Here is a 226,523-nt window from a genome sequence, read left to right as displayed (position 1 = left end):
ATCAGCTCGTCGCGGTACGGACGCAGGTCCTCCGCGAAGATGCGGCCGAAGTTCTTCTCGGCCGAGCCGTACGGCGGGCCGTAGTTGTTCGCCAGGTCGAAGTGCGTGATCCCGTGGTCGAACGCGTGGCGAAGGAGCGCGCGCTGATTGTCGAGAGGGATGTTGTCGCCGAAGTTCCACCAGAGGCCCAGCGAGATCGGGGGCAGGTAGAGGCCGGAGGCGCCCACCTGACGGTAGGCGAACCGTCCGTAGCGGCCCTCGTCGGCGGCGTACGGACGGTGCAGTTCGGGGACGTCGGGGCGGAAGCGGGGGGAGTCGGTCACCGTGCCAGATTAGCCGCTGACGCCGGAACCCTCGATCGCCGTTGCGTGCTGGGCGATCCGCTGGTAGTCGTCGACCGTGAGGTCCTCCCCGCGGGCGGTCGGCGCGACGCCGGCGGCGGTGAGCGCCTCGGTTGCCGCGGCCGAGCTGCCGAAGAGGCCGGAGAGGGCCTGCCGGAGCATCTTGCGCCGCTGGTTGAAGGCCGCGTCCACGATGGCGAAGGTGCGCCGGCGCTCCTCCACCGGGCCGCGCTCGCCCTCGGAGCGGTCGAAGCCGACGAGGAGACTGTCCACGTTCGGCACCGGCCAGAACACCTGGCGGGAGACGTTCCCGGTGAGCTTCCACTCGCCGTACCAGGCGGCCTTGACGCTCGGCGAGCCGTAGATCTTCGACCCCGGCTTCGCGGCGAGCCGCTCGGCCACCTCCGCCTGCACCATCACGACGCCCCGCTGCAGGTACGGGAAGGTCTCCAGGAAGTGCAGCAGGACGGGCACCGACACGTTGTACGGCAGGTTCGCGACGAGGACGGTCGGCTCGCCGGGCAGCTCCATCACGCGGAGGGCGTCCGCGTCGACCACCTTCAGCATCCCCTCCGGCACGCCGTGCTCGGCCGCGGTCTGCGGCAGGCGGGCGGCCAGGCGGTGGTCGATCTCCACGGCGGTGACCGCGGCCCCCGCCTCGAGGATCGCGAGGGTCAGCGACCCGAGTCCCGGTCCGACCTCGACCACCCGCTCCCCCGGCTGCACGCGGGCGGCCTGGACGATCTTGCGGACGGTGTTCGCGTCGACGACGAAGTTCTGTCCGAGCTTCTTGGTGGGGGTGACATCGAGCTCGGCGGCCAGACGGCGGATCTCGGTGGCCCCGAGCAAGGTGACGGTCATGGTCCCATTCTCCCGGATGACGGGCCGTGCCCGGTTCCTGGGTGATGTCCGTGATCATCGCTATCCTTCGGAGGTGCCCTCCCTCGGTGAACTGATCGCTCCGCGGCGCCTGGGCAGGGATTTCCGCTGGCTGCTCGCGTCATCGTGGACGAGCAACATCGGAGACGGTGTGGCGTTGGCCGCCGCTCCCCTGCTCATCGCGTCGATGACGTCGTCGCCGATCCTCGTGGCCTCCGGCGCCATCCTGCAGTTCCTGCCGTGGCTGCTCTTCGGACTGCACGCGGGGGCCATCGCCGACCGCTTCGATCGGCGGCGCCTGGTGATGACCGCCAACGCCGTGCGCGCCGTCGTGCTCGCGGCGCTCTGCGTGTTCCTCGTGACGGGAACCGCGAACATCGGGATCGTCCTGGCCGTCGCGTTCCTCTACGGCACCGCCGAGGTCTTCGTCGACACCGCGGGGAGCACATTGCTGCCGATGCTCGTGAAGCCGGCAGACCTCGGCATCGGGAACGCGCGCCTGCAGGCCGGGTATCTCGTGGCCAACCAGTTCGCCGGGCCGCCGCTGGGCGCGTTCCTCTTCGCCGCCGGGAGCGCATGGCCGTTCCTCGTCGAGGTGCTGTGCGTGACGCTCGCGATCGTCCTCATCTCCCGCATGGCGCGCACGCCCGTCCCGCCGCGGGAGACCGAGACCCACCCGCCGGTGCACACCGACATCGCGGAGGGTCTGCGCTGGCTGTGGCGCAATCCGCCGGTGCGCATGCTCGTGCTCATCATCCTCGTCTTCAACGTGACCTGGGCCGCGCCGTGGGGCGTGCTCGTGCTCTACGCCACCGAGCACCTGCAGATGGGGCCCGTGGGCTACGGCGCGCTCACCACGGCGTCCGCGGCGGGCGGCATCCTCGCGACGCTGAGCTTCGGCTGGCTGGAACGGCACGTGTCGTTCGCGAGCCTGATGCGGATCGTCCTCTCCCTCGAGGTGCTCATGCATCTCGCGTTCGCGCTGACCACCACGGGCACGGTGGCCCTCATCATCATGTTCTTCTTCGGGGCGTACGCCTTCGTGTGGGGCACGATCTCCACGACCGTCCGGCAGCGCCTCGTCCCCGCCTCCCTCCAGGGGCGCGTGGCCTCGGTCAACATGGTCGGCGTGTTCGGCGGCATGATCGTCGGCCAGGCCCTCGGCGGCGTCATCGCGCAGACCTGGGGCCTGACGGCGCCGTGGTGGTTCGCGTTCGGCGGGGCGGCGATCACCCTGGTGCTGGTGTGGAAGCCCATCTCGCACATCGTCAGTGCCAAGCCCGTCGCCGAGACCGGGCCCGAGGACGTCGATCCGGAGGGTCAGTCGGCGAACGAGCCGTAGACCCGCAACGTGTTCTCGGCGAGCTGCGCGGACAGCTCGTCCACGTCCAGGTCGAGCTCCGCGGCCAGGAAGCGCACCGTGATCGGCACGAGGTACGGCGCGTTCGGGCGGCCCCGCAGCGGGACCGGCGTGAGGAACGGAGCGTCCGTCTCGACGAGGAGGCGGTCGAGCGGGGTGACCTTCAGCGCGTCGCGCAGGTTCTGCGCGTTCTTGAACGTCACGTTCCCGGCGAACGACAGGTAGTAGCCCGCGTCGGCGCACACCCGGGCCATCGCCTCGTCGCCGGAGAAGCAGTGGAACACGGTGCGCTCGGGGGCCCCGACCCGCGTCAGCGTCTCCAGCACGGCCTCGTGCGCATCCCGGTCGTGGATCTGCATCGCGATGCCGTGCTTCTTCGCGAGCGCGATATGCGCCTCGAACGAGGCGAACTGCGGCGCACGGCGCTCCGGTTCGGTGCGGAAGAAGTCGAGCCCGGTCTCGCCGATCGCGCGCGTGCGCGGATGCGCGGCGAGCTCGTCGATGACCGCGAGCGCCTCGTCGAGGCGCCCCTCCTCCGCGTACGTCGGGGCATCGTTCGGGTGGATGGCGACCGCGGCGAGGACCCGGGGGTCGGACGCGGCGGCCTCGACCGCCCATCGGGACGACTCGATGTCTCCGGACGCCTGCACGACGCCGATGACGCCGACGGCCTCCGCCCGGTCGAGCTGCTCGGTGAGCGAAAGCCCCTGGGTCCCTGAGCCCGTCGAAGCCTGGGTCCCTGAGCCTGTCGAAGCCTGGGTCCCTGAGCCTGTCGAAGGGCCATCGGCGATCTCGAGGTGCGCGTGGTTGTCGTACACGGGCACCGCGAGGGGCTCCGGGGCCGCCGGATAGGTCCGGTCCTTGCGCCCGTCGCCCGAGCGCTCGCGCACGTAGGTCTCCGCCATGGTGTCCTGCCCGGATGTCAGGCCGTGGACTCCACGCGCGGGAACAGCGGCGCGAGGCCGTTGACGCTCGTGCCCGGCTTCAGCACGCCCCAGGCGCCCGCCTCGCGGATCGGCTGGTCCTGCAGCCGCCCCAGGGACTCCGCGGCGCCGAGCGCGATCCACAGCTTCTCGGTCGACTGCGGCATCACCGGCGACAGCAGCACGGCGAGCGCCCGCAGCCCCTCGGCGCACGTGTAGAGCACAGTGCCCAGACGCTCGCGCTGGTCCTCGTCGCGGGCGAGCGCCCACGGCTCGTTCTCGGTGATGTACCCGTTGAGCGCGTCGACGATGGTCCAGATCGCGGAGATCGCCTCGTCGATGCGGAACTGGCCGATCGCCGCATCCGCCTTCGTCGCGGCGTCCGCGACGATCTGCTGGATCGCGAGGTCGGCCTCGGTGTACTCGGCCGCCGGCGGCACGACGCCCTCGAAGTACTTCTCGATCATCGCGGTCGTGCGCGAGGCGAGGTTGCCGAAGCCGTTCGCGAGCTCGGCCTGGTACCGCGCGGACAGGTCCTCCCAGGAGAACGAGCCGTCCTGACCGAACGCGATCGCCGACAGGAAGTAGAAGCGGTACGCGTCGGAGCCGAAGACGTCGGTGATCTCGGTCGGCGCGATGCCGGTGAGCTTCGACTTCGACATCTTCTCGCCACCCACGAGCAGCCAGCCGTGCGCGAAGACGCCCTTCGGCACATCGAGCCCCGCCGCCATCAGCAGCGCCGGCCAGATCACGGCGTGGAAGCGCAGGATGTCCTTGCCGACCACGTGGTACGCGGGCCAGCGGCGCGCGAAGGTCTCCTCGTCGGAGCCGTAGCCGACGGCCGTGGCGTAGTTGAGCAGCGCGTCGACCCACACGTAGATGACGTGCGACTCGTCCCACGGCAGCGGGATGCCCCAGTCAAAGGTCGAGCGGGAGATCGAGAGGTCCTTGAGGCCCTGGCTCACGAAGGAGACGACCTCGTTGCGCGCCGAGTCCGGCCGCACGAAATCGGGCTCGGTCTTGTAGAGCTCGAGCAGGCGGTCCTGGAACTCGCTGAGCTTGAAGAAGTAGTTCTTCTCCTGCAGCAGCTCGAGCGGCTTGGAGTGGATGGCGCAGACCTTCAGCCCCTCGAAGGGACCGGTGCCGTCGACGATCTCCGACTCCGGCTTGAACTCCTCGCAGCCCACACAGTAGAGCGCCTCGTACTCGCCCGCGTAGATGTACCCGCGGTCGTAGAGCCGCTGGAAGAACGTCTGCACGTTCGTCTCGTGCCGCTCCTGCGTAGTGCGGATGAAGTCGTCGTTCGCGACGTCGAGGGTCTTCAGCAGCGGGAACCAGCTCTCGCTGACGAGCTTGTCGACCCACTCCTGCGGGGTGACGCCGTTGGCGGCCGCGGCCCGCAGCATCTTCTGACCGTGCTCGTCGGTGCCCGTCAGCATCCAGGTGTCGTCGCCCGCCTGGCGGTGCCACCGTGCGAGGGTGTCGACGGCCACCGTCGTGTACCCGTGACCGATGTGCGGCACATCGGAGGGGTAGTAAATGGGCGTGGTGATGTAGAAGGAGTCGCCAGCGGGCATGGGGACAATTCTAGGTGCCCCCATGCCCGTGGTTACGCCGTGCGGCTCGTCAGAGCCCATTGCGGCGGGCGACCTCGCCGAGCCAGGCCAGCGAGGGCTTCGGGAACCGCTCGAAGGTCTCGTGGTCGAAGCCGATGAGACCGAACGTCGGCCGGAATCCACTCGCCCATTCGTAGTTGTCCAGCGCGCTCCAGTGCTGGTAGGCGCGGACCTCGATACCGTCGCTGATGGCGCGGTGGAGCCCCTCCAGCGCGCCCTGCGTGTAGGCGATGCGCCGGGTGTCGTCGGCCGTCGCGATGCCGTTCTCCGTGACGAGCACGGGGACGCCGCCGCTTCGCTCCCACGCGCTCCGGACTCCCAGCTCGAGGGCCTCGGGGAAGAACTCCCAGCCCGTGAGCGTCGTCTCCACGTCCGGCGACACCGGCAGCGGCCCCTCCGGACCGATGAACGTGCGGGTGTAGGCCTGCACGCCCACGAAGTCGTCGCCTGCGGACTGCTCCAGGTACCAGTGGTCGCGCGGGTCGCCGTACGTCGCGAGCATCTCGTCGGCGCCGGGCTCGCCCGTGGAGTGGAAGGCCTGGGTGGCGATCGTCCAGCCCGCCTGCACCCCTGGCACCGTGTGCAGGATCTCGGACGCGCGCCGGTGGGCCGTCAGCAGGGTGTCCGCGACGCCGAGGTCGGGGTTCGGCAGGCCGTAGGCGACGAGGTTCGCCGCGTCCTCGCCCCCGGCCAGCATCGCCGCGATGTTCGGCTCGTTGATCGTGCACACGTAGCGCACGCCGTCGAGGATCGGCAGCACGGTCTCCACATAGCGGGAGAACAGGTCCACCGCGTCGTCGGCACGCCAGAAGCCGTCCTTCTGGAACCACTGCGGCACCGTGAAGTGCATGAGGGTGACCGTCGGGTCCAGCCCGTTCTCCCTGGCGGTGTCGATCATGCGGCGGTAGTGGTCGAGCATCGCCCGCGAGACGAACCCGCGCTCCGGCTCGATCCGCGCCCACTCGACCGAGAAGCGGTAGGAGTTCAGCCCGGCCTCGGCGAGCAGCCGCATGTCCTCCGGGTAGCGGTGGAAATGGTCGGCGGCGTCACCGGAGGGCTCGACCATGGGCGATTCGGGGGCGTGTTCCATCGCCCACCAGTTGCTCGTGGTGTTGTTGCCCTCCACCTGATGGGCGGCGGTCGCGGCGCCCCAGAGGAAGCCGTCGGGGAATGCGAGCACGGATGCGCTCCTCTCTCTCTCTTGCAGTCGTTCGGTGCGCGTCAGCGGGCGCGGGCGGGGTTCGGCACGGCGTCGAGCAGTTCGACCGTGTACGGGTCCTCCGGATGCTGCAGCACCTGGGAGGTCTCGCCACGCTCGACGACGCGGCCGCTGTTGAGCACGAGGATGTTCTCGGTGACGAGCCGCGCGCTCAGCAGATCGTGGGTGATGTAGAGCATGCTGATGCCCCACCGTTCGCGGAGGTCCTCCAGCAGCGCGAGCACGCCGGCGCGGAGCGACACGTCGAGCATCGACACCGGCTCGTCCGCGATGAGCACCTGCGGATCGCTCGCGAGCGCTCTGGCGATCACCACGCGCTGCCGGTGCCCGCCGGAGAGCTGGTGCGGCAGCTTGGCGGCGAACTGCTCGACGGGCGTCAGGCCCACCGTCTCCAGCAGTTCGAGCACCCGGGCCCTGGCCTCCGCCCCGCGCAGCCTCGTGTAGTTCAGGACCGGGCGGGTGAGGGCGTACTCGACGGTGTGCAGCGGGTTCAGGGCCGCGTACGGATCCTGGAACACCATCTGCACGTCCTTGCGGAGGTCGCGGAGCCCGCGGCGCTTCAAGGACGCCACATCGGTGTCGCCGAAGCGGATGCGACCGGAGGTCGGCTTCTCGACGCCGGTGAGCATCTTCGCGATCGTCGACTTGCCCGAGCCGGAGGCACCGACCAGCGCCAGCGCCTCCCCCGGCTCCAGGCGGAAGGACACGTCGTCGACCGCGACGACCGGGTCCTGACCGCGGCGCGGTGCCGGATAGCGCTTGGTCACGCCCTCCACGACGATCGCGGCATCGGCCCGCCGGGCGTCCCGCGGCGATACGGTCGGCAGGGTCTCGGTGACGTCCGTACGGCTGCGTCCCTCCCGGCGACGGGTGCCGAGATCGACGAACCCGGGGATCTCGATCTTCTCGGCGCGCGGGTCGGCGTAGTGGCTCAGCAGCATCCGGGTGTACTCGTCCTGCGGGCGGTGCAGGATGTCCTGACTGCGGGCGTCCTCCACGATGCGGCCCTCGTGCATGACCATGACCCGGTCGGTCGCCTCGAGGACGATTCCGAGGTCGTGGCTGATGAGGATCGCCGTGAAGCGCTCGGACCGCTGCAGCTCCTGGATGGTGTCCATGACCGCGTGCTGGACGAGGACGTCGAGCGCCGTGGTGGGCTCGTCGAACACCATCAACTGGGGTTCGAGCGAGAGGGCGAGGGCGATCGAGGCGCGCTGTCGCATGCCGCCGGAGAGCTCACCGGGGTACCGGTCGAGCACCTCCGGCTTGAGCCCCACCTTGCCGACGAGCTCCCGCGCCCTGGCCTGGCGCTGCTCGGCGGGCACATGACCATGCGCGGCGAAGATGTCGCGGAAGTGGTTGCCCACGGTCCGCACGGGGTTCAGCGCGTTCATGCCGGACTGCAGCACCATCGCGAAGCCCCCCTGCCGCTGACGCCGCAGTGCTTCGGCGTCGAGCTCGCGGATGTCGCGGCCGTCGAACAGGATGCGTCCGCCGCTGATGCGCGCCGGCGGCTTCTGCAGCCGCGTGAGCGCGAAGCCGAGCGTGGACTTGCCCGACCCGGACTCGCCGACGAGCCCGACGAACTCGCCGCGCCGGAGCGCGAACGACACGTCGCGCACAGCTGGCACCGGCTCCTGGCCCGGGGAGGCGTACTCCACGGACAGCGACTGGACGTCGAGGAGGATGTCGTCGTGCTCCATGGCGCTCATCGGCCCTTCCCTTCGCGGAGGCGCGGATTGGAGATGCCGTCCACGCCGAAGTTGATGAGTGTGAGGCTGAGGGCGAGCAGCGCGGTGCACAGACCGGGCGCGAACAGCAGCAGCCACTGGCCGGTGAGCAGGGAGTTCGAGTTCTGGGCCCAGTAGAGCATCGTGCCCCAGCTGACGATGCTGGAGTCGCCGAGGCCGAGGAACTCCAGCCCCGCCTCGGCGAGGATCGCCGCCGTCGCCGCTCCGAAGAGGGTGCCGGCGATGATCGACGTCATGTTCGGCAGGATCTCGCGGAAGACGATCCGCGCCCTGCTGTCGCCGGAGAACTGCGCCGAGGTGACGAAGTCGTTGCCGCGGAGGGACTGGGTCTGGCTGCGCAGCACGCGGGCGCCCCAGGCCCAGCCGGTCACGACGATCACGGCGATGATCATGAGGATGCCGCCGTTCTGAAGGTAGGCCGCGATCACGATCATGAGCGGCAGGCCCGGGATCACGAGGAAGAGGTTCACGATGAACCCGACGACCTCACCCGCGAAGCCGCGCATGTAGCCCCAGCTCAGACCGATCAGCACGGCCACGATCGTGGAGAGGAGCCCGGCCGCGAATCCCACGAGGAGGCTGACCTGGGCGCCGTAGATGAGCTGGCTGAGCACGTCCTCCCCTGCCGCGGTCGTGCCGAGCCAGTGCTCCCACGAGGCGTCGGCGTTGCGCGGGAACCCATTCTCCTTCGGCCCGTAGGGCGCCAGGAGCGGGGCGAACACGGCGACGAGCACGAAGAACGCGAGGAGGCAGAGGCCGATGCGGGCCTTGCCGTTGGACCACAGGGTGCCGACCATACGGCCGAAGGCGCGCCAGGGGCTGGGCGCCGCGATGCGGGCGGTGGGGACCTTGACGGTCACGGTGCTGGGGGTGGGGTTCGGGGTCGTCATCGGCGAGTCCTCGGGTCGAGAACCCCGTAGAGGATGTCCACGAGGAAGTTGGCGATGAGCACGCTCACGGTGATCATCAGGAAGAGCGCCTGCATGAGCGGGTAGTCCTGCCCGATCACGGCGTTGAAGAGCAGGTAGCCGATGCCCGGATATCCGAACACCTGCTCGACGAGGATCGAGCCACCCACCACGCCGCCGAGCGTGAGCCCGAAGCCGGTGAGGTTCGGCAGGATCGCGTTGCGGGCCGCGTAGCGGAGGGCGATCGTGCGGCCGCGGAGGCCGTTCGCCTCGCCGAAAGTGATGTAGTCCTCGCCGAGCGTGTTGATCATCGCGTTGCGCATGCCGATGATCCAGCCGCCGAGGGAGGTGAGCAGGATCGTCAGCGCCGGCAGGAACGCGTGCCGGACGAGGTCGACGATGAAGTCCCAGGTGAAGCCCGGTGTGGTCGTCGCCGAGTAGGCGCCGGTGGTCGGGAACCAGTGCAGCACGTAGCCGAGGAAGAACAGCAGCAGCAGCGCCGTCCAGAAGTACGGGAACGTGCTGAGGAACGACCCGGTGAGCGTCGGCAGGGAGTCCAGCCAGGTGCCGCGCCGCCAGGCGGCCATCACGCCGATGAGGGTGCCGATCACGAAGGCGAGGATCGTGACGATGCCGACGAGGCCGAGCGTGTAGGGCAGCGCGGTGGAGACCATGCTCGACACGGTCTGCGGGTAGAACGTGTACGAGACGCCGAAGTCGAGCCGGACGACCTGGCCGAGGTAGGCCACGTACTGGTCCCACAGCGATCCGGTCGGCACCCCGAGCTGCGCCTCGATCGCGGCGCGCGTGGCGTCCGAGACCGGACCGTTCTGGGAGAGCTTCGCGATCGCGGCGTCGGCGGGAGAGCCGGGCATCAGTCGCGGGAGGAAGAAGTTCAGGGTGATCGCGGCCCACAGGGTGAGCAGGAACAGGCCGATCTTCTGGAGGACGTACTTCACTGGTCTCCCCCGTCCGTGCGCTTCAGGTGGGTGAAGATGCCCAGCGGCGCCGAGTCGTAGTTCTGCGGGATCATGTACGGATCGTCCGCGGAGGGCCAGCCGGTGAACTTCGCGTCGTTGAACAGACCCCAGATCCCGCCGTAGTACAGGCCGATCACGGGGATCTGCTCGTACACGATGCTCTGCAGCTCGTGCACGATCTCGGTCTGGCGGTCGGGGTCGATCGTGGCGCGGTACTCCTCCAGCAGGGCGTCGGCCTCCGGGGAGCGGTAGCGCTCGAAGTTGTTGGTCGTGACCTCGCCGGCCGGCACGTAGAAGTCGCTGGAGAGCAGGCTGTTGTAGGCCTGGTACACGTCGCCGTTGCCCATGCCGCCGATCGCCATCTCGAAGTCGCCGGTGCCGATCGCGCTCTGGTAGCCGGCGGGCTGCGGGAGCTTGAGCGACACCTTGACGCCGACGTCCGCGAGCTGGCGCTGCACGGTCTGGGCGGCGCGCGTCCAGTCGGAGTACCCGTTGGCCGTGGTCAGCGAGAACGCGAGCTGCTCGCCGTCCGGGCCGACGAGCTGGTCACCCTGCAGGGTGTACCCGGACTCGGCGAACGCCGCGAGCGCGGCGTCGCGGTCCTGCGCGAGCATGCCCTGGTCCGGGATCTCCGGGTCGAGGTACTTCTCCTGGTTGGGCAGGATGAGGCCGGTCTGCCCGGCGGGCTGCATGTACCCCTCGGAGGCGGTCTCGGCGATCTCCTCCCGGTCGAGCGCGAGCGCGATGCCGCGACGGACGTTCACGTCGTCGAACGGGGCGACCTCGAGGTTGGGCACGAGCGAGATGACGCCGCCCGGCGGGAACCACCAGGTGTTGTCGGGACTCGCCGCTCCCCAGGTGCCCTCGACGTCGGAGATGAAGGAGTAGGCCCAGTCGTAACCGCGGGTTACGGTGTCGAGCTGGGTGTTCGTGGCCGGCAGGATGATGTGCTCGATCTCGATCTTGTCCGCCTGCCAGTAGTCCGGGTTGCGGTCCATCGAGTACTGCTGGTCGTTGTAGTTGCCGAGTACGAACGGGCCGGTGCCGACCGGCTCCTCGTTGCGCCAGGTGGCCGGGTCCTCCACGTCGGCCCACAGGTGCTCGGGCACGATCATGGTCTGCCCGAGGATCGAGAGCGACGGCGCGTCCTCGCCCTGGAGGTGGAACACCACGTCGTCGCCGTCGACCTCGATGCGGTCGATGTGCTGCCACGCGCCCTTGATGTCGAGCGAAGGCTCGTCCTTGATGAGCTGGAACGTGAAGGCCACGTCCTCCGGGGTGAGGGGCTCGCCGTCGCTCCACTCCACGCCGTCGCGGACCGTCATCACGATCGTGCGTGCGTCCGGCTGGGTCCACTCGGACGCGAGCCACGGGGTGAGCTCACCGTCGAGTGGGTTCACCAGGATGAGCGGCTCGTAGATCCACCGCGAGGCGGTCCGGGTGTTCGTGAGGTAGGGGTTGAAGTTCTGCGTGAAGAACGGGTTGCCCTTGTCGGCGTTGATGAGCATCGTGTCGTCGCCGATCGAGGGGTCGGGCTGCGAGCTGATCTGGATGCTGCAGCCGCTGAGCGCGACCGCTGCGGCCGCGAGCCCCACGACGGCGGCGCGGCGCCAGCGTCGGAAGGTGTGCGTCTCTGCCACTGGATGACCTCATGTCGTCTCTGTCATGAAGGGCGCCCCGGGGGGTGGGGAGTCCTGCCGGCCGAAGCCGTACACCAGATTGTAAGCGCATACATTTTGAATCGGCAACCCCGTGGTGAGCCAGGAGACCCTTCGGGGCAGCGCGGTCGCGTCGGCTCAGGAGGGGCGCGTGGAGCTCTCGCGGAGGAGGATCTGGAGGGGCAGACGCGTCGTGAGCGGCGGGGCGTCCGGCTGGTCCAGCCGTCGCGCGAGCACCTGCACCGCCGCGCGCCCGAGCTCGATCATCGGCTGCCGGATCGTGGTCAGCGGGGGCGACACCAGGGTCGCCGCCTCGATGCCGTCGAACCCCGTGACGAGGACGTCGTCAGGCACCCGCACCCCCGCGGTTCGGAACACGTCCATGGCCCCGAGGGCCATCTGGTCGTTGGCGGCGATGAGCGCGGCGGGCACGCCCTCGTGCGCGAGTTCCTCCCCCGCCCGACGGCCGGAGTCGCGGGTGAAGTCGCCCCGGAGGATGCGTACCGCTGCCGCGTCGCGTCCCGCCGCGGCGAGCGCGGTCGACACGCCCTCCCACCGCTGCTCGGCGTCGGGTGAGTCGGCCGGGCCGGCGAGGAACGCGATCTCCCCCTCCCCGACCTGGGACAGCACGTGGCGGGTCAGCTCCCCCATCGCCTCGACGTTGCTCACCGTGACGTGGTCGTAGGCATCACCCCGCGGCGGTCCGGACAGCACGACCACCGGGATACGGCGCGCCAGCCGGGCGAGCACGGCGTCCGGCACGCTGCGGGCGAGCACCATGAGCCCGTCCACGCGGCCGGCCATGTCGCGGACGGTGGAGCGGTCGGGATCGTCGCGGCCGACGCCCACCATGAGCACGAACCCCTGCTTCCACGCCTCCAGCTCGGCGCCGCGGAGGACTTCGTCGAGGAACAGCATCGAGGAGTGCGGCGCGTCCTGTTCGTCCGACACGACCGTGAACGGCGGGCGGGCGGCGGCGGACAGCACGTCGAGGGGCGGAGCGTCCTCGGCGGCGTCGAATCCCGGGAAGTACAGCCCCAGCACCCCGGTCCGGCGTTCCGCGAGACCCCGCGCGCTCCCACTGGGGACGTACCCCAGCGCGGCGACCGCGTCGAGCACCCGCTCCCGGGTCACCGGACGGACGGCCTCCGGCGAGCGCAGCACGCGCGACACGGTCGCGATCGACACTCCGGCGCGGTCGGCGACGTCGTACACCGTCGCGGCCTTGCTCACGCGGACTCCTCTCGCTCGCGGGTTCTGGTTCTGGTCCTGGTCCTGGTCCTGGTCCTGTCAGCGTAGGACAGTCTCCCCCTCCCCTTGCCCCTTCCCCGCCCGCGCGCCGGCGCGGATTCGCGTCGGTGTCGCAGGGATGGAGTCAGTCTCTGCGACACGGTGCGGATCTGCGACGCGACGCGGATCTGTGACGGGGTAGCTGGACGGGCGGGTCAGGAACGGAGGGCGCGGAGGGCTCCGTGGGGGCGGGAGCTGATCTCGCCGGGTTCGCGCTCGCGGGTCTCGGACCATTGCAGCTCGAGGCCGGCCGCGGCGAGCAGCGGGGACAGGGCCTCCGCGGTCCAGAAGAACGCGGGGGCGACGGCATGAGGAAAGATCACCCGGGGTTCGCCGACGAAGTACCCGAGGAGCAGGCTCCCGCCAGGGGCGAGCACCCGGGCGAACTCCGCGAACACGTCCGGGAGCTCGGCCGGAGGCGTGTGGATCACGGAGTACCACGCGAAGACGCCGCCGACCGTGCCCGATGCCTGCGGCAGCGTCCGGAACGATCCGTGATGGAACGAGAGGTGCGGATACTGCGTCCGCGCCCCGTGGATGAACGACGCGGAGAGGTCGATCCCCTCGACGTCCCGCCCGGTTCCGGGCTCCGCGCCCTCACCACCATGCAGGAAGGCCGTCCAGTGCCCGGGGCCGCAGCCCGCGTCGAGCAGCCGCCCCGGGGTCTCATCGCGCCAGCGCCGGATGAGCTCCCGGTCACGAGGATCCATCAGCCCCAGGTCTCCCGCGACCTCCCGGTACTCCGCGGCCCTCGCGTCGTAGGCACACGCGACCGGGTCCTCTCCCCCGGGAGGTCGCAGACTCGGGCTCGTGTCGCACACGTCCCCCGCATCCCTGCGACCCCGGTGCGAATCTGCGGGGGAATCCTGTCCCGCGGGAGGTCGCAGATCCGCGCTCATGTCGCAGCCGTCCCGCGCATCCCTACGACCGGGGTGCGAATCTGCGACGAGGGTCACCGCGACCGCGCCGCGAGGGCCGCCTGATACAGATCCCGGGAGGACAAGCCGGTCAGAGCCGCGACCTCGGAGGCCGCATCCTTCAGGCGGGTGCCGTCCGCGACCAGGGCCTGCACCTGGGCGAGGGCGTCCTCCGGGGAGGCCTCCCGCCGCGGCGCCCCCTCGACGACCACCACGATCTCGCCCTTCACCCCGTCGGCGGCCCAGGCAGCGAGCTCGGACGCGGTGCCACGACGGACCTCCTCGTACAGCTTGGTCAGCTCCCGGCACACGGCGATCCGGCGGTCCGCGCCGAAAGCGGCCCCCATGTCGGTGAGGGTCGTCGCCAGGCGCGAGGGCGACTCGAAGAACACCATCGTGCGCGGCTCGGCGGCGAGGGCGGAAAGGGTCGCCCGGCGCTCCCCCGGCTTCCGCGGCAGGAACCCCTCGAAGGTGAAGCGGTCCGTCGGCAGCCCCGAGATCGCCAGGGCCATGAGCACCGCGCTGGGCCCCGGGATGGCGGTCACCGTGACCCCCTGCGCCACCGCCTCGGCGACGAGGCCGTATCCCGGGTCGCTCACGGTCGGCATGCCCGCATCGCTCAGCACCACGAGGTCGGTCTCCCCGGCGAGCGCGGCCAACTCCGCGGCCTTCTGCTTCTCGTTGTGGTCGTGCAGCGCGATCAGCCGGGGCCGGTTGTCGATCGCGAGGGCCTGCAGGAGGCGCTGCGTCGTGCGGGTGTCCTCCGCCACGACGATCTCGGCGTTCTCCAGCACCTCCACGAGGCGCCGCGACGCATCGCCCAGGTTTCCGATCGGGGTCGCGGCGAGGATGATCACCCGCCCAGCTTAGGCGTGGACCTGAGACGGGACCGGAGCCGGCATACCGGGAGCACAGAGCGGAGTGTGTCTAGGCTGGACCGGTGACCGCGCCCGAGCCCCTCCTGCCCCTCCCCGAGGAACGGCTCACGCGCTACGAGCGGCTCCGCGACCGCGTGCTGAACGCGCCGGACTGGGGCCGGGCGATCGGCTGGCTTGCCCCGCTGCTGGTCACCGCTCTCGCGGCGGTGCTGCGCCTGGCGAACGTCGGCCACCCGCACCAGCTCGCCTTCGACGAGACCTACTACGTCAAGGACGCCTGGTCGCTGTGGAGCCTCGGCTACGAGGGGGTGTGGGGTGAGAACGCGAACGACGCCTTCGTCACCCTGCAGGAGCTCCCACTGACGAACAAGGGCGCGTTCATCGTGCACCCGCCCCTCGGGAAGTGGCTCATCGCGCTCGGCATGGCCATCGGAGGCCCGGACAACAGCGCCGGCTGGCGTCTGGCGACCGCCCTGCTCGGTGCGGGATCGGTGCTGCTGGTCTTCCTGATCGCGCGCCGGCTGACCGGCTCGGTCGTGGCGGCGACGGTGGCCGGCACGCTCCTCGCGATCGACGGCCTGAGCATCGTGATGAGCCGGATCGCCCTGCTCGACGGCATCCTCACCTTCTTCGTGCTCCTGGGGGTGCTGTTCGTTCTCATCGACCGCCAGCGCACGATCCCCCTGCTCGAACGCCGGGACCCCGACGACGACGAGCACCCGCTGTGGGGACCGATCCTCTGGCGCCGTCCCTGGCTCGTCGCCGCGGGGCTCGCACTCGGCGCCGCCTCGGCGGTGAAGTGGTCGGGGCTGTACGTGCTCGCGGGCTTCGGACTCTACGTCGTCATCACCGACGCCCTCGCCCGGCGCCGCGGCGGGGTCGTCGTGTGGCCGGCGTCCGCGGTCTTCCGCCAGGGGCCGGTGTCGTTCGTCCTCCTCGTCGTCCCCGCGTTCGCGGTCTACCTCGCGAGCTGGACCGGATGGCTGGTGACGGCGAACGGCTACGACCGCGGCAGCGATCCGAACCCTCTCATCGCCCTGTGGAACTACCACGAGGCCATGCTCGGCTTCCACGTGGGTCTCACCCGCGGGCACCCGTACGCGAGCCCGGCGTGGGAGTGGCCCTTCCTGCTCCGCCCGACCGCCGTGTGGGTCGACAGCGACCCCACCGGCTGCGGCGTCGACCACTGCATCGGCGTGATCTCGGCGATCCCCAACCCGCTCATCTGGTACGGCGGCGTCGCGGCCAGCGTGTACCTGCTCTACCGCCTCGTCCGCGGCTGGATCACGCGGCAGCCGGTCGGCCCGGCGCTCAGCCTCCCGCTCGTGGGCCTCGCGGTGACCTATCTGCCCTGGCTGATGTTCCCGGACCGGACGATCTTCCAGTTCTACACGGTCGTGATGATGCCGTTCCTCGTGCTCGCGCTCACCGTCACGCTGCGGATCATCGCCGGGCGCCGGGAGGATCCGCTCCCGCGCCGCCAGTCGGGACAGCGGACCGTCCTGATCTTCCTCGGCGTCGTCGTCCTCGTCTCGGCGTTCTTCCTGCCGCTGTGGACGGGGATGAGCGTCCCGTACGACTTCTGGCGCCTGCACAACTGGCTGCCGGGCTGGGTCTGACCGGCGGGCCGGCCGGCCACACCGCGACCCCGGGTCAGGAGACCTCGTCGGCCACGTGCTCCACGAGCGGGAGCACGCGACCCGAGAGATGCGTGCGCATCGCGATGGAGGACGCGGTCCGCGCGACCCCCGGCACGAGGGCGACCCGGTCCAGCACCTCCTGGAGCCGCGTCGCATCGCGGGCGACGAGTCGAAGCTGCATGTCGCTCGCGCCGGTCACCGTGTGCATGTCGACGATCTCCGGCACCGCGTCCGCGAGGGCGGTCGCGACGTCGTCATGCCCCACCTTCTGATCGATCTCGACGAGACAGAACGCCACGACGCCGTACCCGAAGCCGGCGGGGTCGATGCGCGGCACGATCGCCTCGATCACGCCACCCTCGTGCAGGCGCGCGAGACGGCTCGTGGCCGTCCCCCGCGCGATGCCCAGCCGGCGCGCGCACTCCAGGAGGGGCAGCTGCGGCGACTCCGTCAGCAGCCGGATCAGCGCCGCGTCGAGGCGATCGATCCGCACGTCACTCCTTGACGATGCCGGGGCGGGAGACACCCCGCGTCAGGCGGGCGACGACGAGCAGCAGCGCGGTGAGCCCGAGCGTGAGCAGCAGCTGGATGCGCGCAGCCGGGTCGATCATCGCGAGCGCGATCACGGCGGCGAGCAGCACGAGGCACAGCCACGACACCCAGGGGAAGCCCCAGAGCCGCATGGGCATCGCCTCGCCGGCACGGTCGGCCCGCCGGCGCAGCACGATCTGCGAGATCGCCGTCGCCGTCCAGATCACCAGCAGGGTCGACCCCACGACGTTCAGCAGCGCCGGGAGCACCACGTCCGGGAAGGCCCAGTTCAGCCCGACGGTGACGAAGCCGAAGGCCACCGAGGCGAGGACGGCGACGAACGGCACGCCCTTGAGGCTCGTCCGGGTGACGGACAGCGGCGCCAGCCCCCGCTCCCCCAGCGAGTACGCCATCCGGGACGCCCCGTAGATGTTGGCGTTCATGGCCGAGAGCAGCGCGATCACCACGATGAGGTCCATCACGAGGCCGACGCCCGGGACGTTCAGGGTGTCCAGGACCGCCGAGAACGGACCGGCCTGCACGGCGGGGTCGTCCCACGGGAGCACCGCGACGATGACGAAGATCGAGCCGACGTAGAAGACCAGGATGCGCACCAGCACCTCGCGCACGATCCGGCGGATGTTGCGGGAGGGGTCGTCCGACTCGGCGGCCGCGATCGCGACGACCTCGGTGCCGCCGAACGCGAAGACGACGATGAGGAGCGCCGCGGCGATGCCGGTGATGCCGTGCGGGGCGAAGCCGCCCTCATCCACCAGGTTCGAGATGCCGGTCGCCGGCACGCCGGGGATGAGTCCGACGATCGCGCACACGCCGACGACGAGGAAGGCGATGATCGCGGCGACCTTGATCGCCGCGAACCAGAACTCGAAACGGCCGTAGTTGCGCACGCCGAAGAGGTTCACCGCGGTGAGCGCCACGACGAACACGAGCACCCACACCCACGCGGGGATCCCGGGTACCCAGTTCGCCACGATCCCGGCCGCGCCGGTCGCCTCGGCGGCGATCACGACGACGAGCTGGATCCAGTACAGCCAGCCCACCGCGCTGCCGGCGCTGCGCCCCATGGCCTTCTGGGCGTAGGAGCTGAAGGCGCCGGAGCTGGGGCGGGCCGCCACCATCTCGGCGAGCATCGCCATCACGAGCACGACGATGCCGCCCGCGACGAGGTAGGAGATGAGCACGGCGGGTCCGGCGATGCTGATCGCCTGCCCGGAGCCGACGAACAGCCCCGCGCCGATCGCGCCGCCGAGCCCCATCATGGAGATCTGGCGGCGGGTGAGGCCCGGGTGCAGGCCCTTCGTGGTCGTCGTGGTGACGGGGACCTCGGTGGTCACGCGCCCACCTCCATCAGGTCGGAGTCGAGGTCGGACTCGTGCGCGGCGTCGCCGGAGACCGCGAGGGCGGCTTCCACCCTGTCGATGTCGGCGGCGGAGCCGGACGAGATGCGGATGCCCTCGCCGGGGAAGGCGCGGGCGACCACGCCGCCGGCATGCAGGAGGGCGTCGAGTTCGGCGGTGCGCTCCCCCGCGGGTACCCAGACGAAGTTGGCCTGCGAGCGGACGGCGGGCCAGCCGGCGGCGGTGAGCACGGTGTACAGCCGATCGCGCTGCGCGACGACCTCGTCGATGCGGACGGCGAGCTCGTCCTCCGCGGCGAGCGAGGCGAGGGCCGCGGCCTGGGCGAGGTCGGTGACCCCGAACGGCACGGCCACCTTGCGCTGCGCCTCGGCGATCGCGGTGGGGGCGATCGCGTAGCCGATGCGGAGCCCGGCCAGGCCGTACGCCTTGGAGAACGTGTGCAGCACCGCGACGTGCGGGTGGCGGCGGAACAGCTCGATCCCGGCGCCGCGGCTGTCCGTGCGGTCGAAGTGCACGTAGGCCTCGTCGATGACGACGAGGACGTCGTGCGGCACCGCGGCGACGAAGCGCTCCAGGGCCTCGGCGTCGACGACCGTGCCGGTCGGGTTGTTGGGGTTGCACACGAACACGAGACGTGTGCGCGGGGTGATCGCGGCGCGCATCGCGTCGAGGTCGTGGCCGTGATCGGCATCCAGCGGCACGGCGACGGGCGTCGCGCCCGCGATCCGGACGAGCGAGGGGTAGGCCTCGAAGGACCGCCATGCGAAGACGACCTCGTCCCCCTCGCCGGCGACCGCGTGGATGAGCTGGGCGGCGATCTCCACCGACCCCGCGCCGACGGTCACCTGCGCCGGGTCCACGGCGTACCGGGCGGCGAGCGCCTCCCGGACCGCGGAGGCGCTCATGTCCGGGTAGCGGTGGATGCCGGCCACCCGGTCCTGCACGGCGCGCACGACGGAGGGCAGCGGCGGATGCGGGGACTCGTTCGAGGAGAGCTTGGAGGCACCGGCCGGGGCGGAGCGCCCCTGTCGGTAGGCGGGCACGGCGTCGAGACCGGCGCGGGCGGAGAGAGTCATCGTCAGAGCATCCTTGCTGTGATCCGAGAGGGGTCGCGTCACCCTAGAACGGATGGCGGGCGCTGGGCAAACCGTGCACTCGAAGCTGCGCATCGCGCGCACTCGACGGGCAGACGAACGCCGCGCGGTAGGCAGAATGCACAGCGCTGCGCCGGGGAGGGGCGCTCACCGTGCGCGCGAGACCGCGGCCGGATCGCTCACCGGCAGGCGACAGACGAAGGCGCGGCAGTCGTAGGCGCGCTCGGCGGTCGCCTCCTTGCCCCCGAACAGCTCAAACCCCGCGGCGGCGAACGCCGCGGCCTGCGCCGGCGTGACGACGGTGACGACATCGGCATCGGCCCCGCGGGCCGCGGCGGCGAGCGCCCCACCCGGCTCCTCCGTCACCACGACGAGCTGCCGCGGCGCGGTGGCGAGTCCGGCGGCGACCCGGAGCAGACTGCCGTGGGCGAAGGGCTGGGCGAGCGCCCGGGAGGCGAGGGCCTCCACCCGCTCCGCCGCTGCCGCGCGATAGCGGTCCCCCGCTCCCAGCCGCCAGGCGGTGAGCGCGGCCTGCGCGACCGCCGCCGTGTCCGAGGGGAGGTCGCCGTCGGTGTGGTCGGGCGAGGCGGCGATGCCCTGCGCGCGGAGCATCGGGTCGTCCCCCGCGGCGCCGTCCAGCGCTCCGTCGAGGAGGCCCAGGGCCGCGGCCGCCGGAGCGACGTCGCCCGTGGCCGCCGCGAGGGCGAACATGCCCTCGGCGAGCAGCGCGAGGTCGGCGGCCGTGGCGACCGCGGCGGAGGCCCGGCCGTCCAGCGATGCCCGCACGAGCGCGCCGTCGGCCCCGCGATTGGTGCCGAGCACGGCAGCGGCGGCCTCCGCAGCGGCGACGATCCACGCGTCGTCGCCGAGCGCCGCCCCCGCCCGGGCGAGTGCCGCGATCGCGAGGCCGTTCCATCCCGTGATGACCTTGCCGTCCACGGCGGGCGGCTCCAGCGCCGCGCGCTCCGCGACGGGACGGCGGTAGTAGCCCCCCTCGCTGCGGGCCCCGTCGATCCACGATTCGGAATCCTGCGCAGCGCCGAAGCCGCCGCCCTCCTGCCGCAGCGTGCGGAGCAGGAAGCGGGCGATCCCGCGGGCGGCCTCCTCGTCGCCGGCGTCGAGCGCGACCTCGAGCAGCTGGGCGTTGTCGGTCAGCATGCGCTCGTAGTGCGGCACCGTCCAGTCACGCCGGGTCGCATAGCGGAAGAACCCGCCGTCGGCGTCACGCAGATCCGAGGCCGCCATCGCCGTGAGGGCGCGCTCGGCCGCAGCCGCCGCCTCCGGCGCAGCCTCGCGGATGAGGGGCTCCTGGAGGAACCGCAGGGTCGTGGCCACCGGGAACTTCGGAGCTCCGCCGAAGCCACCGAACTCCGCGTCCTCCCTGGCGGCGAGACCGCGGGCGGCCTCCGCGAGGGCCGAGGCGTCCGGGAGGCTCGACGCCGTGGTCTCCGCCGCCTCGGCGAGGGCCGCGGTCACCGCGTCCGCGGATTCCTCGGCCTGCGCCCGTCGCGTCGTCCACGCCTCGCGGACCGCGGCCAGCACATCGCGGAACGCGGGCATCGGCGGTCGCGCCTCGGGTGGCCAGTACGTCCCCGCGTAGAAGGCGCGTCCGGTAGGCGTGGTGAACACCGTGAGCGGCCAGCCGAGGTTCTGCGTGAACGCCGACGCGGCGGCCATGTACGCCCCGTCGACGTGCGGATGCTCCTCGCGGTCGACCTTCACCGCGACGAACCCCTCGTTGATGCGGGCGGCGGTCTCCGGGTCGGCGAAGGACTCGCGCGCCATCACATGGCACCAGTGGCAGGTGGAGTAGCCGATCGAGATCAGCATCGGCACGTCCCGGCGGCGCGCCTCGGCGAAGGCCTCCTCCCCCCAGGGGTACCAGTCGACGGGGTTGTCGGCGTGGGCCCGCAGATAGGGGCTGAGGGTGTCGGCGAGACGGTTCGTCATGCTCCCACGCTACGCCGGGCTCACCGGCTCCGGACCAGGATCAGCCGACGAGCAGCTCCGCGGGACGGGACAGGGTGTAGCCGACGAGCGGGAGGGCCCGCTCGGCCGCGAGCGCGATCCGCGCACGCAGCACGTCCGTCGCCACCTCGTAGCCGTCGAAGTCGGTCGTGCTCGCGTACACGCCGAGCGGCAGCGTCAAGGCCTGGAAGAACGCGAACAGGGGGCGCAGCTGGTGCTCGATCATGAGCGCGTGTCGCTCGCCGCCACCGGTCGCGGCGAGGAGCACCGGCGTGCCGACGAGGGCGTACTGGTCCACGAAGTCGAACAGGTGCTTGAACAGCCCCGTGAACGAGGCGCGGTACACCGGGCTGCCCACGATGAGCAGGTCGGCGGTCTCGATCGCCTGCAGCTGCGCCTCCACCTCCGGCGGGAGCTGGTCACGGGTGAGAGCACCCGCGAGCGAGGGCCCGACCTGCGTGAGCTCGATCAGCTGCGTCTCGACCGGGGCGCGCTCGGCGACCGCGGCGGTGATCGCACGGAGGAGGGCGGTGGTCTTGCTCGGCTCGTGGAGGGAGCCCGAGACGGCGACGACGCGGAGCGGAGCTGTCATGGGCTCGACGGTACCCACGCGGACGCCCCGTGTCGCGTGAAGCGACACGGGGCGTCATGTGGAACGGAGACGAGCCGCGGGGCGCGGGCTCGGGAGCACGGCTCCGGTCAGTTGACCTCGTCGGGGTGCGAGCCCACGCGGCCGGAGCCGTCGAGCGGGTCGAGCGCGTTGATCGCGGCGATCTCGGCGTCGGTCAGCTCGAAGCCGAACACGTCGAGGTTCTCGCGCAGGCGCTCCGGACGCACCGACTTCGGGAAGACGATGATGCCCTTCTGCAGGTGCCAGCGCAGGACGGCCTGTGCGGGGGTCACGCCGTGGGCGGCGGCCGCCTCCGCGATCGCCGGGGTGCCGAAGAGGTCGTACTTGCCCTGGCCGAGCGGACCCCAGGCCTCGATGCGGACGCCGTTGGCCTCGGCCCAGGCGACCTCCTCGCGGCGCTGGTACGCCGGGTGCAGCTCGATCTGGTTCACGGCCGGGACGACGCCGGTCTCCTTCACCGTGCGCTCCAGGTGCGGCACGAGGAAGTTCGAGACGCCGATGCTGCGGGTCAGGCCCGCGTCGCGCAGCTCGATGAGCTTCGCGAACGCGTGGACGTAGTCGTCCTTCGCCGGGGTGGGCCAGTGCACGAGGTAGAGGTCGACCTGCTCCAGGCCGAGCTTCTCGAGGCTCTCGCCGATGGCGGCGCGAGGCTCGTCGTCGTGGTGGCGGTCGTTCCACAGCTTCGTGGTGACGAAGAGCTCCTCACGGGGGATCCCGGAGGACGCGATGGCCGCGCCGACGCCCTCCTCGTTGCCGTAGATCGCGGCGGTGTCGATGTGGCGGTACCCGATCTCGAGGGCCTCGCTCACCGCCTTCTCGGTCTCTGCCGGCGGCACCTTGAAGACGCCGTAGCCCAGCTGGGGGATGGAGTTGCCGTCGTTCAGTTCGAGTGCAGGAATGGTCATCCCCCCAGCCTAAGACCTGTGATGACAGGTGCGCCCGTGCGGATGACGAAAAGCGTCAGCGGCGAGGGACGGCGGCCATCGCGGCGGCGCCCTTTCCGATGAGGCGTTCCAGGGGACCACGTCCGACGAACATCGCCCACAGCGTCGTGACCAGCAGGAGTCCTACGGCGGTGAGCGCCCAGAAGGCGTTGTCCGCGATGAAGCCGCCGGGGCCGGCGACGAGGACGACGGAGACGACGTGCACGCTGTATGCCGTGAGCGGCATGGACCCCAGCGCGCCGAGGGGCAGCAGCGGCCAGCGCAGCGGACGGCTCAGGAGCAGGCACAGGGCGATCACCGCGAGGGCAAACCCGCCGGAGCCCAGGATCTCGGCGGTGCCGCCGCTGTGCGGGTCGACGGCGAAGACCGCGCGGACCATGGAGCCGAGCGGATCCGTCGCGGCGAGCGCCTCGGGGTAGCTCTCCCAGCCGGACGGCGGCATCACATCGTCGGGGATGAACGACGACGACAGGCTCTCGCCGGGAAGGATCTCGATGCTCTCGCTCCCGGAGGACGCGCTCGTCGAGGAGACGATCGATTCCGTCCCGCCCAGCCCCGCGCCCGCTCCGAGGGCACCCAGACCGTACCCGATCGCGGCGAGGACCACGGCGACGACGAGGGCGACGACGGCCGTGCGCAGCTCCTGCACCCGGAGCCGGCCCAGGGCCATGCCGCCCAGCACGAGAGCCAGCCACACGGTGATCGGATAGGTGCCGTAGAGCACGAACCCGATGCCCGCACCGAACGGCTGCAGCGCCACCGCGCTGAGCAGAGCGAGCAGCGCCGGACCGGCGAGGGCGAGGACGGCGGCGCCGAGGAGCAGCTGCCGGGGCCGCCACCGCAGCACGGGGATGACCGCGACGTAGAGCAGGCCGTAGAGGGTGAGGATCACGGCGATCGGCGTGTTGAGGAGCTCCAGGGCGAGACCGATCACGAAGATCACCGCGCCGCGGCCGACGAGGTTGAGGCGGATACTCGGGAGGCGTTCCCGCTCCGGCAGTACGTCGCGCCCGGTCATGAGGGCTATGGAGACGCCGGCGAGCAGCGCGAAGAGGATCGACGAGCGGCCGTGCACGAGGTCGGTCCAGGTGGTCGGGTCGCCCCACTCGAACGCCTCCGTCACGCCGACGTGAGCACCGGCCATGCCGAGGATCGCCAGACCCCGCGCGACGTCGAGACCGAGGATGCGCGGCGGCCGCCCGAAATCACGGAACCAGCGCACGGGGCGGAGAGCAGTCATCACCCGATGATCGTATGCGGCGATCGCGGCGACCCCGGTGTGCATCCCGGCATACGATGGAGGGCTATGTTCTCCCCCGTGATCTCCTACCCTCCGGAGCTGCCGGTCAGCGCGGCCAGGGACGAGATCGCCGACGCCATCCGCGACCACCAGGTCGTCATCGTCGCCGGCGCGACCGGATCGGGGAAGACCACCCAGCTCCCCAAGATCGCGCTGGAGCTGGGCCGCGAGCGCATCGCCCACACCCAGCCCCGACGGCTGGCCGCCCGCACGATCGCGGAGCGCGTGGCCGAGGAGCTGCGGGTCGAGCTCGGCACGCTCGTCGGCTACAAGGTGCGCTTCACCGACAAGGTCTCCGACGAGACCCGGATCGCGCTGATGACCGACGGGATCCTCCTCAACGAGATCCACCGCGACCGGCTGCTGACGCGCTACGACACGATCATCATCGACGAGGCGCACGAGCGCTCCCTCAACGTCGACTTCCTGCTGGGCTACCTCGCCCGCATCCTCCCGGAGCGCCCGGACCTGAAGGTGATCATCACCTCCGCCACCATCGACCCGGAGAGCTTCGCGCGGCACTTCGCCGCCGCCGACGGCACCCCCGCGCCGGTCATCGAGGTGTCGGGGCGCACGTATCCCGTCGAGATCCGCTATCGCCCGCTCGTCGACGAGGACGCGGAGCAGGACGCCGCCGGCGAGCCGGAGGACGAGGTGAGCGCGATCGTCGCGGCGCTCCGAGAGCTGGACCGGGAGGCGCCCGGCGATGTGCTCGTGTTCCTGCCGGGCGAGGCGGAGATCCGGGATGCCGCCGACGCCGTGCGCGCCGCCTACGCCAAAGACCGTTCGCCCACCGAGGTCCTCCCCCTGTTCGGCCGGCTCTCCGCCGCGGAGCAGCACCGGGTGTTCGAGCGCAGCACCGTGGCCGGCGTCCGTCGCCGGGTCGTGCTCGCGACGAACGTGGCCGAGACGAGCCTCACGGTGCCCGGCATCAAGTACGTCATCGACACCGGCACCGCGCGTATCTCCCGGTACAGCAACCGCTCGAAGGTGCAGCGGCTGCCCATCGAGGCCATCTCCCAGGCCTCGGCGAACCAGCGCTCCGGTCGCGCCGGCCGCACGAGCGACGGCATCGCCATCCGCCTGTACTCCGAGGAGGACTACGCGCGGCGTCCCGAGTTCACCGAACCCGAGATCCTGCGCACCTCCCTCGCCTCCGTCATCCTGCAGATGCTCGCGCTGGGCTTCGGTGACATCACCGCGTTCCCGTTCCTCACCCCGCCCGACTCCCGGGGCGTGAAGGCGGCGTTCGACCTGCTCACCGAGCTCGGCGCCCTCCGCCCGGCGCAGGGGCCGGACGACGGCCCCCGGCTCACCCGCATCGGACGCGACATCGCCCGGATGCCGATGGACCCGCGGTTCGCGCGGATGCTCATCGAGGCGGGCCCTTCGACAAGCTCAGGGACCCAGCGGGCATCAGGCCCTTCGACAGGCTCAGGGACCCAGCGGGGCTCAGGCCCTTCGACAAGCTCAGGGACCCAGCGGGGGTCAGGCCCTTCGACAGGCTCAGGGACCCAGGGGTCGGTGCTGCGGGACGTGCTCGCGATCGTGGCGGGGCTGTCCATCCAGGACGTGCGGGAGCGACCGGAGGAGCGCCGCGAGGAGGCCGACCGGCTGCACGCGCGCTTCGTGGACCCGACGAGCGACTTCCTCACCCTCCTGAACCTCTGGAACCACCTGCGCGAACAGCAGCGCGAGCTCGGCTCCAGCGCGTTCCGCCGTCTGTGCCGCAGCGAGCACCTCAACTACGTGCGGGTCCGCGAGTGGTTCGACGTGCACCGCCAGCTCCGGACGCTCGTCAAGAGCCCCGACCGCGGGGCGGAGCCGAGCGGCGCGGCCGATCCGGATGCCATCCACCGCGCGCTGCTCTCCGGCTTGCTGTCGCAGATCGGCGTCCTCGACGAGCGCACGGCCCCCGCGGGGAAGGCCCACTCTCCCGCGAAGGACGCTCGCCGCCGGATCACGGAGTACCGGGGCGCGCGAGGCATCCGGTTCTCGATCTTCCCGGGGTCGGGGCTGCGCAAGAAGAGCCCCCGGGCGGTCATGGCCGCCGAGATCGTGGAGACCTCCCGCACCTTCGCCCGCACCGTCGCCGCGATCGACCCCGCCTGGGCCGAGCCCCTCGCCGGCGACCTCGCGAAGCGCCAGGTCACCGAGCCGCACTGGTCCAAAGACGCCGGAGCCGCCGTGGCGTTCGAGAAGGTCACGCTGTTCGGGGTTGAGATCATCCCGCGCCGGCGCGTGCAGTTCGCCCGCATCGACCGGGCCGCCTCGCGCGAGCTCTTCGTGCGTCATGCGCTCGTCGAGGGCGAATGGGACCCGTCCCGCATCGACAAGCGGGTCAGTGCGTTCTGGCGCAGCAACGCCGAGCTCCGTCGCCGCCTGGAGAAGCTCGAGGAGCGCGAGCGGCGCCGCGACATCCTGGCCGGCGACGAGGCCGTCTTCCGCTTCTACGACGAGCGCATCCCCGCCGACGTGTTCGACGTGCGGTCGTTCGAGAAGTGGTGGCGCGAGGCGCTGACGACGACGCCGAAGCTGCTCGTGATGCGGGAGAGCGACCTCATCGACGACGAGGACCGCGCCGACCAGCGCGAGTTCCCGACCCGGTGGACGCAGGGCGACCAGGTGCTCGGCCTCGCGTACCGGTTCGAGCCGGGCGCACCGGACGACGGCGTGAGCGTCGTGCTGCCTCTGCCGCTGCTCGCCCAGATCGAGGACCGCGGCTTCGACTGGCAGGTGCCGGGGCTCCGCGCGGAGCTCGTCACCGGACTGCTGCGTGCGCTGCCCAAGGCCATCCGGCGCCACGTCGTCCCCGCCGCCGACTGGGCGGAGAAGTTCGGGGCGGCGCTGGCCGACGAGGGACCGGAGGCGCACGGCGGTCTCCCCCCGCGCACCCTCAAGGAGGCGCTCGCGCGGCTCGTGCAGCCGCTCGCGAACCAGGTGGTCACGGCCGCCGACTTCGACGACGAACGGGTGCCGGCGCATCTGCGCATGAACTTCCGCGCCGTGGACGAGCGGGGACGCGTGGTCGGTTCGGGGCGCGATCTCCGGTCGCTGCAGGCTCAGCTCTCCGACCGCGCGCGCAGCAGCGTCGCCCGCTCCATCGCGCGCCCCGGGCGTGCGGAGACACCGGGACCGCGCGGGGCGGAGCGCGTGGCCGCCGCTCCGGTCGAGCAGACCGGGCTGACGGCGTGGACGTTCGGCGACCTCCCGGCGGTCATCGACACCAAGGTCGCGGGCGGCGTCGTCCGGGGGTATCCGGCGATCGTCGATGCCGGCACGAGCGTGTCGGTGCGGGTCGAGGCGACTCCCGACGCCGCGGCCGCCGCCACGCGCGACGGCGTGCTCCGTCTCGTCCTGCTCGCGGTGCCGTCGCCGTCGTCGTACGTGCAGCAGCACCTCACCAGCCAGGAGAAGCTCGCACTCGCCGCCTCGCCGTACCCGTCGGCGGCCGCGCTCATCGAGGACTGCCGGGCCGCCGTCGCCCGTCGCGTCATCGACGCCTCGACCGGCGGCGCCGACGGCCGGGACCGCGGCGTCGTGCGCACCGAGGCCGAGTTCGCGCGGGTGCGCGACGCCGTCTCGGCCGTACTCGTCGACGAGCTCTTCGCCTGCGTCTCCCTGGTCGCGCGCATCCTCACGAAGGCGCGGGAGGTGGAGCGCGGCATCAAGGCGCAGAACGCGCTGGCGCTGCTCGGCCCGCTGAACGACATCCGCACCCAGCTCTCCGGACTGCTCCACCCCGGCTTCGTCGCGGCGGCGGGGGTCGACCGGCTCGCCCACTTCCCCCGGTACCTCGACGGCATGACCGACCGGCTGAAGACCCTCGCGAACGAGCCGGGCAAGGACCGCGCGCGGATGACGGAGTTCGAGCGGATGGCCGTGCTGTTCGCGGACGCCGGCGGCACGATCCCCCTCGCGCCCGACGCTCCGCCCGCGATCGTCGAGGTGCGCTGGCTGCTGGAGGAGTACCGGGTCAGCGTCTTCGCCCAGCGTCTCGGCACCGCGCAGCCGGTGTCGCCGCAGCGGATCACCAAGGCGCTCGCGGGGAAGTGACCTCCGCCGGGTAGCCTGAGGGAATGGCCCGCGCGATCGTCTACACCGAGTTCGGATCCCCCGCCGTCCTGCACCTCATGGAGGTGCCGGACCCTGTGCCCGTCCGCGGCGAGGCGCTCGTGCGCATCGAGGCGGCCGGCGCCAACCCCATCGACGCGAAGCTCCGCAGCGGCAAGCGTCCCTCTGCGCCGATCACCGAGCCGCGTCCGGTCGGGTTCGACGGCGCCGGGGTGATCGAGGTGCTGGGCGAGGGCGTGGACGGGTTCGAGGTCGGCGACCGCGTCGCGATCCGTGACACGCTCGGCACGTACGCCTCCGCCCTCGCGGTCGAGGCCGACAAGCTCGTGAAGCTCCCGGACGCCGTCACCGCGGCCGAGGGGCAGCGATCGGCATCCCCGCCGGCACCGCCTATCAGTCCCTCCGCTCGCTCGGCGTGACGGCCGAGGACGTGCTTCTCGTCCACGCGGGTTCGGGTGCGGTCGGCCAGGCCGCCGTGCAGTTCGCGGTCGCCGGGGGCGCGACGGTGATCGCCACCGCGAGCCCCGCCCGGCACGACCAGCTCCGTGAGCTCGGCGCGATCCCCGTGGCCTACGGCGACGGCCTGCTCCACCGCGTCCGCGCGGCGGCCCCCTCCCCCGTGACCGTCGTCCTGGACTGCGCGGGCACTGACGAGGCGATCGAGACCTCCCTCGCCCTGGTTGCCGACCGCGACCGCATCGCGACCATCGTCCGCGGTCCCGACGCGGCCGACTTCGGCATCCGGGCGTTCTCCGGCGGCTCCCCCGAGCCGCTCACGCCGCAGGAGCTGGCGTGGCGCGCCGAAGCGCTGCAGAAGACGGTCGACCTGCTGGCGGCCGGCGACTTCACGATCGAGCTCGGCCCGGAGCTGCCTCTCGCCGAGGCGGCGCGCGCCCATGATCTCATGGAGACCGGCGCCGCCTCGGGGAAGATCATCCTCGTCCCCTGAGGGATCAGGGTGGCACCGGAGCGGAGGTGCTGCCGCGACAGGCTCCGATCCGATCGCCTATCCTCCGGGGCAGTCGCACTCACTGCCGCTGTAGCACTGGCACACCGAGTCAGGGTAGTCGGCCTTGGTGGCGGTGATTCTGACGTCGAGTTCTTCGAGCGGGACGACGTCCTCGATGCCGTCCAGCTCCGGGATACTCGGGCAGTCCGCGGGGCCGGTCTCCACGATCTCTTCGCCTCGCGGAAAGGTCAGGGTGAAGCACACCGCCCCTTGGCGCTGCTCGTACCACCAGCCACCGCCCGTCTGCGCGCCACCGAATGCGAGGAGTGTCAGGGTGGTGCTGTCGCCCCTCTTGTCGAGGGCGAGGAGCTTGAGGGGGTTGCCGTCGAGCTCGTCGGTTCCGTCCCGGAGGTCGGAGGCGAGGGAGAGTTCGGCGATCGTCACTTCCGGGTCCGTGACGATCGTGCCGCGGTGCTCCCACATGCTGTCCTGCGCCTCTTCGATGGAATCCGCGAGGCTCAGCCGCACGAGGTTCTCGATGCTCGGCGCGCACCCGACGAGCATGGCGGCCGCAGCGACGAAGCCAGCGACAGGGAGGCTTCGGCGCCGCAGACGGCTTGTCATGATGCGACGGTAGCGCATCCGGCGACGACCTCCGTGCAGGTGACCACGCCGCCGACGACGCACCCTCGGAGCGTTCACTGCGATATTGGTGTGAACCGAAACAGCGGAATCGAGCAATACGGACGTGAGCCCCGATAACGAGGTGATTGAACGCTCGATCCACGAGCCCGCTGTCTTTCAGGCGTTGTACGAGCGCCATTCGACGTCGGTGTATCGCTACGCCGCCCAGCGTTTGGGTGACCATGCGGCGGATGACGTGATGTCCGAGACGTTTCTTGTGGCCTTCGACCGACGTGCGGCGTACGACGTCACCGTGCAGAGCGCGAGACCGTGGCTGCTCGGGATCGCAACGCGGCTCATGCGCAAGCATGCCCGTGTGGAGGCGACCGCGTGGAAGGGGATGTCAGCGGACCTCGCCGCTCAGGTCGCCCCGGACTTCATCGAGCAAGCGGGAGCGCGCATCGACGCGGAGCGGCTCACCCACCGGTTGACGAAAGCTCTTCGACGTCTGCCGGCTGCGGACCGAGACACGCTGCTGCTCTATGCGTGGGCAGATCTCGACTATTCGGCGATCGCTCAGGCGATGCAGGTGCCGGTCGGCACCGTGCGCTCACGACTCAACCGGGCGCGACGGAAGCTTCGTCGCGCAGCCGCCCTCACCTCGATCGAACAGGAGACGGATCATGGACGAGCTGACGCTGCTCCGCAGCACGCGTGACGGTTCCCGCGCACCGAGCGCCGCGGCGCTGACGCGCGGACGGGCCGCTCTCGCCGAACGTATCGACGGGGAGACGCCTGTGGCGCTTTTCTCGCACCTGGGGGAGAACACGAGGTTTCGTCCTGCGCCGACACGTCGACGCACATTCGCGTGGGCTGGATTCTCCATGCTGGGTGCCGCAGGTCTCGTGGCCGCGCTGGTGGCCACAGACGTTCTGGGCGTCGCCGAGTGGAATGGCGGAGCCGATCCCGCCGCGGCGAGTGCGCTCCACTCTGCAGCGCTCGCGACCATGGAGGTCAGCGACCCGGTCGTCGGACCGGGGCAGTATCTGTTCGTTCGCACCGACGGCGCTTTCGGTGCCGTCGGAACTCTCGAAGCGGATGCCGAGAAGATCAGAGCGAACAACGGAAACACGGTGCCGGAAGGCGATGTCTCCATGATCGACGGCTATCACGACGAACTGTATGTGCCCGCTGATCGTGACGACGACTGGGTGTGGATCCAGTGCGGACGATGGCCACTGCAGACGTTCGGCCCCAGGTCGGAGGCTTTCGCCCGCGAACAGGCAGCGAACTTCTCCTCGGCCGATTCGAGCGTCATCCGGCGAATCCCCGGAGGGGTCGGCCCCGACGGGCACCGCGTAGGCAGCTCTCAGACCACCACGACCAGGAGCGTCGACGACGGCGCCCTCCCGCGTGACCCGGCCGAACTCCTCAACAAGATCTACGAGCTGAACGGGACCTCCGGGCAGTCTCGCGACGGGCAGGCGCTCGAGTGGATCGCGAGCGCTCTCGAGCGAGGGACCGCGCCCGCCGAGTTCAGGGCAGCGCTGTACAAAGCGGCCGCACTGATCCCGGGGGTGACGATCACGGATCAGCAAGCGACCTTGAACGGCACCACCGGGATCGCGATCGGCCGGTTCGAACCGGCGAACGACGTCCAGTACGACATCATCATCGACCCCGATACCGGGCGGTACATCGGCGAACGCGAGGTCACACTCACCGCGTTCGCCAGCTTCCCCGCGGGGACGACGACGAGCTGGACGACCGTGACAACCTCGGTCGTCGATGCCGCGCCCACCGATATCGCAACCTGCGACAGATAGGACACGACCGAGCGCGGCCCGGAGCTGCCCCCGCGAGGTCACGCGGGGGCGACGGGGCGGCCGAGCGAGAGCATCAGCCGGTTCGCCCAGTTGAAGAAGGCGGCGCCGTGCACGACGTCCGCGATCTCGAGGTCGTCCAGTCCGGCCGCGCGCAGGCGCGCGATGTGCGCGGGACCGAACGCGCGGGGCGTGTCGGTCAGCGCGACCGCGGCGGCGACGATCGCGTTCCAGCGCTCCCCGAGGTCCGCGTCCACGCCCTCGGCGAGGAGCGCGTCGATGTCGTCCGGCCGCTTGCCGTGGTGCGCCGCGAACCGGGAGTGCACCGACGCGCAGAAGACGCAGCCGTTGCGGCGGGAGGCGGCGGTGGCCGCGAGCTCCCGCTCCGCGCGCGGGAGCCCCTCCGCGGTGTTGTAGAAGATGTCCTTGTCGACGAGGGTGCGTGCGCGGAGCACCTCGGGGTCGCGCGCGAGCAGCCGGAAGTACTCGTTCTTCGCGCGGGCGGCGTCGACGAGGCCGTCGAGGTGTCGCGGGGTGAGATCCTCCTCCGTCAGCGGCGCGAGGTGCGGCGTCCAGCCGACCTCGGCGCGGGTGAAGGCGTCAGGATAGGGGGCGTCGTCGTGCCGGAGCACGGTGTCGGCGGCAGTCATGCGGCGTCCTCGTCGGTGTCGGTGTCGGTGTCGGTGTCGGTGAGTCCGGCGTCCTGGAGCACCCGCAGGCCGGTGACGACCCGCTGCTGGAAGGCGAGGAACGACACGAGCTGCGACAGCGTGACGATGCCGTCCGTCGACCAGCCGGCGTCGTGCAGGCGGCCGAGGTCGGCGCCTGATGCCTCGCGGGAGCGGAACACCAGCAGGTGCGTGTGCGCGAGAGCCGCCGCGAGGCGCTCCCCCAGGGCGGTCGACGCCGCCTCGTCCGGCACGTACCGCGCGCCGTCGGTGCTCTCGGCCTCCAGCCCCCGTTCGGTGTAGGCGCCGAACGGTCCGGTGGTCGCGGCTGCTTCGGCCTCTCGGGCGACGATCGCGGCGCGCTCCGGGTCGATCTCGCGGGCCTTCCCGGCGTAGAACTCGGCCGTGGGGTCGTCGGCACCGGCGAGCGCGGTCGCGAACGCCGCGATGAGCGCGCGCTCGGCGAGCGAGACGTGCTCCGCGGAGACCGGGTGGAACAGCGCGTCGAAGCTCGCCTGGAGCTGCTCCCTGGTCACGGGGCGGCGACGACGCAGCGCATCCAGCTCCGGCGTCACCCCCGTCAGCTGGTCGACGATGTCGGCGGTCATGCGTTCTCCTTCACGGTGGGGGTGTTCTCGGCAGTGCGGGTGCTCTCGGGATCCGGCGGGGTCAGCGCGTAGCCGAGGGCCGGTGCGACCTCGGTCGCGAACAGCTCGATCGAGCGCAGGACGTGGGCGTGCGGTGCGTCGACCGAGTGCACCTGGAACGCCACCTCGGTCGCGCGGTGCAGCGTGGTGTCGGCGGCGAGCGAGGCGGCGACCTCCTCGGGCGTGCCGAGATGCGTGTCGAGAGCGACGATGAGGTCGTCGAGGTCGTCTCCGGGGATGGTCTGGCCCTGCCGACGGAAGCCCTCGGCCGCGCGTCGCAACCCGACCTCGGCGAACCGGAGCGCCTCGGCGCGGTCGTCCGCCACGAACACGGTACGGGAGGCGGTGATGCGCGGGGTCGCCGCGGCGGGCAGCGCGTCGAGGTACGCGTCGATGATGGGGTCCTGCAGCGCGGACAGCGGCGCGTGCAGCCGGTCGTGGGGGCGGGGCTGCGTGCGAGACAGCAACAGTCCGTGACCGTGGACGCCCGCCCGATGACCGCCGGGGGCCGAGAACGTCGCCTGCCAGATGCGCGCGGCCAGCGACCCCGCGTCCGGATACAGCGTGTTCCCCGCGCCGATGTCCCGGCCGGCGAGAGCGTCGAGCAGGAGACTGAGCTTGCGGTCGTAGGTGGGCCCCTTGTCGCGCACGTCCTCCCCGAAGGGCGCGAAGGATGACGGGGTACCGCCGCTGCCGAGCCCGAGGTCGATCCGCCCGTCGGCGAGCAGGTCGGCCACCACGGCGTCCTCGGCCACGCGGACCGGGTCTTCGAGGGGAAGGGTGATGATCCCGGTGCCGAGGCGGATCCGCGAGGTGCGTGCCGCCGCGTGCGCGAGGAAGACGAGCGGGGAGGGCAGCCCGCCTTCCGCCGCCCGGAAGTGGTGCTGCGCCACCCACGCCCGCCCCACGCCGTGCTCCTCGGCGTGCTGGATCTGCGTCAGGGCGAGGCGGTAGCGGTCGGCCGGGGACGCGTCGTCGAGGAGCCGCGTGAAGAACGCGACGGTGGGACGAGGGGTGGTGCTCATGCGAGGATCTCCGTTCGTCCGGGGACCGCGGCCAGCAGCTCCCGGGTGTTCTCGTGCTGCGGGTCGTGGAACAGCTCTTCGGTCGGTCCGTCCTCCACCACGCGACCGCGGTGCATCACGGAGACGGTGTGGCTGATGCGGCGCACCACCGCGAGGTCGTGCGAGATGAAGAGGTAGGTGAGTCCGAGCTCGGCCTGGAGCGCGGAGAGCAGTTCGAGGACGCGCGCCTGCACCGTCACGTCGAGCGCCGACACCGCCTCGTCGAGCACGAGGATCTCCGGGTCGACGGCGAGCGCCCGCGCGATCGCGACCCGCTGGCGCTGCCCGCCGGACAGCTCGCTCGGGGTGCGGCGGGCCGCATCCGCCGGCAGCGCCACGCGTTCGAGCAGCGCGACCGCCCGATCCCGACGATCGGAGCGGGTCCCGATGCGGAAGTTGTGCAGCGGCTCGGCCACGATGTCGGCGATCTGCTGCCGTGGGTCGAGGGAGGCGAACGGGTTCTGGTACACCAGCTGGATCCGCCGACGCAGCGCACGCAGTCGCGCCCCCTCGACGGCCGTCGCGTCCTCCCCCACGAGCTCCACGGTCCCGGCGTCCGGACGGAGGAAGCGCGTGACCAGGCGCGCGGTCGTGGACTTGCCCGATCCGGACTCGCCGACCAGCGCATGGGTCGTCCCGCGCCGCACCCGGAAGGAGACGTCATCGACCGCCCGGAAGCGTTCGCGTCCCGAGACCCGGAACTCCTTCACGAGGCCCGCGGCCACGATCTCCCACGGCTTCTCGGCGGCCACCGCCGCGGCATCCCGGAGGAACGGCGGCGCGTCCGGACGTCGGAAGCCGGTCGTGAAGGCCGGCGCGTCGGCGAGCAGCTGCCGCGTGTACGGGTCTTCCGGCTCCGCGAGCACCTGCGCGCTCAATCCCTGCTCCACGATCCGGCCGTCCTTCAGCACCGCGATCCGCGCCGCCCGGTCCGCGGCGACGCCGAGGTCGTGCGTCACGAGCAGGATGCTCGTGCCGTCCTCGCGCTGCAGCTCGTCCAGCAGGTCCAGCACGCGGCGCTGCACCGTGGCGTCGAGGGCGCTGGTGGGCTCGTCCGCGATGAGCAGCCGAGGGCGGAGGGCGATCGCGGCCGCGATGAGGACCCGCTGCCGCATGCCGCCGGAGAGCTCGTGCGGATACTGTCGGGCGCGCAGATCGGGGTCGTCCAGCCCGACGCGGTCGAGCAGCTCGAGCACGCGGGCGTTCCGGGAACGCCGGTCGCGATGCCCGTGCAGGCGCAGCACCTCGGCGACCTGCACGCCGACGGGGCGCACCGGGTCGAGCGACGTCGTCGGATCCTGCGGCACCAGCCCGATCTCCGAACCGCGGATGCCGCGGAACGCCCGATCCGACCATCCGGAGATGTCGAGGTCGCCGAGCCGGACGCGGCCGCCCTCGACCCGTCCGCCCTCCGGCAGCAGGCCGAGGAGGGCGTGCGCCGTGGTGGACTTGCCGGAGCCCGACTCGCCGACTAGGGCGAGCGTCTCCCCCTCGGCGATGGCGAACGAGAGGCCGTGCACGACCTCGCGGCCGGCGTACGAGACCCGCAGGTCCGACGCCGTGAGGACGGGTGTGGCTCCTGACGGAGGGGTCGCCAGTGTCATCGGGTGCTCCTTCCGAGCCGGTGGCTGATGCGGTTGGCGCTGAGCACGACGGCGACCACCACGAGGCCGGGCAGCGCCGTGAGCCACCAGGCGGTCGCGATGTAGTTGCGTCCCTCGGCGATCAGCAGCCCCCACTCGGGGGTGGGCGGCGGAGCGCCGTAGCCGAGGAAGCCGAGGGTGGAGATGGCGAGGATGGCCGTGCCGAACTGCAAGGCGGCGAGCGCGACGATCGGGGTGAGGGCGTTCGGGAGCACATGCCGGCGCAGCACGGAGAAGAAAGTGCCGCCGCTGCCGAAGGCCGCCTCGACGTACTCGGTGCGCCGCACCCGCGCCACCTCGGCGCGCATGAGCCGGGCGAAGGCGGCGACGCTGCCGAGTCCCACGGCGATCGCCGCGTTGACGGTGCCGAAGCCGAGCAGGATGATGACGGAGAGCGACAGCAGCAGCCCCGGGATGGCCAGCAGCACGTCGACGATCCGCATCAGCACGTCGTCCACGACGCCGCCGGTCGCGCCGGCGACGGCTCCGAGAAGCGTGCCGAGCGCGAGGCCGACCGTCACCGCGATGAGCGCACCCGACAGCGAGTGCACCGCGCCGTGGACGACCCGGCCGAACAGGTCGCGGCCGAGCGCGTCGGTCCCGAACCAGTGCGCGGCGCTCGGCGGCAGGAGCTTGTCGGCGGGTACGCCGGTCAGCGGGTCGCCCGGCGCGAAGACACCGGGGATCACCGCCCACAGCACCGCCACGGCGACGACCGCGAACGCCAGATACAGCCCCCAGGCGCGCGACCGCCGTCGCGGACGGGAGGCCGAGACGGGAGCCGGGGCGAACGGCGCGGGCGGGGCACCGGGCTTCTCGACGGTGGTCTCCGCGATCACGGGAGCGGTCATGCGGGTACCTCCTGGGCGGCGGGACGGACGGGGCGGGACCGGGCGGCGCGCGCCGATCGCCGCTGCCGCGGATCGATCAGGGGCGTGACCAGGTCGACGGCGAAGCTGATCACCACGAACCCCAGGGCCGACAGCAGCACCACTCCCTGCAACACCGGGATGTCCTGATTCGCGACCGCCTGCTCCGTGAGGCGTCCGATGCCGGTGCGGCCGAAGACCGTCTCGGTGACCACCGCTCCTCCGACGAGCTCTCCGAACAGCACCCCCGCGATGGTGAGCGTCGGGACGGCGGCGTTGCGCGCGACCGAGCGCGCAAGCACCCACGCCGGCGGCGCGCCCTTCGCCCGCACCACCGTCACGAACGGCTGCGCCTGCACCCGGTCGATCGACCGGACCAGCACCTGCGCGAGGGGCGCCGAGATCGGCACGGCGAGCGTGAGGACGGGGAGGATCAGGCCGCTAACGGGGTCGGCGCCCACGATCGGCACCCAGCCGAGTCCGAACGAGAACACCTGGATGAGGAGGATGCCGAGCCAGAACACCGGCACCGCGACGAACAGTCCCGGCACCTGCCGCAGGCCGTCCCGCAGCCACGCGAAGGGGGCGAGCGCGGAGAGCGCCGCGATCAGCACCGCGAGCACGACAGCGACCAGGAGTCCGAGCGCCGCGAGCAGCAGCGTGGCGGGCAGCGCCTCGGCCAGCATCGTCCGCACCGGGGTGCCGTACTGGGTCGAGTAGCCGAAGTCACCCGCCAGGAAGCCGAGACCCGCGTGCAGGTACTGCTCCCCCCACGGCACGTCGGCGCCGTAGGTCGCGCGGATGTCGTCGAGCTGCTCCGGCGAGAGCCCCAGGCTCGGGTCGGAGAACTTGATGAGGATGGCGTCTCCCGGCAGCAGCTGCAGCAGGAAGAACGTGGCCGTGAAGGCCGCGATCAGCACGATCGCGGCCTGCCCGGCCCGTCGGAGGACGAAGGTCATGGGGTCACCGTGATCCTCAGTGCTCCGCGAGCCACACGCCGGAGAACGTGGGCCGGCCGACCGACTCGAACGCGACGCCGTGCACGTACGTGGCCGCACCGTAGACCTGCGGCTCCTCGAAGAGCGGGATCACGTACGCCTGCTCCGCGATGTAGTCCTGCACGGCCTGTGAGGCGGCCACCCGCTTCTCGGCGTCCGGCTCGGAGGCGACGGCGAGCAGCAGCTCGTCGAGCGTCGCGTCCTGAGAGATGAGCACGTCGCGGTTCTTCGTGAAGTACTGGCTCTTGATCACGTCGAGGTCCGCACGGCCGACCATCGAGTGGTAGAAGCCCGTCTTCAGCGGATCACGGGTGTCCTCCGCGTAGCTGCCCGCATCGCCGGGCTTGACGGTGAGCTCCACACCGACAGCCGCGAGCTGCTGCGCCACGAGCTCCAGGGTCTGCTTCGACAGGGGCTGCGGCTTGGCCTCGTAGACCGTGATGGACAGCCGCTCGCCGTCCTTCTCCCTGATGCCGTCGGCGCCGGGCTCCCAGCCCGCCTCGTCGAGCAGCGCCTCCGCCTTCTCCGGATCGTGGGCGTAGTGCGCGGACTCGTCCTTGTATCCCGCGGCCTGCGAGGACAGCACCGACGTGGCTACCGGGTAGTTCTCGGTGAACAGGGTGTCGACGACCTCCTGCGCGTCGACTGCGGCGATGATCGCTTGGCGCACGCGGATGTCGGACAGCAGCGGGTTCTCCGGGCGGAGGGCGATCGAGTTGTTCACGCCGCGGGTCTGCGGGGCGTACAGCGTGAATCCGGCGCCCTCGACGCGGTCCTCGTCGAACGCCTGGACGTAGCGGACGTAGTCGGCCTGGCCCGCGAGCAGCGACCCGATGCGGACGGAGTCCTCGGGGGTGACCAGCACGTGCACGGCGTCGAGGTACGGACGGCCGCCGTTCTCGGCGCTGTCCGGGCCCCAGGCGTAGTCGTCGCGGGCGGTGAGGGTGTACTCGGTACCGAGCTTCTCGTCCGTGACGATGAAGGGGCCGGAGCCGATGATGTTCTCCGCGTTGCCCGCGCCGAAGTCCTCGATCGTGCCGTCCAGGGTCTCCGGAGACAGCAGTCCCGAGTTGATGGTCGACGTCGCCTGCAGGAATCCGGGCGACGGCGCGCTGAAGCGGAACGTCACGGTGTCCTCGTCGACCACCTCGCTGCCGGCGTAGTTGTTGATGGCCTCGGAGACGGTGAGCCCGCGCTCGGCGTCGCCCAGACCGTAGGTGTCGAAGTTCTTCGCCACGGCGGCGGCGTCCACGGGCGTGCCGTCCGAGAACGTCACGTCCGGGTTGAGGTCGAAGGTGTACTCCGTGGCGTCGTCGTTCACGGTCCACTCCGCGGCGATCCAGGGCTCGATCTCGAGCGTCTCCGGGTTCTGCCAGGTGAGCCGGGCGGCGATGTTGTTGACGATGCCGCCGTTCGGGTAGAAGCCGGCCTGCGGCGGATACAGGTTCGTGTAGGCCTGGTGCTCGAGGTAGGTGAGCGTGCCGCCGGAGACGGGGTCCCCCGCCGTGGCCGGGGTGTTCCCCGGGGCGGGCGAGCTGGCGCAGGCGGCGAGGCTGCCGGCCAGGACGAGCGGGACCGCGACGGCGGCGGTGCGGATGAGGCGGCGGTTCATGCGGAGGACTCCTCGGGTTCGGAAGGCAGGGTCTCGGGTGCGGGTGCAGTGCGGGTGGTGTTCACGGTAGGAAGCGGCGGGGTGCAGCGGCGAGGCGGCGGACTCCGGGTGTCGCGAGACGACACGCGTGGTCACGCGCCGACACGCGACGTCACACGGAGGCGGTCGCGCAGCGTCTCCGCGCGGACCCCCTGGCCGGTCTCCTCCGGGGTCCGGAGAAGACCGCGACGACGGAGCTCGGGGGCTGCGAGGCGGGTGAAGGCCTCGAACTGCCCGGGCTGGAACGCCGAGAGGACGTTGAAGCCGTCGGCGGCGCCCTCGTCGCGCCAGTGCGCGAAGTGGTCGGCGATCGTGCCGGCGTCGCCGACGACGAAGGCCGCAGGGACGGCGTGCGCGGCGACGAGATGCCGCCAGGTCGGCGCGTCCGGCGTCCCGACCCGGAGTCCGGCGATCCCCGCGAGCCGTTCGACGAGCGCGGCGCCCCGCTCCCCCAGGCGTGCGGCCTCGGCGACCGTCACCGGAGTGTCGAAGGCTGCGGCCCGCAGCGGGTCGTCGGCGGCCACCTCCAGCGCGTCGGCCAGAGCCTCCACCGTGCGGTTCGCCGGGAACCCGACGCGTTCCCGCTGCCCGCCCTCCGCGAGCGGGACGAGCTCCAGCAGCCGCCGGACGATCCGGTGGGCGGCGGCGTCGGACTCCGCGACGACGGGGAGCACCGGGGCGATGACCTTCAGCTCCTTCGGGGGGCGGCCCGCCTCCGCCGCGATCTCCCGCAGCAGCCGCCGCGTGGCCACGGCGTCGGCGAGGGTGGGGGCGGGGATGAGGGCGAGGTCGGCGGCGGTCGCCGCGAGCGCCCGCGACCGCGGCGAGGTCCCCGCGTGCACGATCGGGATGCGCCCCTGCGGCGGGCGGGCCACGTTGAGCGGGCCGGCGACCCGCACGTGTGCACCCTGGACGTCCGCGGCGCGCAGCCCCCGGGGGTCGATGAGCACGCCGCGCTCGGCATCCGCGATCCAGGCGTCCTCGTCCCAGGAGTCCCAGAGCCGGCGCAGGGCGACGACGAACTCCTCCGCCCGGTCGTAGCGCGTCTCGGTGTCGGCGTGGGCCTCACGACCGTGGTTCCCTGCGGCGCGCGGCTCGGCGCCGGTGACGAGGTTGATCCCCGCCCGGCCGTCGGTGAGGACGTCGAGGGAGGCCAGGGCCCGCGCCGTGGCGTACGGGTCGGCATAGGTGGTGTTGACCGTCGCGATGAGTCCGATCCGGGAGGTCACCCCGGCGAGGAACAGCACCGCGCTCAGCGGGTCGATGCGGGCCAGCAGGTAGGGATCACGGAACTCCAGGTCGGGCCCGGTCGCCAGCCAGTCGCCGAAGAAGAGGTAGTCCAGGCCCGCGTCCTCCCCCTCCCGCGCGATGCGGCGGAGGATGTCGGCGTCTCCCGCGGGGTCGCGGTGGGCTCCGGGGTACCGCCACCCGGAGGGGTAGGCGCCGAGGGTGCGCACCATGGCGCCGATCACGAGGGGTTCCGTCATGCCGACACGGTAGGACCGCTGCCGCCACCCGGGCCACGGGGAGGAAGCCGGAGGTCACCGGATGTCACAGACGGTCACATGCACCACCCTCTACGCTGAGAGGATGACTGGACTTCGGTGGGGAATCCTCGCGACCGGCGGCATCGCCGGCGCCTTCGCATCCGATCTGCGCACGGCCGGACTCGACCTCGTCGCGGTCGGCTCTCGTTCGCAGGAGTCGGCCGACGCCTTCGCCGCACGCTTCGACATCGCGCACGCGCATCCGTCGTACGAGGCGCTGGTCTCCGATCCCGACGTCGACATCGTCTACGTCTCCACGCCGCACCCGATGCACCACGAGAACGCCCGGCTCGCCCTGGAGCACGGCAAGCATGTGCTCGTGGAGAAGGCGTTCACCCTCAACCATGCCCAGGCCGAAGACCTCCAGCGGCTCGCCGCCGAGCGCGGGCTGCTCGTGATGGAGGCGATGTGGACGCGCTACCTGCCGCACATGGTCCGCATCCGCGAGCTCCTCGCCGACGGCGCCCTGGGTGAGATCCGCGCCGTGAGCGCCGACCACACGCAGCAGCTGCCCACCGACCCCGCCCACCGTCTGAATGCGCTCGAGCTCGGCGGCGGCGCGCTGCTCGACCTCGGCATCTACCCGATCTCCTTCATCTGGGACATCCTCGGGGCACCGACCACCATCCGCGCCGTGGGGCGTCTGGTCGAGACCGGAGCCGATTCCGAGGTCGCCACCGTCATGATCCACGAGAGCGGGGCGGTCTCCACGAGCCTCTCCTCCTCGCGCGGTGCCGGCCCCAACGCCGCGAGCATCGTCGGCACCGAGGCCCGCATCGACATCGATCGGGTCTGGTACACCCCCACCTCCTTCCGTGTCGTGCGGCCGGACGGCACCGTGCAGGAGCAGTACGTCTCGGAGGTCGAGGGCCGCGGCATGCAGTACCAGGCGCTCGCGGCCGAGCGTCTGGTCCGCGACGGTCTCCTCGAGGGCGACATCCTCCCCATCGCGGAGAGCGTCGCCATCATGGGCGCCCTCGACGAGATCCGCGCGCAGATCGGCGTCCGGTACCCCGGTGAGGAGGACGACCGTGGCTGAGACGACCGACGCCCGCGTGGCGGTGTACCTGGACTTCGACAACATCGTCATCTCCTGGTACGACCGCGTCCACGGCCGCAACTCCTACGGCAAGGATCGCCAGCGCATCACGGAGCACCCGAACGACCCCGAGGTCGCCGAGCGGCTGAACCGGGCGATGATCGAGGTCGGCGCCATCATCGACTACGCGGCGTCCTTCGGCACGCTCGTGCTAACGAGGGCGTATGCGGACTGGTCGTCGCCGGTCAACGCCGAGTACCGCTCGCAGCTCGTGGCGCGCGCGGTGGATCTCGTGCAGCTCTTCCCGGCCGCGGCGTACGCGAAGAACGGCGCGGACATCCGGCTGGCGGTCGACGCGGTCGAGGACATGTTCCGCCTGCCGGACCTGACCCACGTCGTCATCGTGGCGGGCGACAGCGACTACGTGCCGCTCGCCCAGCGCTGCAAGCGCCTCGGCCGGTACGTGATCGGCGTGGGCGTCGCCGGGTCCACGGCGAAGTCCCTCGCTGCGGCCTGCGACGAGTTCGAGTCCTACGACTCGCTCCCCGGCGTGGCGCGTCCGACGAAGGCGGCACAGCCCGCCGTCGCCCCCGCGGTCGAGGTTCCGGCGGAGCCGTCCACCCCGGCCACCGCGGACACGGGTACCGCGAAGCCCAAGACGGCATCGAAGTCGCGCGCGAAGGCCAAGAGCAAGACCACCGCCGAGGAGCCCAAGGTCGAGGAGAAGATCGACGACCAGGGCGAGGCCACACGGCTCCTGGAGCGCGCGCTGCGTCTCGGCCACGACAAGGCGGACGCCGACGAATGGCTGCACAGCTCCGCGGTCAAGACGCACATGCGCCGCATGGACCCGTCCTTCAGCGAGAAGGCCCTCGGCTACCGGTCGTTCTCCGACTTCCTCAAGTCGCGCGACGACATCGCCGAGCTCGAGGAGACTGGGCACGAGCGCCTGGTCCGCCTGCGGGAGCCCTGAGCCGGACGAGCGTCGCGGGGCCGGGTGCGGCGATCATGGTCGCCCGCGAGGTGCTCTCCCCCGCGAACGTGGACCGCTACGTCGCCGCGAAGGGATCGAAGTCGGCGGGCAGCGCGCCCACCTGATCCAGCGTGCTCGCGACCTCCACGAACGTGCGCCGCGCTGCGGCCTCCTCGATCGAGAGAAGCGTGTCGAGCACGTGGTACCCGAAGTCGCCGGTGGCGACGTGCGGTCGGTCCTCCGCGATCGCGCGCACCATGTCGAGCAGCCCGAGCCCGCGCCCCGCGAGCACCCCCTCCGGCGCGACATCGACGACCTCCTGCACCACCGGCTCCGGTGGCACGAAGTGCCGGGACAGCGGCCGGGTGATCGTGATCGGCCCGCCGAACGTGTTCGGGTCGGGGATGACGAGGGTGCCCTCGGTTCCCGTGATCTCCACGATGCCCTGCCGCACCAGCGGCGAGTCCGTGCTGTAGAGGCTCTGCGCCTGACCTCCGCCTTCGAAGTCCATCAGGACGCTGAGCGTGGACGGGATCTCGACCGGGAACTCCTCCCCGGCGCGGTCGCCGACCTGCACGCGGCGGGTCGGCGACCCCTGCAGCCCGAGGGCGGCCACGGCGGCCACCGGCCCGAAGACGTGGACCAGGGTCGAGACGTAGTACGGCCCCATGTCGAGGAGCGGCCCCGCCCCCTTCGCGTAGAGGAACGCGGGGTTCGGGTGGAAGATCTCCGGTCCCTGCCACTGGAAGGTCGTCTGACCGAACAGCGGACGCCCGATGTCGCCGCGGGCGATCGCGCGCTTCGCGGTCTGCACGCCGGGGCCGAGGACGGTGTCGGGCGCGACGCCGACACGGAGTCCGGCCGCTGCGGCCGTCTCCAGCAGGCGTCGCGCCTCCTCGCGGTCCACGCCGAGCGGCTTCTCGGTCCACACGTGCTTCCCGGCGGCGACGATCGCCTCCGAGACGGCGACGTGCGCGGCCGGGATCGTGAGGTTCACGACGATGTCGATGTCGGGATCGTCGAGCACGACCTCCACACCCCCGGCCCGCGGCACCCCGTACGCTGCGGCCTGCGCGCGCGCCCGCTCCTCGACGAGGTCGCCGATCGCCCGCACCTCCACGTCCGGGAAGCGCGTGAGGTTCTGCAGGTATTGGTCGCTGATGTTTCCGGCGCCGATGAGGCCGACGCCGACGACGCCACCCCCGCGCACCATCAGCGCGCCGCCTCGGCGTCGAGGAAGACCCGGCTGCGCTCGATGGCGTCGAACAGGTCACCGTCGTAGTGGTCGAACTCCACGATGGCGAGTTCGAGCGCGGGCGCGGCGGCGATGGCCTCCCGGAGCGGCACGGCCCCGTCGCCCGCGGGCACCTGATCGGCCGGCGGGTACGCGTCCCGCAGCGCGGGGTCGAGGGTGCCGTCCTTCGCGTGCACCGCGATCACGCGCTCGCCGAGACGCTCCACGAGGGCCACCGGGTCGACGCCGCCCCGGGCGACCCAGTACAGGTCGACCTCAAGCACGACGCGCTCGTCGAGGTGCCCCGCGAGGATCTCCAGCCCGGTCACCCCGTCGAACACCGCCTCCAGCTCATGCGCGTGGTTGTGGTAGCCGACTCGGACACCGGCCTCCGCGCCGATCTCCGCCGCCTCGTTGAGCAGCCGGGCGGTCTCGACGATCTGGTCGACCGATTCCCAGCGCGCCGGCTCGGTGTAGGGATCGATCACCGTGTCCATGCCGAGCGTCTTCGCGGCCGCGAAGACCTCCGCGGGCGGAGGGACGGGAGCCGTGGTGCCGGAGCCGTCCGGGCGCACGAAGGTCGGGGTCGCGAGGAACGCATGCCCGGACGGGGCGGTCAGTCCCGCGGCCGACACGGCGGCGGCCATGTCGTCCGCCCGGCGCACGAAGTCGTAGGGCTCGACCGCGGTGAACCCGCGCGCCGCCACCGCGGCGAGCGTGCCCTCGAGGTCGGCCTCCAGCTGCTCGCGGATCGTGAACAGCTGCAGAGAGGTCTGGATCGTCATCGGTCGTGCTCCTCGGTCGTCGGTGACAGGCGGGCGTTGGGCGCCCTGCACGCACGCTAGCACCGAATACCTCCAGGTGGAAGTTTCTTGTCGATAGACTCGGGACATGCCCGCCGCCCCCTCCGACGACTCCGGACGCCCGCGTCCCCGTGGGACGTACGCCAAGGGCATCGCCCGCCGCCAGGAGATCCTGGACCGCGCGATCGAGGTGTTCGCGGCCCGCGGCGCCGACCGCACGAGTCTGCGGGCGATCGCGAAGGAGGTGGGGGTGACGCATGCCGCCCTCACCCACTACTTCGGGTCGCTGGAGGAACTGCTCGTCGCGGTCTACGTCGAGAGCAACGCCCCGGGACGCAAGACCGAGCCGGAACCCGCGAACCCCGTCGAGGGGATGATCCGGTCGGCCAGGGCCAACCGCGAGGTCCCCGGTCTGGTGCAGCTGTACTCCACGCTCGTCGCCAGCGCGCTGGAGGAGGGCCATCCCGCCGCCCGCGCCTTCGCGACCGAGCGCTTCGCCCGCCTGCGGGCCGACATCGCCGAGACGGTCCGCGAGCAGCAGACGGACGGGCGCATCCGGGCCGACGTCGATCCCCTCGCGGTCGCCGCACTCGTCGTCGCAGCCTCGGACGGCCTGCAGACGCAGTGGCTGCTGGACGACACGGCTCCGCAGCACGAGGCCCTCGCCCTCCTCGACCGTCTGCTCCGCCCGGCGGACGGCGCGGGCCGGGGCGGGGTCCCCGAGGGCTAGGCTCGAACCGTGACGCCCGTGCCGCAGTCCCCGTACGCGAGGGCCCTCGGCGAGCGCCTCGCCGAGCTTCACCCCCGACTCCGGACTTACTTCCAGGCGGTCCCGGACGGGATGGTCGGCGTCGGCGAAGGCACGTTCCAGCGCGTCGGCACGCCGCGCCGCGCGCTCTGGCCGCTCCTCCGCCGCCTCGAGCGGCGCGGGGTGATCGCCGCCCGCTGGGAGCGCGACGTGCCCTTCCGCATCGAAAACCGAACCATCGCCTCCCGCGCGATCGCCGAGCGCACCTTCCGGTTCACGAGCGGGCCGTGGGTCATGCGCGACGCCGTCGCCCCGACGCGGCACGGCCGCATCGTCGACGAGATCGGCGAGCCCGGCCTCATCATGGCCTGCTTCGATGCGGAACCCCGCGCGGGTGCCCTGCACCTGACCAGTCGCGCGGTGGGCATCCGCCTCGGGCGCTTCCGGCTCCGCATCCCGCGGATCGTGGCTCCCGTGGTCCGGCTCGTCGAGCGCTGGGACGACGAGACCGGTCGCCAGCGGGTGCGCCTGACGGTCGACGCCCCGCTCCTCGGCCGCCTCTACGAGTACCGGGGCGATTTCGACTACGCCCTCGAACCCGATCGGAAGGATGACAGCGCATGAGCACGGACCGGGCGGTCATCGGCGGGGCCACAGGGTTCATGGGGCGATTCCTCACGGCGCGGCTGCGGGATGCCGGGCGCGAGGTGGTCACGATCTCCCGCTCCGGGAGCGACCTGACCTGGAGGGATCAGGACGGCATCGACGCCGCTGTCAACGGGGCCTCGCTCGTGATCGGCCTCGCGGGCACGAGCGTGAACTGCCGCTACACGCCACGCAGCCGTGCCGAGATCTTCCGCTCCCGCCTGGACACGACCGCGGCCCTGAGCCGCGCCATCTCCCGCGCGGCCACCCCGCCGCCGCTGTGGATCAACTCCTCGACGGCCACGATCTATCGGCACGCCGAGGACCGGCCGATGACGGAGTCCTCCGGCGAGATCGGCACCGGCTTCTCGGTCGAGGTCGCCAAGGCGTGGGAGCGAGCCCTCTTCGCCGACGCGCTCCCCGGCACCCGCCGTGTGGCCCTCCGCACCGCCATCGTCCTCGGCGACGGCGGTGTGCTGGAACCGCTCCGCACCCTCGCACGGCTGGGTCTCGGCGGCCCCCAGTACGACGGGTTCTGGCCGGTCGGTCCCGCCCGCCGCGCCGCCGGCACCGCGCACCTTCCCGGCGCCCGTCGCGGTCGGCAGCGCTTCAGCTGGATCCACATCGAGGATGTGGCGCGCATCATCGAGTTCCTCGAAGAGACCCCCGCTCTGGACGGGCCGGTCAACGCCGCCTCGCCGCACCCCGTCGACAACGCCGCCTTCATGGCCACCGTGCGCCGCGTGCTGGGGGCGAAGGTCGGCCCGCCGATGCCGCGCTGGATGCTCGAGCTCGGAGCCATCGGCATCCGCACCGAGACCGAGCTCGTGCTCAAGAGCCGCTGGGTCCTCCCCGAGAAGCTCACCGCCGCCGGCTTCACCTTCCGCTACCCGGACCGTCCGTGCCTCGTTCGCCGTCACGGACGCGAATCCCCGGACGCACGCGGCCTGACCGGCCCTCACGCGACGTCAGGGTCAAGCCGATTCCCGGAGCGCTGGGAACGTCCAGCTGCCGTCGAGCACCTCGGGGCGGGGGCGGTAGAGGCGGACGAGGTAGTTCCAGCCCTCCGTGATCGGCAGCACGTTCGGCACGCCCTCCGGATGGTCGCCGAAGCGGACGGTGATCGTGCCGTCGTCGTTGCGGACGCCGGTGATGTCGTTGATCGTGTAGGCCTCGCGATCGTTCGGCTCGAAGAAGCCGTCGGCGTTGTACACCGAGATCGACCAGAAGCCGTCGACGGGGACCTCGTTGACCGTGAGCTCGTAGCGGCCCACCGGCAGACGCGGATCGACGCCGATGCAGCTCGCCTCGGATGAGGGAAGCCCTCCCCAGCCCGCCGCCGTGCCGATGAGGTGCCGCACCGGGTCGACCTCGTCCTCGCTGCCGAACATGCGGTCGAAACCCCGCAGGTTCCGAGCCAACGCGAGCAGCGCCTGGCGGGTCTCATCGAGGCTGACGGTGTCGTAGTCCGGCATCGCGAAGGGCGTGGCCGACCCGCTGTGCAGCGCGATGCGGTCCTGCAGCGCCCCCACCTCCGCCACATCCGCCGGGTCCACGGGGTCCACGAGGATGCGCACGGCCAGCACGACGTACGGCGTCCCGAACTGCGCCTCCGTCAGCGTGTGCTCGCCCGCCTCGTGGAAGATCGCATCCACATAGTGGTGCTCGTTGACGACCATCGCCGAGAGGTAGCGGTCGCCGTGCTCCGGGATGCTGAACGTCGCGCCCTCGCTGATGTCGAGGACCGCGAAGCTGTACAGCGTGTCCCGGTTCAGCCGGATCACGGTCTGCCGGTCGATCGCGGCCGGAGCCCGGTTGTGCAGGAACCGGTCCACACCCCCGGCCTCTCTCTGGAGGTCGCGCATCATGCGATGGGTCTCGGCGAGGGCGAAGTTGTCGACGTTCACGAGGATGCTCATGACGGCATCCTGGCAGGCCGCACTGCTCGGCGGCTAGGACGAGGGAAGAGCGTCGTCTCCCCGTTCCCGACGCCGCTTCTCGATCTCCTCGCGCAGCCGCCACTCCTCGATCTCCCGGTCGAGGTCCGCGATCTGCTGCTCGGTGGACCGGACGTCGACCGGCGGCGCGGGGCGTGCGACCGTCGTCGTCGGGGTCGCGGGGCGCTCGGCGCGCCGCATCCGCGGGAGCGGAACGCCACCCTCCCCGTACTCCCGCCCGAGCGCGAACCACAGCGCGCTGCCGATCAACGGCAGCAGGATCACGATGATGATCCAGACCATCTTCGGCAGGTGCTTCACCTGGGAGTCGTCGCGCGTGATGATGTCGATCAGCGCACCGATCATCAGCGCGATGACCAGGAGCGAGAACAGGAACGGCATGGGTTCAGGGTAGACGACGCACGGACCGGAGCCGAGGGTTCACGGCAGCAGGTGTCCGGCGGCACGGAAGAGCTCGTACCACTCCGGGCGGGTGAGCACGACGTCCACTCCGGCCGCCGCCTCCTGCACGCGGTGCGGCGTCGTAGTGCCGAGCACGACCTGCATCCCGGCCGGATGCCGGGTGATCCAGGCGGTGGCGATCGCGGTCGGTGTCACTCCATGGACTCCCGCCAGGCGGTCGATCACGGCGTTGAGTTCGGGGTAGTCCGGGTGCCCGAGGAAGACCCCGCCGCCGAAGCCGCTCTGGTACGGAGACCAGGCCTGCACGGTGATGCCGTGGATTCGGCAGTAGTCCACGATGCCGCCGCCGTCGCGCCCGATGCTCTGGTCATGGCCCGCCATGTTCGCCGCCATCGGCTGCGCGATGATCGGCGCGTGCGTGAGGGACAGCTGGAGCTGGTTCGCGACCAGGGGCTGCCGCACCGCGGTCTTCAGCAGCTCGATCTGCGACGGGGTGTGATTCGACACCCCGAACGCACGCACCTTGCCGGAGGACTCGAGGTGGTCGAAGGCGCGGGCCACCTCGTCCGGCTCGACGAGGGCGTCCGGCCGGTGCAGCAGGAGGACGTCGATGCGGTCGGTGCGGAGGGCCGCGAGCGAGCCCTCGACCTGCCCGACGATGTGGTCGTAGGAGAAGTCGAACATGCCCTGCGCCGGCACGATGCCGCACTTGGTCTGCAGCACGATCTCGTCCCGCTCCGTGGCGCTGAGCCGGACAGCATCCGCGAATCGCGCTTCGCAGTGGTGCATCTCCCCGCCGTAGATGTCCGCGTGGTCGAAGAAGTCGATCCCGGCATCGCGTGCGGTCGCATACAGGCCGCGGATCTGCTCGTCGTCGAGGCTGTCGATGCGCATCATCCCGGCGATCAGGGCCGGAGCGGTCGTCGATCCGAAGGGTACGGTCTTCATGCGCCCACGCTACTTCATCGCCTCGCCCCGTCCGAGGCGCGGGCGGGCATCGTCTCAGGGCGCGCAGGGCAGCAGCCGCGTGACGGGGACGTCGAGCGCCGCCGCGATCCCCGCCACATCCTCCATCGTGAAGTCCGCGCGCTCCTCGAGGAGGTCGGCCAGCGCGGCCGGCGTGATCCCGGCCTGCTCCGAGAGCTCGATGAACGACACTCCGGCGTGCACGCGGGCGGCCTCTACGGCCGATGCCATCAGATGACGCAATTCTGTCCCCATGCGCCTACGGTACCGCCACGCACGGACACCGACCCAGCCTCCATCTGCCAATATGACGGCATCCTGCTCTCGATGCGCTGCTAAGGTGAGCCGGATGAAGACACCAGCCGAGCAGTTCAACGAGGCGGTCGGCCGTCAGATGCGGGCGGAGATCGCGGCGGCACGCAGCAGTATCGCCGCCATGGCACGCGATGTGGGCATCGCCCGGAGCGCCCTCGACAACTACGTCACGGGCAAGCGCGCCATTCCCGTGCCGGTGGTCTACGCGGTGTGCGCCACACTCGGCGTCGAGCCGCACGTCCTCGTGGCCCGCGCCGAGGAGCGTCTGGCCGCCGACGGCATGTCGGCGATCGTCACTCCCCTCCGGCGCCGCACCGATGTCGCCACCCCACGAGACAATGCCCGCGAGGTCGCCTTCGAATCCGGATCCACCCGCGAGACGGACACCGACGACCTCTACGAGTAGACGACACCGACCGGACGGAGGCCCATGCAGCAGCTTCTCCGTCTGGCCGACGAGTTCGGTCTCCGCGTGATCGAACGCACCGGTCCCACCCCCGGGGGCTTCCAACCCGTCACGCGCACGATCCGGCTCGCCCCGGGGATGAGCAGGCGCACCGCCCGCAGCGTGCTCGCCCACGAACTCGGTCACGCTCACCTCGGTCATCAGCCCACGCGGCAGGCGGCCCTTCGGGCTCGACAGGAGCGGCAGGCCGATGAGTGGGCCGCGCGACGCCTGATCACGCCGGCGGCGTACGCAGCGGCGGAGCATCTCCGCGGCACACATCTGGCCAGCCTGGCCTTCGAGCTCGACGTCACGATCGAGATCGTCCTCGCGTTCCAGCGGGTGCTGCGCCGCGAGCACCTGGCCATCCCCGCCTGAGGGCCGGGCACAGCGGCCGACGCTGGTTGAATGACACCATGGCCTTCCACGTCGCCCCCGCCCCCGTCACTCTCACCGGCGAGCTCGTCGAGCTCCGCCCTCTCGACCGGTCGCACGTCGACGGCCTCGTCGAAGCGGTCTCCGAGGGCGACCTGTGGAAGACCGCCTGGTACACCTCGGTTCCGGCGCCCGACGGCGTCGCGGCCGAGGTCGACCGGCGCCTGAGCCTCGTCGCCACCGGCGAGATGGTGCCCTTCACAGCCTTCGACACCGCCGGACGCGTGCTGGGACTGACGTCGTACTACGACATCGTCGCCGACGTCCCCCGACTGCACATCGGATACACCTGGAATCGGCCGTCCGCTCATGGCACGGGCACCAATGCGGAGTCGAAGCTGCTCCTCCTCCGCCACGCCTTCGAGACGCTGGGGGTCTTCCGGGTCGGGCTGACGACCCAGTGGGTGAACTTCCAGTCTCGCGCCGCGATCGAACGACTGGGCGCTAAACAGGACGGTGTGATGCGGGCCATGAGCCGCTACCGCAACGGCGCACTCCGCGACAGCGTGGAGTACTCCATCATCGAGCCGGAGTGGCCGGCGGTGCGGGCGAACCTCGAAGCGAGGCTCGCCCGGCGACGGTGAGCGCGGGGCGTCGCCCCGGCGGTCACTCGGTCGGGCTGCCGGTCCAGTTCTTGGAACGACGCGTGGCCGAACCGCGCTGGCGCATCGCGAACCCGAGGGCCAGCGAGACGAGCAGGATGCCGCCGACGAAGGTGAGGGCGGCGAGCGTGTCCGGCATCTCGTGGGCGATCCCCAGCAGCCAGAAGCCTCCGAGGAACATGATCATGAAGAAGAGGAAGCTGAGGATCACGGGATCTCCTGTCGTCGGTGCTCTACCAGGATAGCCCGGACCCGGGAAGGCCCTGTGCCGCCGCCCTCATCTCTGGTGGAGTCGGAGCATGGACACCTCCCTCACCGCCCTCGCGATCTCCTGCACCCTCAAGCCCTCCCCCGCGTCGTCGAGCTCCGATCTGCTCGCGCGTCAGCTGCTCGATGCCCTCGCCGAGCACGGGGTGACGGGTGACCTCGTCCGAGCCGTCGACCTCGACATCCGTCCCGGCGTCGAGAAGGACATGGGCGACGGCGACCAGTGGCCGGCCCTGCGTCAGCGCGTCCTCGATGCCGACATCCTCGTGTTCGTCACGCCGACGTGGATGGGACAGCACTCGAGCGTCGCTCAGCGCGTGCTGGAGCGCCTCGACGCCGAGCTCAGCGAGACGGACGAGCAGGGCCGCCCGATCCTCTTCGACAAGGTCGCGATCGCCGGCGTCCTCGGGAACGAGGACGGCGCGCACCACATCTCCGCGATCCTCTTCCAGGCGCTGAACGACATCGGCTACACGATCCCCGCGCAGACCTCGGTGTACTGGAACGGCGAGGCCATGCAGACCGTGGACTACAAAGACCTCGATGAGACTCCGGAGGCCGTGGGCTCCGCGATCGCGACCGCGACCCGCAACGCCGCGCACCTCGCCCGGCAGCTCACCGCGCAGGCGTACCCCGCCGAGTAGCGGAAGGGCTCAGTCGGCGGGACCGTCGACGACCTCGTCCACGAGGCTGATGCCTCCCGACGAGCTCGCCTCGACCATGAGCGCCTGGATCCACTTGACGTTCAGCTCCGGCGTCTCCGGCTCCGCGAAGGTGAAGCGCAGCGGGATCGACGGATGCAGCCAGATCGTCGAACGTCCCGGCACGTCGCCGTCGGGGTGCTTCCAGGACAACGTGAAGCTCTCGTTCCGGCGGAGTTTGGTCGCGATCGCGACCTTCAGATGGGCCAGGGCGCGGTCCTCGATCTGGATCTCGCTGCCGGAGCCGTACTGCATGGTTCCCATCCCACGACTCTACGGCCCCGAGCGGGCGGGACGCGAGGAGCGACACCCTCGCGCGTCTGCGATGCCCTGGGTGTCAGGGGAGGAGACCCGCGCTCACCGCGACGGTCATCCGGCGGCCCGACGCTGAAGGAGTTGGCGCACGTGCGCCTCGATCTCCGCGTCGTCGACGAAGCCCATGCGGGCGTACGGGGATTCCGTCGCTGCCGCCGGCGCTGCCGGGAGGCTGACGGGCGCCGGCGGCGCCATCTCCTCGGCGCGGGCACGGAGCGCGGCCACCCGAGCGGCCTTGCGGCGCTCCTCCTGCGCATCGATCTCGGCGCGAGCCGCCTGGGCGCGCGATCCCGTGACCGACACCATCGGCTCCGGGAGCGGACGCGGGGTCCAGGTGGCGGGGCCCTGGTCGTGCAGGGTCGGAGCGACCCTCTCCGCGACGGTCTCGACCGCTGCGGGCTGCGGACGACGGGCAGCGCGCACCGCAACCGCGGCCATCCGCTGCAGGACGATGGTGGCGATGAGGGCTGCCACCCCGCCGCTCCAGAGGAGCACCGCTCCCCCGGTGGCCAGGAGCTGCCAGGTGCCGAGCCCGACGGCGACGAGTCCGAGCACGAGCGCGCCGGTCGCGGTCAGCCGCACGCGTCGACGGGCACGGGCGCGACGGATCACGGGATCGGCGCGCGTGGCGGCGAGTTCCTGGCGGAGGGCCTCGAGCTCCGCGGCTTCCCGCTCGGCCTGCAGCCGCTTCGCGAGCTTCTGCTGGGCGACGACGGTACGGGCGTTGAGCTCCATGTGCACCTCGCTGGGCGTCTCGCTCGTCTCGGCGAGGATCCGCAGCGCCTGGTTGAGCCGCACGGCGTTGCGCTCGGCCGCGTTGTACTGGAAGCGACCGCGCCAGGAGGGCAGCAGGTACAGCATCCACAGGAGCACGGCGACGAGCACGATCACTCCCCCGCTCAGCACCGGCCCGTCCATAGGACAACGGTAACGGCGACGGACCGGCCGCGCCGTGCAGTCGGGGCGCGTGTCGCGGCGAGTCCTTCCGCGACGGACGATATCAGAGGGTCAAGCGGTCCGCCGGGGGAATCGTCGCCGCGTGCGGCGGCACCTGTCCGTGGATCCACCGGGCGAGCACGCCCTGCGGAACCTCCTCCTGGGTGAGGGCGAAGGCGTAGTGGTCGCGCCAGTCCCCGTCGATGTGGATGTACCGGCGGCGCAGCCCCTCGTATCGGAAGCCGAGCTTCTGGACCACGCGGAGGCTTGCGGCGTTCTCGGGCCGGATGCAGATCTCCATCCGATGCAGCCCGTACTCGGTGAAGCAGGCGTCCGTGGCGAGCGCGACCGCGGTCGGGGTGATCCCCCGCCCCGCGAACCGCTCACTCACCCAGTACCCGATCGTCGCCGAGCACAGCGAGCCCCGAGCGACGCCCCAGACGTTCAGCTGGCCGGCGACCTCACCGTCGTACTCCATGACGAACGGGTAACCGCCGCCGTCCCGATACTGCTGGAGCAGCCGGCGGATGCTGACCCGCATGTCGAAGGAGACGGCTCCGTTCGGGATCGTCGCCTCCCACGGCTGCAGCCACGCACGGTTGGCGAGCAACTCCTGCTGCAGAGGGCGCGCGTCCTTCGTCCGGATGAGGCGCAGCTCGACCGGTCCGTGCCGCATCCCCGTCGACAGCTCCACGCCGCACCTCCGACGACCGCGAGGCGCCTAGAGGCGCTCCGCGAAGTCCTTGAGCCAGGGGCGCAGCTCCGAGCCCAGATCGTCGCGATCGGTCGCCAGCTGCACGATCGCCTTGATGTAGTCCACGCGGTCGCCGGTGTCGTATCGGCGACCCCCGAAGACGACGCCGACCACGCCCGGTCCGCCGTCGGCCGTCGCGAGCTCCTGCAGCGCGTCGGTGAGCTGGATCTCCCCGCCCTTGCCGGGTTCGGTGCGCTCGAGGATCTCGAAGACCGACGCGGGAAGCACGTAACGTCCGATGATCGCGAGGTTGGACGGGGCATCCTCCTTCGCGGGCTTCTCGACGAGCCCGGTGACGCGCACGGCGTCCGACCCCTCGATCGGCTCGATGGCGGCGGCGCCGTACAGGTGGATGCTGTCCGGGTCGACCTCCATGAGGGCGACGACGGCGGCGCCCGTGCGCTCGTGCTCGGCGATCATCTCCGTGAGCAGCGGGTCGCGCTCGTCGATGAGGTCGTCTCCGAGCAGCACCGCGAACGAGCTGTCGCCGACGTGTGTCCGAGCGCGGAGCACGGCATGACCGAGGCCCTTGGGCTCGCCCTGGCGGACGAAGTGGATGTCGGCGAGGTCGCTCGACTTCATCACGCGCTCCAGGCGACCGGTGTCACCCTTCTCCATGAGCTTCACCTCGAGCTCCGGGACGGAGTCGAAGTGGTTCGAGATGGCGTTCTTGTTGCGCCCGATGATCACGAGGATGTCCTCGATCCCGGCGTTCGCCGCCTCCTCGACGACGTACTGGATCGCCGGCTTGTCGACGACGGGGAGCATCTCCTTCGGCATCGCCTTCGTCGCGGGCAGGAATCGTGTCCCCAGCCCGGCAGCGGGAATGACAGCCTTGATCTTCTCGTGAGCCATTCCCCCAGCCTACCGGTGGGGGCCGCCCTAGACTCGAACCATGGCTAACGACGTCGAGCACGCCAAGCGAGCCCTCCGCGCAGAGTTGCGCGAGCGGCGACAGCTCCTGTCCGATCCCCAGCGGGAAGCCGCTGCGGCGGCGATCGGCGAACGGCTCGACGCCCTCATCGACGAGCTCGGCGCCCGCTCCGTCTCCTGCTTCCTCTCCACCACCACGGAGCCGGGCACCCGGGAGTTCGTGACGCGCGCGGTCCGCCGCGGGATCCGGGTCCTCCTCCCGGTCACCCGCTCCGACGGACTGCTGGACTGGGCTGTCGCCGACGACACCGACGAGATCACGGAGGGCCTGTACGGGCTGCCGGAGCCCACCGGCGAGGTGCTCGGGCCGATCGCGGTGAACGACGTCGATCTCATGATCGTCCCCGCCGCCGCCGTCGACCGCTCGGGGATGCGCATGGGCTGGGGCCGCGGCTACTTCGACAAGACCATCGGCTCCATGGAGAAATGCCCTCCGGTGTACGCGGTGATCTATGATTCCGAGGTACTCGACGAACTGCCGCGCGAGGTGCACGATCAGCCGGTCGACGGCATCGTGACCCCGTCGCAGACGCTGCATCTGTCGCCTCGGCGACGCTGACCCGCAAGGACCGCCATGCCCACCTACGCCTATGCCTGCACCGCGTGCGGGCACCAGTTCGACGCCGTCCAGAGCTTCTCCGACGACGCGCTCACGGTCTGCCCCGAGTGCGGCGGCGCGCTGCGCAAGCAGTACGGCTCGATCGGCGTGACCTTCAACGGCTCCGGCTTCTATCGCACGGACTCGCGCGCCAAATCCGGGGGTTCGAAGGATGCTTCGGCATCATCGAAGTCGGATTCGACGACGAGCGCCAAACCGGCTGCTGCGTCGACTCCCGCCTCGAACTGAGGCCCAGTCGACTTGGGGGTTTCCATGCTCAAAGGTTTCAAGGACTTCCTGCTCCGCGGAAACGTCATCGATCTGGCCGTCGCGGTCGTCATCGGCACGGCCTTCACGGCGGTCGTGACGGCCGTGGTGAACAGCGTCATCAACCCGCTCATCGCGCTCTTCCTCAAGGCCGATGCAGCCGGCAAGTTCGGCATCCAGATCACGAACATCTACGGCGAGAAGGTCACCTTCCCGATCGGCGACCTCATCTCGGCGATCATCAGCTTCCTCGCCGTCGCGGTCGTGGTCTACTTCGTCTTCGTGCTGCCGATGAACACGTTCAAGGCCCACGTCGAGGCGCGCAAGGGCACGCCGGCCGAGGAGCCGGAGGAGGAGCCGGCCGCCGCGACCGAGGCGGAGCTGCTCGTCGAGATCCGCGATCTGCTCAAGACCCAGCAGGGCCCGCGCGGCGTCTGACCGCACCGCCCTCACGACCCACGGCTCTCCTCGGAGGGCCGTGGGTCTTTCTCGTTCCGGGTGCGGCCGCCTCAGTAGTGCGGAGGCACGTCGCGGAGGAGCTGGTCGTCGTTGGGACCCTTGCGGTCGCCGGGGGCGGACCGGCGCGGCGCCTCACCCTCCGGCACCTCGGGCGCCGGATCGCTGCCCTCGACCGGCGTCAGGCGCGCCCGCCGGGAGCCCGGCACCCGGACGACCCGCTGACGCGGCTCGTCCCGGTGGTCAGTCATTCCGGTGGTCGCCGAGGTCGAGGGGCTGCGTGTCGTTCTCCGCGCGCGGGGCCGTCTCCGAGATGCCGAGCACCGTCGCGATCCGGGACGCCACGGTGCGCGGGTCGCTGTAGAGGTCGAACGCGTGCACGCGGACGTAGTGCCAACCGAGGCGGCGGAGCACCTGCGGGCGCAGTCGGAGCGTCTCGCGCAGAGACTCTCCGCGGGACTCCGGATCGGACTCGATCACGACGGCCTTGCCCTTGTGCTGCGCCACGAGCGGGAGGAGACCGCGGTAGTCGACGTCGACGGAAGCGCCGAGACGCCGCAGCTCCCTCGCCAGCGCGAGCGTCAGCGGGTCGGCCAGATCCTCCAGGCGTGCGTCGCGGGCGCGGGCGGCGAGACCGCCGAGGATCGACATGAGCGTGGCCGCGCCGTGCTCGAGACGCCCGTCGTCGAAAGCCGAGGGACGGATGGACGAGACGATCACCATGGAACGCCGGGCCCGGGTCATCCCGACGGTCAGCAGCCGCTCGCCGTCCGGCGTCGACAGGTCGCCGAAGTCGCTGAGGACGCGGCCGTGCTTGGTGAGTCCGAAGCCGAGCGAGAAGATGACGCGGTCGCGGCTCTCCGCGACGGACTCCTCGAGCGTGAGCACGGCGAACGGCTCCGCGGTGTCGCGGGCGACGAAGTCGGCGACGTCGGAGCGGCCGGCGAAGGCGGCCGTCACGGCGGCGCGCACGCGCTCCGCGTGACGGGTGCTGGCGGTGACCACCATGAGCGACTCTGTGGGGCGATGCACGGCGTGCTCGACGACGAGCGTGACGACGCGGGCGACCTCGGCGTCCGGGCTCTCGACGGCGCCCGAGACGGGATCGGGCGTCCCGGTGCCCCCTTCGACGTAATCGACGGTGAGACTGCCGCGACCCAGGTACGATCCCGCCCACGGAAGGGAGACGATCTCGCCACCGTAGAACGCGTCGTTGATGAGCTCCGCGAGATCCTCACCGCCGGCCCGGTAGCTCCGGGTCAGGGTCATCACGGGGAACAGCTCGGACAGCCGCTCGAAGACGGAGACCTCATCGAACGGGACCTCCTCCTCCCAGTCCTCCGCCGGGTCGACCGCGATGCGGAAGGGAGAGGGCCGCTGCGTGACCGGGTCTCCGAAGGCGACGACCTGCCGGGCACGGCGGATCGCCGGGGCCGCCTCAGCGAGGTTGATGGCCGCGGCGTCGACGAGGAGCACGGTGTCGAACTCCACCGCGTCCGGGATCTCCGGGACGAGGTAGGGCGACGAGATCCAGACCGGAGCCAGGACGTCGACGAGGGTCGGCGCGGCACTGACGACCTCGGCGGCCGTCGTCGCGGACTGCGTCAGAGCCCGGCGCAGGTTCTGCGACTGCTCGGGCTCGTCGACGATGGCGATGCGCCACTGGTTCGCGAGCTGCCAGGCGAGCAGCGGTCCGGCCATCGCCGCGTGGGCCTCGTCGACCAGCCGGAAGTCGCGCTCGAGGCGGTCGACCACGGCAGTGTTCGCTCCGAGCAGCGCCCGGTTGTCCTGCAAGGCGCGCTCGAGGAGGGACTGCCACCAGGCGAACTCGAGCTCGTCCGCGACCCGCGCTTCGGAGACGTGGCGCACCGAGAGCTCGGTCAGCAGCGGCTCCAGGCCGAGGAGAGCGAGCTTGTCGCGCAACTGCGCGCGCTCGACGAGGTTCTCGAAGACATCGGACTTCGCCGCGAGGCCCGCGAGCATGCGCACGAGTCGGGCGACCGGCAGCGACGACAGGGGCTCGCGGCGGCCGAGAGCGGCGTCCAGCTCGGCCAGTTCCGCTTCGACCCGCTGCCAGGAGGCGAACACGTCGGCGAGACCGAGCGGGATCTCCGGCGCGACGCCCGCGTCGACGTAGCGCTGCCACTGCGTGCGCTGGGTCTGGATGCGCAGCAGCGCCTCGTGCATCTCCGTCACGTGCACGCCGGGACGGACGTACTCCTTGGCGAGCCGGCGGAGACGGCGACGGTTGGCCCCGGACATGCCGGGCGCATCGCGGCGGGAGCCGTGCGCCTGGATGAGCTCCCCGAGCGGACGCTCGAACACCGTGGGGCTGAACCGGTCCAGGGTGTCGCGGATCCCCTGCAGCAGCTCGAGGTAGTCGCCGAGCTCGTCGATCGTCGAGAACGGCCGCATATGCGTCTGCGCGATGAGCTCATAGCCGCGCTCGAGCAGAGCGGGCACGCTGACGGCATGCAGGCGCCCGGCGAGTTCGTGGGCGGCGCGGGCGGCCTCGGTGCTGCCGAAGGTGACGCCGTACCAGGGCGAATCGTTCGGTCCGACGCGGAACTCGCCGAGCCGTGCGGCCTGCGCCAGTGCGGCGGCCGCCTCGCTGCGATCCTTCGCGAGCCTGCGCAGGGCGTCCACGCTCAGTCGGGCCGTGGTCGACGGCGGGACCGGCAGGGACGCGAGGCGCGTGAGGTGCCTCGTCGCGTCCAGGACGGAGGCGTCGAGGCCGGGGACCGGAACGGTCAGAGCGTCGCGATAGTCGCGGAGCACCGTGCGCAGCCGCACCAGCGCGTCGTCGACCTCGCTCACCTTGGGCGCGGTCGCCTTCTCGTTCCTGCCGATCGCACGGACGAGGTCGCGGCGCAGGCTCGCCGGGGACACTGCGAGGCTGTCGAGGCCGATGCCGGCGAGCCGGTGGCGTACGCCGTCGAGCGTCGACCGGCGGGCCGAGACGACGAGCACCTTCTTGCCGGCGCGGACGAGCTCGCCGAGCGCGTTGATGACGGTCTGCGTGCCTCCGGTGCCGGGCAGCGTCGCCACGGTGAGGGAGTGACCGGCGGTGATGCGGCCCAGCACCGCCTCCTGCTCGGCATCCGCGTCGAGGAGGAGCGTGTCCGAGGCGGGAGCGCGGTCGTCGGGGCCGACGTGGTGCGGAACGGCGCGCGGTGCCGTGACCTGCTCGCGATCGCCGACGTGGCCGCCGAGGGCGTTGAGGACCGGGTGGTCGAGGGTGCCGCCGTCCTGGGCCATGGCTCCCGCGACGTCGGCGAACGTGGAGACGACGAGTCGGGGCTCGACGGAGAACGTCTCGATCGATCGAGTCAGACCGCGCAGGCTGTCGATCACCGGCTGCGGCTTGAAGATGCCGCCGTCGTAGGCGAGCGCCGCGAGAGCCGTGGCATCGAGGGACAGTCCGAAGTGCTCGCGGGCGACCCGGACGAGCTCCGGATTCACCTCGAACGCCCCCTGCAGCTTGAGCTCGAAGTCGGTGTGATGGCGGCGGATCGCGAGGGGTCGCAGCAGGACAGGGGCGGCGAAGGTCGCCCCGCCGATGCGCCACCGCGCGACGCCGACGGCGAGGTGCACGGCTTCGATGCCGCGGACCGTGCGCAGCTCGGTGTTCTTGGCCGTGATGCGCTCGGCGGCCAGCCGCGCGGTACGCAGGCCCACCTCGTCGCGGAAGAGGTTGGAAAGGAGCGTCGACTTGCCGGTGATGAACTGCGGGAGACTGCCCGGGTGCGCCTTGGAGATGTCGATGCCGGATTCCGGCCCGTCGCGGAAGCTGCTCAGCGGCGAAGGACCGCCCAGATCGGCAGCCTCGGCCCGCAGGCGCGTGCGCTCGGCCTCGGCGGCATGGGCGATGCCGACTCCGGTGGATGAGTCGTGCAGGTCACCGAGGGACACAGCGTTGTCCACCGCTGTGTTGTTCGCAGACCTGCTTTCCCGTCGCCACACACTCACACCCTAGGCGCGACGCCGCCGGAGATCGGTATCCCCGGCGGGTTTCCGGTGAAAAACAGCCGGTACGACGCCCGCTCGGACAACTCCTCCCCCGCACGGTCGTGCGCTCACGTTGTCCACGGAACGCGTGACCGGGCCTGTGGCCGGTTCTCTCGTGTGGAACGGGCCGGTCAGGATAAGGGACATGACTTTCCGCTATGACTTCGCTCCGACGCCCTTCGGCGACGCCCTCGCGGTCTTCTCCGACGCGGGCATCGTGCGTTTCGACCTCCTCGAGTCCGCAGACCCGCAGGTGCCGTGGCTGCTCGAGAGCGTCTCGCGGCAGCTCGGTGCCGTCCCGGAGCCCGACCCGGGCGCGGCCGACGAGCTCGTGCCGCTCCTGGACGCGTACTTCGACGGCGAGCCCGTGCGCTTCGACGAGCACGTGAGACTCGACTGGCGTCTCGTGGAGGGTTTTCACCGGGCGGCGCTGCACACCGTGTGCGACATCCCCTGGGGCCAGACCCTGAGCTACGGGGAGGTCGCGGTGCTGGCCGGCCACCCGGGGGCGGCGCGCGCCGTCGGGACGGCATGCCGTCTCACGCCGTTCTCGATCATCGTGCCCGTGCACCGGGTCGTGCGATCCGACGGCTCCGCGGGGCACTACGGCGGCCATCCGGAGCGGAAGCGCTTCCTGCTGGACCTCGAGTCCCGCTGAAGCCCGGTCCTGGGGTGCGGGCCCGGCGAGTAGGCCGCCGGGCCCGCACCCGAGGAGGTCGCGTCAGTGGTCGACGGCCTTCTCCGCCCCGAAGCCGGTGAGTGAGCGCACCTCCATCTCGGCCGCCAGCTCGGGAGACTCGCGCCGCGTGCTGGTGACGGTCCCGAGCCAGCCGAGCGCGAACCCGAGCGGTATGGACACGATGCCCGGGTTGTTCAACGGCCAGACGGCGATGTCGATCCCGGGGATCATCGACGTCGGCGTGCCGGAGAACACGGGCGACAGGATGATGAGGATGATCGCCGAGCCGAGGCCGCCGTACATGCTCCACACCGCGCCCCGCGTCGTGAACCGGCGCCAGAACAGCGAGTAGAGGATCGTCGGCAGGTTGGCCGAGGCCGCCACCGCGAAGGCGAGCGCCACGAGGAAGGCGATGTTCTGCCCCTGTGCCCCGATGCCACCGACGATCGCGAGGATGCCGATGACGATGACCGTCCGGCGAGCGACCCGCACCTCGCCGTTGGGATCAGCTTCGACCGGCTTCCCCGAGGCGTCCTTGCGCCCCTTCTGGATGACGTTCGCGTAGATGTCGTGGGCGAACGACGCCGCCGCCGTGATGGTGAGTCCGGCGACGACCGCGAGGATCGTGGCGAACGCCACCGCGGAGATGAACCCCAGGAGCACCGGACCACCGAGCTTCAACGCCAGCAGCGGGGCGGCCGAGTTCACTCCCCCGGGTGCCGCGGCGATCACATCGGCGCCGACGAGCGCACCGGCTCCGTACCCGAGCACGAGGGTCAGCAGGTAGAACCCGCCGATCAGCCAGATCGCCCAGACCACCGAACGCCGTGCCTCCTTGGCCGTCGGCACGGTGTAGAAGCGCATGAGCACGTGCGGCAGACCCGCGGTGCCGAGCACGAGGGCCATGCCCAAGGACAGGAAGTCCCACGGGTTGGCGCCGTACTGCAGACCTGGTGCCAGCACCGCATCACCCTTGTCGGAGTTGGCCACCGCGGCCTCCAGGAGGGTGTTCAGGCTGAAGCCGTTGATCGCGAGGACCCAGATCGTCATCGCCAGGGCACCGCCGATGAGGAGCACCGCCTTGACGATCTGCACCCAGGTGGTGCCCTTCATGCCGCCGATGAGCACGTAGACGATCATGAGGATGCCGACGACGGCGATGACGACCGACTGCCCGACGCGCCCGTCGATCCCGAGCAGCAGGGACACGAGACCGCCCGCCCCCGCCATCTGCGCGAGGAGGTAGAAGAAGCAGACCGCGAGCGTGGTGATCGCCGCCGCCATCCGCACCGGACGCTGCTTCAAGCGGAACGAGAGCACGTCCGCCATCGTGAACTTGCCGGTGTTGCGCATGAGCTCGGCCACGAGCAGCAGCGCGACCAGCCAGGCGACGAGGAATCCGATGGAGTAGAGGAATCCGTCGTACCCGTTGATCGCGATGGCACCGCAGATGCCGAGGAACGACGCGGCGGAGAGGTAGTCGCCGGCGATCGCGAATCCGTTCTGGGGCCCGGTGAAAGAACGACCGGCCGCGTAGTAGTCGGCGGCCGTCTTGTTGTTCCGACTAGCGCGGATCACGATGAACAACGTCACCGCGACGAAGGCGAGGAAGATCGAGATGTTGAACACCGGGTTGATGTCGAGGGCGACATCCTCGGTGGCCGTGCGGATGATGGTCATGCGTCCGCCTGCGCCTTCTCGAGTTCTTCACGGATCTCGGACGCCAGGGGGTCGAGCTTCCTATTCGCGAATGCGACATACGCCATCGTGATGGCGAATGTCGTCACGAACTGACCGAGTCCGAACAGCAGCCCGACGGTGATATCCCCCCAGACGCGCTGCGCCATGAAATCGCGGGCGAATGCCGCCAGCAGCACGTAGACGAAATACCACACGAGGAAGAACGCGGCGAGGGGGAAGATGAAGGACCGCTGCGTCCGTTTCAACCGCAGGAATCGAGGGGATTGCTCGACGGCGACGTAATCGATCGCACCGTTCTGAGGGGTCGGAACCTGTTCGCTCATGGGGCCTCCTTGCCACATGTCCGCTGCACGCGCGGCTGTCGCCGCCCGAGTGGTAGGGTCGACGCTACGAAACGGGGAACGGTGCCGTCACCCCCGAAAGTAGGTATTCGTGAGCTCTCCGATCACCGTCGAATCCGAGGCGGAGCTCGTCGCCAACGCGGTGCGCGAGCTCGCGCGGCGCACGCGCTTCCCCGTCGCGTTCGGCGGGCTGATCGAAGAGGGCGTCGTGAGCGTCACGAGCATCGTCGGAGCCCGCACGCGTGCTCTCGACGGGCTCCGCGTGCGCCCCGAGCGCGGCCTCGGCGGCCGCGCCATGATGGAGCTGCGCCCGCGGATGACGAGCGACTACGGCTCCTCCCGCCAGATCACCCACGACTACGACGTCTTCGTGCTCGGCGAGGGCCTGCGAACGCTACTCGCCCTGCCGATCGTCGTCCAGGGCCGCCCCCGCGGCGTGCTCTATGCCGGCGCCTGGGCCGAGGAGAGGATCGGCGGCGTGACGACGGCACCGGCGATGCAGGTCGCCCAATCCGTCGCGGATGAGCTGCGCATTCGAGACGAGGTGCAGCGCCGTCTGCGGGCCGCGTCCCCGTCGCCCGCCGCCGTCGCGCCGGCCCAGCGCGAGGAGTTGCGGGAGAGCTTCGCGGAGCTGCGCAGCATCGCCGCCACCGTCGACGACGCCGGCATCCGCGCGCGGCTGGCGCAGGTCGAGCGGCGACTGCTGGCCCTCGCCGGCGACGACCTCCCGACGACGACCGGTCCCGTTCCCGTCATCCACCTCTCCCCGCGCGAGACCGACGTCCTCGCGTGCGCCGCCCTCGGGTCGACCAATGCGGAGATCGCCGCGCACCTCGGTCTGCGGGAAGGCACCGTCAAGGCTTATCTCGGCACCGCGATGTCGAAATTGGACGCGTCGACGCGGCATGCCGCCGTGACCAAAGCACGTCGCGCGGGTCTGCTTCCCTGAATCGGCATTCTTCCCAGCCCCGTCATACGGCGCCATGAAGGAGCGGCCTTTGTTGTGCGCATTCCCGCCGCCGCGATAAAGTCGCCGTCATGGCGAGACGAATTGTGCACCAGCTGGTCGACGATATCGACGGCACCGTCCTGGAGGTCGGAGAAGGCGAGACCGTGCATTTCTCGCTGAACGGCACCTCCTACGAGATCGATCTGAATTCCGCGCACGCCGAGGAATTGCGCCAGGCCCTCGAGCCGTACATCACGGCAGGGCGTCGGGCGGGATCCGGTGCGTCCACCGGAGGAGGGCGCTCCTCGTCCTCCTCATCGCGGAAGCGGCCCTCACGCAACCCCGAGGTCGCGGCGATCCGCGCCTGGGCGAAGGAGAACGGGTACACCCTCTCGGAGCGGGGACGAGTTCCGGCCCCCATCCTGGACGCGTACCGCGCCGCTCATTGATCCGGTCCCGCCCCACCTCACGGTCGGGCGGGATCTTCGTGTGCGCCCTGCGTGGCCCACGGCTCGTCACGCAGGGTTATCTCCTCCGTCATGTCCTGGAGGAACCGGATCACCACATCGCGCTCCGCCGCCGACAACCGCGCGGCCGCGTAGAAGCGCTTGGCCTGCTGCCGCCCGACCGTCTCCATCGCGGCGTGTCTGGTCTCCGGAGTGATGGTGATCGCGAGAGCTCGTCGGTCGGTGGGATGCGGCGACCGCCGGATGTGCCCGCCCTTCTCCAGCCGATCGAGCAGCTTCGTCGTCGCCGCGGTCGAGACCCCGAGGTGATGGGCGATCCCGCTGGGTGTCGCCACCAGCGACCGATTCGCGCACACGATCAGATAGTGCAGCGCCCGCATGTCGGTTTCGTTCAGCTGCATGTACCGGCGCGACGCCTGCGACAGCCGCTGCTCGGCGTCGCGCAATCCGCCGAGCGCCTCCATGACGCGAGCGATCTGCCGCAGATCCTCCGGCGCGACGCCGGAGCGGTCGATGAGCGTGCTGCGCGGATCGCTGGCCTCGACGTCGTAGATCGCGCCATGAGTCAGGTCGTCCGGCCCCGCGATCGCCGGCGCCTCGGCGATCGGGGTGGTGCGGGGCTCGGAGTGCATGCGATCATGTTACACACCAACAGCTTCATGCTAAGTTGATATTTCGCCAGGTTAGCTAAACGACGAGAGGACGCCATGGACAACGTCACACTCCTCGCCGAAGACGGGACTGCCGTCGGCATCCTGCCCAAGAGCGAAGTCCACACGACCGACACTCCCCTCCACCTCGCCTTCTCCTGCTACGTGCAGGATCGGGAGGGACGCCTGCTCGTCACCCGTCGCGCCCTCGGCAAGACCACCTGGCCCGGCGTCTGGACCAACAGCTTCTGCGGGCACCCGCAGCCCGGTGAGGAGATGACCGACGCGGTGCGCCGGCGCGGCTCCGACGAACTGGGCATCCAGGTGACCGAGATCCGCCTCGCCCTCCCCGACTACCGCTACCGCGCCGTGGACGCGAGCGGCATCGTGGAGAACGAGATCTGCCCGGTGCACGTCGCTGTGGTCGACGGGCAGCCCGCCGCGAATCCCGACGAGGTGGCGGAGTGGGAGTGGGTCGACGTGGACGACTTGCTCGCCGCGGTCACCCGCACCCCCTTCGCCTTCAGCCCCTGGCTCGCGGAGCAGCTCCCGCTCCTGCGACGACACGGAGAGGTCTGAGCCATGGCCGTCACCGCGACAGAGGAAGACCTCGGCACCCGCATCGAGGTGGTGCTGCGACGACGGTTCGCCGAGCGCACGGTCGCCGCCGAGCACTACGGGGCGGAGTTCGCCGCGCTGTGGCACACGGCGGCCGAGCACGCCCTCGGGGGGAAGCTCCTGCGTCCGCGCATGCTCATGGACCTGCTGTCCGCACTCACCACGGCCCCCCTCACGGCGGAGGACACCGCGCGGGCGATCGACGTGGCCGCTCATGTCGAGCTCCTGCACTTCGCGTTCCTCCTGCACGACGACGTGATCGACGGCGACCTCACGCGCCGCCGCCGCCCCAACCTCATCGGCTCCCTCGTCTCCCGTCGCCCCGATGCCGGTGGTGAGGCGGCCCTGCACTGGGGCCGGTCGAGCGCCATCCTCCTCGGAGACCTCCTCCTGTCCAGTGCCGTGCTCGGGTTCGCCCGCGCCGACATCCCCGCCGCGCGACGGGAGCGGCTCCTCGCCCTCCTCGAGACGACCGTGTTCGAGACCGTCGCCGGCGAGCACTCCGACGTGGCCCTCGGCGACGGCATCATCGCGGCTGACCTCCGCACCATCCTCGCCACGAGCGCCTCGAAGACGGCCGCCTACTCGTTCGTCCTCCCGCTCCGCGCGGCGGCCATCCTGTCGGGAGTGCCGACGGCAGCCGAGGAACAGCTGACCGAGATCGGCGGCCACCTCGGGCTCGCCTACCAGCTGCAGGACGACCTGCTGTCCGTGTTCGGGGATCCGGACACGCACGGCAAGGACCCCTATTCCGACCTCCGCGAGGGCAAGGAGACCGCGATCATCGCCTACGCGCGGATGACCAGCCACTGGCCCAGCATCGAGCTGCGGTTCGGGGCCACCGACCTGAGCGTCGAGGACGCGGCGGAGATGCGCGACCGCCTCCGCGAATGCGGTGCGGAGGACTTCGTCCGCGGACTCGTGGAGGAGCAGCTCGCCGCCGTCTCGACGGTGCTCGCGGAAGCGGAGGAGGCGGGCACGCTCTCCGCCGACGCGGGACGCGTCGTCCTCGCTCTCGCCGACCGGATCGAGGGCCGCAGCCGATGACCGCGACCCCCGCCGAGCATCGCGACGACGCGGCGCTGCGCCGCTTCAGCCGCACCGCCGAGATCGCGACCTCCGACGTGATCCGCACCTATTCGACATCGTTCGGCCTGGCCACCCGCCTCCTCGGTCGACGCCACCGTCAGTACGTCCGGAACATCTACGCCATGGTGCGCATCGCGGACGAGATCGTCGACGGCGTCGCCGCCGAGGCCGGGCTCGACGCGGGCGCCCAGGCGGCCGCCCTGGACTCGTACATCGCGGAGACCCATCGGTCGATGCGGACCGGCTACAGCAGCGACCTCATCCTGCACGCGTTCGCGCGGACGGCGCGCGAGTGCGGGATCGGCGAGGACCTCACCCGGCCGTTCTTCGACTCGATGCGCGCCGACATCGCGGGCGACTCCGGCTTCACGGCCTACGATGCCGACGCGCACGCCGCGTACGTCTACGGGTCGGCGGAGGTCGTGGGCCTCATGTGCCTGCGGGTCTTCCTCCGCGACGCCACGCGGACGCCGGCCGAGCTCGAGATCCTCGAGCGCGGGGCTCGGCGGCTGGGAGCCGCGTTCCAGAACGTGAACTTCCTCCGCGATCTGGCCGACGACACCGACCGCCTGCAGCGCGGCTACCTCGGCGGCTCAGCTCGTCTCACCGACGCCGACCGCGATGCCTGGGTCGACACCGTCCACCGTCAGCTCGCCGACGCCAGAGCTGCGATCCCGCTGCTTCCGAAGGACGCCCGTGCCGCGGTGCGCAGCGCCCTCGCCCTCTTCGCGGCCCTGACCCGGAAGGTCGCACGGACGCCGGCCGCGGAGCTGTACCGCCGGCGGGTCCGCGTGCCGGATCCGATCAAGGCGCTGCTCGCCGCGCGGGCCGTCGTCGTCACGAGCATGGAGCGGGACCGATGAGCCGCATCGTCATCATCGGCGCGGGCGTGGCCGGTCTGGCCACGGCCGGACTGCTCGCACGCGACGGCCACGACGTCGTGGTGCTGGAGAAGAACGACCGCGTCGGCGGACGGGCGGGCACCATCGAGCGCGACGGCTTCCGATTCGACTCCGGCCCCTCGTGGTACCTGATGCCCGAGGTGTTCGACCACTACTTCGCGATGATGGGCACGAGCACCGAGGAGCAGCTCGACCTGACCCTGCTCGACCCGGGGTACCGCGTCTTCCGCTCCCCCGAGTCCGGCGACGCCCCGGTGACGGTGCCCGCAGGCCGGGACGCCGTCTCGGCGCTGTTCGAGTCGATGGAACCCGGCTCCGCCGCCGCGCTCGACACCTACCTCGCCTCCGCCCACGACGCCGGGACGATGGCGAGGAGGTACTTCCTCTACAACCCGTTCACCCGGACCAGGACGCTGGCCGCGCCCGAGGTGGTGCGCGCGCTCCCTCGGCTCTTCTCGCTGCTCGGCACGCGCCTTCAGGCCTTCGCCGCCCGCCGCTTCCGGAACCCGGTGCTGCGCCAGATCCTGGGCTACCCCGCGGTCTTCCTCGGCACCGATCCCCGGACGGCCCCGGCGATGTACCACCTGATGAGCGCGCTCGACCTCGACCAGGGCGTGCTGTATCCGCAGGGCGGCTTCTGGCGCGTCGTCGAACGGTTGGCGGCGCTGGCCCAGGATGCCGGTGCCCGCATCGTCACCGGCGCGGAGGTCACCGGGATCCGCACCCAGGATGCCGACGGCGCGACCCATGCGACCGGGGTCGGCTGGACGGACCGCGACGGCCACCAGCACGTGGAGGACGCGGACATCGTGGTCTCCGGCGCCGACCTACACCACACGGAGACGGCGCTGCTGCCCCCGACGCTGCAGTCCTATCCGGAGTCCTGGTGGGCGCGGCGCACGAGCGGGCCCGGCGGCGTGCTCGTGATGCTCGGCATCCGCGGCGCCCTGCCCGAGCTCCCTCATCACTCGCTCTTCTTCACCGACGACTGGGACGCGAACTTCGACGCGATCTTCGGTCGCACCCCTGCCGTCCCCAGCCCGGCGTCCACCTACGTCTGCCGCCCGAGCGCCACCGACGCCGAGGTCGCGCCGGACGGGTACGAGAACCTCTTCGTGCTGGTGCCGGTGCCGGCCGACGTCGATCTCGGGCACGGGGGAAGCGACGGTGCCGGCTCCGCGGCTGTCGAGAAGGCTGCGGACGCCGCGATCGACATGATCGAGGCGTGGGCGGGGATCCCCGACCTGCGGGAGCGGATCGTCGTCCGGGAGACCGTGGGGCCGGCGGACTTCCGCGACGACTACCACTCCTGGCGGGGCGGGATGCTCGGGCCCGCGCACATCCTGTCGCAGAGCGCCATGTTCCGCGCGCAGAACGCCTCCCGTCGCGTGCAGGGGCTGTACTACGCCGGAGCGACCACCGCCCCCGGTGTGGGCGTGCCGATGTGCCTCATCAGCGCCGAGATCGTGCTCAAGCGCATCCGGGGCGACCACTCCCCCGGTCCGCTGCCGGAGCCTGCAGCACGCCCGACGAGCGCGGAGCGGGCATGATGGGCGCGATCTATCTGGCCGCCCTGCTCGTCTCCCTCGGCTGCATGCTGCTGCTGGACTGGCGGTTCCGCCTGTTCTTCTGGCGCGACGCCGTGGCGGCGGCTGTCGTCACCGCCGTCGGCCTCGCCTTCTTCCTCGTCTGGGATGTGGCCGGTATCGCGGCGGGGATCTTCTTCCGCGGCGAGGCGGCGATCGCCACGGGCATCGTCCTGGCTCCCGAACTCCCTCTCGAAGAGCCGATCTTCCTCGTCTTCCTCGTCGTGTGCACGATGGTGCTCTACGGCGGCGCCGTGCGCGTCCTGGAGCGCCGCCGCGGCACTTCCGAGGCGGAAGGAGCGGCGCGATGACCTACCTGCAGCTGTCCGCCGTGTTCCTCGCCGTCGCTGCCCTCGCCGCGGTCGCGCTCTGCGTCACCGCGCGGCGCACCCCGCGCCTCGGTGCCCTCGCGCTGACGGCCCTCGCCCTCCTCCTGCTGACCGCCGTGTTCGACACCGTGATGATCGCCACCGGACTCTTCCACTACGCGCCCGGCCCGCTCGCCGGCCTGCACATCGGGCTCGCCCCGATCGAGGACTTCGCCTACCCGCTGGCCGGGGTGCTGCTGCTCCCCGCGCTGTGGACCGCCCTCCGCGGGCGCCGCTCGCGAACGCGCGCGGAGGCCCGGACGGAGGAGCAGGCATGACCGATCAGACGTCCCGCACCGGGGGCCTCGGCCGCGACATCGCCCAGATCGTCCTCTCCTCCCGACCGATCAGCTGGATCAACACCGCCTTCCCCTTCGCCGCCGCCTATCTGTTGAGTACCAGGGAGATCGACGCGACGTTCGTGATCGGCACGCTGTACTTCCTCATCCCGTACAACCTCGCCATGTACGGCATCAACGACGTCTTCGACTACGCCTCCGATCTGGCCAACCCCCGCAAGGGCGGGATCGAGGGCGCGCTGCTGTCCCCGCGGATCCACCGCGCGACGCTGTGGGCGGCGGCGGTCACGAACGTGCCGTTCCTCGTCTATCTGTTCGCGGTCGGCACCCCGGCATCCTGGCTGTGGCTCGCCGTCAGCGTCTTTGCGGTCCTCGCCTACTCGGCACCGGTGCTGCGCTTCAAGGAGCGTCCCTTCCTGGACTCCGTGACCTCGAGCACCCACTTCGTCAGCCCCGCCCTCGTCGGCCTCTCCCTCGCCGGAGCCCCCGTCACGACGACCACGGTCCTCGTCCTCGTCGCCTTCTTCCTCTGGGGCATGGCGGCCCATGCCTTCGGCGCCGTGCAGGACATCGGGCCCGATCGCGAGGGCGGCATCTCGTCCATCGCGACCGTGATCGGCGCCAGGGCCACCGTCCGGCTCTCCCTCGTGCTCTGGACGATCGCCGGCACCGCGATGCTGCTGACCCCCTGGCCCGGACCTCTCGCCGCCGTGCTGGCGCTGCCCTACATCGTCAACGCCGCGCCGTGGTGGAACGTCACCGACGAGACCTCGGCCGGCACGAACCGCGCCTGGCGCCGGTTCATCGCGCTGAACTACATCGCCGGCTTCCTCGCCACGATGATCCTCATCCTCGCCTGGGTCTCCTGACTCGGCGCCTCCCCACCCGCCCGCCCGAAAGGACCCCCGATGTCCCGCCCCGCCCCCGCACCGACGCCGCCGACCCGCGCGCGCACCCGACGCCACTCCTGGCTGCGGGTGTTCCTGCCCGTCGCCCTCATCCTGGTGTGGCTGGCGGGCGCGTCCTTCGGCGGTCCGCTGTTCGGGAAGGTCGACGAGGTGTCGTCGAACGACCAGACCACCTACCTCCCGGAGTCCGCGGACGCCACGACCGTGCAGCAGCTCCTCGGCGAGTTCACCGACAGCGACGCCATCCCGGCCATCGCGATCTTCACCTCCGACGAGGAGCTGACGCCGTCAGAGCTCGAGGCGATCTCGGACGCGGTGGCCGACGCGCCCGACGTGGAGGGCGTCGCGGACGACGTCTCCCCGGCGCTTCCGTCCGAGGACGGCCGAGCCGTGCAGGCCTTCATCCCGATCGACGGCGACGCCGAGCTCAGCGATGCCACCACCGCTCTCGGCGACGAGCTGCGCGCCGCGGTGCCGGACGGCATCACGGTCTCCATCACCGGTCCTGCGGGCTTCACGGCCGACCTCGCCGCGGGCTTCGCCGGCATCGACGGCCTCCTCCTCGGCGTCGCCCTGCTCGCCGTGCTCGTGATCCTCGTCCTCGTCTACCGCTCGTTCCTGCTGCCGCTCGTCGTGCTCTCCACGAGCCTGTTCGCCCTGTGCGTCGCGCTGCTCGTCGTGTGGTGGCTGGCGAAGTGGGAGATCCTGCTGCTCAGCGGGCAGACCCAGGGCATCCTCTTCATCCTCGTGATCGGCGCCGCCACCGACTACGCACTGCTGTTCGTCGCGCGGTTCCGGGAGGAACTGCGGGTCGCACAGGACAAGGGCGTCGCCCTCCTCGCCGCGTGGAAGGGGTCGGTCGAGCCGATCGTCGCCTCCGGGGGCACCGTGATCGCGGGACTCCTGTGCCTCCTGCTCAGCGACCTGAAGTCGAACAGCACCCTCGGCCCGGTCGCGGCGATCGGCATCGTGTTCGCGATGCTGTCCGCGCTCACGCTCCTGCCCTCGCTGCTGCTGCTGTTCGGGCGCGCGGTCTTCTGGCCGCGGCGTCCTCGCTTCGAGCCCGAGGTCGTGGCCGAGGAGCACGGCATGCGCACCACCGGGCTGTGGGCGCGACTGTCCGGCCTCATCAAGAAGCGTCCGCGTGTGATCTGGATCGCGACCACCCTCGTCCTCCTCGCGGGCGCGGCAGGGGTCACCCAGCTGGACGCGCAGGGTGTCCCGCAGTCCGATCTCGTCCTCGGGGCCTCGGAGGCGCGCGACGGCCAGGTCGCGCTCGGCGAGCACTTCCCCGGCGGCTCGGGGAGCCCGGTCTCCGTGATCGTGGACGAGGACCGCCTGCAGGACGCCGCCGACGTGCTCCTCGCGAACGACGGGATCGACGGGGTGACCGTCACCGCGTCCGATTCCCCGAGCGGGTCCGCCCCGGTGACGGCGGACGGGATCACGGCCGTCGGCCCTCCGGGGACCCCCGCTCCGGAGCCCACGACGGTCGACGGTCAGGTGCTCCTGCAGGGGACCCTGACGGACGCCGCCGACTCCGCTGCGGCCGCCTCCACCGTGCGCGAGCTGCGCGGAGAGCTCGACGACCTCGGAGCCGTGGTGGGCGGGGTGACGGCCACGTCGATCGACACGAACGACGCGTCCATCCACGACCGCAACCTCATCATCCCGGTGATCCTCGTCGTGATCATGATCATCCTCATGCTGCTGCTGCGCTCGATCCTCGCGCCGGTGCTCCTGATCCTCACGACGGTGCTGTCCTTCGGCACGGCCATGGGCGTCTCGGCGCTCGTGTTCAACGGCGTCTTCGACTTCCCCGGCGCCGACCCCGCCGTCCCGCTCTACGGCTTCGTCTTCCTCGTCGCCCTGGGCATCGACTACAACATCTTCCTCATGACGCGGGTGCGGGAGGAGTCGAAGCAGCACGGGACGAGGGAGGGCATCCTCCGCGGACTCTCCATCACCGGCGGCGTCATCACCTCCGCGGGCCTGGTCCTGGCGGCGACCTTCGCGGCGCTGTCGGTGATCCCGATCCTCTTCCTCGTGCAGCTCGCGTTCATCGTCGCGTTCGGAGTGCTGCTTGACACCTTCGTGGTGCGCTCGCTGCTCGTCCCCGCGCTGGCCTACGACATCGGCAAGGCCATCTGGTGGCCGTCGAAGCTGTGGCGGCGCGGCCGGCCCTGACGCGTGCGGAAGCGGGAGTGCCCTCGACAGGATTCGAACCTGCGACCTGCCCTTTAGGAGAGGGCTGCTCTATCCTGCTGAGCTACGAGGGCGCGCAGCCCAGTCTACGGGACCACGGCTGCGCGCCCTCGCGCCGTCCGTCAGGCGGCGAGGGCGAGGTAGGGCTCCCAGCGAGGATCGCTGCGCTCCACCCCTCGTACCGTCCACGCCGTGCCGTGCGGGGGGCGCGGCGTGAACCGCAGCTGCCACCGCATCTCCTGCGGGGTGCGGTTGCTCTTGAGGTTGTTGCAGCGCAGGCAGCACGCGACGAGGTTCTCCCAGGAGTCCGCGCCGCCGCGCGAGCGCGGCAGGACGTGGTCGATCGTCGCGGCCGCCTTGCCGCAGTACCCGCAGCGATGACCATCGCGTCGCAGCACGCCGCGGCGGGTCACCGGGACGCGCCGGCTCGTGGGGACGCGGACGTAGCGGGAGAGGATGATCACCGCCGGGCGGTCGTAGACGCCGTGGGTGCCCCAGACGGGGTCGTCCTCGACGCGCTCGATGACCGTCGCCTTGTCGTTCATGACCAGGACGAGGGCTCTCTTGAAGGACACGATCGCCAGCGGCTCGTATCCGGCATTCAGGACCAGTGTGCGCATTCGTCATCCTCTCGATCCGCCGGGACGGCTTCCCGGCACTCTCGACTCACACGACGTCGTGCAGGAGGAAGAGCGTTCGCAGGGACGAGAAAAGGCGCCGTCTAGAGACGGCGCCGTTCGCGCGCGGCAGCACCGCGGCATTCCTGCGGGCAATGCCGAAGGACGTGACGACCGAGAGCGTCCATGGTTCGGATGCTCGGTGTACGCTCCATCAGCCTCTCCCGCCTGTATGACGACGGGTTCAGGCTAACCCATCCCACGCAGCCTGCGGCGAAACGGGAGATGAATGGCTGAGAACGCGTCCGGCTCAGCCGGCGTTGACGGAGAGCCAGGACATCGGCTCGACGAGGCCGCCGTTGATCCAGACCTCGAAGTGGAGGTGGTTCGCGGTCGAGCGTCCGGTGCTGCCGACGTAGCCGATCAGCTGACCGGCCGCGACCGTCTGGCCGGCCTGCACCTGGCGCGAGCCGTAGAGCATGTGCCCGTATGTGGTCTGCACGCGCTGGCCGCCCACGACGCTGTCGAGCATGACCGCGACGCCGTAGCCGCCGATGCTCTCGGCGGAGGCGCGCACGACGCCCGAGGCGGCCGCGTAGATCGGCGTGCCGGCCGGAGCGAGCATGTCGGCGCCGTTGTGCCCGCCGCCCACGGTGCGACTGACATTCCAGGAGCCGAGGGGCAGCGGGTAGCGGACCTCGCCCGAACCGGGGGCCACGAGAGCGTAGCCGGCCGTGTTGAAGTTCCCGGAGGAGCGCGTGGAGGCGGCCGCGGTGGCGGCAGCGGCACGGGCGGCTGCGGCAGCGGCCTCTTCCGCCTTCTTCTTCTCGATCTCCTCGGGCGTGGTGGCGCTGAAGGCGCCGCGCACGAGCGGAGCGGCCGTGGCCTCCGAGGCGACGACCAGCGACTGCGCGTCGACGGCGGCGAGCTGCTGAACGGTCTGCGCGGTGGCATCCGTCGGCTTCGACGCCGCGTAAGCGGGGAGCGCGACGGCGGCGACGAGGGCGCCGACGGCACCGAAGATCGCCACCGACCGGAGAGGGGCTGCGATCTTCCGAACGCCGACCCGGGCGCCGGAGCGTCGGGCGGGTACTCGGTCTTCAGATGTCTTCGCGGTCGGTTCGATGTCTGCGGCCAAAACGTGGTCCTCCTGAGCCCTCGCACCTCGGGTGGCGCTGGCTCGTCGACACTCTCTGCCCCAGGGCAGGGATGCACTGCTCGGGTTCGAGCGCATCCCTCTCGGGAAGACGACGAGCCGGAAGGCGGATCTTCGCGGTTCGCCCCCAGCGGGCTTCTTCGCTGAGGACCTGACCGAGGTTACCGGAAGATAACGATCATGTCACCCTGGGAAACTGACAATCCTCGGTGAGCCGATCAGGCGGGCTCGCCGACGAGGAAGATGTGCGAGGCGAGCTCGACGGGGAGCTCCAGGCCCTCCTCCTTGCCGTCCATCTGGATGAGCACATAGCCCTCGTTGAAGCGGAAGTCTCCGCGCGCACCCGGGACGACGCCCGCGTCGCGCAGCTGCTCCAGGAGTTCGGGGTCGACCTGGGCCGGCTCGGCGAGACGGCGGACCGTCCCCTCGACCGGCTCTCCCGCGGCGTTCAGCCGCTGCACGAGGCCGATGACGCCCTCGTCGAAAGTGCGGGCGGGGAGGTCGCCGAGCTGGTCGAGGCCCGGGATCGGGTTGCCGTACGGCGACTCGGTCGGGTGACCGAGGAGCTCGACGAGACGGCGCTCGACCTGCTCGCTCATCACGTGCTCCCAGCGACAGGCCTCCTCGTGCACGAACGCCCAGTCCAGCCCGATCACGTCGGACAGCAGCCGCTCGGCGAGGCGGTGCTTGCGCATGACGTCGACGGCCTTGCGGCGGCCGGTGTCGGTGAGCTCGAGCGTGCGGTCTTCGGACACCACGACGAGGCCGTCGCGCTCCATGCGTCCGACGGTCTGCGAGACGGTGGGACCGGAGTGGCCGAGGCGCTCCGAGATGCGCGCCCGCAGCGGCACGATGTTCTCCTCCTCGAGCTCGAGGATGGTGCGGAGATACATCTCCGTGGTGTCGATCAGATCCGTCATGTGGCCCTCCGAAAGTTCTTAGGCAAGCCTACATTCCTCCGGCGACATCGGACGGGGCGCAGGCGGGAGGAACAGCGGCGCGATCCCCCTAGAATCTAGCCATGGCGATCGAGATTCCCCGTGACCTCCTGCCCACTGACGGCCGCTTCGGCTGCGGCCCCTCGAAGGTGCGCGGTGCGCAGCTCGAGTCGCTCGTCACGACGGGCGCCTCGATCCTGGGGACCTCGCATCGTCAGGCGCCCGTGAAGAACCTCGTCGGCAGCGTCCGCGAGCAGCTCGCCGCGCTCTTCCGTCTGCCCGAGGGCTACGAGATCATCCTGGGCAACGGCGGGTCGACCGCGTTCTGGGACGCCGCCGCCTTCGGCCTCATCGAGCGTCGCAGCCAGAACCTCGTGTTCGGCGAGTTCGGAGGCAAGTTCGCCAAGGCCGCCGCCGCTCCTTGGTTGGAGGCTCCCGACGTCCGCTCCGCCGAGCCCGGGTCGCGCAGCGCCGCCGAGCTCGTCGAGGGTGTGGACGTGTACGCCTGGCCGCACAACGAGACCTCCACCGGCGTGGCCGCGCCGATCGAGCGCGTCCACGCGGACGGGGCGCTCACGGTGATCGACGCGACGAGCGCCGCAGGCGGCATCGACCTCGACATGGCGCAGGCCGACGTCTACTACTTCGCCCCGCAGAAGAACCTCGGCTCCGACGGCGGGCTCTGGTTCGCCGCGGTCTCCCCCGCCGCGATCGACCGCATCGAGCGGATCGCCGCCTCGGGGCGGTACATCCCGGAGTTCCTGAGCCTGAAGCAGGCGGTGGACAACTCCCGGCTCAACCAGACCCTCAACACCCCCGCCCTCACGACGCTGCTGCTCCTGGACGACCAACTGCGGTGGATCCTCGACAACGGTGGACTCGGCTGGGCCGCGGCACGCACGGCCGAATCCTCCTCGGTGCTGTACGACTGGGCCGAGGCCTCCGCCGTGGCGACGCCCTTCGTCAGCGATCCGGCGCACCGCTCGCCCGTCGTCGCGACCATCGACTTCGACGACAGCGTCGACGCCGCGGCGATCGCGAAGGCGCTGCGCGCGAACGGCATCGTCGACACCGAGCCGTACCGCAAGCTCGGCCGCAACCAGCTGCGGGTGGCGACCTTCGTCTCGATCGAGCCGGACGACGTGCGTCAGCTCATCCGTGCCATCGACTTCGTGCAGGAGAACCTCGGCGGCTGACCGCCCGGCTCACTCCTCTTCGTCGCCGACGTCCGCATCGCGGGCGTCGGCGTCGTCGTCCTCGGAGCCGTCTGCCTCGTCGTCCTCGGCGTCGTCATCCTCGGCTTCGTCGTCCTCGTCGGACGCGTCGTCCTCGGAGTCGTCGAGCTCGTCGATGTCCACCCCGTCGAGGTCACCGGCATGGAGGATGTCGGAGCCGTCCTCATCGAGCTCGTCATCGTCGATGCCGTCGTCGTCGAGCTCGCCGTCGGCGTCCTCGTCGTCCGTGTCGGCCTCGTCGTCTCCGCCGGCTGCGGCCGCCTCGGCCAGCTCGGCCTGGTGCGCGCGGTACTCGGCGAGGCGCTCGGCCCACGGCACCCATTCCGGAGCGAGCAGCGCACCGTCGCCGGGGAGCAGCTCGACCTCGAGGACGGTGGGCTCCTCGTCCTCGACGCGGGCGACCGTCACGGTCCAATACCAGCCCGGGTAGCCGGGGAGCCGGTTCTCGAAGCGGAGGGAGACGGACCCGTCCTCCTCCGGGATGTAGCCGGCGGCCGGCCCGATCGTGGCGGCAGGAGTGATCTCGCGCAGGGCGGAGAGCGCGAGGTCGTGCGCCTCGACGAGACGCGCGTCGGCGTCAGGCTTCGAGGTCATCGGCGACCTTGCGCAGGACGGCCGCGATCTTGCGACCGTGGCTGGAGGAGGGATAGCGGCCGCGGCGCAGATCGCCGCCGATGCCGTCGAGGAGCTTCACGAGATCCTCGATGATGATGGCCATGTCGTCGGCGGGCTTGCGCTTCGCCTTCGCCAGGCTGGGCGGCGCCTCGAGCACGCGCACGGACAGCGCCTGGAGGCCGCGCTTGCCGTCGGCCACGCCGAACTCCACGCGCGCACCCGCCTTCACCGCGGTGCCGGCGGGCATCGCGGAGGCGTGCAGGAAGACGTCCTGGCCGTCATCGCTGGCGATGAAGCCGAAACCCTTGTCTTCGTCGTAGAACCTGACCTTGCCGGTGGGCATGGGAGAACCTCGCTGGGGTCGAAATGCAGAACGGGACGCGCTCGTGCGCGTGCCCCCAGCCTACCGGTCACGGACGGAACGGAGCCGCTTCCCGGCGTGCGAGTAGGCTGGGGCGGATGAGTACGCAGAGCCGGGGACCGGAGGTCCCCATCCGTCGGATCGACCGCATCCTGGCGTTCACCGCGCTCGGCATCGCCGCGGCGGCGGTGATCTGCTTCTTCGTCATCATCATCGGCACGGCACTGGGCATGGACCGGGCGGCCTTCGGCGAGGGACTGTGGCCCGTGATCGCCGCGATCCCCTACTGGGGTCTGCCGCTCGCGTTCGTCATGATCATCGTGCTGCTGGTGATGAGCTTCGTGCGGAAGGGCCGCGCAGAGTCGCGTCGGTGAGGCCGCCCCGATGAGCACGCACGCACGCCCGCTGGCCGATCACCTGGCTGCGGCGAGCGATGACGAGCTGACGGTGCTCCTGAGCGCACGGGGCGTCCGCCCGGATGCCGGATGGCAGGACTTCTTCGACGCCGCGGAGGCGCTGCTGGAGCCGTCCTCGATCGCGCGCGTGCTGCCCGCTCTGACCGCCGCCGAGGCCACGACGCTTCTCGATGCCGCCTCCGGGAGCGTCGTCGGCGCCGAGCGGGAGCGCCTGATCGCCCTCGCCCTCCTCCGCCCCGACGGCACCCCTCACCCGCCGGTGGCCGAGGCAGTCGCCGGGAAGACCCGCCCCGCCGTGCCGGACGACACGCCGGCGCCGGCGTCCACGGAGTCCGTGGCCGCACACGCCGCCGAACGCGCCTTCACCACCGTCGGCGCGGTGGCCGACATCCTCCTCCTCGCCAGGGATCAGCCCTTCGCGCTGCTCATGGGCGGCGCCGTGAGCGCGGGGCAGAAGCGCCAGCTCGCCGACGCCGGCCTCCCCGTCGAGAGCGTCGATCCCCTGGTGGCCCTCGCCGTCCGCGCCGGGCTCGCGACGCCGAGCGACCGACTGCTGCGCACGACGCCCGCCGCAGAGGAGTGGTTGCGCTCTCCTGCGATCGCACGCTGGAGCGTGCTGGCCACGGCCTTCCGCGACGCACTGCCCCGCGGTGTGCGCGCGGAGTCGGGAGGGTGGCTCCCGCTCACACAGTGGCACCGTGCCCACCCCTGGGACCCGGCCTGGCCGGAAGACGCGGCGCGGCAGCTCGAAGGCGCCCGGCTCCTCGGTCTCGTCGCGGAGGACGGCTCCGAGCCCGCCTGGTCCGAGGCCCTGCGACGCGGCGCGGCGGCCGACCCCTCCGCCCTCGCGGCGCTCCTGCCCGCGGAGGTGGACCGGATCTTCCTCCAGAACGACCTCACCGCGATCGCCCCCGGTCCTCTGCAGCCCGCGCTGGACGTGCGCCTGCGGACCATGGCCCGCCGCGAGTCGGCCTCCCAGGCCTCGTCGTACCGGTTCACCGCGGAGTCGGTGGCGCACGCCTTCGCCGCGGGAGAGGATGAGTCCTCGATCCTGGAGTTCCTCGGCGGCCTCTCGCTGACGGGCATCCCCCAGCCCCTCGGCTACCTCGTCGCGCAGACCGGCCAGCGCCACGGACTCGTGCGGGTCTCCGTGGACGACGAGACGGGGCGCACGCGGGTGGAGAGCACGGACGCGCACCTCCTCGAGGCCATGGCGGTCGACCAGTCGCTCCGGCCCCTCGGACTCACCGCGCACGTCGGCTCGCTGACCACCAAGGTCGGGCAGGACACGGTCTACTGGGCACTGACCGATGCCCGGTATCCGGCGACCCTCGTCGATCGTGACGGGACCGTCGCGGTGCGGACGCGCCATCCGGCCGCCGTGCCCGACCGCGCTCCCGCCGCCGACTACGGACCGCTGATCGCCCGCCTGCGCGAGCGCCAGGGTCCCGACGCCGACGCCGCGTGGCTGGACAGGGAGCTGGAGGCGGCGGTGCGCGCGAAGGCCGTGCTGCAGGTGACGGTCGGCATGCCGGACGGATCCACCAGGGACCTTCTCCTCGAAGCCACCGGGATCGGCGGCGGTCGACTGCGCGGCAGGGACAGGGCGGCCGATGTCGAGCGCACCCTGCCGGTGTCGAGCATCCGCGCCGCGACCGTCGTCCCGACCTAGGCCCCGTACGGCCAAGGGCCGGTAGACTGGTCAGCTATGTCTGATGGCCCCCTGATCGTCCAGAGCGACCGCACCGTGCTCCTCGAGGTCGCCCACGCCGACGCCGAGAGCGCCCGTCACGAGCTCGCGATCTTCGCCGAGCTGGAGCGCGCGCCCGAGCACATCCACACCTACCGCATCACGCGGCTCGGTCTGTGGAACGCCCGCGCGGCCGGGCACACCGCCGACGACATGCTGGAGACGCTCGACCGCTGGTCGCGCTTCCCGGTGCCGCCCTCCGTCGCGGTCGACCTGCGCGAGACGGTCAACCGGTACGGGCGCCTGGTCATCGAGCGCGACGACGAGGGCGTGCTCATCCTGCGTTCGACCGACCCCGCTGTGCTGGCCCAGGTCGCGAACAACAAGCGCATCCAGCCGCTGCTCATCGGGCACCCCACGCCGGAGACCTTCGTCGTCGACGCGTGGGCCCGCGGCCAGATCAAGCAGGAGCTGCTGAAGATCGGCTGGCCGGCCGAAGACCTGGCCGGCTACACCCCCGGCACGCCCCACGAGATCGAGCTGGCCGAGGACGGCTGGGCCATCCGCCCGTACCAGCAGGACGCGGTCGACGCCTTCTCCAAGGACGGCTCCGGCGTGGTGGTCCTCCCCTGCGGGGCGGGAAAGACCATCGTCGGCGCGGGGGCCATGGCCGCCACGAAGACCACGACGCTCATCCTCGTGACGAACACCGTGTCCGCACGGCAGTGGCGGGACGAGCTGCTCAAGCGCACCAGCCTCACGCCCGAGGAGATCGGCGAATACTCCGGGCAGGCCAAGGAGGTCAAGCCCGTCACGATCGCGACGTACCAGATCCTCACGGCGAAGCGGAAGGGCGAGTACGCGCACCTCGCGCTCCTCGACGCCCTGGACTGGGGCCTCATCGTGTACGACGAGGTGCACCTGCTGCCCGCCCCGGTGTTCAAGCTCACCGCCGACTTGCAGGCGCGGCGCCGGATCGGCCTCACCGCGACCCTCGTCCGCGAGGACGGCCGCGAAGGCGACGTGTTCAGCCTCATCGGCCCCAAGCGCTTCGACGCCCCCTGGAAGCAGATCGAGGCGCAGGGGTTCATCTCCCCCGCCGCCTGCTTCGAGGTGCGGGTCGACCTCCCCCCGGCGGACCGCCTGGAGTACGCGGCGGCGACCGACGACGAGCGCTACCGGCTCGCGGCCTCCGCACCGGCGAAGATCGATGCGGTGCGCGAGCTGATCGCGGCCCACCCGGGCGAGCAGATCCTCGTCATCGGCCAGTACCTCGACCAGCTCGACGCGCTCTCGCAGGCGCTCGACGCCCCGCAGATCACCGGGTCCACCCCGGTCGAGGAACGCGAGGAGCTGTACCGGGCGTTCCGCGAGGGCGACATCTCGCTGCTCGTGGTGTCGAAGGTCGCGAACTTCTCCATCGACCTCCCCGAGGCGTCGGTGGCCATCCAGGTGTCCGGCTCGTTCGGCTCCCGGCAGGAGGAGGCCCAGCGGCTCGGGCGGCTGCTCCGTCCCAAGCAGTCCGGCCACACCGCGAGCTTCTACACGCTCGTGGCCCGCGACACGATCGACCAGGACTACGCGCAGAACCGGCAGCGGTTCCTCGCGGAGCAGGGGTACAGCTACACGATCATGGACGCCGAGGCCATCGCCGCCTGAACAGGGGCGCGGCGCTCAGCCGTGCATTCTCGGCGGCAGGAGATGCGTCCCGCGGGCGACGGCGGCGGGCGACGCGGTCCGGGTGATCCCTCTCCGGCGCGCCCAGCGGTCTGCGACGACGGCGAAGACGAGCATCGCCGCGGCCGAGCCCAGGAGATCCACCGGCGACCCCGAGGTGGCGTTCGCGTCGACCACGGCGACGGAGCCGAGCAGGAAGATCATCAGGTTGTTCACGATGTGCAGCGCGATCGCCGCCTCCAGCCCGCCCGTCCGCCACGTGAGCCAGGCGGCGACGACGGCGAAGAGGCCGACGCTCGCCGCACCCCACACGTCGTAGCCGTGCCCCAGCACGAACAGCGGCACCGGCAGCAGGATCGCGAAGGCGGGGTGCCGGAGCCAGGTCCCGACGAGCTGCATGAGATAGCCGCGGAAGACGTACTCCTCCGCGGCGGCCTGGAACGGGATCAGCACGAGCAGGAGCACCACCATGAGCAGGAGCCCGGGGTGGGAGAAGTCCGGTGTCACCGCATCGCCGAGGGCCGCCGACCAGCCGAGTACCACGGCGAAATAGACGACGAACACCGCGAACGCCAGCCCGAGGGTCCGGCCGAGCCAGTCCATCCGCAGCCGCCCGGTGACCGACGACAGGAGCCCGACGCCTCGCCCTTGAACGACCCGCGAGGCCAGGAGCAGGGCGGGGATCATGAGGATGAGCGGGAGCACGAGCGCCACGAGGAGCCACGGACGGTCGAGCTGGAAGTACGCGGTGGTCCGGAACAGCATCTGCAGCTCGGCGCCCCACCCGGGCACCAGGGCCGACACGATCACGAGCGGCACGATGACGAGCACGAGGATCGCGAGGTAGAACGCGATGCCCAGGAGTCCGGTGAGCAGCGGCTTCCACCACCGGGGGCGCGGGCGGAGGAGCGCCAGACGGTGGTACTCGAGCCCGCGCTCAGCGACCTCGGGGGACGGCGCGGACGGGATGACGGGGGCGGCGGTGGCGTCCTCGATCGAGCTCATACCTCGATCCTCCCCCGGGCCGCCTGTGCGGCACATCCACCCGCCGACGGATCGACCGCATCCACGCCGTTCCGCAGGATAATCAGCCCGCGCATGGCCGAAGTCACCATAATGGGGTCATGACTGCTGCGCGCATCCTGGTCGTCGACGACGAGCCCAACATCCGCGACCTGCTCTCCACGGGTCTCAGCTTCGCCGGGTTCCAGGTGAAGACGGTGGCCAACGGCGCCGCCACGATCTCCGCCGTCCTCGAGGAGGAGCCGGACCTCATCATCCTCGACGTCATGCTCCCCGACATGAACGGGTTCAGCGTGACCAAGCGCCTCCGCGGCGCCGGATTCACCGCCCCCATCCTCTTCCTCACGGCCAAGGACGGCACGGAGGACAAGATCGAGGGCCTGAACGCCGGCGGCGACGACTACGTCACCAAGCCGTTCAGCCTGGACGAGATCGTCGCCAGGGCCCAGGCCATCCTCCGCCGCACGATGCAGGCCGACGAGGAGTCGATCATCCGCGCCGGCGAGCTCTCCATGGACCAGGACACGCACGACGTGCACGTCGGCAAGGAGCCAATCGACCTGAGCCCGACCGAGTTCAAGCTCCTCCGTTACCTCATGCTGAACCCGAACCGGGTGCTGTCGAAGGCGCAGATCCTCGACCACGTCTGGGAGTATGACTTCAACGGCGACGCCGGCATCGTCGAGAGCTACATCTCGTACCTGCGTCGCAAGATCGATCCGCACACGGAGGAGTCGCTGATCCAGACGAAGCGCGGCTTCGGGTACATGCTCAAGGTGGGCAAGACGGTCTGAGACCGTCGAGCCCGCACCCGCCGTCCCCGGACGGCATCGCCGCCGCACGAGGGAGGACCGCATGGCGCACAAGCCGGATGCGGTCACCGCCTGGTGGCGGCGCATCAGCCTCCGTGCCAAGGTCACCGGCGTCACGGTCGCCGTGCTCGCCCTTGGTCTCCTCGTCGCCGGGATCGGGACGGTGCCGCTGCTGCGGAACGCCCTGGTGGAGAACATCAACGCGCAGCTTCCGGCACTGGTGACCAGCGACCTCGTCGACCGGTACTTCGACACCACGACCATCGACGGCGTCACCACGTACACCCCGCGGGACGAGAAGCCCCGGGACTTCTCCTTCGCGATCTACGATGCGGAGGGCGCCCTGCGTGCGACGGCCCCCAGCGCCTCCGGTCGTGCCCCGGTCTTCCCCGCGGAGTACTCCCTGTCGGACGCCCAGGCGAACGAGGATCAGGTGCTCGCCCTCGAGGACACGGACGGCCGGGTCTACCACGCCGCCGCGGCCGTCGTGCAGCAGGAGGGCGACCCGCTGAGCATCCAGATGGTGGCGCTCCCCCTCGCCGAGGCCGACCGCATCATCAGCCAGTACTTCGGGATCTACATCACCATCGCCCTCATCACGATCCTCGTCGCGGCACTGCTCACCCGCGGCCTCGTGACGCTGACGTTCCGTCGGCTCGGGCAGGTCGAGCAGACCGCCATGTCGATCGCTGCCGGCGACTTCCGGCAGCGGCTCACCGACCTGGAGCCGACCACCGAGGTCGGGCGCCTGAACGCGGCCATCAACACGATGCTCGACCGGGTGGATCGCTCCCTGGCTCAGCGCGATCGCACCGTGCAGCACATGCGACGCTTCATCGGTGACGCCAGCCACGAGCTGCGCACTCCGCTCGTCAGCGTCCGTGGCTATGCCGAGCTGTATCGCATGGGCGCGATCAAGGGCGAGGAGGATACCGCCAGGGCGATGGAGCGCATCGAGAAGGAGGCGATCCGCATGGGCGTCCTCGTGGAGGACCTGCTCGCGCTCGCCCGACTCGACGAGGAGCGCGAGCCGCAGATCGTCCCGCTCGACCTCCGCCCCATCGCACGCGATGCCGCCCTCGACGTGCGGGCCGCAGCTCCGGGCCGCACGATCTCCGTGATCGACCGCACGCTCGAGAACGTCCCGACCACACCCATCCGCACCCCGGTGGTGCCGATCGCCCCGGAGCCCGCGCCGAAGCCGCGCCCCCGCGCCACCCTGTCGCGCCTTCGTCGCCGCGCGCGGCCGCAGGAGCAGCCGCCGGCCATCGACTTCACCGAGGTGGCCGACATCCCGGTGCGGACACCGCCGATCGTGCTCGGCGAGGAGAACAAGGTCCGTCAGGTCGTCACGAACCTCCTCGGCAACGCCCGCCGCTTCTCCCCCGAGGACAGCCCGATCGAGATCGTCGTGGACTCCGACCGCGCGGCGGGCACCGCGAGCATCTCGATCGTTGACCACGGCGAGGGGGTCCCGCCGCAGATCCGGGAGCAGATCTTCGAGCGGTTCTGGCGAGCCGACACCTCCCGCGCGCGGGAGACCGGCGGCTCCGGCCTGGGATTGGCGATCGTCGCCTCCATCCTCAAGGCGCTCAACGGCGACATCGCGGTGTCGGAGAGCCCGGGAGGCGGCGCCACCTTCACCGTCACGCTCCCGCTCGCGCCGGCGCGCTCGACCCCGGAGCATCTCCTCGAGGACACGCAGCCTCTGGACCGGCTCGACGACCTCCCGTAGGCATCCGCTCCTGCACAGACTTCTCGCGGAGCGGCCTTCTCCCGGCTTTCCGACCGGATGCGGGCTCGCCTCTTCGGGGGCGCTGCACCCCCCCGTACCGTCGGAGCTTCCTCGAAGGGAGATCCCATGACCGTCTTCACCGTCGACACCGACGCCGTCCACGCGGCGGAGGCCGCTACCCGCGCGACCATCGAGCGCCTGCGCGCCGAGTCCGCCACCCTCATGTCCCAGCTCCGACAGCTGCAGAGCGTGTGGGTCGGCACGGCCTCGGCCGCCTTCCAGAGCTGCGCCGAGGAGTGGCAGGGCGCCCAGCAGCACGTCGAGCTCGTCCTGGACGGGATCGGCACCTCGCTCGGCACCGTGGCCACCCAGTACGCCGAAGCGGATCAGTACTCGGCGAGCCTCTTCCGCTGAGGGACGCAGAAAGCCCCCGGCCGGAGCCGGGGGCTTTCCGTGTGAGACCTGGTTCCCTGAACCTCTCAGAGGATCAGAAGTCCATGCCGCCCGTGGGGTCACCCGCGGGAGCCGCAGCCTTCTCGGGCTTGTCGGCGACGACGGCCTCGGTCGTGAGGAACAGGCCGGCGATCGACGCGGCGTTCTGCAGCGCGGAACGCGTGACCTTCGCCGGGTCGATGATGCCCTGTGCGAACATGTCGCCGTACTCGCCGCTGGCGGCGTTCAGGCCCTGGCCCGCGGGGAGCTCGGAGACCTTGTTGGCGACGACACCCGGCTCGAGACCGGCGTTCAGCGCGATCTGCTTCAGCGGAGCCTCGATCGCGACGCGCACGATGTTCGCACCGGTCGCCTCGTCGCCCTCGAGCGAGAGAGCGTCGAGCGCCTTCGTGCCCGACTGGATGAGCGCGACGCCACCACCGGGGACGATGCCCTCCTCGACGGCTGCCTTCGCGTTGCGGACGGCGTCCTCGATGCGGTGCTTGCGCTCCTTGAGCTCGACCTCGGTCGCAGCGCCGGCCTTGATGACGGCCACGCCACCGGCGAGCTTCGCCAGGCGCTCCTGCAGCTTCTCGCGGTCGTAGTCGCTGTCGGTGTTCTCGATCTCGCGACGGATCTGCGTGACGCGACCCTCGATCTGGTCGGCCTCGCCGGCACCCTCGACGATCGTGGTCTCGTCCTTGGTGACGATGACCTTGCGCGCACGGCCGAGCAGGTCGAGCGTGGCGTTCTCGAGCTTCAGGCCCACCTCTTCGGTGATGACCTGGCCGCCCGTGAGGATCGCGATGTCCTGCAGCTGCGCCTTGCGACGGTCGCCGAAGCCGGGGGCCTTGACGGCGACCGACTTGAAGATGCCCTTGAGCTTGTTCAGCACCAGTGTCGCGAGAGCCTCGCCCTCGACGTCCTCGGCGATGATGACGAGCTCCTTGCCGTCCTGGATCACCTTGTCGACGATCGGCAGGAGGTCCTTGATGTTGGAGATCTTCTGGTTCGCGATGAGGATGTACGGGTCCTCGAAGACGGCTTCCTGGCGCTCCGGGTCCGTGACGAAGTACGGGTTCAGGTAGCCCTTGTCGAAGCGCATGCCCTCGGTGAGCTCGAGCTCGGTGCCGAAGGTCTGCGACTCCTCGACGGTGACGACACCCTCCTTGCCGACCTTGTCGATGGCCTCGGCGATGAGCTCGCCGATCGCGGGGTCGGCGGCGGAGATGGAGGCGGTCGCGGCGATCTGCTCCTTGGAGTCGATCTCCTTCGCGGTGCTCAGCAGCTCCTCGGTGATCGCGGCGACGGCCTTCTCGATGCCGCGCTTGAGGGAGATGGGGTCGGCTCCGGCCGCGACGTTGCGCAGGCCCTCGCGGACCAGGGCCTGAGCGAGGACCGTGGCGGTCGTCGTGCCGTCACCGGCGACGTCGTCGGTCTTCTTGGCGACCTCCTTGACGAGCTCCGCGCCGATCTTCTCGTACGGGTCGTCCAGCTCGATCTCCTTGGCGATGGAGACACCGTCGTTCGTGATCGTGGGGGCGCCCCACTTCTTCTCGAGCACGACGTTGCGACCACGCGGGCCGAGGGTCACCTTGACCGCGTCGGCGAGGATGTTGAGGCCACGCTCGAGGCCGCGGCGGGCCTCCTCATCGAAGGCGATGATCTTTGCCATGAGTTTTGTCGTCCCTCCTGGACGTAGACGGTGGGTTTAGCACTCAGAGTGAGAGAGTGCTAACGCCATTCTGGCACTCGACACCATCGAGTGCAAGCCGTGCGATCTGCGTGGGGAGACGGCCGTCAGGGGGCCGGAGTCTCGGGGACCGACGCGGAACGGTCGAGACCGATCACGACCGTGAGCTGCTTCTGGCCGTCCTCGGTCTGGCCGGCGTAGTAATCGCTCTGCTGCACCTCCGCACCGCCGATGACGCCGGCGAGGCCCTGCGCGGCCTCCTCATCCTCGGCGGTGACGTAGTACACGGTCGTCGTCTCGAAATCATCGCTCGCGCTGTCGCTCGCGAGCACGGTCTCCGCCGCCCACCCCGCGTTGATGAGGGTGTCGCGCATCTGGTCGTCGAGCCCGTTGTCCGGGGTCGCGTTGAGGATCAGCACCGAGTACGTCGGGTCGATCACCCCTGTCTGCTCCGGTGTGGGGGCCGCGGACGGGGCGGCCTCCGGGAAGAGGTCGATGCGTCCCATGACGGTCAGGGCGCCGAAGATGCCGGCGATGATGAGCACGAGGGCGGCGACGAACGACCACAGGAGCACGACCCAGCCGTTCATTCCCGGGGCTTCGGCGCGGTGCGCTCCTACGCGTCCGGTGGAACGGGGGACCTCGTCGAAACGGTCACGGGGGGGCTTGGACACCCCTCGATGCTAGCGGCACGTCCCTGGCAAACCGTTCCGCGACCGGCCCGATCCCCGCGGTCGCGTCCGCTCAGCCGGTGAAGCCGGGGATTCGCGCGGCCCGTCTGGCGCCGCGGGCGTCCCGAAGCCGGCGCAGCCTGCGCACGAGCATCGGGTCGAACTCGAGCGCGGCCTCGGAGTCGATCAGCCGCCCGAGCAGCTGGTAGTAGCGCGCCGCACTCATGCCGAGCCTGCTGCGGATGACCTCCTCCTTCATGCCGCCATGGCGGGGCCAAGCGGCCTCCAGGGCGAGGATCGCGCGATCGCGCTCCGTGAGGGGGTCTGCGGACATGCCCTCAGATTAGGTCGTCGGACGGCGATCCCTCGCGCGCCACTCCCACCACGCGCCGAGCGGATCCGCGGCGGCGCGCACTCGGCCATCGTGCGCGACGACGAAGCCCGGCCAGGTCTCCGCGTCGACCGGTGGTTCCCACACGTCGAGGAGGCCGGGTGGGTCGATCGTGACCCAGTGCGCCGGCAGTCCCGCGATCGTCGCGACGAGGTCCGTCCGCTCCGCCCGCGGGATGTGCACCAGCACCCCCGGGGTCGTGATGACCAGAGTGGCGTCCGCCGGAGCCGACGCCGCCAGATCGTCCAGGTGGGCGGCCGCGTCGCCGGCGACGAGGAGCGGAGGGTGGGCGGCGACGATGTCGAGCGCGGCGATGATGCGCTGCTCCCTCCCCTCCTCCCCCGGCCATACGAGCGCGCGGAGCCAGCGCCGGTCGTCGGCGGCCGCCGCGTCCAGCGGGGCGAGGTCGATGCCCGCGCGCCACACGACCTCGGGCAGGTGCAGCGGCGGAAGGTCTCCGGACACGGTGCTCTCCAGCAGCACCGTCGAGGGGCCGTCGAGCGGATCGAGGGCGCGGCGGACGCGTCCGTCTCCGTCGGTGAAGCGGAACGAGTAGCGATCCGGGTAGAGGCACAGGCCCGCCGCGGCGCCGATCTCCAGCAGTGCGATCGGCCCGTCGATCTCGGCGAGCACGGGCAGCAGGGCGGCGGTCCGCAGAGGTTCGTTGGTCTGCAGGGCGCGCCGGGTGCACTCGCCGACGAGCCGGTCGGCCTGCGCGAGGACGAACTCACGCCACTCCCGGTACGGTCCGTGACCGGCGCCGAGCAGGCGGGACACGGCGAAGACGAGGGGTGGCTGACGTCGCGTCGGCGGGATCCGTCGCAGAAGCTCCCTGATCTCCGGGTCGGCGGCGACCCCGGCCGCCCACTCCGCGTACAGCGCGCTGCGCCCAGGAGCTTCCGTCGCCGCGAATCGGGCATAGCGCTCCTGCACGGCGTCGGTCATGCGTCCATTCTGACGCGAAGCGCCACCGACGCCCTCGCCCGAGGGAGAATGGAGAGGACTCAGGAGGACACGATGCCCTACAGCGTGAACAAGACCGAAGACGAGTGGCGCGACGAGCTCGGCGAAGAGCAGTACGCCGTGCTGCGCCAGGCGGCGACCGAGCGCGCCTGGACGGGTGAGCTGCTCGACGAGGAGCGCGCCGGCCTCTACACCTGCGGCGCCTGCGGCGCCGAGCTGTTCAAGAGCGGCACCAAGTTCGACTCGGGCTGCGGCTGGCCGAGCTTCTACGAGTCGGTCCGGCCGGATGCGGTCGAGCTGCTCGAGGACGACAGCCTCGGCATGGTGCGCACGGAGGTCCGCTGCGCGACCTGCGGTTCGCACCTCGGCCACGTCTTCCCGGACGGCTTCGGCACCCCCACCGGTGACCGCTACTGCATGAACTCGATCGCGCTGAACTTCACGCCCGACGAGTCGTGAGCGCCCTCGACGCCGTCCGCGCACGGCAGTCCTGGTCGAAGGTCGGCGACACCGCCCCGGGGCGCGAGGAGCTGGTGACGCTCGTCGGTGCCGCCGGCCGCGTCGCCGACCATTCCTCGCTGCGCCCCTGGCGTCTGATCGAGCTGCGCGGCGCGGACCGCGAGGCCCTCGGTGCCGCGATCGCCGAGGCTCAGGGCGACGCGGAGCCGTCGACGAAGCCGCTGCGGGCCCCGCTTTTGATCGCGGTGGTCGCGAGCTACCGTCCGAGCGAGAAAGTGCCGCGCTGGGAGCAGGAGGCGGTGGCCTCCGGCGTCGCGCATGTGCTGAGCCTGCTGCTCGATGAGGCGGGGTGGGGCGTCATCTGGCGCACCGGACACTACACGCGCTCGGAGCCCGTGGCGCGCATGCACGGGCTGGGGCCCGACGAGGAGCTCCTCGGCTGGCTCTACGTCGGCGCGAAGCCCGAGGGCAAGAGCCCCGGCCGGCGTAAGACGGTCGACGCCCGCGCGCTTCTCACCCGGCCACCGAAGCTCTCTCCGGAGGAGCGGGCGGCAGCCGAGGCGGCGGCGCAGGAGGCCGAGAGGAAGAAGGCCGAGAAGGCCGAGAAGAAGGCCCGCAAGAAGGCGAAGAAGAAGGCGAAGAGGAAGGCGAAGAGGAAGGCCGCGAAGGCCGCGAAGAAGAGCCGCTCCTAGAGCCGGCGTCGACGCCAGGGCACCGCGACCAGCACCGAGCCCACCGCCACGATGACCATCGCAATCACCTGCCACAGCGCCGGTCCCGCCTGCGCCGGCCAGAGCAGGTCGATCACGACGGACGTCACGAGCTGCCCGAGCACCGATCCCAGCCCCATGAGCAGCACGCCCGTGTGCGCGACGATGAAGGCGCCGAGCAGGATGTAGCCCGCACCGAGGAAGCCGCCGAGGTAGAGCCAGGGCTCGGTCGGCAGCGCGGCCGGCCACCCCCGCACGGCGACGCTGGTGCCGGCGGCGACCGCCAGGACCAGGGTTCCCGCGATGAAGCTCATCAGGGTGGCGGCGATCGGCGACTGCACGCGCTGGGCCAGCCGACCGTTCGTCGCGGCCTGCCAGGCGATGCCGACACCGGCGGCGAAGGGCAGCAGCAGCATCCACAGCGGGGCGGTCGCCAGCACATCGCCCGAGAGGGAGATCCCCACCGCGGCGAGCGCGAGCACGCCGCCCATCACCCGGCCGGGGGTCACGGCCACGACGCCCGCCGGTCCGAAGCCGATGCGGTCGAGGACGAGGCCGTGCAGGGTCTGCCCTGCCACGACACCCACCGTGAAGAGGGAGACGCCGAGGATGCCCGCCGTCAGCCCCTGGGTGGAGACGGTGAGAGCGCCGCAGGCTCCGCCGAGGAGCATCCAGAACGGGATGCTCCGGTCGCGGATGCCGCGGCCGAGGCGCGCAGCACCACGACGCGCTGAAGGCAGGAAGGAGATGACGACGGCGAGAGCCACGAGCCCCACCGCGAAGGACAGGAAGCCGGCGACGATGCCGTTGTCGACACGCACGCCCAGGACCCCGTTGATGCGCGCCTGGATCGCGGTCATGACCCCGATCGCGACGGCTCCCCCGAGCGCCAGAGGGGCGGGGAGGCGGCGGGCGGGAGTCACCTCTCGACACTATCGGAGCCTCCGCGGGCACCTGTCCTCCACGGCGCCGTCCTCCCGGAGGACGATCGCACCGCACCGGGGAATCGTCCTCCGGGAGGACGCGCCGCGCCCCGACGGTCCGTAGCGTGGGTACCATGATCACCGCAGAAGGCCTCACCAAGAGATTCGGGGACAAGACCGCCGTCGACGGCGTGTCCTTCACCGTGCAGCCGGGGACCGTCACCGGCTTCCTCGGACCGAACGGCGCAGGGAAGTCGACGACCATGCGCATGATCGTCGGGCTGGACCGTCCGTCGGCCGGCCGGGCGACCGTCGCCGGCCAGGAATATCGCAAGCTCCGGGCGCCCCTCACCGAGGTCGGCGTGCTCCTCGATGCCAAAGCCGTGCACACCGGTCGGACAGCGCGGGATCACCTCCGCGCGATGGCCGCCACGCACGGCATCCCGACGTCGCGCGTCGACGAGGTCATCGAGCTCGCCGGCATCGGCGCGGTCGCCCGCAAGCGCGCCGGGAAGTTCTCCCTCGGCATGGGGCAGCGCCTCGGGATCGCCTCCGCACTGCTCGGCGACCCGCACACCCTCATCCTCGATGAGCCGGTCAACGGCCTCGACCCGGAGGGCGTCCGCTGGGTGCGCCAGTTCGTCCGGCATGCCGCCTCCGAGGGCCGGACGGTCCTGCTGTCCAGTCACCTCATGAGCGAGATGGCGCAGACCGCGGACCACGTCATCGTGATGGGGCGAGGCAAGGTCCTCGCCGACGCTCCGCTGGCCGAGCTGGTGCGCTCCTGGACGACAAACCGCGTGCGCGTGCGGACACCCCGCCCCACCGACCTCGTGGCCGCGGTGGGCGGTCCGGACGTGGAGATCGTCAGCGCCGCTCCCGATCTGCTCGACATCGCGGGGCTCCCGGCAGCCCGCATCGGCGACCTCGCCGCGGAGCGCGGGATCCCGCTGCACGAACTCACCCCGACCACCGGATCCCTCGAAGAGGCCTACCTCGCCCTCACCGGCGACGCCGTCGAGTACCGCACGAAGGAGCTCTCATGACCGCCGCCCCCGCCGTGACGACCCCGGCCCTCACGCCCCCTGCCGTCGACTCGGGTCGGCGCCTCACCTTCGCACGCGCCGTGCGCGGCGAGGCGATCAAGCTCATCACCCTCCGGTCGACGTGGTGGTCCATCGCGATCGCCGCCGTGCTCACGATCGGCATCGCCGTCCTCATCGCCCAGGCGATCGATGCCCCCGGGTTCGACCCGATCCAGGCGGTCGTCATGCCGATCCAGTTCACGATGCTGCTCGCCGGCATCATCGGAGCGATCTCGGTCACCGGCGAGTACTCCACGGGCATGATCCGCTCGACGCTGACCGCCGACCCGATCCGCGGGTCCGTGCTGCTGGCGAAGTCGCTCGTGCTCGCGGGCTTCCTCTTCCTGTCGTCGCTGGTCATCTTCGGCGTCGCCGCGGTCGCCGTGTCCGCCGTGGTCGCGGGACGGGAGCAGGGCATCGACTGGTCGGACCCCGCGGCCTCCGTCCTGCCGATCGTGGTCGCCTCCCTCGCCATGGCCGTCTTCGCGCTGATCGGCGTCGCCTTCGGCTTCATCCTGCGCTCGGGTGCCGGAGCGATCGCGGCGACGGTCGGTCTGCTGTTCGTCCTGCCGATCGTCGCGAGCTTCTTCGCGATGGCGGGAGAGGCCTGGGCCTGGGTGATCGACGCCTCCGCCTACCTCCCCGTGGCCGCCGCGCAGAGCGCGATCCTGCCCGGTGACACGGCAACGCTGGATGCGCCGGTCGCCTTCCTCACCCTCGGCTGCTGGGTGGTCGGCGGTCTGCTGGCCGCGTGGGCCGTCCTCCGCACGCGGGACGCGTAGGAGACCGGGTGCCGGCGAAGCGACGCGGAACGGACACGGTCCGGGAGGACGAGGGGCTGCGGCTCCCTCGTCCTCCCGGCGTGTTCCGGTGTTTCTGGGCGCGCCATCCCGTCCTCGCCGACGTCCTGCTCACCCTGCTCTGCATCGTCCTCACGATCACACCCGCCGCGCGCATCGACGATGACGACCGCGGCTCCGTCGGGCTCGTGCTCGCCGCCCTGCTGCCGCTCTGCGTGGTCGCCGCCTCCGCCACCCTGCTCTGGCGCCGACGGAAGCCGTGGCTCCCGGCGATCGCGGCGATCCTGCTCGACGTCTTCCTCCTGTTCACCGCGCTTCCTGGGAGCAGCCCGCTGCTGCTGTTCGCCGGCTACTCCCTCGCCGTCTACCGTTCCACCCGTGCCGCGTGGACCGCTTTCGGCATCGGCGTCGCCGCCAGCGCCTCGGGAGCCGGGCTTCTCCTCTGGGCCGGCGTCTTCACACTCCAAGGGGCGGTCAACGCCCTGCTCGGCACGGTCGTGCTCGGCCTGATCGGCACCCTGATCGGCGCGAACGTCGGCAACCGGAAGCGCTACCTGGACGCCGTCATCGACCGCTCCCGGCAGCTCCTCGTGGAGCGCGACCAACAGGCGCAGCTCGCCGCTGCGGCGGAGCGGGCGCGGATCGCACGCGAGATGCACGACATCGTGTCGCACTCGCTGACCGTGGTCGTGGCGCTGTCCGAGGGAGCGGCCGCAACCCCGGACCGCGAACAGGCGCGCGCGGCGGCCACCTCTGCGGCGGACACCGCCCGCAGCGCGCTCACCCAGATGCGGGCGATGCTCGGGGTGCTTCGGGACGACGACGCCCCGCTCCTCCTCGCGCCGGTCTCGCCCGCATCCCCGCAGGAGACCGTCGCGGCCGCGCAACGGACCGGGTATCCGGTGACACTCGCCACCACCGGCCACGCGGACGTCTCGTCCGACGTCGCCCACGCGCTCGGCCGGATCGTGCAGGAGGGGCTGACGAACGCGATGCGGCACGCGCCGACCGCGACCGCCGCATCCGTGCGACTCGAGTACATGCCCGCGTCCGTGGTCGTCGAGATCGTCAACGACGGCGTCGCGGGCTCTCCGGGCGAGGGAGGCTTCGGTCTCCGGGGTCTCCAGGAACGCGCCTCCCACGTCCACGGCACACTGGAGTCGCGGCCGGACGGTGCGGGCCGATGGATCCTTCGCGCCGTGCTGCCGACAGAGGAGGAGAACAGATGACATCACCCATCCGCGTGCTCCTGGTCGACGACCAGGAGCTGATCCGCCTGGGGTTCCGCATGGTCCTCGAGGCGGAACCCGACATCGTCGTCATCGGGGAGGCCGCCGACGGGAAGGCGGCGATCGCGCAGAGCGCCGCACTCGCCCCCGACCTCGTGCTCATGGACATCCGGATGCCGGAGCTCGACGGGATCGCGGCGACGACCGCCATCGTCGGCGCGCGTCCCGACACGAAGGTGCTCGTCCTCACGACCTTCGATCTGGACGAGTACGCCTTCGGCGCGATCCGGGCCGGTGCCAGCGGGTTCCTCCTGAAAGACGCCCAGCGCCAGGAGATGCTCTCCGCCGTCCGTGCCGTCCATCGCGGAGACGCCGCGCTGGCGCCCCGGGTGACCCGCGTGCTGTTGGAGCACGTCGGCTCGCAGCTCGGAACCAGCGCTCTCGACGAGGTCGACGACGCCGGGTACCGCTCCCTGACCGAACGCGAGCGCGAGGTGTTCGTCGCGATCGGCCAGGGGCTCACGAACGCCGAGATCGCGGCGTCGCTCTACGTCGGCGAGTCCACGGTGAAGACGCACGTCGGGCGGATCCTGGCGAAGCTCGGGGCGCGGGACCGGATCCATGCCGTGATCCTCGCGCACCGGCTCGGCCTCGTCGGTCGGTGAGAGCGGGTCAGCCCTGCGGCGGCGTCCAGGCCGACACGCGGTTCAGGCGCTCGACCTCGTCGGTCGACAGCTCCAGCCGCGCTCCGGCGAGCAGATCCGGCACCTGATCCACCGTCCGGGCACTCGCGATGGGCGCGACCACGGTCGGCTGCGCACGCAGCCAGGCCAGGGCCGTCGCGGCGACCGAGGCGCCGTGCGCTCCGCCGATCTCGTCCAGCGCGTCGATGATCCGAAGTCCAGCCTCGGTGGCGTACTTCGCAGCGCCGGCGGCCCGCGGAGACCCCTCTCCCCCGGCGTCCGTCGAGCGGTACTTGCCGGTGAGGAAGCCGCTCGCCAGCGCGTAGTACGGCACGAGGCTCAGCCCGAACTCCTCGGCGACGGGGATGATGGTGTCCTCGACGTCGTTACGGTGCACGAGGTTGTAGTGCGGCTGGACGGCGACCGGTCGCGCGACGCCGAGGCGGTCCGCGATGTCGATCCACTGCCGGATGCGGTCGGCGGTGTAGTTGGACACCGCCACGTGCCGCACGAGCCCGTCCGTGACGAGGGCGCCGAACGCCTCGACCGTCTCCTCCAGCGGCACGGACTCGTCGTCGAAGTGGGCGTAGTAGAGGTCGATCTCGTCGACGCCGAGGCGAGCGAGCGACGCCTCCGCCGCGCGGCGCACGTTCCCCGCCGAGAGACCGCGGAAGGCGGGGTGCTGGCTGACCTTGGTCGCGACGACGACGCCCTGGGGCTTCCGCGCCGCGAGCAACGCTCCGATGATCGTCTCGCTCTCGCCGCCCTCGTTGCCGGGAACCCACGCACTGTAGGAGTCCGCCGTGTCGATGAAGTCGCCACCCCCGTCGACGAAGGCGTCGAGGACGGCGAAGGAGGCGTCGCGGTCGGCCGTCCAGCCGAATACGTTGCCGCCGAGCGCGTGAGGGAAGACGTCGAGATCACTGGAGCCGATGCGGGTCATGTCCGAGACAACCGCGACGAGCGGCGCGAACATTCCCGCGGTGAGGCGAAAGATGCGCAGGTGGCCGGGGCGGGGTGCCGACCACCTGCACCCCAGTAACATAACACCCTCCGAAGTGATACGCGAGACAGCGGCTGTCGAGAGTGAGCCTCCGAGGCGGAACATCGTGAGATGAGCACCTGCCAGCTAGTGGCGACCCGTGTCTATCCCGTGTCGCGCTTCGAAGTCTCGGATGTCCCGCAGCGCGCGCCTCACCGTGAGCACGTACGCGATCGCCAACGCCCCGCTCACCGCACCGACGGCCACACGCATCACATCGAGCGCGCGCGCGTCCGTCAGAACACCGGAGCTCAGCCACCAGACGGCGCTCACCGTCCAGAACACGGCGAGCACGATCGCCCAGGTCTTCCGTCGCTGCAGTGCGAGCCGCTGCTGGATCAGCGATGGGCCGGACTCGTCCGCGGGTTCGCTCATGCGCAGAGCCTAGCGCTGGGCCCGTGGGTGCCGGTGAAGTGGGTCGCACTCCTCGCCGAGATGCGCACAAGGCCCGCATTCCCCGCGTTTCGCGGGAGATGCGGGCCTTCCGGGGTGGAGCCGACTACGGGACTCGAACCCGTAACCCCCGTATTACAAGTACGGTGCGCTACCAATTGCGCCAAGTCGGCGGATGCCATCACAGCTTAGCGATGGCGGGCGCGTGCGACGGACTACTGCGCCGGCGCCGAGGTGGCGGTCGGGCTCGGCGTCGGGGTCGCCGACTCGTAGTACGCCTCGCTGGCCACCGACATGACGAACGTCGACAGCTCCTGCGGGTCGTCCAGCGCCCCGACGTACGCCTCGCCGTTCACGACGATCATCGGTGCGGCGGTGAGCACGAGGTCGTCGGAGCCGGGGAGCGGCCCCTCAAGCGCGCGGGTCGTCGCCTCCTTCGCCCAGCTGACGTAGTCGCCGTCCTGGATGCACGAGCGCACGGTCTTGGCGTTGTCCACGCCGACGGCACCCGCGAGGTTGGCGAGCTCCTCGTCGGACATCCCGTCGCTGCCCACATCGGGCTGGTCGTCGAGGAGGTCGTGGTTGAACGCGTAGAACTGGTCCGGCGAGTGCGTCGCCACGCAGGCAGCGGCCGCGGCGGAACGCAGCGAGTACTTCGTGCCGTTGGAGCTGGCGGTGAGCAGAGCGACCGGGTGGTAGCTGACGGTCGCGGCGCCGTCCTCGATCCACTGGGCGAGCAGACGGGCGTTGGCGCGCTCGAACTTGCCCGCGTCGGGCGAGAGGTAGTCGACGTAGACGTGTACCTCGACGGCGCCGGCCGCGGACGGCTCGGGCGATGGCGTCTCGCTGGCCCCGGCCTCGCTGGGCTCGGGCTCCGGTGTGGCGGAGGCGGTGCCGATCGCGGCGGAGGCGATGTCCGTCACGACGACGCCATCCGCCTCCATGCCGCTCGGGCTGAGCTGCGGCTTGGACGTCTGCGAGGTCACGGCGAGCGTCACGGCGGTCCCGATCGCACCGACCGCGATGATCGCGACCGCACCGATGATGATCCGTCGCATGAGACGCGCCCGCGACTGCTGGGCGTGCACCTTCTGTGCCTTCTCCCGCACGGCCTCGCGCGAAGTGCGAGGGGCGGGGACGTTCGGCGTTTCGTCGCTCGACATCGTTCCTCTTGAGTCTCAGGGGGTCCGGGTTGGCCCCGACCACCGTCGGGCGGTGATCGCCGCTGCGCACGGCCGGGTTCGATGCTAACCAGTGAGGCTGAGAAATACCCAGGTGCGGCCGTTCGTGCCATACTGATCCCGACCCGATGGAGGGTCACGGCGGGTCGCTCCGCCGCTTCATTCACTACGGATCGTCCGGCACGTACCTGCCGGTGAAGGAGAAACACGATGGCATCTGTGACTTTCGACGAGGCCACCCGCCTGTACCCCGGCGGCACCCGTCCGGCTGTCGACAAGCTCAACCTCGAGGTGGGAGACGGCGAGTTCCTCGTCCTGGTCGGTCCCTCCGGTTGCGGCAAGTCCACGTCCCTCCGCATGCTCGCCGGCCTCGAAGAGGTCAACTCCGGCCGCATCCTCATCGGTGACCGCGACGTCACCGACGTGCCGCCGAAGGACCGCGACATCGCGATGGTGTTCCAGAACTACGCGCTGTACCCGCACATGACCGTGGCCGAGAACATGGGCTTCGCGCTCAAGATCGCGGGCGTCGGCAAGGAGGAGCGCGCCGCGCGCGTCCTCGAGGCCGCGAAGCTCCTCGACCTGGAGCAGTACCTCACCCGCAAGCCGAAGGCCCTCTCCGGCGGTCAGCGTCAGCGTGTCGCCATGGGTCGCGCGATCGTCCGTCAGCCCCAGGTCTTCCTCATGGACGAGCCGCTGTCGAACCTCGACGCCAAGCTCCGCGTCCAGACCCGCACGCAGATCGCGTCGCTGCAGCGTCGTCTCGGCGTCACCACGGTCTACGTCACGCACGACCAGACCGAGGCGCTCACGATGGGTGACCGCATCGCCGTGCTCAAGGACGGTCTGCTCCAGCAGGTCGGCTCCCCGCGCGACCTGTACGAGAAGCCGAACAACGTGTTCGTGGCCGGCTTCATCGGCTCCCCCGCGATGAACCTGTTCAGCGCCGACCTCGCCGACGGCGGCGTGCAGTTCGGCACCGAGGTCGTGCCGCTGGACCGCGACACGGTGGGCCGCGCGTCGGGCTCGCAGGTCACGGTCGGCGTCCGCCCCGAAGACATCACGGTGGGCCCGGCCGACGGTCGCGGCCTCTCGGTCGTCGTCGACCTCGTCGAGGAGCTCGGCGCCGACGGCTACCTCTACGGCCACACGGAGATCAACGGCAAGCGCACCGACCTCGTCGCCCGCGTCGACGGCCGCAACCACCCGAACGCCGGGGAGACCGTCACCCTTGCCGCGAACCCGGGTCACGTTCACGCGTTCGACCTCGAGTCGGGCGACCGCCTGAACGACAAGCCGGTCGTCTCGGCCTGATCGGACACTCCACCGCGGCGCGGGCTGACTTCGGTCGCCCGCGCCGCGTCGTTTCCCCGGCACCCTCAGGAGCCCCCATGCAGGAATCCCTCCGGATCACCGCCAAGACGGTCGACCCCGGTCTGCTCGCTCTGCCCTGGTCGACGCCTCTGGAGAAGTGGCCCTCCGAGCACATCGTCTCGCTGCCCAAGGGCCTCTCCCGCCACCTCGTGCGCTTCGCGGACCTCTCCGGGCGCGTGGTGGCGGTGAAGGAGACGACGACCGAGATGGCGCGCCGGGAGTATGAGATGCTCGGCAACCTGTCGCGACTCGACGTGCCGTGCGTGGAGCGCGTCGCGGTTATCGCGGGGCGCACCGACTCGTCGGGGGCGCCGCTCCCCGCGGCCCTGGTCACCTCGCATCTGCGCTTCTCGATGCCGTACCGGGCCCTCTTCACCCGGGTGCTCCGCCCGGACACGGCCACGCGCCTCGTCGACGCGCTCGCCCTGCTGCTCGTGCGTCTGCACAACGTGGGCTTCTACTGGGGAGACGTCTCGCTCTCGAACACGCTGTTCCGCCGGGATGCCGGGGCCTTCGCGGCGTACCTCGTCGACGCGGAGACCGGCGAGCTGCACGAAGAGGGCCTCACCGACGGTCAGCGCGCCTACGACCTGGACCTCGCGCGCACGAACATCGCCGGGGAGATCATGGACCTCGCCGCGGGCGGCCGCCTGGAGCACGGGGTCGACGCCGTCGCCATCGCGGACGGCATCGTGTCGTCCTACCGCTCCCTCTGGGCCGAGCTCACCGCGCAGGAGTCCTTCTCCGCCGCCGAGACCTGGCGCATCACGGAACGTGTCGAGCGGCTCAACGCCCTCGGCTTCGACATCGACGAGATGTCGATGTCGACGACCGCCGACGGCACGGTCGTGGAGATCCAGCCCAAGGTCGTCGATGCCGGGCACCACCAGCGCCGACTCATCCGCCTCACCGGTCTCGACGTCGAGGAGAACCAGGCCCGGAGGCTCCTCAACGACCTCGACGAGTTCCGTGCCCGCTCCACCAAGCAGTGGGCGGACGAGGAGATGTACGCGCACGAGTGGCTCACGCGCGTCTTCGAGCCCGTCGTCCGCGCCATCCCCTACGACCTGCGCGCCAAGCTGGAGCCGGCCGAGGTGTTCCATCAGGTGCTGGAGCACCGCTGGTACCTGTCGCAGGCGCAGGGACGCTCTGTCGCCCTCGCGGAGGTGCTGACGAGCTACATCAATGACGTGCTCCGCCACCGGCGCGACGAGGCCACCATCATGGGGCCGCCGACCGAGACGGTGGGCCTCCCCGTCGTCACCGGCACGCTGGCGCTCGGCGACGACGACGAGGTGGACTGGCGCGACCTCGTCTGAGTCCGTGCCCGCCGGTCGGCGCCGCGCCGGACGGCGTCAGTAGCCGACCGTGAACCGCTCGCGGTGGTGGTTGCCCTGCTCGATCTCGTCGACGATCGCGACGGCGAAGTCCGCACCGGAGATGTACGACTTCCCGTCCTCGTCGCGGACGAGGACGTCACCGCCGTCCCGGTAGCGTCCGGTGCGCTCCCCCTCGGCCCACGGCCCGAAGACCTCGGCCGGGTGCACGAAGAACCAGTCCAGGCTCTCCGCGGTGCGCTCCAGGAGCGCGAGCGAGTCGATGCCGACCTGCGCCTCGTGCTTGTACTCCTCGGGGAACCCCTGATCGAACAGTCGAGGGCCACCGGGCGCGACGAGGCTGCCGCCCGCGCCGCCCACGACCCCGAGCCGGGTCTCGGTGCCGTCGAGCAGCGCGACCACGTTCGTCAGCGCCTCGAGGACACGGTCCTCCATGTCACCGCGCGGCGAGAGCGCGGAGACCACGACATCGGCGCCCGCGAACGCCTCGGTCAGCGTCGCGGGGTCGAGCGCGGTCCCCTGCACGTACGCCGCGCCCGCGACCGGATCCGCGGGGGTCGAGCGCGAGATGGCGACGACCGCGTGATCGCGGCTCACCGCTTCCGCGACGATGTGGCGTCCGGCGTAGCCGGTTCCTCCCAGGACGATGATGCGGGCCATGCGTGTTCCTCTCGGTCAGTCCGCGGCGCGGACGGTCGCGACCTGGTACAGCGCGACCGAGGCCGCGATGCCGGCGTTCAGCGACTCGGTCGCCGCGGAGATGGGGATGGAGACGATCTGGTCGCAGGTCTCGGTCACGAGGCGGGACAGGCCCTTGCCCTCCGAGCCCACGACGATGACGACGGGACGGTCCGCCAGCTCCAGCGCGGGCAGCGAGACGTCGCCGTCACCGTCGAGTCCGAGCACGAACACGCCCTGCTTCTTGAACTCCTTGAGCTGCGTGGTGAGGTTCGACGCCAGGGCGACCGGGATGCGCGCCGCCGCGCCCGCACTCGTCTTCCACGCCGCGGAGTTCACACCGGCGGAACGACGCTGCGGCAGGATGATGCCGTGGCCGCCGAACGCCGCCGTCGAGCGGATGATCGCACCGAGGTTGCGGGGGTCCGTGATGCCGTCGAGGGCAACGAACAGCGGCGTCTCGCCGCGGTCGATGACCTGCTCCAGGAGGTCCTGCGGGTGGGCGTACTCGTACGGCGGCACCTTGAGGGCGACGCCCTGGTGCACGCCGTCGAAGCCGGCCATGCGGTCGAGTTCCTGGCGGGTGACCTCGAGCACCGGGATGTCGCGGTGGGTCGCGATCGACAGCATCTCCTTGACGCGGTCGTCCATCTCGACGCGCTGCGCGATGTACATCGCCGTCGCCGGGATCTTCGCGCGCAACGCCTCGAGCACGGAGTTGCGGCCGGTGACCGTCTCGGTGTCGGTGGTGTTGTCCTTCGACCGGGCGCTGCGGTTCGGGTTGCCGCCGGAGGCGGGGCGCCCACCGGGCTTGCCCTTGCCGCCCGCAGCCGCGTAGCGCTCGGCCGCGGCCTTGCGCTTGCCGGCGGGGTGCCACGCGCGGTCCTCCGCCTTCGGCGTGGGCCCGCGACCCTCGAGCGCCTTGCGCCCGAGACCGCCGGTGCCCTTGGTCGGGCCCTTCTTGTTTCCCTTGCTCGCGCCGGGGCGCCCTGGCTTAGCCATCGATACTCCAATGAGTTCCGGCCGGAGTGTCCTCCAGCGTGATTCCTGCGGCGGCGATCGCGTCACGGATGCGATCCGCCGCCGCCCAGTCCTTCTCCGCGCGCGCGGTGGCGCGCTGCGCGATCATCTCCTGCACCAGCGCGTCCAGCGCTGCGGCCTGCGCGCCCCCGGCGGCGCCGGACCCCGTACGCGGGTCCAGACCGAGGATCCCGGTCATGGCGAGCACCGCCCGCGCCGCGTCCAGGGCCGTGCCGGTGTCGCCCGCGTCCAGCGCCGAGTTCCCGGCCCGCACGCTCTCGTGCACGACGGCCAGCGCCTGCGGCACGCCGAGGTCGTCGTCCATCGCCTCGACGAAGGCGTCGGGCAGGCTCCGCGCGTCCTCGGCACCGATCTCCTCGCCGCCCGCGCGGAATGCGCGATCGAGGAAGGAGCGGATACGGCCGAGCGCCGCGTCCGCCTCCGCCCAGGACGATTCCGAGAGGTCGAGGCTCGACCGGTAGTGCGCGGCGGCGAGGGCGTAGCGCACGACCAGCGGGTCCCGCTCCGCGAGCACGTCCCGTGCGAGGGTGAAGTTGCCGAGGGATTTCGACATCTTCTGGCCGTCGACGGTCACGAGACCGTTGTGCACCCAGTAGCGGGCGAAGCCGTCACCCGCGGCTGTCGACTGCGCGAGCTCGTTCTCGTGATGGGGGAACCGCAGGTCGAGGCCGCCGCCGTGGATGTCGAACTCCGCACCGAGGTACCGCTTCGCCATGGCCGAGCACTCGATGTGCCAGCCCGGACGCCCCGGCCCCCACGGCGACGCCCAGGTCGCGTCGGCGGGCTCGTCGGGCTTGGCCCCCTTCCACAGGGCGAAGTCCTGGGGGTTGCGCTTGCCCCGCGGGTCGGCGTCCTGCGCCGCCTCCATCGCGTCCACCGACTGATGGGTGAGATCGCCGTAGGACGGCCAGGAGCGCACATCGAAGTACACGTCGCCCGACCCGTCGGGAGCGGGGTACGCGTGGCCCCGGTCGATGAGCAGCGCGATGAGTTCCTGCATCTGCGGGACGGAGGCCGTCGCCCGCGGCTCGTACGTGGGCGGCAGGATGCCGATGCCGGCGTAGGCCGCGGCGAACTCCTGCTCCATCCGGTAGGCGAGCGCCCACCACGGCTCGGCGTCCGTGGCGTTGGCGAGCACCTTGTCGTCGATGTCGGTGACGTTGCGCACGAAGGTCACGCGGCCGTAGCGGTGCGTCAGCCAGCGGCGCAGGAGATCGAAGCTCAGGGCCGCCCGGACGTGGCCGATGTGCGGGCCGGACTGCACGGTGGGTCCGCACACGTACATCGTGATGTTCTCGGGATCGAGAGGCACGAAGTCGCGCAGCAGCTGTGCGCGGGTGTCGTAGAGGCGGAGAGTCACCGCTCAAGCCTACTCGGCGGGCGCTGAGAGACTCCGCTCGGGTCGCGGGATGACGACCGCGACGGCCGTGACCGCGATCCCCTCGCCCCGTCCGGGGAAGCCGAGGCCGTCGGTCGTCGTGGCCGTCACGGCCACCGGAGCGCCCCCGAGCGCCGCCGACAGCGCCGCCTCGGCCTCCCCGCGTCGTCCGCTGAACCGCGGGCGATTGCCCTGGAACTGCACGGACACGTTGCCGATCATGAACCCGGCCTCCGCCAGGAGCTCCGCGGTGCGGGAGAGGAAGACATCGGCGTGCGCCCCCGCGTACTCCGGATGGGCGGTGCCGAAGTGCTCGCCGATGTCGCCGAGCCCGGCGGCGCCGAGCAGGGCGTCGACGATCGCGTGGGCGACCGCGTCTCCGTCCGAATGCCCGGAGAGCGCGGGCTCCCCCGGCCATTCCAGCCCGGCCAGCCACAGCGGCCCGTCGCCGCCGAAGGCGTGCACGTCCGTGCCGATGCCCACGCGGGGTGCGCTCACGGCGACAGCCGACGTGCGAGGCACGGAAGACGAGATGGGCGCGGACGCGACGAGGAGACGGGCGCGCTCGAGGTCGGCAGGAGTCGTGATCTTGAACGAACGCTCGGAGCCCGGCACCAGCCGTACCGCGTGTCCCGCTGCGGCGAAGAGCGCCGCGTCATCCGTGTACTCGATGCCCTGGGCGGTCGCCTCCGCGTAGGCCGCTTCCAGCGGGCCACGTGGGAATCCCTGCGGCGTCTGCGCGGCCGCGAGTTCCGCACGATCCACGGTGCCCACGACGAGGCCGTCCGCGACCCGCTTGAGCGTGTCCACGACCGGCAGGCTCGGTACGGCACCGGCGTCGCCGATTACGGCCGCCGCCACGGCGTCGATCACCTCGGGCGGGGTCAGCGCGCGCGCGGCGTCGTGCACGAGCACCGTGCTCACGTCCCCCCACAGCGCCGCGAGTCCGGCCGCGACGGATTCCTGCCGCGTCGCCCCACCGGTGACCACGCGGCCCAGGTCGGCACGATCGCCGGCAGCCGCGAGCAGCTCGGTCTGCGCGTCGCCCTCGTATCCCGCGGGGGCAACGACGACCACCTGCAGGGGCGCCGCCGCGAACACGCCATCGAGGGCGTGCCGCAGGATGGTACGGCCGTCGATGCCGACGAACGCCTTGGGCGCTCCGGCCTCGAGACGGGTGCCGGAGCCGGCGGCGACGACGATGATCGCGGTGTGCGGGACGGGGAGGATGCTCACAGCTTCACGTTACCGGCGGAGACGACGGAAGGCGGGTGCCGCAGCACCCGCCTTCCGTGAAGGACGTCTCAGGACGCGAGGACCTCGTCGAGCAGTGCGCCCGCCTTGTCCTCGTCGATCTTCTCGGCCAGCGCCAGCTCCGAGATGAGGATCTGCCGGGCCTTGGCCAGCATCCGCTTCTCACCCGCGGACAGGCCGCGGTCCTGGTCGCGGCGCCAGAGGTCGCGCACGACCTCGCTCACCTTGATGACATCGCCGGACGCGAGCTTCTCCAGGTTCGCCTTGTACCGGCGCGACCAGTTGGTGGGCTCCTCGGTGAACGGCGCGCGCAGCACCTCGAACACGTGGTCGAGGCCCTCCTTGCCGATCACGTCGCGGACGCCGACGAGGTCGACGTTCTCGGCCGGGACCTCGATGATGAGATCACCCTGCGTGACGTTGAGCTTCAGATATTTCTTCGTCTCGCCCTTGATGACGCGTTCCTTGACCTCGATGATGGTCGCAGCGCCATGGTGCGGATAGACGACGGTCTCGCCAACCTCAAAAAGCATAAAAACATGTCCTTTCGGCAACCTCAAGGATACCACAGGGGATATGCGCTAAGGTTCGCGCTTCCTGTTCCCAGCGGCTCCTCGACTTACCCATAGAATGGGGAGGGATATCCCGTCGGACCTCAGGAGGACCCGTGAAATCGCGCCTTGTCGCGTCTGCCGCCATCAGCGCCCTCGTTCTGCTCGGCGCGACCGGGTGCACGTTCATCACGCCGCAGGCGACGAAGACCGAGTACGCCGCCTCGGACGGCGTGAACGTGTCGGACGAGGACGGCCCCATCGCCGTCCGGAATGCCCTCATCATCGCGAACGACGACGGCACGGCCGGGAACTTCGTGGGCGCGATCGTCAACCCGACGCAGGACCGCGCCACCCTGACGGTCTCCCTCGAGGGTGGCGAGCCGTTCGAGATCACGGTGCCCGCCGGCGGATCGATCAGCCTCGGCGCCGACCAGGAGCCGGTGGAGATCGTCGACCTCGACACCATGCCCGGCGCCACCGTCGCGATGCACTTCCATTCCGGCGACTCGGCCGGTGTGACCACGCAGGTGCCCGTCCTCGACGGCACCCTGCCGTACTACTCGGACCTCGCTCCGAAGGACTGAGTCCGCAGACAGACAGGAGAGGCCGGCACCCACGGGTGCCGGCCTCTCCTGTCTGTGGTCAGCCCTCGAAGCGATACCCCAGGCCGCGGACGGTCACGAGCATCACCGGTTCACTGGGGTTCTCCTCGATCCGCGAGCGGATGCGCTTGATGTGCACGTCGAGTGTCTTGGTATCGCCGAAGTAGTCGCTCCCCCACACGCGGTCGATGAGCTGGCCGCGCGTGAGCACCCGGCCGGAGTTGCGCATCAGCACCTCCAGCAGCTCGAACTCCTTCAGCGGCATGTTGATCTGCTCACCGGCCACCGCCACCGTGTGCCGATCGATGTCGAGCGAGACGCGCCCGCCCTCGAGCACCCGCTCGTCGAGCTCGGCCTCGGCCTGCACCACCCGCCGCAACACGGCACGCATCCGGGCGAGCAGCTCCCGCGACGAGTACGGCTTGGTGATGTAGTCGTCCGCGCCGAGCTCGAGCCCCACCACGATGTCGACCTCGGAGTCCTTCGCCGTCAGCATGATGATCGGCACGGCGGACGTGGAGCGGATCTGTCGGCACACCTCCGTGCCCGGCATCCCCGGGAGCATGAGGTCGAGCAACACGATGTCCGCGCCGCGCTCCCGGAAGGCCGTCAGCGCACCGGGACCGTCCTCGGCGATCTCCACCTCGTAGCCCTCCCGACGCAGCAGGTACGCGAGAGGGTCGGCGAGGTCGGGCTCGTCTTCGACGAGAAGGATGCGGGTCATGCGGTCTCTCCGTTTCGGACGCGCGTCGCCCCGGTGGCGGGGACGGCCTTGCGCGCGCGCTTCTTCTTGCTCTTCTTGCCCTGCCCGGCGTTCGCCGGGGCGTCGATCCGGGGCAGGCGGATGGTGAACGTGGACCCGCGGCCCGGGCGCGACCAGAGCCGCACCTCTCCTCCGTGGCGCTGGGTGGCGTGCTTGACGATGGACAGCCCGAGGCCGGTGCCGCCGGTGCGCCGGGAGCGGGCCTCGTCTGCGCGGTAGAACCGCTCGAAGATGCGCTCACGGTCGGCCTCGGCGATCCCGATGCCCTGGTCGGAGACGGCGATCTCCACGACGTCGTCGTCGGCCTTCACCCCGACGCCCACCCGGGAGCCGCGCGGCGAGTAGACGATGGCGTTGGCGATCAGGTTGCCGACCGCCTCGATGAGGATCTGCGCGTCGCCGCGCACCCAGACGCCGCGGTCTCCACCGCGGGCGAGCTCCACACCGGCGGAGTCGGCCTGCACGACGTGGGCTTCGATCGAGGAGGCGATGACCTCGTCGATCGAGACCGGGGCGACCTCGGTCAGCCCGTCCTCCGCCTGCAGCCGGGACAGACTCATGATGCGTCCGGTGAGCTGACCGAGACGGCCGGCCTCCGCCGAGATCCGCGACGCGAAAGCCCGGACCTGGGCGGGGTCGTCGGCGGCGGACTCGATGGCCTCCGCGAGCAGGCTCACGGCCCCGACGGGCGTCTTGAGCTCGTGGCTCGTGTTGGCGACGAAGTCGCGACGCATCTGGTCGAGGCGCTCCTGCTCGGTCACGTCACGGATGATGAGGAGCACGAGGCGCGCCCCGATCGCACTCGCCCTGGCCGACACGAGACGCGGGTCGAGGCTGAGACCGCCGCGGGTGATCCGCATCGAGGCGGTCGCCGTCTCCCCCGTCGAGCGGACGCCCCGCACGAGCTGACGGAGCTCCGGATTGTCGAGCGTCGATCCGACCTCGATCCCGAACCGTGCGGCGGCCTTCGACGTGGCGAGCACGAGACCGGAGACGTCGACCACGCACGCGGCGTCGTCCATGCTGCGCAGCACGTCGGTGATCCCGGGCGGGATCGTCATCGACGTCTCCTCCTCCGCCCGCGCCCGCGCCCGATACGCCCAGACGACGAGGAGCGAGAGGCCCACGCCGATCGCCAACCCGATGGCGAGGGAGGACAGCGCGAGCTGCGGCAGGGTCATGACTCCAGCGTAGAGCGCGTTCACCGTCGATCCGGCGGGTTTCCGCGTCATCCCGGGGAGCGGAGACGTACTATTCACTCGCTGGGCACCGTTCGTTAACCTTCGGAGCAGACAATCGCTTCAGGCCTGCGCGCGCGCAGTCCTCTCCCTGCGGACGCCCCGCCGCCCCGCGCTGGACCGTCAGCCGGGATCCGAATGAAAGGTTGCGCCCACCATGCGCGAAGTCTTCCACCAGTCCCTCGAGGACCTGCAGTCCCGCCTTGTCGAGATCGCCGAGCTCGTCACGGTGTCCATCGACAAGGCGACCCGCGCGTTCGCCACGAGCGACGTCGCGCTGGCCGAGGAGGTCATCGCCGACGACGCGAAGATCGACGAGCTCGCGGTCGCGCTGGACGAGCAGGCCATCGAGATCCTCGCCCGACAGCAGCCGGTCGCGCGCGACCTCCGGATCGTCGTCACGGCGCTCCGCGTCAGCGCGTCCCTGGAGCGGATGGGCGACATGTCCGAGCACATCGCCCAGCTCGCCCGCCTGCGCTTCCCGGAGCGCGCGATCCCGAAGGGCCTGAAGGGCACGTTCGTGAAGATGGGCGAGCTGGACGTGGAGATCTCCCGCACGCTCACGGAACTCCTCCGCACCCAGGATCTGAAGTTCGCCGACGCGATCCGCAACGCCGATGACGACGTCGACGAACTGCACGCCAGCGTCTTCGAGAAGGTGCTGAGCGACAACTGGAAGGGCGAGGCCGTCGCCACGGTCGACGCGACGCTCGCGAGCCGCTACCACGAGCGGTTCGCGGACCACGCGGTCGCCGTCGCCAAGAAGGTCGTCTACCTCGCGACGGGCGATTGGCACGTCGAGGAGGAGGACATCGCCCTCGCGGTGGAGCAGCAGGAGCAGCTCGGCCACGCCTGACGAGACCCCGCCTTATCGCCGAGACCCCCTGCTGCAGGCGACTGCAGCAGGGGGTCTCGGCGTGAAACCGGGGTCTCGGTTACTTCTTGCCCTGGGCGGCCACGGCCGCGGCACCGGCGGCGGCGGCCTCCGGGTCGAGGTACCGGCTGGGACCGGTCGGCGCGTTGTTCTCGTCGAGCTCGTACACCAGCGGAATGCCGGTCGGGATGTTCAGGCCGGCGATGTCGTCGTCGCTGATGCCCTCGAGGTGCTTGACGAGGCCGCGCAGCGAGTTGCCGTGCGCGGTCACGAGGACGGTCTTGCCGGCTTCCAGGTCGGGGACGATCTCCGCGTCCCAGTACGGCAGGAGGCGGTCGATGACGAGCTTGAGCGACTCCGTGCGCGGCACCTCGCCGTCGATGCCCTCGTAGCGGGCGTCGCCCACCTGGCTGAACTCGCTCGCGTCGTCCAGCGGGGGCGGCGGCACGTCGAACGAGCGGCGCCACAGCTGGAACTGCTCCGGACCGAACTCCTCGAGCGTCTGCGCCTTGTCCTTGCCCTGCAGCGCGCCGTAGTGACGCTCGTTGAGGCGCCACGACCGCTTCACCGGGATCCACAGCCGGTCGGCCGCGTCCAGCGCGATGTCGGCGGTCTGGATCGCGCGGCTCAGCAGCGACGTGTGCAGCACGTCGGGCAGGATCCCGGACTCGGCGAGCAGCTCACCGCCGCGACGGGCCTCGCCCTTGCCCTGCTCGGTGAGGCGGACGTCCACCCAGCCGGTGAAGAGGTTCAGTTCGTTCCACTCGCTCTGGCCGTGGCGGAGCAGGATCAGGGTGCGCTTCGCAGTCATGTCGCCAGTTTATCCGGGGGCGCGGAGCGGGCACAGCGGCGGAGGAGGGAGGATGGACGCATGGCGTCATCTCCCCTCGGTCGGCCGACCCGCGGCACGACAGGGACGAACCGGCTGCGTCGGAACGACCGGTGGATCGCCGCCTCCCCCGCCTTCCGGCGCGCGGCGGACCCCCTCGTCGTCGACCTCGGTTTCGGGGCGAGCGGGGTGACCGCGTTCGAGCTGGCCGCCCGGCTGAGGCGCGTGCGGCCGGACGCGGAGGTGCGCGGCCTGGAGCTCGACCCGGACCGGGTGGCCACCGCGGAGCAGCAGCTCGTCGAGGTCCGGGCCGGCCGCACGCCCTTCCCTGCCGACCTCCGCGTCTCCTTCGCCCGCGGCGGGTTCGAGGTACCGCTCCCCGGCGGTCGGCGCCCCGCTGTCATCCGGGCGATGAACGTCCTTCGGCAGTACGACGAGGTCGAGGTCGCCGCCGCCTGGCGGACGATGGCGCACCGCCTCGCGCCGGACGGGCTCCTGGTGGAGGGCACCTGCGACGAGATCGGGCGCGTGGCGAGCTGGGTCGATGTCGATCCCGGCGGCACGCCGCTCCGCTTCACCGTCTCCCTCCGCCTCCGCGGGCTCGAGGTCCCGAGCATCGTGGCGGAGCGGCTGCCCAAGGCCCTCATCCACCACAACGTCCCCGGCGAGCGCATCCATGCGCTGCTCGTCGACCTGGACCGGGAGTGGGAGCGCGCTGCTCCCCTGTCGACCTTCGGGGCCACGCAGCGCTTCCTTGCCGCGGTGACCGCGCTGCGCGCGCAGGGCTGGCCTGTGCAGGGCGGGCGGAGCCGCTGGCGATTGGGTGAGCTCACCCTGCCGTGGGACGCCGTGGCACCGGCCTGACGGCACCGCGCGAGGACACGCTCCTGCTGTATACCGGTGCGCACCTCACCCCGGGCCTGCGCACCGCTAGCGTCGTACGCGGCGGGCCGTACCGACGCGTGCGCCGACTCGATCGCCATGCGTTCCCAGGGCAGGAGAGGCGATGACGACCGAGAGCGCGAAGGCGGAAGGATCCGCAGAGGCACAGGAGAACGACCGCGAGCGACTCGGCGACGTCCTGACGTCGGCGCAGGACTTCGCGCATGAGCAGTCCGGCTATCGGACGGCATTGAAGGCGCGGCACCTGCAGATGATCGCCCTCGGCGGCGCGATCGGCACCGGGCTGTTCATGGGGGCGGGCGGACGCCTGAACGCCGCGGGACCCCTGCTGGCCGTCTCCTACCTGGTGTGCGGGGTGTTCGCCTTCTTCATCCTCCGCGCCCTCGGAGAGCTCGTCATCCACCGCCCCTCCTCCGGATCGTTCATCTCGTACGCGCGGGAGTTCTTCGGCGAGCGACTGGCCTTCGCCGCCGGCTGGCTGTATCTGCTGAACTGGGGCATGACGGCGATCGTCGACTCCACGGCCGTGGCGCTCTACGTCCACTACTGGTCGGCGTTCCGCGTCGTGCCCCAATGGCTGCTCGCGCTGATCGCCCTGATCGTGGTCGTCGGCCTCAACCTCGTCTCGGTCCGGCTGTTCGGCGAGATGGAGTTCTGGTTCTCGCTCGTGAAGGTCGCCGCGCTCGCCCTCTTCCTCGTGATCGGCGTGGTGTTCCTCGCGGCCGGCTGGCAGACCGATCAGGGACCGACGGGGATCCCCATGCTCGCGGCGCACGGAGGCTTCGCGCCGGAAGGCGTGCTCCCCGCCGTGATCGTGATGCAGGGGGTCGTCTTCGCCTACGCTTCCATCGAGCTGGTCGGCACCGCCGCCGGCGAGACGGCGGACCCGGAGAAGGTGATGCCCCGGGCCGTGAACTCGGTGATCCTGCGCATCGCCGTGTTCTACGTCGGATCGGTGCTGCTCCTCGCCCTGCTGCTCCCGTACACGGTGTACCGTGCCGGGGAGAGCCCGTTCGTGACGTTCTTCTCGCACGTGGGAGGACCGGACGTGGGGACGGTGGCCGGCAGCGCCATGAACTTCATCGTGATCACCGCCGCGGTCTCCGGGCTGAACGCCGGGCTCTACTCGACGGGCCGGGTCTTCCGTTCGCTCGCGAGTTCGGGCGCCGCACCCCGCGCGACCGGTCGGATGAGCCGTCGCGGCGTGCCCGTCGTCGGCATCCTCGTCACGGCCGTGTTCGCCCTCGCCGGGGTGCTCCTGAACGCCGTGGTGCCGGGACAGGCCTTCGAGATCGTGCTCAACATGTCCGCGCTGGGGATCATCGCGGCCTGGGCGACCATCATCCTCTGCCAGCTCCGGCTGTACCGGCTGTCGCGACGCGGCCTCGTCGCGCGACCGTCGTTCCGTCTCTTCGGCGCACCGTACACCTCGTATCTGACGCTGGCGTTCCTCGCGTCCGTCGTCGTGCTCATGGCCTTCGACTATCCGACGGGCACGTGGACGGTCGCCAGCCTCGGCGTGCTGATCCCTGCCCTCATCGGCGGCTGGTTCCTCGCCCGGGGACGGATCGCGGAGATCGCCGCGCAGCGCTCGACGGCCGGTCCGGACGGCGAGGGCTGACCGGCGCCCGTCGGCTCAGACCCCGGCGTCGCGGGGATCGGGCGCCGTGGGCCGGCGGGACAGCCGCGTCAGGCGCGGGATGTCCGCGGTGGCGCCGGCGTCGGCCGGGACGATGATCTGCTGGGACGCGGCGATGTCGATCCCCTCGGCCCGGACGACGAGGTCGCCGATCGGGGCCCGGCGGGACAGGAGGGCGAGGGCGATCGGTCCGTCCTCGTGATGCCGCGCGGAGGAGGTGATGTGCCCGACCTCGTCATCACCCGCGAACACGGGGGCTCCGGGTTCCGGAAGCACGGCGTCGCTGCCGTCGAGCTGGAGCAGAGCGAGCCGCCGCGGCGGATGGCCGAGGTTGTGCACCTTCGCGACGGTCTCCTGGCCGCGATAGCAGCCCTTGTTCAGGTGCACGGCGCTGCGGAGCCAGTCCGACTCGTGCGGCAGCGATCGCTCGTCCACCTCGGCCGCCCACCGCGGGCGCCAGGCGGCGATGCGCAGAGCGTCGGCGGCGAGGAGACCGGCGGCATCTTCCCGATCGAGCTCCGCGGCGAGCGCCCGCGCCGCCGTCTCGGGCACGATGCCGACCCGCCAGGCGAGGTCGGCCCCGGGGTGCGCGGCCACATCCGCGTACTGATGGCCGCCGACGGCGACCTGCTGCCACGGGTCGACCCAGATCCGCGCGTCGTCGAGGCCGCGCACGCGCTCGGCCGCGGGACCGCCGTCGACGAAGCCGAGCAGCGCGAGGTCGGGGCGCAGCTCGACCGTGGCCTGGGTGCGGAACTTCATCCGCGTCAGCCAGGTCGCCAGACCCTCGGCGTCGCCGGCGTCCGCCAGGAGCCAGGTCGAGGTGCCGTCGTCGAGGACGCCGGCCGCGTGCTCCACCCGTCCCTGCGGATCGAGGACGAGGAGCTCGGTGCTCTCCCCTGCGCGCAGACGACCCACCGCCTGCGACGTGATGGAGTCGAGCCAGGGGAGGCGTTCGGGGCCGGACACCTCGATGACCGTCCGGTCGTCCAGGGGCGCGATCGCCGTTCCGGCCGCGAGGCGGCGCTGCTCCCGGAACGGATCGCCGAAGTGGGCGATCCCGCGCTCCCCCGCTGTCGCGCCGGGGACGCCGTCGAAGACGCTGGTGCTCACGGTGTGCTCCGTTCAGACGCGGGCGAGACGCGCCGAGGCGTGCGCCCGCAGAGGTGTGCCGAGGGCGGCGATGTCCCAGGCCCACAGCAGGTGTCCGTCGACGAGTCCGTACATCCGCGAGGCGGAGCCGTAGTCCTTGGCGCCGGCGCCACGCACGATCGCGTCCGACGCGAGGTCGACCCGCGGTCCGTTGATCTCGCCGAGGTAGTACTCGAGCATGCCGTCCGAGCGCGCCAGCGACACCTCGAGCGGGAACGCGCCGTTGTCCGACCGCAGGGCCTCCACGTCGTCGACCGTGCGGGTGACAGGGGTCGCCGTCGGCGGCAGCAGCGCCGGTCCCGCGTCGGTCGCCGCGGCCGGACGCGCCAGACGCCAGAAACCGGACTCGGCGGTCAGCGGGACGGCGGGCGCCCCCTCGTCACCGACGAAGGTCGCCGTGGCCGCGTAGTTGAGGAACGGTCCGCCGTCGTGGCTGAAGCTGACGCGATGCGTGAACTCGCCCTGCAGACGCTCCTCGCCGACCGGGTAGTCGATCACCCCGGACCCCTCCCACACGCCGATCAGCCACGCCAGCGGGGCGAGGTCGGCGGGAAGGTCGGTGGGGAGTTCGATCATGTTCGTCAGCGCTGGCCGCGGAAGAGGTTGCGCAGCACCACGGCCGACACGAAAACGATCGCGAGGCTCGCCAGGCCGAGCAGGCCGATGAAGAAGATTTCGAGCGCCATGATGTCCATGACCTCCACCTTACCCCCGGCGATCCGGGTCAGGAGGGGATGAGGGCGGCCAGGCCGAAGCCGACCGAGATGATCCCCATCAGCAGCAGCGCACCGGTCACGCTGCTCGCGACGCGGAAGATGAAGCCCTGCGTGCGGCCGTACCAGAGCTGCACGGCGAACGACAGCAGCACCACCGCCCCGAAGCCGACCAGCATCCAGGGGATGCGCCACTCCTCCGGAGCGAAGATCCCGATGACGATGCTGCCGACGAACGCGGTCGCCCAGACCGCGATGACGCCGGTGAAGGCGTTGCGGGGCGCGAGTGCCGGTTCTGACATGTCTCCATTCTTGCGCATCGGTGGCCGCTATCATGGCGGCACGGCGTCGATCCCCCCGCCGGTGAGGAGTGCGCGTGGCCCTGGTGCTGGTTCTGACCAATGCTCCGCTCTCGGAGCAGGTGCTGCCCGCCCTCGAGCTGCTGAGCCATCGCACGCGGCAGATCCCGGCGGAGCCGGCGCAGCTGATCAATGCCCCGGAGTACGACATCGTGATCGTCGACGGCCGTCACGACCTCGTCGGGGCGAAGTCGCTGTGCCGTCTGCTGCGGGCCACCGGACAGGACGCGCCGCTCCTGCTCGTGGTGACCGAGGGCGGCATGAGCGCGCTGTCGGGCGAGTGGGGCATCGACGACGTCCTGCTGGCGACGGCCGGTCCGGCGGAGATCGACGCGCGCGTGCGTCTGGCGCTCGCGCGACGGGACGAGGTCGCCGAACCGGCGCGGGTGCAGGCCTCCGGGGTCACGATCGACGAGCAGTCCTACTCGGCCAAGCTCCACGGGCGGCCGCTGGACCTCACCTACAAGGAGTTCCAGCTCCTGCACTTCCTCGCCACCCACCCGTCCCGGGTGTTCACCCGCGAGCAGTTGCTCAGCGAGGTGTGGGGGTACGACTACTTCGGCGGCACCAGGACCGTCGACGTGCACGTGCGACGGCTCCGCGCCAAGCTCGGCGATCAGGAGCAGATCATCGGCACCGTGCGCAACGTCGGTTACCGCTTCAACGTCTACGAGGACGACAGCCTGGTCGGCTCGCGCTGACCCCCGTTCACACGCCCGACACCTGCCGGTGCTTAGATGTACCCCATGATCGATCCCGCACTCGCCGACGCCGGACTCGGTGACGCCGAAGACGACGACTTCGACGACGCCGTCGAGGCGCCGGACTCGCAGCTCCCCGACCATCGCTACCTGGACCGCGAGCTGAGCTGGCTCGCGTTCAACCAGCGGGTGCTCGAACTCGCGGAGGACCCGTCGCTGCCGGAGCTGGAGCGGGCGAACTTCCTGGCGATCTTCGCCAGCAACCTCGACGAGTTCTTCATGGTGCGCGTGGCCGGTCTCAAGCGGCGCATCATGACCGGTCTCGCCGTGCCGACCAACATCGGACGCTCCCCCGTCGACGCCCTCGCCGACATCTCGCGCGAGGCGCACGCCCTCCAGCTCCGCCACGCGGACGCCTGGACGAAGCTCGTCCGCCCCGCCCTCGCCGACTCCGGCATCGAGATCACGGAGTGGTCGGATCTCACCGACGACGAGCGCAGCGCGCTGTCCGACTACTTCGGCGCGCAGGTCTTCCCGGTGCTGATGCCGCTGGCGGTCGACCCGGCGCACCCGTTCCCCTACATCTCCGGGCTCTCCCTGAACCTCGCCATCCGCATCCGCAATGCGCGGACCGGCCGCCAGGAGTTCGCCCGCCTCAAGGTGCCGCCCATGCTGCCGCGCTTCGTCGAGGTGCCGTCCACCGGCGAGATCAAGCGCTTCCTCCGCCTTGAGGAGCTCATCGCCAACCACCTCGGCGACCTGTTCCCCGGCATGGAGGTGCTCGACCACCACGCGTTCCGCCTCACCCGCAACGAGGACGTGGAGATCGAGGAGGACGAGAGCGAGAACCTCATCCAGGCGCTGGAGGCCGAGCTGCTGCGCCGCCGGTTCGGGCCGCCGATCCGGCTCGAGATCACCGACGACATGGACGAGGTCACGATGGACCTCCTCGTGCGCGAGCTCGACATCACCGACCAGGAGGTCTACCGCCTCCCCGGGCCGCTCGATCTGCGCGGCCTCTTCGACCTGTCGCGCATCGATCGCCCGGATCTGCGGTACCCGCCGCACCTCCCCACCACCGCGCTGGCCTTCCAGCCGACGGGCTCCAACACCCGTGCGGACATCTTCAAGGCGATCCGGAAGTCCGACGTGCTCGTGCACCACCCGTACGAGTCCTTCACCACGAGCGTCCAGGCGTTCCTCGAGCAGGCCGCCCGCGACCCGCACGTGCTCGCCATCAAGCAGACCCTGTACCGGACGTCCGGCGACAGCCCCGTCGTGCAGGCCCTCATCGACGCCGCCGAGGCCGGCAAGCAGGTGCTCGCGCTCGTCGAGGTGAAGGCCCGCTTCGACGAGGCCAACAACATCGTGTGGGCGCGCAAGCTCGAAAAGGCCGGCGTGCACGTGGTGTACGGCCTCGTCGGGCTCAAGACCCACTGCAAGCTCGCCCTCGTGATCCGCGAGGAGGAGGGCAAGCTCCAGCACTACTCGCACGTCGGCACCGGCAACTACAACCCGAAGACGAGCCGCATCTACGAGGACTTCGGTCTGTTCACCGCCGATGCCCAGGTCGGCAAGGACCTCACCCGGCTGTTCAACGAGCTCAGCGGCTACGCGATCGAGAAGAAGTTCAAGCGTCTGCTCGTCGCCCCGCTCCACCTCCGCAAGGGCCTCGTGCGGCTGATCGACGCCGAACGCCGGATCGCCGAGTCGGGCAAGCCCGCGCACATCCGCATCAAGGTCAACTCGATGGTCGACGAGGAGATCATCGACGCCCTCTACCGCGCCAGCGCCGCGGGGGTGAAGGTCGACGTGTGGGTGCGCGGGATCTGCAGCCTGCGGCCCGACCTCGACGGCATCAGCGACAACATCACCGTCCGCAGCATCCTCGGCCGCTACCTCGAGCACTCGCGCATCTTCACGTTCGAGAACGACGGCGACCCGCAGGTGTACATCGGCAGCGCCGACATGATGCACCGCAACCTCGACCGGCGCGTCGAGGCTCTGGTGCGGGTGACCGACCCGGCGCACCTCAAGGAGCTCACCGCCTTCTTCGACCTGGCGATGGACGACCGGACCTCGTCGTGGCACCTTGGCCGCGACGGCGTGTGGGAGCGCCACGCCGTGGATGCCGACGGCAAGCCGCTCACCGACCTGCAGGATAAGACCATGGGGATGATCCAGCGACGTCGTCGGGCGCGGGCGGTTCGATGACGGCGCGGCAGGTCCAGCTCCCGCCGTCCGCGGCCGACGCGAAGTGGGCGGACAAGGCCGTGTACGCGGCCGGCGCCGTCGTGTGGCGTCTGGTCGACGGCAAGCTGCGGATCCTGCTCATCCACCGCACGAAGTACCGCGACGTCACCCTACCGAAGGGCAAGGTCGACCCGGGCGAGATGCTCGCGGAGACCGCCGTCCGCGAGGTGCACGAGGAGACCGGCATCCGCGTGGCCCTCGGCGTGCCGGTCGGGATCAGCCGCTACCACCTCGCGTCCCGCAAGCAGAAGGTCGTGCACTACTGGGCTGCCGAGGCGACGGACGCCGCGATCCGCGCCTCGACCTTCGTGCCCAACCGCGAGATCGCCGCGCTGGAGTGGGTCACCCTCAAGAAGGCCCGCGCCGCGCTGAGCTATCCCGTCGATCTCGAGATCCTCGATGCGTTCGCCGCGCTCGTGGACGACGGCGTGCTCCGCACCTTCCCGGTGATCGCCCTCCGGCATGCGAAGGCCCTGCCCCGCTCGGAGTGGGACAAGGCCGACGCCGCGCGTCCCCTCACCGACCGGGGGAAGCGGCAGGCGAAGGCCATCGTCGGTCCGCTCCGCGCGTTCGGCGTGCGCAAGATCGTCACCAGCGACGCGGTGCGCTGCGTGCAGACCGTCACGCCGCTCGCGAAGGCCCTGGACCGCAAGCCGGTGCTCACCGAGAAGATCAGCCAGGACGCCTGGGAGGACGGCCTCGCCGATCTCCGCTCCGTCGTCGGCCGCCGCATCCGCGCCGGCAAGCCCGCCGTGCTCTGCAGCCACGGCCCGGTGCTGCCTGCGCTCCTCTCGGAGATCGCCCTCGCGACCGGCACCGTGCACGGCTCGTACGTCGGCAGCGCCGCCGACTTGGAGACCGGCGCGTTTTCCGTGGTGCACGTCTCGGCGACCAATCCCGGCTCCGGCATCATCTCGATCGAGACCCACGCGCCGAAGGTCTGACCCCCCTCGTTCGAATCGCGCACTTCGCTGCATCTCGGCCGGAAATGGCGCAAAGTGGGCGATTCGAAACGGAGGGGGCCGCGCGGTGACGGGGATCGGCTCCAGAGAGTCGCCGGTCGTTCACCTGCCGTTCACCTGCGCGGGAGAGTCTCGTTAACCGTCGCCCCTAGCGTCACTGTGTGCCCTGCACCGGGCCCCACCCCTCCAAGATCGAAGGATCCACAGTGAAGATCTCCCGAATCGCACGAATCGGCGCCATCGGCGCCGTCGCCGCTCTCGCCCTCGCCGGCTGTGCCGCGAACGAAGGCGGAGCCGGCGGCTCCAGCGAAGAGCCCTCGGAGTCCACGCTCTCCGGCACGATCGACGCGACCGGCGCGTCCTCGCAGACCGCAGCCCAGGAGGCCTGGGTCGCCGCCTTCCAGACCGCCAACCCCGATGTTACGGTCAACTACGAGCCCACCGGCTCCGGCACCGGCCGCGAGAACTTCCTCGAGGGCGGCAGCAACTTCATCGGCTCGGACCGCGCGTTCAACGACGAGGAGATCGCCGCCGGCGGCTTCGGCGCCTGCACCACCGACGACATCGTCGAGGTCCCCCTCTACATCTCCCCCGTCGCCGTCGCCTTCAACCTCGAGGGCATCGACACGCTGAACCTCGACGCCGCCACGATCGCGGGCATCTTCGCCGGCACGATCACCAACTGGAACGACGAGGCCATCGCCGCCCTGAACGACGGCGTCGAGCTTCCCGACCTGGCGATCTCGCCGGTGCACCGCTCCGACCCCTCGGGCACGCAGGAGACCTTCGCCAAGTACCTCAGCGCGACGGCCCCCGACGTCTGGACCTACGAGGTCTCCGACGAGTGGCCGATCCAGGGTGGCGAGGCCGCTCAGGGCACCTCGGGCGTGAAGCAGGCCCTCACCGCCGGCAACGGTGCGATCGGCTTCCTCGACGCCTCGCAGGCGGACGGCCTCGGCCAGGTCGCCGTGGGCGTCGGCGAGGACTTCGTCTCGTACTCGGCCGAGGCCGCCGCGAAGCTCGTCGAGGGCTCGCCCCTCGCCGAGGGCCGCGGCGAGGGCGACCTCGTCTTCGACGTCGACCCGGCCGCCGCCGCGGACGGCGCCTACCCGATCGCCCTGGTCAGCTACCTCATCGGCTGCGAGCAGTACGAGGACAGCAACGTCGCGGAGCTCGTGAAGGAGTACTTCACGTACATCGCGAGCGCCGAGGGCCAGGACGCCGCCGCCGAGAACGCCGGCAGCGCCCCGATCTCGGACGGCCTGCGCGAGCAGGTCCAGGCCGCGATCGACCTCATCCAGGTCGGCTGATCCTGCCGATCCACTGACGACGGTGCCCCCGCGTCCCCGAGCGGGCGCGGGGGCTCCGCCAGGTCAGCACCCGATCCATCTCCACCCGGCCCGAAACAGGGAGATCATGAGCACGACCGCGCAGGAGCCGACAACGGCACCGGCACCGACACCGGCGCCGCCCACACCGATCAAGGCCAAGCAGCGCCTCGGCGACCGGGTCTTCTCCGGCACCGCGCTGGCCGCCGGCATCATCATCCTGATCGTGCTGGCGCTCGTCGCCGCCTTCCTCATCATCCAGAGCCTGCCGGCGTTCCAGCTCGACACCACCGACAACCACATCCTCCGGGGCGAGTCGTTCTGGGTGTACGTCTGGCCGCTCGTCTTCGGCACCCTCTGGGCCTCGTTCATCGCCCTGCTGATCGCCGCCCCGATCGCCATCGGCATCGCGCTCTTCATCTCGCACTACGCCCACCGGCGGCTCGCGTCGTTCCTCGGCTACATCATCGACCTGCTCGCCGCGGTGCCCTCCGTGGTGTTCGGCCTCTGGGGCGGCCTCGTGCTCGCCCCCATGCTCCAGCCGATCTACGTGTGGCTCAACGAGAACGCCTCGTGGGTGCCGTTCTTCGGCGGTCAGGTCTCCGCGACGGGCAAGACGATCCTCACCGCCGCCCTCGTCCTCGCCGTGATGTGCATCCCGATCATGACCGCCATCTGCCGCGAGGTCTTCCTGCAGACCCCCAAGCTCCACGAGGAGGCGGCCCTGGCCCTCGGCTCCACGCGCTGGGAGATGGTCCGCATGGCCGTCCTCCCCTTCGCCCGCGGCGGCATGGTGTCGGCGGCGATGCTGGCCCTCGGCCGCGCGCTCGGCGAGACGATGGCCGTGACGATGGTGCTCTCCCCCTCGGCGGTCGTCAGCTTCCTCGTGCTCACCGCCACGAACCCCACGCCGATCCCCGCGAACATCGCGCTCGCCTTCCCGGAGGCGCACGGCACCGGCGTGAACACGCTGATCGCGACCGGCCTCATCCTCTTCGTCGTGACCTTCGCGGTCAACGCGCTGGCGCGCTGGATCGTCGCCCGCCGCGCCGAGTTCTCGGGAGCGAACTGACATGACCGCCCTCACCAGCGCTCCGCCCGCCGCGAGCACCACCGCCCTCACCTCCGGCCGCCTGCCGAAGTGGGCTCCGTGGGCCCTCCTCGGCGTCTCGTTCGTCGTGTCCGCCGCGGTGTTCGGTGTCGCCGCCGCCGGCTCGGACACCCCGCTCGCCGACTTCAACATCGCGGGCACCGTCGTCGTCGGCATCCTGCTCTACATGGTGATCATCACGGTGATCTCCTCCATCGCGGAGAGCCGTCGCAAGGCCGTCGACCGCCTGATGACGGCTCTCGTCGCCACGGCCTTCCTCATCGCCCTGCTGCCGCTGATCTCCCTGCTGTGGACCGTGGTGGCGAACGGCCTCGAGCGCTTCGATGCCGAGTTCTTCACCTACTCGATGCGCAACGTCGTCGGTGACGGCGGCGGTATCGTGCACGCCATCTGGGGCACGATCCTCATCACGCTGACGGCCACGATCATCTCCGTGCCGGTCGGTCTGATGACCTCGATCTACCTCGTCGAGTACGGCCGCGGCAAGATCGCCAAGGCCATCACGTTCTTCGTCGACGTGATGACGGGCATCCCCTCGATCGTCGCCGGTCTGTTCATCTACGCGGTGTTCGCCCTCCTGATCCGTCCCGGCATCTCGATGGGCTTCATGGGCGCTCTCGCCCTCGCCGTGCTGATGACGCCTGTCGTGGTGCGCGGCAGCGAGGAGCTGCTCCGGATCGTCCCGAACGAGCTGCGCGAGGCCTCCTACGCTCTGGGCGTGCCGAAGTGGCTCACGATCCTCAAGGTCGTCCTGCCCACCTCGATCGCCGGCATCATGACCTCGGTCATGCTCGCCATCTCCCGCGTGATCGGCGAGACCGCCCCGCTGCTGCTCACCGCCGGCTTCACGCAGAGCCTCAACACGAACATCTTCGACGGCCAGATGATGACCCTCCCGGTGTTCGCCTACAACCAGTACATGAACCAGGGCACGAGCCCGGACGCCGCCGTCGCGCGCGCCTGGGCCGCCGCCCTCACCCTCATCCTCATCGTCATGGTGCTGAACCTGCTCGCCCGCCTGATCGCGAAGCTGTTCGCCCCGAAGGTCAACGGCCGCTGAGCGCCCGACCACTCAGAATAGGAATCCACGTGTCCAAGAGCATCGAAGTCAACGACCTCAACGTCTACTACGGCAACTTCCTCGCGGTCGAAGGCGTCTCCCTCGACATCCAGCCGCGCAGCGTCACGGCCTTCATCGGCCCGTCGGGCTGCGGCAAGTCCACCTTCCTCCGCACTCTCAACCGCATGCACGAGGTGATCCCCGGCGCCCGCGTCGAGGGCGAGGTGCTGCTCGACGGCAAGGACCTCTACGGCGCCGGCGTCGACCCGGTGCTCGTGCGTCGCCAGGTCGGCATGGTGTTCCAGCGGCCGAACCCGTTCCCCACGATGTCGATCAAGGAGAACGTGCTCGCCGGGGTGAAGCTCAACAACAAGCGCATGTCGAAGAGCGAGCAGGACGACCTCGTCGAGAAGTCCCTCACCGGCGCGAACCTGTGGAACGAGGTCAAGGACCGCCTCGACCGTCCGGGCTCCGGCCTCTCGGGCGGCCAGCAGCAGCGTCTCTGCATCGCCCGCGCGATCGCCGTCTCCCCGGAGGTGCTGTTGATGGACGAGCCGTGCTCGGCCCTCGACCCCATCTCGACCTACGCGATCGAGGAGCTGATCGGCGAGCTCAAGAACGAGTTCACGATCGTCATCGTGACGCACAACATGCAGCAGGCGAGCCGGGTCTCCGACAAGACGGCCTTCTTCAACATCGCCGGCACCGGCAAGCCCGGAAAGCTCATCGAGTACGACGACACGACGAACATCTTCACGACCCCGTCCGTGCAGGCCACCGAGGACTACGTCTCCGGCCGCTTCGGTTGACCCATCCCCCCACCCCCGTCCCATCCCCCGTCCCCCGGGCACAACTTCGGAGATCTTCGGGGACACGCCGCCGCCTGGCCTCCCGACTCGGCGTGTCTCCTTCGATCTCCGAAGCTGCGCACGGGTCGTGACTCCTGCACGGATCGCGAGTGGCGAGGATCGTCCACAGACGGCGGGCTACCGAGTCGTGGCGCGGCCAGTGAGGGCGAGGCGGCGCGACCTCATCGCCTTCTCGCGGGCCGATGCCGACAGCGGCCTGGAATCCTTGGTGCGGCTGAGGATCCGACGCTACGGGTGGCGCGTGCGGACGCAGGTCGGCGTGGTCGGGACGGGCCGGGTCGACCTCCTCATCGAGGACTGGCTCATCATCGAGACGGACGGACGCGCCAACCACGAGGAGAGCTCTCTCCGGCACCGCGATCTGGTCCGCGATGCGACCGCCGCCGGCTGGGGCCACGCCACTCTCCGCTTCGACTACGCGATGGTCCTCCACGACTGGCCCCTCGTCGAGCGCGCCATCGTGGAGACCATGCGTCGCCGCCCCTGATCCCGCCCCGTGCCGGCACAGCTTCGGAGATCGTCGACGACACGCCGGTGTCGGGGCGCGGCCCACGGCGTGTCGTCCGGCATCTCCGAAGTCGTGCCCGGGGACCCGGAGGACTCAGTCGCGCGGGGAGAGGAGGTAGGCGTTGAGGTCGTCCGTGAGGGCGGCGTCCACGGCGACCGGCGTGCCGTCGATCGCAGTGATGGCGGTCGCGAGACGCACGCTCGACACGAGCCATGCGGCGTCGGCCCGCGTCAGCTCGGCGGCGGGGATGCGGTCGTACCCGACCTCGAAGCCCCGCGCGAGAAGGTGGTCGTAGACGCTGAGCTGCGTGGTGCCGTGCAGGATCCCGCCGTTCGGGGCCGGGGTCGTGAAGCGGTCGCCGAAGCGCAGGATGAGGGAGGCCGTCGGAGCCTCCAGCACGAAGCCGTCGCTCGACAGGAAGATCGCGTCGTCGGCTCCGCGGCGCTTGGCCTCGCGCAGGGCCGCCATGTTCACGGCGTAGGACAGCGTCTTCGCTCCGAGCAGCAGCCAGGGCGCCCGTTCCGCGGCGCCGAGGTCGTATCCGCGGTCGAGGGTGACGACCTTGACGCCGTTCCGCCGTACCGCCGCGAAGTCCGCCGCCGGAGCCGCCGTGACCCAGGCTGTCGGCGTCGGCCCGTGCTCGACGCCGCGACTGAGGATCAGCTTGATGACCGACTCCCCCGCCCCGAGCTGTGCGGCTGCCTGCTGGATCGCCTGCCGCCACTGCTCCTGGTTCGGCACCGGGAGGTCGCAGAGTCGCGCCGAGTGCGCAAGGCGCTCCAGATGCGGGACGACCTCCTGCGCATGTCCGTCGATCACGCCGATGGACTCGAACACGCCGTCGCCCCGTTGCGTGCTCAGCTCGCCAACGCTGAGGGCGGGGGCCGCGGCGTCCACCTGCGTGAACGTGTCGGCGTAGTCGGCACGCTGCTCGTCGGCGGTGACGGGATCGATCATGAGGGCGAAGCGACGGGTCATGTCACCGAGCCTAGGCCGCCGGGAATACCCACCGCGTCCTCGCGTTACACTGGAGTGGCCGGGCCGCATAACCCCGGGCTCCAATTTTCGCCGCTGCGAGCGGCCTTCCGCCGAGAGGCGTTCTTGCGGCCCGGTCTTTCTCTGTCCGGACGCCGGCCCGCCCGCTCGGACTCAGGCCAGGGCGCCGGTGCGCCACAGGGCCGCCGAGGCCGCGAGGTCCTGGGCATAGCTGCTCAGCCGCAGCGCCCGCGTGGTGAGCTCGCTCGCCCGGGCGGGCTCCGTGGACTCGTAGTCGTCGGCGGTGTGCGTCGCGCCCGAGGCCTGGACGCGGCAGAACGCCGCGGCGCGCTCCAGTGCCACGGCGAAGTCGCCGCGGAAGGCGCCGCGCAGGATCGTGTCGATGAGAGCCACGAGCTCGTCCGGGCTCGCCGGCACGGGCGCCCCGGCGACCACGGCGTCGGCCGACGGCAGCTCGACCCGTCCCCGGTCGTAGAGCAGGGCCGCAGTGCGCGGATCGCCGTGGATCGCGAGCTGGAGCACGTACAGCCGCCATAGCGATCCGGGGAGGGTGCGCGACGGCGCCTTCGACCACAGCTCCGCGATCTCGTCGATCCCGTGCTCGCTCGTGAAGGCGATCAGCCGCTCGACGCTCGCCCCGCTCTCGTCCTCGCGCACGCGGGTCAGCAACGCGGAGGCGGTGGCGTGCGCGACGCGTGTCTCCTCGGCGGGATCATGGGCGCCGACGATGTTGTCGAAGGCGCTCGTCGGACGACGCACGGGGCGATGGTGCTGCTCGGGCATCCCTCCAGGGTACGCCCCGCCTCGGACGGTCAGGCCGTCGGGATGACGATCACCGGGTCGGTCGTGGGGAGCCCGGACGGCGATCCGCCCTCCTGCTCGACCGTCACCGCGATGGCGTCGCCGGCCTGCATCTCGCCCTCGAGGAGCGCGGTGGCCTCCCCGCCGTCGACGTCGAACACACCCGCGGCGATGGGATCCTCTCCGCGCACGAACCACAGCTCATAGGTCTTGCCGTCCGCCACCTCGGGCAGTCCGTCCGTGACGAGCACGGCCTTCCCGACCGAGCCCGACCAGTGCGCCGTCGCCGTCGCGCCGTCGTCGAGCTCGACCGTCGCCTTCTGCGCGTCGCCCGCGGATTCGATCTCCTGCAGCGCGACGACACTCGCCGGGCGGTTCAGCTGGTCGTTCAGAGCGACTGCACCGATCCCGACGCCCACGAGGAGCGCGAGGCATGCGGCGAGCGCGAAAGCGAGCCGGGTCCAGCGGCGAGCCGGAGCGGGAGCGGCGGCGCCGGAGGCAGGGCTCTCGTCCGCGGGTCCGTCGGGCTCGCCCGAGTCGGACGAGGAGTCCGCGGCGCCGCCCTGCGGAGTCTGGGCGATCTGCGCGAGCAGAGCCGCACGGATGCCGGCGGGCGGAGTGACCGGGGCCACGCCGTCGGCGAGGAGAGCGGCCGTGGCGGTGTCGGTGTCGTCCTGCGCCGCCCACTCCGGGTGCTCAGCGAGGGCACGGCGGTACCGGCGCTCGTCGTCCGCCGAGAGCGTGTGGAGCGCGGCACCTGCCGCGAGTTCCGCGAAGTCCTTCTCGTTCATGCCGTCACCCCCATCGCCGTGCGGAGCCGGGTCAGCCCGTCTCTCATCCGTGTCTTGATCGTGCCCAGCGGTGCTCCCACGAGCGCCGCGATCTCGTTCTGACTGTAACCGCCGTAGTAGGCGAGGACGAGCGCCTCCCGCTGCGCCTCCGGAAGCCCCGACAGCGCCGCGACGACCCGCTCTCCCTCGATCCCCAGCTCCACCCGTTCCGCCACGCTGTCGTGCGCGACGCCGAGGTCCTTGAAGCCCGCGCGCACGTCCCGGTCCGCACTCGACTGCGAAGCCCGCACCCGGTCCACGGCCCGGCGATGCGCGATGGTCATCACCCAGGTTCGTCCCTGTCCCTTGTTCGGAGCGAACCGGGAAGCGGATTGCCAGATCTCGAGGAACACCTCCTGCAGCACTTCCTCGCTCTGCGCGCGGTTCACGAGTACGCGGAGGATGAGGCCGAACACACGGGAGGAGAGGGAGTCGTACAGCGTGGCGAAGGCAGCCTGATCACCGGAGGCGACGCGGACGAGGAGGTCGGCGACAGCATCCTGCGGCGCCGTCCCGTCCTCGGGGACGTCCATCCCATCGATGACCATCTCCATAAGCATGCCGTATCTCCTCCCTCTTCCCGTGCAGACGTCACCCGAATGTGAACGAATACACCTCGACGCCGGTGGGAACCTCGAGCGTGAACGTGCCCTTCTCGATGTCGTCCTGCTCGAGCAGGCCGTAGGAGCGCGGCGTCCCGTCGATCCGGATCGTCTGCGCGTTCCCGTCGGCGTCGGTGACCACCACCTCGCCCGACCCCGCGACGACCATGCGCACCTCGGCCGCCCGATACTGCAGCCGGATCCGCGCGTCCTCAGCGGTCGGCGTGACGTACTGCGTGTCCACGGTCCAGTCGCCGTCCAGCGCGAAGCTGTCGTTGGGCTGGTCGTCCGGGAAGCGGAAGCTGCCGTCGCCGCGGCGGTACTCGTCGCCGCCGCCGTAGTTGACGTCCTTCGAGGAGCCGAGGAAGGTCTCCCGGGTCGTGGCTCCCACCTCGGGGGTCTCGTCCTTCACGTCCGTGGCTGCGGGGAGGTCGACGTCGGGGTCGGCGTCCTGCAGCAGCTCCCGGATCATCGCCTCCGTCGCGGCGTAGTTGCCCTCGCCGAAGGAGATGTGGCGGACGGTCCCCTCCGCGTCAATGAGGTAGTGCGCGGGCCAGTACCGGTTGCGGTAGTTGGTCCAGGTGGAGAGGGTGTTGTCGAGAGCGACCGGGTACTCGATGCCGAAGTCGCGCGCGCCCGCCGCGACGTTCCCCGGATCCTTCTCGAACGCGTACTCGGGCGAGTGGATGCCGATCACCTGCAGCCCCGCGTCCCGGTAGGCCTCGTCCCAGGCCACGACGTGCGGGATGGAGCGCTGGCAGTTGATGCAGGAGTACGCCCAGAAGTCGATGAGGACGACCTGGCCGCGCAGGTCCTTCAGGTCGATCGCCTCCCCGTCCGGGGTGTTGAGCCACTGCTGGATCCCCTTGATGGACGGCGCCGTCCCGCAGGACTCCAGCTCGGTCGCGCCGTTCGTGCACTTGTCGAGGTCCTTGTTCTCCTCGTTCACCAGGCCGCCGAGGTCGAGGGCGTCCTGCACCTGCTCGGAGTCGGCGATCTGCTCCTGCAGCGGCGCGGTGTAGTCCGGGAGTAGACGCTGCAGCGCCTGCGGCACGTTGAAGACGAGTCCCACGGCGAGGGCGATCATCGCCACGCCAGCGGCGATCCGCAGCGCGCGCTCCTTCGTCCGGAAGGCCCGGATGCGCTCGATGACGCTGCGTCCCGCGAGCGCGAAGACCAGCAGCGGCACCGCGACGCCGATCGCGAAGGAGACGGTGAGGAGCACGGTGCCCACGCCGATCTGCCCCGTGGAGCCGGCGACGATGATGGCCGCGAGGACCGGACCCGCGCAGGGGACGAACACGGCTCCGAGAGCGAGGCCGACGCCGAAGCCGTTGCCGCGGTTCTTCACCTCGCGCTGTCCGAAACGCTGGAACGGCCGCTCCAGGATGTGCTGGAACCGCGGCACGATGAGCCCCACCCCGATGACGACCAGCACGGCGATGCCGACCCAGCGGATGATGTCCTGCGGCAGGTTCAGCAGGCCCAGCAGGAGCGACCCGGCGAGCGTCACGAGCGTGAAGCTCAGCACGAGACCGGCGATGACGAAGTAGGGGCGGCTGCGCTTCGCCGGCACCGCCTCCCCCTCGTAGGACGCCGACTGGGCACCGCCGGTGAGGAAGATCACCGGGAGCACGGGCAGGATGCACGGCGAGATGCCGGTGATGAGCCCGCCGAGCAGGCCGATGATGATCAGGTCCATGAGGTCCTCGTCTCTGTCGGGTGCTGTTCGCGCCGACCCCCCGCAGCGGATTGGATCGGATCCGATCTCGGAGAATCTCGAAATTCCTCCCATCCGATCCGCGGAGGCTTCCGAACAGCCCTCGACGCCACGGAGAGGCCGTGGCCGGAGTTTCGAAGGAGCTCGACATGTTCAGCACCAAGAAGAAGGTCACCGCAGCAGTCACCCTGGGTCTGGCGAGCGCATTCCTGCTCTCGGCATGTTCCATGGGCAGCGGAACGAGCACGGAGGAGTCGTCGGAGCCGACGACGCCGGAGACGTCGGAGTCGACGCCGATGGAGATGGACCCCGCGGCGAACCTCGTCGGCCCGGGCTGCGCGGCGTACGCGGAAGAGGTCCCGGACGGCGCCGGCTCCATCCAGGGCATGTCCCAGGACCCGGTGGCGGTCGCCGCCTCGAACAACCCCATGCTGACGACGCTCGTGTCGGCGGTGAGCGGTGAGCTGAACCCCGACGTGAACCTCGTCGACACGCTCAACGGCGACGAGTTCACCGTGTTCGCGCCGGTCGACGACGCCTTCGCGAAGATCGACCCCGCGACCATCGAGACGCTGAAGACCGACAGCGACCTGCTGACCTCGATCCTCACGTACCACGTGGTTCCGGGCCAGATCGAGCCGTCCGACATCGAGGGCATGCACACCACCGTCCAGGGTGCCGACCTCGAGGTGACCGGCAGCGGTGACGAGTGGATGGTCAACGACGCCAACGTCATCTGCGGCGGCGTGCAGACCGCGAACGCGACCGTGTACCTCATCGACTCGGTCCTGATGCCCCCGGCTGAGTAAGCCAGGGACGGTGCCGGCGACCCGACCGGCACACGGCCTCCCCTGTTGTCAGGAGGGACACGGGGCAGGTGAAGGGGCCGTCGGCGGCTGTGGCGCCGACGGCCCCTCGTCGTGCGCCCCCTAGACTGGGAGCACGGGCCTCTAGCTCAGTTGGCAGAGCATCGGACTTTTAATCCGCGGGTCGTGGGTTCGAGCCCCACGGGGCCCACCGCATCCTCACCACCGAGGGGAGTCGCACCGTCCCGCACGGCGGCTCTGTATCACCGTCGTTCACGGCTGGCCACCCCCTGGTGAGGTCCGGCGACCCGCGAGAGGGTCGAGGAGTCCCCGGAACAGGGCGACTTCCCACCGAAAGGACGGACCATGACTCTCACCGGAAACCGCGTGGCATTCCTGGCGACGGACGGCTTCGAGGACAGCGAGCTCACGAGCCCCTGGGAGGCGGTGACGACGGAAGGCGCGAGCGCCACGCTCATCGCCCCGGACGGAGCGGCGATTACCGGCAAGAACGGTCACGAACAGGCCGTCGACCTGAAGGCCGCGGACGCCAGCGCCGACCAGTTCGACGCGCTCGTGCTGCCCGGCGGCGTCGTGAACGCCGACCACCTCCGCATGGATCAGGCCTCCATCGACCTGGCCCGCGCGTTCTTCGAGCAGCACAAGCCCGTGGGCGTGATCTGCCACGGCGCCTGGATCCTCATCGAGGCCGGCGTCGTCGACGGTCGGACCATCACGAGCTACCCGAGCCTGAAGACCGACCTCCGCAACGCCGGCGCGAGCTGGGTGGACGAGGAGGTCGTGGTCGACGAGGGTCTCGTGTCGAGCCGCACCCCCGATGACCTCCCGGCGTTCAACGCCAAGCTCGTCGAGGAGATCGGCGAGGGCAAGCACGCGGGGCAGACGGCCTGACCCTCAGCTGACGCGCGCCCGATGGCGCCGCACGGCCGCCCGGTTCGCGCACCTCACGGAGCAGAACCGCTGGCGGCCGTTGCGCGTCACGTCCGCGACGACGTTGGTGCACGGCGGCGCGTCGCAGCGCCCGAGTCGGTTCATCCCTCGGGTCACGAGGTGCAGCGCCGTGCCGAGGTTGATGATCGCGCGCAGCACGAAGGGCAGCGAGCGCACGTCGTCCCGGTAGTGCAGGTGCCAGCCCTCGTCATCGTGATTGGTGAGCCGCGGATAGGCACCCGCGGTGGCGAGCTGATCGTTGAGCAGGGCGGCCCGCGCATCAGGGTCCGGCTCATCCACGATGGCCAGCCAGTCATCGATCACGGCGCGCACCTGCGCGTGGTCGTCCGGGGCCGGCGGAAACGTCTGCGTCATCCCGAGCGCGAGCGACCGCTCCTCGATGCCCGCGCGATCGGCCGGCCAGTCGTTCGCGAGGGAGGCCGCGAGGAGCACCGCGTACTCACCGTAAGGGTTGAGATGCATAAGACCATTACATCACGCTGGTCCCATGACCTCCTCCGACACCCTCCCGATCCCCCGGCTCGCCTCCGCCGCCGACACCCACGAGCACGCCTGGCTCGTGGAGTCGCGCCATCCCACCAGCGAGGGCGTCGTCGTCTACGTCCGGTGCGCGGGCTGCGACTCCCGCCGGGTCGACCTCGCCACGCATCCCCCGATGCCGCCGACCGCGCTGAGCCGGGCCGTGGTCACGCCGTCAGCGCGATGAGCTTCCGCACGGTGCGCAGGTTGCGCGCCGTGCCGGGTACCCCGAGCGCCCGGTCGAGCACGGCCTTCGTGAGCTTCGTCGTGTGCACCCCGCCGGGGGCGTAGTCGATCCACAGATCGTGTCCGACCAGGGCGAGACGCTCCCCCGGGACGAGGCGCTCGTGCAGCGCCTCGAGGGCGCCCGCGGCGGGAGCGCCCTCGAAGAACATCGAGTGCACGAGCTTCAGCTCCCCCTCCGGGAAGGGCTGGGCCGCTTCGGACTCGGCGAGCTCGGCGTGCGTGCGGTGGATCACCGGAGTGTCGACACCGAACTCCTCCGCGACGACTGCCCGGACCGTCGCGCAGGCCGCCGCGGGTTCCCGCGGCGTCGCGCAGAGGATGTTGCCGCTGGCGATGTAGGTGGAGACGTCCTCCAGGTCGGTGGCGGCGGCGAGCACCTCCCGCAGCCGGGCCATCGGCACGCTGTTGCGTCCGCTGAGGTTGACCGCACGGAGGAGGAGGACGCTGCGGCTCATGCCTCCGTGCTCTCGAGGAGCTCGGCACCGGCGTGCGCGAGTTCGGCGAGGGCCGCGGCACTGGGTTCGGGCGCCACTCCGGCGACCAGGTCGGTGAGGACGCGGACGTGGACGCCGTGGGCGATCGCATCGAGTGCGGAGGCACGGACGCAGTGGTCCGTGGCGATGCCGACGACGTCGGCCGTCACGACGCCGGCCGCGCTCAGTACCGCGGCGACCGTCGCCCCGTCGTCGGTCACCCCCTCGAACATCGAGTAGGCCGGACGGCCCTGCCCCTTGCGCACGTGGTGGGTGACGCCGTCAGTCACGAGCAGCGGGTCGTAGTCGGCTCCGGCCGTGCCGGCGACGCAGTGCACGGGCCAGGAGTCGGTGTAGTCCGGGGTCGTGGAGAAGTGGCCGCCGTTGTCGCCGTCGGGATCGTGCCAGTCCCGGGAGGCCACGACGACCTCGTAGTCGTCGGCGTGGGACGCGAGGTAGGCGGAGACGGCGGCGGCCACCGCATCACCGCCCGGAACCGCGAGGGCACCGCCCTCGGTGAAGTCGTTCTGCACGTCGACGATGAGAAGCGCTCTGCTCATGCTCCGAGCGTACGCCCCGCGGCCGGGCCCGCAGACGAGGAAACCCCCGGGACCACGAGGGTTCCGGGGGTTTTCCTGAGCCGCTTGTCAGAATCGAACTGACGACCTTTTCATTACGAGTGAAATGCTCTGCCGACTGAGCTAAAGCGGCGTGCGACGCGTGAGCGGCGCGATCACCGATATTACCCTGTCTCGCGCTCGCTCGCGAATCGAGGCTCTCTCACTCGCAACGCAGGCCGTCTTCCGGCACCACGTCGTCGAGGAGGAAGGCCTCCACCGCCTCGTCGACGCAGACGTTGCCCTTGTTGTAACCGGTGTGGCCCTCCCCCACGCGGGTGATGAGGACGCCCTCGGAGAGCTGGTCGGCGAGCGACTCCGACCACTCGTACGGGGTCGCCGGATCGTTGGTGGTACCGACGACGACGATGGGACCCGCGCCTTCCGCCGTGATCTTCTCGCGGGTGCCGGTGGGCGGATACGGCCACACCTCGCACGGGTCGGGGCCCGACCAGTACGGAGCGATGGTCGGCGCCCCCTCCGCGATCTTCTTCTCCGTGGCCGCCTCGGCCGCAGGGTCGTCCTCGACCGGGTAGTCCATACAGTTGTACGCGCGGAAGGCCTCGGTCGAGTTGTCGATGTAGGTGCCGTTCTCCCGGCCGTTGTAGAAGTCGGCGAGGCGGAAGGCCGTCGACGGGTCACCCTGCAGCGCCTCCTCCAGGGCCTGGGTGAGGATCTCCCAGCTGTCCTCCGAGTACAGCGCCGCGATGATCGCCGTCATCAGAGCGTCGGCGCCCATGAGCCGGCCGTCGCCGTTCTTCAACGGCGTGCGGTCCGCGCTCGCGAGCAGGGCGCCGAGATCGGCCATCGCCTCGTCGACCGTCCCGCTGAAGGGGCACGAGCCGGAGTCGAGGCAGTTCTGCATGTAGGCCCGCAGGGCCGACTCGAAGCCGAGCGCCTGCGTGGCACCGACCTCGAGACCGGGGACGGAGGGATCGATCGCCCCATCGAGCACGAGCCGCCCGGCCTTCTCCGGGTAGAGCTTGGCGTAGGTCGCCCCGAGGAACGTGCCGTACGAGTACCCGAGGTAGTTGAGCTCCTTGTCGCCCAGGACGGCGCGGAGGAGATCCATGTCGCGGGCGGCGTTCACGGTCGTGATGTACGGGAGAATGCCCCCGCTGTTGGCGTCGCACGCCTCTCCGAAGCCGCGCGCGGAATCGAGCAGCTCGGTCTCCCACTCCGGGGTGCCCCGCGGCGCGGAGGGGATGCCGTAGAGGTACTCGTCCATCTCCTTCGCGTCGTAGCAGGTGACGGCGGTGGAGGCGCCGACCCCGCGCGGGTCGAAGCCGATGACGTCGTAGTTCTCGATGAGCGCCGGACCCACCGCGTAGTCGAGGCTTCCCTGGATGAGGTCGACGCCGCTGGAACCGGGGCCACCGGGGTTCGTGAGCAGCGAGCCGATCGCCTCGCCCTCGGCGCGATGCCGCACGACGGCGAGCTCGATCTCTCCCGCTCCCGGGTCTTCCCAGTCGAGCGGCGCGGTGACGGTCGTGCAGTCGAAGCCCGGACCGCACTCGGTCCAGTCCAGCTCCTGGGAGTAGAAGGGAAGCAGATCTTCCGCGACACCCTCGGTGTCCGGGGTCTTCTCCACGGCCGGCTTCGAGGACTGCTCCGGGATCATGGCGTAGAGGCACCCGGAGAGCACGACCGAGGCGGCGGCCAGACCGGCGATGAGCGCCGCGGAGCGACGGAGGCGGGGCAGGGATCGAGTCTTCACGGTTTCCTCCCGCTCGTGACGGTCACGAGCAAACTCTCGAGTGCGAGCAGCGGGGCGACGTTGCGCTCCAGCGCCTCACGGGTCTCAGCCAGGTGGTCGAGCACGACGAGCGTACGCTCGATGCTCCAGGCGGCGGCGAGGGCGGCCAGCTCGGCGTGCAGCTCGCGATTGATGAGATCGTCACCGCGGCCGTACTGCAGCATCACGACATCGCGGAAGAGCGACTGCAGATCCGTGAGGACGCGGTCGATGCCGTCCCGCAGACTCCGCGTCGCCCGCTTCTTCTGTTCGTCCTCCAGCGCGGACACCTGGGCCCGCAGCGCCGGAGGCACGGCCTGCCCCTCGGCGACCCCGACGGTGCGCAGGAGCGCGGCACGTTCCGCCGCATCCCGCTCGGCCGTGAGTGCCTTGGCGTCTTCCGTCGCCGCCTGGATGATGCGCCCGGCGACCTCGACCGCGTCGTTGACCCCGCGCACGCCCATCACGGCGCGGAGCGTCTCGTCGCGGCGTCGCCGGGCGGCGTCGTCGGTGGCGAGTCGCTGGGCCATGCCGATGTGGCGCTGCGCGTGTCGGGCGGCCTGCTCGGCGACGGCCTCGTCCACCCCCGTGCGGAGGCTGATGAGGCGGGACACGTCCGCCACGTCGGGTTCGCGGAGTCGGAGCGACCGCACGCGTGACCGGATGGTCGGGAGGAGGTCGGCCTCACTCGGCGCGCAGAGGATCCAGACGGTCTGCTCCGGCGGCTCCTCCAGCGCCTTGAGCAGCACGTTCGAGGTGCGCTCCACCATCCGGTCGGCGTCTTCGACGACGATGACCCGATAGCGGCCGGCGGACGGGGCGAAGTAGGAGCGCTCGACGAGAGCGCGCGCCTCGGCGATGGTGATGATCACCTTGTCGGTGCGCAGCGCCGTCACATCGGGGTGGGCGCCGGCGAGGACCTGGCGCATCGTGGCCTCGTCGTCCGGCCCGTCTGCGATGAGCGCCGCGGCGAAGGCATAGGCGAGCGTCGAGCGTCCGGATCCCGGAGGGCCCGTGATCAACCAGGCGTGCGAGAGCGCGGCCGGATCGGCCGAGGCGGCGCGCAACGTCTCGACGGCGGCCTCCTGCCCCCAGACATCGGCCCAGGGAAACGGCGGGGCGAGGGTCGAGGGCATGCACTCAGCCTAATCGGGACCGCCGACGCTCCCACCACCCGCTGACGGACCGTGCGTCCCGTCGGACGAAGCCCTCTCTGTGGAGGATCAGTCGAAGAGCGCCGAGACGCGGGCGCGGATGCGGTCGGCGATGCGCTCGGGCGACGCCGCGGCGTCGATCACGAGGAACCGGGCAGGCTCCGCACGGGCCAGTTCGAGGTAGGCGTCGCGCACGCGGGCGTGGAAGGCCTCCTTCTCGGCCTCCAGCCGATCGAACGGCTTGTCCGCCGAGTCGAGGCGCGTGCGCGCCGTGGCCGGATCGAGATCGAGGAGCACGGTGAGATCCGGAAGAGCACCCTCCGCGGCCCACAGCGACAGGTCGCGGATCTCCGTGGCGTCGAGGACGCGTCCGGCGCCCTGATACGCCACCGAGGAGTCGAGGTAGCGGTCCTGCAGCACGATCTCGCCGCGGGCGAGCGCGGGACGCACCACCGTCGCGACGTGGTGCGCGCGGTCGGCGGCGTAGAGCAGCGCCTCCGCGCGCGGCGCGATGTCGCCGCGGTGGTGGAGCACGATGTCGCGGATGAGCTGTCCGACCTCGGAGCCGCCCGGCTCCCGGGTGCGCACGACCGTCCGACCGCTCTGCTCGAGCCACGTGGCGAGGAGGTTCGACTGGGTCGTCTTCCCGGAGCCGTCCCCGCCCTCCAGCGTGATCCAGAGGCCGGGGCCTGCGGTCACGAGTCCGCCTTCTCTGCCGCCTTCGCCGCCGCGTTCGCGGCCCGGGTCGCCGCCGCCTTCTTGGCCGCCGCCGAGCGGGCTGCCGACGTGGCCGACGTCTTCGCCGCCGTGGACTTCTTCGCCGTGGAGGCCTTCGCCGGCGTCTTCTTGGCGGGCGCCTTCTTCGCGGGAGCCTTCTTGGCCGGAGCCTTCTTCGCCGCTCCCCGCTTGGGCGCCGGACCCTTGGCGCGCTTGTCCGCGAGCATCTGCACGGCGATCTCGAACGTGATGTCGTCCGGGGTCTGTCCGCGCGGGATGGTGACGTTCGTCTCACCGTCGGTGACGTACGGTCCGAAGCGGCCATCGCGCACACGGATGGGCTTGCCGCTCACCGGGTCGGCGTCGAACTCCGCCAGCGCGCTCGACGCCCGGCGGGCGCCGTACTTGGGCTGCTGGTAGATCTCCAGCGCCTGTTCCAGCGTGACGTCGAAGATCTGCGACTCGCTCTCCAGCGACCGGGAGTCGGCACCCTTCTTCAGGTAGGGACCGAAGCGGCCGTTCTGCGCGGTGATCTCGTCGCCCGACTCCGGGTCGACGCCGACCACGCGCGGCAGGCTCAACAGCTGCAGCGCGGTGTCGAGGTCGATCGTGTCGACCGACATCGAGCGGAACAGCGAGGCGGTGCGGGGCTTGGGCGCCGCTTCCTTCTTCGCGCCGCGCTTCCCCTTCGCGCTGGGTGCCTGAGCCTGCCGAAGGTCGACGACCTCGCCGGTGGCCTCGTCGACGACGGCGTCGTCGGAGACCGGATCGTTCTCCTGCACGTAGGGGCCGAAGCGGCCGTCCTTGACGACGACGACCTTGCCGTTCTCCGGGTTCACCCCGAGGACACGATCGCCGGCGACCGGCGCGTCGATGAGCTCCTGGGCCTTCTCCGCCGTGAGCTCGTCGGGCGCGAGGTCTTCGGGGACGTTGACGATGCGCGGCTTGGCCTCCGGATCCTTCGGGTCCGTCACCTCGAGGTAGGGGCCGTACTTGCCGAAGCGCAGCGTCGCGGTGTCGGTGATCCGCGTCGAGTTCAGCGCGCGGGCGTCGATCTCGCCGAGGTTGTCGACGACCTGGCGCAGACCCACGTGCGAGTCGGAGCCGAAGTAGAACGACTTCAGCCATTCCACACGGTTCTGCTCGCCGCGGGCGATGGTGTCGAGGTCGTCCTCGAGCGCCGCGGTGAAGTCGTAGTCGACGAGCTCGGCGAAGTGCTCCTCGAGCAGGCGCACCACGCTGAACGCGAGCCACGTCGGCACGAGTGCCTGGCCGCGCTTGACCGCGTACCCGCGATCGAGGATGGTCTCCGGGATCGTGGCGAAGGTCGAGGGACGGCCGATGCCCTTCTCCTCGAGCACCTTCACCAGCGAGGCCTCGGTGTAGCGCGGCTTCGGCGTGGTGCGGTGACCCTTCGCCTCCGCGGCGGACACGGCCAGCTCGTCGCCGACGGAGACGGCGGGCAGGGACTGGTTCTCCGCGGCGTCGGCGTCGCTGCGCTTCTCGTCCCGACCCTCCTCGTACGCCTCGAGGAACCCCTTGAACGTGTAGACCGTACCGGAGGCGGTGAACTCCGCCGTCTGGCCGTCCGCCTCGACCGCGATGGTGACGGTCGTCGTCTCGTACTTGGCGTCCGACATCTGGCTCGCGACGGTGCGCTTCCAGATCAGGTCGTACAGCCGCTGCTCCTCGCGGTCGAGCTCGCCGGACAGCGAGGACGGCGTGCGGAAGTTCTCCCCCGACGGGCGGATCGCCTCGTGCGCCTCCTGGGCGTTCTTGCTCTTCGACTTGTAGACGCGCGGCTTGAGCGGCACCGCGTTGTCGCCGTAGAGAGCCACGGCCTGACTCCGGGCCGCCTGCACCGCCTGGGTGCTCAGCGCCGTGGAGTCGGTACGCATATAGGTGATGTACCCCTTCTCGTAGAGGCGCTGGGCGACGCTCATCGCCTGCTTCGCGCTCATCGAGAGCTTGCGGCCCGCCTCCTGCTGCATGGTGGAGGTCGTGAAGGGTGCGTAGGGGCTGCGGGTTCCCGGCTTGGCCTCGACCTTGGTGACGGTTCCCGCCCCTGCGGCGTCGACGGCGCGCGCAAGGGCCGCCGCCTTCGCCTCGTCGAGGACCACGACCGCCTTCTTGAGCTTCCCGGTGTCGTCGAAGTCGGAGCCGCGGGCGAGCTGGCCGCCGTCCACGCGCACCAGGCGGATGCGGAAGGACGTGCCGGTCGCGGCCGCGTCGGCGTCGACGTCCCAGTACTCCGCGGAGACGAAGGCCATGCGCTCGCGCTCGCGGTCGACGATCAGACGGGTCGCGGCGGACTGCACGCGGCCGGCCGAGATCCCCGTCTTGACCTTGTACCAGAGCACCGGCGAGACGTCCCAGCCGTAGAGGCGGTCGAGGATGCGGCGGGTCTCCTGCGCATCGACGAGGGCGTGGTCGAGTTCACGGGTGTTGCCGACAGCGGCCTGGATCGCATCCTTGGTGATCTCGTGGAAGACCATGCGCTTGACCGGCACCTTGGGCTTGAGCGTCTCCAGCAGGTGCCAGGCGATGGCCTCGCCCTCGCGGTCCTCATCAGTGGCGAGCAGGACCTCGTCGGCGTGCTTGAGCGCGCGCTTGAGCTCGGCGACCGTCTTGGTCTTGCGGTCCGACACCACGTAGTAGGGGTCGAAGCCATTGTCGATGTCGATGGAGTACTTGCCGTACGCCTTCTTGTCCTCGGCCGGGATGTCCTTCTTGTCGGCGAGATCGCGGATGTGGCCGACGGAGCTGAGCACCTCGTAACCGTCGCCGAGGTATCCCTGAATAGACCGCATCTTCGTCGGGGACTCGACGATGACGAGCTTCTTGCCTTCAGCCAAGGGGCGTCCTTTCTTCGAAGCACACCATACACACCGCTATCAGGGGTCGTTCACAGCGGGCGAGGGGTAGAGCCGCCGTCATGGTTCCTCGGGTGGCCCGGCACGAGCGCGGGAGACGGCAGCGAGTCCAGCGTACGCCGCCTCCACCGACACGGTCGCCACATACCCTTCCAGCGAACAGCTCGTCAGGGCCGCCCCGCTCGCCGCGGCGACCCTGGCGGCCAACGCGCAGGGCTCGTCCGCCGTCGGCACCGCGCCGCTCGCGGCATCGGCGGCGGCGAGCGCGGCGGCGTCGGCGGCGCCCGCCGCACGCTGTGCCGTGACCGCCGCACCGCCCACGGCCGCAAGACCGACGGACAGCGTGGCGCTCACCACGAGGAGCGCGGCTGCGAGCGCCGACCCGGCCATCAGCGGCCCCCGTCCAGGGCGCAGCTCGAGGCGCGCAGCGGGACGCTGATGACCGCTCCGAGGGAGAACCGGAGCGTCGCCGTGGCGCACACGAGGTCGCCGGCAGGGGCGAAGGCGGCACCGGCGCCCGGGATCGCCTCGTGGACGACCCGGGCAGCCGCCGCCGCGTCCTCGCCACGGCCGAGCAGCCGGGCGGCGTCGGCGGCAGCATCCTGCAGCGCGACCTGCCGCGACGCCGCCAGGAGAGCTCCCGCCCCCAGCAGCAGCACCAGCACGATGGCCGGTAGTGCCAGGGCGAGCTCTGCCGCGACGGCACCGCGGTCGCCCCGCCACCACGACGGGGCCGCGGTCGCGCGAGTGTCGTGTCCGCCGTGCGTCATGACACGGTCAGGGCTCGACGGACGAGACCGGTGAGGATGCCCCGCACCTCGTCCGAGCGCATGATCGCCACGAGCAGACCGGCGAAGGCGACCGCGGCCATCGTGGTTGACCCGATGCATACTCTGCGATGATGTCCACATGCCAACGATCCGCAGCACCACCCCGCGCGTCGCGATCTACGTGCGACAGTCGGTTGACGAGGAGCAGGGAATCGGCCAGCAACTCGATGACTGCCGAGCGGAGTGCCAGCGGCGGGGGTGGCAGATCGCTGGTGAGTTTCAGGATAACGACACCTCCGCCTCTAAGGAGCGCGGCCCGAAGACAGCATGGGCTGCCATGCTCAAGGCGTTCGATTCGGGCGAATTTGACACCATCATCGTCACCGAGACCTCGCGCATCACGCGAAGTCTGATCGATGTCCTGGACATCCGCCCCCCGCGTCGAGACATCCGCGTAGTCGTCATTCGCGAAGCCATCGACACCGAGCACGACGACTTCATGCTCAAGCAGCTCGTCCTTCTCGCGGAGCGTGAGGTGAAGATAAAGGGGGCGCGCGCGGCGCGATATGCAGCGACGCGCAGAGCGGCCGGACACCCGACTCCGGGCAAGCCGCCGCACGGGTATCGGTGGGTTCCTCAGATCGAACGTGATTCGACGGGTATCCGCTATCGAATCGACGACGCAGAGGCGGAAGACGTGCGACAGATCTTCCGTGAGTTTCTCGCGGGAGCGCCTCTCGGACAGATTGCCCGGGATCTCAGCGAAGCTGGTCGGCTGACGCGCAGGGGGTCTAGATGGAGCTCGTCCACGGTTCGACGCGTGCTGTTGAACCCGGTGTATGCGGCCCTCTTGGCGCCTGCGCAGCCCAGCGGTAAGTATGACGCAACCGCAATTGACCTTGAAGCGTGCACGCCCGGGTCATGGGGCGCGATCGTCGAGCGCGATCACCTGGTGGCGGCTCGCAGCCGGCTGATCGGGGTAGCGCCGAACCACAGCGGCACGGCTCGCAAATGGCTGCTCTCCGGTCTAGCAGTCTGCGCTGTCTGCTCCACGCCAGTCCGCTCTGCGCGCGGCGAGACGCACCCAACCGCTCGAATCGATGGGAGTGGTGCGGCGCAGACGCTGCGCTATCACGCCTATCGCTGCGTGAAGGGACACTTCATGCGCAACGGTGACATCATCGACGAGTTCGTGTCCGAGGTGTGTATCGCGCGCTTGTCCGCGCCGGATGCCCTACAACTGGTTTCCCCGCGTGCGGACCGAGCGGACATAGGCGTTCTTCACGCAACCCGGGAAGGACTAAAGACGCGGAGGCAGTCGATCGCACGCTTCGTGGCGCGCGGACTCATGACGGACCTGGAAGCCGACGACAGCCTGCGCGAGATCGCAGATGAAATGCGTTCGATCAGCGAGGAGATTGCCCGAGCGATCCGAGAAGACCCTCTCGCCGAGCTGGCCGAAGTCGATGATGTTCGGGCTTGGTGGAGTGACGCGACTCTCGCGCGCCGGCGGTTGATCGTTGAGACTCTCATGACGGTCAAGATTCACCCTGTGGGACACGGTCGACGCGTCACGAACCTCGACTCCGCTGCGGAGACCGTGACAGTTGAGTGGTCGCGGAAGTAAAACGTGAGCGTTCGGACTGTCGGCGCGACGCGGTCGGGAACGCTGGAGTCGCTGCCTCTCCTGGCGAGCATGACTTGTGACCACCGGGTGGCCACATCCCGCCCGTTCAATGTCCATAATGTGGTCACCAAGTGGCCACGCCCAATTTGGCGGACCGCGGAGTGACCATCTTGTGACCGCATTGTGGCCAGGGTATGACCAAGTGAAGGTCACTAAAGGTGTGGCTCGTTCCGTGACCACCGAGTGACCAGGTGATGACCACATTATGGTCATCACCCGGTCACACAGGGCTGATTCAGGCCTAGTACTCTCTGTCGGCCCGGCGCGGAGCGAGGAGACTGTCCTGCTGGGTCATTTCGAGAGCCTCGCGGCGCAGAGCGTGAAGTTTCGCCATGTCAGCCTCAAATCGAGCTCGCAACGGGGTGCCACCAACCGACACCTTGTCGAGCCAGCGATCTACGTCGGCCGGAACATCCTCCAGGCGGGCGTGCAGATCCTGCAGGCGGCGTTTCTCCATGTCTGCTGCCTGACGAGCTAGTGTCGCCGCGTCTCGCGCGGTCTTGGCCAGTTCTGCTGCGGCCTGAGCGTCCCGCAGCTCCTGTTCAGCCTTGGAGTTGAGAAGTTCTGCCTCACGTTCACGTTCCACGACGAGAGCCTCGTGGTCGTCCATGGTCGACATCCGCTTGCGCAACCGCAGCTTGAGGAGCTCATTCATGTTTTGATCGCTCTCGACCTGTCGCACCGCCTCACGGAGACGATCCGACTTTGCCTGGAACTCACTGCTGCTCAGGTGCTCACGTGATCGCTCAGTCACTCGATACTCGACGTCGTATCCGGCCGCTGCCACAGCATCACGCAGCTCCTTATGCTGGCGTTTCAGGTCGGAGGGCCCCTTGAAGAAGTCCTTCTGCGACAGCCGGCCGTCCTCAGTGACCGGGGTCACGATTACCTGCAGTTGTGGATTGAACTCGTCCAGGTGGACAGACCACCCGACGATGTTCGGCTGCCCGAACTCCGCACATGCCCAGTCAAGTGCTGCCCCCATATAGGCGACGGCCTCAGCGTTCATTCCGGAGGATCTCCAGTCGGGATTGTTCTCATCAAACCATCTAGGATCCAGCTGGAGGATCAATCCACGCATGAGCACAGCGTCCTTGCGAAGCCGCCGGTCTACTGTGCTCAACCGTTGCTTCAGGTACGCGTCGAACTCGTCGGACGGAGGTCGGCCCGCCACCGAGCGCGCCTTTCTGAACGCCCCCGAACCGTCGTTGACGACCGTGATGTTGAGCTTGGTTCGCTCAGGCACGATGTTCTTGTTCGCCTGCGAGAAGTGGAACCCTGCGGCCTGATCGAGATCACGCGCGATGTGCCTGAAGAAGGCCTGCGCGTGCCCGCCGCGCCCCACTTTGTGGGACGCGTCGAACGTCATCGTGAAGCTCATCCTGCGCTCCTCTCGACGTGGTTCGTGGGCTGTTCCGTCCTCGACGCAACAGCCCACGAAGCCTCCGGCGGCTCTCCCGAGGGGCTTCTCCTGCCGCTCATCCGAATCCCACCCCTGTGCTCCCTTCGGTGGGTGGGCTTCTCCTTCGCGTCAGAAGAAGGTGTAGCCCCATACACTTTCGCGCGCGCTTCGCTCCTCGAAAGCTCCTGTGGCCCTGCGGGGCAAGTCGCAGCGCGGCCTCTCCAGCGGCAGGTCAGCGCCGGACTGATCTGACGGATCGCCTCCCTCTCCGCGGGGACGAGAATGACCTCAGCCGACATAGCGCCCTCCCATGCCGGAGGGGAATCCGCCGAAGTTGCCATCCGGACGGTCCATGATCGACTGGACCGCCTCGCTCTTGCGCTCCGCGATCGACGACGGCTCCTCAAGAACTTCACCGTCGATGTCGAGCAAGTAGCCCTGGTCGACCATCTCGTTGCATCGACCCCTATGCGTCGCGTGGCACCAGTCAGGATTGCACCTACTGTCATGCCAGGGATGCCCGCACTGCGAACGCCCTCCGGCCGCGAGGTCATCAGGAACGCTGTAGGGGTCGCCGATCCGGTAGGGCTTGACGTGGGTGTACTCCACGGCGTTCCTGGATCCTGCTCGGGAGGAGATGTAGCCGCTGTCCGCGAGGATGCGCAGCGCAGCCGCCAACGTCTCCGCCTTACCCTTCACCGAGCTCTTGATCCGGCTCGTTGTCTGCGCGGTGCCCGCCTGCTCCAAGTACTGGGAGATGTCGCTCATGTGACGCGTCGGCGCCCAGTCATCGCTCGAGGGCCGCCCGAGCACTGCGTCGATGCCGGACTCTCCGCGCGCCAGAGCAGGATTCACTGACAGCGTCACTGCCACCTCTCCGGTCGTGAAGTGTCCATGTCGATCCTTCGTGCACGTCAACCGCGCTTCTCCCGAACGCCCCTTAGCGAACGACATCCCCGCGCGCACCGTCTGGATCATCTGGACTCCAGAGATGGCTGCGCGTTTGCGCTGCGACCCGATTGGTGATGCAGCCGCGCTGTCGGACTTGGGGAGGTGGTCAAGCAAGAGAACGGCAGGACCTCGGCGACCGATCTCCGACGGGACGCGCTTGAACCACTGTGCGACCGCATCATCGGAGTTCGGGTCCGTGCCCTCAAGCGCCATGCTCTCGCCTGTGCTGTCGATGACCACGAGCGAGGGATTCATGAACTGAAGGGTCGTCCAGAGGTCAGACCGGATATCGTCCTTGAAGGCCTCCTCGGGCCGGACATACGCGAACCGATCTGGAGCTGCGATCACACCGTCTGGAACGCCGAGGTCCAGCAGGCGAGACACGATTCCGACAGGGCTGTCTTCCAGATCGATGTAGACCACATTGTGACCGTCCTTCAGCTCTGCCGCGACGGTGGTCAACGCCGTCCAGCTCTTGCCGCAGCCCGACTCGCCGGCCAGCCCGTTGACGGCCGCCGGATACAGCCAATGACTCCCGTCCGACAGTCGGCCGACAGTCGGTCGCGGACGGTCCAGCGTGCCACTGCGCAGACCGCTCACAATGTCGCCGACATCCTGCGCGGACCAGGTCGAACCCGCCTTCGGCGGGATGACCGTCATATGAGGGACCGCTCGCTCCGCTCGCTGGCTCGCCAGCAGGGAGGCGTGTGGCGCTCGTCCGGCGTGAGTAACGGCGAGTGACAACCGCGTGGCACCAATGGTGGTCGTTGAGTCGTCACCCGTTCCCGACCCATTCCCGTGGTCGGGAACGGGTCGGGAGGGAGCTGCAGCGATAACCGATCTGACCTGTTCCCCCGTTCCCTCTCCTAGAGGGAACGGGTGGGAACCGGTCGGATCGCTGGTCGAAGGAGATGACGTACCCGAGGCAGTTGCCTTTCCCGACGGGAACGGGTCAGTTGCATCTCCTACTGAGCTCTGCCCGCGAGCAGCGCTCGCGGAAAAAGGCGAGACCGCGCGGAGCGCGTGTGACTGCACGTCGCCTATTGGCGGGGTCGCGAACAGATCGGCCGCTTCGTTCACCGCGTGCCTCCCAGAATGACGGCGAGGCGCTCAAGCTGCCCCGGAGTCAGCCGCGGGGCGTCGGCAACGATGCGTGCGACCGCTGACTCGACCGCTCGGTCATTCGTCGGGCGACCGACAACGGGCTGAGCGAGCGCGTCCAGGTCGTTGGGGCGAACGTAAAGGCGCCTACCGATCCGCTCGGCAGGGAGAGACCCATCAGCAATCTTGCGGCGAAGCGTCGAGTGACCGATGCGGCGGAGTCGAGCGGCTTCCTGAAGGGTGAACCGCGAGTGGGGGCGAGGGACGGTAGTAGCAGGCAAGACCCGCTCCTCTCAAAGAGGAGGGCACCTGCATGTCTCGCGAGCACCTGCCGGTGTTCTTCTCGCCAGGATCGCCCTAGGCGATCCGCGTTCTCACCAGCCTGTTGACCGCTGGGCTCATCATGCGCTGGTGATCGCACTCGCCCGAGGCTTTGGAATCTGTAACGACGGCGGGATCCAACCCCGGGTTCCGTCGGGTGCATCCAACCGGCGGTTGGACGTGATAAATATACCACTCAAGAACGTTCAGTTTCTGACAATCTCCCCGTTTCTGAGCAAAAATCATAACTAGATTCGTAACCGAGAGAATTTGTACGCGGAGGTGCATTGGGCGATCGGTGGAGGAGCCAGCTACGCTTCTGCGGAGCCAGGCGTACCGAGTATTCGGTACGCCTCACGAGGCGTTCAAAGTCCAGATCAGATCGGAATCGCGTTCGCGCACGACTGAGGGCTCAGCGCCGCGCGTACCGCCGGCTCACTAGAAAGGGGTACGCCGGGAAAAGTGCGCTTATCAGCGCAATGCTCGCGCGGAAGAGCGAAAGTACCGTTTGTACCGCGATTCCCGGAGAAACTTACGTGTGCGTGCGCGCGTGCGCGCACGTGTGGAGTTTCTCGAGATCACCGGTACATCCGGTACAACTCTCGACTTCTTCACTCAACTTCACTGCTTTTTCAAGGCGGATGCACTCACGGCTGCGTACCGTAGTTGCTTCCGAGGCCCCGAAAAGCGGTACGCCGACCTCGCGGGCTGAGCTTCATATGTCTCGCCTGAGCTGGGATAACAGCCGATAGCGTGCGTACCGTATTTGCTCGGCCAGAATCGGTACGCCCCTCGGGTTAGTGATACCCGGTGGGCGCGATGGGCAGATGCCGCGCACCCGCTCCCCGTTCCCGATCCGTTTCCGCAACTTGGATCGGGTCGAATCTCCACGTGGAGACGGAGAAGCTAAGCGCCCGTTCGCGCCTCTTTGCCTAGGCGGGAAGGCAGGGAGCTGCCAGATCCGTTCTGTGAGAGCTCGCCACAACGCGCCGGCCGCAGAAGGCCGGCTCAGCGCAGTCCCTCGAACGGATCGATCACCGTGTGCACGCCGTGCAACGGGCAGAGGAAGCTGATCCGCATACCCTCGGCTGTCTCGAGCGGCACCGGTTCGCAGTCACGCTGGCACTCAGGGCACGTCCTGTGCAGCTCTCGCCCCTCGGCGTCCTCGCCGTGCGGGCTGTCCACATACGACACGCGGTCCTCCAAACGGCGATAACCTTATCAAGGTGGCTTCTGCTGATAAACTTATCAACATGCGCGATGCACTCGACAACCCATTCAGCCCTGGCTCCGACACTATCCCGGAGGTCTGGGCCGGGCGCACCGAGCAGCTGAGTGACTGGCGTGATGTCGTCCGCCCGCGACGGCTTGCCGGCCTATCTGAGCGCGGCCGGACGATCCTCGGAGAGCCGGGGCTTGGGAAGTCCACGCTCGTGCGCAGGATCGCGCAAGAGGCAGCACGTGCGGGTGACTGGGTCACCCCGCAGCTGCGCATTCCCGCCGGCAGCGACCCACTCAAGCTCGTCGCCGACGCTGCGCTGAAGCTCGCAGACGCCGCTGGCCTCCCCGCGTCGCGCGAGAAGCGCATCGGCGATGCGATCTCCCGAGTGCAGGCGGTGGCCGCCTCCGGCATCTCGCTCACCCTCCGCGGTGTCGACGGACCCGAGCCCTACTCGGCACTCACAGAGCTGCTGATCGAGGTCGGCGTCGCAGCGATCGCGCGCGGCGACGTCATGGCGCTCATCCACATCGACGAGATCCAGAACATCACCGAGGAGAAGGCGCTCTCGCAGCTGCTCATCGCGCTCGGAGACGCGCTCACCCATGAGGTCGAGGTCCATGTCCCAGGCGGCGCACGCGTGCGAAGGTCCCTCCCCCTTGCCGTCTACCTGACCGGCCTCCCCGACTTCGAGGACATGGCCGGCGCCCGCAAGGGTGCCACCTTCGCACGGCGCTTCAAGACGACCACGCTCTCCGCGATCGACGACGAAGACCTTGCCGCGGCACTGCAGGAGTTCGTGCTCGACGGATGGGAGGTGCCTGACGGCGCCGGAGGGACGACCCCGATCCTCATGGACCCGGAAGCCGCCGCGCTGATCGTCGAGATCTGCCGCGGCGAGCCGTTCCTGTTCCAGCTCGCCGGCGAGCAGGCCTGGTACGCAGGCAAGGGCACCACGATCACGGCTGACGAGGTACGGCGCGGTTGGCGCGGTGCGCAGCGCGAGGCGACCGCTCACGTCGAGCGCATCCTCGAACGCCTTCCCGCCCGCGAGAAGCAGCTGCTCCAGGCGATGGCTGAGCTCCCAGCCGCCGAGCGCACGCTCACTCGCATCGCGGAGGCGATGGGCTTCAAGAAGGTCACCGACGCCGGCCCCACCGCACAGCGGCTCGACACCGTGCGCGGCATCATCGATCGCGGCAAGCCGTACTCGTTCCGGCACCGTGCCGTCGAGGCCTACCTGACCAGCGACTGGCCGAGCATCTGAGACCGGGAGAACCACCATGGCACGCACTTCATCAGCGGCAGCCGTCAAGCTCGGATCTGCCCTCCGCGAGCTCCGCCAGCACCGCGGGCTCACCGTCGACCAACTTGCCGCGACCAGCGGTATCGACTCATCGAACGTACGCAGCTACGAAAGCGGCCGAGCGATGATGAACGTGAAGACGCTCCTGCGCCTCGCCGAGACGTTGGACGCAGAGCCCGGCCAGCTGCTCGCCGGGGTCACCTCAGCGATGTTCGACACGAACCCCGCGTCCTGAGCATGACCACTCACGCCTCGGACTCCTCTGAGCAGCGCTCGGCGGAGCACGCCATCATCATGGCCGTCGCCCAAGAGCTTGAGGTCGTGCTCGCACCGGCCAGGATCGCCATCGGCGACGCGCACGTCGAGATTGACGGAGCGAGCCCCGATTACAGCGTGCTGGTCGAGGCCTACGCCCGTATCGGAGCGCTCAAGGGTGCACAGCCCCGCAAGCTCGCCACCGATGCGTTCAAGCTCGCCTGGGCAGGTCAGAAGCTCGGCGCGCAACGCCTGATCCTCGCCGTGGCCGACGAGGCGGCTGCGGGATACCTCCGGCGCCCGGGCGCCTGGCTCACCGCTGCAATCGCCGACGCCGGCGTCGAAGTCCTCGTCGCTGCGCTCGACGAGGATATGCGGGCGACCGTCCTCGCCGCGCAGGCACGGCAGTTCCGTTGAGGTCCCGTTGAGACAGCCCCTGCCATGAACAGCCAACCGGCCTCGTTGATCCCGATAGTTTTGGATCGAACACTTCTGTCAGGCCTGAACTGAATCGAGCGACATGTCTGAACCGATCCCTGTGCTGAGCATCCACGATGTGCTGGAGCAGTACCGCAAGGTCGCGTTCGACGAGTACGACAAGGGGGCGCACTTCGAGCGCCTCATCCAGGCCTTCCTGAAAACGGACCAGCAGTACGAGGCGCTGTTCGACGAGGTGTGGCGGTGGAGCGAATACCCCGCGCGCGGGAACCGCACCGACACCGGTGTCGACCTCGTCGCGCGCAACCGCGACAGCGGGGAGCTCACTGCGATCCAGTGCAAGTTCTTCGCCCCCAAGACAACCGTCACCAAGGCGATGCTGGACTCGTTCCTCTCCGCCTCCGGCAAGTCGCTCGAGGACGGGACCCCCGAGTTCGCGTCGCGCCTGATTGTCTCAACGTCGGACACCTGGGGTAAGAACGCCGAAGAGGCGATCGCCAACCAGACGATCCCCGTCGAACGACTCCGCGTGCAAGACCTTGACGAGTCCTCGATCGACTGGTCGCAGTTCGTCTGGGACAAGCCCGCAGACCTGACGACGAAGCCACGCAAGAGTCCGTTCGACTATCAAGAGACGGCGATCTCCGATGTGCTCGCCGGCTTCGCAGAGCATGACCGCGGCAAGCTCATCATGGCGTGCGGGACAGGGAAGACCTTCACCTCCTTGCGCTTGGCAGAGCAGACGGTGAAGCCCGGGGGCACGGTGCTGTTCCTCGTGCCCTCCATCGCGCTGCTCGGTCAGACGCTGAAGGAGTGGACGATCCAGGCCGAGGTGCCGCTGCGTTCCTTCGCGGTGTGCTCAGACGTCTCGGTGGGCAAGCGCCGCACCGATGAAGACATCCCCGTCACAGATCTCGCTTATCCCGCCACGACCAACGCCGCTGCGCTGGTGAAGCAGGTCTCCGCCGGCGACGCCTCCGATCGCGTCACCGTGATCTTCTCCACGTACCAGTCCCTGCCCGTAATCTCGAAGGCACAGAAGCTCGGCGGCGGTCTCGGCGAGTTCGACCTCATCATCTGCGACGAAGCACATCGCACCACTGGAGCCGCACTCTCCAGTGACGACGAAAGCGCCTTCATGAGGGTGCACGATCAGTCCTTCGTGCAGGGCAAGCGCCGGCTGTACATGACCGCGACGCCGCGGATCTTCTCCGACGGCACTCGCAAGAAGGCCGATGAGGTTGGCGCCAAGCTCGCCGACATGGACGACGAGAACGTCTACGGCCCTGAGTTCCACCGCCTCGGCTTCGGGAAGGCCGTGTCCATGGGCCGGCTCACCGACTACAAGGTGCTGGTGCTCGCCGTCGACGAAGGGTACGTCGCGCGCGAGTTCCAGTCGCTGATGTCCCGCGACGGCTACGAGCTCGCGATGGAGGACACCGCTAAGATCATCGGCACGTGGAACGGTCTCGCAAAGAAGTCCGTCATTCCCACAGAGTACGAAGACGACCCGTCACCCATGCAGCGGGCAGTGATGTTCGCCAAGGACATCAAGACCTCCAAGGCGCTCGCGAACACCTTCCAGGACGTCATCGAGAGCGAGATCCAGCGCCTGACCGACGCCGGGGAGGACACGTCCAAGCTGCTGCACACCCAGGCGCAGCACGTCGACGGCACCGAGTCGATGCTCGCGCGCAACCACAAGCTCGACTGGCTGAAGGAGGCCGCACCCGACAACACGGTGAGGATCCTCTCCAACGCGAAGTGTCTCTCCGAGGGTGTCGATGTTCCCGCGCTGGACGCTGTGATGTTCATGAACCCGCGCAAGAGCGTCGTCGACGTCGTGCAGTCCGTGGGCCGCGTCATGCGGAAGATGGCCGGCAAGCGCTACGGGTATGTGATCCTCCCGATCGGAGTCCCCGGCGGCGTCGCGCCGGAGGAGGCACTGAACAACAACGACAAGTACCGCGTGGTCTGGCAGGTGCTCCAGGCTCTGCGCGCGCACGACGAGCGCTTCGACGCCGAGGTCAACAAGATCGACCTCACGAAGAAGACCGACCGCCTCATCGTTGACGTCATCGGGGCGGGCGGCGGCAAGGGCGACGACGGAGACGATGTCGACGCCGCGGTCGCCGGAGCCGACAAGGTCCACGCCCAGGTGCAGCTGGACTTCTCCAAGATCGAAGCGTGGCGCGACGCCATCCTGTCAAAGATCGTGCAGAAGGTCGGGCAGAAGCGCTACTGGGAGAACTGGGCCAAGGATGTCGCCGACATCGCGCATGCGCACACCACCCGCATCGAGGCGCTCATCAACGGCGACAACAAGCGCATCCGCGAGGAGTTCGAGGCGTTCACCGAGGGCCTCAGACTGAATTTGAACCCCGACATCTCGCACGACGACGCCGTGCAGATGCTCTCCCAGCACCTGATCACCCAGCCGGTGTTCGACGCCCTCTTCGAGGGGTACGCGTTCAGCGAGAACAACCCCGTCTCGCAGGTGATGAACCGGATGGTCGAGGTCCTCGACGGCCAGAACCTGGAGAACGAGACAGACAAGCTCGAGCAGTTCTACGAGAGCGTCAGGACCAGAGCCGCCGATATCGACGACGCCGGCGCCAAGCAGACCATCGTCAAGGAACTATACGAGAAGTTCTTCTCCACGGCGTTCTCCAAGACCAGCGAGAAGCTCGGCATCGTCTATACGCCCAACGAGATCGTGGACTTCATCATCCACTCCGTCGACGACATCCTGAAGGACGAGTTCGACTCGTCGCTCTCGGACGAGGGCGTGCACGTGCTGGACCCATTCGCCGGCACCGGGACTTTCATCGTACGGCTGCTGCAGTCCGGGCTCATCAAGCCGAACGACCTGGCGCGGAAGTACCGCTACGAGCTGCACGCCAACGAGATCGTGCTGCTCGCCTACTATGTCGCCGCAATCAACATCGAGGAGACGTACCACTCGCTGCAGGGCGGCAACTACGTGCCCTTCGACGGAATCGTGCTCACGGACACTTTCCAGATGTTCGAGGACGACGACAAGATGGACGACCTCGGCGTCTTCGCGGCCAACAATGACCGGGTGATCGCGCAGAAGGAGCGCGACATCCGGGTCGTGATCGGCAACCCGCCGTACTCAGCTGCCCAGAAGTCCGAGAACGACGCGAACAAGAACAACAGTTACCCCACGCTCGACAAGAACATACGCGACACGTACGCGAAGCGATCCACTGCAACACTGAAGTACAACCTCTATGACAGCTACATCCGCGCGATTCGCTGGGCTTCCGACCGCATCGGCGATCAGGGCATCGTCGCTTACGTCTCCAACGGTGGCTACATCGAAGCGAACACCGCCGATGGACTCAGGCTGTCCCTGATCGACGAGTTCACGAGCGTCTACATCTTCAACCTACGGGGGAATGCTCGAACATCTGGTGAGCGACGGCGCATGGAGAAGGACAACGTCTTCGGCCAGGGAGCGCGAACGACGGTCGCCATCGCTCTGTTCGTGAAGAACCCGAAGCAGCAGTCACCCGGAAAGCTGTACTACTACGACATCGGTGACTACCTCACCACCGACCAGAAGCTCAAGAAGATCGCAGCATTCAGTTCGGTCAGCACGATGCCGTGGAGCCAGATTGATCCGTCACCAGAGGGCGACTGGATCGGGATGCGCAGTGACACCTTCGGGCGCTTTGCCCCACTCGGGTCGAAGGATCGAATCTCGCGCGAAACAAGGATCATGACGATGTACTCCCACGGCCTCGTCACGTCACGCGATGCCTGGGTATATAGCTACTCTTCGGAAGATCTTGTGCAGAATGCGAAGCGTTTGATCGAGAACTACAACGCGGAGGTCCAGCGCTGGATCGAGGCGGAAAGCGATGCCGATCCGCGCGACTTCGTAACCACGGACGCAACTCAAGTGAATTGGAGCCGGGACCTTCTGGCGCGACTCAAAGCTGGCAAGCCGGTCAAGTTCAACCCAAATTCTGTCGGTCGAGTTGTGATGTATCGACCGTTTGCCAAGCAGCTCGCCTACTACGATCCTGCGCTGAACACCCGCAACGGCAAGCTGGATCACGTGTTCCCCGAAGCCGGGAGTCGGAACCTAGGCTTCTACGTGGTGGGTATGAGCTCAGCTGTTCCGTTCTCTGCACTCATGCTCGACTGCATCCCGGACCTTCACGTCACCGGCGCTGGTAGCGGTGGCCAGTTCTTTCCCCGCTACACCTATCGCGAGATCGAGGACGACCCCGCGACGCTGTTCCCCGGCTCGGGAACTCTCCCGGTCTTCGACGAGATCGAAGGACGCCTCGACCTTAATGGCGAGGGGCAGAAATACGAGCGCATCGACAACATCACCGACGAGATCCTCCGCGACTTCCAGAGCACCTACGACAAGAAGGTCACCAAGGACGACATCTTCTTCTACGTGTACGGTCTGATGCACTCGCCCGAGTACCGCGCCGAGTTCGAGTCGGATCTCAAGAAGATGCTGCCGCGCATCCCGAAGGTGAAGGCGTTCAAGGAGTTCGCGAAGGCCGGTCGTGCTCTCAGCAATCTGCACCTGGACTACGAGAATGTGCCGAAATACCCGCTCACCGTGACCCAGCGCGAGAACGCATCGCTTCGCGTGACGAAGATGCGCTACGGGAAGGCCGGCAAGGACGTCGACAAGAGCAAGGTCATCTACAACGACGACATCACCCTGTCGGGTATCCCTGCGGAGGCTCACGAGTACATGCTCGGTTCCCGATCCGCACTGGACTGGATCCTGGAGCGCTACCAGATCAAGACCGACAAGCCGTCCGGGATCGTCAACGACCCAAACGCGTGGGGTGACGAGCACGGCAACCAGCGTTACATCCTCGAACTCCTGCAGCGCATCACCACGGTGAGCGTGGAGACGGTGAAGATCGTCAAGGCTCTGCCGGGTCTTGAGGTCATGGGAGGCTGACGATGGGGATCCTGGACAAGCTATTGATCAGCGGTTCGGTCGCACTGGCCGGCACCGGAATCACGAAGATCGTGAAGTCCGTCAGAGAAGAGTCACGGCGCAGGAACACGCCGCCCGAGTTCGATGAACGGCTCACCCAGTCGGAATTCCTCGGCTTGGTTGAGCATTTGGCAAGGACAACACCTCGCGTTCTTGGCGCGACAGTGGATGGTCAGATCGTGAAGATCCATGTCCGCTCGAATAGCGGCCTGACGACATGGTCGGCAGAGCTCGATTTCAACGACTACGGTCACCTGACGGGTACGTACTGGATCCGCACGGAGAACGATCAGTCGCCGATCCCCGAGTTTTTCGCGAGTGCCCTTCGGGATCAGATCCAGCAACGCATAACGTGACGAGCTGTCACCGCGACCGTCAAGCCGTCGCGAGATGCCTCATGAGGTCTCACCCAGATAACCCCAGAGCTGATATCCGCCGCCTTCGTCGCTGATGACATCGAACCCCTCAGCAATGCTGAAGGGACTGCTGCACGAATAGGTGACATCTGATCTGGCTTGCCCGGGAGGGCGGCCTGGAAGGATGTTGCTGTGCCCAAGCCCTACCCGTCCGAGTTCCGTGACGACGTTGTGCGCGTTGCTTAGAACCGTGAGCCCGGCGTGAACATCGAGCAGATCGCGAAAGACTTCGGGGTTCATCCGATGACGTTGCAGAAGTGGTTGCGTCGCGCCGACGTCGACGAGGGCGCGAAGCCCGGCCAGTCGCGGACCGAGGCTGCCGAGTTGCGGGAAGCGCGCAAGCGGATCCGGCTTCTCGAGCAGGAGAACGAGGTGCTGCGGCGGGCGGCGGCGTATCTGTCGCAGGCGAACCTGCCGGGAAAAGGTTCTACCCGCTCGTGACAGAGCTCGCCGAAGCAGGGATCCCTGTGACGGTGACGTGCCGGGTTCTCAAGCTCTCCCGCCAGCCCTACTACCGCTGGCTGGCGACTCCCATCACCGCCAGCGAGGTGGCGGAGGCGTATCGCGCGAACGCGCTGTTCGACGCTCACCAGGACGACCCCGAGTTCGGACACCGACTCCTCGCCGACGAGGCCCGCGACAACGGTGAGGCGATGTCGGACCGGACCGCGTGGCGGATCGCATCCAGCAACGGCTGGTTCAGCGCGTTCGGGAAACCCAAACGGGGCAAGAACCGCCGGCCCGGGCCGCCCGTTCACGACGACCTGTGCGCCGTCGTCGACGAGCACGGCCGCACCCGGCACGTCTTCGCCGCCGATGCGCCGAACCAGCTGTGGCTCACGGACATCACCGAGCACAAGACCGCCGAAGGCAAGCTCTACCTCTGCGCGATCAAGGACGTGTTCAGCGGCCGGATCGTCGGGTACTCCATCGACTCGCGGATGAAGTCCCGCTTGGCCGTCCAGGCGCTCGACAACGCCGTCGCCGTGCGCGGCGACGTCGCCGGTTGCGTAGTCCACTCCGACCGCGGCTCTCAATTCCGAAGCAGGAAGATGCTACGCGCCCTGGCCCGTCACCGCATGGTCGGGAGCATGGGCAGAGTCGGGTCCAGCGGGGACAACGCAGCCATGGAATCGTTCTTCGCGTTGCTGCAGAACAACGTTCTCAACCGCCGGTCCTGGACCACCCGGGATCAGTTGCGCATCGCGATGATCACCTGGATCGAGCGGACCTACCACCGCCGCCGACGCCAGGCCCGCCTGGGCCGTTTGACGCCCATCGAATTCGAGACCATCATGAACACGACCGTCGCGCTGGCGGCGTGACCACAACCTGTCACCTATTCGTGCAGCAGTCCCTTAACCTGCGCGCATAACCCGGCTCGGGGCACTATAGGCCTCCGCAGCGAACAGGGTGGTGAAGTCTCAGCCTCGGGCAGTTGAGGTGATCAGGAAATGAGCACGGCGATTCCGCTCGGCTCGCACCTGCTTCTGCGCGCGCTCCATCGCCTTCTTGGGGTCGACGACCGGACGCTCGATGTAGTTCGGTCGCGCTTCGTTCAGCTTGATCTTGCCCATATCGTCACCTCCTGTGATGCCTTCATGCTACCTGGACCCACCCCCACCGCGGGTGGCTTCTGCGAAGAACACGCCGAGGGCAGATGCGAACAGTGCGAGCGTGGACGCGTGCCGCTCTTCGAGCGAGCCCGGAACTGGCGCATCCACCGTAAGCAGCCCGAACCCCTCGTCGGAGGAACGGATCGGGGCAGTGACGAACGTCGAGTAGCCGTCTGCGGTGCCCGCCCACTCTCCAGGTGCAGTCTTCGAGAGATCCTGCACCATGACGTAGGACCTGTCGCCGCTGAGCACCGCGAAGGCCTTGTCGCCGCGTTCGGTGCCCCGCACAAACGGGCTTGGCCGGTCATGGCGACCCGCCGGCTCGAAGGGAATCATCTGCGTGCCGTCGTCGCTGATCCTGAACACGACGACCCGGACGCCGGAGACGTCGTCGAAGGCATTCCTGAGATCTCCAACCACGCGGTGCACGGCAGATTCCAAGACCCGAGCACGCTCTGACCTCGGCTGTGAAGTCGTCGTCGCAGCGAGCTCGAGCAATCGCGGAAGGCTCTCCTCCATCAGCCGTTCACGGGCATCCGCACGCTCATCGTCCTCACCTGCGCGCTTGCGCCAGAAGACGCCGGGGATCGGCAGCAACGCGGACACGACGATGAGGATCCACCACCAGCCGGAGGTCGCGAGTCCCGCCGCGCCTCCGGTCGTGCCCAGCAGCGTCGCCGTCGTGACGAGTGGTTCTCCTCGATCCCCCCAGTACCCCAGCCATCGCCACGCGGCGACGAAGGGGTTCTGCGGTGGCGACTGGGGCATCCCATCACCCTACTGGCGTCCCTCGCAGACCTGACGTTGCTTCCTCAGCGCTGGCCGCAGGTTCGAATACAAGCAGAAACGACAGATCCACTCGTAATCGTGCACTCAACGCGTTAAGCTCGTGCTCAGCCCCATCTCACTTCAAGGGGTGTGTTTCTAACCGCCGATATTCACAGTTATCCAAACTATCGGCGCCAAGCCCCTTTATCCGGGGTTAGAGCGAATCGGCCGGGACTCGCCGCTGATCAGGTACGCCTAGCCTTCGATGACGCGCCCCGTGAACCGGTTTTCGAAGTCGACGTTGACGGGAACGAACCGTCGGTGGAAGAAGATGCCAATCGGCCGATGCGGCGTGTCTCCGTCCGGCGGAGTGGTGACGGGCGAACGGAAGCCGAGGACACGACCCCCGATGACGTGCTCGGGGAGTCGATCGACAACCAGCCTGGGGTACTCGGCGATGCCGTCTGGCAGGTCGTTCCCGAAGTGCCGCCGCGCTGCGGAGGCGAAAAGGGCAGCATAAATGTTTGCCATCATCCACGCCTCGGCCAGCACGATGGGTAGGTCAACACGAAGGGACACAGCCTCGACACCTTGGCGAGGGGTGCCGTGAGGTCTGCACAGATAAGTCAACATCGCCCGGTCGAAGAGAGGAACGGACTTCCCTTCTCCGAAGGCGCTCGCAGGGATGTTGCCGTCGGCGTCTGGAGGAGTGGTCACGAACTCTATGCGCACATCACCCCGAGCGGATACGGCGAGTCCGTGCTTGACCTTGTTATTGGCAGCGTTTACGGACAGTTCGTTGTCTGATAGAAGAAACGCCGCATGGTTCAGCCAGGCGATAGCGGTGTCAGCGGCTCGGATCGCTGTTTGATCGATAACGGCACCAGGTGGGAAGAACAGTTCGAGGAACCTGCCTTCGGCGTTGAGGGCGTCGACGTTCCCGTGCAGCACGTCGATCATCCTCGTAGGGCTATCGGCGATCGCTAGCCACACGCATCGAGCATCCCTGCCGTTCGGCGTTGAAGCCGCCACCGCATAGGTGAACCGGGTCAGCGCCTCCGCAGCCTGATGGCGCAATGCGAGCGCTTCAATGGCTGTCTGCACGCGTCGCTCTTGTTCATCGAAGTCGATCAAGAACTCCGATTCGGTCACACCGAGCGCATCGAAGAACTCCGAATGTGACTCGGCGGTCGGATGCGACGATGTGCTCTCTGCCTCGAGGAGATTCGCGATCTTCGACGAGAAGTGGCCGAGGGGGTTCGAGTGGAAGAACTCATCGTCGAGCATTCTCGCCTGATCTGACGTCAGCGAAGGGCCGTGCGCATGTAACGGAAGCTGCATGTCCATAGTCTGCGCCAAGCGCGGGCGGATGTCTCCCCAGTCCGGAGCGACCCTTCCGTTTGAATGTGCCGGCCTCAGCGCCGCCGTTCCACTTCAAAGATGTCCTAAAGCCTCCGAGGACTGCCCCAAAGAGGAGGCGCTGGAAAGTCGATTCACACGAGTAAGCGCAGGGATGCGTTGCGATAGCTGGCTACGGTGACGCACCCAGCCTGCGCTACTCTCCGTTACATGATTCACCAGACCGCCACCTACGGGGCTTCATTGCGTAGGCACACCGAAACGGCCTACCACTACACGGATGCCGGCGGTGTCTACGGCATCCTGACGGGCCACCAGGTCTGGGCGTCGGCGTACACAATGCTGAACGATGCGCTTGAGATTAGGCACGGCGTCGGGGAAGTCCAGGCGGCAGTAAGGACGTGGTTACCGAAGCCGACCGCATCACCATCGGCAGTCGAGGCGCTGCGGAACTACATTGCGACACTGCCCGACGTATTCGATACCCTCCCCATTTACATCGTCAGCGCTTCAAAGAGCCCCACCCTGGTGAACCAGTACCAGGGATACGCAGGTGCCGGTGGGTACGCAGTAGGTCTCGCGGCGGATGCCCGACTTCGCCCCCTCGACGTCGAGGAGGACCCACATATTTTCGGCGACGGCTGGTTGGAGGTGCTTTACACCGCGACCGACAAGACGACCTACGCCCACTCAGTCTTCGACGAGCTGACGGCGTCCAACTCGATCTTGGGGCTTGCGTCCGCCATCAGCGGCACGATGTGGATGCTCGAGGATTATCTCGCAGCCCTCGTCGCAGTGCTCAAGCATGAATCCTTCATCGCGGAGCAGGAGATCCGGTACATCATCACGTACCGGGGACGCCCGCACTTCCGCCCTTCGGCCCGCGGGATAATCCCGTTCCTAAGGCTGGGCAACCATAGCGAGCCACTGACTCATAAAGGCGCTGGGGAGGTGCTTCAGGTCAACGACATCTACGTCGGACCTCCCACTGCGACAGCTGCGCGTCGCATCCGCACGCTTGAGCAGCTCAAGTTGAAGGACTATCCGCATGCTGAGGTGGTGGACTCCGGCGTGCCGTACGTCCCATAGAACAATCGCAGGAGCCCGGCTTCAGCTCGCGTTGTGTCTAGTCGTAGGTCCGGTGCACGTGCCAGCTGTACCCGGCACGGTACACGTCGAACACGAGGGATCGGCTGTCGTCGTCGGTGCCCTGGAATCGCCAACCGTAGAGGCCGGAGTGCGCCTCGCCGAGCGGCACGGAACAGTTGGAGTGCCGGAGGCGGGCGGGGTGTCGGTGACGCGCCACCGCTTGCCCGCGTACACCATGCGTGTCGGGACGTCGTCGGCCATCCATAGGGTTGCATGGTGTTCGACCTGAGCGACGTTCATGGGTTAACAGCATAGAACGCATGTTCGATAATTACTAGCCTGGTATCGGCCGGAGGAAGGAGCGCCCGGCGGTGGGAACCAACAAGCGGTACGCCGCCTACTACGGCCGGCAGACCGAGGAGCGGATCATCGAGACGTTCATCGCGAAGGCCGGTCCGCTGCAGTCCCTCACCCCGAGGAGATTGAGGCCGACCGGCTGCCGATGACGATCTACCCCGAAGGGCACCGGCCGAAGGTGAAGGCGTGGGTCCGGTTCGGGCCGAAGCACACCCGCGTCGACGCCGAGCTCGTGCGCTCGAACAGCATCGCGGCCGGCATTAAGTTCACCGTGCGCGAGAAGGTCTACCAGTGCTGGGTGTGGGGCAACGCGATCAAGGTCGCCGAGCCCGAGCGTCGCGCGTAGGCTCACCCTCATGTGCGGACGCTTCGCGATGGATGCCAAGACCGACGAGCTCATCCAAGAGTTCGTCGCGGAAGGCGGGAAGCCCGAGGACTGGTGGAAGTCCGGGCATGGCTCCTACTCGATCGCCCCGACCGACGACGCACCGATCGTCCGCGACCGCGGCGAGGGCCGGTTCCTCGAGCTCGTGCGGTGGGACTGGCAGAAGCCGCCGTCGAGGCCGAAGGGCGCGCCGATCATCAACGCCCGAATCGAGAAGCTCGCCACCGGGTTCTGGGCGCCGGCGTTCACCGCGGCGCGCTGCGTCGTCCCGATGCGCGGCTACTTCGAGTGGACTGGGGAGAAGGGCGACAAGACCCCGCACTTCCTCCACGGCGACGGGCTTCTCGCCGCGGCCGGACTCACATGGTCGATGGACGTGCACGGCGAGCACGTGCGTTGCTTCGTCGTGATCACCCGCGAGGCGCGCGATGCCGGCGGATGCTCGCCACGCTCGACGGATCATCCGCGGCCGTCGCCGCCACCATCGAGCAGTATGTCGTCGACCGTAAGGTGAACAACTCGCGGTCGGTGAACACTGAAGACCCCACCGTGATCCTGCGCGTAGCCTAATCAGTCGGAGCCGCATCGGACCTGTGCTCGATAACCCATCGGCCGGACTCTGCTTCGCCCTGGTGCTCTTGATGCGTGCCAGTAGCGCTGGTAACGAGTAACGCTATTACCGGTGCTACTTCGTCTGGCCACCCGTGTCATCGAGAGCTGGAACCGTGACGGCCATCAGCGGCGACGAAGATCGTGCGGAAGCGTCTCGAAGGTCAGTGTCTTCATATCCAGAATGCCGGCGTTGCCCGCGCGGGTATCGCGATCGAGGCTGACCGCGCGTCTCCCGTTGTCGAGATCGATGCTCCCGTACGTGTGCATATGGCCGTGAAAATGTAGGGCAGGCCTGACCGCGTTACTCACCCGCTGCACACGCTCGCGCTGAGCGGCCGAGATCGCCAGGGCTTCAGGCGGGTATCCGTCAGGATTGCTGGCGATGATTGCGAGCACCTCAGGGGCCGCGTCAACCGGTGACTCGTGCGTGAGGAGCACGTCGGCGGCACCTGCGGCGATCGCTGCGTTCTCCATCTCTTCGGTGATGAGCTCGTCCTCGAACCAGTCTTTACCGGGTGTGCGGAACGCCTTGTCCACACTGGATGCGCCCCCCAGGGAGAGCACCTCACGCCCGGCGATTGTGAACCTGAACGGCCGCGGAAGGAGCCACACAAGTTCGCTCGCGCGAATTGGCTGACCTGGAGCCGCTTCCTGGGCCGGCGTGATCTTCCCCCACGCCTCATGGTTGCCGAGCGTCACAAGAACACGTTCGATGCCAGCATTCCTTGCCCAGAAGTCCACGGTCTGAGTCCCGCGACCGTCGTGATCGAAGCCATAGTCGCCAACCTGCAGGATCGTGCGGATCGTTGGATCAAATCGGCGCATCGCGGGCAGGAGCGTTTGAATCCATCCTGCGTTGCCGTGCAGGTCTCCGACGAGCCACACACGCTCGTCGGGGAGGTTGAACCTCGTAGCAGTCTCGAAGAGTTTCATGTCGTGGAGCAGTCCGTTCTTCACCTCAGCGCCAACAGCAAGGGCTGAGTCATGAGTGGTGGCGCCGAAGCGATCAAGCGACTCAGAGCCACCCGCACGCGGTCGATTCCGGGCGTGGCCTGCGCCCGGCTTACGCTGTCTCGTCGTCCCATCAAGGGGAAAGAGTGTGGGAGGGAAAGTCGGATGAGCGTTCCATCGTCCCGTGCACGTCCACCAATCCAAACGCGCTCGCGAAAGCCACCGCCCGGCGCCAAGTCGACCACGGAGATCAGGGAGTCGTACGGGTGCAGACGCATCTGGTCGATCGTTACCCGCTCCCGGCAGAAGAACAAGTACAATATCTCGTCACTGACGACCCTGCCGATCAACGAATCAGTCGCCAGCAGGCGGTCTGCCCATCTCTCGACGCAGGTCGCGACTTCGTTGTTCCACGCCACCGCATCGTTGGAGAACATGGATTCCCATCCTGAGCGCGCGGGGCCCCGTCGCCCCGCTCCAGGTATGTGTTCCGGTCGCGACGGCCTGGCAAGGGTATAGCCCTCGCCCACGCCGAGAAGCTCTCCGCGTTCAGCGGCGAATATCCGGACTGAATCGAAAGCCTGGTAGTCGAACCATTCGGTGTAGCCTGCAACAGATCCAGGCATGTCGAGCCGGGCGTCTGCGATCGCGCGGTGGAGAGTCTTCTCGACCCACCACGGCGAGACATTGGGAGCAACATCGAAAACGAGCGATTCCCGGAAGTCTGTCTGGTCATGAGGCTGAATTTGCGCCCATCGCCGCAGCGGCTGCTTTGCGACACCCACTTTGAACCGCTCGTGCGCCCTGTGCACGAGGAAGTAGATGTGTTCGTCGCGGTCGACCATGCGGCCACCATAGGACTTTTCATGCAGCCTCTGGGGAATTCGCGTGACCTGGAGGATCGCTCCCTGGAATGCTCTCGTTTATGTGCAAATAGAGAATGCGGGCGACACGCCGATTCTCACCCGCGCGGAGTGTCAAGAACAGTCACTCGTGTCTGCCGCAGACCAGTTGGTGACGACTTCACTGGGATGCGCCCGCCGGTCAGTCGTGCATATCTACCATGGAGAAGCAGACAAGCGCACATGGGGGGCGAGGTTGTCCGCCGCGCGGAGCCACCGAAGTCTGTTGAGTGGCTCAAGCGCTGACAGGCAGCACGTGATGATCGGGACATCGTGGGACCATGCCGAGCGTGAGTCCGCCGTTGCCGTAGGCCCGCCAGGTGTGACCGTAGGGGCACTCCCAGTCTCCGAAGTCGCCCGGATCGACACCGTTAATGCCGCACATCGGGCACGGAGGGTTGCCGTAGCCGTCGAACAGCCCGAACCGGTCGGGCTTCATCGACCATGTATGCCCACAGTCGGGACGCGGGCAAAAGAAGTCAGACATCGCTAGCTCCCCTGTTCGTCGTCATCGAGCGGCGTGGCATTCACCGCTCGGTAGGTCGTCACGGTTCCTCCGCCGGGCAGTTCGCGAACCATCGGTACGGCTTGAATCTTGATACGCCCTGTCAGATGGAACTGCGTAACGTCGACGGCATTCGGAAGCGCCGTCGCGTCGATGACGACAATGTGGTCGTCCCCAATGTCGAGCTGCCAACGGTCCCTAGTGCTTAGCGTGACGAGAGTTCCCGCGAGCGAGACCTGCTCTTGGTCCAGCTCTCGCGCGACGACGAGCTGGCGCACGAGGGCCGCGTCAGCCTTGTTGAAGGTAGCCCTTTGAGTCTCATGGCTCGGCTCTCTCCATTCAAGATCCACCTCGAAGTCTGCTTGCTCAACACCCCTCGCGAACTCTCGAACCGCGCTCGCAACCCGCGGTCCACCCTCCTGCACGAGCTGGATGAACTCGCCTTCATCAGCGTTGGGGCCGATCTGGTGGGCGACACGAACAAGACCAATCGCATCCACGACACATTCGTCGACAAACTGGCGCTGTCGCTGGTCGAAGATCGCGACACCCCCCTCCGCAATCAACTCCGCTTCGGGCAACGTTTCGGGACCGACCTCGAAAACCATGCTGCCGAGGAGAGGCTGCATCAACAGCTTCAGTTGCGTTAGCGTGGTGACCTCACCAGGCAGAGCTCCGCGATTGGATCGAATGCCCTTCTTAGCGGCTCCTGCGGCGTTCACAAGGCGCTGAAAGTTGAGCAGGATATGCCCGGCAGCATCTAGGCGAGCCTGGTGATCCTGCACATTCACGCCCGCGACGCGGATGGAACCCGTGCTCCGTACGATTCGGGCCGCTGCACGCGCCCCCCCAGAGTCCCTCGATGCTCATTCTGTTCAGATCTTCGGCGCGTTCCCAGCGGGGACCCTGGGCGGCTCTAAGCCTGTCGCGGAGGGTATTACTCCGGTCAATCGGAGAATCCATCGAGTGTCACCTCCAAGTAACCCCGTCGCTGGATGCTATCGGGACGTCCCGGGGGCGAACCTTGTGGGCCGGTGCGTTGTCGCTGCCACCAATCATCCCAGTGTCCACGATCCCTGTAATACTTCCAATCCAGGTGGTCGCCAAGAGCCGGGCTTGGTATGGACCGCCATGTGGCGACGTACGAGTCGATCCGCAGACCGAAACTGTTCCGTAGAGCGTTGGGCTGTGCGAACAGCCCAATCACATTCTTAGCCACCTCGTCGGACATCGCGGTTTCCACGAGATCCGCGTCGAGCCAGTAGAGACAGTCGATGTCGTTCGGGTCGAGCTTCGTCGTCGTGAAGCTCCCCGCGATCCAGACCTGCGCGACCGGCACAACCTCACGTAGCGCTGCCGTCGCTTCTTGCCACTCGTCTCAGATGGGGCGGCGTGTTGACGACGCCGCGAACTGCGTGTCCCGGACAAACCGGTCACGCACTTCGTCCGCGGTGGCTACGTAGCGCCCAGCCACTATCGAGCTAGCGTCGACGTCGAACCCTGGAATCATGCCGCCCCCCGCCTCTTGGCATTTCTCCCCACATGTTAGGGCCTCATCGCGGTCGTACTCGCGGGTGGGACATCGCGATGTCGGAAGCGAGGGTTACCCTCTGAGCTAAGAAGGGCGGCCGACAATGAGCTTTCAGATGAATCCCGACTTTCCGCGGTGGCTTGAAGCGCGTGTCCGTGCTCTCAAGGAGGTACTGGACGGCGTCTCCGCCGAGTTCGCCGGAAGGCCTGTGGATGAGATCAGGCATGAGCTGTCGAAGAGATGGGCGTCTGTCGGGGATGGTGCACGGATCACCGATCCAGACCTGACGACGGTTGCCACTCGAATCAGCGATGGCAAGAGAGTTTGGCTCGAAGATGACGGCCGAATCATGTCTGACGACTAGCGAGAGAACGCGGCCGCCTGGCAGTGGTTTCCTGGGGCAGCGTGGTCGACCTCATTGGGCAGGTGGCCGATGAGCCAGTGCTAGTCGACAATCTTCGGCGCGAAGATCTCCCTCATAGGTCGAGTGCCCGCACTCAGGTCGTGTTCGAGCCGGTCGAGGTCGGCCTTAGTCAAGACTCCCGCGAGTTGCAGGGAGGCATCAAACCCAATTGCGGCACCTGCACGATTGATCGCGTCCTGCAACCCGCCGACCGCGAGGTCGCGGAGATTCGCATTGAAGCGGGCGAACTGGATCTCCCGCCACGCCTTGTATGGGTCGAGCATGCCTTCGGTTAGAAGACCTCGACCGCCCCACCCCACCTCCCGAGTCTCACGCAGCACAACGTCCGCAATCTTCTGGTTGTAGCTGCCAAGGTCAAACGCGGACTTGCCCGCGAAACGGCCGAACGTAAAGTCAGACATTACTTTGAGGTCCTGGTTGGTCGCGTCGATGACCCGTACAGCTCTGTCAACCGTCCGTCTGAGAGGTCGCGGCAAGGACACCACGACCAGCCCTCCCGCAGGCAACGGCACCTTTGTCCATACGGCGACGTCATCGCTCGGCCCCACCCTGGGCATCCAGTAGAAGTACCGGCCGAAGCGTTTGTGAATCCTTTCGGGCTCCAGGACCTCGATTCTGAATGCGACGGGGCCGGCAGCCGGCTGATCGGCCGGGCGGTAGTAAACAAGCTTGAGGTAGAGAGATCCAAAGGTCAGATGCCACAGGGCGGTTTCGATATAGTCGCGGAACGCTCGGGCGAGCTGGCTATGCGGGTATCCCCGAACCGGTAGCGCGTTGGTTATCAGGCGAGCCACGTCCGCGTTGTCAGGCACGAGATGTACCTTGAATCCGTCGTGCGTGCCATCCCCATACGGAAGAACCCGGGTGCGGAGGTCCTGCAGAAGCATATGCAGCTTGCCGGCTGGGTCAGGGATCTGCCGCCGACCGGGCGCAGGAGTTTCTGGACGGGCCTCGTAAGGAACCTGCTCGGACCAGTCGGCCACCATACCGGCAAATGCGTCGTCGTACACTTACTCCTCCTCCCCGTCGTCGTGGCCCATAACGGGTCGCTCCGCTCGATACCTCGCGATCTCTTCCGCTATCAGTCTTGTCGTGTGCCCCAGATCCACGTCCTCTTCCAAGAACGCCGCGAGGTACTCAGCGATGAAAAGCGCGTACAGATCTTCCTGAACTCCCAGACCTCGCGGCGCAAACGCGGAAACGATAGGGCTGGGATGTGGGCGCTCGTCGCTCTCATCCAACAGCATCTCCCACTCGCTGCCTAGGTTCCGCTCTTTGAGTACCTGCCCGAGGGCGATAGTGCGACGACTCCGTTCAACTCCGCCAACGGTCAGCGCGAACGTGTCTTCGACGAACTTGGCTGCTGTCAGCAAGAAGCTTGGCAGTTGCGGACTTGCGTCCAGAAGACGGTCCCACTTGGTCTTCACTTCTGGCCAGATGCCGCTACCGTCGAGCTCGTACATGAGGAGCGCATATCCAGCGAGGTCCATCGCTGTGATCAGCGGTTCCAGCGCGTAGACCAGACGGGTCTGGGCCTCTTGCTGCTTGAGGTCGCTCATGATCCGCGCGCGTGCAGATTCCATTTCAGCGAGGGCCGCGCTGTACATACGAAGCCCTCGTTCAGAGTCGCCATCGAGGATCGCATGAAATGCTCCATCCACCACGAACTGATAAAGCTGGCCATAGAGGTCAGGCTCGCGAGGGTCGAACTCGGCTGTGCGCAACGTGGGAAGAAGTGCGGCAAGCTGTCCAAGAAGAGATCGATGTTGGCTTGCCGCATCAAGACTTTCCGCATGTGTAGGCCACCGATCGATCCCGATGTTCGAGTTGCGGAAGGAACCTAGTCTTTCTTCCGCGCGCCGAACTGCGTCCTCGTGGTGGTCGAACTTGTTGAGCAGCTCAAGTGACGCCATGCCGGCGACAGCGGCGAGATCCGGTCTTCCTGCCGCGTTGAACTCGGACACATGCTTGAGCGCGCGGTCTCTGACGAGACCGATGATGCCTGCTTCGGTCTGAAGAAGCGCGTCAGCAAGGCTTCTCGCTGCCAGATGATCGACCCACCATGCAGGCGTGATACGCCGACCCTCGCTAGCCACCTCGCGGCGGATGGCCGTTGCGAAGTTCTCGAGCATCTGTCGAGTCTCCGTGGGCAATCCGCTGGCAGCTAGCCCATCCTTGTTAGAGAGTCCTGCCTCGAACTCGGCAGAAAGGTCCCGTCGGCGAAGTGAAGTAGCGGCGCGAGAAAGCCCGAGCAACATCACTGTGACTGGGCGAACGACGCTTTCGGCCGCTGCCATTTGATTGAGGCGCAGCTCGTAGTCGTCAGCGTCAGCCGATGCGACTTTCGGGGTAGCAACCACCGCCATCACCACGCGCTCCCACATGGTCGCGATGGCCACTGCTTCGTCATTCTGGAGCCGTGCTGTCAGTTGCCCGACGAGGTCCGCGACTTCTTCGGACATGGCCAGCGCATCCGCACCCCCCTGAGACTGGAATGCGACCTTCAGGCTACGGCTGAGTGCCCGCCCTACAGCGTTCTCGAACCACAGGTAGTCGGGTTGCAACTGAGGGGGGAGGCCGACAGAGGTGTTCAACGCAAGATCAAGACTTCCATGGCTGGGCGTGAGCCAGTTCTGATGACGTGGCACGCGGCTCCACCAGTTGCTTCCTGTTGGAATGGCGTGCTTCCAGGACGAATAGAGCTTAAGTATGTAGATCAGTTGCCGACTCAAGACGACCGGAGCCGTGGCGTTACGAAGATCGGATTCCTCGAGCAGCTGAGCAAGGTGACGGTACGAAGTGATGGCGCGTAGGGCTAGGGTATGTGCCTCAGTTTGACGAAACGAGACGTCCCGCGACTTCTCCGCCGCAGCTGTCTGAATCGCTGTCGACAGCTGACGCATTAGCGGCAGCGCGAGTTTGGAAGGATCGAAGTACTCCAAGAGACGTCGGGTGACCACAATAAGGCCGATGCATGTCACGGCCGTCAGGACGCCAACGCCAAGCAACGCGAGGCCCGAAACAGCGTGATCGAGCACTCCCAGGACGAGCGTGGCGATGCCACTCGCGATCGTCAGAATTATCACCCTGAGGTAGGTCTCGTTATTTCGCTCCTGCAAGAACAAGTCGCGCACGTCACCTGGCACGGACTTGTAGATGGTTGAAGCGATCACGCCAACCGTCGCGTAGTAGAGACCGAGTAGAGTCGCGCCAACGGCAACTGCCGCCCCGACGAGGGCCAATACAACTTCAGCAAGGTTCGATGCGGGCGGGTTGAACAGCGGACTGTCGGCTAATGCTGGGATTCGGCGCAGTAAACCAGCGACAAGTTCGAGTGAGGCAACACACACACAAGCTAGAACGAGCTGCCCAAAGCTCCGGATCGCGAGTTGCCATCCGGCGGTCAGGTTTGTGCGTGCCCCGTCGGTCCGAATCCGCATCATTGACGCGAACCGAGCGAGACGCTGCCGTCTTTCCTGCCGGAGCTGCAGCCGTCGCCAGTACCGAAGGGTGCTCAACTCCCGTATACGGGCAAGTGAAGGGAGACTCACGTCGCCATCGTCCCAGAACTACTGGACTCCCTGTGGGCGCCGCGCGCAAGTGCGGTTCCGCCCGTCAGGGAATAGCGGCGCTGACTCCGAGTCCAGCTGAAGTACGCTTTATATGCCGAACGACCGCCATGGTGGTGATGGCGTACTCGGCGGTCGCTGCGCCGGTGTCGTCTCCGAAGAGGGCCCTGGCGCGGCGCCGGTCCAGGGTGGGGAGCGTGTCGTTCATCTTCGTACCTCTTTCTTTGTCGGTGATCACGGAAGGGTCAGGTCGGCAGCGGCGTGGAGGCGAGCACACTGAGCAGGAGGGGCGCCACACCGAGCAGGAGGAACGCCGGCAGCGTGCAGACGCCGAGCGGAAGCAGCAGGCGCGTGGAGAGGCGCGCAGCGCGGAGACGCCCCTGGACCCTGGCGCGATGCCGGTCCTGCGCCGCCGCCGCGCGGAGCAGCTCCACGGCGGGGACGCCGGCCGCGCGGGAGAGCTCGAGCACCTGGCCGACGCGGTCGCGCTCGGCGGGGTCGACGACGCCGGTCTCGGTGGCGAGCGCGACCGCGCGGTCGATCGGTGCGCCGCCGGCGAGCGCCACCGCGACGAGTTCCGCGGCCATGCCCGGCGTGCCCGGCGCTGCGCGTGCTCGGCGCAGCAGCCGCCGTGTCCAGAGCCGAGCGGCCGCGACCAGCAGCAGCCCCGCGACGACGCACACGGCCCCGAGAGGAGTGCCGAGAGCGGCGCCCAGGGTGTCGAATCCCAGCGCGACGCCGAGCAGCAGACCCGCCAGCGGCATCCACAGCAGCAGGCGCGCCGTCCCCGCGGGCTCGGCGAGAGCCACTCGGACATCGTCGGCCGCCGACGCGGCATCGCGCAGCGCCTCGACGATGGTGCGGAGCACGTCGGCCAGCGGCGCTCCCACCGTCGTGGCGACATCCCAGGCCGCCGCCAGCTCCGTCCACATGCCACCCTGCGCCTCGATCGCGGAGACCAGCGGCATGCCCTCGCGCGTTCGTTCGAGCACCGCCGTCGCGGCGGGGTCTCCCGTGCCCGCGAGGTGCCGCCAGGCGACCAGGGGGATCGCCCCGGCCTGCAGGAGCACGGCGAGCGTCTGGACGGAATCGGCGACGTGCGGACCGGCATCCGACGCCGGACGCGCCACCCGGAGCGTCACCACGGCTCGACCTCCTCGATCGTCAGACGGTCGCCCTCGAGCGCGAGACGGCCGGCCTTCGCGATGCGTCGGACGCCATCCCGAGCCCGCTCCAGGTGCAGCACGATGGTGAAGGCACTCACCGCCTGACGCGCGAGGGCCACCGCGTCCATGCCGGCAAGCGCTCCCAGAGCCTCCAACCGCGCGGGGACGTCGGCCAGGCCACTGGCGTGCAGAGTGCCGGCGCCGCCGTCGTGCCCGGTGTTGAGCGCGGTGAGCAGCTCCCGCACCTCCACTCCTCGGCATTCGCCCACCACGAGGCGGTCGGGCCGCATGCGCAGGGACTCCCGTACCAGCCGTGCCAGATCGATCTCACCGGCGCCTTCGAGGTTGGCCTGCCGGGCCTCCAGAGCGACATGGTGCGGATGCCCGGGCCGCAGCTCCGCGACGTCTTCGATCGTGACGATGCGCTCCTCGGGCGGGACCTCCGACAGCAGGGCCGACAGCAGCGTCGTCTTGCCGGAGCCCGTGCCCCCGGTGAGGAGGAGGTTGGCCCGGTCGCGGACCAGCGCGCCGAGCCATCGCCGCTGCCGCGGATCGAACGCTCCGCGCGCCGCGAGCGCATCGAGGTCGGCGGCATGCACGCGAGGGACGCGGATCGACACGGCTGTGCCTCGCGCCGACACCGGAGCCAGCGCGGCGTGCACCCGGACCCCGGACCCGAGGCGGACGTCGACGCACGGCGTCTGATCGTCGAGGTGTCGCCCGCCGATCGCGACGAGCGCCACGGCGAGCTCCCGGACCTCCCGCTCCGTCGCCCGCCAGTCCGGCACACGGACCGCGCCCCTCCCCCTGTCCACGAACAGCGCATCCGCGCCGTTCAGAAACACGTCCGTGACCTCGTCGTCGAGGAACGGCGCGAGCGGGGCGAAAGCCGGCTCGGTCCGGAGAGCCTCCTGCGGCGAGCGTGGCGCCGCGTGCGTCTCGGACGAGCGCGGCTGGATGACGAATCGGTCAGGCATACGGCGACGGTAGGCCGCAGGACGCCGGCCTCGACCGCGCGGTGCCCGCGCTCCCGCGGCGCGTGTGCACAAGCCGGCACCGTCTTCCGCTGTGGAGGAGCCGATCGCGAGCGAGCGCGGACGGGAACGCTCCCATGAGAAAGGGCGGCATCTCACGGGGGGAATGAGATGCCGCCCACGGCGGCTCTCGATCGGGGGAATCGGGCACGCCAAGGCCGGAATGAGATTTCGGCTGCCGTCGAGTGTACGCAAGGCGACCGTCCTCACAAAACCCACCCGACTACCGACTTTCGGCAGTATTCGACGGTGGAGGGCGGGGATAGATTCACCCTGACCTGGTCGCACTCCCCCTGCGGCCATGCCTGCACGACCCGAACGCCGCAAAGGAGCGCCTGCCGATGAGCAGTCAGATCGATCACCTTCTCGACGAGACCCGGCGCTTCGCGCCGTCGGAGGAGTTCGCCGCCCGATCCGTCGCCTCGAAAGAGCTCTACGAGCGCGCCGCTGCGGATCGCGAGGGCTTCTGGGCCGATCAGTCGCGCGAGCTCGTGCACTGGCACAAGCCCTTCACCCAGGTCCTCGACTGGAGCAACCCGCCCTTCGCCAAGTGGTTCGACGACGGCGAGCTCAACGTGGCCTACAACTGCCTCGACCGCCACGTCGAGGCCGGCAACGGCGACCGCGTCGCGCTCTTCTGGGAGGGCGAGCCCGGCGACAGCCGCCGCATCACCTACGCCGAGCTGACGGACGAGGTCAAGCGCGTCGCGAACGTGCTCGAGGGGCTCGGCATCGGGCAGGGCGACCGCGTCGCGATCTATCTGCCGATGATCCCCGAGGCGATCGCCGCCATGCTCGCGGTGGCGCGCGTGGGTGCCATCCACTCGGTCGTCTTCGGCGGGTTCAGCGCGGACAGCCTGCGTTCCCGGATCGACGACGCCGGCGCCAAGCTCGTCATCACCGCGGACGGCGGGTACCGCAAGGGCCGCGTCTCCGCGCTGAAGCCCGCGGTGGACCAGGCGCTGGCCGACCGCGGCGAAGGTGAGCAGCAGACCGTCGAGCACGTGCTCGTGGTCAAGCGCGGCGAGAACGAGGTGGAGTGGACGGAGGGCCGCGACCTCTGGTGGCACGACGTCGTCCCCGCGGCCTCGGCCGACCACACGGCGCAGGCGTTCCCCGCCGAGAACCCCCTCTTCATCCTGTACACCTCGGGCACGACGGGGAAGCCGAAGGGGATCCTGCACACCTCCGGCGGGTACCTCACCCAGGCGGCCTACTCGCACAAGAACGTCTTCGACCTGAAGCCGGAGACCGACGTCTACTGGTGCACCGCCGACATCGGCTGGATCACCGGACACAGCTACGTCACCTATGGCCCGCTCGCGAACGGCGCGACGCAGGTGCTCTACGAAGGCACGCCCGACACCCCGCACCCCGGCCGCTGGTGGGAGCTCATCGAGAAATACAAGGTCTCGATCTTCTACACGGCCCCGACCGCGATCCGCTCGTTCATGAAGATCGGTCGCAGCGTCCCGCAGAAGTTCGACCTGTCCTCGCTGCGCGTGCTCGGCTCGGTGGGCGAGCCCATCAACCCCGAGGCGTGGATGTGGTATCGCGAGGTCATCGGCGCCGGCACGACGCCGATCGTCGACACGTGGTGGCAGACCGAGACCGGCGCGATCATGGTGTCGGCGCTCCCCGGCATCACCGCGACGAAGCCCGGCTCCGCCCAGGTGCCGCTGCCCGGCATCTCGATCGACGTGGTGGACGAGCAGGGCGTCGAGGTCGGCAACGGCAACGGCGGGCTCCTCGTGATCACCGAACCCTGGCCGAGCATGCTGCGCGGCATCTGGGGCGACCCGGAGCGCTTCCGCGAGACGTACTGGGAGAAGTTCGAGAAGCAGGGCTACTACTTCGCCGGCGACGGCGCGCGGCTCGACGAGGACGGCGACCTCTGGCTGCTCGGACGCGTCGACGACGTGATGAACGTCTCGGGTCACCGGTTGTCGACCGCGGAGATCGAGTCCTCCCTCGTCGCGCACGAGGCCACTGCGGAGGCCGCCGTCGTCGGCGCCTCGGACGAGACCACGGGTCAGGCGGTCGTCGCGTTCGTGATCATCAAGGAGAGCTACCTCTCCGCGCACGACCCGGCGGGACTCGCGCAGCAGCTGCGACTCTGGGTGGGCGAGCAGATCGGCGCGATCGCCCGTCCGCGTGACGTCTACATCGTCGGCGAGCTGCCGAAGACCCGGTCCGGGAAGATCATGCGGCGACTGCTCCGCGACGTGGCCGAGGGTCGCGAGGTCGGCGACACGACGACGCTCGCGGACACCGCCGTGATGAGCATCATCTCCGCCCAGGTCAAGTAACGCGAGACCCCGGGTTCACGTCGAGACCCCCTGCTGCAGACGTCTGCAGCAGGGGGTCTCGTCGTGTGCCCGGGGTCTCGGCGAGCCGGGCGCGGGGACTACGCGAGGCGGAACGTGACCTCGACCTCGACGGGGCTGCCGAGCGGGAGCTCCGCGACGCCGACGGCGGCACGCGCGTGCCGGCCCTCCTCGCCGAAGATCTCGCCGAGCACCTCGCTCGCGCCGTTGATGACGCCGGGCTGTCCGGTGAAGCCCTCCGCCGAGCCGACGAACCCGCCGACGCGGACCACCCCGGCGATGCGGTCGACACCGCCCGCGACGTCGGCGGCAGCGGCCAGCGCGTTCAGAGCGCACGTCCGCGCGTAGGCCTTCGCGTCTTCGGCGGACACCTCCGCGCCGACCTTGCCCGTCGCGGGGAGGGCGCCGTCGACGAACGGGAGCTGGCCCGACGTGTAGACGAGGCCGCCGTGCACGACCGCCGGCACGTAGGCGGCCACAGGAGCGGCGACGGCGGGCAGCTCGATGCCGAGCTCGGAGAGGCGGGCGGCGATGCTCATGCCTGGCCTCCCTCGAACTGGCGCGAGGCCTCGGCGGCGGCGGCGAGACCGGCGTTGGTCGAGCCGTCCGTCGTCACGGGGCGCTTGAAGTAGGCCACCAGACCGCCTTCGGGGCCCTGCACCACCTGGACGAGCTCCCAGCCCTGCTTGCCCCAGTTGTTGAGGATGGCCGCGGTGTTGTGGATCAGCAGCGGCGTGGTGAGGTACTCCCACGTGGTCATGGCACTCCTGTCGATCAGGGCGCGTCCAGGGCAGACCGGGCCGCGCTCGTCAAAGCCGGTATTCAGGGAACTCCCCTACGATCAAGCGTATGCCCCAAAAGAACCGCACGGTGAAGGGCGTGCTCGGCGGTCTCGTCGGGCTCGTCGGACTGAGCGCCATCGCCGGTCTGCTGGTCACCGCCAGCGTCACCCCCGTCCTCGCGATGACCGGCGTCGCCGGCACCACGGCGCTGACGATCTTCGATGAGCTGCCCGAGGTGCTGAAGGTCGACACTCCCATGGAGCAGTCGACGATCTACGCCACGAACCCGGAGGGCCAGCCGGTCGTGCTGGCATCGTTCTACGAGCAGAACCGCGTCCCGGTGAAGTACGAGGAAGTCTCGCCGATCCTCTACGACGCGATCCTCTCCAGCGAGGACAAGAACTTCTACACACACGGCGGGGTCAACCTCGGTGCGACCGTCAAGGCGCTCGTCGACAACGTGCGCGGCACGTCCAGCCGCGGGGCGTCGACCATCAGCCAGCAGTTCGTGAAGAACGTCCGCATCCAGCAGTGCGAGCAGGACGTCGACACGGCCTCCGACACGTACTCGGACGAGCTGCAGCAGTGCTGGCAGGACGCGACGAACGCGTCCGGGGTGGATGGCATCGAGCGCAAGCTCCAGGAGATGCGCTACGCCATCCAGATCGAGAAGGACTACTCGAAGAACGACATCCTGCTCGGCTACCTGAACATCGCGAACTTCGGCGGCACCGTCTACGGCATCGAGGCCGCCGCCCGGTACTACTTCTCCACGACGGCCGCGAACCTCACGGTCGCGCAGGCCGCGACCCTCGCCGGCATCGTGCAGAACCCCAACACCTATCGGATCGACAAGCCGGAGGGCACGTACACGCAGGACGGTGTGTCGCACAACTCCGCCGCCGACGGCTACAAGGACGCCAAGGACCGGCGCGACTACGTTCTCGGGCGCATGCTGGACGACAAGAAGATCACGCAGGCGCAGCACGACGAGGCCATGGCATCGGCGATCGAGCCGGCCATCACCGTGCCCGTCCAGGGCTGCGCGGCAGCGGGACGCAACGCGTACTTCTGCCAGTACGTGAAGTCCATCGTCGAGAACGATGAGGCCTTCGGCGCGGACATCCAGGAGCGTCGTGACCTGCTCCGCCGCGGCGGCCTGAAGATCTACACGTCGCTGGACTTCCGTGTGCAGGACCCGGCAGCCGAGGCGATGGCCGACATCGTCCCCGCGAACTTCGACAACAAGTACTTCGGTGCCGCCGGGGTCTCGATCGAAGTCGGCACCGGCCGAATCCTCTCCATCACGCAGAACACGATGTTCTCCGAGACGCCCACCACCGACCAGGCGTATTCCTCCCTCGTCTTCGCCGGCGACCAGAAGTACGGCAAGTCCGGCGGCTTCCAGGTGGGCTCTACCTACAAGCTGTTCACCCTCATCGACTGGCTCGAGAAGGGGCACTCCGTGCGGGAGAACCTGAACGGCACCGTGCAGACGAACCTGAAGATCCCGGTGTGCGGCAGCCCGCAGGTGACGAACACCGCGGAGATCGGCAACTTCGGGCGCAGCCGCGGGTACCCGGGCACTCCCATGACGTTCACGGCCCAGTCTCTCAACAGCGGCTATTTCGCCATGGCGTCCAAGCTCGACGTCTGCGACATCAACGAGGTGGCGGACAAGATGGGAGTGACGCTCGCCAGCGGCGAGAAGGTCACGGAGGAGAACGTCCCCTACGACGTGCTCGGCCCGAAGAACATCTCCCCGATCGCGATGGCCAACGCCTATGCGACCGTGGCGAGTGGCGGGACGTACTGCACGCCGCGCGCGATCGACAAGGTGATCGACGCCGAGGGCAAGGAGCGCGAGCTTCCCAAGGCCTCCTGCACCGAAGGCGTGCTCGCGGAGGAGGTCGCGGCGACCGCGGCCTATGCTCTGCAGGGCGTCATGACGTCGGGCGGCACCGGCGCGGTGGCCAACCCGTTCGACGGCACCCCGCTGATCGGCAAGACCGGAACGCACGACCTGTGGTCGACCATGATGATCGAGTCCAGCACCAAGGTCGCCACTGCGGTCTGGGCGGGTCGCTCCAACGGAAACCACGACAACGTCTTCAACGTCTGGACGGGTAACCATCGTCTGAACGAGGTCCGTTATCCGCTGGCGAAGGCGGCGCAGCGCGCCGCCAACCAGGCGTACGGTGGAGACGACTTCCCGCGGCCGGACAACAACCTCATCCGTCAGGTGCAGGTCTCGGTGCCGAGCGTGATCGGGCAGACGATCGAAGAGGCCACCGCTACCCTCGAGCGCGCCGGGTTCACGGCGTCGGTGGGTCAGCCCGTCGACAGCGACAAGCCGACGAACATCATCGCGGCGCAGGATCCGTCCGGGCAGGCCGCGGCGGGCTCCACGATCACGATCTCGCCGAGCAACGGGAACGGCGTGACGGTTCCCGATGTCACCGGACAGTCGCCGACGGCGGCGAATGCCGCACTCATCGCAGCCGGCTTCACCACGGTCGAACGCGCCGGCTCGTGCAACGCGGAGGGAGCGACCGTGACGGCCACAGACCCGGCGGCGAACTCTGCGGCCACGAAGTCCACACCGGTCAGAGTGACGTGCAACTAGACGGATATCGCGCGGCACACCCGGCCCTCATCGCGCTCGGCGCGGTGGGGGCCGTCGGTGCGGCCGCCGCGGTGTGGGGCATCGGGATCGAGCGCTACCTGTTCACCGTGCGGGAGGTGACGGCTGAGGCCCTTCCCGCCGGGGCGGCGCCGCTGCGGATCCTGCACCTCTCCGACGCGCACATGGCGCCGTGGCAGCATCGGAAGCAGGACTGGCTCGCCTCGCTCGCCGAGCTTCAGCCCGACCTCATCGTCAACACCGGCGACAATCTCGGTCATGAGGACGGGCTGCAGGGAATCCGGCGCGCCTTCGCTCCCCTGGCGGGCATCCCCGGTGTGTTCGTGCACGGGTCCAACGACGTCAACGTGCCCACGCCGCGCAATCCGCTGCGCTACTTCGCGGGCCCGTCTCGGAAGATCCGACAGCCGGCGCTGCTCGACACCGCCGCGATGGACGACTACTTCATGGACGAGCTCGGCTGGACCGATCTGAACAACACCGCGGCGCGGCTGACCGTCCGCGGAGCGTCCGTCGATCTGTTCGGCGTGAACGACGCGCATCGCGACTGGGATCGCCTGGATCTGCTCCCCGACGCCCTGGCCGCCCTCGGCCCTCGCCCGGACGGTGCTCCCGTGCTGGGGGTGACGCACGCCCCCTATCAGCGGGTGCTCAACGGCTTCGTCGACCTCGGCGCGGACGCGATCCTCGGCGGACACACGCACGGGGGCCAGGTATGCCTGCCGGGGTACGGCGCGCTGGTCGCCAACTGCGACATCCCCCTCAAGCAGGCCAAAGGGCTGAGTACCTGGACGCACGACGGGCGTTCGGCGCCGCTGAACGTGAGCGCCGGCTGCGGACACTCGATCTACGCCCCCGTGCGCTTCGCGTGCCGCCCCGAGGCGACGTTGCTCACCCTGACACCGCGCGCCTGAGCAGGCCGAAGATACGGGTACGGATCCCCGTGCCGACGGCTCCCGCACGGCGCGCCACGCGGATGTGCGTGCTCGATTCGGTGCTGGAGGCATTTCGCTGTAGACTCGGAGGGTTGCAAAACGGGGTGTGGCGCAGCTTGGTAGCGCGCTTCGTTCGGGACGAAGAGGTCGCAGGTTCAAATCCTGTCACCCCGACCAGTGACACGAGAAGGCCGCCCGCAGGGGCGGCCTTCTCTGTATCGGGACGTCGTGCGAGAGGGGAACGCATGGGGAGGCTCCTGCCGCCGCCACGCCGTTCGACGCGCGTCTGGGCGCTCGCTCTCGGGCTTCCGTTCCTCGCCGTCATCGCCTTCCTGACGCTCACGCCCGCGCGAGTGGAGCAGACGATGCCCTCCGTGATTGACCTCGTCCTCAGCGCGCTCCACCGCATCGGCTGGACGGGCCTCGACTTCACGCGCCTCGAGATCCTCGCGAACGTCGTCGTCTTCGTCCCCGTCGGCATCCTCGCGTTCCTGCTGCTGCCCCGCCGGCTCTGGCCGCTGTCGCTGCTCGTGGGCCCGACCCTCTCTCTTGCGATCGAGACGGCACAGTACCTGGCCCTCCCCCACCGCGCCGCGACCGTGAGCGACGTGCTGGCCAACTCCACCGGGGCGACGATCGGCATCGTCCTCGCGGTGTTCTGCACGCTGCTCGCCACCACACCCTCCTCCCGGCCGCGAACACCTACAGTGGAGGCATCATGACATCGCCCTCTCTCGTCGCCTTCGACCTCGATGACACGCTCGCGCCGTCCAAGGGCACGATCGACCCGCGGATCGCCGCGCTCCTGAACGAGTTGCTCCGGTCCGTCGACGTCGCCATCATCTCCGGGGGCAACGAGGCGCAGTTCCGCACGCAGGTCGTCGCGCAGCTCGCGGACGCCGACCCGGAGGCGCTCGCCCGCCTCCACCTGCTCCCGACGTGCGGCACGCGATACCTGCGGCATGACGGCAGCGATTTCGTCGCGGTGTACGCCCATGACCTGAGCGACGAGGAGAAGACCGCCGCCCTGACCGCGCTGCGCGAGGAGGCGGAGCGCCTCGGGCTCTGGGAGACCGAGCCCTGGGGCGAGATCCTCGAGGACCGCGGCTCGCAGATCACGTTCTCGGCCCTCGGTCAGCAGGCACCGCGTGACGCGAAGCACGCCTGGGATCCGACCGGCGCGAAGCGCGGCGCCCTGCGCGATGCCGTCGCCGCGCGGCTTCCCGGCCTCGAGGTGCGCTCCGGCGGCTCGACCTCCATCGACATCACCCGCGCCGGCATCGACAAGGCGTTCGGCATGCAGCAGCTCGCCACCCACACCGGGATCGAGCTCACGGCGATGCTGTTCTACGGCGACCGTCTCGACGAGGGCGGCAACGACTACCCCGTCCTCGCGCTGGGCGTGCCGTCGGTGGCCGTCGAGGGCTGGGAGGACACGGCGGCTCGCCTCGAGGCGCTCCTGCCGACCCTCTCCACCCGGGTCTGACGCGTACGTTCGCACGACCTCGACCCGCCTGCACGACCGGAGGATCGAATCCGTCGTGCAGGCGTGGTCTGGTCGTGCAGAGGGGTCAGTGCACCTCGACGCCGGCCGCCCGGGAGACGGGCACCAGACGAGTGAGCTGGGTCACGTGTCCGGGCTCGAGCTCCGCGAGCGAGGCCACGCCCAGCAGCCGCATCGTGCGCTCGATCTCACCGCGCAGGATGGCGATGGTACGGTCGACGCCCTGACGACCTCCCGCCATGAGGCCGTAGAGGTACGCGCGGCCGATCAGCGTGAAGTCGGCGCCGAGCGCGACGGATGCCACGATGTCGGCGCCGTTCATGATGCCGGTGTCGATCATGACCGTGAAGTCGTCGCCGACCGCACGCCGGACCTCGGGCAGGAGGTGGAACGGGATCGGGGCGCGGTCGAGCTGGCGCCCGCCGTGGTTCGACAGCACGATGCCGTCGACGCCCGCGTCCCGCAGGCGCACGGAGTCCTCGATGTTCTGCACGCCCTTGATGACGATCTTGCCGGGCCAGATGTCGCGGATGACGGCGAGGTCGTCGTAGCTGATCGTCGGGTCCATCGCCGCGTCGAGGAGCTCGCCCACGGTTCCGCCGGTCGTGCTCAGCGACGCGAACTCCAGCTTCGGCGTGGTCAGGAAGTCGAACCACCACCAGGGCCGCGGGATGGCGTTGATGATCGTGCCGAGGGTGAGCTGCGGCGGGATGCTGAAGCCGTTGCGCTTGTCGCGGAGACGGGCACCGGCGACCGGGGTGTCGACGGTGAACTGCAGGGTGTCGAAGCCCGCGGCGGCGGCGCGGCGGGCGAGCTCGTACGAGATCTCGCGGTCGCGCATGACGTAGAGCTGGAACCAGTTCCGACCGGGCACGGGGCCCTGCGGCTCCCGGACTGTCGCCGCCTTGACGTCCTCGATCGAGGTGGTCCCGAGGGTGGACAGCGTGAACGGGATGCCCGCAGCGGCCGCGGCTCCGGCACCCGCGACCTCGCCCTCGGTCTGCATGAGCCGGGTGAAGCCGGTCGGCGCGATGCCGAACGGGAGCGCGGACGGACCGCCGAGGATGTCGACGGCCGTGTCGACGTCCGGCGCCGGCTTGAGGATACCGGGGTGGAACTCCACGTCCTGGAACGCCTGGCGGGCCCGGCTCAGCGACAGCTCGCCCTCGGCGGCGCCGTCGGTGTAGTCGAAGGCAGCCTTGGGCGTGCGGCGCTTGGCGATCGTGCGCAGATCGTCGATGGTGAGCGCGGCGTCGAGGCGGCGCTTGCGCCCGTCGAGCTCGGGCTTCTTGAACTTCATGAGCTCCAACAGCTCGGCGGGGTTGGGGAGCTGGCGCTGGACCATGTTCTGCCTCTCAGTTCTGCGGGGGGACGGTGCGGGTGAGGCCCGCGGCGGTGTAGTAGCCGGTGATGTGGGCGCGGACCAGGCGTCGGGCGGTGTCGACCTCGCCCGCGTCGATCGCCGCGACCAGTGCACGGTGCTCGGACCGGAGGCGGTCGGCCATGCGATCCCAGTCGTCGACGGTCGCCGCGCCCGCGAGCACGTACGACTCGATGGCGGAGCGGAGGCCCGCCATCATCGCCGCGATGACGGTGTTGCCGCTGCCCTCCGCGAGGGAGAGGTGCAGCTGCGCGTCGAGGGCCAGGAACTCGGCCGGCGTGAGGGCGCCGTCGTCCATGGCGGTGAGCAGCTCGTGCGCCCGGACGGTGTCGCGGTGGGTGGCGCCTGCCATCGCCTCCACGACCGCGTCCTCGAGCACGAGTCGCGTGCGGACGACGTCATCGAGCGGGAAGCCTTGCGCGGCCACCTGGAGCCGCAGGAGCGCGGACATCCCGCCGGTGGGGGTGGCGATGACGATGGCGCCCGCCTGCGGCCCGGAGCCGGTCGCCGTGCGGATGAGGCCGAGCACCTCGAGCACCCGGAACGCCTCTCGCACACTCGACCGCCCGACGCCGAGGTCGCTCGCGAGGTCCCGTTCGGACGGCAGCCGGTCCCCCGGGCCGAGACGACCGTCGAGCAGGTCACGCTCGATGTGCTCGAGCACGAGTCGCCATGCACGCGCCGGCTGCTCCGTCATCTCGCCTCCTGTGGTCAGACCACAGGTTAGCGCGTGTGGTCAGACCACGCAACGCGGCGATGCGGCGCGCGCGAGCCACCCCTCTTCGTGCGTCCCGGCCCGGTGCGTACGCACGCAGAGGGGTGGGGCGACCGGAAGGGGGTGGGTCGGCGGGTCAGCCCAGACGGCCGCCGGACTCCTCCAGGTAGCAGGTGCCGCACAGCGACTCATAGGTCGTGAGCTCGGGCGAGGCGGAACCGTCGGCGCCCTCGTCGATCGCGACCTGGTCGCCGTCGAACACGAAGCGGCCGCCGACCACGCGGCCGTTGAACACCGCCTTACGCCCGCAGCGGCAGATCGTCTTGAGTTCCTCCAGGGAGTGCGCGATGGCCAGGAGCCGGGCGGAGCCGGGGAACGCGTGCGTGCGGAAGTCGTTGCGGATGCCGTAGGCCATCACCGGAATGCCGTCCTCCACCGCGATGCGGAACAGGTCGTCGATCTGTGTCGGCGTGAGGAACTGCGCCTCGTCGATGAGGAGACAGGCCACGTCGATCGGGCCGGTCGGGAGGAGCTCCTCCTCTGTGGACCGCTGCATCCGCTCACGGTGGACCGCGAAGAGCGCGCGCACGTCATCGTCCGGACCGACGAGGAAGTCGACCGGCCGCGTGACGCCGAGGCGACTCTCGATCTGCCCCGCACCCTTGGTGTCGATCGCGGGCTTGGCGAGGAGCACGTGCTGGCCGCGCTCCTCGTAGTTGTAGGCGACCTGCAGCAGAGCGGTCGACTTGCCCGAGTTCATCGCGCCGTAGCGGAAGTAGAGCTTCGCCACGGGCCCAGGTCAGACGTTGATGCCGAGGACGGCGGCCGTCGCGGCGGTCGACTCCTCCGCGAGCTCCGCGTCTCCGTTGAGCTTCCTGCCGAAGGTGGGGATGAGCTCACGCAGCTGCGACTCCCACCCCGGGTACTCGCCGGGGAAGCACTTCTTCAGCAGGTCGAGCATGATTGGCACGGCGGTCGAAGCCCCGGGCGATGCACCGAGGAGACCGGCGATCGAGCCGTCGCCCGAGGCGACCACCTCGGTGCCGAACTGCAACACGCCGCCCTTCTTCGGGTCCTTCTTCATGACCTGGGCGCGCTGACCGGCGTCGATGAGCGTCCAGTCCTCGTCCTTGGCCGTCGGCATGAACGTGCGGAGGCTGTCGACCTTCTTGCGGTGGTTCTTCATCAGCTCACTGATGAGGTAGGTGATGAGGTCGGGGTTGGCGAAGGCGACCCGCAGCATCGGCCAGAGGTTGTGCGGCCGGACCTGCGTGACGATGTCGAGCATCGAGCCGTTCTTGAGGAACTTCGGGCTGAACGTCGCGAACGGCCCGAACATCAGCGATGCCTCGCCGTCGACGACACGCGTGTCGAGGTGCGGGACCGACATCGGCGGCGCGCCGACCGAGGCCTGCGAGTAGACCTTGGCCTTGTGCTGCGCGACGATCTTCGGGTTCGTCGTCTTGAGGAACTGGCCGCCGATCGGGAAGACGCCGTAGCCCTTGATCTCAGGGATACCGGAATTCTGCAGGAGCTTCAGCGCCCAGCCCCCGGCCCCGACGAACACGAACTTCGCCTTGATCTCGTTGGGGGTGCGGCCGACCGTCGTGCGGTACTTGATCAGCCAGGTGCCGTCCTTCTGACGCTTGAGCGACTTGACCTCGTGGTTCGTGCGCACGGCGACGCCCGAGTCACGCAGGTGATCGAAGAGCTGATGCGTGAGCGCGCCGAAGTCGACGTCGGTGCCGGCGGGCACCCGGGTGGCCGCGAACGGCTCGCCCTTCCGCCGCTTCTGCATGAGCAGCGGCGCCCACTGGTTGATGACGCGGGAGTCTTCGCTGTACTCGATGCCGGCGAACAGCGGCTGCTCCTTGAGCACCTCATAGCGCTTCTTGAGGTAGGCCACGTCCTTCTCACCCCGCACGAACGTCATGTGCGGCGTCGCGTTGATGAAGGTCGACGGCTCGTCCAGCACGCCCTTCTCGACGAGGGAGGACCAGAACTGGCGGCTCTGCTGGAACTGCTCGTTGATCGAGATCGCCTTGGCGGGGTCGAGCGGAGCGTCACCCTGCTGCGGCATGTAGTTCAGCTCGCACAGGGCAGCATGCCCGGTCCCGGCGTTGTTCCAGGGGTTCGAGCTCTCCTGCGCCACGTCCGACAGCCGCTCGAAGGCGACGATCTTCCAGTCCGGCTGCAGCTCGTGCAGCAGGGTACCCAGGGTGGCGCTCATGATGCCACCGCCGATCAGGACGACATCGACGTTTTCAGTCACCCGACCAGTCTAGTTCGCGGGCAGGACACCGCCGACCACCGGGCGGTCAGGACACCGGTGCGAGACGCTCCGCGAGCACTTCGGCGATCTGCACCGCGTTCAACGCAGCCCCCTTGCGGAGGTTGTCGTTGCTGATGAAGAGCACGAGACCCTTGCCCTCCGGAGCCGACTGGTCGGCGCGGATGCGACCCACGAAGCTCGGGTCCTTGCCCGCGGCCTGCAGCGGGGTCGGCACCTCGTCGAGCACGACGCCGGGCGCCGCGCTCAGCACCTCCCTGGCGCGCTCGGGCGTGAGGTCGCGGGAGAACTCGGCGTGGATCGAGAGCGAGTGGCCCGTGAACACCGGCACGCGGACGCAGGTACCGGCGACGCGGAGGTCGGGCAGCTCGAGGATCTTCCGGCTCTCGTTGCGGAGCTTCTTCTCCTCGTCGGTCTCGTTGTCGCCATCGTCCACGAGGTTGCCCGCGAACGGGATCACGTCGAAGGCGATCGGCGCGACGTACTTCTCGGGCTCGGGGAAGTCGACCGCGGAGCCGTCGTGCACGAGGCGGAGCGTGTCGCCCTGCGCGAGCACGCCCTCGACCTGGCCGAGCAGCTCCTGTGCGCCGGCGAGTCCGGAGCCGGACACCGCCTGGTAAGTCGACACAATCAGGCGCTCCAGGCCGGCCTCGGCGTCGAGGACCTTGAGCACCGGCATCGCGGCCATCGTGGTGCAGTTCGGGTTCGCGATGATGCCCTTGGGGCGGTCGTCGATCGCGTGCGGGTTGACCTCGCTGACGACGAGGGGGACCTCGGGGTCCATGCGCCAGGCGCTGGAGTTGTCGACGACCACGGCGCCGGCCTCGGCGAAGCGGGGGGCGTAGGCGCGGCTGGCGGTGGCACCGGCGGAGAACAGAGCGATGTCGATCCCGGACGGGTCCGCGGCCTCGACGTCCTCGACGATGACCGTCTGTCCGCCGAACTCGATCGCCGTGCCCGCGGAACGCGCCGACGAGAACAGCCGCAGCTCGCGGATCGGGAACGAACGCTCCGCGAGAATCTCGCGCATCACGGTGCCCACCTGGCCGGTGGCGCCGACGATGGCGACGGAGAGTCCTGATTCGGAGATGCGGGTCATGATGTTCCTTGGCTTCGTGCGGTACGGCGTACGAGGCTTCGGGCGCGGCGTCGGGATGCTGATGCTGCGCCTGGCGCCGGTGTCAGGGTTTCCGCGAGTCTATCGCGCTGCGACCACCCCGAAGCCCGTCCGTTTCACGAAGGCAGGCGCGCCCGGTACATCAGGCGAACGCGGCACAACAGGCACGCGTGGACAGCACAGCCTGAACCCGCGCGAACGCCTGTGCTGACGCTGGCCCCGGGAGAACAGGCAGACACGCGAGAACAGGCGAACGCGGGACAACAGGCACGCGCGGACAGGACTGCCTGAACCCGCGCGGACGCCTGAGCTGGTGTGGGCCCCGGGAGAACAGACAGACCCGCGAGAACAGGCGAACGCGGGACAACCGGCACGCGTGGACAGCACAGCCTGAACCCGCGCGAACGCCTGAACCCGCGCGAACGCCTGCGGCGGCGTGGGGTCAGCGGCCGGTGCCGGCGTGGACCGTGGCCTCCGCGTCGCCGTCGAGACCGTAGGCGGTGTGCACGGTGCGGGCGGCCTCGGTGAGGTCGGTGTCGCGGAGCACGACCGAGATGCGGATCTCCGAGGTGGAGATCATCTCGATGTTGATGCCGCCGGCGGACAGGGCCTCGAAGAGGGTCGCCGAGACACCGGAGTGCGTGCGCATCCCCGCGCCGACCACGGACAGTTTGCCGATCTGGTCGTCGTGGATGAGGTTCTGGAAGCCGACCTCGGTCTGCTCGCCGGCGAGGGCCTTGAGGGCGGCAGCGGCGTCGGCCTTGGGGACCGTGAAGGAGATGTCCGTGCGCCCGGTGGCGGAGACGTTCTGCACGATCATGTCGACGTTGGCGCCGGACTTCGCGACGATCTTGAAGATCTCGGCGGCCTTGCCCGGGACGTCGGGCACTCCGGCGACGGTGATCTTGGCCTGGCTGAAGTCGGTGGCGACGCCGGCGACGATCGGTTCTTCCATGACTGCTCCCTCGGCTTCGCGAGGGTTCTTCATGCCCTCGCCCAGAACGTATGTGCCCTCGGCCGACGAGAACGTCGACCGGGCGTGGATGAGGACGCCGTGCCGGCGGGCGTACTCCACGGCACGGATGTAGAGGACCTTGGCGCCGTTGGCGGCGAGCTCCAGCATCTCCTCGCTGGAGACGTGGTCGAGCTTCTGCGCCTTCGGGATCACGCGCGGGTCGGCGGTGAAGATGCCGTCCACATCGCTGTAGATCTCGCAGACGTCGGCCGACAGCGCGGCCGCCAGTGCGACGGCCGTCGTGTCCGACCCGCCCCGGCCGAGCGTGGTGATGTCGCGGGTGTCGCGGTTGAACCCCTGGAAGCCGGCGACGATGACGATGGCGCCCTCGTCGAGCGCCTCGCGGAGTCGCACGGGCGTGACGTCGACGATGCGCGCCGCCCCATGCTGCGAGTCGGTGATCATGCCGGCCTGGCTGCCGGTGAACGACCGCGCTTCGAAGCCCATCGAGTGGATCGCCATCGCCAGCAGCGCCATCGAGATCCGCTCGCCGCTGGAGAGGAGCATGTCGAGCTCGCGCGGCGCCGGGATCGGCGCGACCTCGTTCGCGAGATCGAGCAGCTCATCGGTCGTGTCGCCCATGGCGCTCACGGCGACGACGACGTCGTGACCGGCGCGACGGGTGTCGACGATGCGCTTGGCGACGCGCTTGATGCTCTCTGCGTCGGCGACGGACGAGCCGCCGTACTTCTGCACGATGAGGGCCACGTTCACTCCCTGGGATGTCGGGCGGATCCGCCCACGGTCATTCTACGATCGGCGCGCATGCCGCCCCGCGCATGTGACGGCTCAGGCGGGGGCGGGCGGGACGGGCGTCATCGGGCGCAGGCGCCCTCCGGTGGCGGCGAACCAGCACCCGACGATGATCAGCGGGAACCCGAGGAGGAGCCCAGGGGTGAGGGGCTCGGCGAGCACGATCGCGCCGAGCACGATCGCCACGACGGGGTTCACGTAGGTGAACAGCGGCGCCCTGACCGGTCCGACCTCGCGGATCAGCGCGAAGAAGGCCAGGAAAGCCAGCGCCGTGCAGATGACGGCGAGAGCGAGGAGGGCGCCGATCGACGGGAGCGTCGGCACCTCGTGCTGCGTGAGCAGACCGATCGGGAAGTAGAAGATGCCGATCATGAGCAGGGACAGCGTGATCGTGCCGAGCGAGGGCACGTCGTTCAGCTTGCGCGCCACGATGAACGGTGCGATCGCGTACAGCACCGCGACGAGCAGCACCTCCCCGGCCGCGAGCAGGCTCACCTCTCCCCCGAAGAGCCCCGGCCCCGCCACGACGATGGCGACGCCGACGAAGCCGACCAGCAGGCCGATGCCGCGGGCGGGACGCAGCACGCCGCGGTCGCCGCCGCCCAGCGCGATGAGGGCGGCGAACAGCGGCACGGTCGCGACGAGGAGTCCGGTCATGCCGGAGGGCAGCGTCATCTCGGCATGCCCGAGGAGGAGGAACGGTCCGGCCATCTCCACGGCCCCGAAGGCCAGCACCCACGGCCAGTGCCGCAGTGCCGCGCGGAGGGCCCCGCTGCGCAGGGCGAACGGCAGCAGGAGGAGAGCCGCGATCAGCGTCCGTCCCGCCACGATCGCGGGCGGGGAGATCGAATCCACCGCCACGCTGATGAAGAGGTAGGGAACGCCCCAGAGCAGGGCCATGACCCCGAAGAGCAGCCAGCCCCGGCGGGAGAAGCCGGACTGCGGGGTCACAGCACGCGCCGGCCCTCGAAGGCCCGGCCGAGCGTCACCTCGTCCGCGTACTCGAGGTCGCCGCCGACCGGGAGGCCCGAGGCGAGCCGCGAGACCGTGATCTGCATCGTCGTCAGGAGCCGGCTCAGGTAGCTCGCCGTCGCCTCGCCCTCCAGATTGGGGTTCGTGGCGATGATGACCTCCTGCACGGTGCCGTCGGCGAGCCGCGTCATGAGCTGGGCGATCCGCAGGTCGTCCGGCCCGATGCCCGCGATGGGGCTGATCGCACCGCCGAGCACGTGGTACAGGCCGCGGAACTCCCGCGTGCGCTCGATCGCCGCGACGTCCTTCGCGTCCTCGACCACGCAGATCAGCGCCTGGTTGCGGCGGGGGTCGCGACAGATCGCGCAGCGTTCCTGCTCCGCGACGTTGCCGCAGATCTCGCAGAAGCGGACCCGGATGCGGATCTCGGTCAGCAGCTCGGCGAGACGGGCGACGTCGAACGTCGGCGTCTGCAGGATGTGGAACGCGATGCGCTGCGCCGACTTCGGGCCGATGCCGGGAAGGCGGCCGAACTCGTCGATCAGCTCTTGGACGATGCCGTCGTACATCAGGAGAACCTCGTGGGGGGCTCGTAGGGCTCTTCGCGAAGGAACGTCGCGCCGAGCACCTGGCGGATCACGGCCTCTCCGTAGCGCTGCACGCCGCCGGCGGCGGGGTTGCGCTCGACGACGACCGGTGGAGCGGCCGCGGGGGCCGTGCGGGCGGCCGCCTGCGGGGCCGCCGCCGGAGTCGCACGTGGGGAAGGAGGGCGGTCGTACGGAGCCGGGGGCTCGTAGGCCGGATCGTACGGCGGCTCCTCGTCGAACGCGGGAGCGTCGTCGTCGCCGGGCAGCGGCGGCTCATCGCGATCGACCCTGCCGTCGGCCGGCGGAGTCGGGGCGGCGGAGGCGGCCTCGACCTCCTCCGGCTCCTCGTCGACGGCGAGGGGCGCTGCGGGCGCGGCGGCCGCTGTCGTCGGGATGGGGGCGACCGCCCACTCCGTCACCGGGGCCGCGGCGGCGCGGGTCTGCGGGCGGGAGGGACGCGCTGACGCAGGCTCCGATGCGGGAGCGGTGTCGGCCGGGGCGGCGGATCCCGAGGAGGCGGGCTGCCGCGGCGCACCGCCGGGCGGCATCGGGGCCGGCAGGTACTTGACCCGCACCCCGACCTCCTGCTCGATGGCCGTGCGGAGGTGGTCGGACGGTCCGGAGCCGGGCGTGGTCCCCTTGAACTTCGCGACGTCGTGCTGACTCGTGAATCCGAGGGTCAGCACCTCGGACTCGCCGTCGTAGGCCAGCGGCTGCACGGCGGTGGCGAGGAGCCAGGACGTGCGGCTGATGCCTTCGAGGCGCTTCAGCACGGCCGGCCAGGCGTCGCGGACGCGGTCGAACGTGACGGGAGCGGACGGCGCGGACGACTCCGGGGCCGGAGCCGGCGTGGGGTCGGGCTCCGCGGGACGGGCGGGTTCCGGCGCCGGCTCGGGCTCCCGGGAGCGCTCGGGCTCAGCGGCGGCCACAGGGGCGGAGACGGCCGGCGCGGAGGGAGCCGGTGCCGCGGGCGGCGCGGGCACTGCCGGTGCGGTCTCCGTGCCGGTGGCAGCCGTGGGAGATGGCGCCGCGGCCGCGGGCGGGATCACCGGCGGATGCGTGGTGGCCGGCGGGTGCAGCGCGCCCGACGCGGCCGCCCCGGACGAGGTCGACCCCCCGGACGCGGCGAGGACGCGGGCCACCATGAGCTCCAGGTGAAGGCGGGGCGACGTGGCTCCGGACATGTCGTCGAGAGCGGCGCTGACCACGTCGGCCGTACGGGAGAGCCGCGCGGCGCCGAAGGACTCGGCCTGGCGGCGCATACGGTCGAGCTCGTCTTCGGCGATCCCGCGGAGCACGGCGGAGGCACCGGAGCCCACGGCGGCGATCACGATGAGGTCGCGCAGGCGCTCCAGGAGGTCGTCGACGAAGCGGCGCGGGTCTTGTCCGGTCTGCACGACGCGGTCGATGGCCGGGAAGGCGGTCGCGGCGTCGCCCGCCGCCAGCGCATCGACGATCTCGTCGAGGAGAGCCCCGTGGGTGTACCCGAGCAGAGCGACTGCGCGCGCGTAGCCGACGGTGACGGTCTCCGAGCCGGCAGGGGCTTCCGATCCCGCGATGAGCTGATCCAGCAGCGACAGCGTGTCGCGGGGCGAGCCTCCCCCGGCGCGGACGACGAGCGGGAGGACGCCCTGCTCGACGATGACCCCCTCCTCTGCGCAGAGCTTCTCGACGTAGTCGAGCATCGCGGCGGGCGGCACCAGCCGGAACGGGTAGTGATGGGTGCGCGAGCGGATCGTGCCGAGCACCTTCTCGGGCTCCGTCGTCGCGAAGATGAACTTGACGTGCGGCGGGGGCTCCTCGACCAGCTTCAGCAGCGCGTTGAAGCCCTGCGGGGTGACCATGTGCGCCTCATCGAGGATGAAGATCTTGAAGCGGTCGCGACTCGGGGCGAAGGTCGCCCGCTCGCGCAGGTCGCGCGCGTCGTCGACGCCGTTGTGGCTCGCCGCGTCGATCTCGACGACGTCGAGCGATCCGCCGCCCGCCCTGGACAGCTCGACACAGCTCGGGCAGGTCCCGCACGGGGTGTCGGTCGGCCCCTCCGCGCAGTTCAGGCACCGGGCGAGGATGCGCGCCGAGGTGGTCTTGCCGCAGCCGCGCGGGCCGGAGAACAGGTAGGCGTGGCCGACGCGGTCGCCACGCAGCGCGGTCATGAGCGGATCGGTCACCTGCGACTGCCCGATCATCTCGCCGAACGTCTCGGGTCGGTAGCGGCGGTAGAGGGCTGTGGTCACCCCTCCAGCCTACGGCGTGCCACCGACGTTGCTCCCCTCCCGGTCGACCCGGCCCCTTTCACGCGAGCCACCCCTCTGCGTGCGTCCGCAACGGGGTGGGACGCACGCAGAGGGGTGGGTCGGCGGTCAGTCGAGGTTCTCGATGACGGGGATCGCGCTCGTGATCACCGGGACCGAGGCCGAAAGACGCGTGCCGTCGTCGCGGCGGGCGTCGGCGAACTCCTGCAGGGTCGGGCGTCCCGGGATCACGGGTCCCTGGTTCGCGAGCGGGACGATGACCTCGTCCTCCAGCGTCGCGATGTACGCGTTGTCCCGCACGCTGAACGGCACCGGAGGTCCGCTGCGCACCTCGACGCGCAGCTCGTGCCGCGTGAGGGTCACCTGCATCGCGGTCCCCTGCCACTGCAGCGGGAACGACAGCGACGGCCAGGACTCCGGGAGCCGCGGGTCGAAGCTGAGGTCGCCGCCGTAGTCGCGCATGCCGCCGAAGCCGCACACGAGGGCCGTCCACACGCCACCGGCCGAGGCCACGTGCACGCCGTCCGCCGCGTTGTGGTGCAGGTCGTGCAGATCGACGAACAGCGACTGCTCGAAGTACTTCTGCGCGAGGTCCTGATAGCCCACCTCGGCCGCGAGGATCGACTGCACGACCGCCGAGAGGGTCGAGTCGCCCGTCGTCAGCGGGTCGTAGTAGTCGAAGTCGGCCTTCTTCTCCTCGGGCGAGAAGTGGTTGCCCTGGAGGAACAGCGCCAGCACGACGTCGGCCTGCTTGAGCACCTGGAAGCGGTAGATCACGAGCGGGTGGAAGTGCAGCAGCAGCGGGCGCTGGTCGGCCGGGGTGTTCGCGAGGTCCCAGACCTCCCGCTCCAGGAACAGCGAATCCTGCGGGTGGATGCCGAGACTCTCGCTGTACGGGATGTACATCGCCTCGGCGGCCCGCTCCCAGGACTCCGCCTCACCGGAGCCGAGGCCCGTGCGCTCGACGAGGGCCGCGTAGTCCTCGGGGTAGCTGTCGCGGATCTCCCGCACGACCTTGGCCGCGTACCGGAGGTTGTACCGCGCCATGACGTTCGTGTACAGGTTGTCGTTCACGACGGTCGTGTACTCGTCCGGGCCGGTGACGCCGTGGATGTGGAACGTCTGGAGGCCGTCGCCGGCACCGGACTGCTCCACGAGCCGCGACCCCCGCCAGAAGCCGAGGGTGGCCCAGAGCCGCGCGGTCTCGATCGCGACGTCGGCGCCCTCGCGCCGCAGGAAGGCCTCGTCCCCGGTCGCCCGCACGTACTTGCCGAGAGCGAAGCTGATGTCGGCGTTGATGTGGTACTGCGCGGTGCCGGCGGCGTAGTACGCCGAGGCCTCCTCGCCGTTGATCGTGCGCCACGGGAAGAGCGCTCCGGCCTCGTTGAGCTGAGCGGCCCGGCGGCGCGCCGCGGGGAGCATCTTCACCCGGGCCCGGAGAGCGTTGTAGGCCCAGCGCGGCGTCGTGTAGGTGAGGAACGGGAGCACGTAGATCTCGGTGTCCCAGAAGTAATGGCCGCTGTAGCCCGAACCGGTGAGTCCCTTCGCGGGGACGCCGGCGCCGTCCGCCCTGGCCGAGGCCTGAGCGAGCTGGAACAGGCACCAGCGGGTGGCCTGCTGCAGGTCGTCGCGCCCGCCGATCTGCACGTCGCTGCGCTCCCAGAACGCGTCGAGCCACTCGCGCTGACGACGGAAGACCGTCTCGACGCCCTCGTCCGCTGCCCGGTCGAGAGAGCGACGGCAGCGGTCGACGAGCTCCCGCGGGGGCACCCCGCGGGACGAGTGGTAGCTGACGAGCTTGGTGATCGTGATGGGGACGCCGGCCTTCGCCTGGACGCGGAAGACGTTCTTGGCGATGTCCGGCTCGATGAGCGTGCGGACGTTGTAGTCGTTCTCCGTCTCGATGATGTGATCGGCGACGACGGCGACGGTCATCCCGGACGCGGCGACCCGGTACGACAGCGCGGAGCGCAGCCCGTCCTGCCAGTGCTCCGCCGGCTCCAGCACGCGGTCCGCGATGCGCTCGGCCTTGCGCGGGTCGAAGGCGGCGCCCTTGGTCGTCATCGGGGAGCCGGCGTAGACGCCCGCCCCGTCCTGACGGTTGAGCAGCTGGCAGCTGATCGTGACCGGGGCGTTGGCGTTCTCGACGACGACCTCGAGCCGCAGCACGGCGAGGTGGCGCTCCTCGAAGCTCACGAGACGCTGATCCCGCATGCGCACCCGTTTGCCGGACGGGGTCTCCCAGACGACGCGCCGTTCCAGCACGCCCGTGCGCATGTCGAGCGTGCGGGCGTACTCGCGCACGTCCGCGTCGTCGAGGGAGATCGGCTCGTCGTCGACGTAGAGCCGCATCACCTTCGCGTCGGGGGCGTTGACGATCGTCTGGCCGACCTCGGCGAAGCCGTAGGCCTGCTCGGCGTGCCGGATCGGCCACGTCTCGTGCAGGCCGTTGATGAAGGTGCCGTGCTCCTGCGCGCCGCGCCCCTCGATGTGGTTGCCCCGGAGCCCGAGGTAGCCGTTGCCGACCGAGAACAGCGTCTCGCCGACGCCCTCCTCCGAGTAGCGCGTCTCGATGAGACGCCACGGGTCGACGGGGAAGCGGTCGCGGTCGATCATGCGGTCTCCGAGGTGTCGGTGCGGGCGGCGGGAAGCAGGACGCCGAGGTCGTCGACGACGTGGGTCGCGCCGGCGGCGCGGAGTGCGTCGGCGCCGGCGCCGCGGTCGACGCCGATGACGACGGCGTAGCCGGCGGCGGCGGCCGAAGCGGCGCCGGAGGTGGCGTCCTCGACGGCGATGCTGCGGGACGGGTCGACGCCGAGGGCCGTGGCGCCGGCGGCGAACATGTCGGCCGCGGGCTTGGAGGCGAGGTGCTCGCGCTCGGCGACGACGCCGTCGATCACGACGCGGAAGAAGGACCGGATGCCGGCGGCCGCCAGCACCTCCTCGGCGTTCTTGGAGCTGGAGACGACGCCGAGCGGGATCCCCGCGGCGTGCAGCGCCTCGACCACGGCGAGGGAGCCGGGGAACGGAGCGATGCCCTGGCTGCGGAGGGACGCCGCGAACGCGGCGTTCTTGCGGTTGCCGATCCCGCAGATGGTCTCGGCGGACGGGTCGTCGTCCACCGAACCCCAGGGCACCTCGACGTTGCGGCTGCGCAGCAGGCTCGCGACGCCGTCGTAGCGCTTCTTGCCGTCGACGTAGGCGAAGTAGTCCTCGTCGGTGTACGGCGGCGTGATGTCCCAGCGGGCGAAGACGTCATCGAAGACCGCCTTCCAGGCGCGCATGTGCACCTCGGCGGTCGGCGTGAGGACGCCGTCGAGGTCGAACAGCACACCGTCGGCGTGGAACAGGTCGGGCAGCGCGTCTGGCACAGAGCCTCCAGGAGAAGGACGAGGGTCGGGTCGGCACCTCTCCGTGCCACTGTGCAAGCGTAATGGCGGTGGCGCGCGCGGGGTAACCCCGGACCGCGATCAGAGCAGTTCGGCGGTCTGCCTGGCGATCTGGAGCTCCTCGTCGGTGGGGACGACGAGGACCGTCACGGCCGAGGCGTCCGTCGAGATGACGCGGACGCCGCGCTCCTTCGCCTCGTTGCGGGCGGGGTCGATCTCGATCCCCGCGAAGCCGAGCGTCGCCATCGCCGCCGCCCGCACGGGCGCCGCATTCTCCCCGACGCCGGCGGTGAAGGACACGACGTCGACCCCGCCGAGCTGGGCGATGTAGGCGCCGGCGTAGGCCCGCAGACGGTGGACGTACACGTCGAAGGCGAGCGTCGCGGCCTCCTCCCCCGCGGCGACGCCCGCGAGGATGTCGCGCATGTCGCTGCGTCCGGCGAGTCCCGCCAGTCCGCTGCGGGTGTTCAGCAGCGCGTCGAGGTCGTCGATGGTGTAGCCGGCGCGGCGGGACAGGTGCACGAGAGCGGCCGGGTCGATGTCGCCTGACCGCGTGCCCATGACGAGGCCCTCGAGCGGCGTGAGGCCCATCGAGGTCTCGACCGAGCGACCCCCGTCGATCGCGGTGACCGAGGCGCCGTTGCCGAGGTGGAACACGAGCTGCCGGAGGGTCCCGAGATCGCGCCCGAGGAAGCGCGCGGCGGTCTCGCTGACGTACTGGTGGCTCGTGCCGTGGAATCCGTACCGACGGACCCGGTGCTCGGCGGCGAGCGCCGCATCGATCGCGTAGGTGTAGGCCGCCGGCGGCAGCGTCTGGTGGAACGCGGTGTCGAACACCGCCACGTGCGGGACGCTGTCGAACACGGCGCGAGCCGCCCGGATGCCTGCGAGGTTCGCCGGATTGTGCAGCGGCGCGAGCACGGCGAGCTCGTCGATCTGCCGCTCGACGTCGGCGTCGATCAGGGTCGGCGCGTAGAAGCGCGCACCGCCGTGCACGACCCGATGCCCGACCGCGACCGGGGGATGCGCCTCGAGGGAGGGGCCGTGCGCGACGAACTGGGCGCGCATGACCTCGAAGGCGGCGGCGTGGTCGGGGATGGACTGTTCGTCGCGGTAGGTGGCGTCGAGCATCGTCGCCGACGGTCCGTCACCCGGCTCCGGGCGCACGGTGTGGGCGACGGGGCTGGAGTCCTGCCCGATGCGCTCGATGAGCCCGCTGGCGAGCTCGTCCTCGTGCGCCGTGTCGATGAGGCTGTACTTCAGCGAGGACGACCCGCTGTTGATGACGAGGATCGCGCTCATGCCTCCTCCCCCGCTCGCTCGTCGCCCTGGGCCTGGATCGCCGTGATGGCCACCGTGTTCACGATGTCGTCGACGAGCGCGCCGCGGGACAGGTCGTTGATCGGTTTGTTGAGCCCCTGCAGCACCGGACCGATGGCCACGGCGCCGGCGGAGCGCTGCACCGCCTTGTAGGTGTTGTTGCCGGTGTTGAGGTCGGGGAAGACGAACACGGTCGCCCGCCCCGCCACAGCCGAGTCCGGCAGCTTGGCCTTGGCGACCGCCGCATCGGCGGCGGCGTCGTACTGGATGGGACCCTCCACGAGGAGTTCGGGAGCGCGCTCGCGCACGAGCGCCGTCGCCGCCCTGACCTTGTCGACGTCGGCCCCCGACCCCGATTCACCGGTGGAGTACGACAGCATCGCCACGCGAGGGTCGATTCCGAACTGCCGGGCGGTGGTGGCGGACGAGATCGCGATGTCGGCGAGCTGCTCGGCCGTGGGATCGGGGATGACCGCGCAGTCGCCGTACACGAGCACACGATCGGCGAGGGCCATGAGGAACACGCTGGAGACGACGTTCACCCCCGGCTTCGTCTTGATGATCTCGAAGGACGGACGGATCGTGTGCGCCGTGGTGTGCGCGGCACCGGAGACCATGCCGTCGGCGAGCCCGAGGTGCACCATCATCGTCCCGAAGTAGGAGACGTCGGTGACGGTGTCGGCGGCCTGCGCGAGCGTGATCCCCTTGTGGGCGCGCAGCCGGGCGTACTCGGCGGCGAACCGCTCCACGAGCTCTGGGTCGGTGGGACTCAGCACCTGCGCGCCGGCGATGTCGAGGCCGAGTTCCGCCGCCCGCGCGCGGATGGCGCCGTCGTCGCCGAGGATCGTCAGCTCCGCCACCTCGCGGGACAGCAGCGCCGCCGCCGCCCGGAGGATGCGGTCGTCGTCGCCCTCGGGGAGGACGATGTGGCGGCGGTCGGCCCGCGCACGCTCCATCAGGCCGTACTGGAACATGAGCGGCGTGACGACGTGCGACTCGGCGAGCCCGAGCTGCTCGGTGAGCTCGACCACGTCGACATGCGCCTGGAAGAGTCCGAGCGCCCGGTCGTAGCGACCGCGCGAGTCGGCGGAGATGCGGCCGCGGGTGCCCATCACCCGCACCGCCGTGTCGTAGGTGCCGAGGTCGGTGGTGATGATCGGCACCGAGGAGGCGAAGCCGTCGAGCAGCTGGAGGATCGGGTCCGGCAGCGGGAACGGCCCGTTGAGGATGATCCCGGCGATCCGCGGGAACGTGCCGGAGGAGTCGGCGAGAAGGGCGGCGAGCAGCACCTCGGTGCGGTCTGCGGGGATCACGACCACGGCCTCGTCGGTGAGGCGCGGCAGGACGTTCACCATCGACATGCCGGCAACGACGATCGACAGCGCGACCGCGGTCAGACGATCCTCGTCGCCCTTGAGCAGCGTGCCGTCGACGGCCGACACGATGCCGCGGATGGACGGGGCGACGAGCGCGCGGTCCTCGGGCAGCGCCCAGACCGGGGTGCCGGCGGGGACGACGGCCCGCACCGCGTCGACGATGGCATCGAGCCCGTCGGGGTCGGCCCTGTTCACGGCCACCGCGAACAGCTCCGCGCGCTCCTCGGCCAGTTCCGGCAGCGCCAGGGCGGCGATCTGGCCGACGGCGGCGGCCTCCCTCGCCGTGGTCGTGCCGAGCTGCTCGGCCTGCCGCTGCTGGTCGCGTCCGCTCAGCACGAGCAGGACGGGGGCGCCGAGGTTGGCCGCGATCCGGGCGTTGAAGCCGAGCTCGGCGGGGCTCGCGACGTCGGTGTAGTCGCTGCCGACGATGACGACGGCGTCGCACTGCGCCTCGACGGCCTTGAAGCGCGCGACGATGGTCGACAGCGCACCCTCGGGATCGGCGCGCACGTCGTCGTAGGTGACGCCGATGCAGTCCTCGTAGTCGAGCTGGACGCCGTCGTGGGCGAGCAGCAGCTCGAGGATCTCGTCTCGCTCGGCGACCGCGCGGGCGATCGGGCGGAACACCCCCACGCGCGGCGAGACGCGCATCAGCGCATCGAGCACCCCGAGGGCGATCGTCGACTTCCCGGTGTGGCCTTCGGCCGAGGTGATGTAGATGCTCCGCGACACGGCTCCAGCTTAGGCGGGCACCCGGACACCGCGCCCCGCCGCTACCGTGACAAACGCACGCGTCACTCGCACGGACCGGACAGCACGTCGACGACGGCCGTCGCATCCTCCTGGTACCGCGTGTAGTAGTCCCGGTCCGTGTTCACCTGCACCCGGTGGATGGCGTGCGAGGGCGTCATCGACGGCCAGTCGGGGACCCGCGCGAGGCGCTCGAAGAACAGGCGGGCCGCGGTGGCGGGATCCATCCGCTGCTCCGCGCTCCCCCACCAGTCCTGCTGCTGGAAGAGGCCGATGCTCGTCGTGCGCGAGCCGTCCGGATTGGTCCAGCCGCGCGTCTCCCAGTCCCCGTAGTCGATGTTGCGCAGGCTGCTCTCGCCCATGGCGGTCATGACGCCGAGGATCTGGCCGTCCCGCGCGAACCCGAGCTCGTCGGCGGTGCGGATGATGGTCGCGGCGTTCTCGAGCTGTTCGCCGCTCCATCCGGCGACGCCCGCCTGGGGGAAGGTCGACGGACGGTCGAGGCAGACCGGCGCCGGATCCCTCGCCAGCCCCAACGGGATGAGCACGAGCAACGCCGCCCCCGCGGCCACCACGGCGGCGGACACGGCGACGCGCCGCAGGATCCGCTTCCGCTGTGCGCGCCGGGCGGCGCGACGGCGGGCCTCGCGGCGTCGGCGGTTGGCGGCCTCGCGCGACGCGGCGGGCCGCCGGGTCGACGTGGTCCGCGTCCCCGTCGTCCTCCTCGTGCGCGGAGCCGTCATCGTCCGACGGCGCGGCGCTGGTCGGGACGCCGTCCGGCGAGCGCGGCCGCACCGCCCCCGATGGCGCCGAACAGATGGCCCTGCCAGGACACGCCGTCCGCGACGCCGAACACCCCTGCCAGCATGGTGCCGCCGTACAGGCCGACCACGACGACCGCGATCACCGCGTAGAGGATGCGGTGCGACACGCGCCCGGGGGCGAACACCCGCATCACCACGTAGCCGAAGTACCCGAACACGAGCCCGGAGGCGCCCACGGTCAGCGTGCCGGGGGCGTTCACGAGCCAGGTCCCGAGCCCGCCGACGACCGCGACGGTCACGGTGACGGCCCAGAACCGGCGCGTGCCCTCGACCGCGACCAGGCAGCCGAGCACGAGGAACGGCACGGAGTTCGCGATCAGATGCGCCCAGCTCGCGTGCAGCAGCGGGGCGAAGACGATCCCCAGGAGTCCCGCGGGGTCCCACGAGCGGATGCCGAGGCCGCTGAAGGAGCCGGGCAGCACGGCGTCCGCGAACTGCACCGCCCACATCGCCGCGAGCAGAAGCACAGGCGACGCGAATCGCCGCAGTGGATGCTCGGGCCTGGCCGGCGGAGGAACGGTCACCGCTCGATTCTCGCAGGAGCACCCGGGGGCCGGCTGGACGCGGGCAAAAGAAAAGACCCTCCGCGCACCCAGCAGAGCCCGGTTACCCTTGCTGCGTTTCCGCCCTGGGGGAATTGGCCTGGATGCCGCCACGCGGAGAGCCGTCGTCCACTCTACCCGACGCCGACCGGTGCGATGACACACCCCGCTCTTTGAGAGACTGTGCAGGTCATGGATCCGCTCGCCCTCCCGCTCTCGTCCTGGCGGTTCCGCGGACCGCTGCGCACGTACCAGGCCGAAGTGCTGGAGCGCATCGAGGGCGGCGCCGACGAGAAGATGCACATCGTCGCGCCGCCGGGGTCCGGCAAGACCCTGCTCGGGCTGCTGCTGGCCGCGCGGGAGGGCAGCCGCACGCTCGTTCTGACTCCCACGCTCACCATCCGCCAGCAATGGCTCCGAGAGGCGCGGAGGCTCGCCCCCGAGGACGACGCCGTCTCGGACGATCCGCGGCGACTCGGCGACCTCACGGTGCTGACCTATCAGCTGCTCAGCGTCACCGGCGATGGCTCTCCGTTCGAGGAGCTCGCGCGTCACCGGTGGATCGCCGAGCTCGCCGAGACCGAGCGGTCCGAGGCCGAGGCGGCGACCTGGCTCGCCACGCTCGAGGTCGACAACCCCGATCGCTACCGCGCAGGACTCCGCCGACGGATACGCCGGGTCCGCCGCTCGTTCTCGCAGCAGCGTCCGGAGGAGCTGGCCCGGGTGCTGCACCCCAACGCCGTGGCGCTCATCGACGCGATCGTCGGGTCCGGTGTGCGCACGATCGTCCTCGACGAGTGCCATCACCTGCTCGATCACTGGGCGCTGGTCGTCGCCTATCTGGCAGCGCGCATCCGGGCCGCGGGATCGCCTCCGGTCCTGATCGGCCTGACGGCGACGCTGCCTTCGCCCGACGACGGGGTCGAGTACGAGAACTACACGCGCCTGCTCGGAGACGTGGACTACGAGGTGCCGGCTCCTGCCGTCGTCAAGGAGGGCCACCTCGCGCCCTATCGGGACTCGATCTGGTTCACCCAGCCGGATCCGGCCGAGGCCGCCTTCATCCGACGGCACGAAGCCCTGCTGGCGGACCTCGTCGGGCAGGTGCTGTCGTCGCCGGACGGCGTGGCCTATCTCGAGGCGACGCTGCAACCGGAGCCCGGAGCCGCCGCTGACCCCTCCGACGACACGAGCGCGCCCGACGTCGCTCGGCGCGCACGGCTGGAGCAGGCGCTCTCGACAGACTTCCCGCTCACCAGGGCCGCCGGAGTCGTCCTCCGCGCCGTGGCGCCGGGGCATCCGCTGGGCGCGCTCCTGCCGCCGGTGCTGTTCGGCCGCTGCACGACCGACGACCTGCTGACCGTCCTCACCCGCTTCGCACAGACGCGCCTGCTCACCGACCCCGCCGCCCGCGGCCAGTGGGAGCACGTGCGCGGAGCCCTCGCGGACTTCGGCCTGCACCTCACCGACCGGGGGCTGCGACGCGGCCGGGACCCGGTGGAGACCACGCTGACGTCCTCGGTGGCGAAGGACCGCGCGGCCGTGGACATCCTGCACCGCGAGGTGAGCGGAGACGCCGGCGCCCAGGTGCGCGCGGTGGTCGTGACCGACTTCGTGGAGCATGGCAGCCGCCGCGGGCTCACCGGGCAGCCCGCCGGAGCGCTCCGCGTGTTCGATCTGCTGGCCGCCGACGAGGTGACGGGGGCGCTGCGGCCGGTGCTGCTGACCGCCCATCACCTGCGGGTGCGGGCGGCCGACGCCGCCGATCTCGCGGAGCAGCTGTCCGCGGTGCTCGGAGAGGAGGTGACGGTCGCCGACGGAGCGGGAGCCACCCGGGATCTGCGCGTCGCCGAGGCCGGACGAGACCAGGTCGTCGCGGCCGTCTCGGAGCTGATCCGACGCGGCACCGTGCGGGTGCTCGTCGGCACTCGCGGGCTCCTCGGCGAAGGGTGGGACTGTCCGTCGGTGAACACCCTGATCGATCTCACCGCCGTGGCGACCAGCACCGGGACCCCGCAGCTCCGAGGGCGCACGTTGCGTCTCGACCCGGCGTGGCCGGAGAAGGTGGCGCACAACTGGTCGGTGGCGTGCCTCATCCCCGCGTCCGTCGACCTGGACAGCACCGCCGAGACGCAACGCCTGCGGCGACGGCACGGTCATCTCTGGGGGCTCAGCGCCGACGACGGCACCCGGGTCGTCTCGGGGCTGGATCACGCGCTCCCCTCCGCCGCGATCGCCGCCCTCGACGACGTCCTCGACAAGGTCCCCGGCGCCACGATCGAGAGGATCAACGAGGAGACGCTCTCCCGGCTCCCGACCCGCGCGCAGACCAGAGCGGACTGGCGGATCGGCGAGCCGCACGACTCCCGGGAGCGCGACGTGGTGTCCGTCCGCCCGACCCCGGGGACCCGACTGCTGCGGACGGGACCGACCCTCGCCGCCGCCGTGCCCCTGACATTCGGATTCAGCGCGACCGGCGTCGCCCTCGGGACCGGTGCGCTGGGCGCGGTCGGCGCGCTCTCCCTCCCGCTGGAGGCGGGCATCACCGCCGCGGCGCTCGGCGGCGTGCTGGCGACCGCCGTCGTGTGCGGCTCCAGCGTGCTGCGCGCCCTGCGCCGCCTCCGTGACCCCGCCGCCCTGTATGCGGGCGCCGCGCTGGCCATCGCCCGCTCCCTCCACGACGCCGGGCGGGCGGGTCCCTTCGATCTCTCGACGGTCCGGGTGCGCGGCGGCTCCGACGGGGAGTTCTGGATCGAGATCGCCGGCACGCGGAGAGACCGCGCCCTGGTCGCCGACGCCCTGCAGGAGCTGTTCGCCGTGGCCGAGAGCCCGCGCTTCCTCCTGCGGGTCGACCAGGGCGTCTTCGGACGCCCCGGTCCTGTGCTCGACCGCGTCCGCTCGCTCGTCGACCGGGCCCTCCCCGGCCGCCGTCTGCTGCCGGTGCCCACAGCACTCTCCCGTCGCCGGGCCGACGCCGAGGCTTTCGCGGCGCGGTGGCGGGAGAGCGTCGGGCAATGTGAACTCCACGAGCTCCGCGGGACCGCCGGTCTCGCGCTGCTGCAGGTCGCCCGGCTCACCCCCGCCCTGCTCGACCCCGCGGAGCCGCGGTACCGGATCTGGGGCTGACCGTCGGCCCGCTGTCTCCGGGATACCGGGCAGCCCGGCATGGTCCCGCGGGCCGTGCGGAGCGTACGATCGATGCACGCGCATCGTTGCGCCGGACGAGAGGGAACGCATGCCAGAGAACGCCCCCCTGAGCCCGGTCGCGATCGACGCCGACGGATTCGCCGCCCAGACCGCGGCCATCCTCGGCTCGATCAGCCAGGTGATCGACGGGAAGCCCGAGGCCGTGCGCAGCGCCCTCGTCTGCCTGCTCGCCGAAGGCCATCTGCTCATCGAGGACGTGCCCGGCGTCGGGAAGACGATGCTGGCCCGCGCGCTCGCCGCGACCGTCGACGCCACCGTCCGGCGCATCCAGTTCACCCCTGACCTCCTGCCCGGGGACGTCACGGGGGTCTCGGTCTACAACCCCGTCGATCGCGAGTTCGAGTTCAAGCGCGGCGCCGTCTTCGCCCACATCGTCATCGCCGACGAGATCAACCGTTCCTCCCCCAAGACCCAGTCCGCACTCCTGGAGGCCATGGAGGAGGGGCAGGTCACGGTCGACGGCTCCACGCATCGGCTGCCCGACCCGTTCCTCGTCGTCGCCACGCAGAACCCGCTGGAGATGGAGGGCACCTACGCGCTCCCCGAGGCGCAGCGCGACCGGTTCATGATGCGCATCTCGATGGGCTACCCCGACCCCGCGGCCGAGGCCCTCATGCTGCGGCAGCGTGACGTCGTGAACCCGCTGGCGACCGTGACCCCGGTCGCGGACGCCTCCGCGATCTCGCAGCTCATCGCCTGGGCCCGGGCCGTGCACGTGGCGCCCGCGCTCGAGGAGTATGCGGTCGCCCTCGCCCAGGCCACCCGCACCGACCCGAGCCTGCACCTCGGCGCCAGCCCGCGGGCCACGCTGCAGCTCGTCCGCGCGGCGAAGGTCTGGGCCGCGCTGGACGGACGCGACTACGTCATCCCGGATGACATCACGGACCTACTGATCCCCGTGTTCGCCCATCGGCTGCTCCCCGCCCGCGGCGCACATCGGGCAGGGGCCCAGCCGGTCGAGGCGGCGCTCACCCAGATCGCGGAGCGCGTGCGCGTGCCCGTCGCGACCCGCTCCTGAGGAGACCGCCATGCGCCGACGTCGACTGCTCACGCCGCGCGGCACCGGTGCGCTCATCGCCGCGCTCGGATGCGTGATCGCGGCCAACATCCTCGGCGCGCGGATCCTGCTGTACCTCGGGGTCCTGCTGGCCGCGCTCACGCTGTTCGCGGCTCTCGCCGTCCGCCTCCCCCGCCGCTCCGGAACGGTCACCCGGCAGATCTCGACCGACCTCCTCACGGTCTCGGAGACCTCGCGCGTGACGGTCCGCTTCACGCTCCGCGCCCTCCGGGTGCCGCACGGACTGTGGCACGATGTCCTCCCCTCCGCCGTCACCGGCGACTCGGGAGGCGAGTACCCCGCCGACACCCCGCAGCTCAGCTACCTCGTCACCGGCGTCCGTCGCGGCGTCTGGCCCCTGGGGCCGCTCCTGCTGCGCACCGTCGATCCGTTCGGCCTGGCGCAGCGGGAGCAGGCGTTCGGCGACACGCGGACGATCACGGTGGTCCCGGAGGTCTTCGCGCTGACCCCGCTCACCGTCCGCATCGGCGCGGCGGGCGGCACGGCGCACACCTCCTCCACCCGACTCGGCCAGGGCAGCGACAACCTCTCGCCCCGCGGCTACGCGCCCGGCGACTCGATGCGCCGCATCCACTGGAGGGCGACCGCGCACCGCGGAGAGCTCATGGTCCGGCAGGAGGAGGAGGAGTCGAGCCCGGACGCCGTCGTCGTGCTCGACCGCTCGGGCAGCGGATGGACCGCGAGCGCCGACGAGATCGATCCGACGTTCGAGGCCGCGGTCTCCCTCTGTGCCTCCGCCGCCCTCCATCTCGCCGCCGAGGGATACAGCGTCGACGTCCTGGACAGCGCGGGCACGCTCCTCGGTGCCCTCCGCGGACACGAGGACGACCGGGACGGCCTGCTCGTCGCGCTGGCGATGGTCACGCCGCGCGGCGAGCGCCGCGACCTCGTCGCCCTGGTCGGCGGGACACCGCCCGGACCGCTCGTCTACGTGACCGGGCGACTGGACGAGGAGGACGCCGCGCTGCTCCGCCCCGCCGGCGCCGCCGCACCGCTCCTCTTCAGCACCGACCCGCTGCCGGGCGCCGAGGAGACCGCCCGACAGCACGGCTGGACCGTGGCGCGACTGGGTACCGACGTCGCTGAGGCTTGGGATGACGCGCTCTCTGCGCGGACGGGAGCCGTCGATGTTCCGGGCTGAGCGGCCGCGGCCCGCCGCCGTGCCCGCCGACACGCGCCCGCGCTGGCACCGCGATCGGGAGGAGCCGGCCGGGATCCTCCCCCTCGGTGCCCTCGCGGCCCTCGCCGCGCTCACCGCGCTGTGGCCCTTCACGTCTGTCATCGAGCCGGGTGCCTGGTCGTTCGTCGTGGCCCTCGTCGTCGTCGCGGTGATCGGTGTCGGCATGCTCGTGCGGCATCTGCTGCGCGAGCCTCCTGCGACCGTCGTCGGACTGGTCGCGCTTCTCGCGCAGCTCCTCGTGGCCGTCGGCCTCCTCACGCTGCTCCTCGCCGGTGAGACCGCCGTTGCGGGAGTGGTGCCGACGTCCGACACGCTCACACTGTTCCAGGCTCTCGGCGCCGCCGCAGTCCAGGAGATCGTGTTCGGCTCGGCCCCGCTGGAGGCCTCCCCCGGGCTCGCGGCCGCCCTGGGTGCGGGCTTCGCCCTCGTCGCGATCCTGCTCGACCACCTCCTCGCCCACCGGGCCGCCGTCCTCGCCACCGTCCTGCTGGGTGCCGTGGGCGCAGTGCCCATGATCGTGACGCTGGGGCCGCCGAACGTGGCCTGGTTCGCCATCGCGGCGGTCGTGGCCCTCCTCCTGTTCCGGGTCACGGCGCGACGGCACCCCGGGTCCCCGCGCCGCGCCTCGGCGGGTGTCGCCGTCTCCGTCGGCGCGGCCGCCATCGCGACCACGCTCCTCGTGGCCCCGCTGCTCCCGGTCGCGTCCAGCATCGCCGGGACCGGGGTCGGCGTCACGGTCGACGCCTCCCTGCGTCTGGGCGATGACCTGCGGCAGCCGAGTCCGGTCGAGGTGCTGACGGTGGCCACCGAGGCGGATGCCGCTCCCTACCTCCGCCTCACGACACTCTCCCGCTTCGACGGCCGCGTCTGGCAGCCCGACCGCGGCGACCTGCAGTCCCAGGTGGACGGGTTCGGTGACCCGGAGTGGAGCGCGGACGTCACCGCCGCCGAGCAGACGACCTCCATCCGGGTGCTGCGGATGTCGAGCTCCTGGCTGCCCCTGCCGTATCCGGCCACCGACGTGCAGGGGCTCAGCGCCGCGTGGCGCGTCTCGCCCGAGAACCGCACGCTGTTCTCCCGCCGCGCCGACGCGGTCGGCAATGACTACACGGTGACCTCCGTCCGCGTGACGCCGACACTAGAGCAGATCCGTGCGACGGAGGCGGCCCCACCCCGGGAGACCGACGAGGACGAGGAGGTGGAGCTCCCCGCCATCATCCCCGAGCTCGCGGCCGAGGTGACCGCGGACGAGGAGACCGACTACGACCGTCTCGTCGCACTGCAGAACTGGTTCCGGTCGCAATTCGAGTACTCGCTGGAGACGCCGGTCGACGAGGGCTTCGACGGCACCGGCGCCGACGCGGTGGCGCGATTCCTCGAAGAGCGGTCAGGGTACTGCGTGCATTTCGCCGGCTCCTTCGCGCTCATGGCCGAGAGCCTGGGTATGCAGGTGCGGATCGTCGTCGGGTACCTCCCCGGCTCCCGCACCGACGAGAAGCGTGGTGACGAGTCGATCTTCTCGGTGTCGAGCGATCAGCTGCACTCCTGGCCCGAGGTGCTGTTCCCCGGTATCGGCTGGGTGCCGTTCGAGCCGACGGCCTCGCTCGGCGTCCCCACGGCCTTCCGCGCCGGCGCTACCGGGGGCGGAAGCAGCAGCGGCCCGGCGGCCCCCGCGCCCACGACGGCTCCGCAGACCGAGGAGACCTCCGGCCCGGAGGTCGACCGGAGGGATGCGGATGCCGGCTCGACGGACTCCGGGGAGCTGCGCCGGCTCGACCCCACGCCGGTCCTCCTCACGACGCTCGGTGTCGTGATCGTGCTCCTCCTGCCCGCTGTCGCCCGGCTCCTCGAGCGGCGCCTCCGGATGCGCCGTGCGGCACGGGGAGACGCCGCGGCGGCATGGGCGGAGCTGCGCGACACCCTGATCGACCTCCGGATCCCCGTCTCGGACGCGGAGAGCCCGCGGATGCGTGCCGCCGGACTCGTCAGGGAGGCCGGTGCCGACGAGACCGCGTTGGGCCGGTTGGTCGTGGCGGTGGAGCACGCGAACTACGCGCGCGCGTCCGCCGCTGCCGACGACCTCGCCGTCCCCCTGCGGGCCGTGCTCGTCAGCCTCCGCGCGCACGTCGCCGGGGGGACTCGGGCCGAGGCGCTGCTGTTGCCGCGGTCGCTCTATGCGCCGCGGGGTTCCGACTCCCGACTCCTGGTCTGACGGGCGGCAGGGGCCGCGGTCAAGGGTGCGCGGCGGACGCTGCGGCGTGCGTCGGGCAGGCGACCGCGTCGCAGTCCGCGCAGACGACGAACTGCGCGCGGCAGGAGGGGTCGGGACAGTTCGCGGTGCGCTTCGTCGCCGCCCCGCATCCCGCGCAGACGCCGATCACCCGCGCGTGGTCCGAGAAGTCGACGGATCCGCGCCCGTCGAAGACGTAGAGGGATCCGTCCCAGAGGCCGTCGTCGCCATAGGTCTCGCCATAGCGGACGATCCCGCCCTCGAGCTGGTAGACCTCGCCGAAGCCACGGGACACCATGAGGCTCGACAGCACCTCGCAGCGGATGCCCCCGGTGCAGTAGGTGACGACGGGCTTGCCCTTCAGATCGTCGTACACGCCGGAGTCGAGCAGACGCACGAAGTCCCTGGTGGTCTCGGTGTCCGGCACGACGGCGCCGCGGAAGCGTCCGATCTCCGCCTCCAGCGCGTTCCGGCCGTCGAAGAACACGACCTCGTCCCCGCGCTCGGCGACCAGGGCGTGCAGCCCGTCGGGGGTGAGCCGCGCCCCTCCGCCGACGACGCCGTGCGCGTCGACCCGCAGCTCATCCGGAGCACCGAACGACACGATCTCGTCGCGCACCTTCACGCTCAGCTTCGGGAAATCGAGGCTGCGGCCCGCCTCGTCGAGTCCGGTGCCCTCGCTCCATTTGATGTCGGTGTCCCGAAAAGGGGCGTAGGAGCGGAACGAGCGCGCCCACTTCTTCAGAGCCGGCAGGTCCCCGCCCAGAGTGCCGTTGACGCCGTGCGACGAGATCAGCAGCCGTCCGCGCAGCCCCAGCGCCTCGCCGAGGTCACGCTGCCAGACGCGGATGGCCTCCGGATCGGCGAGCGGGGTGAACGCGTAGAAGAGGACGATCTTGGGGGTGGCCACCCAGGAATCCTACGTCGCCTCCCGTCGCGCTAGCTCACGTCCCGCCGCAGGAACACCGCCGCTCCCGCCCCGACCGCGAGCAGGATCCACCCCACCGCGATCGGCACCGCCGCCGGCCCGAGCCCCTCTCCCGCGGGGATGCCCAGGCCAGCCACGTCGAACCGGAAGGCGTCGAGCAGGGCGGGGAGCGGCAGATAGACGGCGCCGGCGCTCCAGAACATCGCCACGAGGAGGCCCACCCCCATCGAGAGGACGGCGGCGAAGAGCGCCGCGAGATGCGCCTGCACGACGATCCCGATCCCCAGACCCCACAGCGCTGCGGCCGCACCGAGGGCGACAGCCGACGCGACGGCCGACGCGTGCACGGGGACGCCACCCAGGGTGACGAGAAGCGCCATGTGTCCGCCGACCACGGCGGCGACCGCCACGACCGCGCCGCCCAGCGCTGCGGCGGGCACACGGACGACGAGCATCGCCCACCGGGACTCCAGCATCAGCCGCTGCGCGACGACGCCGTCCCGCCGGTCGATCGTGTAGCGGAAGGAGCCGTAGACGGCCGCGAAGATGCCGGCGTAGGTCGCGAGCACGGCGTCGAAGGGGGCGACGAGCTCCTCCCGGGCCGCCGACGGGGCCTCGGCGAGCCCCGCCGGGATGCTCGTCGCCAGGGAGAGGGACAGCAGGAAGGCCGCCAGCGCGACCCCGAGGAGGACGACGTCCCCGGCCGCGCCCCGCGCCTGTGCCCGCAACGCTCGACCGATCACGCGACGCTCCGGCGTCCCCGGACGGCGGCGAGCGCGACCAGGCCGACCGCCCACGCCGTCCCGATGGCGAGGGCGGGCGCGAAGGCGAGCAGTCGGCCCTGGTACTCCGGCACGCTCAGCGCCGCGATGGCCATGCCGGGAGAGAAGCGCGCGATCTCGGGCGCCGTCCGCAGCACGGCGAACTCCAGCGCCATCGGGAAGACGAGCACGATGATCGCCGTCGCGTAGTAGTTCCGGGTGATCCAGCCGATCGCTCCGCCGATGAGGGCGCCGAGGACCACGCCGCCCAGAGCCCCCGCGACGATGCGCCCTGCCTCCGCCGTGAACACGAGGCTGAGCCCGTGCCGGGCGAGGAAGACGGAGATGCCGAGCGTCCACAGCAGGATGACGATCACGGCCAGCCCGAGGGCGATGACGACGCCGGCGACCAGCTTCCCCGGGAAGGCGCGACGGAACCCGACCGCCATGAGCGTCCGGTCCATGGAGCCGTAGTAGTACTCCCGCGTCACCGGGTACGCGCCGACGAACGCCGCCGAGATGACCGACCACGCGAGCGGCTCCAGCAGCCGGGCCGTCGCCGCGCCCGCGTCGAGGCCGTCGACCGCGAGACGGGAGCCGTCGGAGAAGAGCACGAAGGCCGGCATGAGGACCGCGACGAGGTACACGGCCAGGATCGACAGCCCGCTCACCGCGCGCAGCAGTTCGCCGCGGATCACGCCGCTCACGCGGGGGCTCCTTCGACGAGGTCGAAGTATCGGCTCTCGAGCGAGTCGGCCCCGCCCGTGACGAGGTCGTCCAGCCTCCCGGCGAAGAGCGCGCGCCGTTTGATGACGACCACCTCGTCCACGACCTGCTCGAGCTCGGAGAGCTGATGACTGGAGACGAGCACCGTGCCGCCGCGTTCGGCGAAGCCGCGGAGGAACCGGCGCAGCCAGCGGATGCCGTCGGGGTCGAGACCGTTGGCCGGCTCGTCGAGGATGAGCGTCCGCGGCGCACCGATCAATGCCGCGGCCAGGCCCAGCCGCTGCGCCATGCCCGTCGAGTAGGTCTTCACCCGACGGCGCGCATCGGCGGCGAGGCCCACCTCGTCCAGCACCTCGTCGACGCGGCCGCGGGGCGCACCGGCTGCGAGTCGGCAGATCTCCAGGTGCCGTCGCCCGGAGATGCCGGGCTCGAAGCCGAACCCGTCCATGTGGACGCCGACGTGCGCGGCCGGGTTGTCCAGCGCCCCGAACGGCGCCCCGTCGATCACGGCCTCGCCGTCGGTCGGCCGCACGAGACCGACGATCGCGCGCAGCGTCGTCGACTTCCCCGCGCCGTTCGGGCCGAGAAGCCCGACGATCGCCCCGCGGGGCACCGCGAACGACAGATCCTCGACAGCAGTGCGGCGTCCGAACCTCTTCGTGAGGCCGCGTACCTCGATGGCGTGCTGATTCATGGTCATCCTCTCTCCTCCTCGCTCGTGAGAGCTGCCAGCGGCGACGCGACCGCCGCCCAGAGCGCCTGCCAGAGCGGCGCCGTGCCGAGCTCCACGCGCGCCTGTCCCGCTGCCGGGAGGGCGCTGCGCTCCCCTGACACCTCCACCTCCGCCACGGCCGTCGCCGGGACCGATGCCCCGGGCGCCCTGACCGGGAAGAGCGCCGCGATCGGCACCTCGATCTCCGTCGCAGGGCGGGTCCTGATCGTCCCCTCGCCGCGGTACTCGTTGGCGAGGATGCCCCGCGTCGACAGGACGACCGGAGCGCCGTCCGGGATGCGGGTACCGGGATCCCGTCCGCCCTGCACCAGGACCACCCGGTCGTCGTCCACGGAGAACCCCAGCACCGCGGCCGTCGGGACCGGGATGAGCATGCCGGCGGCCACGATTCCGCCCGCGAGCGCGGCGGTCACGCCGACGAGGCGGAACCGCGAGGCACCGGCGCGCCACACCCGGAGCAGAGCGCGCACCAGGAGGACGATGCCCGCCACGACCACGACGGCCTCCAGAGCGAGCACGAAGAGGCTCGCCGCCGGGCCGCCGCCGGCGAGCAGCTGCGCCGTCCGGACGACCGCGAACAGCACCATGACGACCGGGGCCGCCAGGCAGCAGAGACCGAACGGCACGCTCCACCACCGCTTCAGCGCCCGCGGCTGCCGCGGCGCCCCGAACACGAAGCGGGCGAGGAAGCCCGCGCCGTCGCGGATCGACCTCCTCCGGAGATTCGGCTCGTCCAGGGCGCTCATCAGGGCGAGGTACCCGTCGAAGCGCACGAAGGGGATCAGGTTCACGAGCACGACGACCGTGCAGGAGATCGCGAGGAGCAGCAGTGTCTCGCGGGCCGCCGACGACGGCAGGGCGAGAGCGGCGAGCATCGCCACCGCCGCCACCGTGGCGTGGACGGCGGGGCCGGCCAGGGCGATCGCCACACGATGCCGGCGGTCGGGGAGCCGCCAGCCGTCCGTGACATCGACGAAGAAGGCGGGCGTGAGGTACAGGAGCATGAACCCGGCGCGCCGCGGCCGGCCTCCCAGCCGGGTGAGGGTGAGCCCGTGCGCGGTCTCGTGGACCAGGGTCGCGAGCCCGAGCGCCACGACGACGAGCGCGAAGCCGGCGAGCGGCACGGGACGAGCGAGCACGGCACCCAGCTCGCCGAGGTGCAGGGCCGCGCCGACGGTCCCGGCCGCGACCACCGCGGCGACGAGCGCGAGGACTGCACGACGCGGTACGGGCACGACCAGACGGTCGAGCCGTGCGAAGAGCGCGGACGCGCGGAGGGTCGCGAACTGCACGGTGAACGGCGGCCGATACGTGACACGGCCGGGCAGCCGGGACGCACCCCCGTCCAGGAGCCCGTTGTCGCGGAAGCGCTCCATCAGTCGCAGCACGCTCTCGTCGGTCTCCCCCGCCGCGAAACGGGCGCGCAGCGCGGAGACCGCGGTGCGGCCGTCCATCGCCGTCAGCAGGTCGACGACCGGTCGGGACAGCCGCGCCGACGGCACGCCCTGGACGGTGGCGAGCCACCCGGAGCCCTCCGCCGTCGGCTCGAACGCGACGCCGGCGGCCAGGGTCGGGCACGAGTCGGCGGTGAGGGCGTCCCGCCCTCGTCCGCGACGTCGCCGCACGGCTCGTGGCTCTGCCGTCGTCATCACCCCGCCCTCCCATCCTCGGCGCGGGTGGTGGTGAGGAGGAGGATCTCCACGCCGACGGGCGTCCGCACCGGAGACGTCTCGGGCACCGCGAAACCGGCTTCGATGAGCTCGTCGGCGAGGAGTCGGGGGTTCAGCACGTGCAGGCGACTCGTGAGGACCGGAACCTCCGCGCGCGGGGCGATGTCCGCGAGGCGGACCCAGTTGACCAGCCGCACGGCACCGTCGTCCTCGATCTGCTGCGCGAAGAGGTAGGGCTCGTCTCCGGCGCTGCCGGGGACCGTGATCTCGCGGTCGGTCGGGAGTGCGAGAGTGTCCGCCGACGCCCCGTCCGCGATGGTGAGGGCGAAGACGCCGGCGGAGGCCAGATGACGTCGAACGCCCGCGTAGAGACGCGCCCGGTCTTCGCGGTCGAGCAGCGTGATGGAGGTCGCCCCGAGCACGACGAGGCCGAAGTGCCCGCCGAGCGCGAGGTCGCGCATGTCCGTCACGATGCACTCGACGCTCGCCCCGTGCGGCACGGCGCCGCGGAGGCGCGCGAGCATGTCCGCGGAGAGATCGACCGCCGTGACGTGATGCCCCGAGCGTGCGAGCGGGATCGTCAGCCGTCCGCTTCCCGCGGCGAGGTCGAGGACGGGTCCGGGGGCCGTGCGCGCGAGCGCCAGGACCTCGCGGATCTCCGCCCGGTCCGGGCCGACGAGCCGGTCGTAGAACTCGGTGCCGGCTCCGGCGTACAGGTCCTGTGCCCTGGCGGTCGCGCCGACGAGGTCGAGCCGTGCCGCCACGGTCTCGGTGATCAGGGACGTCATCCGTGCATCGCCTCTCCTCGGCTGGATGGTCGGGGGGGTGCGGGCGGACGATTCCGCCCGCACCCGCTGTCAGGTCGCGATGGCGGCGGCTCCGCCGATGATCGCGATGATGTAGCTCGCGTGCTCCCACCACTCGAGCGGGGTGTCGATCTGTTCGAGTTCCAGGAACTCCAGCGACGTGGACTGCACAGTGCACCTCCTAGGTCAGAGCGAGAATTCCGATGATCACGCCCACGGCGAAGCCGCGGATGTAGTCATCGGCATCGCCCGGCGCGTCCATGGCCTCGAGTTCGGTGAACTCGAGCGCCGGCAGTGCTGCGGTCATGCGTCCCTCCTTCCTTTCTCCGATCGGGTGCTGCCGGACGGCATCACGTGGCGGCTGCCGCACCGATTCCGATGAGCACCAGCGCGCCGATCACGCCCTGGTAGAAGCTGTCCCAGCTGGGCGCCTCCATCGGGTCGAGCTCCTGGAACCGGATGCTCGTCTCCGTGCTTTCGTTCATTCCCGTCACCTCCTCTCCGCTGCTCGGGCCGGCGAGCGCCGACCGAGGACGGGCTCCACCGGGACTCGTGGAGCACAGCGCGGACGTCCGCGGCGTGGATTCCGCGCAGCATGGGGCGGTGATCTCCCCACGCCGTCTCCACGGCGGCGGCGATCCGATCGATCTCCCGTGCGCTCGGGCGCGGCGGTGACGGGAGCCCTCCTTGATCGACGACGGCGGCGATGCCGGCGGCCGGGTCACGAGGCAGCGCAGTCCCCGCCGCGACACCGGCCCAGAAGGCGTCGAGGCTGGCGCGGTCGCCCCAGCGCGGATCGCCCGCACCGATCCGCCGCCAGACGGCGGCGATGACCGCTGCCGTGGCCGGCATCTTGCGGACGCCGAGATGGAAGGCGACCTCGTTCGCGAGGTACCAGTGGCGGGCGCTGTACGGATCGGGGCCGCGGAGGGCGGCCGTGCGCTGGGTCGCGGCGCTGAGCCGCGCGAGGCGCAGTCGTCCCGTCGTCGACATCACGTCGGCCGAAGCCGCTTCGAGCAGCGCCCGGCCGAGGAGCCGCGCGTCGCGGTCGGCCCGCGCCGTCCGCGGGCTCGTCGAGGCGCCGGCCACCCGGAGGAACGCCTCCAGCGCTCCCTCCTGGACGGCCGCGGGGGTGAGCGTGGCGAGCTGGTCGGCATCGAGGACGGCGTGGCGCGGACGCAGTGAGCGACCGACGAGGAGCCGGGCTCCGCGGCGACTCCGGAGGATGGCGACGCTGTTCGTCTCCGACGACGTGCCGAGCGTCGTCGGCATCGCGACGATGTCGACCGGCGGCGGCGCGTCGGGCAGGATCGTGAGCGCCGAGGTCGCCGCGTGCCGCAGGGCGAAGTCCAGAAGGCGTCCGGGGCTGAGCGCGAGGGCCGCGATCTTGCTCGCATCGAGGACGCTACCGCCGCCGACGGCCACGATGACCTCGGGCGGTCGTCGGACGAGCTCCTCGGCGATCAGGACGACGCCGAGCTCGTCCACTCCCGAGGCGTCCACCGTCATCGTCCGGCCCGGCTGCGCGGCGGGAAGGGTGTGTGCGACGGCGGCGTCGGCGATCACCAGCGTGTCGCGTCCGGCCGTCAGACCCGCCATCGTCTCTCGTGCGCGCGGCCCATGCCACAGCGTGGGGACGCGTGCGGTGAACGGCACGGTCATGCCGCCGCCTCCCGCACCCGTGCCAGGCCGCCTCGCACGGCTCGGTCGGTCTCGGCCACCTCCGCCGGAGTGAATCCGTAGCCGGGGATGAGCTGGAAGGAGCTCGGACCGGGGTGCACCACGACGCCGCTGTCCGCGATGGCGGACACCACGTCCAGGACGTCGGTCCCGGAGAGCGCGGACCCGTCCGGGCGACGGAGCCCCACCCCGACGAAGCAGCCGCTGCCGGTGACGTCGGTGACGATCCCGTCCTCCTGCCAGGTCCGCGCGAGGCGGTGCAGCGTCGACGCCAGGGCCTGCGTGGTCGCCTCGACGTCGATGCGGCGGAGCTCGTCGATCACGGCGAGGACCGCGGCCGCGCAGGCCGGCGTGCCCGCCTGCGTCTCCCCGTGCACGAACGTCCATCCGCCGCGGGCGAACGCCGTCGAGATGCGGTCGCCGACGAGGAGCGCCGCCGCTCCCATCGCCCCGTTCGTCAGCGCCTTCGACACGAGGAGGACGTCCGGTGCGGCCGCCCAGCGGTCGGTCGCGAACATCGCGCCCGTGCGACCGAAGCCGGTCGCCACCTCGTCTGCCACCAGCAGGAACCCGTGCCGCTCCCTCAGCTCCAGGAGACGACGGACGAAGGCGGCGGACAGCGCGTGGGCGCCGCTGCCGAGGACGGGCTCCACGACGACGGAGGCGACGCGGGAGCCTTCACGCTCCAGCAGCGCTTCGAGCTCCGCCCCGTCGTCGGCGTGCGACACGTGCCGCACCGTGCGCCTGTCGACGCCGTAGACCGACTGCAGCAGGTCGTCGCCGCTCAGCACGTGGCTGCCGTACATCGTGCCGTGATAGCTGCCGCGCAGGCCCACGACGAGCGACCGCGAGCCGGCGCCCTGCTGCGCCCAGTACTGCCGGGCGAGCTTCATGGCGGCGTCGTTGGCCGCCCCGCCGGAGGTGGAGAAGATCACCCGCCGGTAGCGGTCGGAACCCGCGAGGGCGACGAGGGCATCGGCGGCGTCCTCGGCGTACCGGTGCGGGGCGCGGAACAGCGAGAGGTAGGAGGCGTCGCGCGTCGCCCTGCTCACGGCCTCGGTCACCGCCGGGTTGCCGAAGCCGAGGGGCACGTTCCACAGGCCGCTGGTCGCGCAGAGGCGGTCGGAGCCGTCGGCGTAGAAGATCCGATGCCCGGAGGCGCCGACCGCCACCCGATCCGGAGGGAAGGCGGTGTCGGCGGGGAGCATCGACGTCCACAGCGCGTGCGGTGCGCTCATCGCGCTCCTCCCCCCGCGGCGTCCTCGGTCCGCGCACCGAGGTGGACGCCGAGCGCGGCGAGCGCCTCCAGACACAGCTGCCGCGCGTGGGCATCGGGCACTCCGCAGGCGCGGGCCACGCGCGCCGCCGCCCGCCCGCGTGTGCTCGAGGTCTGGATCGCGTCGACCACCGCAGCGGTCAGCGGGGACAGGAGGTGCCGGCGGAGCGTCCGGACATCGGCGAGCAGGAACCCCTCGGCGGTGTCGAGCAGGAACGGGTCGTCGGTCGGGGGCTCCGCATCCGCGAGGTCGTCGTCGAGGAGCGCCCACCCGAAGCCCGCGATCCGAGCGGCGCCGTTCGGCAGGCGGAGCATGGTCCGGAGATCGGCCGCGTCGAGGTACCGGCGGAGCCACGGCCGGCGGTCGAGCTCGACGATGAGGTCCGCCGAGCCGGGCACGCCCCCCAGCGCCGACGCCAGGGGCAGGGCCTTCCCGAGGGCGGCGGGGAGGTCGTCCACGTGGCCGATCGCCTCCCCCTGCAGTCCGAGATGCACCACGCCGTCCGCGTCGATGCGGAGGGCGCGCGGAGCCTCCACCTCATCCGGTCGTGCGAGAGCGGAGCGGTCCGCGAGCAGCACTCGGGGGTCGAGCATCGCGGCGGCGAAGACCCCGGTCCCGCGAGCGAGGTCGGCGTCGTCGAGGAAGGCACGCCAGCTCGCCTCGTCGAAGAAGCGCATGGCCGTCGGTCCGACGATCTGGACGAAGGAGGCCGCGATGTAGTCCTGGAGCTCGACGCCGCGCTCCCCCAGGAAGAGCTCGTCGCCGAGGTCGGCGAGCCGTCCTCCGTAGCCGACGACCCGCGCCGCCCCCGGCCGAGGCACCGACCCTGCGGGCTCGAGGATCACGTCCTCGGGGTCGGCCGCGGCCGCGAGGGCGTCAGCGCCGGTCTCCGCCTCGCGCAGGAACACGCGACCGCGTGCCGCATGCCCGCCCGTGACCCACGCCCGCAGGGCCCGCGGCCCGAGGAGCGGGTCCTCGCCCGTCGACCCGTCGTCCTGCCGTGCCGTCGTCGCACTCGTCCCCATGATCCCCCCAGAGAACCGGATCCGTCTGACGCCGTTGCGTCTTCATATGAAGATATCCAGGCCTCTGACGAGGTGCAATATAACAGCTTTCACGACCGCAGGCCTGGATCGCCGGTATGTCACGAGGCCCCCGGGACATCGGATAGGATGGACAGGTTGTTCCCTGGTGACGTGTCCGAGCGGCCGAAGGAGCACGCTTGGAAAGCGTGTGTTGTGCAAGCAACCGCGGGTTCGAATCCCGCCGTCACCGCCACAGACGAAGAAGACCTCCGCATCGCGGAGGTCTTCTCTCGTTTCGGGCGGCGTCAGCCGTCGAAGCGCACCCCGTACGTCAGACCACCGGGCGCGGACGGGAGCACGATCATGCCGAGCCGCTCGTAGAACGCGGCCGCGCCGCCGTTCGCCGGATCCATGCCGAGGTGCAGCGCGGGCACACCGCGCCGGCGCAGCTCGGCGAAGAGCGTCTCGATGAGACCGCGACCCAGTCCCTGCCCCTGGGTCTCCGGCAGCAGGTCGATGTGCAGATGCGCCGGGTACTCGGCCGCATGCGGCTCGACACCCGGCTCTCTGGTGTAGCCGTACTCGATCAGCTTCTCCTCGCGCGTCTGCGGGTCCGCCGATCGCGGATAGCGCGCGTGCAGGCCCGGCCACCACTCGTCGCGGAACCAGGCGTAGAAGGCGTCGGTGTCGTCGGTGGCGACGATGTAGCCGATGGTGCGCCCGTCCTCCGCCTCCACGACCCAGGCGAGGTCCGGGTGCCGCTCGACGTACGGCACCGCGAAGAGGTTCCCCCACAGCTCGTCATCGGACAGCACCCCGGTGGCGTCTCCCCCGGCGTCGGCCGTCCGCAGGCAGATCTCGAACATCGCCGCGCGATCGGTCGGACGGTAGGGACGGATGCGCGACACGGGGGCTCCTCGGACGGGTCAGGTTCCGCTCAGCCTATCGGCGCGGGCGGTCGCCTCGACGTCGCGTCGCACCCACGGCACCAGCCAGGCGGCGAGCACGAGGACGACGCCGGCGCCGACGAACGCCCCGCCGAGCGTGTCCGTGGCCCAGTGCACCGACAGGAAGGTGCGCGACAGGGCCATGAGCACGATCCAGGCCGCCCCCACGATCGCCACCCAGACCCGCGGGAACAGCACCCAGAGCACCAGGGCGATGGTCGCCGCATTCGCGGTGTGACCGGACGGGAAGGAACCGTAATCGCTCACGACGAGCATGTCGTGCGGGCGGGCACGACCGAAGATGTTCTTCAGGAGCTGGACGGCACCGGCGCTGACGAGGAAGCACAACGCGGCGAACAGAGCCCCCCGCCATCGGCGCAGGAGCAGCAGGACGGCGATGGTCGCCAGCGGCACGGCGAGGATGGCGACCCAGCCACCGCCGATCCAGTTCAGCGCGAGGGCGAAGGTCAGCATCCAGTCCGCGCGGACCGCGGCGATGGTGTCGTTCCACCACTGGTCGAAACCCGGCGTCTGCGGATACACGAAGACGACGAGAGCGCCGAGGGCAGTGGCCAGGAGGAGGCAGGCGACGCCCCACCACAGCAGCATCCGTCGATTCATCGTCCTATTGTGACGGACACCCCCGCGATCGCGGGTCGCCGTGCCGGTCAGCGGGCGATGCGGGCGAGACCCTCCTCGAGATCCGCGATGAGGTCGGCCACGTCCTCGATGCCGACCGAGAGGCGCACGACGTTCTCCGGCACCGCGAGCTCCGTGCCGCGGACCGACGCGTGGGTCATCTCCGGCGGGTAACCGATGAGCGACTCCACACCGCCGAGCGACTCGGCGAGCTGGAACACGCGGGTGCTCTCGGCGAAGGCCCGGGCGGCGTCCGCACCCGCGGCGAGACCGAGCGACAGCATGCCGCCGAAGCCGCTCATCTGCCGCGCGGCGATCTCGTGACCGGGGTGCGACGGAAGGCCGGGATAGAACACCTGCGCGAACTCCGGCCGCGCCTCGGCCCATTCGGCGATGGCCTGCGCGTTCTCGGAGTGCTGACGCACTCGCACCGCGAGGGTCTTGATGCCGCGGGTCGTCAGCCAGGCGTCCAGAGGCGCGGAGACCGCCCCCACCGCGAACTGCTGGAACTTCACGGCCTCGACGAAACGGTCGTCACCGAAGACGACGGCACCGCCCAGCACGTCGGAGTGCCCGCCCAGGTACTTCGTCGTCGAGTGCACGACGAGATCGGCGCCGAGCGCGAGCGGCTGCTGCAGAGCCGGCGAGGCGAACGTGTTGTCCACCACGACGAGGGCACCGGCCGCGTGCGCCACCTCGACGATGAGCGCGATGTCGACGACCTTCAGCAGCGGGTTGCTCGGCGTCTCCAGCCACACGATGCGCGTCTCGGGACGGATCGCCGCGCGGATCACGTCGACGTCGGAGAGCTCGACCGTGGTCGTGTCGATCCCCCAGGGCGCGAGGACCTTCGTGAGCAGGCGGTAGGTGCCGCCGTAGACGTCGTTTCCGAGGAGCACGTGGTCGCCGGGCGTGAGGATGCCGCGCAGCAGCGCGTCCTCGGCCGCGAGACCGGACGCGAACGACAGCGCCCCTACTCCGCCCTCGAGCGCGGCGAGCTGCGTCTCCAGCGAGGAGCGCGTCGGGTTGCCCGCACGGTTGTACTCGTAGCCGTCTCGGAAGCCGCCGATGCCGTCCTGCACGTGCGTCGACGACTGATAGATCGGCGGGATGATCGCCCCGGTGATCGGGTCGGGCGCCTGTCCGGCGTGGATGGCTCGTGTGGCGAAGGCGTGGTCGTGGTCGGACATGCTCTCAGCCTACGTCCGGGCCCTCCGACGGGTCCCGGCCTGTTACGTCCCGCGTCACCGGGAGAGGTAGCCGAGCAGGTCCTGTCGCGTCAGCACGGTGTGCGGCTTGCCGTCCTCGGTGACGAGGAGGGCGTCGGCGTCGGCGAGCGCGGCCCGTGCCTGCGCGACCGGCGCGTGGATGCCGATGAGCGGCAGCCGCTCCCCCACATGTGCGCCGACGGCGTCGCTCGGTTCGGCGTCGCCCCGGAAGAGCAGGTCGAGAAGGCCCTTCTCGTCGACGGTGCCCACGACCTCGCCCATCATCACCGGCGGCTCCGCGCTGAGGACGACGAGCTGCGAGACCTCGTACTCCGTCATCATGCCGATCGCCTCGAGCACCGTGTCGGTGGGGTGCGCGTGCACGAGGTCAGGAAGGCCGTGGCGGGAGGCTCGGGCGGCGAGCACGTCGGCGACCGTCTCCCCCTCCTCCACCTCGCTGAATCCGTAGGAGCGCATCCAGCCGTCGTTGAAGATCTTGCCCAGGTAGCCGCGTCCGCCATCCGGCAGGAGCACGACCATGACCGCATCCGCCGGCAGGTCCTTCGCCACTCGCAGCGCCCCGACGACGGCCATGCCGCTGGAGCCGCCGACGAGAATGCCCTCCTCGCGGGCCAGGCGCCGCGTCATCGCGAACGACTCCGCATCGCCGACCGCGACGATCTCGTGCGGGACGGCGGGATCGTAGGCACCGGGCCAGATGTCCTCGCCCACGCCCTCGACGAGATAGGGCCGGCCGGTGCCGCCGCTGTAGACGCTGCCCTCCGGATCGACGCCGATGATGCGCACCGCGTCGTCGGACACCTCGCGCAGGTAGCGTCCCGTGCCGGTGATCGTGCCGCCCGTCCCCACCCCGGCGACGAAGTGCGTGACGCGCCCGTCGGTGTCGCGCCAGATCTCCGGCCCCGTCGTCTCGTAGTGGCTGCGCGGCCCGTTCGGGTTCTCGTACTGGTTCGGCTTGAACGCCCCGGGGATCTCGCGTGCCAGCCGGTCGCTCACGCTGTAGTACGACTCCGGGCTGTCCGCCGGGACGGAGGTCGGGGTCACGACGACCTCGGCACCGTACGCGCGGAGCACGTCGATCTTGTCCTCGCCCACCTTGTCCGGGAGCACGAAGACGCACCGGTAGCCGCGCTGCTGCGCCACGAGAGCGAGCCCGACGCCCGTGTTGCCGCTCGTGGGCTCGACGATCGTGCCCCCCGGCCGCAGATCGCCCGCGGCCTCGGCGGCATCGATGATGCGCGCCGCGATCCGATCCTTCGCCGACCCGCCCGGGTTCAGGTACTCGAGCTTCACGAGCACCGTGCACGCGATGCCCTCGGTGACGTGCTGGAGCTTCACCAGGGGCGTGTCGCCGACGAGGTCGACGATCGAGTCTGCGTACTTCATCTGTTCAGGGTACGGCGCAGGCCCTCGCCCCCGGGGCTGTGTTTCACCCGCGCTTCGACAGGCTCAGCGACCCAGAACGCGGGTCCCTGAGCCTGTCGAAGGGCCTGGGTCCCTGAGCCCGTCGAAGGGCCTGAGCCCGTCGAAGGGTCAGCCCTTCGTCGCGCCGGCCAGCAGGCCGCGCACGAAGAAGCGCTGCAGGGCGAAGAACACGATCAGCGGGACGATGATCGAGATGAACGTTCCCGCGGACTGCAGGAACCACTTGTTCCCCCAGGTCCCGGAGAGCGAGTTCAGCGCCTGCGTGATCGGCAGGGCGCCGGGCGAGGCGAAGATCGTCGCGACCAGCAGGTCGTTCCACACCCAGAGGAACTGGAAGATCGCGAAGGACGCGATCGCCGGAGCCGCCAGCGGCAGGATGATCCGGAAGAACACCTGGCCGTGTCCGGCGCCGTCCACGCGGGCAGCCTCGATGATCTCGCCGGGGATCTCGGAGATGAAGTTGTGGAGCATGAACGTCGCCAGCGGCAGCGCGAAGATCGCGTGCGCGATCCAGACGCGGGCGAAGCTGTACTGCACCTCGTTCAGCCCGAACCCGGGGAAGATCGGCACGTCGTTGATCGTCAGTCCGTCCGAGAACAGGCTCAGCAGCGGCACGAGGGCCATCTGCAGAGGCACGATCTGCAGCGCGAACACGAAGATGAAGAGCATGTTCCGACCCTTGAAGTCGATCCATGCGAACGCGTACGCGGCGAGCGACGCCATCACGATCGGGAAGACGGTCGCGGGGATCGTGATCGCCAGCGAGTTGATGAACGCCGTCGCGAGGGTCGTCGAGGTGCCGCCCGCGTTCCACGCCTGCACGTAGTTGTCGAACGTGAACTCCGGGTTGGAGAAGACCGTCCACCAGCCGCTGTTCTGCGTGTCGGCGCCCGGGCGGAACGACGTCACGAAGAGACCGAAGGTCGGGATCGTCCAGAAGAGCGCGATGACCGCGGCCGCGATCGTCGCCCCCTTCGAGGTCAGCTTCTTGTGGGCGGTCGCCTCGTTGCGGCGCGTGTCCCGCGCCACCTGGCGCTTGGTGCGGTTGTCCACGACGGTGGCCTGCGTTGCACTCATCAGCGGATCTCCCTCTGCTTGGCCATCGATCGGGCGTTGTAGACGATCAGCGGCAACACGAACAGGAACAGCACGACGGCGAGCGCCGACGAGTGCCCGTAGCTCTGGAACCGCTGCTGCTGGTTGACCATCTCGAAGCCGAGGACGCTGGTCTCGTCCCGTCCGCCGGTCATCACGGCGACGATGTCGTACACCTTCAGAGAGGCGATCGTGATGGTCGTCAGCACGACGATCAGCGACGACCGGATGCCGGGAACGGTCACGTTGCGGAAGCGCTGCCAGGCATTCGTGCCGTCGAGTTCGGCCGCCTCCATCTGCTCGACCGGCACGGCCTTGATCGCGGCGGAGAGGATGACCATGGCGAAGCCGGTCTGGGTCCAGATGAACACGATGAGCAGCATGAGCGTGTTGAGGATCGGCTTGATCGCCAGCCACTGCACGGGGTCGCCGCCGAAAGCGGTCACGATCGCGTTGAGGAGACCGATCTGGTCACCCTGCCGGGCGTCGTACATGAACTTCCAGATGATGCCGGCGCCGACGAACGAGATCGCCACCGGCATGAAGACCAGCACCTTGAGGAACTTCTCGCCGCGAGCCCTGTCGATGAAGACGGCGTAGGCGAGGCCGATGACCACGGAGATCACCGGAGCGAGCAGCGCCCAGATGATCGTGTTGATCACCGACGACGTGCCGACCGGGTTGGTAAAGACCCAGATGTAGTTCTCGAGCCCGACGAACTCATCGCCGGTCTTGTCGAAGAAGGACTTGAAGATCGTCGAGATCGCCGGGTAGATGAGGCCGAGCAGCAGCATGATGGCCGCCGGGGCCATGAACAGCACGAGCTGGAAGAGATAGCCCGCTCCCTGCCGCGCGCGGAAGTCCGCGAAGAAGAGGAGCGCCCCGACGAGGAGCGCGATCGCGACGACGTACACGACGGCGTTCGCGTAAGGACGGAGCAGCAGCAGCGCGAGCACCGGGATGACGAGGCACGCGACCAGCCGCATGATGAAGTAGCCGCGACCAGGGCGGGGCGCGAACTCGATCAGCACGAGGATGATCGCCACGACCACGCCGAACACGAGCAGCACGGCCGGGATCTGCACCAGCGGGTTCAGTCCGCCCAGCCACAGGAAGAAGCTGTTGAGCGAGAACCCGATCGTGATCCGCGAGGACTCCTCGGTCGGAGCGGTGAAGACGAGGAGGAGAGCCAGCGCGACGACGACCACGAAGCCGATCGCGAGGATCGTGCGTGTGGTCTTCCTCCCCTTCTCGCCGGTGCCGTGCGTCGTCGGCGGCGCGTCAGCCTCGACGGGTTTCTCGATGGTCGCGTGCGACATGAACGTCCCCTTCTGGATCGTGCTGGGTTCCCGCGCAGTATGGATGGGTGGAGCGGGGCCGGGCTTGTGCAGCCCGGCCCCGCTCACTCTGAGAAGATCGCGTCGAGGCGATCAGTTCTCGTAACCGGCCTGGATGTCGGAGAGCACCGTCTCGGTGTCCTTGCCGTCGATCCAGTCGACCATCCCCTTCCAGAACGACCCCGAGCCGACGGTCGACGGCATCAGGTCGGAAGCGTCGAACCGGAAGATCGTCGCGTCGTCCTGCATGATGGTCATCGCCTCCTGGAGGAACTCGCTCGAGGCGAGGCTCGGGTCGGCCTTCTTGTTGGCGGAGATGACGCCGCCGAGCTCGACGCGGGCGTCGGCGAACTCCGGCGATGCCATGAACTCGAGCACCTGCTGCGTGGCCTCGTCGTCCGAGAACGCGGCGACGAACTCGCCGCCACCCTCGACCTGGAGCTCACCGGCGGTCTCGCCCGGCATGATGAACGCGTAGACGTCGCCGTCCGGCGCCACCTCGGGGACGTTGCCGTCCGCGGTCTCCGTGTCGAGGAAGTTCGCCGACAGGAACGAGGCCTGGTGGGTCAGCGCGCAGTCGCCCTTGGCCACCGCGCTGGCGACGTCGCCGAAGGCGGTCGAGTTGATGCTCTTGACGTCGCCGTACCCGGCGTTGACGTACTCCGGGTTGAGCAGGATCTCACCGACGGCGTCGAAGGCCTGCTTGATCTCGGGGTCGGTGAACTTCACGTCGCCAGCCACCCAGTCGTCATAGACGTCGGGGCCGGACTGCCGCAGCACGAGGTCCTCGATCCAGTCCGTTCCCGGCCACCCCGACGCGGCCTCGGCAGCGAAGCCGGCACACCAGGCCGGACCGCCGGTCTTCTCGACGATCGTGTCCGTGAGCGCGATCATGTCGTCCCACGTCTCCGGGACCTCGACGCCCCACTCGGCGAACTGCTTCGGCGAGTACCAGACGTAGCCCTTGAGGTTCGCGAGCATCGGCGCCGCGTAGAAGGTGTCGTCGAAGGTGCCGTACTTCTTCCAGTCCTCGGACCAGTTCTCGTCGACGGCGGTCTCCACGGCCTCGGGGGCCGGCATGACCTTCCCGGTGTCGACGAGGGTCTTGAGCAGACCGGGCTGGGGGACGATCGCGATGTCGGGGGCGTCTCCACCGGTCACCTTGGTGACGATGTTGCCCTCGAAGCCCTTGTCACCGGTGTATTCGACCTTGATGCCGGTGTCCTTCGTGAACTGCTCGAAAGACGCGTTCAGGTCGTCGGCCTCGACGCCGGTGATGCCGCCGGAGATCCGGACGGTGTCCTTGGTCTCCCCACTTCCGCCCTCGCCGCTTCCGCCCTCGGCGCAGCCCGCGAGCGCGAGAGACGCGACGCCGACGAGTGCGATGGGGGCGAGCAGGCGGTATCGCTGTGACAAAGCCATGTACTTCTCCTCTTCCGGTGGATCTTCAGTCCGCCCAAGGAGAGCAATCGCCGCAACCATTGGGGAACCGATTCCAGGCCAACCTACTCGGGTTCCTTCCCGCCGTACAACTGGGGAAGGTTACAAGATCACAACCCTTTGTGATCAATGCTCCCACCGCGATGGGAGCGCTCCCAGTTCCACGCGCCTGGAACCGGTTCCTCCTCGCGTGTGGAACGGCTACGATGGCTCCCGGCGAGCGCCCGATGGCTCGCCGTCGTGGAACCGGGTCGAGGAGGACACGATGAGCACGATCGCCGACGTCGCGACGCGCGCCGGTGTATCCAAGGCGACTGCGAGCCGCGCGCTCAGCGGCCGCGGCTACGTCTCGGAGGAGACCAGGCAGCGCGTGGAGGAGGCGGCGCACGACCTCGCGTACGTCGCACACTCCTCCGCCACCAGCCTGGCGACGGGGCGCACCGGCACCATCGGCCTGGTGATGCCTCCGGTCGACCGGTGGTTCTTCTCCGAGCTGCTGGCGGGTGTGCAGGAGGCGCTGCTCGTGCGCGACCACGACCTGTCGCTCTACGGCGTCCCCGAGCGCTCGGAGACCAGGGAGCGGCTGTTCGAGAGCGTGCTGCCCGGCCGGAGGTTCGACGGCATCATCGCCGTCGGCATCCAGCCCAGCGCCCGCGAGCTGGAGCGCCTGCACCGCACCGGACGCCCGCTCGTCAGCGTGGGCCCCTATAGCGCTGAATCGAGCGCCGTGTCGATCGACGACACGGCCGCCGCGCGGATCGCCACCGAGCACCTGATCGAGCTCGGCCACACCGACATCGCCTTCGTGGGCGGTGCCACCGACGACACCGACCTCAGCTACGGCGACGCCCGACGCCTGGCCGGCTACCGGGAGGCGCTGCACGCGGCGGGACTGACTCCGCGGGCGCGGGTCGCGGGAGCGGCCCCCACGATGCCCGGCGGCTATGCCGCGGCGGCGGGACTCCTCGGCGACCGCCGCCACCGACCGACCGCCATCGTCGGCGTGTGCGACGAGGCCGCCATCGGCGCCGTGATCGCCGCCCGCCGCCTGGGCATCGCGGTGCCGACCGAACTCAGCGTCGTCGGCATCGACGACCACGAGCATGCGGAGATGTTCGCCCTCACGACCATCGGCCAGTCGCCGCGGGACCAGGGGCGGGAGGCCGTACGCCTGCTCATGCGGCGGATGAGCGAGCCGGACGCTCCCGTGGAGCGCGTCGAGGCCGCTTCGGCTCTCGTCGTCCGCAGCTCGACCGCCGCGCCGCGCTGACCCCGCGGACGCACGAAGGCCCCGGGCGGAACCCGGGGCCTTCGCAGAAGCGCTGGTGCGCTGGATTACTTGAGGGTGACGGTCGCGCCGGCCTCTTCCAGAGCAGCCTTGGCCTTCTCGGCCGTCTCCTTGTTGGCGCCCTCGAGGACGGCCTTCGGAGCACCGTCGACGACGGCCTTGGCCTCGCCGAGGCCGAGCGAGGTGAGCTCGCGGACAGCCTTGATGACCTGGATCTTCTTGTCGCCAGCGGCCTCGAGGATGACGTCGAAGGAGTCCTTCTCCTCCTCGGCCGCGGCCTCGCCTGCGCCACCAGCGGCACCGGCGACGGCGACGGGAGCAGCAGCGGTGACCTCGAACTTCTCCTCGAACGCCTTCACGAACTCGTTGAGCTCGATGAGGGTCAGGCCGGCGAACTGCTCGAGCAGCTCCTCGGTGGAAAGCTTCGCCATGATGTATCTCCTAGATAGATGGGGTTTGTAGACGAGATCGCCGGTCGCTTACGCGGCCTCGGCGGTCTCCAGCTTTTCGCGAAGCGCGTCGATGGTGGCCGCAGCCTTGCCCATCGTCGCCTTCATCATGCCCGCGGCCTTCGCCAGCAGAACCTCGCGGCTCTCGAGCGAGGCGTACGTGTTGACCTCGTCGGCGGTGAGGGCCTTGCCCTCGAAGATGCCCGACTTGATCACGAGAAGCGGGTTGGCCTTGGCGAAGTCACGCAGAGCCTTGGCGGTGGCGACGAAGTCACCGTGCACGAACGCGACAGCCGACGGCCCCTTGAGGTCGTCGTCCAGCGCGGAGATGCCGGCCTTGTTGGCGGCGATCTTGGTCAGCGTGTTCTTCACCACGGCGTACTCAGCGTCCTGACGGATGCTGTTGCGCAGCTGCTTGAGCTGGGCAACCGTCAGACCGCGGTACTCGGTCAGCAGGACGGCGTTCGAGTTCTCGAATGACTTCGTGAGCTCGTTGACCGATGCATCCTTCTGCGCCATGGTCACTCCTTGGTGTGTACGAGGCGCCGCACGGTGGTGGGGCGCCGGCCTCCGACCCCCTGCAAAAGAGAAGAGCTCCGGCGCAAGCGCACGGAGCTCGGAAGTTCGTGACACCTGCGCGGGCCCCTGCGATGCAGAGCTTCGATCCTGTGCACTCACGCGCACACGATGACCAGCGGTCTTCGGTTATGACCACTGTACCCCACCCCCACCTCTCCCCCCAAATCCCCCAAATCCCCGTCGACCCACCCCTTTGCGTGTGCCCCGGCCCCTTACGCCTGCATGCAAGGGGCCGGGGCGCTCGGAAGGGGGTGGGTCGATGGCTCAACGGGCGAAGAGGCGGAAGGCACGGAAGTGCGTGTCGGCCGCGGCGAGGGAGGCGACGTGCTCGCTCGACACCCGGATCACCCGCCAGCCGGTCGTCCCGCGCACCCAGTCCTCGCGGATCTTCTCGTCGAGCACGATGCTCTCCGCGGTGCGGCCCCCGCGGAACTCGTCATCCAGGTACTTGTCCCGGCCGTCGCACTCCACGAAGGTGCGGGACTGGTCGACGGCGATGTCCATCCAGAACCGACCGCCGCGCGGTCCGTCCACCGGCACCTGCAGCCGCGGTCTGCCGAAGCCGAGCTGATGGAGCCGGTACCGCGTCACGCTCTCCAGAGGCAGCTGGGCGCGACCGTCGGCCAAGCCCACGATCCGACGAGCCTGCACGATGCCGCGGAGCCGTGGACGGCGCACCCGATCCGCGAGGTCCGCCAGGAGAGCCTGCTCCGCAGTGTCGTCGAACTCCCACGGGTCACCACCGACCAGAGCGAGAGCGGCATCGGCTGCCGCGAGAGCCGCCTCCGGAGAGACCGTGCGGGCGAGGTCGACGATCGTCCGGGCGAGGGAGGTGCAGCGGATGCCGTCCCGCTCCACGATGTCGCCGGGGGAAACAGTGCCCTCGTGCCGCAGGATCCCGGACGTGCTGTGCCGGCGGTCCGGTGGCGCCGTCACATGGACCCTCGTCGGACGCACCCGATACAGCGGCAGCCCCCACAGCACCGCGGCCGAGGTGTGCGAGAACACGGGCCGCGTCCCCGAGGCCGCGAGGTCGGCGGCCACCACCTCCGCACGATGCCGGGACTCCGGGGCGAGCTCGCTCCATGTCCGTAGCCCGAGGTACCACCCACGGCGCACATGATGCAGCTGCCGCCCCTCCACCGCCGACCGGAGCGTCCGGGACCCCCACCCCTCCTCCTCCAGTCGTCGACGGCCAAGGAGTATCCCCCTGATTTCGTCCACGCTCACCTGTCTCATCCCCCCGACTCTCCCCTCTCCTCACGCCGCTCCCCCGCCCTCCCCACTTCTCCACACCCCTCTCTCCCGTCCCGCTCCCTGTGCAGGAGTCGTCCTCCCCGTCGACCCACCCCCTTGCGTTCGATCCGCCCCCTTACGCGCGCGCGC

General features: G+C 70.0%; 216 protein-coding genes, 6 tRNA genes, 1 other RNA gene and 5 pseudogenes (1 of these 228 running past the window's edge). 85 read left to right on the top strand and 143 right to left on the bottom strand.

The window, feature by feature from the left end:
- Positions 1-323, bottom strand: partial view of an L-glyceraldehyde 3-phosphate reductase gene (mgrA, locus tag AUV07_RS12210; RefSeq protein WP_062636487.1) — the 5' end (the start) only. 745 nt of this gene lie to the left of the window's left edge; 323 of the gene's 1,068 nt are visible here — the first part of the coding sequence; the start codon lies at positions 321-323; its stop codon lies off the left edge, out of view.
- Positions 324-332: 9 nt separating this feature from the next.
- Positions 333-1,202, bottom strand: a complete 870-nt coding sequence (gene rsmA / locus AUV07_RS12205; protein WP_062636486.1) for a 16S rRNA (adenine(1518)-N(6)/adenine(1519)-N(6))-dimethyltransferase RsmA — start codon at positions 1,200-1,202, stop codon at positions 333-335.
- 73 nt (positions 1,203-1,275) lie between these two features.
- On the opposite strand from rsmA, the gene AUV07_RS12200 reads away from it, so the two are divergent.
- Positions 1,276-2,562 carry an MFS transporter gene (locus AUV07_RS12200; RefSeq protein ID WP_062636890.1) on the top strand — a complete coding sequence of 429 codons (1,287 nt, stop codon included), beginning with the start codon at positions 1,276-1,278 and terminating at the stop codon, positions 2,560-2,562.
- Here AUV07_RS12200 and AUV07_RS12195 read toward each other — a convergent pair.
- The 10 genes from AUV07_RS12195 to rsmI form a co-directional block, all read right to left on the bottom strand.
- Positions 2,541-3,485 (bottom strand): TatD family hydrolase, encoded by a 945-nt coding sequence (locus AUV07_RS12195; protein ID WP_062636484.1) that lies wholly within the window; start codon positions 3,483-3,485, stop codon positions 2,541-2,543. The genes AUV07_RS12200 and AUV07_RS12195 overlap by 22 nt on opposite strands.
- Positions 3,486-3,502: 17 nt before the next feature.
- Positions 3,503-5,080, bottom strand: a complete 1,578-nt coding sequence (metG, locus tag AUV07_RS12190) for a methionine--tRNA ligase (protein WP_062636482.1) — start codon at positions 5,078-5,080, stop codon at positions 3,503-3,505.
- 49 nt (positions 5,081-5,129) lie between these two features.
- Positions 5,130-6,299 carry a glycoside hydrolase family 1 protein gene (locus AUV07_RS12185; RefSeq protein ID WP_062636480.1) on the bottom strand — a complete coding sequence of 390 codons (1,170 nt, stop codon included), beginning with the start codon at positions 6,297-6,299 and terminating at the stop codon, positions 5,130-5,132.
- Positions 6,300-6,340: 41 nt separating this feature from the next.
- On the bottom strand, positions 6,341-8,041 hold the full coding sequence (locus AUV07_RS12180; protein ID WP_082802939.1) for an ABC transporter ATP-binding protein: 1,701 nt from the start codon (positions 8,039-8,041) through the stop codon (positions 6,341-6,343).
- Positions 8,042-8,046: 5 nt separating this feature from the next.
- Positions 8,047-8,979, bottom strand: coding sequence for an ABC transporter permease (locus AUV07_RS12175; RefSeq protein ID WP_062636476.1), 933 nt, complete (start codon positions 8,977-8,979; stop codon positions 8,047-8,049).
- A complete protein-coding gene (locus AUV07_RS12170; RefSeq protein WP_062636474.1) occupies positions 8,976-9,956 on the bottom strand; it encodes an ABC transporter permease in 981 nt (326 codons plus the stop codon). Before AUV07_RS12170 ends, AUV07_RS12175 begins: the two co-directional genes overlap by 4 nt.
- Positions 9,953-11,617, bottom strand: a complete 1,665-nt coding sequence (locus AUV07_RS12165) for an ABC transporter substrate-binding protein (RefSeq protein WP_062636472.1) — start codon at positions 11,615-11,617, stop codon at positions 9,953-9,955. The genes AUV07_RS12170 and AUV07_RS12165 overlap by 4 nt, the downstream gene beginning before the upstream one ends.
- Before the next feature lie 156 nt (positions 11,618-11,773).
- On the bottom strand, positions 11,774-12,868 hold the full coding sequence (locus AUV07_RS12160; protein ID WP_082802938.1) for a LacI family DNA-binding transcriptional regulator: 1,095 nt from the start codon (positions 12,866-12,868) through the stop codon (positions 11,774-11,776).
- Between the two features lie 212 nt (positions 12,869-13,080).
- Positions 13,081-13,746 carry a class I SAM-dependent methyltransferase gene (locus AUV07_RS12155; protein WP_197462143.1) on the bottom strand — a complete coding sequence of 222 codons (666 nt, stop codon included), beginning with the start codon at positions 13,744-13,746 and terminating at the stop codon, positions 13,081-13,083.
- Between the two features lie 131 nt (positions 13,747-13,877).
- Entirely contained in the window at positions 13,878-14,699 is an 822-nt protein-coding gene (gene rsmI, locus AUV07_RS12150; RefSeq protein ID WP_062636470.1) for a 16S rRNA (cytidine(1402)-2'-O)-methyltransferase, read from the bottom strand.
- A gap of 83 nt (positions 14,700-14,782) precedes the next feature.
- Between rsmI and AUV07_RS12145 the strand changes: the two genes are divergently transcribed.
- A complete protein-coding gene (locus tag AUV07_RS12145) occupies positions 14,783-16,339 on the top strand; it encodes a dolichyl-phosphate-mannose--protein mannosyltransferase (RefSeq protein WP_062636469.1) in 1,557 nt (518 codons plus the stop codon).
- 34 nt (positions 16,340-16,373) lie between these two features.
- On the opposite strand, the gene AUV07_RS12140 is transcribed toward AUV07_RS12145, so the two are convergent.
- The 7 genes from AUV07_RS12140 to AUV07_RS12110 form a co-directional block, all read right to left on the bottom strand.
- A complete protein-coding gene (locus AUV07_RS12140; RefSeq protein WP_025105602.1) occupies positions 16,374-16,853 on the bottom strand; it encodes an Lrp/AsnC family transcriptional regulator in 480 nt (159 codons plus the stop codon).
- A gap of 1 nt (position 16,854) precedes the next feature.
- Complete coding sequence (locus AUV07_RS12135; RefSeq protein ID WP_062636467.1) at positions 16,855-18,246, bottom strand: amino acid permease; 1,392 nt, start codon at positions 18,244-18,246, stop codon at positions 16,855-16,857.
- The gene (gene hisC, locus AUV07_RS12130) at positions 18,243-19,346 is read right to left on the bottom strand and encodes a histidinol-phosphate transaminase (protein WP_062636466.1); all 1,104 of its coding nucleotides are present in this window, start codon (positions 19,344-19,346) and stop codon (positions 18,243-18,245) included. Before hisC ends, AUV07_RS12135 begins: the two co-directional genes overlap by 4 nt.
- Positions 19,347-19,511: 165 nt before the next feature.
- Positions 19,512-21,314, bottom strand: coding sequence for a thioredoxin domain-containing protein (locus AUV07_RS12125; protein WP_062636464.1), 1,803 nt, complete (start codon positions 21,312-21,314; stop codon positions 19,512-19,514).
- A gap of 40 nt (positions 21,315-21,354) precedes the next feature.
- Complete coding sequence (gene msuE / locus AUV07_RS12120) at positions 21,355-21,924, bottom strand: FMN reductase (protein ID WP_062636462.1); 570 nt, start codon at positions 21,922-21,924, stop codon at positions 21,355-21,357.
- 107 nt (positions 21,925-22,031) lie between these two features.
- Positions 22,032-22,868, bottom strand: a complete 837-nt coding sequence (locus tag AUV07_RS12115; protein WP_062636460.1) for an aldo/keto reductase — start codon at positions 22,866-22,868, stop codon at positions 22,032-22,034.
- A 55-nt stretch (positions 22,869-22,923) separates the two neighbouring features.
- Positions 22,924-24,147, bottom strand: coding sequence for a heparan-alpha-glucosaminide N-acetyltransferase domain-containing protein (locus AUV07_RS12110; protein WP_231868261.1), 1,224 nt, complete (start codon positions 24,145-24,147; stop codon positions 22,924-22,926).
- A 66-nt stretch (positions 24,148-24,213) separates the two neighbouring features.
- On the opposite strand from AUV07_RS12110, the gene hrpA reads away from it, so the two are divergent.
- Genes hrpA through AUV07_RS18035 form a run of 3 tightly spaced genes read left to right on the top strand, consistent with a single transcriptional unit; the run spans position 24,214 to position 29,230 of the window.
- The gene (hrpA, locus tag AUV07_RS12105) at positions 24,214-28,263 is read left to right on the top strand and encodes an ATP-dependent RNA helicase HrpA (RefSeq protein ID WP_062636456.1); all 4,050 of its coding nucleotides are present in this window, start codon (positions 24,214-24,216) and stop codon (positions 28,261-28,263) included.
- 23 nt (positions 28,264-28,286) lie between these two features.
- Entirely contained in the window at positions 28,287-28,700 is a 414-nt protein-coding gene (locus AUV07_RS18040) for an alcohol dehydrogenase catalytic domain-containing protein (protein WP_231868260.1), read from the top strand.
- Positions 28,697-29,230, top strand: a complete 534-nt coding sequence (locus AUV07_RS18035) for a zinc-binding dehydrogenase (RefSeq protein WP_231868259.1) — start codon at positions 28,697-28,699, stop codon at positions 29,228-29,230. Before AUV07_RS18040 ends, AUV07_RS18035 begins: the two co-directional genes overlap by 4 nt.
- Before the next feature lie 57 nt (positions 29,231-29,287).
- Here the strand turns inward: AUV07_RS18035 and AUV07_RS12095 are convergent, their stop codons facing one another.
- The gene (locus AUV07_RS12095) at positions 29,288-29,854 is read right to left on the bottom strand and encodes a hypothetical protein (RefSeq protein ID WP_146008238.1); all 567 of its coding nucleotides are present in this window, start codon (positions 29,852-29,854) and stop codon (positions 29,288-29,290) included.
- Positions 29,855-29,978: 124 nt separating this feature from the next.
- Here AUV07_RS12095 and AUV07_RS12090 point away from each other — a divergent pair, with 124 nt between their 5' ends.
- A complete protein-coding gene (locus AUV07_RS12090; RefSeq protein WP_231868258.1) occupies positions 29,979-30,572 on the top strand; it encodes an RNA polymerase sigma factor in 594 nt (197 codons plus the stop codon).
- A complete protein-coding gene (locus AUV07_RS12085) occupies positions 30,538-31,680 on the top strand; it encodes a CU044_5270 family protein (protein ID WP_062636450.1) in 1,143 nt (380 codons plus the stop codon). Before AUV07_RS12090 ends, AUV07_RS12085 begins: the two co-directional genes overlap by 35 nt.
- Before the next feature lie 38 nt (positions 31,681-31,718).
- Here the strand turns inward: AUV07_RS12085 and AUV07_RS12080 are convergent, their stop codons facing one another.
- The 8 genes from AUV07_RS12080 to AUV07_RS12045 all read right to left on the bottom strand — a co-directional run bounded on the left by AUV07_RS12080 (position 31,719) and on the right by AUV07_RS12045 (position 40,704).
- Positions 31,719-32,327 (bottom strand): alkylhydroperoxidase domain protein, encoded by a 609-nt coding sequence (locus tag AUV07_RS12080; RefSeq protein ID WP_062636448.1) that lies wholly within the window; start codon positions 32,325-32,327, stop codon positions 31,719-31,721.
- Positions 32,324-32,953, bottom strand: coding sequence for a CMD domain protein (locus tag AUV07_RS12075; protein WP_062636446.1), 630 nt, complete (start codon positions 32,951-32,953; stop codon positions 32,324-32,326). Before AUV07_RS12075 ends, AUV07_RS12080 begins: the two co-directional genes overlap by 4 nt.
- The gene (locus AUV07_RS12070; protein ID WP_062636444.1) at positions 32,950-34,017 is read right to left on the bottom strand and encodes a putative FMN-dependent luciferase-like monooxygenase; all 1,068 of its coding nucleotides are present in this window, start codon (positions 34,015-34,017) and stop codon (positions 32,950-32,952) included. Before AUV07_RS12070 ends, AUV07_RS12075 begins: the two co-directional genes overlap by 4 nt.
- Positions 34,014-35,660: a dipeptide ABC transporter ATP-binding protein gene (locus tag AUV07_RS12065; protein WP_062636438.1), complete on the bottom strand. Its 1,647-nt coding sequence runs from the start codon at positions 35,658-35,660 to the stop codon at positions 34,014-34,016. Before AUV07_RS12065 ends, AUV07_RS12070 begins: the two co-directional genes overlap by 4 nt.
- Complete coding sequence (locus AUV07_RS12060; RefSeq protein ID WP_062636434.1) at positions 35,657-36,550, bottom strand: ABC transporter permease; 894 nt, start codon at positions 36,548-36,550, stop codon at positions 35,657-35,659. Before AUV07_RS12060 ends, AUV07_RS12065 begins: the two co-directional genes overlap by 4 nt.
- Positions 36,547-37,527 (bottom strand): ABC transporter permease, encoded by a 981-nt coding sequence (locus AUV07_RS12055; protein WP_062636426.1) that lies wholly within the window; start codon positions 37,525-37,527, stop codon positions 36,547-36,549. The genes AUV07_RS12060 and AUV07_RS12055 overlap by 4 nt, the downstream gene beginning before the upstream one ends.
- Before the next feature lie 16 nt (positions 37,528-37,543).
- Positions 37,544-39,178 carry a TIGR04028 family ABC transporter substrate-binding protein gene (locus AUV07_RS12050; protein ID WP_062636425.1) on the bottom strand — a complete coding sequence of 545 codons (1,635 nt, stop codon included), beginning with the start codon at positions 39,176-39,178 and terminating at the stop codon, positions 37,544-37,546.
- A gap of 131 nt (positions 39,179-39,309) precedes the next feature.
- Positions 39,310-40,704 (bottom strand): NtaA/DmoA family FMN-dependent monooxygenase, encoded by a 1,395-nt coding sequence (locus tag AUV07_RS12045; protein ID WP_062636424.1) that lies wholly within the window; start codon positions 40,702-40,704, stop codon positions 39,310-39,312.
- Positions 40,705-40,807: 103 nt separating this feature from the next.
- Here AUV07_RS12045 and AUV07_RS12040 point away from each other — a divergent pair, with 103 nt between their 5' ends.
- Together AUV07_RS12040 and AUV07_RS12035 are read left to right on the top strand one after the other, a co-directional pair.
- Positions 40,808-41,803, top strand: a complete 996-nt coding sequence (locus AUV07_RS12040) for a Gfo/Idh/MocA family protein (protein ID WP_062636884.1) — start codon at positions 40,808-40,810, stop codon at positions 41,801-41,803.
- Entirely contained in the window at positions 41,796-42,776 is a 981-nt protein-coding gene (locus AUV07_RS12035) for an NYN domain-containing protein (protein WP_062636423.1), read from the top strand. The genes AUV07_RS12040 and AUV07_RS12035 overlap by 8 nt, the downstream gene beginning before the upstream one ends.
- 76 nt (positions 42,777-42,852) lie before the next feature.
- Here the strand turns inward: AUV07_RS12035 and AUV07_RS12030 are convergent, their stop codons facing one another.
- A complete protein-coding gene (locus tag AUV07_RS12030) occupies positions 42,853-43,989 on the bottom strand; it encodes a Gfo/Idh/MocA family protein (protein ID WP_025105576.1) in 1,137 nt (378 codons plus the stop codon).
- On the bottom strand, positions 43,989-44,795 hold the full coding sequence (locus tag AUV07_RS12025; protein WP_062636414.1) for a sugar phosphate isomerase/epimerase family protein: 807 nt from the start codon (positions 44,793-44,795) through the stop codon (positions 43,989-43,991). Before AUV07_RS12025 ends, AUV07_RS12030 begins: the two co-directional genes overlap by 1 nt.
- 106 nt (positions 44,796-44,901) lie before the next feature.
- Between AUV07_RS12025 and AUV07_RS12020 the strand changes: the two genes are divergently transcribed.
- The 3 genes and pseudogenes from AUV07_RS12020 to AUV07_RS17375 all read left to right on the top strand — a co-directional run.
- Positions 44,902-45,543, top strand: a complete 642-nt coding sequence (locus AUV07_RS12020) for a TetR/AcrR family transcriptional regulator (protein ID WP_062636405.1) — start codon at positions 44,902-44,904, stop codon at positions 45,541-45,543.
- 9 nt (positions 45,544-45,552) lie between these two features.
- Entirely contained in the window at positions 45,553-46,185 is a 633-nt protein-coding gene (locus AUV07_RS12015; RefSeq protein WP_062636400.1) for a DUF4166 domain-containing protein, read from the top strand.
- Positions 46,182-47,102, top strand: a pseudogene (locus tag AUV07_RS17375) (epimerase); the annotation flags it as partial. The gene AUV07_RS12015 and the pseudogene AUV07_RS17375, both read left to right, overlap by 4 nt.
- Before the next feature lie 78 nt (positions 47,103-47,180).
- On the opposite strand, the gene AUV07_RS12005 reads toward AUV07_RS17375, so the two are convergent.
- From AUV07_RS12005 to AUV07_RS11990, 4 genes are read right to left on the bottom strand one after another with little or no spacing between them, the layout of a single operon-like run.
- Positions 47,181-48,125 carry a DUF1214 domain-containing protein gene (locus tag AUV07_RS12005; protein WP_062636391.1) on the bottom strand — a complete coding sequence of 315 codons (945 nt, stop codon included), beginning with the start codon at positions 48,123-48,125 and terminating at the stop codon, positions 47,181-47,183.
- 33 nt (positions 48,126-48,158) lie between these two features.
- Complete coding sequence (locus tag AUV07_RS12000) at positions 48,159-48,545, bottom strand: PLDc N-terminal domain-containing protein (protein ID WP_062636385.1); 387 nt, start codon at positions 48,543-48,545, stop codon at positions 48,159-48,161.
- A 39-nt stretch (positions 48,546-48,584) separates the two neighbouring features.
- Positions 48,585-49,514, bottom strand: a complete 930-nt coding sequence (locus tag AUV07_RS11995; RefSeq protein ID WP_062636383.1) for an aldo/keto reductase — start codon at positions 49,512-49,514, stop codon at positions 48,585-48,587.
- Between the two features lie 54 nt (positions 49,515-49,568).
- Positions 49,569-49,763: a helix-turn-helix domain-containing protein gene (locus AUV07_RS11990; protein WP_062636381.1), complete on the bottom strand. Its 195-nt coding sequence runs from the start codon at positions 49,761-49,763 to the stop codon at positions 49,569-49,571.
- Between the two features lie 118 nt (positions 49,764-49,881).
- On the opposite strand from AUV07_RS11990, the gene AUV07_RS11985 reads away from it, so the two are divergent.
- The 3 genes from AUV07_RS11985 to AUV07_RS11975 are packed head-to-tail and all read left to right on the top strand — an operon-like array spanning position 49,882 to position 51,311.
- Positions 49,882-50,253, top strand: a complete 372-nt coding sequence (locus AUV07_RS11985; RefSeq protein ID WP_231729480.1) for a helix-turn-helix domain-containing protein — start codon at positions 49,882-49,884, stop codon at positions 50,251-50,253.
- A gap of 24 nt (positions 50,254-50,277) precedes the next feature.
- Positions 50,278-50,670: an ImmA/IrrE family metallo-endopeptidase gene (locus tag AUV07_RS11980; protein WP_062636379.1), complete on the top strand. Its 393-nt coding sequence runs from the start codon at positions 50,278-50,280 to the stop codon at positions 50,668-50,670.
- A gap of 38 nt (positions 50,671-50,708) precedes the next feature.
- Positions 50,709-51,311 (top strand): GNAT family N-acetyltransferase, encoded by a 603-nt coding sequence (locus AUV07_RS11975; RefSeq protein WP_062636377.1) that lies wholly within the window; start codon positions 50,709-50,711, stop codon positions 51,309-51,311.
- 22 nt (positions 51,312-51,333) lie between these two features.
- Here the strand turns inward: AUV07_RS11975 and AUV07_RS11970 are convergent, their stop codons facing one another.
- Positions 51,334-51,540 (bottom strand): hypothetical protein, encoded by a 207-nt coding sequence (locus AUV07_RS11970; protein ID WP_025105563.1) that lies wholly within the window; start codon positions 51,538-51,540, stop codon positions 51,334-51,336.
- Positions 51,541-51,628: 88 nt separating this feature from the next.
- On the opposite strand from AUV07_RS11970, the gene AUV07_RS11965 reads away from it, so the two are divergent.
- Positions 51,629-52,240, top strand: a complete 612-nt coding sequence (locus AUV07_RS11965) for a flavodoxin family protein (RefSeq protein ID WP_062636376.1) — start codon at positions 51,629-51,631, stop codon at positions 52,238-52,240.
- A 9-nt stretch (positions 52,241-52,249) separates the two neighbouring features.
- Here AUV07_RS11965 and AUV07_RS11960 read toward each other — a convergent pair whose 3' ends face one another.
- From AUV07_RS11960 to galU, 4 genes are all read right to left on the bottom strand, one after another.
- Positions 52,250-52,561 (bottom strand): DUF7882 family protein, encoded by a 312-nt coding sequence (locus AUV07_RS11960; protein WP_062636375.1) that lies wholly within the window; start codon positions 52,559-52,561, stop codon positions 52,250-52,252.
- Between the two features lie 105 nt (positions 52,562-52,666).
- Positions 52,667-53,530, bottom strand: a complete 864-nt coding sequence (locus AUV07_RS11955; protein ID WP_062636373.1) for a hypothetical protein — start codon at positions 53,528-53,530, stop codon at positions 52,667-52,669.
- A gap of 82 nt (positions 53,531-53,612) precedes the next feature.
- Positions 53,613-54,224, bottom strand: a complete 612-nt coding sequence (locus AUV07_RS11950; RefSeq protein WP_062636882.1) for a GNAT family N-acetyltransferase — start codon at positions 54,222-54,224, stop codon at positions 53,613-53,615.
- 45 nt (positions 54,225-54,269) lie between these two features.
- A complete protein-coding gene (galU, locus tag AUV07_RS11945) occupies positions 54,270-55,157 on the bottom strand; it encodes a UTP--glucose-1-phosphate uridylyltransferase GalU (RefSeq protein WP_062636370.1) in 888 nt (295 codons plus the stop codon).
- Positions 55,158-55,197: 40 nt separating this feature from the next.
- Here galU and AUV07_RS11940 point away from each other — a divergent pair, with 40 nt between their 5' ends.
- From AUV07_RS11940 to mscL, 3 genes are read left to right on the top strand one after another with little or no spacing between them, the layout of a single operon-like run.
- A complete protein-coding gene (locus AUV07_RS11940; RefSeq protein WP_062636368.1) occupies positions 55,198-55,794 on the top strand; it encodes a 5-formyltetrahydrofolate cyclo-ligase in 597 nt (198 codons plus the stop codon).
- Between the two features lie 15 nt (positions 55,795-55,809).
- Positions 55,810-56,082, top strand: a complete 273-nt coding sequence (locus tag AUV07_RS11935) for an FmdB family zinc ribbon protein (RefSeq protein WP_025105556.1) — start codon at positions 55,810-55,812, stop codon at positions 56,080-56,082.
- A 24-nt stretch (positions 56,083-56,106) separates the two neighbouring features.
- Complete coding sequence (mscL, locus tag AUV07_RS11930; RefSeq protein ID WP_062636366.1) at positions 56,107-56,538, top strand: large conductance mechanosensitive channel protein MscL; 432 nt, start codon at positions 56,107-56,109, stop codon at positions 56,536-56,538.
- Between the two features lie 71 nt (positions 56,539-56,609).
- Here the strand turns inward: mscL and AUV07_RS11925 are convergent, their stop codons facing one another.
- The gene (locus tag AUV07_RS11925) at positions 56,610-56,807 is read right to left on the bottom strand and encodes a hypothetical protein (protein WP_062636361.1); all 198 of its coding nucleotides are present in this window, start codon (positions 56,805-56,807) and stop codon (positions 56,610-56,612) included.
- The gene (locus tag AUV07_RS11920; RefSeq protein WP_231868257.1) at positions 56,800-60,480 is read right to left on the bottom strand and encodes an AAA family ATPase; all 3,681 of its coding nucleotides are present in this window, start codon (positions 60,478-60,480) and stop codon (positions 56,800-56,802) included. Before AUV07_RS11920 ends, AUV07_RS11925 begins: the two co-directional genes overlap by 8 nt.
- Positions 60,481-60,709: 229 nt before the next feature.
- On the opposite strand from AUV07_RS11920, the gene AUV07_RS11915 reads away from it, so the two are divergent.
- Positions 60,710-61,222, top strand: a complete 513-nt coding sequence (locus AUV07_RS11915) for a methylated-DNA--[protein]-cysteine S-methyltransferase (protein ID WP_062636357.1) — start codon at positions 60,710-60,712, stop codon at positions 61,220-61,222.
- Positions 61,223-61,285: 63 nt separating this feature from the next.
- Here the strand turns inward: AUV07_RS11915 and AUV07_RS11910 are convergent, their stop codons facing one another.
- Positions 61,286-62,923 (bottom strand): solute symporter family protein, encoded by a 1,638-nt coding sequence (locus tag AUV07_RS11910; protein WP_062636355.1) that lies wholly within the window; start codon positions 62,921-62,923, stop codon positions 61,286-61,288.
- Complete coding sequence (locus tag AUV07_RS11905; protein ID WP_060921784.1) at positions 62,920-63,267, bottom strand: DUF485 domain-containing protein; 348 nt, start codon at positions 63,265-63,267, stop codon at positions 62,920-62,922. Before AUV07_RS11905 ends, AUV07_RS11910 begins: the two co-directional genes overlap by 4 nt.
- Positions 63,268-63,376: 109 nt before the next feature.
- On the opposite strand from AUV07_RS11905, the gene AUV07_RS11900 reads away from it, so the two are divergent.
- Positions 63,377-64,234 carry a LuxR C-terminal-related transcriptional regulator gene (locus AUV07_RS11900; protein WP_062636353.1) on the top strand — a complete coding sequence of 286 codons (858 nt, stop codon included), beginning with the start codon at positions 63,377-63,379 and terminating at the stop codon, positions 64,232-64,234.
- Between the two features lie 89 nt (positions 64,235-64,323).
- Positions 64,324-64,683: a histone-like nucleoid-structuring protein Lsr2 gene (locus tag AUV07_RS11895; protein ID WP_062636350.1), complete on the top strand. Its 360-nt coding sequence runs from the start codon at positions 64,324-64,326 to the stop codon at positions 64,681-64,683.
- 17 nt (positions 64,684-64,700) lie between these two features.
- Here AUV07_RS11895 and AUV07_RS11890 read toward each other — a convergent pair whose 3' ends face one another.
- Positions 64,701-65,333 carry a MarR family winged helix-turn-helix transcriptional regulator gene (locus AUV07_RS11890; protein ID WP_082802936.1) on the bottom strand — a complete coding sequence of 211 codons (633 nt, stop codon included), beginning with the start codon at positions 65,331-65,333 and terminating at the stop codon, positions 64,701-64,703.
- Between the two features lie 75 nt (positions 65,334-65,408).
- On the opposite strand from AUV07_RS11890, the gene idi reads away from it, so the two are divergent.
- Genes idi through AUV07_RS11850 form a run of 8 tightly spaced genes read left to right on the top strand, consistent with a single transcriptional unit; the run spans position 65,409 to position 73,308 of the window.
- Positions 65,409-65,930 carry an isopentenyl-diphosphate Delta-isomerase gene (idi, locus tag AUV07_RS11885; protein WP_062636348.1) on the top strand — a complete coding sequence of 174 codons (522 nt, stop codon included), beginning with the start codon at positions 65,409-65,411 and terminating at the stop codon, positions 65,928-65,930.
- A gap of 3 nt (positions 65,931-65,933) precedes the next feature.
- On the top strand, positions 65,934-67,016 hold the full coding sequence (locus AUV07_RS11880) for a polyprenyl synthetase family protein (RefSeq protein ID WP_062636346.1): 1,083 nt from the start codon (positions 65,934-65,936) through the stop codon (positions 67,014-67,016).
- Positions 67,013-67,921 carry a phytoene/squalene synthase family protein gene (locus AUV07_RS11875; RefSeq protein ID WP_062636344.1) on the top strand — a complete coding sequence of 303 codons (909 nt, stop codon included), beginning with the start codon at positions 67,013-67,015 and terminating at the stop codon, positions 67,919-67,921. The genes AUV07_RS11880 and AUV07_RS11875 overlap by 4 nt, the downstream gene beginning before the upstream one ends.
- Positions 67,918-69,510 carry a phytoene desaturase family protein gene (crtI, locus tag AUV07_RS11870; RefSeq protein ID WP_062636342.1) on the top strand — a complete coding sequence of 531 codons (1,593 nt, stop codon included), beginning with the start codon at positions 67,918-67,920 and terminating at the stop codon, positions 69,508-69,510. Before AUV07_RS11875 ends, crtI begins: the two co-directional genes overlap by 4 nt.
- Complete coding sequence (locus AUV07_RS11865; RefSeq protein WP_025105542.1) at positions 69,510-69,857, top strand: lycopene cyclase domain-containing protein; 348 nt, start codon at positions 69,510-69,512, stop codon at positions 69,855-69,857. The genes crtI and AUV07_RS11865 overlap by 1 nt, the downstream gene beginning before the upstream one ends.
- Positions 69,854-70,192, top strand: a complete 339-nt coding sequence (locus AUV07_RS11860; protein ID WP_062636340.1) for a lycopene cyclase domain-containing protein — start codon at positions 69,854-69,856, stop codon at positions 70,190-70,192. The genes AUV07_RS11865 and AUV07_RS11860 overlap by 4 nt, the downstream gene beginning before the upstream one ends.
- A complete protein-coding gene (locus tag AUV07_RS11855; RefSeq protein ID WP_062636339.1) occupies positions 70,189-71,082 on the top strand; it encodes a prenyltransferase in 894 nt (297 codons plus the stop codon). The genes AUV07_RS11860 and AUV07_RS11855 overlap by 4 nt, the downstream gene beginning before the upstream one ends.
- A gap of 39 nt (positions 71,083-71,121) precedes the next feature.
- Entirely contained in the window at positions 71,122-73,308 is a 2,187-nt protein-coding gene (locus AUV07_RS11850; RefSeq protein WP_062636337.1) for an MMPL family transporter, read from the top strand.
- Between the two features lie 18 nt (positions 73,309-73,326).
- Here the strand turns inward: AUV07_RS11850 and AUV07_RS11845 are convergent.
- The 4 genes from AUV07_RS11845 to AUV07_RS11830 all read right to left on the bottom strand — a co-directional run bounded on the left by AUV07_RS11845 (position 73,327) and on the right by AUV07_RS11830 (position 76,019).
- Positions 73,327-73,400 (bottom strand) — tRNA-Arg (locus AUV07_RS11845).
- 48 nt (positions 73,401-73,448) lie between these two features.
- A complete protein-coding gene (locus AUV07_RS11840; protein ID WP_025105538.1) occupies positions 73,449-73,946 on the bottom strand; it encodes an HNH endonuclease in 498 nt (165 codons plus the stop codon).
- A 307-nt stretch (positions 73,947-74,253) separates the two neighbouring features.
- Entirely contained in the window at positions 74,254-74,973 is a 720-nt protein-coding gene (locus tag AUV07_RS11835) for a M23 family metallopeptidase (protein ID WP_231868256.1), read from the bottom strand.
- A gap of 344 nt (positions 74,974-75,317) precedes the next feature.
- A complete protein-coding gene (locus tag AUV07_RS11830) occupies positions 75,318-76,019 on the bottom strand; it encodes a metal-dependent transcriptional regulator (protein ID WP_062636334.1) in 702 nt (233 codons plus the stop codon).
- A 101-nt stretch (positions 76,020-76,120) separates the two neighbouring features.
- On the opposite strand from AUV07_RS11830, the gene serC reads away from it, so the two are divergent.
- Positions 76,121-77,233, top strand: coding sequence for a phosphoserine transaminase (serC, locus tag AUV07_RS11825; RefSeq protein ID WP_062636333.1), 1,113 nt, complete (start codon positions 76,121-76,123; stop codon positions 77,231-77,233).
- A gap of 9 nt (positions 77,234-77,242) precedes the next feature.
- Here serC and AUV07_RS11820 read toward each other — a convergent pair whose 3' ends face one another.
- Positions 77,243-77,866, bottom strand: a complete 624-nt coding sequence (locus tag AUV07_RS11820; RefSeq protein ID WP_062636331.1) for a DUF3027 domain-containing protein — start codon at positions 77,864-77,866, stop codon at positions 77,243-77,245.
- Positions 77,850-78,230, bottom strand: coding sequence for a cold-shock protein (locus AUV07_RS11815; RefSeq protein ID WP_025105533.1), 381 nt, complete (start codon positions 78,228-78,230; stop codon positions 77,850-77,852). Before AUV07_RS11815 ends, AUV07_RS11820 begins: the two co-directional genes overlap by 17 nt.
- 116 nt (positions 78,231-78,346) lie before the next feature.
- Between AUV07_RS11815 and AUV07_RS11810 the strand changes: the two genes are divergently transcribed.
- From AUV07_RS11810 to AUV07_RS11800, 3 genes are read left to right on the top strand one after another with little or no spacing between them, the layout of a single operon-like run.
- Positions 78,347-78,622 (top strand): hypothetical protein, encoded by a 276-nt coding sequence (locus tag AUV07_RS11810; protein ID WP_025105532.1) that lies wholly within the window; start codon positions 78,347-78,349, stop codon positions 78,620-78,622.
- 10 nt (positions 78,623-78,632) lie between these two features.
- Complete coding sequence (locus AUV07_RS11805) at positions 78,633-80,336, top strand: helicase-associated domain-containing protein (protein ID WP_062636328.1); 1,704 nt, start codon at positions 78,633-78,635, stop codon at positions 80,334-80,336.
- Positions 80,337-80,372: 36 nt separating this feature from the next.
- A complete protein-coding gene (locus tag AUV07_RS11800; protein ID WP_062636326.1) occupies positions 80,373-82,013 on the top strand; it encodes a DNA repair helicase XPB in 1,641 nt (546 codons plus the stop codon).
- 15 nt (positions 82,014-82,028) lie between these two features.
- Here the strand turns inward: AUV07_RS11800 and AUV07_RS11795 are convergent, their stop codons facing one another.
- On the bottom strand, positions 82,029-83,036 hold the full coding sequence (locus tag AUV07_RS11795) for a CPBP family intramembrane glutamic endopeptidase (RefSeq protein WP_062636324.1): 1,008 nt from the start codon (positions 83,034-83,036) through the stop codon (positions 82,029-82,031).
- Positions 83,037-83,155: 119 nt separating this feature from the next.
- On the opposite strand from AUV07_RS11795, the gene AUV07_RS11790 reads away from it, so the two are divergent.
- The 3 genes from AUV07_RS11790 to AUV07_RS11780 all read left to right on the top strand — a co-directional run bounded on the left by AUV07_RS11790 (position 83,156) and on the right by AUV07_RS11780 (position 86,015).
- Positions 83,156-83,848, top strand: coding sequence for a response regulator transcription factor (locus tag AUV07_RS11790; protein WP_025105529.1), 693 nt, complete (start codon positions 83,156-83,158; stop codon positions 83,846-83,848).
- A gap of 61 nt (positions 83,849-83,909) precedes the next feature.
- The gene (locus AUV07_RS11785; RefSeq protein WP_082802933.1) at positions 83,910-85,601 is read left to right on the top strand and encodes a sensor histidine kinase; all 1,692 of its coding nucleotides are present in this window, start codon (positions 83,910-83,912) and stop codon (positions 85,599-85,601) included.
- 126 nt (positions 85,602-85,727) lie between these two features.
- A complete protein-coding gene (locus tag AUV07_RS11780; protein WP_062636322.1) occupies positions 85,728-86,015 on the top strand; it encodes a WXG100 family type VII secretion target in 288 nt (95 codons plus the stop codon).
- A gap of 73 nt (positions 86,016-86,088) precedes the next feature.
- Here the strand turns inward: AUV07_RS11780 and groL are convergent, their stop codons facing one another.
- From groL to AUV07_RS11760, 4 genes are all read right to left on the bottom strand, one after another.
- Positions 86,089-87,708, bottom strand: coding sequence for a chaperonin GroEL (gene groL / locus AUV07_RS11775; protein ID WP_062636321.1), 1,620 nt, complete (start codon positions 87,706-87,708; stop codon positions 86,089-86,091).
- Positions 87,709-87,833: 125 nt separating this feature from the next.
- Positions 87,834-88,400 carry a LytR C-terminal domain-containing protein gene (locus AUV07_RS11770; protein WP_231868255.1) on the bottom strand — a complete coding sequence of 189 codons (567 nt, stop codon included), beginning with the start codon at positions 88,398-88,400 and terminating at the stop codon, positions 87,834-87,836.
- A 70-nt stretch (positions 88,401-88,470) separates the two neighbouring features.
- Positions 88,471-88,731, bottom strand: a complete 261-nt coding sequence (locus AUV07_RS11765; RefSeq protein WP_062636317.1) for a DUF3263 domain-containing protein — start codon at positions 88,729-88,731, stop codon at positions 88,471-88,473.
- A gap of 9 nt (positions 88,732-88,740) precedes the next feature.
- Positions 88,741-89,733 carry a DUF2332 domain-containing protein gene (locus tag AUV07_RS11760; protein WP_062636315.1) on the bottom strand — a complete coding sequence of 331 codons (993 nt, stop codon included), beginning with the start codon at positions 89,731-89,733 and terminating at the stop codon, positions 88,741-88,743.
- Positions 89,734-89,805: 72 nt separating this feature from the next.
- Between AUV07_RS11760 and msrB the strand changes: the two genes are divergently transcribed.
- Positions 89,806-90,210: a peptide-methionine (R)-S-oxide reductase MsrB gene (gene msrB / locus AUV07_RS11755; RefSeq protein ID WP_025105523.1), complete on the top strand. Its 405-nt coding sequence runs from the start codon at positions 89,806-89,808 to the stop codon at positions 90,208-90,210.
- A pseudogene (locus tag AUV07_RS11750) lies at positions 90,207-90,809 on the top strand (nitroreductase family protein); the annotation flags it as partial. The gene msrB and the pseudogene AUV07_RS11750, both read left to right, overlap by 4 nt.
- Positions 90,810-90,898: 89 nt before the next feature.
- Here AUV07_RS11750 and AUV07_RS11745 read toward each other — a convergent pair.
- A complete protein-coding gene (locus AUV07_RS11745) occupies positions 90,899-91,813 on the bottom strand; it encodes a DMT family transporter (protein WP_062636875.1) in 915 nt (304 codons plus the stop codon).
- Positions 91,814-91,977: 164 nt separating this feature from the next.
- On the opposite strand from AUV07_RS11745, the gene AUV07_RS11740 reads away from it, so the two are divergent.
- The 4 genes from AUV07_RS11740 to AUV07_RS11725 are packed head-to-tail and all read left to right on the top strand — an operon-like array spanning position 91,978 to position 95,622.
- Entirely contained in the window at positions 91,978-92,889 is a 912-nt protein-coding gene (locus AUV07_RS11740; RefSeq protein ID WP_025105520.1) for an ABC transporter ATP-binding protein, read from the top strand.
- A complete protein-coding gene (locus AUV07_RS11735; protein ID WP_062636313.1) occupies positions 92,886-93,710 on the top strand; it encodes an integral membrane transport protein in 825 nt (274 codons plus the stop codon). Before AUV07_RS11740 ends, AUV07_RS11735 begins: the two co-directional genes overlap by 4 nt.
- An 8-nt stretch (positions 93,711-93,718) precedes the next feature.
- Positions 93,719-94,957, top strand: a complete 1,239-nt coding sequence (locus AUV07_RS11730) for a sensor histidine kinase (protein ID WP_231868254.1) — start codon at positions 93,719-93,721, stop codon at positions 94,955-94,957.
- A complete protein-coding gene (locus AUV07_RS11725; RefSeq protein ID WP_062636311.1) occupies positions 94,954-95,622 on the top strand; it encodes a response regulator in 669 nt (222 codons plus the stop codon). Before AUV07_RS11730 ends, AUV07_RS11725 begins: the two co-directional genes overlap by 4 nt.
- A 7-nt stretch (positions 95,623-95,629) precedes the next feature.
- On the opposite strand, the gene AUV07_RS11720 is transcribed toward AUV07_RS11725, so the two are convergent.
- From AUV07_RS11720 to AUV07_RS11705, 4 genes are all read right to left on the bottom strand, one after another.
- Positions 95,630-96,583, bottom strand: a complete 954-nt coding sequence (locus AUV07_RS11720) for an aldo/keto reductase (protein WP_062636871.1) — start codon at positions 96,581-96,583, stop codon at positions 95,630-95,632.
- Between the two features lie 186 nt (positions 96,584-96,769).
- A complete protein-coding gene (locus AUV07_RS11715; RefSeq protein ID WP_062636309.1) occupies positions 96,770-97,057 on the bottom strand; it encodes a hypothetical protein in 288 nt (95 codons plus the stop codon).
- Positions 97,058-97,172: 115 nt separating this feature from the next.
- A tRNA-Thr gene (locus tag AUV07_RS11710) sits at positions 97,173-97,248 on the bottom strand.
- 42 nt (positions 97,249-97,290) lie between these two features.
- On the bottom strand, positions 97,291-98,238 hold the full coding sequence (locus tag AUV07_RS11705; RefSeq protein ID WP_062636307.1) for a DsbA family protein: 948 nt from the start codon (positions 98,236-98,238) through the stop codon (positions 97,291-97,293).
- A gap of 228 nt (positions 98,239-98,466) precedes the next feature.
- On the opposite strand from AUV07_RS11705, the gene AUV07_RS11700 reads away from it, so the two are divergent.
- Both AUV07_RS11700 and AUV07_RS11695 read left to right on the top strand, forming a co-directional pair.
- Positions 98,467-99,570 (top strand): ABC transporter ATP-binding protein, encoded by a 1,104-nt coding sequence (locus tag AUV07_RS11700; RefSeq protein WP_025104314.1) that lies wholly within the window; start codon positions 98,467-98,469, stop codon positions 99,568-99,570.
- A 77-nt stretch (positions 99,571-99,647) separates the two neighbouring features.
- Positions 99,648-100,949, top strand: a complete 1,302-nt coding sequence (locus tag AUV07_RS11695; protein ID WP_062636305.1) for a DUF4032 domain-containing protein — start codon at positions 99,648-99,650, stop codon at positions 100,947-100,949.
- Positions 100,950-100,985: 36 nt separating this feature from the next.
- Here AUV07_RS11695 and AUV07_RS11690 read toward each other — a convergent pair whose 3' ends face one another.
- The 5 genes from AUV07_RS11690 to AUV07_RS11670 all read right to left on the bottom strand — a co-directional run bounded on the left by AUV07_RS11690 (position 100,986) and on the right by AUV07_RS11670 (position 105,851).
- The gene (locus AUV07_RS11690) at positions 100,986-101,627 is read right to left on the bottom strand and encodes an NAD(P)-dependent oxidoreductase (RefSeq protein WP_062636303.1); all 642 of its coding nucleotides are present in this window, start codon (positions 101,625-101,627) and stop codon (positions 100,986-100,988) included.
- Between the two features lie 15 nt (positions 101,628-101,642).
- Positions 101,643-102,647, bottom strand: a complete 1,005-nt coding sequence (gene rlmB / locus AUV07_RS11685; RefSeq protein WP_025104311.1) for a 23S rRNA (guanosine(2251)-2'-O)-methyltransferase RlmB — start codon at positions 102,645-102,647, stop codon at positions 101,643-101,645.
- Entirely contained in the window at positions 102,640-104,046 is a 1,407-nt protein-coding gene (gene cysS / locus AUV07_RS11680; protein WP_062636301.1) for a cysteine--tRNA ligase, read from the bottom strand. The genes rlmB and cysS overlap by 8 nt, the downstream gene beginning before the upstream one ends.
- Before the next feature lie 9 nt (positions 104,047-104,055).
- Positions 104,056-105,300 (bottom strand): 2-C-methyl-D-erythritol 4-phosphate cytidylyltransferase, encoded by a 1,245-nt coding sequence (ispD, locus tag AUV07_RS11675; RefSeq protein WP_062636299.1) that lies wholly within the window; start codon positions 105,298-105,300, stop codon positions 104,056-104,058.
- 68 nt (positions 105,301-105,368) lie between these two features.
- The gene (locus tag AUV07_RS11670) at positions 105,369-105,851 is read right to left on the bottom strand and encodes a CarD family transcriptional regulator (RefSeq protein ID WP_025104308.1); all 483 of its coding nucleotides are present in this window, start codon (positions 105,849-105,851) and stop codon (positions 105,369-105,371) included.
- Between the two features lie 134 nt (positions 105,852-105,985).
- Here AUV07_RS11670 and AUV07_RS11665 point away from each other — a divergent pair, with 134 nt between their 5' ends.
- Entirely contained in the window at positions 105,986-106,456 is a 471-nt protein-coding gene (locus AUV07_RS11665) for a hypothetical protein (RefSeq protein WP_062636297.1), read from the top strand.
- A gap of 58 nt (positions 106,457-106,514) precedes the next feature.
- Here AUV07_RS11665 and AUV07_RS11660 read toward each other — a convergent pair whose 3' ends face one another.
- Complete coding sequence (locus tag AUV07_RS11660; protein WP_025104306.1) at positions 106,515-107,198, bottom strand: response regulator transcription factor; 684 nt, start codon at positions 107,196-107,198, stop codon at positions 106,515-106,517.
- Entirely contained in the window at positions 107,195-108,418 is a 1,224-nt protein-coding gene (locus tag AUV07_RS11655; RefSeq protein WP_062636295.1) for a sensor histidine kinase, read from the bottom strand. Before AUV07_RS11655 ends, AUV07_RS11660 begins: the two co-directional genes overlap by 4 nt.
- Before the next feature lie 214 nt (positions 108,419-108,632).
- Between AUV07_RS11655 and phoU the strand changes: the two genes are divergently transcribed.
- A complete protein-coding gene (gene phoU / locus AUV07_RS11650) occupies positions 108,633-109,331 on the top strand; it encodes a phosphate signaling complex protein PhoU (RefSeq protein ID WP_025104304.1) in 699 nt (232 codons plus the stop codon).
- Positions 109,332-109,410: 79 nt separating this feature from the next.
- On the opposite strand, the gene AUV07_RS11645 is transcribed toward phoU, so the two are convergent.
- Positions 109,411-110,160 carry a phosphoglyceromutase gene (locus AUV07_RS11645; RefSeq protein WP_062636293.1) on the bottom strand — a complete coding sequence of 250 codons (750 nt, stop codon included), beginning with the start codon at positions 110,158-110,160 and terminating at the stop codon, positions 109,411-109,413.
- A 60-nt stretch (positions 110,161-110,220) separates the two neighbouring features.
- Here AUV07_RS11645 and AUV07_RS11640 point away from each other — a divergent pair, with 60 nt between their 5' ends.
- A complete protein-coding gene (locus tag AUV07_RS11640) occupies positions 110,221-111,042 on the top strand; it encodes a class I SAM-dependent methyltransferase (RefSeq protein WP_062636292.1) in 822 nt (273 codons plus the stop codon).
- 142 nt (positions 111,043-111,184) lie between these two features.
- Positions 111,185-112,702 (top strand): amino acid permease, encoded by a 1,518-nt coding sequence (locus tag AUV07_RS11635; protein WP_082802931.1) that lies wholly within the window; start codon positions 111,185-111,187, stop codon positions 112,700-112,702.
- A gap of 15 nt (positions 112,703-112,717) precedes the next feature.
- Here the strand turns inward: AUV07_RS11635 and ygfZ are convergent, their stop codons facing one another.
- From ygfZ to AUV07_RS11620, 3 genes are all read right to left on the bottom strand, one after another.
- On the bottom strand, positions 112,718-113,833 hold the full coding sequence (gene ygfZ / locus AUV07_RS11630) for a CAF17-like 4Fe-4S cluster assembly/insertion protein YgfZ (protein ID WP_062636290.1): 1,116 nt from the start codon (positions 113,831-113,833) through the stop codon (positions 112,718-112,720).
- 12 nt (positions 113,834-113,845) lie between these two features.
- A complete protein-coding gene (locus AUV07_RS11625) occupies positions 113,846-114,448 on the bottom strand; it encodes an FABP family protein (protein WP_025104300.1) in 603 nt (200 codons plus the stop codon).
- 148 nt (positions 114,449-114,596) lie between these two features.
- Positions 114,597-114,887: a hypothetical protein gene (locus tag AUV07_RS11620; RefSeq protein WP_062636289.1), complete on the bottom strand. Its 291-nt coding sequence runs from the start codon at positions 114,885-114,887 to the stop codon at positions 114,597-114,599.
- 74 nt (positions 114,888-114,961) lie between these two features.
- Here AUV07_RS11620 and AUV07_RS11615 point away from each other — a divergent pair, with 74 nt between their 5' ends.
- The 8 genes from AUV07_RS11615 (at position 114,962) to AUV07_RS18030 (ending at position 123,715) form a co-directional block, all read left to right on the top strand.
- Positions 114,962-115,645, top strand: a complete 684-nt coding sequence (locus tag AUV07_RS11615; RefSeq protein WP_025104297.1) for a winged helix-turn-helix transcriptional regulator — start codon at positions 114,962-114,964, stop codon at positions 115,643-115,645.
- A gap of 45 nt (positions 115,646-115,690) precedes the next feature.
- Complete coding sequence (locus AUV07_RS11610; RefSeq protein ID WP_062636867.1) at positions 115,691-117,859, top strand: RNA degradosome polyphosphate kinase; 2,169 nt, start codon at positions 115,691-115,693, stop codon at positions 117,857-117,859.
- Positions 117,856-118,842 carry an NUDIX hydrolase gene (locus tag AUV07_RS11605; RefSeq protein ID WP_062636287.1) on the top strand — a complete coding sequence of 329 codons (987 nt, stop codon included), beginning with the start codon at positions 117,856-117,858 and terminating at the stop codon, positions 118,840-118,842. The genes AUV07_RS11610 and AUV07_RS11605 overlap by 4 nt, the downstream gene beginning before the upstream one ends.
- Positions 118,843-119,066: 224 nt before the next feature.
- Complete coding sequence (locus AUV07_RS11600; RefSeq protein WP_062636284.1) at positions 119,067-120,170, top strand: phosphate ABC transporter substrate-binding protein PstS; 1,104 nt, start codon at positions 119,067-119,069, stop codon at positions 120,168-120,170.
- Positions 120,171-120,276: 106 nt separating this feature from the next.
- Complete coding sequence (gene pstC / locus AUV07_RS11595) at positions 120,277-121,260, top strand: phosphate ABC transporter permease subunit PstC (protein WP_060923075.1); 984 nt, start codon at positions 120,277-120,279, stop codon at positions 121,258-121,260.
- 1 nt (position 121,261) lies between these two features.
- Positions 121,262-122,359 (top strand): phosphate ABC transporter permease PstA, encoded by a 1,098-nt coding sequence (pstA, locus tag AUV07_RS11590; RefSeq protein ID WP_062636282.1) that lies wholly within the window; start codon positions 121,262-121,264, stop codon positions 122,357-122,359.
- Positions 122,360-122,388: 29 nt separating this feature from the next.
- The gene (gene pstB / locus AUV07_RS11585; RefSeq protein WP_062636281.1) at positions 122,389-123,168 is read left to right on the top strand and encodes a phosphate ABC transporter ATP-binding protein PstB; all 780 of its coding nucleotides are present in this window, start codon (positions 122,389-122,391) and stop codon (positions 123,166-123,168) included.
- A 127-nt stretch (positions 123,169-123,295) separates the two neighbouring features.
- The gene (locus AUV07_RS18030; RefSeq protein WP_331709280.1) at positions 123,296-123,715 is read left to right on the top strand and encodes an endonuclease domain-containing protein; all 420 of its coding nucleotides are present in this window, start codon (positions 123,296-123,298) and stop codon (positions 123,713-123,715) included.
- A 114-nt stretch (positions 123,716-123,829) separates the two neighbouring features.
- Here the strand turns inward: AUV07_RS18030 and AUV07_RS11575 are convergent, their stop codons facing one another.
- The 5 genes from AUV07_RS11575 to AUV07_RS11555 all read right to left on the bottom strand — a co-directional run bounded on the left by AUV07_RS11575 (position 123,830) and on the right by AUV07_RS11555 (position 128,667).
- Complete coding sequence (locus tag AUV07_RS11575) at positions 123,830-124,714, bottom strand: aminodeoxychorismate lyase (RefSeq protein WP_062636277.1); 885 nt, start codon at positions 124,712-124,714, stop codon at positions 123,830-123,832.
- Between the two features lie 171 nt (positions 124,715-124,885).
- Entirely contained in the window at positions 124,886-125,515 is a 630-nt protein-coding gene (locus AUV07_RS11570; RefSeq protein WP_062636275.1) for a hypothetical protein, read from the bottom strand.
- A gap of 29 nt (positions 125,516-125,544) precedes the next feature.
- Positions 125,545-126,324 carry an anti-sigma factor gene (locus AUV07_RS11565; RefSeq protein WP_062636273.1) on the bottom strand — a complete coding sequence of 260 codons (780 nt, stop codon included), beginning with the start codon at positions 126,322-126,324 and terminating at the stop codon, positions 125,545-125,547.
- Complete coding sequence (gene sigK / locus AUV07_RS11560) at positions 126,321-126,923, bottom strand: ECF RNA polymerase sigma factor SigK (protein ID WP_025104287.1); 603 nt, start codon at positions 126,921-126,923, stop codon at positions 126,321-126,323. Before sigK ends, AUV07_RS11565 begins: the two co-directional genes overlap by 4 nt.
- Before the next feature lie 31 nt (positions 126,924-126,954).
- The gene (locus tag AUV07_RS11555) at positions 126,955-128,667 is read right to left on the bottom strand and encodes a cytochrome c biogenesis protein DipZ (protein WP_062636271.1); all 1,713 of its coding nucleotides are present in this window, start codon (positions 128,665-128,667) and stop codon (positions 126,955-126,957) included.
- A 167-nt stretch (positions 128,668-128,834) separates the two neighbouring features.
- On the opposite strand from AUV07_RS11555, the gene AUV07_RS11550 reads away from it, so the two are divergent.
- From AUV07_RS11550 to AUV07_RS11540, 3 genes are all read left to right on the top strand, one after another.
- Complete coding sequence (locus tag AUV07_RS11550) at positions 128,835-129,494, top strand: fasciclin domain-containing protein (RefSeq protein WP_062636269.1); 660 nt, start codon at positions 128,835-128,837, stop codon at positions 129,492-129,494.
- A 135-nt stretch (positions 129,495-129,629) separates the two neighbouring features.
- Positions 129,630-129,702, top strand: a tRNA-Lys gene (locus AUV07_RS11545).
- A gap of 155 nt (positions 129,703-129,857) precedes the next feature.
- Positions 129,858-130,403, top strand: coding sequence for a type 1 glutamine amidotransferase domain-containing protein (locus tag AUV07_RS11540; protein WP_025104283.1), 546 nt, complete (start codon positions 129,858-129,860; stop codon positions 130,401-130,403).
- A gap of 3 nt (positions 130,404-130,406) precedes the next feature.
- Here the strand turns inward: AUV07_RS11540 and AUV07_RS11535 are convergent, their stop codons facing one another.
- Positions 130,407-130,925 (bottom strand): CGNR zinc finger domain-containing protein, encoded by a 519-nt coding sequence (locus AUV07_RS11535; protein ID WP_062636267.1) that lies wholly within the window; start codon positions 130,923-130,925, stop codon positions 130,407-130,409.
- A 25-nt stretch (positions 130,926-130,950) separates the two neighbouring features.
- Between AUV07_RS11535 and AUV07_RS11530 the strand changes: the two genes are divergently transcribed.
- A complete protein-coding gene (locus AUV07_RS11530) occupies positions 130,951-131,169 on the top strand; it encodes a hypothetical protein (protein ID WP_062636265.1) in 219 nt (72 codons plus the stop codon).
- Here the strand turns inward: AUV07_RS11530 and AUV07_RS11525 are convergent.
- From AUV07_RS11525 to AUV07_RS17370, 10 genes and pseudogenes are all read right to left on the bottom strand, one after another.
- Positions 131,150-131,683 (bottom strand): DUF1697 domain-containing protein, encoded by a 534-nt coding sequence (locus AUV07_RS11525; protein ID WP_062636263.1) that lies wholly within the window; start codon positions 131,681-131,683, stop codon positions 131,150-131,152. The genes AUV07_RS11530 and AUV07_RS11525 overlap by 20 nt on opposite strands.
- A complete protein-coding gene (locus AUV07_RS11520; RefSeq protein ID WP_062636261.1) occupies positions 131,680-132,261 on the bottom strand; it encodes an isochorismatase family protein in 582 nt (193 codons plus the stop codon). Before AUV07_RS11520 ends, AUV07_RS11525 begins: the two co-directional genes overlap by 4 nt.
- Before the next feature lie 78 nt (positions 132,262-132,339).
- Positions 132,340-132,412: transfer RNA gene (locus AUV07_RS11515), tRNA-Thr, on the bottom strand.
- A 69-nt stretch (positions 132,413-132,481) separates the two neighbouring features.
- Entirely contained in the window at positions 132,482-134,035 is a 1,554-nt protein-coding gene (locus AUV07_RS11510; RefSeq protein ID WP_082802930.1) for an alpha/beta hydrolase, read from the bottom strand.
- On the bottom strand, positions 134,032-135,189 hold the full coding sequence (locus AUV07_RS11505; protein WP_062636259.1) for a DNA polymerase III subunit delta': 1,158 nt from the start codon (positions 135,187-135,189) through the stop codon (positions 134,032-134,034). Before AUV07_RS11505 ends, AUV07_RS11510 begins: the two co-directional genes overlap by 4 nt.
- Before the next feature lie 87 nt (positions 135,190-135,276).
- A complete protein-coding gene (tmk, locus tag AUV07_RS11500) occupies positions 135,277-135,906 on the bottom strand; it encodes a dTMP kinase (protein WP_025104276.1) in 630 nt (209 codons plus the stop codon).
- A complete protein-coding gene (topA, locus tag AUV07_RS11495; protein ID WP_062636258.1) occupies positions 135,903-138,779 on the bottom strand; it encodes a type I DNA topoisomerase in 2,877 nt (958 codons plus the stop codon). The genes tmk and topA overlap by 4 nt, the downstream gene beginning before the upstream one ends.
- Before the next feature lie 78 nt (positions 138,780-138,857).
- Positions 138,858-139,187 carry an Rv3654c family TadE-like protein gene (locus AUV07_RS11490; protein ID WP_025104274.1) on the bottom strand — a complete coding sequence of 110 codons (330 nt, stop codon included), beginning with the start codon at positions 139,185-139,187 and terminating at the stop codon, positions 138,858-138,860.
- Entirely contained in the window at positions 139,187-139,567 is a 381-nt protein-coding gene (locus tag AUV07_RS11485; protein WP_062636257.1) for a TadE family type IV pilus minor pilin, read from the bottom strand. The genes AUV07_RS11490 and AUV07_RS11485 overlap by 1 nt, the downstream gene beginning before the upstream one ends.
- Positions 139,564-139,671: pseudogene (locus tag AUV07_RS17370) on the bottom strand (DUF4244 domain-containing protein); the annotation flags it as partial. The gene AUV07_RS11485 and the pseudogene AUV07_RS17370, both read right to left, overlap by 4 nt.
- A 35-nt stretch (positions 139,672-139,706) precedes the next feature.
- Here AUV07_RS17370 and AUV07_RS11480 point away from each other — a divergent pair.
- Positions 139,707-141,194 (top strand): recombinase family protein, encoded by a 1,488-nt coding sequence (locus AUV07_RS11480; RefSeq protein WP_062636256.1) that lies wholly within the window; start codon positions 139,707-139,709, stop codon positions 141,192-141,194.
- A gap of 301 nt (positions 141,195-141,495) precedes the next feature.
- Here AUV07_RS11480 and AUV07_RS11475 read toward each other — a convergent pair whose 3' ends face one another.
- The 3 genes from AUV07_RS11475 to AUV07_RS17365 all read right to left on the bottom strand — a co-directional run bounded on the left by AUV07_RS11475 (position 141,496) and on the right by AUV07_RS17365 (position 144,989).
- Complete coding sequence (locus AUV07_RS11475) at positions 141,496-142,635, bottom strand: plasmid recombination protein (RefSeq protein ID WP_062636255.1); 1,140 nt, start codon at positions 142,633-142,635, stop codon at positions 141,496-141,498.
- A 309-nt stretch (positions 142,636-142,944) separates the two neighbouring features.
- Positions 142,945-144,267, bottom strand: coding sequence for an AAA family ATPase (locus AUV07_RS11470; RefSeq protein ID WP_062636254.1), 1,323 nt, complete (start codon positions 144,265-144,267; stop codon positions 142,945-142,947).
- 416 nt (positions 144,268-144,683) lie between these two features.
- On the bottom strand, positions 144,684-144,989 hold the full coding sequence (locus AUV07_RS17365) for a helix-turn-helix domain-containing protein (protein WP_082802928.1): 306 nt from the start codon (positions 144,987-144,989) through the stop codon (positions 144,684-144,686).
- Positions 144,990-146,282: 1,293 nt separating this feature from the next.
- Between AUV07_RS17365 and AUV07_RS11460 the strand changes: the two genes are divergently transcribed.
- The 6 genes from AUV07_RS11460 to AUV07_RS11435 all read left to right on the top strand — a co-directional run bounded on the left by AUV07_RS11460 (position 146,283) and on the right by AUV07_RS11435 (position 154,990).
- Entirely contained in the window at positions 146,283-147,515 is a 1,233-nt protein-coding gene (locus tag AUV07_RS11460; protein WP_082802927.1) for an ATP-binding protein, read from the top strand.
- A gap of 16 nt (positions 147,516-147,531) precedes the next feature.
- Positions 147,532-147,789: a helix-turn-helix domain-containing protein gene (locus tag AUV07_RS17360; RefSeq protein WP_082802926.1), complete on the top strand. Its 258-nt coding sequence runs from the start codon at positions 147,532-147,534 to the stop codon at positions 147,787-147,789.
- Positions 147,790-147,791: 2 nt separating this feature from the next.
- The gene (locus AUV07_RS11455; RefSeq protein ID WP_062636250.1) at positions 147,792-148,226 is read left to right on the top strand and encodes a hypothetical protein; all 435 of its coding nucleotides are present in this window, start codon (positions 147,792-147,794) and stop codon (positions 148,224-148,226) included.
- A 103-nt stretch (positions 148,227-148,329) separates the two neighbouring features.
- Positions 148,330-153,210 (top strand): DEAD/DEAH box helicase, encoded by a 4,881-nt coding sequence (locus AUV07_RS11450; protein WP_197462142.1) that lies wholly within the window; start codon positions 148,330-148,332, stop codon positions 153,208-153,210.
- A 2-nt stretch (positions 153,211-153,212) separates the two neighbouring features.
- Positions 153,213-153,605 carry a hypothetical protein gene (locus AUV07_RS11445; protein WP_062636248.1) on the top strand — a complete coding sequence of 131 codons (393 nt, stop codon included), beginning with the start codon at positions 153,213-153,215 and terminating at the stop codon, positions 153,603-153,605.
- Positions 153,606-153,866: 261 nt separating this feature from the next.
- Positions 153,867-154,990, top strand: a protein-coding gene (locus AUV07_RS11435; protein WP_442922883.1) for an IS3 family transposase whose coding sequence is annotated in 2 segments (ribosomal slippage) — positions 153,867-154,082 and positions 154,085-154,990 — 1,122 coding nt in all. Because the reading frame shifts where the segments join, the coding sequence is not laid out codon by codon here.
- Positions 154,991-155,089: 99 nt separating this feature from the next.
- On the opposite strand, the gene AUV07_RS17655 is transcribed toward AUV07_RS11435, so the two are convergent.
- The 3 genes from AUV07_RS17655 to AUV07_RS11425 form a co-directional block, all read right to left on the bottom strand.
- On the bottom strand, positions 155,090-155,242 hold the full coding sequence (locus AUV07_RS17655; protein WP_157524051.1) for a hypothetical protein: 153 nt from the start codon (positions 155,240-155,242) through the stop codon (positions 155,090-155,092).
- A gap of 27 nt (positions 155,243-155,269) precedes the next feature.
- On the bottom strand, positions 155,270-156,049 hold the full coding sequence (locus AUV07_RS11430; protein WP_062636244.1) for a GAF domain-containing protein: 780 nt from the start codon (positions 156,047-156,049) through the stop codon (positions 155,270-155,272).
- Positions 156,050-156,304: 255 nt separating this feature from the next.
- Positions 156,305-157,390, bottom strand: coding sequence for a hypothetical protein (locus tag AUV07_RS11425; protein ID WP_157524049.1), 1,086 nt, complete (start codon positions 157,388-157,390; stop codon positions 156,305-156,307).
- A 228-nt stretch (positions 157,391-157,618) separates the two neighbouring features.
- Between AUV07_RS11425 and AUV07_RS11420 the strand changes: the two genes are divergently transcribed.
- A complete protein-coding gene (locus AUV07_RS11420) occupies positions 157,619-158,497 on the top strand; it encodes a hypothetical protein (RefSeq protein WP_062636240.1) in 879 nt (292 codons plus the stop codon).
- Between the two features lie 37 nt (positions 158,498-158,534).
- Here AUV07_RS11420 and AUV07_RS11415 read toward each other — a convergent pair whose 3' ends face one another.
- A complete protein-coding gene (locus AUV07_RS11415) occupies positions 158,535-158,714 on the bottom strand; it encodes a hypothetical protein (protein WP_231868252.1) in 180 nt (59 codons plus the stop codon).
- Between the two features lie 154 nt (positions 158,715-158,868).
- Here AUV07_RS11415 and AUV07_RS18130 point away from each other — a divergent pair, with 154 nt between their 5' ends.
- From AUV07_RS18130 to AUV07_RS11405, 3 genes are read left to right on the top strand one after another with little or no spacing between them, the layout of a single operon-like run.
- Positions 158,869-159,003, top strand: coding sequence for a hypothetical protein (locus AUV07_RS18130; RefSeq protein ID WP_269454388.1), 135 nt, complete (start codon positions 158,869-158,871; stop codon positions 159,001-159,003).
- On the top strand, positions 159,000-159,200 hold the full coding sequence (locus AUV07_RS18025; protein WP_231868251.1) for a hypothetical protein: 201 nt from the start codon (positions 159,000-159,002) through the stop codon (positions 159,198-159,200). Before AUV07_RS18130 ends, AUV07_RS18025 begins: the two co-directional genes overlap by 4 nt.
- A 10-nt stretch (positions 159,201-159,210) precedes the next feature.
- Positions 159,211-159,753 carry an SOS response-associated peptidase gene (locus AUV07_RS11405; protein WP_062636237.1) on the top strand — a complete coding sequence of 181 codons (543 nt, stop codon included), beginning with the start codon at positions 159,211-159,213 and terminating at the stop codon, positions 159,751-159,753.
- Between the two features lie 221 nt (positions 159,754-159,974).
- Here the strand turns inward: AUV07_RS11405 and AUV07_RS11400 are convergent, their stop codons facing one another.
- From AUV07_RS11400 to AUV07_RS18230, 5 genes and pseudogenes are all read right to left on the bottom strand, one after another.
- A complete protein-coding gene (locus tag AUV07_RS11400) occupies positions 159,975-160,808 on the bottom strand; it encodes a metallophosphoesterase family protein (RefSeq protein ID WP_157524047.1) in 834 nt (277 codons plus the stop codon).
- Positions 160,805-161,647, bottom strand: coding sequence for a GIY-YIG nuclease family protein (locus AUV07_RS17650; RefSeq protein WP_157524045.1), 843 nt, complete (start codon positions 161,645-161,647; stop codon positions 160,805-160,807). The genes AUV07_RS11400 and AUV07_RS17650 overlap by 4 nt, the downstream gene beginning before the upstream one ends.
- Positions 161,648-161,939: 292 nt before the next feature.
- Positions 161,940-162,143: a hypothetical protein gene (locus AUV07_RS17645; RefSeq protein WP_157524043.1), complete on the bottom strand. Its 204-nt coding sequence runs from the start codon at positions 162,141-162,143 to the stop codon at positions 161,940-161,942.
- Between the two features lie 50 nt (positions 162,144-162,193).
- The gene (locus tag AUV07_RS11390) at positions 162,194-163,000 is read right to left on the bottom strand and encodes a hypothetical protein (RefSeq protein WP_157524041.1); all 807 of its coding nucleotides are present in this window, start codon (positions 162,998-163,000) and stop codon (positions 162,194-162,196) included.
- Positions 163,001-163,155: 155 nt separating this feature from the next.
- Positions 163,156-163,572: pseudogene (locus AUV07_RS18230) on the bottom strand (DUF6932 family protein); the annotation flags it as partial.
- 271 nt (positions 163,573-163,843) lie between these two features.
- Here AUV07_RS18230 and AUV07_RS17640 point away from each other — a divergent pair.
- The gene (locus AUV07_RS17640; RefSeq protein WP_157524039.1) at positions 163,844-164,104 is read left to right on the top strand and encodes a hypothetical protein; all 261 of its coding nucleotides are present in this window, start codon (positions 163,844-163,846) and stop codon (positions 164,102-164,104) included.
- An 80-nt stretch (positions 164,105-164,184) separates the two neighbouring features.
- Here the strand turns inward: AUV07_RS17640 and AUV07_RS11385 are convergent, their stop codons facing one another.
- From AUV07_RS11385 to AUV07_RS11370, 4 genes are all read right to left on the bottom strand, one after another.
- The gene (locus AUV07_RS11385) at positions 164,185-165,174 is read right to left on the bottom strand and encodes a hypothetical protein (RefSeq protein ID WP_062636230.1); all 990 of its coding nucleotides are present in this window, start codon (positions 165,172-165,174) and stop codon (positions 164,185-164,187) included.
- Positions 165,175-167,337: a hypothetical protein gene (locus AUV07_RS11380; RefSeq protein WP_197462141.1), complete on the bottom strand. Its 2,163-nt coding sequence runs from the start codon at positions 167,335-167,337 to the stop codon at positions 165,175-165,177.
- A gap of 641 nt (positions 167,338-167,978) precedes the next feature.
- Positions 167,979-168,878, bottom strand: coding sequence for a type II secretion system F family protein (locus AUV07_RS11375; protein ID WP_062636226.1), 900 nt, complete (start codon positions 168,876-168,878; stop codon positions 167,979-167,981).
- Positions 168,872-169,876 carry a TadA family conjugal transfer-associated ATPase gene (locus tag AUV07_RS11370; protein ID WP_062636224.1) on the bottom strand — a complete coding sequence of 335 codons (1,005 nt, stop codon included), beginning with the start codon at positions 169,874-169,876 and terminating at the stop codon, positions 168,872-168,874. The genes AUV07_RS11375 and AUV07_RS11370 overlap by 7 nt, the downstream gene beginning before the upstream one ends.
- Positions 169,877-170,274: 398 nt before the next feature.
- Between AUV07_RS11370 and acs the strand changes: the two genes are divergently transcribed.
- Positions 170,275-172,242, top strand: coding sequence for an acetate--CoA ligase (acs, locus tag AUV07_RS11365; RefSeq protein ID WP_062636222.1), 1,968 nt, complete (start codon positions 170,275-170,277; stop codon positions 172,240-172,242).
- A gap of 98 nt (positions 172,243-172,340) precedes the next feature.
- Here acs and AUV07_RS11360 read toward each other — a convergent pair whose 3' ends face one another.
- Both AUV07_RS11360 and AUV07_RS11355 read right to left on the bottom strand, forming a co-directional pair.
- Positions 172,341-172,799, bottom strand: coding sequence for a RidA family protein (locus tag AUV07_RS11360; protein ID WP_025104268.1), 459 nt, complete (start codon positions 172,797-172,799; stop codon positions 172,341-172,343).
- Positions 172,796-173,020 (bottom strand): hypothetical protein, encoded by a 225-nt coding sequence (locus AUV07_RS11355; RefSeq protein ID WP_025104267.1) that lies wholly within the window; start codon positions 173,018-173,020, stop codon positions 172,796-172,798. Before AUV07_RS11355 ends, AUV07_RS11360 begins: the two co-directional genes overlap by 4 nt.
- A gap of 89 nt (positions 173,021-173,109) precedes the next feature.
- Here AUV07_RS11355 and AUV07_RS11350 point away from each other — a divergent pair, with 89 nt between their 5' ends.
- The 5 genes from AUV07_RS11350 (at position 173,110) to AUV07_RS11330 (ending at position 178,107) form a co-directional block, all read left to right on the top strand.
- The gene (locus AUV07_RS11350) at positions 173,110-175,668 is read left to right on the top strand and encodes a transglycosylase domain-containing protein (protein ID WP_062636219.1); all 2,559 of its coding nucleotides are present in this window, start codon (positions 173,110-173,112) and stop codon (positions 175,666-175,668) included.
- Entirely contained in the window at positions 175,659-176,600 is a 942-nt protein-coding gene (locus AUV07_RS11345; protein WP_062636217.1) for a metallophosphoesterase, read from the top strand. Before AUV07_RS11350 ends, AUV07_RS11345 begins: the two co-directional genes overlap by 10 nt.
- A 121-nt stretch (positions 176,601-176,721) precedes the next feature.
- A tRNA-Pro gene (locus tag AUV07_RS11340) sits at positions 176,722-176,798 on the top strand.
- Between the two features lie 68 nt (positions 176,799-176,866).
- Entirely contained in the window at positions 176,867-177,343 is a 477-nt protein-coding gene (locus AUV07_RS11335) for a VanZ family protein (RefSeq protein ID WP_062636215.1), read from the top strand.
- Positions 177,340-178,107 carry an HAD-IIB family hydrolase gene (locus AUV07_RS11330; RefSeq protein ID WP_062636213.1) on the top strand — a complete coding sequence of 256 codons (768 nt, stop codon included), beginning with the start codon at positions 177,340-177,342 and terminating at the stop codon, positions 178,105-178,107. Before AUV07_RS11335 ends, AUV07_RS11330 begins: the two co-directional genes overlap by 4 nt.
- Positions 178,108-178,192: 85 nt before the next feature.
- On the opposite strand, the gene AUV07_RS11325 is transcribed toward AUV07_RS11330, so the two are convergent.
- The 16 genes from AUV07_RS11325 to ffs form a co-directional block, all read right to left on the bottom strand.
- The gene (locus tag AUV07_RS11325) at positions 178,193-179,470 is read right to left on the bottom strand and encodes an alpha-hydroxy acid oxidase (RefSeq protein ID WP_062636211.1); all 1,278 of its coding nucleotides are present in this window, start codon (positions 179,468-179,470) and stop codon (positions 178,193-178,195) included.
- 10 nt (positions 179,471-179,480) lie between these two features.
- A complete protein-coding gene (locus AUV07_RS11320; protein ID WP_062636210.1) occupies positions 179,481-180,203 on the bottom strand; it encodes a FadR/GntR family transcriptional regulator in 723 nt (240 codons plus the stop codon).
- 154 nt (positions 180,204-180,357) lie between these two features.
- Entirely contained in the window at positions 180,358-181,011 is a 654-nt protein-coding gene (locus AUV07_RS11315; protein ID WP_062636208.1) for a thymidine kinase, read from the bottom strand.
- Positions 181,012-181,020: 9 nt separating this feature from the next.
- The gene (mqo, locus tag AUV07_RS11310) at positions 181,021-182,451 is read right to left on the bottom strand and encodes a malate dehydrogenase (quinone) (protein ID WP_231868272.1); all 1,431 of its coding nucleotides are present in this window, start codon (positions 182,449-182,451) and stop codon (positions 181,021-181,023) included.
- 88 nt (positions 182,452-182,539) lie between these two features.
- Entirely contained in the window at positions 182,540-183,610 is a 1,071-nt protein-coding gene (locus tag AUV07_RS11305; RefSeq protein ID WP_062636204.1) for an aspartate-semialdehyde dehydrogenase, read from the bottom strand.
- Between the two features lie 460 nt (positions 183,611-184,070).
- Entirely contained in the window at positions 184,071-185,351 is a 1,281-nt protein-coding gene (locus AUV07_RS11300) for an aspartate kinase (RefSeq protein WP_025104257.1), read from the bottom strand.
- An 81-nt stretch (positions 185,352-185,432) separates the two neighbouring features.
- Positions 185,433-186,347, bottom strand: coding sequence for a DMT family transporter (locus AUV07_RS11295; protein WP_062636203.1), 915 nt, complete (start codon positions 186,345-186,347; stop codon positions 185,433-185,435).
- Complete coding sequence (recR, locus tag AUV07_RS11290; RefSeq protein ID WP_025104255.1) at positions 186,344-186,937, bottom strand: recombination mediator RecR; 594 nt, start codon at positions 186,935-186,937, stop codon at positions 186,344-186,346. The genes AUV07_RS11295 and recR overlap by 4 nt, the downstream gene beginning before the upstream one ends.
- Complete coding sequence (locus tag AUV07_RS11285; protein WP_062636201.1) at positions 186,937-189,189, bottom strand: DNA polymerase III subunit gamma and tau; 2,253 nt, start codon at positions 189,187-189,189, stop codon at positions 186,937-186,939. Before AUV07_RS11285 ends, recR begins: the two co-directional genes overlap by 1 nt.
- A gap of 126 nt (positions 189,190-189,315) precedes the next feature.
- A complete protein-coding gene (locus AUV07_RS11280) occupies positions 189,316-191,823 on the bottom strand; it encodes a glycoside hydrolase family 65 protein (RefSeq protein WP_062636199.1) in 2,508 nt (835 codons plus the stop codon).
- Positions 191,820-192,578 carry a beta-phosphoglucomutase family hydrolase gene (locus AUV07_RS11275; protein ID WP_062636197.1) on the bottom strand — a complete coding sequence of 253 codons (759 nt, stop codon included), beginning with the start codon at positions 192,576-192,578 and terminating at the stop codon, positions 191,820-191,822. The genes AUV07_RS11280 and AUV07_RS11275 overlap by 4 nt, the downstream gene beginning before the upstream one ends.
- Positions 192,579-192,677: 99 nt before the next feature.
- A complete protein-coding gene (locus AUV07_RS11270; protein WP_062636194.1) occupies positions 192,678-193,898 on the bottom strand; it encodes an acetate/propionate family kinase in 1,221 nt (406 codons plus the stop codon).
- A complete protein-coding gene (pta, locus tag AUV07_RS11265; protein WP_062636193.1) occupies positions 193,895-196,024 on the bottom strand; it encodes a phosphate acetyltransferase in 2,130 nt (709 codons plus the stop codon). The genes AUV07_RS11270 and pta overlap by 4 nt, the downstream gene beginning before the upstream one ends.
- Positions 196,025-196,086: 62 nt before the next feature.
- Positions 196,087-196,785: a hypothetical protein gene (locus tag AUV07_RS11260; protein WP_062636191.1), complete on the bottom strand. Its 699-nt coding sequence runs from the start codon at positions 196,783-196,785 to the stop codon at positions 196,087-196,089.
- Positions 196,782-197,390 carry a rhomboid family intramembrane serine protease gene (locus AUV07_RS11255; protein WP_062636189.1) on the bottom strand — a complete coding sequence of 203 codons (609 nt, stop codon included), beginning with the start codon at positions 197,388-197,390 and terminating at the stop codon, positions 196,782-196,784. The genes AUV07_RS11260 and AUV07_RS11255 overlap by 4 nt, the downstream gene beginning before the upstream one ends.
- Before the next feature lie 48 nt (positions 197,391-197,438).
- An RNA gene (gene ffs / locus AUV07_RS11250) (signal recognition particle sRNA small type) lies at positions 197,439-197,535 on the bottom strand.
- A 65-nt stretch (positions 197,536-197,600) separates the two neighbouring features.
- Between ffs and AUV07_RS11245 the strand changes: the two genes are divergently transcribed.
- The 4 genes from AUV07_RS11245 to AUV07_RS11230 all read left to right on the top strand — a co-directional run bounded on the left by AUV07_RS11245 (position 197,601) and on the right by AUV07_RS11230 (position 205,085).
- On the top strand, positions 197,601-200,534 hold the full coding sequence (locus AUV07_RS11245) for a DEAD/DEAH box helicase family protein (protein ID WP_157524035.1): 2,934 nt from the start codon (positions 197,601-197,603) through the stop codon (positions 200,532-200,534).
- 109 nt (positions 200,535-200,643) lie between these two features.
- Entirely contained in the window at positions 200,644-201,633 is a 990-nt protein-coding gene (locus AUV07_RS11240; protein WP_062636185.1) for an AAA family ATPase, read from the top strand.
- Positions 201,634-201,643: 10 nt separating this feature from the next.
- The gene (locus tag AUV07_RS11235; RefSeq protein WP_062636183.1) at positions 201,644-202,834 is read left to right on the top strand and encodes a DUF58 domain-containing protein; all 1,191 of its coding nucleotides are present in this window, start codon (positions 201,644-201,646) and stop codon (positions 202,832-202,834) included.
- Positions 202,788-205,085, top strand: coding sequence for a transglutaminase family protein (locus AUV07_RS11230; protein WP_231868250.1), 2,298 nt, complete (start codon positions 202,788-202,790; stop codon positions 205,083-205,085). The genes AUV07_RS11235 and AUV07_RS11230 overlap by 47 nt, the downstream gene beginning before the upstream one ends.
- A 19-nt stretch (positions 205,086-205,104) precedes the next feature.
- Here the strand turns inward: AUV07_RS11230 and trhO are convergent, their stop codons facing one another.
- The 12 genes and pseudogenes from trhO to mpaB form a co-directional block, all read right to left on the bottom strand.
- A complete protein-coding gene (trhO, locus tag AUV07_RS11225) occupies positions 205,105-206,013 on the bottom strand; it encodes an oxygen-dependent tRNA uridine(34) hydroxylase TrhO (RefSeq protein WP_062636181.1) in 909 nt (302 codons plus the stop codon).
- A 29-nt stretch (positions 206,014-206,042) separates the two neighbouring features.
- Positions 206,043-206,774 (bottom strand): hypothetical protein, encoded by a 732-nt coding sequence (locus AUV07_RS11220; RefSeq protein WP_062636179.1) that lies wholly within the window; start codon positions 206,772-206,774, stop codon positions 206,043-206,045.
- A complete protein-coding gene (locus AUV07_RS11215; protein ID WP_062636177.1) occupies positions 206,771-207,499 on the bottom strand; it encodes a hypothetical protein in 729 nt (242 codons plus the stop codon). The genes AUV07_RS11220 and AUV07_RS11215 overlap by 4 nt, the downstream gene beginning before the upstream one ends.
- Positions 207,496-208,218, bottom strand: a complete 723-nt coding sequence (locus AUV07_RS11210) for an ATP-binding cassette domain-containing protein (protein WP_157524033.1) — start codon at positions 208,216-208,218, stop codon at positions 207,496-207,498. The genes AUV07_RS11215 and AUV07_RS11210 overlap by 4 nt, the downstream gene beginning before the upstream one ends.
- A complete protein-coding gene (gene mpaP, locus AUV07_RS11205; RefSeq protein ID WP_062636172.1) occupies positions 208,215-209,900 on the bottom strand; it encodes a daptide biosynthesis intramembrane metalloprotease in 1,686 nt (561 codons plus the stop codon). The genes AUV07_RS11210 and mpaP overlap by 4 nt, the downstream gene beginning before the upstream one ends.
- Positions 209,900-210,709 (bottom strand): daptide-type RiPP biosynthesis methyltransferase, encoded by an 810-nt coding sequence (gene mpaM, locus AUV07_RS11200; protein WP_062636170.1) that lies wholly within the window; start codon positions 210,707-210,709, stop codon positions 209,900-209,902. The genes mpaP and mpaM overlap by 1 nt, the downstream gene beginning before the upstream one ends.
- Before the next feature lie 69 nt (positions 210,710-210,778).
- Positions 210,779-210,898: an MpaA3 family daptide-type RiPP gene (mpaA3, locus tag AUV07_RS18185; protein ID WP_301178377.1), complete on the bottom strand. Its 120-nt coding sequence runs from the start codon at positions 210,896-210,898 to the stop codon at positions 210,779-210,781.
- Positions 210,899-210,908: 10 nt separating this feature from the next.
- The gene (mpaA2, locus tag AUV07_RS18125; protein WP_257721411.1) at positions 210,909-211,034 is read right to left on the bottom strand and encodes an MpaA2 family daptide-type RiPP; all 126 of its coding nucleotides are present in this window, start codon (positions 211,032-211,034) and stop codon (positions 210,909-210,911) included.
- Positions 211,035-211,077: 43 nt separating this feature from the next.
- The gene (gene mpaA1, locus AUV07_RS18225; protein ID WP_374209022.1) at positions 211,078-211,164 is read right to left on the bottom strand and encodes an MpaA1 family daptide-type RiPP; all 87 of its coding nucleotides are present in this window, start codon (positions 211,162-211,164) and stop codon (positions 211,078-211,080) included.
- A gap of 121 nt (positions 211,165-211,285) precedes the next feature.
- Positions 211,286-212,326 (bottom strand): annotated as a pseudogene (gene mpaC / locus AUV07_RS11195) (daptide-type RiPP biosynthesis dehydogenase); the annotation flags it as partial.
- 59 nt (positions 212,327-212,385) lie between these two features.
- On the bottom strand, positions 212,386-213,645 hold the full coding sequence (mpaD, locus tag AUV07_RS11190; RefSeq protein WP_062636169.1) for a daptide-type RiPP biosynthesis aminotransferase: 1,260 nt from the start codon (positions 213,643-213,645) through the stop codon (positions 212,386-212,388).
- Positions 213,642-214,709: a daptide biosynthesis RiPP recognition protein gene (mpaB, locus tag AUV07_RS11185; protein ID WP_062636167.1), complete on the bottom strand. Its 1,068-nt coding sequence runs from the start codon at positions 214,707-214,709 to the stop codon at positions 213,642-213,644. Before mpaB ends, mpaD begins: the two co-directional genes overlap by 4 nt.
- Positions 214,710-214,874: 165 nt before the next feature.
- On the opposite strand from mpaB, the gene AUV07_RS11180 reads away from it, so the two are divergent.
- Positions 214,875-214,962 (top strand) — tRNA-Ser (locus AUV07_RS11180).
- A 52-nt stretch (positions 214,963-215,014) separates the two neighbouring features.
- Here AUV07_RS11180 and AUV07_RS11175 read toward each other — a convergent pair.
- The 7 genes from AUV07_RS11175 to AUV07_RS11145 all read right to left on the bottom strand — a co-directional run bounded on the left by AUV07_RS11175 (position 215,015) and on the right by AUV07_RS11145 (position 222,803).
- Positions 215,015-215,617, bottom strand: coding sequence for a GNAT family N-acetyltransferase (locus AUV07_RS11175; protein WP_197462139.1), 603 nt, complete (start codon positions 215,615-215,617; stop codon positions 215,015-215,017).
- Between the two features lie 18 nt (positions 215,618-215,635).
- Positions 215,636-216,277 carry a phosphatase PAP2 family protein gene (locus tag AUV07_RS11170; protein ID WP_231868249.1) on the bottom strand — a complete coding sequence of 214 codons (642 nt, stop codon included), beginning with the start codon at positions 216,275-216,277 and terminating at the stop codon, positions 215,636-215,638.
- Positions 216,278-216,324: 47 nt separating this feature from the next.
- A complete protein-coding gene (locus tag AUV07_RS11165) occupies positions 216,325-217,485 on the bottom strand; it encodes a cystathionine gamma-synthase (protein ID WP_062636156.1) in 1,161 nt (386 codons plus the stop codon).
- Between the two features lie 54 nt (positions 217,486-217,539).
- Positions 217,540-218,910, bottom strand: a complete 1,371-nt coding sequence (locus tag AUV07_RS11160) for a cystathionine beta-synthase (protein WP_062636154.1) — start codon at positions 218,908-218,910, stop codon at positions 217,540-217,542.
- Between the two features lie 147 nt (positions 218,911-219,057).
- The gene (locus AUV07_RS11155) at positions 219,058-220,026 is read right to left on the bottom strand and encodes a carbohydrate ABC transporter permease (RefSeq protein WP_062636152.1); all 969 of its coding nucleotides are present in this window, start codon (positions 220,024-220,026) and stop codon (positions 219,058-219,060) included.
- The gene (locus AUV07_RS11150; protein ID WP_062636150.1) at positions 220,026-221,363 is read right to left on the bottom strand and encodes a carbohydrate ABC transporter permease; all 1,338 of its coding nucleotides are present in this window, start codon (positions 221,361-221,363) and stop codon (positions 220,026-220,028) included. The genes AUV07_RS11155 and AUV07_RS11150 overlap by 1 nt, the downstream gene beginning before the upstream one ends.
- Positions 221,364-221,474: 111 nt before the next feature.
- The gene (locus AUV07_RS11145) at positions 221,475-222,803 is read right to left on the bottom strand and encodes an ABC transporter substrate-binding protein (protein ID WP_062636148.1); all 1,329 of its coding nucleotides are present in this window, start codon (positions 222,801-222,803) and stop codon (positions 221,475-221,477) included.
- A gap of 283 nt (positions 222,804-223,086) precedes the next feature.
- Here AUV07_RS11145 and AUV07_RS11140 point away from each other — a divergent pair, with 283 nt between their 5' ends.
- Complete coding sequence (locus AUV07_RS11140; protein WP_062636146.1) at positions 223,087-224,091, top strand: LacI family DNA-binding transcriptional regulator; 1,005 nt, start codon at positions 223,087-223,089, stop codon at positions 224,089-224,091.
- 65 nt (positions 224,092-224,156) lie between these two features.
- On the opposite strand, the gene rplL is transcribed toward AUV07_RS11140, so the two are convergent.
- From rplL to AUV07_RS11125, 3 genes are all read right to left on the bottom strand, one after another.
- Positions 224,157-224,540, bottom strand: coding sequence for a 50S ribosomal protein L7/L12 (rplL, locus tag AUV07_RS11135; protein ID WP_025104227.1), 384 nt, complete (start codon positions 224,538-224,540; stop codon positions 224,157-224,159).
- Positions 224,541-224,588: 48 nt separating this feature from the next.
- Positions 224,589-225,077 carry a 50S ribosomal protein L10 gene (gene rplJ / locus AUV07_RS11130; RefSeq protein WP_025104226.1) on the bottom strand — a complete coding sequence of 163 codons (489 nt, stop codon included), beginning with the start codon at positions 225,075-225,077 and terminating at the stop codon, positions 224,589-224,591.
- A 324-nt stretch (positions 225,078-225,401) separates the two neighbouring features.
- The gene (locus AUV07_RS11125) at positions 225,402-226,361 is read right to left on the bottom strand and encodes a hypothetical protein (RefSeq protein ID WP_157524030.1); all 960 of its coding nucleotides are present in this window, start codon (positions 226,359-226,361) and stop codon (positions 225,402-225,404) included.
- Positions 226,362-226,523: the final 162 nt, after the last annotated feature.

It is taken from the genome of Microbacterium sp. CH1 (genome assembly GCF_001595495.1).
Taxonomy (GTDB): Bacteria; Actinomycetota; Actinomycetes; order Actinomycetales; family Microbacteriaceae; genus Microbacterium.
This window is presented reverse-complemented; position numbering and strand designations above follow the sequence as displayed.

Coding starts and splice junctions, on each gene's coding strand:
- mpaA1 (WP_374209022.1), bottom strand. CDS start 211,164: ATGGAGGCGCCCAGCTGGGACAGCTTCTACCAGGGCGTGATCGGCGCG.
- AUV07_RS11445 (WP_062636248.1), top strand. CDS start 153,213: ATGGGGATCCTGGACAAGCTATTGATCAGCGGTTCGGTCGCACTGGCC.
- AUV07_RS11155 (WP_062636152.1), bottom strand. CDS start 220,026: ATGAGTGCAACGCAGGCCACCGTCGTGGACAACCGCACCAAGCGCCAG.
- AUV07_RS11320 (WP_062636210.1), bottom strand. CDS start 180,203: ATGACGGAGCAGCCGGCGCGTGCATGGCGACTCGTGCTCGAGCACATC.
- AUV07_RS11450 (WP_197462142.1), top strand. CDS start 148,330: ATGTCTGAACCGATCCCTGTGCTGAGCATCCACGATGTGCTGGAGCAG.
- AUV07_RS11895 (WP_062636350.1), top strand. CDS start 64,324: ATGGCGAGACGAATTGTGCACCAGCTGGTCGACGATATCGACGGCACC.
- AUV07_RS11790 (WP_025105529.1), top strand. CDS start 83,156: ATGACTGCTGCGCGCATCCTGGTCGTCGACGACGAGCCCAACATCCGC.
- AUV07_RS11425 (WP_157524049.1), bottom strand. CDS start 157,390: ATGCAGCTTCCGTTACATGCGCACGGCCCTTCGCTGACGTCAGATCAG.
- AUV07_RS11690 (WP_062636303.1), bottom strand. CDS start 101,627: ATGGCCCGCATCATCGTCCTGGGAGGAACCGGCTACGCCGGACGCCAC.
- mqo (WP_231868272.1), bottom strand. CDS start 182,451: ATGAGCGCCACCCTGGGTACCCTGCTGCACGAGCTGCAGCCGGACTGG.
- AUV07_RS11960 (WP_062636375.1), bottom strand. CDS start 52,561: ATGGGAACCATGCAGTACGGCTCCGGCAGCGAGATCCAGATCGAGGAC.
- AUV07_RS11485 (WP_062636257.1), bottom strand. CDS start 139,567: ATGACGCACGGCGGACACGACACTCGCGCGACCGCGGCCCCGTCGTGG.
- AUV07_RS12175 (WP_062636476.1), bottom strand. CDS start 8,979: ATGACGACCCCGAACCCCACCCCCAGCACCGTGACCGTCAAGGTCCCC.
- AUV07_RS11570 (WP_062636275.1), bottom strand. CDS start 125,515: ATGCCCGAGCAGCACCATCGCCCCGTGCGTCGTCCGACGAGCGCCTTC.
- AUV07_RS12020 (WP_062636405.1), top strand. CDS start 44,902: ATGCCCGCCGCCCCCTCCGACGACTCCGGACGCCCGCGTCCCCGTGGG.
- mpaB (WP_062636167.1), bottom strand. CDS start 214,709: ATGGGGACGAGTGCGACGACGGCACGGCAGGACGACGGGTCGACGGGC.
- AUV07_RS12125 (WP_062636464.1), bottom strand. CDS start 21,314: ATGACGAACCGTCTCGCCGACACCCTCAGCCCCTATCTGCGGGCCCAC.
- AUV07_RS11995 (WP_062636383.1), bottom strand. CDS start 49,514: ATGAAGACCGTACCCTTCGGATCGACGACCGCTCCGGCCCTGATCGCC.
- AUV07_RS17650 (WP_157524045.1), bottom strand. CDS start 161,647: ATGGTCGACCGCGACGAACACATCTACTTCCTCGTGCACAGGGCGCAC.
- AUV07_RS11535 (WP_062636267.1), bottom strand. CDS start 130,925: ATGCATCTCAACCCTTACGGTGAGTACGCGGTGCTCCTCGCGGCCTCC.
- mpaD (WP_062636169.1), bottom strand. CDS start 213,645: ATGAGCGCACCGCACGCGCTGTGGACGTCGATGCTCCCCGCCGACACC.
- AUV07_RS11430 (WP_062636244.1), bottom strand. CDS start 156,049: ATGCCCCAGTCGCCACCGCAGAACCCCTTCGTCGCCGCGTGGCGATGG.
- AUV07_RS11840 (WP_025105538.1), bottom strand. CDS start 73,946: ATGCGCACACTGGTCCTGAATGCCGGATACGAGCCGCTGGCGATCGTG.
- AUV07_RS11910 (WP_062636355.1), bottom strand. CDS start 62,923: ATGACCATCATCCGCACGGCCACCGAGGATGTCGCCCTCGACATCAAC.
- AUV07_RS17640 (WP_157524039.1), top strand. CDS start 163,844: ATGAGCTTTCAGATGAATCCCGACTTTCCGCGGTGGCTTGAAGCGCGT.
- AUV07_RS11460 (WP_082802927.1), top strand. CDS start 146,283: ATGCGCGATGCACTCGACAACCCATTCAGCCCTGGCTCCGACACTATC.
- AUV07_RS11145 (WP_062636148.1), bottom strand. CDS start 222,803: ATGGCTTTGTCACAGCGATACCGCCTGCTCGCCCCCATCGCACTCGTC.
- pstA (WP_062636282.1), top strand. CDS start 121,262: ATGACCGCCCTCACCAGCGCTCCGCCCGCCGCGAGCACCACCGCCCTC.
- mpaM (WP_062636170.1), bottom strand. CDS start 210,709: ATGACGTCCCTGATCACCGAGACCGTGGCGGCACGGCTCGACCTCGTC.
- AUV07_RS11475 (WP_062636255.1), bottom strand. CDS start 142,635: ATGAGCTTCACGATGACGTTCGACGCGTCCCACAAAGTGGGGCGCGGC.
- AUV07_RS11160 (WP_062636154.1), bottom strand. CDS start 218,910: ATGAAGTACGCAGACTCGATCGTCGACCTCGTCGGCGACACGCCCCTG.
- AUV07_RS11335 (WP_062636215.1), top strand. CDS start 176,867: ATGGGGAGGCTCCTGCCGCCGCCACGCCGTTCGACGCGCGTCTGGGCG.
- AUV07_RS11955 (WP_062636373.1), bottom strand. CDS start 53,530: ATGGACGGGCCGGTGCTGAGCGGGGGAGTGATCGTGCTCGTCGCCGTG.
- AUV07_RS11575 (WP_062636277.1), bottom strand. CDS start 124,714: ATGACCCGTCGCTTCGCCCTCATGATCGATCCCGTCACCGCCGACGAG.
- AUV07_RS11700 (WP_025104314.1), top strand. CDS start 98,467: ATGGCATCTGTGACTTTCGACGAGGCCACCCGCCTGTACCCCGGCGGC.
- AUV07_RS11990 (WP_062636381.1), bottom strand. CDS start 49,763: ATGGCATCGGCCGTAGAGGCCGCCCGCGTGCACGCCGGAGTGTCGTTC.
- AUV07_RS11950 (WP_062636882.1), bottom strand. CDS start 54,224: ATGCGGCACGGACCGGTCGAGCTGCGCCTCATCCGGACGAAGGACGCG.
- AUV07_RS11765 (WP_062636317.1), bottom strand. CDS start 88,731: ATGTCCGCAGACCCCCTCACGGAGCGCGATCGCGCGATCCTCGCCCTG.
- AUV07_RS11935 (WP_025105556.1), top strand. CDS start 55,810: ATGCCCACCTACGCCTATGCCTGCACCGCGTGCGGGCACCAGTTCGAC.
- rplJ (WP_025104226.1), bottom strand. CDS start 225,077: ATGGCGCAGAAGGATGCATCGGTCAACGAGCTCACGAAGTCATTCGAG.
- AUV07_RS12060 (WP_062636434.1), bottom strand. CDS start 36,550: ATGACCGCTCCCGTGATCGCGGAGACCACCGTCGAGAAGCCCGGTGCC.
- AUV07_RS11355 (WP_025104267.1), bottom strand. CDS start 173,020: ATGACCACGTGGGAGTACCTCACCACGCCGCTGCTGATCCACAACACC.
- AUV07_RS11150 (WP_062636150.1), bottom strand. CDS start 221,363: ATGTCGCACGCGACCATCGAGAAACCCGTCGAGGCTGACGCGCCGCCG.
- AUV07_RS11715 (WP_062636309.1), bottom strand. CDS start 97,057: ATGAGCGAACCCGCGGACGAGTCCGGCCCATCGCTGATCCAGCAGCGG.
- AUV07_RS11625 (WP_025104300.1), bottom strand. CDS start 114,448: ATGATCGAACTCCCCACCGACCTTCCCGCCGACCTCGCCCCGCTGGCG.
- hrpA (WP_062636456.1), top strand. CDS start 24,214: ATGTTCTCCCCCGTGATCTCCTACCCTCCGGAGCTGCCGGTCAGCGCG.
- AUV07_RS11550 (WP_062636269.1), top strand. CDS start 128,835: ATGTTCAGCACCAAGAAGAAGGTCACCGCAGCAGTCACCCTGGGTCTG.
- AUV07_RS12050 (WP_062636425.1), bottom strand. CDS start 39,178: ATGAACCGCCGCCTCATCCGCACCGCCGCCGTCGCGGTCCCGCTCGTC.
- AUV07_RS11925 (WP_062636361.1), bottom strand. CDS start 56,807: ATGACTGACCACCGGGACGAGCCGCGTCAGCGGGTCGTCCGGGTGCCG.
- AUV07_RS11360 (WP_025104268.1), bottom strand. CDS start 172,799: ATGAGCATCGCCGCCCGCCTCTCCGAGCTCGGCATCGAGCTGCCCGCC.
- AUV07_RS12070 (WP_062636444.1), bottom strand. CDS start 34,017: ATGAGCACCACCCCTCGTCCCACCGTCGCGTTCTTCACGCGGCTCCTC.
- AUV07_RS11655 (WP_062636295.1), bottom strand. CDS start 108,418: ATGACCCTGCCGCAGCTCGCGCTGTCCTCCCTCGCCATCGGGTTGGCG.
- AUV07_RS11480 (WP_062636256.1), top strand. CDS start 139,707: ATGCCAACGATCCGCAGCACCACCCCGCGCGTCGCGATCTACGTGCGA.
- AUV07_RS11670 (WP_025104308.1), bottom strand. CDS start 105,851: ATGCTTTTTGAGGTTGGCGAGACCGTCGTCTATCCGCACCATGGCGCT.
- AUV07_RS12110 (WP_231868261.1), bottom strand. CDS start 24,147: ATGACTGCTCTCCGCCCCGTGCGCTGGTTCCGTGATTTCGGGCGGCCG.
- AUV07_RS11140 (WP_062636146.1), top strand. CDS start 223,087: ATGAGCACGATCGCCGACGTCGCGACGCGCGCCGGTGTATCCAAGGCG.
- serC (WP_062636333.1), top strand. CDS start 76,121: ATGGCGATCGAGATTCCCCGTGACCTCCTGCCCACTGACGGCCGCTTC.
- AUV07_RS12195 (WP_062636484.1), bottom strand. CDS start 3,485: ATGGCGGAGACCTACGTGCGCGAGCGCTCGGGCGACGGGCGCAAGGAC.
- AUV07_RS11605 (WP_062636287.1), top strand. CDS start 117,856: ATGACGGCGCGGCAGGTCCAGCTCCCGCCGTCCGCGGCCGACGCGAAG.
- rlmB (WP_025104311.1), bottom strand. CDS start 102,647: ATGGCTAAGCCAGGGCGCCCCGGCGCGAGCAAGGGAAACAAGAAGGGC.
- AUV07_RS11470 (WP_062636254.1), bottom strand. CDS start 144,267: ATGACGGTCATCCCGCCGAAGGCGGGTTCGACCTGGTCCGCGCAGGAT.
- AUV07_RS11830 (WP_062636334.1), bottom strand. CDS start 76,019: ATGACGGATCTGATCGACACCACGGAGATGTATCTCCGCACCATCCTC.
- AUV07_RS11720 (WP_062636871.1), bottom strand. CDS start 96,583: ATGACCCGCATCGGCTCCAGTGATCTCGACGTCTTCCCTCACGCGCTC.
- AUV07_RS12040 (WP_062636884.1), top strand. CDS start 40,808: ATGACTGGACTTCGGTGGGGAATCCTCGCGACCGGCGGCATCGCCGGC.
- AUV07_RS11965 (WP_062636376.1), top strand. CDS start 51,629: ATGGACACCTCCCTCACCGCCCTCGCGATCTCCTGCACCCTCAAGCCC.
- AUV07_RS12180 (WP_082802939.1), bottom strand. CDS start 8,041: ATGGAGCACGACGACATCCTCCTCGACGTCCAGTCGCTGTCCGTGGAG.
- mpaA2 (WP_257721411.1), bottom strand. CDS start 211,034: ATGACCGCAGCACTGCCGGCGCTCGAGTTCACCGAACTCGAGGCCATG.
- AUV07_RS11280 (WP_062636199.1), bottom strand. CDS start 191,823: ATGATCGACCGCGACCGCTTCCCCGTCGACCCGTGGCGTCTCATCGAG.
- metG (WP_062636482.1), bottom strand. CDS start 5,080: ATGCCCGCTGGCGACTCCTTCTACATCACCACGCCCATTTACTACCCC.
- AUV07_RS12115 (WP_062636460.1), bottom strand. CDS start 22,868: ATGACCATTCCTGCACTCGAACTGAACGACGGCAACTCCATCCCCCAG.
- AUV07_RS11855 (WP_062636339.1), top strand. CDS start 70,189: ATGACCGATCAGACGTCCCGCACCGGGGGCCTCGGCCGCGACATCGCC.
- rsmA (WP_062636486.1), bottom strand. CDS start 1,202: ATGACCGTCACCTTGCTCGGGGCCACCGAGATCCGCCGTCTGGCCGCC.
- AUV07_RS11705 (WP_062636307.1), bottom strand. CDS start 98,238: ATGTCGAGCGACGAAACGCCGAACGTCCCCGCCCCTCGCACTTCGCGC.
- AUV07_RS11330 (WP_062636213.1), top strand. CDS start 177,340: ATGACATCGCCCTCTCTCGTCGCCTTCGACCTCGATGACACGCTCGCG.
- AUV07_RS18025 (WP_231868251.1), top strand. CDS start 159,000: ATGACGATCTACCCCGAAGGGCACCGGCCGAAGGTGAAGGCGTGGGTC.
- AUV07_RS11640 (WP_062636292.1), top strand. CDS start 110,221: ATGGCGTCATCTCCCCTCGGTCGGCCGACCCGCGGCACGACAGGGACG.
- AUV07_RS11875 (WP_062636344.1), top strand. CDS start 67,013: ATGACCGCGACCCCCGCCGAGCATCGCGACGACGCGGCGCTGCGCCGC.
- crtI (WP_062636342.1), top strand. CDS start 67,918: ATGAGCCGCATCGTCATCATCGGCGCGGGCGTGGCCGGTCTGGCCACG.
- acs (WP_062636222.1), top strand. CDS start 170,275: ATGAGCAGTCAGATCGATCACCTTCTCGACGAGACCCGGCGCTTCGCG.
- AUV07_RS11165 (WP_062636156.1), bottom strand. CDS start 217,485: ATGTCCGACCACGACCACGCCTTCGCCACACGAGCCATCCACGCCGGA.
- AUV07_RS12085 (WP_062636450.1), top strand. CDS start 30,538: ATGGACGAGCTGACGCTGCTCCGCAGCACGCGTGACGGTTCCCGCGCA.
- AUV07_RS11305 (WP_062636204.1), bottom strand. CDS start 183,610: ATGACCCGCATCTCCGAATCAGGACTCTCCGTCGCCATCGTCGGCGCC.
- AUV07_RS12055 (WP_062636426.1), bottom strand. CDS start 37,527: ATGACCTTCGTCCTCCGACGGGCCGGGCAGGCCGCGATCGTGCTGATC.
- AUV07_RS11975 (WP_062636377.1), top strand. CDS start 50,709: ATGGCCTTCCACGTCGCCCCCGCCCCCGTCACTCTCACCGGCGAGCTC.
- AUV07_RS12005 (WP_062636391.1), bottom strand. CDS start 48,125: ATGAGCATCCTCGTGAACGTCGACAACTTCGCCCTCGCCGAGACCCAT.
- idi (WP_062636348.1), top strand. CDS start 65,409: ATGGACAACGTCACACTCCTCGCCGAAGACGGGACTGCCGTCGGCATC.
- AUV07_RS11620 (WP_062636289.1), bottom strand. CDS start 114,887: ATGTCAGAACCGGCACTCGCGCCCCGCAACGCCTTCACCGGCGTCATC.
- AUV07_RS12095 (WP_146008238.1), bottom strand. CDS start 29,854: ATGACAAGCCGTCTGCGGCGCCGAAGCCTCCCTGTCGCTGGCTTCGTC.
- AUV07_RS11170 (WP_231868249.1), bottom strand. CDS start 216,277: ATGAATCGACGGATGCTGCTGTGGTGGGGCGTCGCCTGCCTCCTCCTG.
- AUV07_RS11915 (WP_062636357.1), top strand. CDS start 60,710: ATGACTTTCCGCTATGACTTCGCTCCGACGCCCTTCGGCGACGCCCTC.
- AUV07_RS11800 (WP_062636326.1), top strand. CDS start 80,373: ATGTCTGATGGCCCCCTGATCGTCCAGAGCGACCGCACCGTGCTCCTC.
- AUV07_RS11555 (WP_062636271.1), bottom strand. CDS start 128,667: ATGGACCTGATCATCATCGGCCTGCTCGGCGGGCTCATCACCGGCATC.
- AUV07_RS11890 (WP_082802936.1), bottom strand. CDS start 65,333: ATGCACTCCGAGCCCCGCACCACCCCGATCGCCGAGGCGCCGGCGATC.
- msrB (WP_025105523.1), top strand. CDS start 89,806: ATGCCCTACAGCGTGAACAAGACCGAAGACGAGTGGCGCGACGAGCTC.
- AUV07_RS11905 (WP_060921784.1), bottom strand. CDS start 63,267: ATGAGCGAACAGGTTCCGACCCCTCAGAACGGTGCGATCGATTACGTC.
- recR (WP_025104255.1), bottom strand. CDS start 186,937: ATGTACGACGGCATCGTCCAAGAGCTGATCGACGAGTTCGGCCGCCTT.
- AUV07_RS11540 (WP_025104283.1), top strand. CDS start 129,858: ATGACTCTCACCGGAAACCGCGTGGCATTCCTGGCGACGGACGGCTTC.
- AUV07_RS12065 (WP_062636438.1), bottom strand. CDS start 35,660: ATGACACTGGCGACCCCTCCGTCAGGAGCCACACCCGTCCTCACGGCG.
- AUV07_RS11245 (WP_157524035.1), top strand. CDS start 197,601: ATGGATCCGCTCGCCCTCCCGCTCTCGTCCTGGCGGTTCCGCGGACCG.
- AUV07_RS11865 (WP_025105542.1), top strand. CDS start 69,510: ATGGGCGCGATCTATCTGGCCGCCCTGCTCGTCTCCCTCGGCTGCATG.
- AUV07_RS12080 (WP_062636448.1), bottom strand. CDS start 32,327: ATGACTGCCGCCGACACCGTGCTCCGGCACGACGACGCCCCCTATCCT.
- AUV07_RS11565 (WP_062636273.1), bottom strand. CDS start 126,324: ATGAACGAGAAGGACTTCGCGGAACTCGCGGCAGGTGCCGCGCTCCAC.
- rplL (WP_025104227.1), bottom strand. CDS start 224,540: ATGGCGAAGCTTTCCACCGAGGAGCTGCTCGAGCAGTTCGCCGGCCTG.
- AUV07_RS11270 (WP_062636194.1), bottom strand. CDS start 193,898: ATGAGCGCGATCCTCGTCATCAACAGCGGGTCGTCCTCGCTGAAGTAC.
- AUV07_RS11820 (WP_062636331.1), bottom strand. CDS start 77,866: ATGACCTCGAAGCCTGACGCCGACGCGCGTCTCGTCGAGGCGCACGAC.
- AUV07_RS18040 (WP_231868260.1), top strand. CDS start 28,287: ATGGCCCGCGCGATCGTCTACACCGAGTTCGGATCCCCCGCCGTCCTG.
- AUV07_RS11230 (WP_231868250.1), top strand. CDS start 202,788: ATGACGCGCTCTCTGCGCGGACGGGAGCCGTCGATGTTCCGGGCTGAG.
- AUV07_RS11795 (WP_062636324.1), bottom strand. CDS start 83,036: ATGAGCTCGATCGAGGACGCCACCGCCGCCCCCGTCATCCCGTCCGCG.
- AUV07_RS11880 (WP_062636346.1), top strand. CDS start 65,934: ATGGCCGTCACCGCGACAGAGGAAGACCTCGGCACCCGCATCGAGGTG.
- phoU (WP_025104304.1), top strand. CDS start 108,633: ATGCGCGAAGTCTTCCACCAGTCCCTCGAGGACCTGCAGTCCCGCCTT.
- AUV07_RS11260 (WP_062636191.1), bottom strand. CDS start 196,785: ATGACGGCTCCGCGCACGAGGAGGACGACGGGGACGCGGACCACGTCG.
- AUV07_RS11695 (WP_062636305.1), top strand. CDS start 99,648: ATGCAGGAATCCCTCCGGATCACCGCCAAGACGGTCGACCCCGGTCTG.
- AUV07_RS11725 (WP_062636311.1), top strand. CDS start 94,954: ATGACATCACCCATCCGCGTGCTCCTGGTCGACGACCAGGAGCTGATC.
- pstC (WP_060923075.1), top strand. CDS start 120,277: ATGAGCACGACCGCGCAGGAGCCGACAACGGCACCGGCACCGACACCG.
- AUV07_RS11860 (WP_062636340.1), top strand. CDS start 69,854: ATGACCTACCTGCAGCTGTCCGCCGTGTTCCTCGCCGTCGCTGCCCTC.
- AUV07_RS11325 (WP_062636211.1), bottom strand. CDS start 179,470: ATGGTCCAGCGCCAGCTCCCCAACCCCGCCGAGCTGTTGGAGCTCATG.
- AUV07_RS11455 (WP_062636250.1), top strand. CDS start 147,792: ATGACCACTCACGCCTCGGACTCCTCTGAGCAGCGCTCGGCGGAGCAC.
- AUV07_RS11780 (WP_062636322.1), top strand. CDS start 85,728: ATGACCGTCTTCACCGTCGACACCGACGCCGTCCACGCGGCGGAGGCC.
- AUV07_RS11815 (WP_025105533.1), bottom strand. CDS start 78,230: ATGCCCACCGGCAAGGTCAGGTTCTACGACGAAGACAAGGGTTTCGGC.
- AUV07_RS11645 (WP_062636293.1), bottom strand. CDS start 110,160: ATGACTGCGAAGCGCACCCTGATCCTGCTCCGCCACGGCCAGAGCGAG.
- mpaP (WP_062636172.1), bottom strand. CDS start 209,900: ATGACGACGGCAGAGCCACGAGCCGTGCGGCGACGTCGCGGACGAGGG.
- AUV07_RS11735 (WP_062636313.1), top strand. CDS start 92,886: ATGACCGCCGCCCCCGCCGTGACGACCCCGGCCCTCACGCCCCCTGCC.
- galU (WP_062636370.1), bottom strand. CDS start 55,157: ATGGCTCACGAGAAGATCAAGGCTGTCATTCCCGCTGCCGGGCTGGGG.
- AUV07_RS11240 (WP_062636185.1), top strand. CDS start 200,644: ATGCCAGAGAACGCCCCCCTGAGCCCGGTCGCGATCGACGCCGACGGA.
- AUV07_RS11235 (WP_062636183.1), top strand. CDS start 201,644: ATGCGCCGACGTCGACTGCTCACGCCGCGCGGCACCGGTGCGCTCATC.
- AUV07_RS11985 (WP_231729480.1), top strand. CDS start 49,882: ATGAAGACACCAGCCGAGCAGTTCAACGAGGCGGTCGGCCGTCAGATG.
- AUV07_RS11760 (WP_062636315.1), bottom strand. CDS start 89,733: ATGACCGACGCCGTGCAGGAGCGCTATGCCCGATTCGCGGCGACGGAA.
- AUV07_RS11505 (WP_062636259.1), bottom strand. CDS start 135,189: ATGCCCTCGACCCTCGCCCCGCCGTTTCCCTGGGCCGATGTCTGGGGG.
- AUV07_RS12025 (WP_062636414.1), bottom strand. CDS start 44,795: ATGACGATCCAGACCTCTCTGCAGCTGTTCACGATCCGCGAGCAGCTG.
- AUV07_RS12045 (WP_062636424.1), bottom strand. CDS start 40,704: ATGACGGAACCCCTCGTGATCGGCGCCATGGTGCGCACCCTCGGCGCC.
- AUV07_RS11370 (WP_062636224.1), bottom strand. CDS start 169,876: ATGCCTGACCGATTCGTCATCCAGCCGCGCTCGTCCGAGACGCACGCG.
- AUV07_RS11660 (WP_025104306.1), bottom strand. CDS start 107,198: ATGACCCGCATCCTTCTCGTCGAAGACGAGCCCGACCTCGCCGACCCT.
- sigK (WP_025104287.1), bottom strand. CDS start 126,923: ATGCTTATGGAGATGGTCATCGATGGGATGGACGTCCCCGAGGACGGG.
- AUV07_RS17645 (WP_157524043.1), bottom strand. CDS start 162,143: ATGAAGCCCGACCGGTTCGGGCTGTTCGACGGCTACGGCAACCCTCCG.
- AUV07_RS11420 (WP_062636240.1), top strand. CDS start 157,619: ATGATTCACCAGACCGCCACCTACGGGGCTTCATTGCGTAGGCACACC.
- AUV07_RS11805 (WP_062636328.1), top strand. CDS start 78,633: ATGAGCACGCACGCACGCCCGCTGGCCGATCACCTGGCTGCGGCGAGC.
- AUV07_RS11940 (WP_062636368.1), top strand. CDS start 55,198: ATGGCTAACGACGTCGAGCACGCCAAGCGAGCCCTCCGCGCAGAGTTG.
- msuE (WP_062636462.1), bottom strand. CDS start 21,924: ATGACAGCTCCGCTCCGCGTCGTCGCCGTCTCGGGCTCCCTCCACGAG.
- AUV07_RS12000 (WP_062636385.1), bottom strand. CDS start 48,545: ATGCCGTTCCTGTTCTCGCTCCTGGTCATCGCGCTGATGATCGGTGCG.
- AUV07_RS17655 (WP_157524051.1), bottom strand. CDS start 155,242: ATGGGCAAGATCAAGCTGAACGAAGCGCGACCGAACTACATCGAGCGT.
- AUV07_RS12030 (WP_025105576.1), bottom strand. CDS start 43,989: ATGGTGCGCGGGGGTGGCGTCGTCGGCGTCGGCCTCATCGGCGCCGGA.
- AUV07_RS17360 (WP_082802926.1), top strand. CDS start 147,532: ATGGCACGCACTTCATCAGCGGCAGCCGTCAAGCTCGGATCTGCCCTC.
- AUV07_RS11610 (WP_062636867.1), top strand. CDS start 115,691: ATGATCGATCCCGCACTCGCCGACGCCGGACTCGGTGACGCCGAAGAC.
- mscL (WP_062636366.1), top strand. CDS start 56,107: ATGCTCAAAGGTTTCAAGGACTTCCTGCTCCGCGGAAACGTCATCGAT.
- groL (WP_062636321.1), bottom strand. CDS start 87,708: ATGGCAAAGATCATCGCCTTCGATGAGGAGGCCCGCCGCGGCCTCGAG.
- AUV07_RS11635 (WP_082802931.1), top strand. CDS start 111,185: ATGACGACCGAGAGCGCGAAGGCGGAAGGATCCGCAGAGGCACAGGAG.
- AUV07_RS11980 (WP_062636379.1), top strand. CDS start 50,278: ATGCAGCAGCTTCTCCGTCTGGCCGACGAGTTCGGTCTCCGCGTGATC.
- AUV07_RS11490 (WP_025104274.1), bottom strand. CDS start 139,187: ATGGCCGGGTCGGCGCTCGCAGCCGCGCTCCTCGTGGTGAGCGCCACG.
- AUV07_RS11525 (WP_062636263.1), bottom strand. CDS start 131,683: ATGAGCCGCAGCGTCCTCCTCCTCCGTGCGGTCAACCTCAGCGGACGC.
- AUV07_RS11530 (WP_062636265.1), top strand. CDS start 130,951: ATGACCTCCTCCGACACCCTCCCGATCCCCCGGCTCGCCTCCGCCGCC.
- AUV07_RS11520 (WP_062636261.1), bottom strand. CDS start 132,261: ATGAGCAGAGCGCTTCTCATCGTCGACGTGCAGAACGACTTCACCGAG.
- hisC (WP_062636466.1), bottom strand. CDS start 19,346: ATGACTCTCTCCGCCCGCGCCGGTCTCGACGCCGTGCCCGCCTACCGA.
- AUV07_RS11785 (WP_082802933.1), top strand. CDS start 83,910: ATGGCGCACAAGCCGGATGCGGTCACCGCCTGGTGGCGGCGCATCAGC.
- AUV07_RS11810 (WP_025105532.1), top strand. CDS start 78,347: ATGAGTACGCAGAGCCGGGGACCGGAGGTCCCCATCCGTCGGATCGAC.
- AUV07_RS11210 (WP_157524033.1), bottom strand. CDS start 208,218: ATGACCATGAATCAGCACGCCATCGAGGTACGCGGCCTCACGAAGAGG.
- AUV07_RS11405 (WP_062636237.1), top strand. CDS start 159,211: ATGTGCGGACGCTTCGCGATGGATGCCAAGACCGACGAGCTCATCCAA.
- AUV07_RS11350 (WP_062636219.1), top strand. CDS start 173,110: ATGCCCCAAAAGAACCGCACGGTGAAGGGCGTGCTCGGCGGTCTCGTC.
- AUV07_RS12075 (WP_062636446.1), bottom strand. CDS start 32,953: ATGACCGCCGACATCGTCGACCAGCTGACGGGGGTGACGCCGGAGCTG.
- AUV07_RS11740 (WP_025105520.1), top strand. CDS start 91,978: ATGATCACCGCAGAAGGCCTCACCAAGAGATTCGGGGACAAGACCGCC.
- AUV07_RS11850 (WP_062636337.1), top strand. CDS start 71,122: ATGTCCCGCCCCGCCCCCGCACCGACGCCGCCGACCCGCGCGCGCACC.